At 67.6% G+C, this 220,982-nt stretch carries 235 protein-coding genes, 3 tRNA genes and 2 pseudogenes (2 of these 240 running past the window's edge); 116 read left to right on the top strand and 124 right to left on the bottom strand.

What is annotated here, in order from left to right; genetic code table 11:
• Nucleotides 1-958, top strand: the 3' portion of a protein-coding gene (locus tag PXD02_RS07530; protein WP_275106201.1) for a gamma-glutamyltransferase family protein. It extends 650 nt beyond the left edge of the window; the window shows 958 of its 1,608 coding nt (coding positions 651-1,608); its start codon lies beyond the left edge, outside the window; its stop codon occupies nt 956-958.
• Nucleotides 959-967: 9 nt separating this feature from the next.
• The gene (locus tag PXD02_RS07525) at nt 968-1,927 is read left to right on the top strand and encodes a 2-hydroxyacid dehydrogenase (protein WP_275106200.1); all 960 of its coding nucleotides are present in this window, start codon (nt 968-970) and stop codon (nt 1,925-1,927) included.
• A 57-nt stretch (nt 1,928-1,984) separates the two neighbouring features.
• Here the strand turns inward: PXD02_RS07525 and PXD02_RS07520 are convergent, their stop codons facing one another.
• Entirely contained in the window at nt 1,985-3,355 is a 1,371-nt protein-coding gene (locus tag PXD02_RS07520) for a dicarboxylate/amino acid:cation symporter (RefSeq protein ID WP_275106199.1), read from the bottom strand.
• Nucleotides 3,356-3,590: 235 nt separating this feature from the next.
• Between PXD02_RS07520 and PXD02_RS07515 the strand changes: the two genes are divergently transcribed.
• Nucleotides 3,591-5,243: a sensor histidine kinase gene (locus PXD02_RS07515; protein WP_275106198.1), complete on the top strand. Its 1,653-nt coding sequence runs from the start codon at nt 3,591-3,593 to the stop codon at nt 5,241-5,243.
• Nucleotides 5,240-6,562: a sigma-54-dependent transcriptional regulator gene (locus PXD02_RS07510; protein ID WP_275106197.1), complete on the top strand. Its 1,323-nt coding sequence runs from the start codon at nt 5,240-5,242 to the stop codon at nt 6,560-6,562. The genes PXD02_RS07515 and PXD02_RS07510 overlap by 4 nt, the downstream gene beginning before the upstream one ends.
• Here the strand turns inward: PXD02_RS07510 and cysW are convergent, their stop codons facing one another.
• The 5 genes from cysW to PXD02_RS07485 form a co-directional block, all read right to left on the bottom strand.
• Nucleotides 6,563-7,381: a sulfate ABC transporter permease subunit CysW gene (gene cysW / locus PXD02_RS07505; RefSeq protein WP_275106196.1), complete on the bottom strand. Its 819-nt coding sequence runs from the start codon at nt 7,379-7,381 to the stop codon at nt 6,563-6,565.
• Entirely contained in the window at nt 7,378-8,232 is an 855-nt protein-coding gene (cysT, locus tag PXD02_RS07500; RefSeq protein WP_275106195.1) for a sulfate ABC transporter permease subunit CysT, read from the bottom strand. Before cysT ends, cysW begins: the two co-directional genes overlap by 4 nt.
• Nucleotides 8,229-9,191: a sulfate ABC transporter substrate-binding protein gene (locus tag PXD02_RS07495; protein ID WP_473092075.1), complete on the bottom strand. Its 963-nt coding sequence runs from the start codon at nt 9,189-9,191 to the stop codon at nt 8,229-8,231. Before PXD02_RS07495 ends, cysT begins: the two co-directional genes overlap by 4 nt.
• Before the next feature lie 41 nt (nt 9,192-9,232).
• The gene (locus tag PXD02_RS07490; RefSeq protein WP_275106194.1) at nt 9,233-10,333 is read right to left on the bottom strand and encodes a sulfate/molybdate ABC transporter ATP-binding protein; all 1,101 of its coding nucleotides are present in this window, start codon (nt 10,331-10,333) and stop codon (nt 9,233-9,235) included.
• A gap of 333 nt (nt 10,334-10,666) precedes the next feature.
• Nucleotides 10,667-11,812, bottom strand: a complete 1,146-nt coding sequence (locus PXD02_RS07485) for a polysaccharide biosynthesis/export family protein (RefSeq protein WP_473092062.1) — start codon at nt 11,810-11,812, stop codon at nt 10,667-10,669.
• Nucleotides 11,813-12,092: 280 nt separating this feature from the next.
• Here PXD02_RS07485 and PXD02_RS07480 point away from each other — a divergent pair, with 280 nt between their 5' ends.
• From PXD02_RS07480 to PXD02_RS07460, 5 genes are all read left to right on the top strand, one after another.
• On the top strand, nt 12,093-12,710 hold the full coding sequence (locus tag PXD02_RS07480) for a riboflavin synthase (RefSeq protein WP_275106193.1): 618 nt from the start codon (nt 12,093-12,095) through the stop codon (nt 12,708-12,710).
• 53 nt (nt 12,711-12,763) lie between these two features.
• The gene (gene nusB / locus PXD02_RS07475) at nt 12,764-13,252 is read left to right on the top strand and encodes a transcription antitermination factor NusB (RefSeq protein WP_275106192.1); all 489 of its coding nucleotides are present in this window, start codon (nt 12,764-12,766) and stop codon (nt 13,250-13,252) included.
• A 77-nt stretch (nt 13,253-13,329) separates the two neighbouring features.
• Nucleotides 13,330-13,641: a hypothetical protein gene (locus PXD02_RS07470; protein ID WP_275106191.1), complete on the top strand. Its 312-nt coding sequence runs from the start codon at nt 13,330-13,332 to the stop codon at nt 13,639-13,641.
• Nucleotides 13,642-14,052: 411 nt separating this feature from the next.
• Complete coding sequence (locus PXD02_RS07465) at nt 14,053-15,018, top strand: DUF481 domain-containing protein (protein WP_275106190.1); 966 nt, start codon at nt 14,053-14,055, stop codon at nt 15,016-15,018.
• A gap of 344 nt (nt 15,019-15,362) precedes the next feature.
• Complete coding sequence (locus tag PXD02_RS07460) at nt 15,363-15,827, top strand: MmcB family DNA repair protein (RefSeq protein ID WP_275106189.1); 465 nt, start codon at nt 15,363-15,365, stop codon at nt 15,825-15,827.
• Here the strand turns inward: PXD02_RS07460 and PXD02_RS07455 are convergent.
• Entirely contained in the window at nt 15,808-16,026 is a 219-nt protein-coding gene (locus PXD02_RS07455) for a DUF6324 family protein (protein ID WP_275106188.1), read from the bottom strand. The two genes, PXD02_RS07460 and PXD02_RS07455, sit on opposite strands and share 20 nt — an antisense overlap.
• A gap of 100 nt (nt 16,027-16,126) precedes the next feature.
• On the opposite strand from PXD02_RS07455, the gene PXD02_RS07450 reads away from it, so the two are divergent.
• The 3 genes from PXD02_RS07450 (at nt 16,127) to PXD02_RS07440 (ending at nt 17,414) form a co-directional block, all read left to right on the top strand.
• Nucleotides 16,127-16,203: transfer RNA gene (locus PXD02_RS07450), tRNA-His, on the top strand.
• Between the two features lie 106 nt (nt 16,204-16,309).
• Nucleotides 16,310-16,744, top strand: a complete 435-nt coding sequence (locus tag PXD02_RS07445; protein ID WP_275106187.1) for an ElaB/YgaM/YqjD family protein — start codon at nt 16,310-16,312, stop codon at nt 16,742-16,744.
• A gap of 10 nt (nt 16,745-16,754) precedes the next feature.
• Entirely contained in the window at nt 16,755-17,414 is a 660-nt protein-coding gene (locus PXD02_RS07440) for a phage holin family protein (protein WP_275106186.1), read from the top strand.
• A 54-nt stretch (nt 17,415-17,468) separates the two neighbouring features.
• Here the strand turns inward: PXD02_RS07440 and grxD are convergent, their stop codons facing one another.
• Both grxD and PXD02_RS07430 read right to left on the bottom strand, forming a co-directional pair.
• Complete coding sequence (gene grxD, locus PXD02_RS07435) at nt 17,469-17,831, bottom strand: Grx4 family monothiol glutaredoxin (RefSeq protein WP_275106185.1); 363 nt, start codon at nt 17,829-17,831, stop codon at nt 17,469-17,471.
• A 44-nt stretch (nt 17,832-17,875) separates the two neighbouring features.
• Nucleotides 17,876-18,118: a BolA family transcriptional regulator gene (locus PXD02_RS07430; RefSeq protein WP_275106184.1), complete on the bottom strand. Its 243-nt coding sequence runs from the start codon at nt 18,116-18,118 to the stop codon at nt 17,876-17,878.
• A 482-nt stretch (nt 18,119-18,600) separates the two neighbouring features.
• Between PXD02_RS07430 and PXD02_RS07425 the strand changes: the two genes are divergently transcribed.
• From PXD02_RS07425 to PXD02_RS07415, 3 genes are all read left to right on the top strand, one after another.
• On the top strand, nt 18,601-19,155 hold the full coding sequence (locus PXD02_RS07425; RefSeq protein WP_275106183.1) for a thioredoxin family protein: 555 nt from the start codon (nt 18,601-18,603) through the stop codon (nt 19,153-19,155).
• Nucleotides 19,152-19,829: a phosphoglycolate phosphatase gene (gene gph / locus PXD02_RS07420; RefSeq protein WP_275106182.1), complete on the top strand. Its 678-nt coding sequence runs from the start codon at nt 19,152-19,154 to the stop codon at nt 19,827-19,829. Before PXD02_RS07425 ends, gph begins: the two co-directional genes overlap by 4 nt.
• Nucleotides 19,830-19,912: 83 nt before the next feature.
• Nucleotides 19,913-20,338, top strand: coding sequence for a TIGR01244 family sulfur transferase (locus tag PXD02_RS07415; protein ID WP_275106181.1), 426 nt, complete (start codon nt 19,913-19,915; stop codon nt 20,336-20,338).
• Nucleotides 20,339-20,344: 6 nt separating this feature from the next.
• On the opposite strand, the gene PXD02_RS07410 is transcribed toward PXD02_RS07415, so the two are convergent.
• The 5 genes from PXD02_RS07410 to PXD02_RS07390 all read right to left on the bottom strand — a co-directional run bounded on the left by PXD02_RS07410 (nt 20,345) and on the right by PXD02_RS07390 (nt 26,105).
• Complete coding sequence (locus PXD02_RS07410) at nt 20,345-20,686, bottom strand: arsenate reductase family protein (protein ID WP_275106180.1); 342 nt, start codon at nt 20,684-20,686, stop codon at nt 20,345-20,347.
• 148 nt (nt 20,687-20,834) lie between these two features.
• Nucleotides 20,835-22,142: a DUF3422 family protein gene (locus PXD02_RS07405; protein WP_275106179.1), complete on the bottom strand. Its 1,308-nt coding sequence runs from the start codon at nt 22,140-22,142 to the stop codon at nt 20,835-20,837.
• 55 nt (nt 22,143-22,197) lie between these two features.
• On the bottom strand, nt 22,198-23,640 hold the full coding sequence (locus PXD02_RS07400) for an NAD(P)(+) transhydrogenase (Re/Si-specific) subunit beta (protein ID WP_275106178.1): 1,443 nt from the start codon (nt 23,638-23,640) through the stop codon (nt 22,198-22,200).
• 10 nt (nt 23,641-23,650) lie between these two features.
• Nucleotides 23,651-25,225, bottom strand: coding sequence for a Re/Si-specific NAD(P)(+) transhydrogenase subunit alpha (locus PXD02_RS07395; RefSeq protein ID WP_275106177.1), 1,575 nt, complete (start codon nt 25,223-25,225; stop codon nt 23,651-23,653).
• A gap of 172 nt (nt 25,226-25,397) precedes the next feature.
• Nucleotides 25,398-26,105 carry a hypothetical protein gene (locus PXD02_RS07390; protein WP_275106176.1) on the bottom strand — a complete coding sequence of 236 codons (708 nt, stop codon included), beginning with the start codon at nt 26,103-26,105 and terminating at the stop codon, nt 25,398-25,400.
• Nucleotides 26,106-26,310: 205 nt separating this feature from the next.
• Between PXD02_RS07390 and pepN the strand changes: the two genes are divergently transcribed.
• Both pepN and PXD02_RS07380 read left to right on the top strand, forming a co-directional pair.
• The gene (pepN, locus tag PXD02_RS07385) at nt 26,311-28,896 is read left to right on the top strand and encodes an aminopeptidase N (RefSeq protein WP_473092074.1); all 2,586 of its coding nucleotides are present in this window, start codon (nt 26,311-26,313) and stop codon (nt 28,894-28,896) included.
• A gap of 42 nt (nt 28,897-28,938) precedes the next feature.
• Nucleotides 28,939-29,847, top strand: a complete 909-nt coding sequence (locus PXD02_RS07380; RefSeq protein ID WP_275106174.1) for a 1-acyl-sn-glycerol-3-phosphate acyltransferase — start codon at nt 28,939-28,941, stop codon at nt 29,845-29,847.
• On the opposite strand, the gene PXD02_RS07375 is transcribed toward PXD02_RS07380, so the two are convergent.
• A complete protein-coding gene (locus PXD02_RS07375; protein WP_275106173.1) occupies nt 29,844-30,704 on the bottom strand; it encodes a D-amino-acid transaminase in 861 nt (286 codons plus the stop codon). The genes PXD02_RS07380 and PXD02_RS07375 overlap by 4 nt on opposite strands.
• Nucleotides 30,705-30,854: 150 nt before the next feature.
• Between PXD02_RS07375 and PXD02_RS07370 the strand changes: the two genes are divergently transcribed.
• The gene (locus tag PXD02_RS07370; RefSeq protein ID WP_275106172.1) at nt 30,855-31,811 is read left to right on the top strand and encodes an L-malyl-CoA/beta-methylmalyl-CoA lyase; all 957 of its coding nucleotides are present in this window, start codon (nt 30,855-30,857) and stop codon (nt 31,809-31,811) included.
• An 18-nt stretch (nt 31,812-31,829) separates the two neighbouring features.
• On the opposite strand, the gene PXD02_RS07365 is transcribed toward PXD02_RS07370, so the two are convergent.
• Genes PXD02_RS07365 through PXD02_RS07355 form a run of 3 tightly spaced genes read right to left on the bottom strand, consistent with a single transcriptional unit; the run spans nt 31,830 to nt 34,141 of the window.
• A complete protein-coding gene (locus tag PXD02_RS07365; protein ID WP_275106171.1) occupies nt 31,830-32,393 on the bottom strand; it encodes a DUF2585 domain-containing protein in 564 nt (187 codons plus the stop codon).
• 15 nt (nt 32,394-32,408) lie between these two features.
• On the bottom strand, nt 32,409-33,227 hold the full coding sequence (locus PXD02_RS07360) for a TIGR02186 family protein (protein ID WP_275106170.1): 819 nt from the start codon (nt 33,225-33,227) through the stop codon (nt 32,409-32,411).
• A complete protein-coding gene (locus PXD02_RS07355) occupies nt 33,227-34,141 on the bottom strand; it encodes a sulfite exporter TauE/SafE family protein (protein WP_275106169.1) in 915 nt (304 codons plus the stop codon). The genes PXD02_RS07360 and PXD02_RS07355 overlap by 1 nt, the downstream gene beginning before the upstream one ends.
• Before the next feature lie 174 nt (nt 34,142-34,315).
• Between PXD02_RS07355 and surE the strand changes: the two genes are divergently transcribed.
• From surE to PXD02_RS07335, 4 genes are all read left to right on the top strand, one after another.
• Nucleotides 34,316-35,131, top strand: coding sequence for a 5'/3'-nucleotidase SurE (gene surE / locus PXD02_RS07350; RefSeq protein ID WP_275106168.1), 816 nt, complete (start codon nt 34,316-34,318; stop codon nt 35,129-35,131).
• Nucleotides 35,128-35,790: a protein-L-isoaspartate(D-aspartate) O-methyltransferase gene (locus PXD02_RS07345; RefSeq protein ID WP_275106167.1), complete on the top strand. Its 663-nt coding sequence runs from the start codon at nt 35,128-35,130 to the stop codon at nt 35,788-35,790. The genes surE and PXD02_RS07345 overlap by 4 nt, the downstream gene beginning before the upstream one ends.
• A gap of 37 nt (nt 35,791-35,827) precedes the next feature.
• Nucleotides 35,828-36,976 carry a LysM peptidoglycan-binding domain-containing protein gene (locus tag PXD02_RS07340; protein ID WP_275106166.1) on the top strand — a complete coding sequence of 383 codons (1,149 nt, stop codon included), beginning with the start codon at nt 35,828-35,830 and terminating at the stop codon, nt 36,974-36,976.
• Between the two features lie 66 nt (nt 36,977-37,042).
• Entirely contained in the window at nt 37,043-37,339 is a 297-nt protein-coding gene (locus tag PXD02_RS07335) for a PRC-barrel domain-containing protein (protein ID WP_275106165.1), read from the top strand.
• A gap of 33 nt (nt 37,340-37,372) precedes the next feature.
• On the opposite strand, the gene PXD02_RS07330 is transcribed toward PXD02_RS07335, so the two are convergent.
• From PXD02_RS07330 to purC, 7 genes are all read right to left on the bottom strand, one after another.
• Nucleotides 37,373-38,707: a glutamine synthetase family protein gene (locus tag PXD02_RS07330; RefSeq protein ID WP_275106383.1), complete on the bottom strand. Its 1,335-nt coding sequence runs from the start codon at nt 38,705-38,707 to the stop codon at nt 37,373-37,375.
• A 1-nt stretch (nt 38,708) separates the two neighbouring features.
• Nucleotides 38,709-39,533 carry an ABC transporter permease gene (locus PXD02_RS07325; protein WP_275106164.1) on the bottom strand — a complete coding sequence of 275 codons (825 nt, stop codon included), beginning with the start codon at nt 39,531-39,533 and terminating at the stop codon, nt 38,709-38,711.
• Nucleotides 39,530-40,411, bottom strand: a complete 882-nt coding sequence (locus PXD02_RS07320) for an ABC transporter permease (protein WP_275106382.1) — start codon at nt 40,409-40,411, stop codon at nt 39,530-39,532. Before PXD02_RS07320 ends, PXD02_RS07325 begins: the two co-directional genes overlap by 4 nt.
• 45 nt (nt 40,412-40,456) lie before the next feature.
• On the bottom strand, nt 40,457-41,188 hold the full coding sequence (locus PXD02_RS07315) for a transporter substrate-binding domain-containing protein (RefSeq protein ID WP_275106163.1): 732 nt from the start codon (nt 41,186-41,188) through the stop codon (nt 40,457-40,459).
• A gap of 27 nt (nt 41,189-41,215) precedes the next feature.
• Nucleotides 41,216-42,007, bottom strand: coding sequence for an ABC transporter ATP-binding protein (locus PXD02_RS07310; protein WP_275106162.1), 792 nt, complete (start codon nt 42,005-42,007; stop codon nt 41,216-41,218).
• An 84-nt stretch (nt 42,008-42,091) separates the two neighbouring features.
• Complete coding sequence (gene purS / locus PXD02_RS07305; RefSeq protein WP_126155923.1) at nt 42,092-42,331, bottom strand: phosphoribosylformylglycinamidine synthase subunit PurS; 240 nt, start codon at nt 42,329-42,331, stop codon at nt 42,092-42,094.
• Nucleotides 42,332-42,343: 12 nt separating this feature from the next.
• The gene (gene purC / locus PXD02_RS07300) at nt 42,344-43,105 is read right to left on the bottom strand and encodes a phosphoribosylaminoimidazolesuccinocarboxamide synthase (protein ID WP_207470795.1); all 762 of its coding nucleotides are present in this window, start codon (nt 43,103-43,105) and stop codon (nt 42,344-42,346) included.
• A 130-nt stretch (nt 43,106-43,235) separates the two neighbouring features.
• Between purC and PXD02_RS07295 the strand changes: the two genes are divergently transcribed.
• Nucleotides 43,236-43,553 carry a DUF1476 domain-containing protein gene (locus PXD02_RS07295; protein ID WP_275106161.1) on the top strand — a complete coding sequence of 106 codons (318 nt, stop codon included), beginning with the start codon at nt 43,236-43,238 and terminating at the stop codon, nt 43,551-43,553.
• 57 nt (nt 43,554-43,610) lie between these two features.
• On the opposite strand, the gene PXD02_RS07290 is transcribed toward PXD02_RS07295, so the two are convergent.
• From PXD02_RS07290 to PXD02_RS07280, 3 genes are read right to left on the bottom strand one after another with little or no spacing between them, the layout of a single operon-like run.
• Complete coding sequence (locus tag PXD02_RS07290; protein WP_275106160.1) at nt 43,611-44,909, bottom strand: MATE family efflux transporter; 1,299 nt, start codon at nt 44,907-44,909, stop codon at nt 43,611-43,613.
• A gap of 10 nt (nt 44,910-44,919) precedes the next feature.
• Nucleotides 44,920-45,423: a PaaI family thioesterase gene (locus PXD02_RS07285; protein ID WP_275106159.1), complete on the bottom strand. Its 504-nt coding sequence runs from the start codon at nt 45,421-45,423 to the stop codon at nt 44,920-44,922.
• Nucleotides 45,423-45,845 (bottom strand): PaaI family thioesterase, encoded by a 423-nt coding sequence (locus PXD02_RS07280; protein WP_275106158.1) that lies wholly within the window; start codon nt 45,843-45,845, stop codon nt 45,423-45,425. The genes PXD02_RS07285 and PXD02_RS07280 overlap by 1 nt, the downstream gene beginning before the upstream one ends.
• A 140-nt stretch (nt 45,846-45,985) precedes the next feature.
• Here PXD02_RS07280 and PXD02_RS07275 point away from each other — a divergent pair, with 140 nt between their 5' ends.
• The 8 genes from PXD02_RS07275 to PXD02_RS07240 all read left to right on the top strand — a co-directional run bounded on the left by PXD02_RS07275 (nt 45,986) and on the right by PXD02_RS07240 (nt 53,501).
• Nucleotides 45,986-46,366 (top strand): MerR family transcriptional regulator, encoded by a 381-nt coding sequence (locus PXD02_RS07275; RefSeq protein ID WP_275106157.1) that lies wholly within the window; start codon nt 45,986-45,988, stop codon nt 46,364-46,366.
• Between the two features lie 122 nt (nt 46,367-46,488).
• A complete protein-coding gene (locus tag PXD02_RS07270; protein ID WP_275106156.1) occupies nt 46,489-46,887 on the top strand; it encodes a MerR family transcriptional regulator in 399 nt (132 codons plus the stop codon).
• Between the two features lie 4 nt (nt 46,888-46,891).
• Nucleotides 46,892-48,664 (top strand): acyl-CoA dehydrogenase C-terminal domain-containing protein, encoded by a 1,773-nt coding sequence (locus PXD02_RS07265; protein ID WP_275106155.1) that lies wholly within the window; start codon nt 46,892-46,894, stop codon nt 48,662-48,664.
• 274 nt (nt 48,665-48,938) lie between these two features.
• A complete protein-coding gene (locus PXD02_RS07260; RefSeq protein ID WP_275106154.1) occupies nt 48,939-49,283 on the top strand; it encodes a thioredoxin domain-containing protein in 345 nt (114 codons plus the stop codon).
• Nucleotides 49,280-50,491: an acetyl-CoA C-acetyltransferase gene (locus PXD02_RS07255; RefSeq protein WP_275106153.1), complete on the top strand. Its 1,212-nt coding sequence runs from the start codon at nt 49,280-49,282 to the stop codon at nt 50,489-50,491. Before PXD02_RS07260 ends, PXD02_RS07255 begins: the two co-directional genes overlap by 4 nt.
• Entirely contained in the window at nt 50,491-50,958 is a 468-nt protein-coding gene (locus PXD02_RS07250; RefSeq protein ID WP_275106152.1) for a cupin domain-containing protein, read from the top strand. The genes PXD02_RS07255 and PXD02_RS07250 overlap by 1 nt, the downstream gene beginning before the upstream one ends.
• Entirely contained in the window at nt 50,955-53,138 is a 2,184-nt protein-coding gene (locus PXD02_RS07245; RefSeq protein WP_275106151.1) for a 3-hydroxyacyl-CoA dehydrogenase NAD-binding domain-containing protein, read from the top strand. The genes PXD02_RS07250 and PXD02_RS07245 overlap by 4 nt, the downstream gene beginning before the upstream one ends.
• Nucleotides 53,139-53,501, top strand: coding sequence for a DCC1-like thiol-disulfide oxidoreductase family protein (locus PXD02_RS07240; RefSeq protein WP_275106150.1), 363 nt, complete (start codon nt 53,139-53,141; stop codon nt 53,499-53,501).
• 60 nt (nt 53,502-53,561) lie between these two features.
• On the opposite strand, the gene PXD02_RS07235 is transcribed toward PXD02_RS07240, so the two are convergent.
• The 3 genes from PXD02_RS07235 to obgE form a co-directional block, all read right to left on the bottom strand.
• Nucleotides 53,562-53,819: a hypothetical protein gene (locus PXD02_RS07235; RefSeq protein ID WP_275106149.1), complete on the bottom strand. Its 258-nt coding sequence runs from the start codon at nt 53,817-53,819 to the stop codon at nt 53,562-53,564.
• 96 nt (nt 53,820-53,915) lie between these two features.
• Entirely contained in the window at nt 53,916-55,028 is a 1,113-nt protein-coding gene (proB, locus tag PXD02_RS07230) for a glutamate 5-kinase (protein WP_275106148.1), read from the bottom strand.
• Entirely contained in the window at nt 55,016-56,047 is a 1,032-nt protein-coding gene (gene obgE, locus PXD02_RS07225) for a GTPase ObgE (RefSeq protein ID WP_275106147.1), read from the bottom strand. Before obgE ends, proB begins: the two co-directional genes overlap by 13 nt.
• 151 nt (nt 56,048-56,198) lie before the next feature.
• Between obgE and PXD02_RS07220 the strand changes: the two genes are divergently transcribed.
• From PXD02_RS07220 to PXD02_RS07200, 5 genes are all read left to right on the top strand, one after another.
• A complete protein-coding gene (locus PXD02_RS07220; protein WP_275106381.1) occupies nt 56,199-56,900 on the top strand; it encodes an aquaporin in 702 nt (233 codons plus the stop codon).
• Between the two features lie 60 nt (nt 56,901-56,960).
• Complete coding sequence (locus PXD02_RS07215) at nt 56,961-58,361, top strand: protein adenylyltransferase SelO (RefSeq protein WP_275106146.1); 1,401 nt, start codon at nt 56,961-56,963, stop codon at nt 58,359-58,361.
• Between the two features lie 66 nt (nt 58,362-58,427).
• A complete protein-coding gene (locus tag PXD02_RS07210; RefSeq protein ID WP_275106145.1) occupies nt 58,428-59,105 on the top strand; it encodes an endonuclease/exonuclease/phosphatase family protein in 678 nt (225 codons plus the stop codon).
• A gap of 70 nt (nt 59,106-59,175) precedes the next feature.
• Nucleotides 59,176-60,450, top strand: a complete 1,275-nt coding sequence (gene eno, locus PXD02_RS07205; RefSeq protein ID WP_275106144.1) for a phosphopyruvate hydratase — start codon at nt 59,176-59,178, stop codon at nt 60,448-60,450.
• Nucleotides 60,451-60,645: 195 nt separating this feature from the next.
• Nucleotides 60,646-61,767 (top strand): TRAP transporter substrate-binding protein, encoded by a 1,122-nt coding sequence (locus tag PXD02_RS07200; RefSeq protein WP_275106380.1) that lies wholly within the window; start codon nt 60,646-60,648, stop codon nt 61,765-61,767.
• Nucleotides 61,768-61,870: 103 nt separating this feature from the next.
• Here the strand turns inward: PXD02_RS07200 and PXD02_RS07195 are convergent, their stop codons facing one another.
• Together PXD02_RS07195 and PXD02_RS07190 are read right to left on the bottom strand one after the other, a co-directional pair.
• A complete protein-coding gene (locus PXD02_RS07195) occupies nt 61,871-63,739 on the bottom strand; it encodes a TRAP transporter large permease (RefSeq protein ID WP_275106143.1) in 1,869 nt (622 codons plus the stop codon).
• Entirely contained in the window at nt 63,736-64,377 is a 642-nt protein-coding gene (locus PXD02_RS07190) for a TRAP transporter small permease subunit (protein ID WP_275106142.1), read from the bottom strand. The genes PXD02_RS07195 and PXD02_RS07190 overlap by 4 nt, the downstream gene beginning before the upstream one ends.
• Nucleotides 64,378-64,392: 15 nt before the next feature.
• Here PXD02_RS07190 and PXD02_RS07185 point away from each other — a divergent pair, with 15 nt between their 5' ends.
• From PXD02_RS07185 to PXD02_RS07175, 3 genes are read left to right on the top strand one after another with little or no spacing between them, the layout of a single operon-like run.
• Nucleotides 64,393-64,632, top strand: coding sequence for a hypothetical protein (locus tag PXD02_RS07185; RefSeq protein ID WP_275106141.1), 240 nt, complete (start codon nt 64,393-64,395; stop codon nt 64,630-64,632).
• Between the two features lie 48 nt (nt 64,633-64,680).
• Entirely contained in the window at nt 64,681-66,282 is a 1,602-nt protein-coding gene (locus PXD02_RS07180; protein ID WP_275106140.1) for a peptide ABC transporter substrate-binding protein, read from the top strand.
• A 24-nt stretch (nt 66,283-66,306) separates the two neighbouring features.
• Nucleotides 66,307-66,498, top strand: a complete 192-nt coding sequence (locus PXD02_RS07175) for a hypothetical protein (protein WP_275106478.1) — start codon at nt 66,307-66,309, stop codon at nt 66,496-66,498.
• Nucleotides 66,499-66,514: 16 nt separating this feature from the next.
• Here the strand turns inward: PXD02_RS07175 and selD are convergent, their stop codons facing one another.
• Nucleotides 66,515-67,603, bottom strand: a complete 1,089-nt coding sequence (gene selD / locus PXD02_RS07170; protein WP_275106139.1) for a selenide, water dikinase SelD — start codon at nt 67,601-67,603, stop codon at nt 66,515-66,517.
• Nucleotides 67,604-67,700: 97 nt separating this feature from the next.
• Here selD and hisF point away from each other — a divergent pair, with 97 nt between their 5' ends.
• The 5 genes from hisF (at nt 67,701) to aat (ending at nt 71,377) form a co-directional block, all read left to right on the top strand.
• Nucleotides 67,701-68,462, top strand: coding sequence for an imidazole glycerol phosphate synthase subunit HisF (gene hisF / locus PXD02_RS07165; protein WP_275106138.1), 762 nt, complete (start codon nt 67,701-67,703; stop codon nt 68,460-68,462).
• On the top strand, nt 68,459-68,779 hold the full coding sequence (locus tag PXD02_RS07160; RefSeq protein ID WP_275106137.1) for a phosphoribosyl-ATP diphosphatase: 321 nt from the start codon (nt 68,459-68,461) through the stop codon (nt 68,777-68,779). Before hisF ends, PXD02_RS07160 begins: the two co-directional genes overlap by 4 nt.
• A gap of 98 nt (nt 68,780-68,877) precedes the next feature.
• Entirely contained in the window at nt 68,878-69,384 is a 507-nt protein-coding gene (gene accB, locus PXD02_RS07155) for an acetyl-CoA carboxylase biotin carboxyl carrier protein (protein ID WP_275106136.1), read from the top strand.
• Nucleotides 69,385-69,392: 8 nt separating this feature from the next.
• On the top strand, nt 69,393-70,739 hold the full coding sequence (gene accC / locus PXD02_RS07150; RefSeq protein WP_275106135.1) for an acetyl-CoA carboxylase biotin carboxylase subunit: 1,347 nt from the start codon (nt 69,393-69,395) through the stop codon (nt 70,737-70,739).
• Between the two features lie 8 nt (nt 70,740-70,747).
• A complete protein-coding gene (gene aat / locus PXD02_RS07145; protein WP_275106134.1) occupies nt 70,748-71,377 on the top strand; it encodes a leucyl/phenylalanyl-tRNA--protein transferase in 630 nt (209 codons plus the stop codon).
• Here the strand turns inward: aat and PXD02_RS07140 are convergent.
• From PXD02_RS07140 to PXD02_RS07120, 5 genes are all read right to left on the bottom strand, one after another.
• Nucleotides 71,344-71,706 (bottom strand): DUF2155 domain-containing protein, encoded by a 363-nt coding sequence (locus PXD02_RS07140; protein WP_275106133.1) that lies wholly within the window; start codon nt 71,704-71,706, stop codon nt 71,344-71,346. The two genes, aat and PXD02_RS07140, sit on opposite strands and share 34 nt — an antisense overlap.
• Entirely contained in the window at nt 71,703-72,167 is a 465-nt protein-coding gene (mlaD, locus tag PXD02_RS07135) for an outer membrane lipid asymmetry maintenance protein MlaD (protein ID WP_275106132.1), read from the bottom strand. The genes PXD02_RS07140 and mlaD overlap by 4 nt, the downstream gene beginning before the upstream one ends.
• Complete coding sequence (locus tag PXD02_RS07130; protein WP_275106131.1) at nt 72,168-72,542, bottom strand: NADH:ubiquinone oxidoreductase subunit NDUFA12; 375 nt, start codon at nt 72,540-72,542, stop codon at nt 72,168-72,170.
• Between the two features lie 101 nt (nt 72,543-72,643).
• Nucleotides 72,644-73,909 carry an ATP-dependent Clp protease ATP-binding subunit ClpX gene (clpX, locus tag PXD02_RS07125; protein ID WP_275106130.1) on the bottom strand — a complete coding sequence of 422 codons (1,266 nt, stop codon included), beginning with the start codon at nt 73,907-73,909 and terminating at the stop codon, nt 72,644-72,646.
• 153 nt (nt 73,910-74,062) lie between these two features.
• Nucleotides 74,063-74,695 carry an ATP-dependent Clp protease proteolytic subunit gene (locus PXD02_RS07120; protein ID WP_275106129.1) on the bottom strand — a complete coding sequence of 211 codons (633 nt, stop codon included), beginning with the start codon at nt 74,693-74,695 and terminating at the stop codon, nt 74,063-74,065.
• A 153-nt stretch (nt 74,696-74,848) separates the two neighbouring features.
• Between PXD02_RS07120 and pth the strand changes: the two genes are divergently transcribed.
• Genes pth through PXD02_RS07105 form a run of 3 tightly spaced genes read left to right on the top strand, consistent with a single transcriptional unit; the run spans nt 74,849 to nt 76,535 of the window.
• Nucleotides 74,849-75,553: an aminoacyl-tRNA hydrolase gene (gene pth, locus PXD02_RS07115; protein WP_275106128.1), complete on the top strand. Its 705-nt coding sequence runs from the start codon at nt 74,849-74,851 to the stop codon at nt 75,551-75,553.
• Nucleotides 75,554-75,574: 21 nt separating this feature from the next.
• Nucleotides 75,575-75,949 carry a DUF2237 family protein gene (locus tag PXD02_RS07110; protein ID WP_275106127.1) on the top strand — a complete coding sequence of 125 codons (375 nt, stop codon included), beginning with the start codon at nt 75,575-75,577 and terminating at the stop codon, nt 75,947-75,949.
• Nucleotides 75,936-76,535: a DUF4893 domain-containing protein gene (locus PXD02_RS07105; RefSeq protein ID WP_275106126.1), complete on the top strand. Its 600-nt coding sequence runs from the start codon at nt 75,936-75,938 to the stop codon at nt 76,533-76,535. The genes PXD02_RS07110 and PXD02_RS07105 overlap by 14 nt, the downstream gene beginning before the upstream one ends.
• Before the next feature lie 2 nt (nt 76,536-76,537).
• Here the strand turns inward: PXD02_RS07105 and trpB are convergent, their stop codons facing one another.
• The 5 genes from trpB to rpsA all read right to left on the bottom strand — a co-directional run bounded on the left by trpB (nt 76,538) and on the right by rpsA (nt 81,252).
• On the bottom strand, nt 76,538-77,764 hold the full coding sequence (gene trpB / locus PXD02_RS07100; RefSeq protein ID WP_275106125.1) for a tryptophan synthase subunit beta: 1,227 nt from the start codon (nt 77,762-77,764) through the stop codon (nt 76,538-76,540).
• 196 nt (nt 77,765-77,960) lie between these two features.
• Nucleotides 77,961-78,593, bottom strand: a complete 633-nt coding sequence (locus PXD02_RS07095; RefSeq protein WP_275106124.1) for a phosphoribosylanthranilate isomerase — start codon at nt 78,591-78,593, stop codon at nt 77,961-77,963.
• A 3-nt stretch (nt 78,594-78,596) separates the two neighbouring features.
• Nucleotides 78,597-79,019: a LapA family protein gene (locus PXD02_RS07090; RefSeq protein ID WP_275106123.1), complete on the bottom strand. Its 423-nt coding sequence runs from the start codon at nt 79,017-79,019 to the stop codon at nt 78,597-78,599.
• A 57-nt stretch (nt 79,020-79,076) separates the two neighbouring features.
• Nucleotides 79,077-79,361, bottom strand: a complete 285-nt coding sequence (ihfB, locus tag PXD02_RS07085; RefSeq protein ID WP_275106379.1) for an integration host factor subunit beta — start codon at nt 79,359-79,361, stop codon at nt 79,077-79,079.
• 211 nt (nt 79,362-79,572) lie between these two features.
• Nucleotides 79,573-81,252 (bottom strand): 30S ribosomal protein S1, encoded by a 1,680-nt coding sequence (rpsA, locus tag PXD02_RS07080; RefSeq protein WP_275106122.1) that lies wholly within the window; start codon nt 81,250-81,252, stop codon nt 79,573-79,575.
• Nucleotides 81,253-81,541: 289 nt separating this feature from the next.
• Between rpsA and modA the strand changes: the two genes are divergently transcribed.
• From modA to modC, 3 genes are read left to right on the top strand one after another with little or no spacing between them, the layout of a single operon-like run.
• A complete protein-coding gene (gene modA / locus PXD02_RS07075) occupies nt 81,542-82,285 on the top strand; it encodes a molybdate ABC transporter substrate-binding protein (RefSeq protein WP_275106121.1) in 744 nt (247 codons plus the stop codon).
• A gap of 1 nt (nt 82,286) precedes the next feature.
• Nucleotides 82,287-82,982, top strand: a complete 696-nt coding sequence (gene modB / locus PXD02_RS07070) for a molybdate ABC transporter permease subunit (protein WP_275106120.1) — start codon at nt 82,287-82,289, stop codon at nt 82,980-82,982.
• The gene (gene modC / locus PXD02_RS07065; protein WP_275106378.1) at nt 82,979-84,067 is read left to right on the top strand and encodes a molybdenum ABC transporter ATP-binding protein; all 1,089 of its coding nucleotides are present in this window, start codon (nt 82,979-82,981) and stop codon (nt 84,065-84,067) included. Before modB ends, modC begins: the two co-directional genes overlap by 4 nt.
• On the opposite strand, the gene PXD02_RS07060 is transcribed toward modC, so the two are convergent.
• The 10 genes from PXD02_RS07060 to PXD02_RS07015 all read right to left on the bottom strand — a co-directional run bounded on the left by PXD02_RS07060 (nt 84,007) and on the right by PXD02_RS07015 (nt 97,172).
• A complete protein-coding gene (locus PXD02_RS07060) occupies nt 84,007-84,852 on the bottom strand; it encodes a metallophosphoesterase family protein (protein ID WP_275106119.1) in 846 nt (281 codons plus the stop codon). The two genes, modC and PXD02_RS07060, sit on opposite strands and share 61 nt — an antisense overlap.
• The gene (locus PXD02_RS07055) at nt 84,849-85,799 is read right to left on the bottom strand and encodes a diacylglycerol/lipid kinase family protein (RefSeq protein WP_275106118.1); all 951 of its coding nucleotides are present in this window, start codon (nt 85,797-85,799) and stop codon (nt 84,849-84,851) included. Before PXD02_RS07055 ends, PXD02_RS07060 begins: the two co-directional genes overlap by 4 nt.
• 64 nt (nt 85,800-85,863) lie before the next feature.
• The gene (locus tag PXD02_RS07050; RefSeq protein ID WP_275106117.1) at nt 85,864-86,064 is read right to left on the bottom strand and encodes a formate dehydrogenase subunit delta; all 201 of its coding nucleotides are present in this window, start codon (nt 86,062-86,064) and stop codon (nt 85,864-85,866) included.
• Nucleotides 86,054-86,878, bottom strand: a complete 825-nt coding sequence (fdhD, locus tag PXD02_RS07045) for a formate dehydrogenase accessory sulfurtransferase FdhD (protein WP_275106116.1) — start codon at nt 86,876-86,878, stop codon at nt 86,054-86,056. The genes PXD02_RS07050 and fdhD overlap by 11 nt, the downstream gene beginning before the upstream one ends.
• Nucleotides 86,879-86,881: 3 nt before the next feature.
• Nucleotides 86,882-89,788, bottom strand: a complete 2,907-nt coding sequence (fdhF, locus tag PXD02_RS07040; RefSeq protein ID WP_275106115.1) for a formate dehydrogenase subunit alpha — start codon at nt 89,786-89,788, stop codon at nt 86,882-86,884.
• Nucleotides 89,785-91,302, bottom strand: a complete 1,518-nt coding sequence (locus tag PXD02_RS07035; protein ID WP_275106114.1) for a formate dehydrogenase beta subunit — start codon at nt 91,300-91,302, stop codon at nt 89,785-89,787. Before PXD02_RS07035 ends, fdhF begins: the two co-directional genes overlap by 4 nt.
• A complete protein-coding gene (locus tag PXD02_RS07030; protein WP_275106113.1) occupies nt 91,299-91,775 on the bottom strand; it encodes a formate dehydrogenase subunit gamma in 477 nt (158 codons plus the stop codon). Before PXD02_RS07030 ends, PXD02_RS07035 begins: the two co-directional genes overlap by 4 nt.
• An 89-nt stretch (nt 91,776-91,864) precedes the next feature.
• A complete protein-coding gene (locus PXD02_RS07025; protein ID WP_275106112.1) occupies nt 91,865-92,752 on the bottom strand; it encodes a LysR family transcriptional regulator in 888 nt (295 codons plus the stop codon).
• On the bottom strand, nt 92,749-95,871 hold the full coding sequence (locus tag PXD02_RS07020) for an efflux RND transporter permease subunit (protein WP_275106111.1): 3,123 nt from the start codon (nt 95,869-95,871) through the stop codon (nt 92,749-92,751). Before PXD02_RS07020 ends, PXD02_RS07025 begins: the two co-directional genes overlap by 4 nt.
• Nucleotides 95,872-95,900: 29 nt before the next feature.
• Nucleotides 95,901-97,172 carry an efflux RND transporter periplasmic adaptor subunit gene (locus PXD02_RS07015; RefSeq protein ID WP_473092061.1) on the bottom strand — a complete coding sequence of 424 codons (1,272 nt, stop codon included), beginning with the start codon at nt 97,170-97,172 and terminating at the stop codon, nt 95,901-95,903.
• A gap of 196 nt (nt 97,173-97,368) precedes the next feature.
• On the opposite strand from PXD02_RS07015, the gene PXD02_RS07010 reads away from it, so the two are divergent.
• Together PXD02_RS07010 and PXD02_RS07005 are read left to right on the top strand one after the other, a co-directional pair.
• Nucleotides 97,369-97,695, top strand: coding sequence for a DUF1330 domain-containing protein (locus tag PXD02_RS07010; RefSeq protein ID WP_275106110.1), 327 nt, complete (start codon nt 97,369-97,371; stop codon nt 97,693-97,695).
• Between the two features lie 78 nt (nt 97,696-97,773).
• Nucleotides 97,774-98,523, top strand: coding sequence for a WecB/TagA/CpsF family glycosyltransferase (locus PXD02_RS07005; RefSeq protein WP_275106109.1), 750 nt, complete (start codon nt 97,774-97,776; stop codon nt 98,521-98,523).
• On the opposite strand, the gene PXD02_RS07000 is transcribed toward PXD02_RS07005, so the two are convergent.
• A complete protein-coding gene (locus PXD02_RS07000) occupies nt 98,524-99,201 on the bottom strand; it encodes a sugar transferase (RefSeq protein WP_275106108.1) in 678 nt (225 codons plus the stop codon).
• Between the two features lie 319 nt (nt 99,202-99,520).
• Here PXD02_RS07000 and PXD02_RS06995 point away from each other — a divergent pair, with 319 nt between their 5' ends.
• The 9 genes from PXD02_RS06995 to lexA all read left to right on the top strand — a co-directional run bounded on the left by PXD02_RS06995 (nt 99,521) and on the right by lexA (nt 108,374).
• Complete coding sequence (locus PXD02_RS06995) at nt 99,521-100,693, top strand: toxic anion resistance protein (protein ID WP_275106107.1); 1,173 nt, start codon at nt 99,521-99,523, stop codon at nt 100,691-100,693.
• On the top strand, nt 100,690-101,715 hold the full coding sequence (locus PXD02_RS06990) for a DUF2927 domain-containing protein (protein WP_275106106.1): 1,026 nt from the start codon (nt 100,690-100,692) through the stop codon (nt 101,713-101,715). Before PXD02_RS06995 ends, PXD02_RS06990 begins: the two co-directional genes overlap by 4 nt.
• A 58-nt stretch (nt 101,716-101,773) precedes the next feature.
• Nucleotides 101,774-102,883 carry an SPFH domain-containing protein gene (locus tag PXD02_RS06985; RefSeq protein WP_275106105.1) on the top strand — a complete coding sequence of 370 codons (1,110 nt, stop codon included), beginning with the start codon at nt 101,774-101,776 and terminating at the stop codon, nt 102,881-102,883.
• 7 nt (nt 102,884-102,890) lie between these two features.
• Nucleotides 102,891-104,150 carry a TFIIB-type zinc ribbon-containing protein gene (locus PXD02_RS06980; RefSeq protein ID WP_275106104.1) on the top strand — a complete coding sequence of 420 codons (1,260 nt, stop codon included), beginning with the start codon at nt 102,891-102,893 and terminating at the stop codon, nt 104,148-104,150.
• 12 nt (nt 104,151-104,162) lie between these two features.
• A complete protein-coding gene (locus PXD02_RS06975) occupies nt 104,163-105,074 on the top strand; it encodes a carbohydrate kinase family protein (RefSeq protein WP_275106103.1) in 912 nt (303 codons plus the stop codon).
• 42 nt (nt 105,075-105,116) lie between these two features.
• Nucleotides 105,117-105,908, top strand: a complete 792-nt coding sequence (trpC, locus tag PXD02_RS06970) for an indole-3-glycerol phosphate synthase TrpC (RefSeq protein ID WP_275106102.1) — start codon at nt 105,117-105,119, stop codon at nt 105,906-105,908.
• Nucleotides 105,905-106,378, top strand: a complete 474-nt coding sequence (moaC, locus tag PXD02_RS06965) for a cyclic pyranopterin monophosphate synthase MoaC (RefSeq protein ID WP_275106101.1) — start codon at nt 105,905-105,907, stop codon at nt 106,376-106,378. Before trpC ends, moaC begins: the two co-directional genes overlap by 4 nt.
• Nucleotides 106,375-107,553, top strand: coding sequence for a molybdopterin molybdotransferase MoeA (locus PXD02_RS06960; protein WP_275106100.1), 1,179 nt, complete (start codon nt 106,375-106,377; stop codon nt 107,551-107,553). Before moaC ends, PXD02_RS06960 begins: the two co-directional genes overlap by 4 nt.
• A gap of 101 nt (nt 107,554-107,654) precedes the next feature.
• Nucleotides 107,655-108,374, top strand: a complete 720-nt coding sequence (gene lexA / locus PXD02_RS06955; RefSeq protein ID WP_275106376.1) for a transcriptional repressor LexA — start codon at nt 107,655-107,657, stop codon at nt 108,372-108,374.
• Nucleotides 108,375-108,389: 15 nt separating this feature from the next.
• Here the strand turns inward: lexA and hemC are convergent, their stop codons facing one another.
• Nucleotides 108,390-109,322: a hydroxymethylbilane synthase gene (hemC, locus tag PXD02_RS06950; RefSeq protein WP_275106099.1), complete on the bottom strand. Its 933-nt coding sequence runs from the start codon at nt 109,320-109,322 to the stop codon at nt 108,390-108,392.
• A gap of 82 nt (nt 109,323-109,404) precedes the next feature.
• Here hemC and hemE point away from each other — a divergent pair, with 82 nt between their 5' ends.
• On the top strand, nt 109,405-110,433 hold the full coding sequence (gene hemE, locus PXD02_RS06945) for a uroporphyrinogen decarboxylase (RefSeq protein ID WP_275106098.1): 1,029 nt from the start codon (nt 109,405-109,407) through the stop codon (nt 110,431-110,433).
• Complete coding sequence (locus tag PXD02_RS06940) at nt 110,430-111,305, top strand: DMT family transporter (RefSeq protein ID WP_275106097.1); 876 nt, start codon at nt 110,430-110,432, stop codon at nt 111,303-111,305. Before hemE ends, PXD02_RS06940 begins: the two co-directional genes overlap by 4 nt.
• Here PXD02_RS06940 and hemF read toward each other — a convergent pair.
• Nucleotides 111,302-112,156 carry an oxygen-dependent coproporphyrinogen oxidase gene (gene hemF / locus PXD02_RS06935; protein WP_275106096.1) on the bottom strand — a complete coding sequence of 285 codons (855 nt, stop codon included), beginning with the start codon at nt 112,154-112,156 and terminating at the stop codon, nt 111,302-111,304. The genes PXD02_RS06940 and hemF overlap by 4 nt on opposite strands.
• A 77-nt stretch (nt 112,157-112,233) precedes the next feature.
• Here hemF and PXD02_RS06930 point away from each other — a divergent pair, with 77 nt between their 5' ends.
• A complete protein-coding gene (locus PXD02_RS06930) occupies nt 112,234-112,653 on the top strand; it encodes a hypothetical protein (RefSeq protein WP_275106095.1) in 420 nt (139 codons plus the stop codon).
• Here PXD02_RS06930 and PXD02_RS06925 read toward each other — a convergent pair whose 3' ends face one another.
• Genes PXD02_RS06925 through clpS form a run of 3 tightly spaced genes read right to left on the bottom strand, consistent with a single transcriptional unit; the run spans nt 112,654 to nt 114,796 of the window.
• Nucleotides 112,654-113,460 carry an SDR family NAD(P)-dependent oxidoreductase gene (locus tag PXD02_RS06925; protein ID WP_275106094.1) on the bottom strand — a complete coding sequence of 269 codons (807 nt, stop codon included), beginning with the start codon at nt 113,458-113,460 and terminating at the stop codon, nt 112,654-112,656.
• On the bottom strand, nt 113,460-114,458 hold the full coding sequence (locus PXD02_RS06920) for a class I SAM-dependent methyltransferase (RefSeq protein ID WP_275106093.1): 999 nt from the start codon (nt 114,456-114,458) through the stop codon (nt 113,460-113,462). The genes PXD02_RS06925 and PXD02_RS06920 overlap by 1 nt, the downstream gene beginning before the upstream one ends.
• Nucleotides 114,459-114,466: 8 nt before the next feature.
• A complete protein-coding gene (gene clpS, locus PXD02_RS06915) occupies nt 114,467-114,796 on the bottom strand; it encodes an ATP-dependent Clp protease adapter ClpS (protein WP_473092073.1) in 330 nt (109 codons plus the stop codon).
• A gap of 206 nt (nt 114,797-115,002) precedes the next feature.
• On the opposite strand from clpS, the gene PXD02_RS06910 reads away from it, so the two are divergent.
• Nucleotides 115,003-116,643 (top strand): D-alanyl-D-alanine carboxypeptidase family protein, encoded by a 1,641-nt coding sequence (locus tag PXD02_RS06910; RefSeq protein WP_342759773.1) that lies wholly within the window; start codon nt 115,003-115,005, stop codon nt 116,641-116,643.
• 68 nt (nt 116,644-116,711) lie between these two features.
• Here the strand turns inward: PXD02_RS06910 and ccoS are convergent, their stop codons facing one another.
• From ccoS to PXD02_RS06890, 4 genes are read right to left on the bottom strand one after another with little or no spacing between them, the layout of a single operon-like run.
• On the bottom strand, nt 116,712-116,873 hold the full coding sequence (ccoS, locus tag PXD02_RS06905; protein ID WP_275106091.1) for a cbb3-type cytochrome oxidase assembly protein CcoS: 162 nt from the start codon (nt 116,871-116,873) through the stop codon (nt 116,712-116,714).
• Nucleotides 116,874-116,884: 11 nt separating this feature from the next.
• The gene (locus PXD02_RS06900) at nt 116,885-119,080 is read right to left on the bottom strand and encodes a heavy metal translocating P-type ATPase (protein WP_275106090.1); all 2,196 of its coding nucleotides are present in this window, start codon (nt 119,078-119,080) and stop codon (nt 116,885-116,887) included.
• Nucleotide 119,081: 1 nt separating this feature from the next.
• The gene (locus tag PXD02_RS06895; RefSeq protein WP_342759770.1) at nt 119,082-119,549 is read right to left on the bottom strand and encodes a FixH family protein; all 468 of its coding nucleotides are present in this window, start codon (nt 119,547-119,549) and stop codon (nt 119,082-119,084) included.
• On the bottom strand, nt 119,546-121,096 hold the full coding sequence (locus tag PXD02_RS06890) for an RdxA/RdxB/FixG family protein (protein WP_275106089.1): 1,551 nt from the start codon (nt 121,094-121,096) through the stop codon (nt 119,546-119,548). Before PXD02_RS06890 ends, PXD02_RS06895 begins: the two co-directional genes overlap by 4 nt.
• A gap of 240 nt (nt 121,097-121,336) precedes the next feature.
• Between PXD02_RS06890 and PXD02_RS06885 the strand changes: the two genes are divergently transcribed.
• From PXD02_RS06885 to PXD02_RS06865, 5 genes are all read left to right on the top strand, one after another.
• Nucleotides 121,337-121,996, top strand: coding sequence for a glutathione S-transferase family protein (locus PXD02_RS06885; RefSeq protein ID WP_275106088.1), 660 nt, complete (start codon nt 121,337-121,339; stop codon nt 121,994-121,996).
• A 120-nt stretch (nt 121,997-122,116) separates the two neighbouring features.
• Nucleotides 122,117-124,075 carry a DNA topoisomerase IV subunit B gene (gene parE / locus PXD02_RS06880; protein ID WP_275106087.1) on the top strand — a complete coding sequence of 653 codons (1,959 nt, stop codon included), beginning with the start codon at nt 122,117-122,119 and terminating at the stop codon, nt 124,073-124,075.
• A gap of 1 nt (nt 124,076) precedes the next feature.
• Nucleotides 124,077-124,910: a thymidylate synthase gene (locus PXD02_RS06875; protein WP_275106086.1), complete on the top strand. Its 834-nt coding sequence runs from the start codon at nt 124,077-124,079 to the stop codon at nt 124,908-124,910.
• 1 nt (nt 124,911) lies between these two features.
• A complete protein-coding gene (locus PXD02_RS06870; protein ID WP_275106085.1) occupies nt 124,912-125,391 on the top strand; it encodes a dihydrofolate reductase in 480 nt (159 codons plus the stop codon).
• A 20-nt stretch (nt 125,392-125,411) separates the two neighbouring features.
• The gene (locus PXD02_RS06865; RefSeq protein WP_275106084.1) at nt 125,412-125,840 is read left to right on the top strand and encodes a VOC family protein; all 429 of its coding nucleotides are present in this window, start codon (nt 125,412-125,414) and stop codon (nt 125,838-125,840) included.
• A 12-nt stretch (nt 125,841-125,852) separates the two neighbouring features.
• Here the strand turns inward: PXD02_RS06865 and PXD02_RS06860 are convergent, their stop codons facing one another.
• Together PXD02_RS06860 and PXD02_RS06855 are read right to left on the bottom strand one after the other, a co-directional pair.
• Complete coding sequence (locus tag PXD02_RS06860) at nt 125,853-126,353, bottom strand: MarR family winged helix-turn-helix transcriptional regulator (RefSeq protein ID WP_275106374.1); 501 nt, start codon at nt 126,351-126,353, stop codon at nt 125,853-125,855.
• Between the two features lie 128 nt (nt 126,354-126,481).
• On the bottom strand, nt 126,482-126,778 hold the full coding sequence (locus PXD02_RS06855) for a succinate dehydrogenase assembly factor 2 (protein ID WP_275106083.1): 297 nt from the start codon (nt 126,776-126,778) through the stop codon (nt 126,482-126,484).
• A gap of 86 nt (nt 126,779-126,864) precedes the next feature.
• Between PXD02_RS06855 and PXD02_RS06850 the strand changes: the two genes are divergently transcribed.
• A complete protein-coding gene (locus tag PXD02_RS06850) occupies nt 126,865-128,067 on the top strand; it encodes a pyridoxal phosphate-dependent aminotransferase (protein WP_275106082.1) in 1,203 nt (400 codons plus the stop codon).
• Nucleotides 128,068-128,112: 45 nt separating this feature from the next.
• The gene (locus PXD02_RS06845) at nt 128,113-128,493 is read left to right on the top strand and encodes a baeRF12 domain-containing protein (protein ID WP_275106081.1); all 381 of its coding nucleotides are present in this window, start codon (nt 128,113-128,115) and stop codon (nt 128,491-128,493) included.
• A 36-nt stretch (nt 128,494-128,529) separates the two neighbouring features.
• Here the strand turns inward: PXD02_RS06845 and PXD02_RS06840 are convergent, their stop codons facing one another.
• The gene (locus tag PXD02_RS06840) at nt 128,530-129,312 is read right to left on the bottom strand and encodes a 3-hydroxybutyrate dehydrogenase (protein ID WP_275106080.1); all 783 of its coding nucleotides are present in this window, start codon (nt 129,310-129,312) and stop codon (nt 128,530-128,532) included.
• A gap of 266 nt (nt 129,313-129,578) precedes the next feature.
• Between PXD02_RS06840 and PXD02_RS06835 the strand changes: the two genes are divergently transcribed.
• Genes PXD02_RS06835 through PXD02_RS06825 form a run of 3 tightly spaced genes read left to right on the top strand, consistent with a single transcriptional unit; the run spans nt 129,579 to nt 131,907 of the window.
• Nucleotides 129,579-131,441, top strand: coding sequence for an extracellular solute-binding protein (locus PXD02_RS06835; protein WP_473092060.1), 1,863 nt, complete (start codon nt 129,579-129,581; stop codon nt 131,439-131,441).
• Nucleotides 131,438-131,566: a hypothetical protein gene (locus PXD02_RS06830; RefSeq protein ID WP_275106078.1), complete on the top strand. Its 129-nt coding sequence runs from the start codon at nt 131,438-131,440 to the stop codon at nt 131,564-131,566. Before PXD02_RS06835 ends, PXD02_RS06830 begins: the two co-directional genes overlap by 4 nt.
• A complete protein-coding gene (locus PXD02_RS06825) occupies nt 131,566-131,907 on the top strand; it encodes a hypothetical protein (protein ID WP_275106077.1) in 342 nt (113 codons plus the stop codon). The genes PXD02_RS06830 and PXD02_RS06825 overlap by 1 nt, the downstream gene beginning before the upstream one ends.
• Before the next feature lie 3 nt (nt 131,908-131,910).
• On the opposite strand, the gene PXD02_RS06820 is transcribed toward PXD02_RS06825, so the two are convergent.
• A complete protein-coding gene (locus PXD02_RS06820; RefSeq protein ID WP_275106076.1) occupies nt 131,911-132,237 on the bottom strand; it encodes a YnfA family protein in 327 nt (108 codons plus the stop codon).
• 114 nt (nt 132,238-132,351) lie between these two features.
• Here PXD02_RS06820 and PXD02_RS06815 point away from each other — a divergent pair, with 114 nt between their 5' ends.
• Nucleotides 132,352-133,239 carry a cation diffusion facilitator family transporter gene (locus PXD02_RS06815; RefSeq protein WP_275106075.1) on the top strand — a complete coding sequence of 296 codons (888 nt, stop codon included), beginning with the start codon at nt 132,352-132,354 and terminating at the stop codon, nt 133,237-133,239.
• A 2-nt stretch (nt 133,240-133,241) separates the two neighbouring features.
• On the opposite strand, the gene xth is transcribed toward PXD02_RS06815, so the two are convergent.
• The gene (gene xth / locus PXD02_RS06810) at nt 133,242-134,027 is read right to left on the bottom strand and encodes an exodeoxyribonuclease III (RefSeq protein WP_275106074.1); all 786 of its coding nucleotides are present in this window, start codon (nt 134,025-134,027) and stop codon (nt 133,242-133,244) included.
• A 62-nt stretch (nt 134,028-134,089) separates the two neighbouring features.
• Here xth and PXD02_RS06805 point away from each other — a divergent pair, with 62 nt between their 5' ends.
• Nucleotides 134,090-134,659 (top strand): hypothetical protein, encoded by a 570-nt coding sequence (locus tag PXD02_RS06805; RefSeq protein ID WP_275106073.1) that lies wholly within the window; start codon nt 134,090-134,092, stop codon nt 134,657-134,659.
• Here the strand turns inward: PXD02_RS06805 and PXD02_RS06800 are convergent.
• On the bottom strand, nt 134,656-134,979 hold the full coding sequence (locus PXD02_RS06800; RefSeq protein WP_275106072.1) for a HesB/IscA family protein: 324 nt from the start codon (nt 134,977-134,979) through the stop codon (nt 134,656-134,658). The genes PXD02_RS06805 and PXD02_RS06800 overlap by 4 nt on opposite strands.
• 75 nt (nt 134,980-135,054) lie before the next feature.
• On the opposite strand from PXD02_RS06800, the gene PXD02_RS06795 reads away from it, so the two are divergent.
• Nucleotides 135,055-136,212, top strand: coding sequence for a deoxyguanosinetriphosphate triphosphohydrolase (locus PXD02_RS06795; RefSeq protein WP_275106071.1), 1,158 nt, complete (start codon nt 135,055-135,057; stop codon nt 136,210-136,212).
• A gap of 51 nt (nt 136,213-136,263) precedes the next feature.
• Here PXD02_RS06795 and PXD02_RS06790 read toward each other — a convergent pair whose 3' ends face one another.
• A complete protein-coding gene (locus tag PXD02_RS06790) occupies nt 136,264-137,052 on the bottom strand; it encodes a histidine phosphatase family protein (protein WP_275106070.1) in 789 nt (262 codons plus the stop codon).
• A 149-nt stretch (nt 137,053-137,201) separates the two neighbouring features.
• On the opposite strand from PXD02_RS06790, the gene PXD02_RS06785 reads away from it, so the two are divergent.
• The 6 genes from PXD02_RS06785 to PXD02_RS06760 all read left to right on the top strand — a co-directional run bounded on the left by PXD02_RS06785 (nt 137,202) and on the right by PXD02_RS06760 (nt 141,421).
• On the top strand, nt 137,202-137,624 hold the full coding sequence (locus PXD02_RS06785; protein ID WP_275106069.1) for an OsmC family protein: 423 nt from the start codon (nt 137,202-137,204) through the stop codon (nt 137,622-137,624).
• Nucleotides 137,624-138,466 (top strand): transglutaminase-like domain-containing protein, encoded by an 843-nt coding sequence (locus PXD02_RS06780; protein ID WP_275106068.1) that lies wholly within the window; start codon nt 137,624-137,626, stop codon nt 138,464-138,466. Before PXD02_RS06785 ends, PXD02_RS06780 begins: the two co-directional genes overlap by 1 nt.
• Before the next feature lie 59 nt (nt 138,467-138,525).
• Nucleotides 138,526-139,458: a dihydrodipicolinate synthase family protein gene (locus tag PXD02_RS06775; RefSeq protein WP_275106067.1), complete on the top strand. Its 933-nt coding sequence runs from the start codon at nt 138,526-138,528 to the stop codon at nt 139,456-139,458.
• 31 nt (nt 139,459-139,489) lie between these two features.
• Nucleotides 139,490-140,884 carry a class II fumarate hydratase gene (gene fumC / locus PXD02_RS06770; RefSeq protein ID WP_275106066.1) on the top strand — a complete coding sequence of 465 codons (1,395 nt, stop codon included), beginning with the start codon at nt 139,490-139,492 and terminating at the stop codon, nt 140,882-140,884.
• A gap of 77 nt (nt 140,885-140,961) precedes the next feature.
• Complete coding sequence (locus tag PXD02_RS06765; protein ID WP_275106065.1) at nt 140,962-141,153, top strand: DUF4169 family protein; 192 nt, start codon at nt 140,962-140,964, stop codon at nt 141,151-141,153.
• A complete protein-coding gene (locus PXD02_RS06760; RefSeq protein ID WP_275106064.1) occupies nt 141,143-141,421 on the top strand; it encodes a ribbon-helix-helix domain-containing protein in 279 nt (92 codons plus the stop codon). Before PXD02_RS06765 ends, PXD02_RS06760 begins: the two co-directional genes overlap by 11 nt.
• Before the next feature lie 17 nt (nt 141,422-141,438).
• On the opposite strand, the gene pheT is transcribed toward PXD02_RS06760, so the two are convergent.
• Nucleotides 141,439-143,826, bottom strand: coding sequence for a phenylalanine--tRNA ligase subunit beta (pheT, locus tag PXD02_RS06755; protein ID WP_275106063.1), 2,388 nt, complete (start codon nt 143,824-143,826; stop codon nt 141,439-141,441).
• Between the two features lie 177 nt (nt 143,827-144,003).
• Here pheT and PXD02_RS06750 point away from each other — a divergent pair, with 177 nt between their 5' ends.
• Together PXD02_RS06750 and PXD02_RS06745 are read left to right on the top strand one after the other, a co-directional pair.
• On the top strand, nt 144,004-145,266 hold the full coding sequence (locus PXD02_RS06750; protein WP_275106062.1) for a DVUA0089 family protein: 1,263 nt from the start codon (nt 144,004-144,006) through the stop codon (nt 145,264-145,266).
• A 73-nt stretch (nt 145,267-145,339) separates the two neighbouring features.
• The gene (locus PXD02_RS06745; RefSeq protein WP_275106061.1) at nt 145,340-145,657 is read left to right on the top strand and encodes a TM2 domain-containing protein; all 318 of its coding nucleotides are present in this window, start codon (nt 145,340-145,342) and stop codon (nt 145,655-145,657) included.
• 54 nt (nt 145,658-145,711) lie between these two features.
• Here the strand turns inward: PXD02_RS06745 and infC are convergent, their stop codons facing one another.
• A complete protein-coding gene (infC, locus tag PXD02_RS06740) occupies nt 145,712-146,200 on the bottom strand; it encodes a translation initiation factor IF-3 (protein ID WP_275106060.1) in 489 nt (162 codons plus the stop codon).
• A 241-nt stretch (nt 146,201-146,441) separates the two neighbouring features.
• Between infC and PXD02_RS06735 the strand changes: the two genes are divergently transcribed.
• The gene (locus PXD02_RS06735) at nt 146,442-147,089 is read left to right on the top strand and encodes a hypothetical protein (protein ID WP_275106059.1); all 648 of its coding nucleotides are present in this window, start codon (nt 146,442-146,444) and stop codon (nt 147,087-147,089) included.
• 180 nt (nt 147,090-147,269) lie between these two features.
• Nucleotides 147,270-148,964 (top strand): adenine deaminase, encoded by a 1,695-nt coding sequence (gene ade, locus PXD02_RS06730; protein ID WP_275106058.1) that lies wholly within the window; start codon nt 147,270-147,272, stop codon nt 148,962-148,964.
• 308 nt (nt 148,965-149,272) lie between these two features.
• Here the strand turns inward: ade and PXD02_RS06725 are convergent, their stop codons facing one another.
• The gene (locus tag PXD02_RS06725) at nt 149,273-150,298 is read right to left on the bottom strand and encodes an extracellular catalytic domain type 1 short-chain-length polyhydroxyalkanoate depolymerase (protein WP_275106057.1); all 1,026 of its coding nucleotides are present in this window, start codon (nt 150,296-150,298) and stop codon (nt 149,273-149,275) included.
• Nucleotides 150,299-150,457: 159 nt separating this feature from the next.
• Here PXD02_RS06725 and PXD02_RS06720 point away from each other — a divergent pair, with 159 nt between their 5' ends.
• Nucleotides 150,458-151,555, top strand: coding sequence for a zinc-binding dehydrogenase (locus PXD02_RS06720; RefSeq protein WP_275106056.1), 1,098 nt, complete (start codon nt 150,458-150,460; stop codon nt 151,553-151,555).
• A gap of 26 nt (nt 151,556-151,581) precedes the next feature.
• Here PXD02_RS06720 and PXD02_RS06715 read toward each other — a convergent pair whose 3' ends face one another.
• The 12 genes from PXD02_RS06715 to PXD02_RS06660 form a co-directional block, all read right to left on the bottom strand.
• Nucleotides 151,582-152,523, bottom strand: a complete 942-nt coding sequence (locus tag PXD02_RS06715; protein ID WP_275106055.1) for a serine O-acetyltransferase — start codon at nt 152,521-152,523, stop codon at nt 151,582-151,584.
• Between the two features lie 30 nt (nt 152,524-152,553).
• A complete protein-coding gene (locus PXD02_RS06710; RefSeq protein ID WP_275106054.1) occupies nt 152,554-153,234 on the bottom strand; it encodes a hypothetical protein in 681 nt (226 codons plus the stop codon).
• Nucleotides 153,231-153,677: a hypothetical protein gene (locus PXD02_RS06705; RefSeq protein WP_275106053.1), complete on the bottom strand. Its 447-nt coding sequence runs from the start codon at nt 153,675-153,677 to the stop codon at nt 153,231-153,233. Before PXD02_RS06705 ends, PXD02_RS06710 begins: the two co-directional genes overlap by 4 nt.
• A gap of 9 nt (nt 153,678-153,686) precedes the next feature.
• Nucleotides 153,687-154,244: a hypothetical protein gene (locus PXD02_RS06700; protein WP_275106052.1), complete on the bottom strand. Its 558-nt coding sequence runs from the start codon at nt 154,242-154,244 to the stop codon at nt 153,687-153,689.
• A 131-nt stretch (nt 154,245-154,375) separates the two neighbouring features.
• Nucleotides 154,376-155,215 carry a nitroreductase family protein gene (locus PXD02_RS06695; protein WP_275106051.1) on the bottom strand — a complete coding sequence of 280 codons (840 nt, stop codon included), beginning with the start codon at nt 155,213-155,215 and terminating at the stop codon, nt 154,376-154,378.
• 12 nt (nt 155,216-155,227) lie between these two features.
• The gene (locus PXD02_RS06690) at nt 155,228-156,283 is read right to left on the bottom strand and encodes an aldo/keto reductase (RefSeq protein WP_275106050.1); all 1,056 of its coding nucleotides are present in this window, start codon (nt 156,281-156,283) and stop codon (nt 155,228-155,230) included.
• 13 nt (nt 156,284-156,296) lie between these two features.
• Nucleotides 156,297-157,718, bottom strand: coding sequence for an MFS transporter (locus PXD02_RS06685; RefSeq protein ID WP_275106049.1), 1,422 nt, complete (start codon nt 157,716-157,718; stop codon nt 156,297-156,299).
• Nucleotides 157,715-159,076: an LLM class flavin-dependent oxidoreductase gene (locus tag PXD02_RS06680; protein WP_275106048.1), complete on the bottom strand. Its 1,362-nt coding sequence runs from the start codon at nt 159,074-159,076 to the stop codon at nt 157,715-157,717. Before PXD02_RS06680 ends, PXD02_RS06685 begins: the two co-directional genes overlap by 4 nt.
• A gap of 1 nt (nt 159,077) precedes the next feature.
• Entirely contained in the window at nt 159,078-160,418 is a 1,341-nt protein-coding gene (locus PXD02_RS06675; protein WP_275106047.1) for an LLM class flavin-dependent oxidoreductase, read from the bottom strand.
• An 11-nt stretch (nt 160,419-160,429) separates the two neighbouring features.
• Nucleotides 160,430-161,152 (bottom strand): ABC transporter ATP-binding protein, encoded by a 723-nt coding sequence (locus PXD02_RS06670; protein ID WP_275106046.1) that lies wholly within the window; start codon nt 161,150-161,152, stop codon nt 160,430-160,432.
• Nucleotides 161,128-161,985 carry an ABC transporter permease gene (locus PXD02_RS06665; RefSeq protein ID WP_275106045.1) on the bottom strand — a complete coding sequence of 286 codons (858 nt, stop codon included), beginning with the start codon at nt 161,983-161,985 and terminating at the stop codon, nt 161,128-161,130. The genes PXD02_RS06670 and PXD02_RS06665 overlap by 25 nt, the downstream gene beginning before the upstream one ends.
• Nucleotides 161,982-163,031, bottom strand: a complete 1,050-nt coding sequence (locus PXD02_RS06660) for an ABC transporter substrate-binding protein (protein ID WP_275106044.1) — start codon at nt 163,029-163,031, stop codon at nt 161,982-161,984. Before PXD02_RS06660 ends, PXD02_RS06665 begins: the two co-directional genes overlap by 4 nt.
• A 338-nt stretch (nt 163,032-163,369) precedes the next feature.
• Here PXD02_RS06660 and PXD02_RS06655 point away from each other — a divergent pair, with 338 nt between their 5' ends.
• The 7 genes from PXD02_RS06655 (at nt 163,370) to PXD02_RS06625 (ending at nt 170,207) form a co-directional block, all read left to right on the top strand.
• Nucleotides 163,370-164,347 (top strand): LysR substrate-binding domain-containing protein, encoded by a 978-nt coding sequence (locus PXD02_RS06655; RefSeq protein ID WP_275106043.1) that lies wholly within the window; start codon nt 163,370-163,372, stop codon nt 164,345-164,347.
• A 25-nt stretch (nt 164,348-164,372) separates the two neighbouring features.
• Nucleotides 164,373-165,800: an FAD/NAD(P)-binding protein gene (locus PXD02_RS06650; RefSeq protein WP_275106042.1), complete on the top strand. Its 1,428-nt coding sequence runs from the start codon at nt 164,373-164,375 to the stop codon at nt 165,798-165,800.
• Nucleotides 165,801-165,903: 103 nt separating this feature from the next.
• Entirely contained in the window at nt 165,904-166,197 is a 294-nt protein-coding gene (locus tag PXD02_RS06645) for a hypothetical protein (RefSeq protein WP_275106041.1), read from the top strand.
• Nucleotides 166,198-166,366: 169 nt separating this feature from the next.
• On the top strand, nt 166,367-167,383 hold the full coding sequence (locus PXD02_RS06640) for an ABC transporter substrate-binding protein (RefSeq protein WP_275106040.1): 1,017 nt from the start codon (nt 166,367-166,369) through the stop codon (nt 167,381-167,383).
• Between the two features lie 10 nt (nt 167,384-167,393).
• Nucleotides 167,394-168,212: an ABC transporter ATP-binding protein gene (locus PXD02_RS06635; RefSeq protein ID WP_275106039.1), complete on the top strand. Its 819-nt coding sequence runs from the start codon at nt 167,394-167,396 to the stop codon at nt 168,210-168,212.
• On the top strand, nt 168,209-169,078 hold the full coding sequence (locus tag PXD02_RS06630; protein ID WP_275106038.1) for an ABC transporter permease: 870 nt from the start codon (nt 168,209-168,211) through the stop codon (nt 169,076-169,078). The genes PXD02_RS06635 and PXD02_RS06630 overlap by 4 nt, the downstream gene beginning before the upstream one ends.
• 22 nt (nt 169,079-169,100) lie before the next feature.
• Nucleotides 169,101-170,207: an LLM class flavin-dependent oxidoreductase gene (locus tag PXD02_RS06625; protein ID WP_275106037.1), complete on the top strand. Its 1,107-nt coding sequence runs from the start codon at nt 169,101-169,103 to the stop codon at nt 170,205-170,207.
• A gap of 29 nt (nt 170,208-170,236) precedes the next feature.
• On the opposite strand, the gene PXD02_RS06620 is transcribed toward PXD02_RS06625, so the two are convergent.
• Complete coding sequence (locus tag PXD02_RS06620) at nt 170,237-170,926, bottom strand: TonB-dependent receptor domain-containing protein (RefSeq protein WP_275106036.1); 690 nt, start codon at nt 170,924-170,926, stop codon at nt 170,237-170,239.
• A gap of 194 nt (nt 170,927-171,120) precedes the next feature.
• Here PXD02_RS06620 and PXD02_RS06615 point away from each other — a divergent pair, with 194 nt between their 5' ends.
• The 7 genes from PXD02_RS06615 (at nt 171,121) to PXD02_RS06585 (ending at nt 175,007) form a co-directional block, all read left to right on the top strand.
• Nucleotides 171,121-171,648, top strand: a complete 528-nt coding sequence (locus tag PXD02_RS06615) for a DUF2478 domain-containing protein (RefSeq protein ID WP_275106035.1) — start codon at nt 171,121-171,123, stop codon at nt 171,646-171,648.
• A 26-nt stretch (nt 171,649-171,674) separates the two neighbouring features.
• Nucleotides 171,675-171,884, top strand: coding sequence for a TOBE domain-containing protein (locus tag PXD02_RS06610; protein ID WP_275106034.1), 210 nt, complete (start codon nt 171,675-171,677; stop codon nt 171,882-171,884).
• Between the two features lie 140 nt (nt 171,885-172,024).
• Nucleotides 172,025-172,246: a TrmO family methyltransferase domain-containing protein gene (locus tag PXD02_RS16780; RefSeq protein WP_342759751.1), complete on the top strand. Its 222-nt coding sequence runs from the start codon at nt 172,025-172,027 to the stop codon at nt 172,244-172,246.
• A complete protein-coding gene (locus tag PXD02_RS06600; protein WP_275106033.1) occupies nt 172,243-173,262 on the top strand; it encodes an iron ABC transporter substrate-binding protein in 1,020 nt (339 codons plus the stop codon). The genes PXD02_RS16780 and PXD02_RS06600 overlap by 4 nt, the downstream gene beginning before the upstream one ends.
• Nucleotides 173,255-174,247: a FecCD family ABC transporter permease gene (locus PXD02_RS06595; RefSeq protein WP_275106032.1), complete on the top strand. Its 993-nt coding sequence runs from the start codon at nt 173,255-173,257 to the stop codon at nt 174,245-174,247. Before PXD02_RS06600 ends, PXD02_RS06595 begins: the two co-directional genes overlap by 8 nt.
• Complete coding sequence (locus tag PXD02_RS06590; RefSeq protein WP_275106031.1) at nt 174,235-174,693, top strand: ATP-binding cassette domain-containing protein; 459 nt, start codon at nt 174,235-174,237, stop codon at nt 174,691-174,693. The genes PXD02_RS06595 and PXD02_RS06590 overlap by 13 nt, the downstream gene beginning before the upstream one ends.
• Nucleotides 174,606-175,007 (top strand): ATP-binding cassette domain-containing protein, encoded by a 402-nt coding sequence (locus tag PXD02_RS06585; protein ID WP_275106030.1) that lies wholly within the window; start codon nt 174,606-174,608, stop codon nt 175,005-175,007. The genes PXD02_RS06590 and PXD02_RS06585 overlap by 88 nt, the downstream gene beginning before the upstream one ends.
• A gap of 48 nt (nt 175,008-175,055) precedes the next feature.
• Here the strand turns inward: PXD02_RS06585 and pheS are convergent, their stop codons facing one another.
• From pheS to PXD02_RS06570, 3 genes are all read right to left on the bottom strand, one after another.
• Nucleotides 175,056-176,138: a phenylalanine--tRNA ligase subunit alpha gene (pheS, locus tag PXD02_RS06580; RefSeq protein ID WP_275106373.1), complete on the bottom strand. Its 1,083-nt coding sequence runs from the start codon at nt 176,136-176,138 to the stop codon at nt 175,056-175,058.
• Nucleotides 176,139-176,269: 131 nt separating this feature from the next.
• On the bottom strand, nt 176,270-177,184 hold the full coding sequence (locus PXD02_RS06575; protein ID WP_275106029.1) for a hypothetical protein: 915 nt from the start codon (nt 177,182-177,184) through the stop codon (nt 176,270-176,272).
• Nucleotides 177,185-177,269: 85 nt separating this feature from the next.
• A complete protein-coding gene (locus PXD02_RS06570; protein ID WP_275106372.1) occupies nt 177,270-178,634 on the bottom strand; it encodes a cytochrome P450 in 1,365 nt (454 codons plus the stop codon).
• A gap of 165 nt (nt 178,635-178,799) precedes the next feature.
• Here PXD02_RS06570 and PXD02_RS06565 point away from each other — a divergent pair, with 165 nt between their 5' ends.
• On the top strand, nt 178,800-179,273 hold the full coding sequence (locus PXD02_RS06565; RefSeq protein WP_275106028.1) for a hypothetical protein: 474 nt from the start codon (nt 178,800-178,802) through the stop codon (nt 179,271-179,273).
• A 50-nt stretch (nt 179,274-179,323) separates the two neighbouring features.
• On the opposite strand, the gene rplT is transcribed toward PXD02_RS06565, so the two are convergent.
• From rplT to pyk, 4 genes are all read right to left on the bottom strand, one after another.
• Nucleotides 179,324-179,683 (bottom strand): 50S ribosomal protein L20, encoded by a 360-nt coding sequence (gene rplT, locus PXD02_RS06560; RefSeq protein ID WP_275106027.1) that lies wholly within the window; start codon nt 179,681-179,683, stop codon nt 179,324-179,326.
• 17 nt (nt 179,684-179,700) lie between these two features.
• Nucleotides 179,701-179,901 (bottom strand): 50S ribosomal protein L35, encoded by a 201-nt coding sequence (rpmI, locus tag PXD02_RS06555; RefSeq protein WP_234855700.1) that lies wholly within the window; start codon nt 179,899-179,901, stop codon nt 179,701-179,703.
• A gap of 109 nt (nt 179,902-180,010) precedes the next feature.
• A complete protein-coding gene (locus tag PXD02_RS06550) occupies nt 180,011-180,238 on the bottom strand; it encodes a hypothetical protein (RefSeq protein ID WP_275106026.1) in 228 nt (75 codons plus the stop codon).
• Nucleotides 180,239-180,272: 34 nt separating this feature from the next.
• Entirely contained in the window at nt 180,273-181,718 is a 1,446-nt protein-coding gene (gene pyk, locus PXD02_RS06545) for a pyruvate kinase (RefSeq protein WP_275106025.1), read from the bottom strand.
• 112 nt (nt 181,719-181,830) lie between these two features.
• Here pyk and PXD02_RS06540 point away from each other — a divergent pair, with 112 nt between their 5' ends.
• Nucleotides 181,831-182,571 carry an N-formylglutamate amidohydrolase gene (locus tag PXD02_RS06540; protein WP_275106024.1) on the top strand — a complete coding sequence of 247 codons (741 nt, stop codon included), beginning with the start codon at nt 181,831-181,833 and terminating at the stop codon, nt 182,569-182,571.
• A gap of 1 nt (nt 182,572) precedes the next feature.
• Here PXD02_RS06540 and PXD02_RS06535 read toward each other — a convergent pair whose 3' ends face one another.
• The 4 genes from PXD02_RS06535 to PXD02_RS06520 form a co-directional block, all read right to left on the bottom strand.
• Nucleotides 182,573-184,837: an adenosylcobalamin-dependent ribonucleoside-diphosphate reductase gene (locus PXD02_RS06535; RefSeq protein WP_275106023.1), complete on the bottom strand. Its 2,265-nt coding sequence runs from the start codon at nt 184,835-184,837 to the stop codon at nt 182,573-182,575.
• Nucleotides 184,838-184,898: 61 nt separating this feature from the next.
• Entirely contained in the window at nt 184,899-185,750 is an 852-nt protein-coding gene (gene olsA, locus PXD02_RS06530) for a lyso-ornithine lipid O-acyltransferase (protein ID WP_275106022.1), read from the bottom strand.
• The gene (gene olsB / locus PXD02_RS06525) at nt 185,747-186,553 is read right to left on the bottom strand and encodes an L-ornithine N(alpha)-acyltransferase (protein ID WP_275106021.1); all 807 of its coding nucleotides are present in this window, start codon (nt 186,551-186,553) and stop codon (nt 185,747-185,749) included. Before olsB ends, olsA begins: the two co-directional genes overlap by 4 nt.
• A gap of 129 nt (nt 186,554-186,682) precedes the next feature.
• Nucleotides 186,683-186,862 (bottom strand): DUF3553 domain-containing protein, encoded by a 180-nt coding sequence (locus PXD02_RS06520; protein WP_167622169.1) that lies wholly within the window; start codon nt 186,860-186,862, stop codon nt 186,683-186,685.
• Nucleotides 186,863-186,900: 38 nt separating this feature from the next.
• Between PXD02_RS06520 and PXD02_RS06515 the strand changes: the two genes are divergently transcribed.
• Nucleotides 186,901-187,524, top strand: a complete 624-nt coding sequence (locus tag PXD02_RS06515; RefSeq protein WP_275106020.1) for a histidine phosphotransferase family protein — start codon at nt 186,901-186,903, stop codon at nt 187,522-187,524.
• Nucleotides 187,525-187,537: 13 nt separating this feature from the next.
• Here PXD02_RS06515 and PXD02_RS06510 read toward each other — a convergent pair whose 3' ends face one another.
• From PXD02_RS06510 to PXD02_RS06495, 4 genes are all read right to left on the bottom strand, one after another.
• A complete protein-coding gene (locus PXD02_RS06510) occupies nt 187,538-188,854 on the bottom strand; it encodes a glutamate-5-semialdehyde dehydrogenase (RefSeq protein WP_275106371.1) in 1,317 nt (438 codons plus the stop codon).
• Nucleotides 188,855-188,877: 23 nt separating this feature from the next.
• Nucleotides 188,878-188,954, bottom strand: a tRNA-Asp gene (locus PXD02_RS06505).
• Between the two features lie 23 nt (nt 188,955-188,977).
• Nucleotides 188,978-189,054: transfer RNA gene (locus PXD02_RS06500), tRNA-Asp, on the bottom strand.
• Nucleotides 189,055-189,131: 77 nt separating this feature from the next.
• Nucleotides 189,132-190,262: an anhydro-N-acetylmuramic acid kinase gene (locus PXD02_RS06495; RefSeq protein ID WP_275106019.1), complete on the bottom strand. Its 1,131-nt coding sequence runs from the start codon at nt 190,260-190,262 to the stop codon at nt 189,132-189,134.
• 59 nt (nt 190,263-190,321) lie between these two features.
• Between PXD02_RS06495 and tyrS the strand changes: the two genes are divergently transcribed.
• Together tyrS and PXD02_RS06485 are read left to right on the top strand one after the other, a co-directional pair.
• On the top strand, nt 190,322-191,566 hold the full coding sequence (tyrS, locus tag PXD02_RS06490; protein WP_275106018.1) for a tyrosine--tRNA ligase: 1,245 nt from the start codon (nt 190,322-190,324) through the stop codon (nt 191,564-191,566).
• A gap of 121 nt (nt 191,567-191,687) precedes the next feature.
• Nucleotides 191,688-191,834: a hypothetical protein gene (locus tag PXD02_RS06485; RefSeq protein WP_275106017.1), complete on the top strand. Its 147-nt coding sequence runs from the start codon at nt 191,688-191,690 to the stop codon at nt 191,832-191,834.
• Between the two features lie 60 nt (nt 191,835-191,894).
• Here PXD02_RS06485 and PXD02_RS06480 read toward each other — a convergent pair whose 3' ends face one another.
• The 6 genes from PXD02_RS06480 to PXD02_RS06455 all read right to left on the bottom strand — a co-directional run bounded on the left by PXD02_RS06480 (nt 191,895) and on the right by PXD02_RS06455 (nt 197,375).
• Nucleotides 191,895-192,863 carry an SPOR domain-containing protein gene (locus tag PXD02_RS06480; RefSeq protein ID WP_275106016.1) on the bottom strand — a complete coding sequence of 323 codons (969 nt, stop codon included), beginning with the start codon at nt 192,861-192,863 and terminating at the stop codon, nt 191,895-191,897.
• A 67-nt stretch (nt 192,864-192,930) separates the two neighbouring features.
• Nucleotides 192,931-193,563 (bottom strand): uracil phosphoribosyltransferase, encoded by a 633-nt coding sequence (upp, locus tag PXD02_RS06475; RefSeq protein ID WP_275106015.1) that lies wholly within the window; start codon nt 193,561-193,563, stop codon nt 192,931-192,933.
• The gene (locus tag PXD02_RS06470) at nt 193,560-194,519 is read right to left on the bottom strand and encodes an adenosine deaminase (protein WP_275106014.1); all 960 of its coding nucleotides are present in this window, start codon (nt 194,517-194,519) and stop codon (nt 193,560-193,562) included. Before PXD02_RS06470 ends, upp begins: the two co-directional genes overlap by 4 nt.
• Nucleotides 194,516-195,703 (bottom strand): phosphopentomutase, encoded by a 1,188-nt coding sequence (locus PXD02_RS06465; RefSeq protein WP_275106013.1) that lies wholly within the window; start codon nt 195,701-195,703, stop codon nt 194,516-194,518. Before PXD02_RS06465 ends, PXD02_RS06470 begins: the two co-directional genes overlap by 4 nt.
• Complete coding sequence (locus tag PXD02_RS06460; RefSeq protein ID WP_275106012.1) at nt 195,700-196,983, bottom strand: thymidine phosphorylase; 1,284 nt, start codon at nt 196,981-196,983, stop codon at nt 195,700-195,702. Before PXD02_RS06460 ends, PXD02_RS06465 begins: the two co-directional genes overlap by 4 nt.
• A complete protein-coding gene (locus tag PXD02_RS06455; protein ID WP_275106011.1) occupies nt 196,980-197,375 on the bottom strand; it encodes a cytidine deaminase in 396 nt (131 codons plus the stop codon). Before PXD02_RS06455 ends, PXD02_RS06460 begins: the two co-directional genes overlap by 4 nt.
• Before the next feature lie 125 nt (nt 197,376-197,500).
• Here PXD02_RS06455 and PXD02_RS06450 point away from each other — a divergent pair, with 125 nt between their 5' ends.
• The 3 genes from PXD02_RS06450 (at nt 197,501) to PXD02_RS06440 (ending at nt 202,346) form a co-directional block, all read left to right on the top strand.
• On the top strand, nt 197,501-199,780 hold the full coding sequence (locus tag PXD02_RS06450; protein WP_275106010.1) for an NADP-dependent malic enzyme: 2,280 nt from the start codon (nt 197,501-197,503) through the stop codon (nt 199,778-199,780).
• Nucleotides 199,781-200,013: 233 nt separating this feature from the next.
• Complete coding sequence (locus PXD02_RS06445) at nt 200,014-201,909, top strand: propionyl-CoA synthetase (RefSeq protein ID WP_275106009.1); 1,896 nt, start codon at nt 200,014-200,016, stop codon at nt 201,907-201,909.
• Nucleotides 201,910-201,965: 56 nt separating this feature from the next.
• Nucleotides 201,966-202,346 (top strand): VOC family protein, encoded by a 381-nt coding sequence (locus PXD02_RS06440; RefSeq protein WP_275106008.1) that lies wholly within the window; start codon nt 201,966-201,968, stop codon nt 202,344-202,346.
• On the opposite strand, the gene aroA is transcribed toward PXD02_RS06440, so the two are convergent.
• A complete protein-coding gene (gene aroA, locus PXD02_RS06435) occupies nt 202,343-203,674 on the bottom strand; it encodes a 3-phosphoshikimate 1-carboxyvinyltransferase (RefSeq protein WP_275106007.1) in 1,332 nt (443 codons plus the stop codon). The genes PXD02_RS06440 and aroA overlap by 4 nt on opposite strands.
• Before the next feature lie 84 nt (nt 203,675-203,758).
• Here aroA and PXD02_RS06430 point away from each other — a divergent pair, with 84 nt between their 5' ends.
• Nucleotides 203,759-204,433, top strand: a complete 675-nt coding sequence (locus tag PXD02_RS06430) for a DNA alkylation repair protein (RefSeq protein WP_275106006.1) — start codon at nt 203,759-203,761, stop codon at nt 204,431-204,433.
• Here the strand turns inward: PXD02_RS06430 and PXD02_RS06425 are convergent.
• Nucleotides 204,421-204,927, bottom strand: coding sequence for a hypothetical protein (locus tag PXD02_RS06425; protein WP_275106005.1), 507 nt, complete (start codon nt 204,925-204,927; stop codon nt 204,421-204,423). The two genes, PXD02_RS06430 and PXD02_RS06425, sit on opposite strands and share 13 nt — an antisense overlap.
• 34 nt (nt 204,928-204,961) lie before the next feature.
• A pseudogene (locus PXD02_RS06420) lies at nt 204,962-205,459 on the bottom strand (integrase core domain-containing protein); the annotation flags it as partial.
• 79 nt (nt 205,460-205,538) lie between these two features.
• Between PXD02_RS06420 and PXD02_RS06415 the strand changes: the two are divergent.
• Nucleotides 205,539-206,689 (top strand): IS3 family transposase gene (locus PXD02_RS06415; protein ID WP_473092012.1). Its coding sequence is split into 2 segments (ribosomal slippage): nt 205,539-205,791 and nt 205,791-206,689, totalling 1,152 coding nucleotides; the frame shifts between segments, so codons are not numbered across the junction.
• A gap of 40 nt (nt 206,690-206,729) precedes the next feature.
• Here the strand turns inward: PXD02_RS06415 and PXD02_RS06410 are convergent.
• Nucleotides 206,730-207,194 (bottom strand): annotated as a pseudogene (locus tag PXD02_RS06410) (transposase family protein); the annotation flags it as partial.
• Nucleotides 207,195-207,327: 133 nt separating this feature from the next.
• Between PXD02_RS06410 and moaA the strand changes: the two are divergent.
• A complete protein-coding gene (gene moaA / locus PXD02_RS06405; RefSeq protein WP_275106004.1) occupies nt 207,328-208,335 on the top strand; it encodes a GTP 3',8-cyclase MoaA in 1,008 nt (335 codons plus the stop codon).
• 26 nt (nt 208,336-208,361) lie between these two features.
• Here the strand turns inward: moaA and PXD02_RS06400 are convergent, their stop codons facing one another.
• The 5 genes from PXD02_RS06400 to PXD02_RS06380 all read right to left on the bottom strand — a co-directional run bounded on the left by PXD02_RS06400 (nt 208,362) and on the right by PXD02_RS06380 (nt 212,233).
• The gene (locus PXD02_RS06400) at nt 208,362-208,754 is read right to left on the bottom strand and encodes a hypothetical protein (protein ID WP_275106003.1); all 393 of its coding nucleotides are present in this window, start codon (nt 208,752-208,754) and stop codon (nt 208,362-208,364) included.
• A 33-nt stretch (nt 208,755-208,787) separates the two neighbouring features.
• On the bottom strand, nt 208,788-209,918 hold the full coding sequence (gene ispG, locus PXD02_RS06395) for a flavodoxin-dependent (E)-4-hydroxy-3-methylbut-2-enyl-diphosphate synthase (RefSeq protein ID WP_275106002.1): 1,131 nt from the start codon (nt 209,916-209,918) through the stop codon (nt 208,788-208,790).
• A gap of 78 nt (nt 209,919-209,996) precedes the next feature.
• Nucleotides 209,997-210,659 (bottom strand): thiamine diphosphokinase, encoded by a 663-nt coding sequence (locus tag PXD02_RS06390; RefSeq protein ID WP_275106001.1) that lies wholly within the window; start codon nt 210,657-210,659, stop codon nt 209,997-209,999.
• Complete coding sequence (locus PXD02_RS06385) at nt 210,656-210,868, bottom strand: DUF2842 domain-containing protein (protein WP_275106000.1); 213 nt, start codon at nt 210,866-210,868, stop codon at nt 210,656-210,658. The genes PXD02_RS06390 and PXD02_RS06385 overlap by 4 nt, the downstream gene beginning before the upstream one ends.
• A gap of 72 nt (nt 210,869-210,940) precedes the next feature.
• Complete coding sequence (locus PXD02_RS06380) at nt 210,941-212,233, bottom strand: adenylosuccinate synthase (protein ID WP_275106370.1); 1,293 nt, start codon at nt 212,231-212,233, stop codon at nt 210,941-210,943.
• 138 nt (nt 212,234-212,371) lie between these two features.
• Here PXD02_RS06380 and ftsY point away from each other — a divergent pair, with 138 nt between their 5' ends.
• Nucleotides 212,372-213,409, top strand: coding sequence for a signal recognition particle-docking protein FtsY (gene ftsY, locus PXD02_RS06375; RefSeq protein WP_275105999.1), 1,038 nt, complete (start codon nt 212,372-212,374; stop codon nt 213,407-213,409).
• 38 nt (nt 213,410-213,447) lie between these two features.
• On the opposite strand, the gene PXD02_RS06370 is transcribed toward ftsY, so the two are convergent.
• The 4 genes from PXD02_RS06370 to hisS all read right to left on the bottom strand — a co-directional run bounded on the left by PXD02_RS06370 (nt 213,448) and on the right by hisS (nt 217,052).
• Nucleotides 213,448-213,717 (bottom strand): DUF2171 domain-containing protein, encoded by a 270-nt coding sequence (locus PXD02_RS06370; RefSeq protein ID WP_275105998.1) that lies wholly within the window; start codon nt 213,715-213,717, stop codon nt 213,448-213,450.
• Nucleotides 213,718-213,811: 94 nt separating this feature from the next.
• Nucleotides 213,812-214,489: an ATP phosphoribosyltransferase gene (gene hisG, locus PXD02_RS06365; protein ID WP_275106369.1), complete on the bottom strand. Its 678-nt coding sequence runs from the start codon at nt 214,487-214,489 to the stop codon at nt 213,812-213,814.
• Between the two features lie 8 nt (nt 214,490-214,497).
• On the bottom strand, nt 214,498-215,556 hold the full coding sequence (locus tag PXD02_RS06360; RefSeq protein ID WP_473092072.1) for an ATP phosphoribosyltransferase regulatory subunit: 1,059 nt from the start codon (nt 215,554-215,556) through the stop codon (nt 214,498-214,500).
• The gene (hisS, locus tag PXD02_RS06355; RefSeq protein WP_275105996.1) at nt 215,556-217,052 is read right to left on the bottom strand and encodes a histidine--tRNA ligase; all 1,497 of its coding nucleotides are present in this window, start codon (nt 217,050-217,052) and stop codon (nt 215,556-215,558) included. Before hisS ends, PXD02_RS06360 begins: the two co-directional genes overlap by 1 nt.
• A 50-nt stretch (nt 217,053-217,102) precedes the next feature.
• Here hisS and PXD02_RS06350 point away from each other — a divergent pair, with 50 nt between their 5' ends.
• A complete protein-coding gene (locus tag PXD02_RS06350; protein ID WP_275105995.1) occupies nt 217,103-217,321 on the top strand; it encodes a SlyX family protein in 219 nt (72 codons plus the stop codon).
• Between the two features lie 58 nt (nt 217,322-217,379).
• Here the strand turns inward: PXD02_RS06350 and pgi are convergent, their stop codons facing one another.
• The 3 genes in view from pgi to zwf are tightly spaced (at most 23 nt apart) and all read right to left on the bottom strand, a layout consistent with a single transcriptional unit that may run on beyond the window.
• Nucleotides 217,380-218,990: a glucose-6-phosphate isomerase gene (gene pgi, locus PXD02_RS06345; protein ID WP_275105994.1), complete on the bottom strand. Its 1,611-nt coding sequence runs from the start codon at nt 218,988-218,990 to the stop codon at nt 217,380-217,382.
• Between the two features lie 23 nt (nt 218,991-219,013).
• Entirely contained in the window at nt 219,014-219,685 is a 672-nt protein-coding gene (gene pgl / locus PXD02_RS06340; RefSeq protein ID WP_275106368.1) for a 6-phosphogluconolactonase, read from the bottom strand.
• Nucleotides 219,686-219,687: 2 nt separating this feature from the next.
• Nucleotides 219,688-220,982, bottom strand: the 3' portion of a protein-coding gene (gene zwf / locus PXD02_RS06335) for a glucose-6-phosphate dehydrogenase (protein ID WP_275105993.1). It continues 157 nt past the right edge of the window; only the last 1,295 of its 1,452 coding nucleotides appear in the window; its start codon lies beyond the right edge, outside the window; it ends in the stop codon at nt 219,688-219,690.

Below are 220,982 nucleotides of genomic sequence, written 5' to 3'. Positions count from 1 at the left end.
CGGCGACCTGGGCCGCGCCCTGGCGGACCGGCTGGCCCAGGGCGCGGCGCCGGGCCATGTCACCCTGACCGATCTGGACGGCGCGCGCGCCATCGAGCGCGAGGCGATCTTCGGCACCTATCGCGGCCATGCCATCGCTGGCCCGCCGCCGCCCGCCTCCTCGGGGGTTCACATTGTCCAGATGCTGAACATGCTGGAACCCTTCGACCTGCGCGGCATGGGCTTCGGCCATCCCGACACGATGGACCTGATGGCGCGGGCCATCGCGCTGGCTTTCGAGGATCGGCGCGCGGCCTCGGGCGATCCCGATTTCGTCGATGTGCCGGTGGGGCGGTTCACCGCCAAGGATTACGCCCGGCGGCGGATGGTCCCTGAAAGCCGCGACACGACCCATGTCACCGTGGCCGACCGCGACGGCACCATCGTCAGCGCCACGCATACGATCAACGGGCTGTGGGGCGCCTGCTTCATGGTGCCAGGGACGGGGATCATCCCCAACAACTATATGCTGAACTACGACCCCCGGCCCGGCCGGGCGTTGTCGGTGGCGCCGGGCAAGCGGGTGCCCACATCCATGGCGCCGATGATGGTGCTGCGGGACGGGCAGCCGCTCTATGCCCTTGGCCTGCCGGGGGCGGTGCGGATTTTCCCCTCCGCCATGCAGGCCATCGTCAACCTGATCGACCATGGCATGACCCTGCAACAGGCGGTCGAGGCGCCGCGCCTGTGGACCGAGGGGCATCACCTGGAACTGGAACCCGCCTATGCCGCGCAGGCCGAGGCGATGCGCGCGCGCGGCCATGACGTGCGGCTGGTCAAGACCATCGGCGGCGGCATGAACGCCATCGGCTTTGCGCCGGACGGGATGATGACCGGCGCGGCCTGCTGGCGCGCGGACGGCACCGTGATCGCGCAGGGCGGCGGATTGGCGCGGCCCGGCATCCGCTTCGTGATCTGAAAGGCCCGCATGACGACCGTCGTTCTTCTGGACCCCGCGACCCCCGACCGGCTGGACCGGATCCGGCCCTTCCTGCCCGAGGGCTGGGGGCTGACCACGGCACCCTCTCGCGCGCCCGACGATCAGCTTGCGGCGCTGCAAGGCGCCAACTTCGCCATTACCGGCGACATGCCGGTGACGGCGGCGATGATGGCCGTGCCGGGTCTGCGGGCGGTCCATAAATGGGGCGTGGGCTATGATTCCATCGACCTGGACGCGGCGCGCAGGCATGGGGTGCGGGTGTTTCGCACCACCGGGTCGAACGCCGTCGCGGTGGCGGAAACCACGCTGGGCCTGATCCTGGCCGTCAACCGCAACATCGCGCGCGGGCATCTGGGCATCGTGCAGGGCGGCTGGCCCAAGGGGCAGGTGGCCCCAAGCTCGGCCACGCTGTCGGGGCGCACGGTCGGGATCGTCGGCATGGGCTCTATCGGCAAGGCTCTGGCGCGGCTGCTGCAAGGCTTCGGCTGCCCGATCCTCTACACCAAGCGCACCCCCTTGCCCGCCGATGAGGAGGCCGCGCTTGGCCTGCGCTTCGCGCCGCTGGACGAGCTGCTGGCGGCCTCGGACGTGGTGACGCTGAACTGCGATCTGAACGACAGCACCCGCAACCTGATCGACCGCGACCGCCTGGCGCTGATGAAGCCCGACGCGATCCTGGTCAATGCCGCGCGCGGCGGCGTTCTGGTCGAGGCCGACCTGGCCCAGGCCATCCGCGAAGGCCGCCTGCGCGGCGCGGGCATCGACGTGTTCTCGGTCGAGCCGATCCTGCCCGACAACCCGCTGCTGGGCCTGGACCGCGTGGTTCTGACCCCGCATCTGGCAGCGCTGGATGCGGGCGGCTTTGCGCCCTCGGTCCGGCGGATGATGGGGAACCTGCTGGCCGTGCACGAGGGCAGGCCGCCCCCGCAGATCGACGTGCTGGTCTGAGCCACGCAAAGAAGCGCCGCATCGCCGCGGCGCCTTTCGGGATCCGAGGACGGCGGATCAGTCCGCGCTGCTTTCGCCCAATTGCAGGCCGGCAGGATGGACTGCGAGGCCGGTGACGGGGGCGGCATAGCCGTCGTCGATGGACCCGCCGATGGCGGCGTTGAACTGGTCGCGGTCGAAGGCGCCGTGCCAGCGGCTGACGACCACGGTGGCGACCGCGTTGCCGATGAAGTTGGTGATCGAGCGGCATTCGGACATGAAGCGGTCCACCCCCAGGATCAGCGCCATCCCGGCGACGGGAACGGTCGGCACCACCGACAGCGTGGCGGCCAGGGTGATGAAGCCCGCCCCGGTGACGCCCGCCGCGCCCTTGGACGACAGCATCGCGACGGCCAGCAGCAGGATTTGCTGCGACAGCGTCAGGTCGGTATTCGTCGCCTGGGCGATGAACAGCGCGGCCAGCGTCATGTAGATATTGGTGCCGTCCAGGTTGAAGCTGTAGCCGGTCGGCACGACCAGGCCCACCACCGAGCGCGCGCAGCCCGCCTTTTCCATCTTCTCCATCAGCGAGGGCAGGGCCGATTCCGACGACGAGGTGCCCAGCACCAGCAGGATTTCCGCCTTGAGATAGGAGACCAGCCGGAAGATCGAGAAGCCGTTCATCATGCAGACCGTGCCCAGGACCAGGATCACGAACAGGGCCGAGGTCAGATAGAACGTGCCCACCAGCATCGCCAGGTTCATGATCGACGCGATGCCGTATTTGCCGATGGTGAAGGCGAAGGCCCCGAAGGCGCCGATGGGCGCGGCCTTCATCAGGATATCCACGACGCGGAAGATCGCGAAGCTGGCCGATTCCAGGATGTTCAGCACGGGCTTGCCCTTGTCGCCGACCAGGATCAGGCCGATGCCGAACAGGATCGCCACGAACAGCACTTGCAGGATGTTGCCCTCGACGAAGGCCGAGATCAGCGTCGTCGGGATGATGTCCATGACGAAGCCGGTCAGCGAGGTCTCGTGCGCCTTTTCGGCATAGCCGCTGACGGTCGAGGCATCCAGCGAGGCCGGGTCGATGTTCATGCCCGATCCGGGCTGGATCACGTTCGCGACGATCAGCCCGACGATCAGCGCCAGGGTCGAGAAGGTCAGGAAATAGGCGAACGCCTTGCCCACCACCGACCCCACGCCGCGCAGCGATCCCATGCCCGCCAGCCCGGTCACGATGGTCAGGAAGATCACCGGCGCGATGATCATCTTGACCAGCTTGATGAAGCCGTCGCCCAGGGGTTTTAGCGCCTCTCCGGTCTGGGGATGGAAATGGCCCAGCAGGGCGCCCGCCACGATGGCGATGACGACCTGGAAATACAGGTGGCGATAGAACGGCCGATTTTCATGGGCCACGGGTTGGGCGGATGTGTCCGGCTGCATGGAAAGGCCTCCTCCTGCCTTGGTATGTCAATGCGATGACAGCCATCCTACGCCGGTGGCAGGGCCGCCCAAAAAACTTGCGGCATAGCGGCAATGCGCTGAAAACATGGCTGTTTTCCGCAGGTGGGGTGGAAAATCCGTGTGGTTTTCCGCACAGGTGGAACCTGCTAGTGTGGAAAAGGAAACAGCTTGACCCAAGGCCGGGAGGCGCGCGGATTTGCAGGATGCCTTGCTCATGACCGGCGATTCGCCGCCCTTGTCGCGCGCCGCGGGATGGCTGGCGCTGCTGGCCCTGGCGCTGCTGGTGCTGGTTCCCGCGGCGGTCTTCTGGGGGGTCCGGGCGGGCGCGCTCGACACCCTGCGCGACGAAGGCATGGCGGCCGCGCAGTCGCGGGCGCTGACGCTGGAAAGCATCCTGGACCGGCAGCGCGCCGTGGTGGCGATCCTGGCGGATGACGCGATGATCCGGGACACGCTTCGACAGGGGTCCGACGCGGGCCATGCCGCATCGGCCAAGCTGGAACGGTTGCGGGCCGAGACGCAAAGCACGGTGCTGTATCTGCTGGACAAGGGCGGGCGCACCGTCGCCGCGTCGAACTGGAACCAGCCGGTCAGCTTTCTGGGCCACGACTACAGCTTCCGCGACTACTTCCGACGCGCCGATCCGACCGCGATGGAATTCGCGCTCGGCACCGTCAGCGGGCAGCCGGGGCTGTATCTGTCCCACGACATCCGCGACGGCGCGGCGCTGCTGGGGGTGGTGGTTGTCAAGGTGCAATTCGACGCGCTGGAGGCCGCATGGGCGCGCAGCCCCAACGCCACCCACGTGACCGAGGCCGATGGCCGCATCATCATCACCACCGATCCGGGGCGGCGTTTCACCGCCGGGCCGACGGCCGAGGATGACAGCCTGCCCATCGCCCTGCCGGTGCGCGGGACCGGATGGATGCTGTCCATGAACCTGCCCATGCACGAGGCGCGGCAGACCGCCCTCTATGCCGCCGGTGCGGCCGGGCTGGGGGTGCTGCTGCTGGCGGCGCTTGTCGAACAGGTCCGCCGGTCGCGGCTGCGCGCCGCGCGCAAGGCGGATGCCGACCGCGCCTATCGCGCCGAACTGGAGCGCGCGGTCGCCGAACGCACCCGCGACCTGTCTCAGGAAATTCGCGAACGGCAACTGGCCCAGCAGCGGCTGTCGCAGATGCAGGCCGATCTGGTGCAGGCGAACAAGCTGGCGACCATGGGCCAGATCACCGCCGGCGTCGCGCACGAGATCAACCAGCCGCTGGCGACGATCCGGCTGCTGGCCGAAAACGGCCAGGCGATGCAGCCGGACGGTCCGGCGGGCGACAACCTTGCCCGCATCACCCGCATGGCCGACCGGATCGGCCAGATCACCGACCAGCTTCGCGGCTTTGCCCGCAAGGCCACCGGGCAGGTGGGCGCCGTGCCTGTGCGCGCGGTGATCGAGGCATCGCTGCTGCTGACCGCAAGCCGCCGCAAGGCCAGCGACATGCCGGTGCATCTGCCCGACATCCCCGAGGGGCTGGCGATCCTGGGCGAGCGGGTCCGGGTCGAGCAGATCCTGGTCAACCTGCTGACCAACGCCTTCGAGGCGCAGGAGGACCGGCCCGACCCCTGGGTCCGCCTTGCCGTCCGGGTCGACGGCGACCTGGTGACGCTGACCGTCGCGGATAACGGTCCGGGCCTGTCGCCGCGGGACAGGGACCAGCTTTTCGCGCCCTTCGCGACCAGCAAGGCGCAGGGGCTGGGGCTGGGGCTGGTCATCTCTCGCGACATTGCGCGCGATCTGGGCGGCGACCTGACCGCCGACGATCCGGTGGCCGGGCAGGGCGCCACCTTCCGCCTGACGCTGAGGAGAGCCGCATGACGGGACTGGTCCGGCTGGTCGAGGATGACGAGGATCTGCGCGCGGCCCAGGTCCAGACCTTGCGGATGGCGGGCTTGCAGGTTCAGGATTTCGGCCTTGCCGCCGATGGGCTGCGCGGGGTGACGCGCGATTTTCCCGGCGTGGTGCTGTCGGACGTGCGGATGCCCGGCATGGACGGGCTGCAACTGTTCCAGCACCTGCACGCCATCGACCGGGATCTGCCGGTGATCCTGCTGACCGGGCATGGCGACGTGCCGATGGCGGTGGCGGCGCTGAAGGCCGGGGCCTATGACTTCCTGACCAAGCCGGTGGCGCGCGACGTGCTGCTGGCGGCGCTGAACCGGGCGCTGTCGGCCCGCGCGCTTGTGCTGGAAAACCGGGACTTGCGGCAGGCCAGCCACGACGCCGCCGACAGCTTTCCCGAACTGGCGGGCGGCAGCGAGGTGATGGAGCATCTGCGCGCCGCGCTTGACCGGGTGGCCCAGGCTGGCGGCGATGCCCTGCTGACCGGCCCGGACGGCGCGGGCAGGCTGATCGCGGCCCGCGCCATCCACCGCCAAGGCCCGCGCCGCGCCCGCGCCTTCGTGCATCTGGCCTGCGACGCCCTGGACGATGCCCGCTTCGAGGCCGATCTTCTGGGCGGCGACGCCCTGGGCCCGCGCGGCGCCCGGCAGGCCGGGCAGCTGGAGCGGGCGCAGCGGGGCGTGCTGTTCCTGGACCGCGTCGACGCGCTGTCTCCCGCCATGCAGGCGCGGCTGTCGGCCATCGTCGAGGCGGGCGAGTTCTGGCCCGCCGGCGCCGCCGCGCCGCGTCCGATGGATGTGCAGCTTCTGGCCTCGACCCAGGCCGATCTGTCGCGGCGGGTGGCCGAGGGGCGATTCGATGCTCGGCTGTTCTATCGCCTGTCCGGGACCGTCCTGCCGGTGCCGTCCCTGGCGGAACGGCGAGAGGATGTTCCGGCGCTGTATCGCCATTTCCTGCTGGCGGCCTGCGCGCGGCTGGACCGGACCGCCCCCGCGATGACGGGCGCGGTCAAGGCGCGGCTGTCGGGGCATGGCTGGCCGGGCAACCTGCCGGAACTGCGCGGCTTCGCGGAAAGCCAGGCCATCGGCGTGACACCCTTCGACGCGCCCGAGGGCGGCGATGCGCCGGGCCTTTCGGATCTGGTCGCCGCCTACGAGGCCGAACTGATCCGCGATGCGCTGCGGCTGGCGGGCGGCAACGCGACCGCCGCGATGACGCGGCTGCGACTGCCGCGCAAGACCTTTTACGACAAGCTGGCGCGGCACGGGATCAGGCCCACCGATTTCCGGCGCTGATCAGCGGGTCCGCCCCTCCAGCACGGTTTTCAGCACCAGGACCACAAGCGCGATCAGTGTCAGCGTGGACGCCGCGGTAAAGGCGCCGACGATGTTGAGGTCGTTGAACAACAGCTCGATCTGCAAGGGCAGGGTCATGGTCTGGCCCCGGATCGCGCCCGACACCACCGACACCGCGCCGAATTCCCCCACAGCCCGCGCCGTCGCCAGCACCGCGCCGTAAAGCAGCGCCCAGCGGATATTCGGCAGCGTCACCCGTCGGAAAATCTGCCAGCCCGACGCGCCCAGCGTCAGCGCCGCCTGTTCCTGTTCGGACCCCTGCGCCTGCATCAGGGGCAGCACCTCTCGGGCGACGAAGGGGCCGGTGACGAACAGTGTCACCATGACGATGCCGGGCAGGGCGAACAGGATCTTCACCTCGCCCGCCGCCAGCAGCGGTCCCAGCAGCCCCTGCCGTCCGTAGAGCAGCAGATAGCAGACCCCGGCGATGATCGGCGAGATGGAAAACGGCAGTTCGATGATCGTCAGCAGCGCCTTGCGGCCCGGAAAGGTGAACCGCGCGATCAGCCAGGCCGAGGCGATGCCGATGGCAAGGTTGATGGGCAGCGTGATCGCCGCCACGACCGAGGTCAGCCAGATCGCGTGCAGCGTGTCGGGCGCCAGGATGTTCTGGGCGAAGACCGCAAGGCCGCCGGAAAACGCCCGCCAGAAGATGTAGACCAGCGGCACCACGACGATGAACAGCGTCAGCGCGACCGCCAGCCCGATCAGCAGGCGCGCGCCGCCTTGGTCGGGGCGCGGGGCAAGGGCGGCGGTCATGCGGGCACCCTGCGCCGGGTCAGCCGCGCTTGCAGCCAGTTCGACATGACCAGCAGCAGCATGGCGATGGCGACCAGGGTCAGCGCGATGGCGGCGGCGCCGTTATAGTCGTACTCCTCAAGCCGGATGACGGCCAGAAGCGAGGCGATTTCCGTCTTCATCGGCAGGTTCCCGGCGATGAAGATCACCGCGCCGAATTCGCCAAGCGAGCGGGCGAAGGCGATGGTGGTGCCGACCAGGAAGGCGGGCAGGATCGCCGGAAAGATCACCCGCGCGAAAATCTGCAAGGGCGTGGCGCCCAGGGTCCGGGCGGCCTCTTCCTGGCTGTGGTCCAGATCCTCGAGGATCGGCTGCACGGTGCGGACCACGAAGGGGATCGAGGTGAAGGACATCGCCACCGCCACCCCCCAGATCGTATAGACGACCGGGATCCCGGCGGGCGCCAGCACCTGCCCGTACCAGCCGTTTTCGGAAAACAGCGCGGTCAGCGCCAGGCCCGCGACGGCGGTCGGCAGGGCGAAGGGAATATCCATCATCGCGTCCAGCAGCCGCCGCCCCGGAAAACGGTAACGGACCAGCACCCAGGCCATCAGCAGGCCGTAAAGCGCGTTGAACACCGTCGCCAGGGCGGCGGCGGTCAGGGTCAGCCGCAGCGCGGCCAGGGTGCGGGGGGCGGTCACGATGGCCCAGAAGCGGGCGGGGCCGATCTCGGCCCCTTTCAGGAACAGGGCGATCACGGGCAGCAGCACGATGATGCCGACATAGGTCAGCGTCAGCCCCATCGTCAGGCCGAAGCCCGGCAACACGCGCCGCTGCCGCCCGCTGGCGGGGATGACCGCCGCCATGCTCATTGATTGACGAACACCGTGTCGAGGATGCCGCCTTCCGCGAAATGCTCGGCCTGCACCTTGTCCCAGCCGCCGAACACGTCTTCGACCGTGACCAGCTTCACCTCGGGGAAGTTGGCGGCGAATTCGACTGTGATCGCCTCGTCATGGACGCGGTTGAAGTTCTTGGCCAGGATGCGCTGCGCATCGGGCGAATAGAGGAAATCGAGATAGGCCCTGGAAACCTCGGTGGTGCCTTTGCTTTCCGTGTTCGCGGTCACGACGGCAACGGGGAATTCCGCCAGCAGCGACAGCGGCGGGGTGACGCGCGCCAGCTTGGCATCGGCATATTGCTGGGCGATGCCGCCGGTCTCGGCCTCGAAGGTGATCAGCACGTCGCCGATGCCGCGTTCGGCGAAGGTCGCCGTGGCCGCGCGCCCACCCTGGTCGAAGACCGGGACATTGGCGAACAGCGTCTTCACGAAATCCTGCGCCGCCGCCTGATCGCCGCCGTTCTTGTCCAGCGCATAGGCATAGGCCGCCAGATAGGTATAGCGCCCGTTGCCGCTGGTCTTGGGGTTCGGGAAGATCACCTGCACGCCGTCCTGCGTCAGGTCGTCCCAGTCGTCGATATTCTTGGGATTGCCCTCGCGCACCAGGAAGGCGGGCAGCGAATAATAGGGCGAGGCCTCGTTCGGGAAGGCCTCGCGCCAGTTTTCGTCGACCAAGCCGTCCTTGGCCAGCACGTCGATATCGGTCACCTGGTTGAAGGTCACGACATCGGCGGGCAGCCCTTCCAGGATCGCGCGGGCCTGTTTCGACGAACCGCCATGCGACTGGTCGATGGTCACGGTGCGGCCGGTATCGGCTTTCCACTTTTCGGCAAAGACCGGGTTCAGTTCCGCGAACAGCTCTCGGGCGATGTCATAGGAGACGTTCAGGATCGCATCCTGGGCCGCCACGGGCGAGGCAAGGCCCAGCATGACGGCAAGGGCGGCGGTCAGGCGGGTTTTCACACGGATCGTCACGGGAGGGACTCCTTCAGGGCCTGGGGTGTTTCGACGGGGGCGGCGTCGGCGGGTGCGGCGCCGCCGGGGAAGATCTGGCCGGCGATGACGCGCAGGGCGACGGGCTGGTCCTTGCGCAGGTCGCGGCCCTGGCGGCGCGGCATCTCGGCCTCGATCCGGCAGGCGGCGGGGTTTTCCGCCACGATCCGCAGCAGCGCGCCGGTCGAGGCGATCTCCGTCACCCGGAAGGGCGCGGCGGAATCGGGGACGGGCTGAATGTCGGCGGGGCGCAGGAACAGCGTGGCCGGGCCGTCCGGCAGCGCACGGCGGGGCAGGGCGGTCAGGTCCAGGCCCGCGGCCTGCGCGCGGCCCGCCCGGATCGTCACCGGCACCTCGACCGTCAGGCCCAGGAAGCGGGCGACGAAGGGCGTGGCGGGATGGTCATAGATCTCGTCGGGATGGCCGGTCTGTTCGATCACGCCGCCGTTCATCACCACCACGCGGTCGGCCAGTTCGAAGGCCTCCTCCTGGTCGTGGGTCACGAAGATCGTGGTGGTGCCCGCGCTGTCATGGACGCCGCGCAGCCAGCGGCGCAGGTCGCGGCGGACCTGGGCGTCCAGCGCGCCGAAGGGTTCGTCCAGCAGCAGCACGCGCGGCTCGATCGCCATGGCGCGGCCCAGGGCGACACGCTGGCGCTGACCGCCCGACAGTTCGGCGGGATAGCGGTCGGCCAGCCCGTCGATCTGAAGGAAGGCCAGCAGCCGGTCCACGGTGGCGGCGATCTGCGCCTTGCCGGGCCGGTCGGCGCGCGGCAGGACGGTCAGGCCGAAGGCGATGTTGTCGCGCACGGTCATGTGCGGAAACAGCGCGTAATGCTGGAAGACGAAGCCGATCCGGCGTTCGGCGGCGGATTTCGCCAGCCAGTCGGTTCCCTCGAAGGACAGCGTGCCCGCATCCGGCCAGTCCAGCCCGGCGATGATCCGCAAAAGCGTCGTCTTGCCCGATCCCGAGGGGCCAAGAAGGGCGATCAGCTCTCCCTTCCCGACGGTCAGGTCGATGCCGCGCAGAACCTGGGTCGCGTCGAAGCGCCGGGCAAGATGCGAGATGGCAAGCGACATGGGCGGACTTTCCTGGTTGCGCGTCACAGTTAGCAACAGCGCGCAGGCTTGCCAAGGAACGCGGCCGGGCGTTCCGGGGGCCGGTCAGAGAACGGCATTCTTCGCGGACGCCGCTGCGGAAAATCCCGGTCCAACCCGTGCCGCGACGCGCAGGCATGGTTCGCGAAAGCGGGGATGGCGGCGCGACGTTGTCCCTTTTTGCGGCGGTCGGCGTCGCCCCGATCCCGCGGTGCCCGGCCGGCCGTAGCCCGGCCTCGACCTGGCCGGAAACCACGATGCGCGGGCGGCCGGTCTTTCGCACCGGCGGCCTGCGGTTCGTCGGTCATCCGCCTGTCACTGGGACAGGCTCTGGACGGAATTCGCCGAGTTGATCGGGCCAATCAGGGCTGCCAGCCGCTTCTGCCACTGAACATAGGGCGCCTCGGTCACATAGACCGTATCCTCGTTCCGGATCAGGAAGTCGCGGGCCAGGAACAGCCCGTTCGGTCGCGTCAGGTCCAGGACATAGGCGATGCGCTGCGATCCCTGCACCGACTTGCCCAACACGCGCGCGGCGACCTGTTCCGGTTCGTCGCGCAGGATGAAGACCCCGGTGGGATCGGCCAGCTGAGAGTTCAGGCCGCCGACCATCGCCACGGCCTCGACCGCGTTGATCATTTCGTTGCCCAGGGGGACGCGGGTCTGGCCGCCAAGCGCGCCAAGGGCGGTGAAGCTGCGCTGATCCTCCTCGACCAGGATCACGTCGCCCGGGCGCAGCGCGATGTCGTTGCTGGCGTTGGAATACAGGTCGGTCAGCCAGACCTTGCCGGTGTTGTTGCCGCGCTTGACGGTGATCACCGCGATTTCAGGCTCGATGGAGACGCCGCCCGCGCGCGCCAGCATCGCCGACAGCGACCGGGTCGGCCGCTCGATCGGATAGACGCCCTGCTCGGTGACCTTGCCCATGACCGACACCGTGGCGCCGTTGCCCGCCACCCGCGTCACCGTCACCTGCGGATCGGGGGTCTGGGTCGCAAGCCGTTCGGTGATGATCTGGCGCAACTGGTCGGGCGTGCTGCCCGCCGCCTGGACCCGGCCTGCATAGGGCACGAAGATATAGCCGCCGCTGTCCACCTGGATTTCCTGCAACTCGGTGGAACTGGTCCCCAGCGAGGTCAGCAGCCCGTCATCCACGTTTTCCCAGATCGACAGGCCCAGCACGTCGCCCGCGCGGATTTCGTCGGCGCCGACCTGCCCGGCGCCCCGGAAGCTGTTCGAAAAGCCATAGGACGGGGTGAAGTTCGTGGTGCGGGCGACATGATCGTTCACATAGATCACATGGGTATTGCCGCCCTTTTCGACCGCGCCGGAATAGATCTCGGACTTGCTGGGGCCGGACCGGGGCAGGCTGCACGCCGCCAGCAGCGTCATCGCGGCAATCAGCGTCAGGCGCACGGCCAGACCCGCCGTCCGCCGGGCAGGAGAAAGCTTCACTGTCACCTCTCGAAACTCCTGTTCCTTTGCCCGGACTTGCTGTCCGGTTGTCTGCGCAATCTAGACGGTGCCGCCCGCGGGCGCCACACCTTCTTGCGCGCTCATCCAGAACTCCGCCGATCTGCCGGCAGCGATGACAGCGGCCTGCCGCCAGGGCATGATCCGGATCCTCGGGTGCCAGGATCGGATCGTGCCACCAGTGTTGATTAAGATTTGACGACACACCAGCCTTGCGCCGGCTCAGGCCATGGCCTAGGTCTTTTCGCTGAAACAAGGGGCCAGGCGCGTGTTCACAGGCATCATCACGGATATCGGCACGGTCGCATCGGTGGAAATGCGCGGCGACATGCGCGCGCGGGTCGATTGTGGCTATGACATGGCGACCGTCGACATGGGCGCCTCGATCGCCTGCGACGGGGTTTGCCTGACCGTGGTGGACAAGGGGCCGGGCTGGTTCACGGTCGATATCTCGGCCGAGACCCTGTCCAGGACCAATATCGGCGCGAATGGCTGGCAGATCGGGCGCAAGCTGAACCTGGAGCGCGCGCTTCGCGTGGGCGACGAGTTGGGCGGCCATATCGTCAGCGGCCATGTCGACGGCGTGGCCCGCGTGGCCGAGCTGCACGAAGAGGGCGACAGCCTGCGCCTGACATTCGAGGCCCCGGCCGCGCTGGCGCGCTTCATCGCGCCCAAGGGATCGGTCGCGCTGAACGGCACGTCGCTGACCGTGAACGAGGTCGCGGGCAACCGCTTCGGCGTGAACCTGATCCCGCATACCCGGCAGGTGACGACCTGGGGCGACATCGCCCTGGGCGATGCGGTCAATCTGGAGATCGACACCCTGGCCCGCTATGTCGCCCGGCTGGCCGAGGCGGCGGCCGCGCCGCTGCCCGCCGGGGCTTGACGCGGGTCGGCTTTCGCGACATTGCAGCCGGTCTCTGTGACAAGGCCCGATCCATGACCCCGACCGACGACAAGCAGACCGACAAGCGCGCCGAACGCCGGGCGAAAAGCAGCGGCGCGCGCTTCTATGCCGTTCAGGCCCTCTACCAGATGGAGGCCGCGGGCCAGTCCGCCGACCGCGTGATGCGGGAGTTCGAACTGTATCGCCTGGAGGCCGAGGACGAGGATGGGCAGTATCTGCCCGCCGACGAAGGGCTGTTTTCCCGTCTTGTCGATGCTGCCGTGACCTGGCAGTCGCGCATCGACCAGGCAACCGATCGCGGGTTGGTCGCCAAATGGCCCATCGACCGGATCGACCCGGTGCTGCGCGCCCTGTTTCGCGCCGCCGGGGCCGAGTTGGTGACGCCGCAGACCCCGCCCAAGGTGGTCATCACCGAATATGTTCGCCTGGCCGAAGCCTTCTTTCCCGAGGGCCGCGAGCCGAAATTCGTGAACGCCGTCCTGGATCACGTCGCCCGAGAGCTGCGTCCCGAGACCTTCTGACGCAGGCCGCACTTCCTGCTGCTTTTTCGTCTGGAATGCCCTATATCCTGGACCTGTCGTCCGATAAGGGGTGCGTCATGCCGATCATGGTTCGTGTCTATATCCGCAGCGTCCTGATCGGCGCTGCGCTGGCCTGTTGCTTCGTGGCCGCGCTTTTGGCCCTGGATGTGGCGCATTTGCGGCACCTTGTCCTGAACAGCAATGTGGGGTGGCTGGCCGTCGCCATGCTGGTCGCCTTCAACACCATCGTCTTTTCCGGCGTCCAGTTTGCCATCAGGGTGATGGGCCAGGCCGAATCGCCCCCTTCGTCAGGTCGCAGATCCTGGATCGGGCGCCCGCCGGCGAAAGCGGCGGTCCCGGCGCGCGTCACAACGGCGCCGCGAAAATAAACCTGCTCTGGTTCGGATGACGCGATTGGGCGCGCTATCGTGTCGATTATGCAACAACCGGACGCCAGGCCCCTTGGCGGAAATTTGCACAAATTTTAGGCGATCACGGTTTTATTTCATCTTTCATACCAAGCCCTCAGCGGATCAGACCTGGGCCGACTGCCGATTTGGTTAATTGCTCCAAGATGTTCCAGAATTGCTAAGGCGGTTCCCTTTTATCCCCTCACCACCATGTTTCGGCAGTTTTTTGCCCATTTAAGCTCTGTTCAAATCCTGTCACTTTTTCGGGACATGCGGACGTTTTTCGCGGCCCTATGAACCAGGGCAGGGGGGGATTACTTCATCTTTCGCAGAGATGCTCTGGCGTCCCACAGACGTTCAGAACAACAAAACTCAGCTCGTGAGGAAAAGATGAAAAAAGTTACGCTGCTGACCGGCTCCGCCGCTCTGATCGCCGCCCTGTCGGCTCCGGCATTCGCCCAGACCGAGATTGCGGCGGGTGCGGATGCGACCGGGATCTCGGGCATCAACGACCGGATCATTGATGTCGAGGACGCCGTCCAGGACGATTTCGACCGCGACAACGACGACGCACGCTTCGGCAACCCGGATCGTCGCGAAGGTCTGTTCGGTTCGATCGCGCTGACCTATGCCGGCAGCACCGGCAACACCGAAAGCCAGGACTTCTCGCTGGCGGGCCGTGTTTCGAACAATGCCGGTCCCTGGCAGCAGTCGGTCGGGATGCTGATCGAATTCGGTGAAGACGACCAGGGCAACAAGGACAAGGAAGAAGTGTCGACCATCTATGATGGCGCCTACTACTTCAACGACCGCTTCTATGCCTTTGTCCTCGGCCGGTTCAGCATCGATGGTCTGGCCAACGGCGAGGCCGATTACGACGGCCAGCCCGCCAGCGAGATTTCCGAGAAGCTGGGCGATTTCGCCCGCGACGGCTTCGTCGGCGTGGGTCCGGGCTATCGCGTGATCAACACCGAAGCGACCGCCTGGCGCGTTCAGGCCGGTATCGGTTATCGCTATACCCAGACGGGCGCGCAGAAGGCGGGCTTCGATCTGGACTATAACCCGGTGACCGACAGCTACGACCGTGTTGCGGTGGATGATTCTTCCGACAGCGGCATCGGCTATATCGTGTCGTCGCGTCTGTATCACCGCTTCAACGACATGGTGTTCATCACCAACGACACCGACTATCTGTCGTCGGAAGATTCGGATGACGTGATCACCAACCAGTTCGGCGTCAACTTCCAGATGTCCGACCAGTTGGCGACCCGTGTCAGCTATACCACCGAATACCAGGAAAACCGTCCGATCCGCACGGACAACACCCTGGGCGTGTCGGTCGTCTACGGCTTCTGATCGCAGCCACAGTCACGGAAAGGGCGGCCCGCAAGGCCGCCCTTTTCGCATGGAACGTCGGCATGGAAAAACCGCCGCTGCCGGGGCAGGGCGGTTGGGTCGGGTGGCGGGAACCGCAGCAACCGCGGCGGCGCGAGATTTCCCGAAAGCCTGGATTACCAGGTGGGCGCCAGGTAACGAGACCAGGGTCACGTCAGAGCCAGCCCCCTCGGAAAAGTTATAGGCCAGTGGAAAAATGGCCGCGCGCGAGAGGAGCAGAAACCCGCCATCCCGACAGATAGGCGCGGGGCGGGGCCACTTCAAGCGCCTTGAAGGATGTTGCCCCTTCGTTCTATAAGCGGGCCATGACCCATCTGGATCCCTCCCTTCCCACCATGCCCGGCCAACGTCTTGCGCGCGGCGTGGGCCGGCTGTTGCGCAGCATGGATCATGCCGTGCTGACGGAATTCACGCCCAGCCGCGGATTGCGGGTCGATGTGATCAGCATGGGGCCGAAGGGCGAATTCTGGATCGTCGAATGCAAAAGCTGCCGCGCCGATTTCACGGGCGACCGCAAATGGCAGGGTTATGTCGAATGGTGCGACCGCTATTTCTGGGCAGTCGATTGCGACTTTCCGTCCGAACTGCTGCCTTCTGACACCGGCCTGATCTGCGCCGATGCCTATGGTGCCGAGATTCAGCGCATGGCGCCCGAGACACGGCTGGCAGGCGCGCGACGCGGCAAGGTCATGCGCGATTTCGCCCGCGCATCCGCCCTGCGCCTGCAAGGCTTGACCGATCCCGACGCCTTCAACGCCGGGGGTTTTTAGGCTTCCCGCCGGTCTTGCCCATGGTTCGCGCCGCCTCTGCCGCAGCCAGAAGTTCCTCGGCGATTTCGGCGGCTTCCTCGGGATCGAAGTCCAGCGGCAGGTCGATCCCCTCGGCTTGCAGATAGATGCGCACCATGCCCTGATCGGTGGGGCCGACTTGCAGATTGGCCGCGATGTCGCTTTGGCTGTTGATGCTCATGACCGTCATCCTTCTGTGATGGGTTTCTGTAGCCTGCATGAATTTTCACGGCAAGTCAGGCTTGCAACGCGACCGAACCGGCGTTACAGAACGCATCCGTGCCGCCTTAGCTCAGCTGGTTAGAGCGCTAGATTGTGGATCTAGAGGTCCCCCGTTCGAGCCGGGGAGGCGGTACCATTCCCCCAAGTCGCAGGCCCTGAATTATTCTTCCGCCGCGCGGAACAATGCCCTTGTTACCTGTGTTTAAGCCCTGATGGTGACAATCACACCGGAGGACATTTCCATGGCTGAACACAATCCCACCGCGAACGACCTGAAGAAAGACGCCGCCGCCGCAGGGCAGCAGGCCAAGCGCGACCTGAACGAAGGCGCCCGCAAGGTCGGCGACGATATCCGCGATACCGCCGACAAGCTGTCCAGCAGCGCGGGGGTCGAGAACCTCAAGGAGCGCGGCGCCGAACTGGCGCAGAATGCCCGCGAAACCGCGCAGGATTACGTCCACCGCGCCCGCGAGGCCGGCGGCGAATATGCCGGCCGCGCCAAGGCCGAGGCCGAGCGCCTCTACGAGACCGGGCAGCAGAAGGCCTCGGAGGTCGCCCATTACGCCGAGGAGCGCTATGACGAGGTGTCCGAGATGGTCCGCCGCAATCCGGCACAGGCCTTGGGCATCGCCGCCGGTATCGGCTTCCTGGTCGGCCTGATCCTGGCCCGTCGCTGAGGTTTCCCCCATGTTCGACTATGCGCAGCGTCTTCAACTGGCTCTCAAGGACACGGCGCGTCGGTCGGTCATGAAGGCAGCGGCCGGGGTGGTCCTGGCCGTCGCCGTTGGGTTTCTGATCGCGGCGCTGTGGTCATTCCTGGCCCATAACCTGGGGTTCGGACCGGCCTTGGCGTCGCTTGCCGTGGCCGTGTTGTTCATCGTGATCGGGTTGATCCTGTTCGCGATGTCCAAGGCGATCCATCATGAAATGCCGACGACCGACGACCTTCGCAAGGAAGTCGAGGCTCGGGTCAGCCTGGCAGCCGATGCTGCGGTCGAAAAGGCCAGGGCTGAGGCCGAACGGGTCGTGGACATGGCGGGCCACAAGGTGTCGTCGCTGATGGACGAGGCCAGCCACAAGGTCACGAAGCTTGCCGACGATACCGAACGCCGGGTCTTCGGCGTGGCGCGCAACGCGGCCCAGGCGGTAGGATTTACCCAAGGCAACCTGGACACAGTGCGGTCGAAGGTCGAAGGCGCGACCGAAACGCTGGCCCGCGCGAATAACAGCAACGCGGGCAGCATGGCCAAGCTGCTGGGAGCCTTTGCGATCGGCGTCACCTTGGCGGCAAAGCTTAAGGAACGGCAGGACGACGACGATGACGATTATCAGGATGACATCCTGTAAAAACGAACGGGCCGCCCGAACAGGCGGCCCGTTCGATTTGAAAAGCCCATTGGTTCAGGCGTTTGCTTCGCGGATCTTGTCTGCGGCAGCCTTGTCATAGGACACGCCCTTCTGGTCGAACAGCTGGTCCAGTTCGCCCGACAGGGTCATTTCGGTCACGATGTCGCATCCGCCGACGAACTCTCCCTTGACATAGAGCTGCGGGATCGTCGGCCAGTCCGAGAAATCCTTGATGCCCTGCCGGATATCGTCGTCGGCCAGCACGTTCACATCGCGATACTCGACGCCCATATAGTTCAGCACGCCCGCCACACGGCTGGAAAATCCGCATTGCGGCATTTCCCTAGTGCCTTTCATGAACAAGACGACATCCGCACTGTCCACCAGTCCTTGAATCTTCTCAGTCACTTCCGTCATGTCTTTCATCCTGTTTCTGATGGTCTGGCCAAGGGGCAGGGGCCTCAGTCGGGCGCTTTGGTGGTCAATGCCAAGGCGTGAAGGGCACCCGATTTTCCCGCCATCTTGTCCTGCAAGGCCGCATAGACGGCGCGCTGTTGCTGAACGCGGTTCTGGCCTCGGAAGCTTTCGTCGATCACCTCGGCGGCGTAGTGATTGCCGTCACCCGCCAGGTCGGTGATGGTGATCTGCGCGTTGGGAAAGGCCGCGCGGATGAGGGCCTCGATGTCATGCGCTTCCATCGCCATGGGATAGTCCTTCTGCCTGTGCTTTTCTGATGTAGGGGAAGCGGAAAGCTCTCGCAAGGCCAACGCAAAACGGCCGCGACGGGCGCGGCCGTTCACTGCAAGGATGGCGGTATCAGTTCGTGGTTGCCGCGCCGACGGTTCCGCCCACGACCGCACCCGCAGGTCCGGCGATGACCGCACCGCCAAGGCCGCCGGTCGCGGCCCGTTCCGTCGCCGTATTTCCGCAGGCAGCCAGCATGAAAACGATGCCGCCGCAGAGACTTGCCGTCATTAGTCGCATCAGTTTATCCTTTCCGCGCCCCCAATTGCGCTGCTATCCGAGAAAGCGCCGGGATCTGCAAAAGTTCCGTAGGGGCAAACAAAACCGACACATTCATAACCCGAATAATCCGTATTATGGAATACATGCCTCTGCGACCATTGCCCGTCTTGCCGCCGGCGCTATCTTGCGGAAACCTTGTCCCAGTCCCACCGGAGGATTCATGGCCGTCTCACCCCCTGTATGCGATTTCGGCGCCCCCTGGCATGATTTCGAACTGCCCGGCACGGATGGCCGGACCTATCGCCTGGCCGATGTCGCCGGACCGCGCGGCACGCTGGTGATGTTCATCTGCAATCACTGTCCCTATGTCCAGTCGATCATCGACCGGATCGTGCGCGACGCACGAGAGATGCAGGCGGCGGGCGTTGGCGTCGCGGCGATTTCGGCCAATGACGTGGCAGAGTATCCGCAGGACGGACCGGACCAGATGAAGGCCGAGGCCGCGCGCCACCGTTTCACCTTTCCCTATCTCTATGACGAAACGCAGGCCGTGGCGCGGGCCTATGGGGCCGAATGCACGCCGGATTTCTTCGGCTACAACGCCGACGGAGAATTGCAGTATCGCGGCCGCTTCGATGCCTCGGGCCGGACGCCGGGACCGGTCGAGGCGCGCCGCGAGCTGCTGGAGGCGATGCTGCACATCGCGGAGACCGGGAAGGGCCCGGAAAACCAGGTTCCGTCAATGGGTTGCTCGATCAAGTGGAAAATCACATGAATGTCTGCCTTGCCCCCTGCCCGATCATTTTCGATCTTGACGGAACGCTGATCGACAGCGCCCCCGACATCCATGCCTGCGTCAACCACGTCCTTGGCCAGCATGGCACGCCGCTGCTGACGCTGGATCAGGTGCGCCGTTTCATCGGTGGCGGCGTGGATATGCTGTGGCAGAAGATCATCGCCGCGCAAGAGCTTCAGGACGCACGAAAGCCCGACTATATCGCCGCCTTCATGACCTGCTATCAGGACGCGACCCAGCTGACCCGGCTGTTCCCGAATGTGACACAGACCCTGGAAACGCTTGCAGACCGGGGGCATCCGCTGGGCATCTGCACCAACAAGCCGCTGGCCGTGACCCGGGCCATCCTGGCGCATTTCGGGATCGCGCCGCTGTTCGGCTGCGTCATCGGCGGCGATTCCGTTGCCGAACGCAAGCCGCATCCCGCGCCCCTGCGCGCCGCGCTGCAAGGGCTGGGGGCCGATCCCGCGCGGCCGAAGGCGATCTATGTGGGGGACAGCGAATTCGACGCGTCCTGCGCGGCTGCGGTTCCGGTGCCGTTCCTGATCTATACCCAGGGGTATCGCCAGACGCCTGTCGAGGAGCTGCCGCATCTGGCGTCATTCGATGATTTCGCGGACCTGCCCGCCATGGTCGAGATGCAGGCGGCGTGATCCCCCGCCCGCCGATCCGCCTTGCGCTTGACATTGCGGGCGCAGATGGGCCAATCCGGAGCAGCGTCACCGAAGGGCCTGCCATGGATCTGCGCCAGCTTACCCCGGATCTTGCGGTCTCTCCGCAGATCGACCTGCCTGACGTGGCCGTGCTGGCCCGGTCGGGCTTCAAGACCCTGATCAACAACCGCCCCGACGACGAGGATGGGGCCGTCGATCATCAGGCCATGGCCAGGGCCGCGGCGGATGCGGGGATGGAATACCACTATCTTCCCTTCCGTCCCGGACAGGTCACGCCCGACCTGATCCAGGGCTTTGCCGCCGCGCTTGAGGGATCGAAACCCGCCATCGCCTATTGCCGGTCGGGGAACCGGTCCACCGTGTTGTGGGCGCTTGCCCATGCCGGCAGGCTGTCCGAAGCCGAGGTGCTGAACACCGCGTCCCAGGCGGGCTATGACCTGTCGGGCGTGGTGCCGCTGATGCGGTCGCTGGCGGGCGCCAGCCGGTAACGCCCTTCAGGCCGGAACGTTCAGCGCCCGTTTGACATTCGCGGTCCAGCCCAGCAGGCGCAGGTCGCCTGCGACGATGGCGGGCCGCTTCATCACGCTGGGCTTGGTGCCCATCATCGCCACCGGATCCGCCGCCCGTTCCTCATCGGACATGGCCCGCCAGGTCAGGCTGGCGCGGTTGATGATCTTGTCGCCGAAATCCGCAACCAGGCGGCCGCGTTCGGCATCGGACAAGGGCTGTTTGTGGACATCGCGGAAATCGACGGTCCAGCCGTGCTGTTCCAGATCGGACTGGGCCTTCTGGCAGGTCGAACAATGCGCCAGCCCATACAGGGTCAGGGATGTCATGGCAGGCCTCGGATCAGACAAGGGGGACCAGCGGCACGCCGCAGGCCGACAGGGTCAGGACAGCCGCAAGGGCAAGAAACAGTTTCACGATCGCTCCGAGGACAGGATTCGGGCCGGGTTCTTCCCACTCTGCCGCGCGGAGGGCAAGTCACAAATCGCCCGCCGGACCATGCTTGTGCAGGCTGCGGCGCACCTGCCGCATGGCCCACCAGACCACCAGCACCGCCACCGGCGTCAGCCCCGCGATCAGATAGGCCTTGTCCACATGCAGGGCCGACGCCAGGGGATACAGCGCATAGGACAGCAGCCCGACCGCGTAATAGCTGATGGCGACAACCGACAGCCCCTCGACCGTGTGTTGCAGGCGCAGTTGCAGGTCGGCGCGGCGGTCCATCCGCTCCAGCAGCGCCTGGTTCTGGGCTGACCGTTCGACATCGACCCGCGTGCGCAACAGATCGGCGGCGCGGCGGGTCCGTTCGATCATCGCTTGCAGCCGGTCCTCGGCCGAGGCGACGGTGCGCATGGCCGGGCGATAGCGGCGGCGCATGAATTCGGTCAGCATCTGGCGGCCCAGAAACCGCGTCTCTCGCAGGGCGGAAATGCGATCCATGACGATCGCCTCATAGGCCTTGGTGGCGCCGAAACGGAAGAAATGCTGGACCGCCTGGCGCTCCAGTTCGGCCGACACTCCCAGTAATTCGTTCAGGACCGCCTCGGCCGGGCGGGCGTCATCGTGCATTCCGTCGACGATCGCAGACAGGCGCGGCTCCAGCTCGTTCAGGCGGCGCGACAGGCTGCGCGACCGGCCCAGGCCCAGCATCGACATCGCGCGATAGGTTTCCAGCTCGACCAGGCGATGCACGATCCGCCCGATCCGCCCCGGTCCCACGCCGGGGCGCACGAAGACGGCAAAGCGCATCCAGCCGTCGGGGTCGATGCGGAAATCCCCGGCAATCATCGCCGCTTCCTCTAGCACCCAGACCGCGGTCAGGCTGTCCTTGGCGAACCAGGTCTCGATCCGCGACAGCGCGTCGGTGGGGTTGTCCGGCAGGATGTCCACCTGGACCAGCACGGCGGCGACGCGGCGTCCCGGCGCATCGGCCTGCCATTCGGCGGGAAAGATCGCGCCCGCGCTTGGGTCGAAGGGGCGGATCGGCAGGCCGGGGGTCGTCGCCATATAGGTCACGAATTCCGTATGGCTTTCCCATTTCAGGTCGTGACGGCCCAGCCGTCCCTGATAATGGCTGCTCTCCGGGTCGGGCCGAGGCCCGCCATGGCGCGCGGTCAGCGCGGTCAGATGCGTCAAATCCCGGCGCCGGTCGCGATTGGCCGCGTCCCTCGGTTCCTTGAAGGCCACGAAGGCGCAGGTGGCCGGGGCTGTCAGGCGGGGCGAGGGCCGGGCGTGCAGTTCATTGACAAGATCGTATCGCAGCGGATGTTCGATGTCCGTCTTCACGCCAGTCCCCATTTCCGCTGCGGCGAAAGGGGGCGGTTTCCCGCCCCCTGCCCTGTCATTCGATCATCGGCAGCAGCTTGTTGATGCTGTCCTTGGCGTCGCCATAGAACATGCGGGTGTTTTCCTTGAAGAACAGCGGGTTCTCGATGCCGGAATAGCCGGTGCCCTGGCCGCGCTTGCTGACGAAGACCTGCTTGGCCTTCCAGACCTCGAGGACCGGCATCCCGGCGATCGGACTGTTCGGGTCGTCCTGGGCCGCCGGGTTCACGATGTCGTTCGAGCCGATGACGATCACCACATCCGTATTCGGGAAGTCGTCGTTGATCTCGTCCATCTCCAGCACGATGTCATAAGGCACCTTCGCCTCGGCCAGAAGCACGTTCATGTGGCCCGGCAGACGGCCAGCGACCGGGTGGATGGCGAAGCGCACCGTCTTGCCCGCCGCGCGCAGCTTGCGGGTCAGCTCGCTGACCGCGCCCTGGGCCTGGGCCACCGCCATGCCATAGCCCGGCACGATGACGATGCTGTCGGCGTCGTTCAGCGCGGCCGCCACGCCCTCGGCGTCGATGGCGATCTGTTCGCCGGTGATCTCGGCCGCGGGGCCGGTCTCGCCGCCGAAGCCGCCCAGGATCACGCTGACGAAGTTGCGGTTCATCGCCTTGCACATGATATAGGACAGGATCGCGCCGCTTGAGCCCACAAGCGCGCCCGTCACGATCAGCAGGTCGTTGGACAGGGTGAAGCCGATCATCGCCGCCGCCCAGCCGGAATAGCTGTTCAGCATCGACACCACCACCGGCATGTCGGCCCCGCCGATGCCCATGATCAGGTGATAGCCGATGAAGAAGGCCAGAGCCGTGATCAGGATCAGCCACAGGATCGCCGGGCCGGTGCCCGCGCAGTAAAGCACCCCCAGCAGCACCGACAGCGCCAGGGCGCCCGCGTTCAGCATGTGCCCGCCCGGCAGCTTCCTGGGCTTGCCGTCGATGCGGCCCGCCAGCTTGCCGAAGGCCACGACCGATCCGGTGAAGGTCACGGCGCCGATGAAGATGCCCAGGAAGACCTCGATCTTCAGCATGGCGATCTCGGCCGGGGTCTTGTGGGCCAGCACGGCGGCGAAGCCGTGGAAAACCTGCACGCCCCCTTCGGCCTTGGCGCGCAGCACGCGGGCCAGTTCGATCTGGGCGTTGAAGCCCACGAAGACCGCGGCGAGGCCGACCAGCGAATGCATGGCGGCGACAAGCTGCGGCATCTCGGTCATCTGGACGCGCTTGGCGATAACCCAGCCTGCGGCGCCGCCGATGGCGATCATGACCAGCGACAGCAGCCAGTTGCCCGCCCCCGGCCCGAACAGCGTGGCCAGCACGGCAAGCGCCATGCCGACGATGCCGTACCAGATCGCCCGCTTGGCGCTTTCCTGGCCCGACAGCCCGCCCAGCGACAGGATGAACAGCACGGCTGCGACCACATAGGCCGCGGTGGTGAATCCGTATTCCATGGCTGTCCCCTTACGACTTCTGGAACATGGCAAGCATCCGGCGCGTGACCAGGAAGCCGCCGAAGATGTTGACGCCCGCCATCAGCACGGCAAGCGCGCCCAGCAGCACGACCCACCACGACCCGGATCCGATCTGCATCAGCGCGCCCAGGATGATGATCGAACTGATCGCGTTGGTGATCGCCATCAACGGCGTGTGCAGCGAATGGGCGACGTTCCAGATCACCCGGAAGCCGATGAAGCAGGCCAGCACGAAGACGATGAAATGCGCCATGAAGCTGGCGGGCGCGACCGCGCCGATCAGCAGCAGGACGACGGCGCCCACGCCCAGCAGCGTGACCTGGGATTTCGTCTCGGCCTTGAAGGCGGCGACCTCGGCGGCGCGGCGTTCTTCCACCGTCAGAGCCTTCGGCTTTTCCTTGGGTTTCTGCGCGGCGATGGCGGCGATCTTCGGCGGCGGCGGCGGCCAGGTGACGTCATGGTCGCGCGTCACCGTCGCGCCCCGGATCACGTCGTCCTCCATGTCGTGCCGGATCACCCCGTCCTTTTTCGGCGTCAGGTCGGACAGGAAATGCCGGACGTTGTTGCCGTACAGCTCGGAGGCCTGGGCGCCCATGCGCGACGGAAAGTCGGTATAGCCGATGATCGTCACGCCGTTCTCGGTCACATGGCGTTCGTCGGGGATGGTCAACTCGCAGTTGCCGCCGCGCTCGGCGGCCAGGTCCACGATCACGCTGCCGGGCTTCATCGCCTCGACCATGTCGCGGGTCCACAGCTTCGGCGCGTCGCGGCCGGGGATCAGCGCGGTGGTGATCACCACGTCCATCTGCGGCGCAAGCTCTCGGAACCTGGCAAGCTGCTTCTCGCGGAACTCGGGGGACGAGGGCGCGGCATAGCCGCCGGTGGCGGCGCCGTCCTGCGCGGCTTCCTCGAAATCCAGGAACACGAACTCGGCGCCCATGGATTCGATCTGCTCGGCCACCTCGGGGCGCACGTCGAAGGCATAGACCTGCGCGCCCAGGGATACCGCCGTGCCGATGGCGGCCAGACCCGCGACCCCGGCCCCGACCACCAGCACCTTGGCCGGCGGCACTTTGCCCGCCGCCGTCACCTGCCCGGTGAAGAAGCGGCCGAAATTGTTCGCGGCCTCGATCACCGCGCGATAGCCGGCGATGTTGGCCATCGACGACAGCGCGTCCATCTTCTGCGCGCGGCTGATGCGCGGCACCATGTCCATGGCGATGGCGGTGACGCCCTGCTCCTTGGCCAGGGCCAGCAGCTCGCCGTTCTGCGCCGGATAGAAGAACGAGATCAGCGTCTGCCCCTCGCGCATCTGCCGGATCTCGGCATCCGAGGGCTGGCGCACCTTGGCCACCACGTCCACCGACCCGATCAGCTCGGCCGCGGTCGGCACCACGGTGATCCCCGCCGCGCGATAGCTGTCGTCCGAAAACCCGGCCCGCGCGCCGGCACCGCTTTCGACAAACACCTCGTGGCCCAGCTTCATCAGATGCCCGGCAGAGGAGGGCGTAATGGCGACCCGCGCCTCGCCCTCAAAACCTTCCTTCAACGCGCCAATCTTCATGGCTGTGTTGTCCCCCGCTCGTTTCATTTTCGGTCGCCCGACAGATAGCACCGTGAAAGATTCTTTCACAAGTCCGTGCAACACCTGTCCGGGACGAATGTCGTGGGGGTGGCGGCAAAAGAAAACGCCCAAGGCCGGGGCCTTGGGCGGTGATGTCAGACCGGCGTCGCGATCAGTTCGCGGGCGCGGGCGCAGGGGCGGCAGGTGCCGGCGTGGCGGGGGTGGTGGCCGCAGGGGGCGTGGCCGCCGGAGGCGTGGTGGTGGGCGCTTCCTCGACCGAAATCGCGTCGTCCACCGCTTCGCCCGCATCGCTGGCCGACTGGGCTGCGGCTTCGGCGGCGCTGTCAGCCGCGTCGCTCGCCGCGTTGGCGGCATCCTGGGCGGCGGTGCCAGCGGCATCGGCGGCGTTGCCGGCGGCCGAAGCAGCGTTGTCGGCCGCGTTCTCGGCGGCGGCGGCTGCATCTTCCGCGGCATCCTCGGTCGCGGCGGCGGCATCGTCCACCGCATTCTCGGTCGCGTCGGCGGCGCTGTCGGCAGCGGCTTCGGCATCCGCCGCGGCGGCCTCGGCATCGGCGGCGGCGTCGCTGGCCGCACCGGTCGCGGGCGCGTCGGTGGTGGTCACGGTGGTGGTGTCGCCATCGACCGCAACGGTGTCATCGCCCGTGAAGCGTTGCAGCACGAAATACGCCAAAGCCAGCGCCAGCAGGACGCCGATGATCAGCGGCAGGGGCGAGGAGCGACGTTCAACCGGTTCGACATAGGTTTCATTGCGAACCAGCGGATCGGCGGGACGGGCGGGATCGGCGGGACGCGTGGGGTCGACAGGACGCGTGGGGTCGACGGGCCGGGTGCGGTTCGGGTCGTTTGGATCATGGGTCATTGCTGGCCTCCAAATTTCTGTGTTGAGACACCGGTTTCAGTGCCGCGTCCGGTCTGTCCTGCCTGCCGTCCGCTGTCAATTCGACCTCTCGGGCGGTAAGCGAAGCCAGCCGACTTGCGACCCGGCCTTCATGCGACTAACACCTTGGTCCAGATACGGTTCCGCCGGGCGGAGCAGCTTTCTTCACGCCAAGGACGCGATGACCATGACCCAAGGGCAGAATGTGCAATATCTTGCCGATTACCGGCCCTATCCCTTTGTTTTGTCGGCGACCCGGATGCGGTTCGCCCTGGCTGCGGCCGACACGCGGGTGCGCACGGAACTGTCGCTGGCGCCGCGCGATCCTGAACGGCCCGAGGATCTGGTGCTGGACGGCGGCAAGGCGGTCCGCCTGCTGTCCCTGACCCTCGACGGCGAGGCCCCCGATCCCGCCCATGTGACGCGCGACGGCGAAACCCTGACGATCGCCGCAGCCGCCCTGCCCCGCCATCCGTTCCTGCTGGAGACCGAGGTCGGCATCGACCCCTCGGCCAATACGGCCTTCGAGGGGCTGTATATCTCGAACGGGATGTTCTGCACCCAGTGCGAGGCCGAGGGGTTCCGCCACATCACCTTCTATCCCGACCGCCCGGACGTGATGGCGACCTTCCATGTGACCATCGACAGCGACCTGCCGGTGCTGTTGTCGAACGGCAATCCGGTCGGCCAGTCGCAGGGCCGCGCGGAATGGCACGACCCCTGGCCCAAGCCCAGCTATCTGTTCGCGCTTGTCGCGGGGGATCTGGTGGCGGTCAGCGACAGCTTCACCACCCGGTCGGGGCGCCAGGTCGCGCTGAATGTCTGGGTCCGCCCCGACGACCGGGACCAGGCGGGCTTCGCGATGGAATCGCTGATCAAGTCGATGAAATGGGACGAGGATGTCTATGGCCGCGAATACGACCTGGACGTGTTCAACATCGTCGCGGTCGACGATTTCAACATGGGGGCCATGGAAAACAAGGGGTTGAACATCTTCAACTCGAAACTGGTGCTGGCCTCGCCCGAAACCGCGACCGATGCCGATTACGAACGGATCGAGGCGGTGATCGCGCATGAGTATTTCCACAACTGGACCGGCAACCGCATCACCTGCCGCGACTGGTTCCAGCTTTGCCTCAAGGAAGGGCTGACGGTCTTTCGCGACCAGCAGTTCACCAGCGACATGCGCTCTGCCGCCGTCAAGCGGATCGAGGACGTGCAGGCCCTGCGCGCCCGCCAGTTCCGCGAGGATCAGGGCCCGCTGGCCCATCCCCCGCGCCCCGACCGCTACGAGGAGATCAACAACTTCTACACCGCGACCGTCTATGAAAAGGGCGCCGAGGTGATCGGGATGCTCAGGCGCCTGGTGGGCGACGACGGCTATCGCCGCGCCCTGGATCTGTATTTCGACCGCCACGACGGCGACGCCGCCACCATCGAGGACTGGCTGAAGGTGTTCGAGGACGCGACCGGCCGCGACCTGGCGCAGTTCAAGCGGTGGTATACCGATGCCGGCACCCCGCGCCTGACCCTGGCCGAGGATTGGCGACCGGGCGAAGCGGGCGGCACGCTGACGTTGACCTTCGGCCAGCAGACGCCGCCGACGCCCGGACAGCCCGAAAAGCCGCCGCGCGTGATCCCGATCGCCGTGGGCCTGATCGGCCCCAACGGCGACGAGGTCGCGGCCACGCAGGTTCTGGAACTGACCGAGGCCAGCCAGAGCTTCGCCTTCGAGGGCCTGGGCGCGCGGCCGGTGGTCTCGGCCCTGCGCGGCTTTTCCGCTCCGGTGATGCTGTCGCGCGACCTGGACGATCCCGCCCGCGCCTTCCTGCTGGCCCATGACACCGACCCCTTCGCCCGATGGGAGGCCGGGCGCGACCTGGCGCTGTCGGCGCTGACCGCCGCCGCGCAGGGGCAGGCCACGGGCGGCGATTACGTCCAGGCCATCGGCCGCCTGATCGCCGACGACACGGCCGATCCCGCCTTCCGCGCCCTGTGCCTGAACCTGCCCGGAGAGGAGGAGATCGCGACCCGCCTGTCGACCGGCGGACTCACGCCGGACCCGGATGCGATCCACGCCGCGCGCGAGGGCCTGGCCCGCCAGATCGCCGAAACCCATCTGGACCTGCTGGCGCGCCTCTATCAGGACATGACGGTGGCCGGACCCTATCGCCCCGATGCCGCGGGTGCCGCCCGGCGATCCCTGCGCAATGCGGTGCTGGCGCTGCTGACCCGTATCGACGGCGGCGAACGGGCCGAGGTGCTGTTCGGTGTCGCGGGCAACATGACCGAACGGATGGCCGCCCTGACCGCCCTGCTGCGGCGCGGGCGGGGGCAGGCGGAACTGGCCGCGCTGCATGATCAGTTCGCCGACAACCGGCTGGTCATGGACAAATGGTTCGCGGTCCAGCCGATGGCCGCCCCACCCGATCAGGCGGCGCGGATCGCCCGCGACCTGGCCGCGCGCCGGGATTTCGACTGGAAGAACCCCAACCGCTTCCGCGCGCTGCTGGGCGGGCTGTCGGCCAACCATGCCGGTTTCCATGCCGCCGACGGGTCGGGCTATGACTTCACCGCCGACTGGCTGCTGCGGATGGATCCGGTCAATCCCCAGATCGCCGCCCGCATGTCCACGGCCTTCGAAACCTGGACCCGATACGACACGGGCCGGCGCGCCAAGGCTTTGGCGGCATTGGAACGAATCGCCTCGGCCGAGGGTTTGAGCAGGAATATCCGCGAAATGGTGTCGCGGATGATCGCGGCGGGCGCATGATGTGTCTTGCGGCCGGCCCCGCGCCGGGGCAGAAAGGCCGGAATGACTGACCGCCATGCCGATGCCAAGGCCGAGATGCAGGCCCGTCTGGACCCGCTGATCGCCGAGCGGGCGCCCTGGCTCTATTCCGGCAAGCCGCATCACCGTCTGGCGAAATGGATGATGATGGGCCTGTTGCGCTATCCCGCCACCCTGCGCCTGGGCGCCGAGTTCCGCGACCTTCCCACGGCCGAGATCATGCGCCGCATGTCCGACCTGATCGTCCGCGACGTGCGGGTCGAGGGGATGGAGCATATTCCCGCCAGCGGCCCCGCGCTGATCGTCGCGAATCATCCGACCGGGATTGCCGACGGGATCATCGTCCATGCGCTGATGTCGCATCTGCGCGACGACCTGTTCATCTATGCCAACCACGACATGATCCGGGTGCTGCCACAGACCGCCGATCTGATCGCCGGGGTCGAATGGCGCATCGAAAAGCGCAGCCATGCCAAGACCAAGGCGACGATGGACTATACCCGAGAGGCGCTTGCGGCGGGGCGGATCGGGCTGATCTTTCCGTCCGGGCGGCTGGCCAAGCGGCAGGGGATGACGCTGCACGAACGCCCTTGGATGGCAAGCGCGGCGATGATCGCCCGCAAGTTCGGGGTGCCGGTCATTCCGATGAACATCCGGGCCCGCAACTCGGCGCTGTTCTATCTGCTGGACGCGATCCATCCGACGCTGCGCGACGTGACTTTGTTCAACGAGGTGCTGAACAAGCGCAGCCAGCCCTATCGCATCACCATCGGCGCGCCCATCGACCCCGCGACCCTGCCCAGGGGAGAGGACGCGATCACCGTCCTGCGCGACCGGGTGCTGGCCATGCCCGCGCCCGGCCCGGACGCCGCGCGCCTGATGCAGGATCGCGGCAGGGCGCGGCTGGTGCGCGGGACCAAGGGGCTGGCCTAGATCGCGGCCTTGCGGCTTTCGTCCAGATAGATCTCGCGCAGCCGCCTGGCGACCGGACCCACCTGCCCCGTGCCCACCGCCGTGCCGTCGATTTCCACCACCGGCATCACGAAGGCCGAGGCCGAGGTGATGAACGCCTCATCCGCCGCCTGAGCCTCGTCGATGGTGAAGCTGCGTTCTTCCACCTGTATCTGCGCCTCGGCGGCGAAGCGCAGCACGGCGGCGCGGGTGATGCCGTGCAGGATGTCGTTCGACAGCGCGCGGGTCACGATGGTGCCGTTCTTCACGATATAGGCGTTGTTGCTGGTGCCTTCCGTGACCAGCCCATCCTCGACCAGCCAGGCGTCGTCCACGCCGCGCGCCTTGGCCTCCATCTTGGCCATCGAGGGATACAGAAGCTGCACCGTCTTGATGTCGCGCCGCGCCCAACGCTGATCGGGGATGCTGATGACCTTCCAGCCGGTTTTCGCGGCGGGGGCATCGGCCAGGCCGGGCCTGGACTGCGTGAACATCACCACGGTCGGGCGCGTGCCCGCAGGCGGATAGGCGAAATCGCGGTCGCCCGGATTGCCGCGCGTGACCTGAAGATAGATCATCCCGTCGCGGATCGCGTTGCTGTCCACCAGGGCGCGGAACGCCGCCAGATACGCGTCGTCCGACAAGGGGTTGTCCATCGACAGCGCGTCCAGGGACCGCTTCAGGCGGATCAGATGGCCTTGGAAATCCAGCAGCTTGCCGTCCAGGATGCTGACGACCTCGTAGACGCCATCGGCCATCAGGAAGCCCCGGTCGAAGACCGAGACCGTCGCCTGATCCTCGGGAAGGTAATCGCCATTTACATAGACCGTGCGCGTCATGATGTCCCCCGTGGTCGCGTTTGTCGCGGTGGTCCTGCGCCCAAAGCCCGGCCGCGTCAAGTCGGCCGAGATGCCGCAACGCAGCCCTTGATGCTGCGCGCGCGAAACATTATTGCTGGGCGGGACGCAAATCTTTCCGGAACGGATCCCATGAGCTTTCGCACCCAACCCCTGCCCCCTGCCCGCCTGAACCGCTGCCAGCTGTTCGGCCCCGGCTCTCGGGAAAGCCTGTTCGAGAAGATGGCGAAATCCGCCGCCGACGTGGTGAACCTGGATCTCGAGGACTCGGTCGCCCCCGACGACAAGGACCGGGCGCGCGCGAACATCATCCAGGCCATCGGCGACATCGACTGGGGCGACAAGACGCTGTCGGTGCGCATCAACGGGCTGGACACGCCCTTCTGGTATCGCGACGTGGTGGACCTGCTGGAACAGGCCGGTGAACGGCTGGACCAGATCATGATCCCCAAGGCCGGGAACGCCAGCGACATCTATGCCGTGGATGCCCTGGTGACGGCGGTGGAGCGCGCGAAGGGCCGCGGCAAGCGCATCGGTTTCGAGGCCATCATCGAAAGCGCGGCGGGCATCTGCCATGTCGAGGAGATCGCGGCCGCGTCCCCCCGGATGCAGGCGATCAGCCTGGGGGCGGCGGATTTCGCGGCCTCCATGGGCATGGCCACGACCGGGATCGGCGGGACGCAGGAAAATTACTACATGATCCGCGAGGGGCAGAAATACTGGCCCGATCCCTGGCACTGGGCGCAGGCCGCCATCGTCGCGGCCTGCCGGACGCATGGGCTGCTGCCGGTCGATGGGCCGTTCGGCGATTTCAGCGATTCCGACGGGTTCGTGGCCCAGGCGCGGCGGTCCGCGACCTTGGGCATGGTCGGCAAATGGGCGATCCATCCCAGCCAGGTGGCGCTGGCGAACGAGGTGTTTTCCCCCAGCGAATCCGCCGTGACCGAGGCGCGAGAGATCCTTGCCGCGATGGAAAAGGCCAAGGTCGAGGGCGCGGGGGCGACGGTCTACAAGGGCCGTCTGGTCGACATCGCCTCGATCAAGCAGGCCGAGGTGATCGTGCGCCAGGCGGAACTGATCGCGGGATAAACGCGTCCTGCGGGGGCGTCACGCCCCCGCCTGCCACGCTTTCACCGCATCCATGGGCCACAGCAGCATCAGCACGTTCAGCGCCAGCCCGTCGCGGATCAGCCAGATCGTCAGGATCTCGAACCCGATGACGATGGCGACGGACAGCCAGACCGGCAGCCAGCGGGCCAGATAGAACCCGGCAACCATCGCCAGGATGTCGGCCACCGAATTGATCACGCTGTCGCCGTAATAATCCAGCGAGATCGTCACGCTGCGATAGCGTTCGATCACCGCGTCCGAATTCTCGACGATTTCCCAGGCGGCCTCGACCACGGTGGCGATCAGCAGCCGCCAGCCAAAGGGCAGCCGCCGCGCCGCCAGCCACAGCGCGGCATAGAAGATGATCCCGTGCAGCAGGTGCGAGGGCGTGTACCAGTCGCTCAGATGCTGCGAGTTTTCGGAACTGACCGTCTGGCCGTGCCACAGCTTCACATAACCGCAGTCGCAGATCGGCACCCGGCCCGCCGCCAGCAGGATCAGCGCCGCAGCGGCAATCACGGCGGCCACGCACCAAGAGGGAAAAGCCTTTTTCGTGAACACGTCGCCTTGAATCCTCTAGGGCCGCCGCAGCTTCCTGAACGCCGCCGATGCGCCCCATCCGGCGAACACCGCGACCCCCAGCGACATCAGCCCGTAAAGGAACGGCTGGTCGAAGGCCAGCCGATGCAGCCAGCGTTCCAGCCCCACCTTGCGCACGTTGATCGGCGCCACGAACACGTCGATCACCTGCCCGTCGCGCAGCAGGAAGATGCGGGTCTTGTAGGCGCCCTCGATCAGATTGGCGGGCAGGTTGACATCGGCGCGGAACAGCGTCTGGTCGATCAGCGACACGCTGCCCTCGTCCAGGCGATACAGGCCCTGGTCCTCTCGGATGCGGACCAGGGCCTCGGTGAAGGGGACAGCGCTGTCCACCGCGATCTGGCCCGCGAAGGCGCGCATCGCGTGCGACAGCGAAATGCGGTAGCGGCTGTCCCATTCGGGCAGCAGGATGTCGCCCAGGGCGGCCGAGGTGGCGACGGCATAGAAGCCCGGCGCCGCCCCGATCCGCACGGATTCGGCATTGACCCAGATCCCGGCCCTGCGTTCCTTGCGCCAGACCGTGACGCCTCGGGACGGGGCCTCGACGGTGACGATCACCTGCAAGGGCGGGCCGGACGGAATCGGAGTTTCGCGCTTGATCGCGCCATAGATCAGGATGTCGGATCCATCGAAGCTGGCGGTGATCGCCACGCTGTCGCTGGACAGGCCCGCGACCACCGTCTCGGCCGGGGGCGGATCGGCGGTGGGCGTGGCCTCGATCGGCGGGCCGGGCGATTGCGCGCTTGCGGTGCAGGCCAGGGCCAGCAGCACCAGCCCGGCGATCCGGCCCCGCATCAGCCGATCCCCGGCTGGATGACGTAGAAATCGTCCGGCGTCAGGAACAGATCCAGCGCCAGCTTGCCGCAGACCGCCAGCACCAGCAGCGCCAGCAGGATCCGCAACTGCTCGGCCCGCAGCCTTGCCCCCAGCGTGGTGCCGAACTGCGCGCCGACGACGCCGCCGACGATCAGCAGCACCGCCAGCATGATGTCCACGGTGTTATAGCTGACGGCGTGCATCAGCGTGGTGAAGGCGGTCACGAAGGTGATCTGGAACAGCGAGGTGCCGACCACGACCTTGGTCGGCATTCCCAGCAGATAGATCATCGCGGGCACCATGATGAAGCCGCCGCCCACCCCCATAATCGCGGCCAGCACCCCCACGGCCACCCCCACCAGCAGCGGCGGAAAGGCGCTGATATACAGGCCCGAGGCGCGGAACTTGATCTTCAGGGGCCAGCGGTGGACCCAGTTGTGCTGGTGCAGCCGCCGGCGATGGCCGGGCGCGTTCGACCGCCGCAGGGCGCGGATGCTTTCCTGCAACATCATCGCGCCGATCAGGCCCAGAAAGACGACATAGCACAGTTGCACCACCAGATCGACCTGGCCCACCCGTTGCAGCAGGGTAAAGACCCAGACACCCAGCCAGGATCCGGCCAGGCCGCCCACCAGCAGCACCCCGCCCATCCTGAAATCGACGCTTTTGCGTTTCACATGCGCCAGCACGCCCGATACCGACGATGCGACCACCTGGTTCGCGCCCGTCGCCACGGCGATGGCGGGCGGGATGCCGATGAAGAACAGCAGGGGCGTGATCAGGAAGCCGCCGCCCACGCCGAACAGGCCGCTCATCAAACCGACGAGGCCGCCCAGCCCGATCAGCGTGAAGGCGTTGACCGATACCTCTGCGATGGGAAGATAAATCTGCATGACCCGCGCGCCGTTTGCGTCGGGGAAAAGGATGCAACGCCCCGGCAGCCCCGTCAAACCGCTTTCGGGTCTTGCCTGCCCTTGAGCGCTTGAAGCGGGCGGGTCGCCCGGCTAAGCAGGAACCACAAAGTGAACGGGCGCTGTCGCGGCGCCGCAGGACCGTGCGGGCGGACGATGCGCATCTTGATCACCAATGACGACGGCATCAACGCACCGGGGCTGGCGGTGCTGGAGGAGATCGCCGCGACCCTGGCCGGTCCCTCGGGGCAGGTCTGGACGGTGGCCCCGGCCTTCGAACAGTCCGGCGTGGCCCATTGCATCAGCTATGCCCATCCCGCCATGGTCGCGCGCTTGGACAAACGCCGCTATGCGACCGAGGGAAGCCCGGCGGATTGCGTGCTGGCCGCGCTGTGCGACATCATGGCGGACGGCCCCCCCGACCTGGTGCTGTCGGGCGTGAACCGGGGCAACAACTCGGGCGAAAACGCGATGTATTCCGGCACCGTCGGCGGCGCGATGGAGGCCGCGTTGCAGGGCCTGCCCGCCATTGCCCTGTCGCAATACCTGGGTCCGCAGACGGCCAGCCTGGCCGATCCGTTCGAAGGCGCGCGCCAGCATGGCGCGGCTGTGATCCGGCGGCTGCTGGATTACGGGGACTGGACCTCGGACGCGGAATTCCGGCTGTTCTACAACATCAATTTCCCGCCCATCCCGGCTTCGGCGGTGCGCGGCACCCGCGTCGTGCGGCAGGGGCGCAGGCGGGGGACGAATTTCGGCGTCGTGCCCTATACCGCGCCCAACGGCCGGCGCTTCATGTGGGCGGCGGGCGGCGCGCAGGACGCCCCGGCCGCGCCCGAGACCGACGTGGCGGTGAACATGGACGGCTTCATCTCGGTCACGCCGATGCGGGCCGACCTGACCTGCCATGCCTCGCTGCTGGAAATGACCACCCTGTTCGATGACGACGCCATCGGGGCGGGCACCGCATGACCGAGGGGCATGACGACAAGGACGGTCCCGCCGAACGCAAGATGCGTTTCCTGTTCCAGCTGCGCTCGCGCGGGGTGACCGATCCGCGCGTCCTGGCGTCGATGGAAAGGATCGACCGGGGCCTGTTCGTGCGCGGCCAGTTCGCCGACCGCGCTTACGAGGACACGCCCCTGCCCATTCCCTGCGGCCAGACGATCAGCCAGCCCTCGGTCGTGGGGCTGATGACGCAGTCGCTGCAACCCGGCCCGCGCGACACCGTGCTGGAGATCGGGACGGGCTCGGGCTATCAGGCGGCGGTCCTGTCGGGGCTGTGCCGCCGCGTCTATACCGTGGACCGCCACCGCCGCCTTGTGACCGAGGCCGAGGCGATCTTCCGCCATCTGGGCCTGCACAACATCACCGCGCAGGTGGCCGACGGGTCGCGCGGACTGCCCGATCAGGCGCCGTTCGATCGCATCCTTGTCACCGCCGCCGCCGAGGATCCTCCGGGGCCGCTGTTGGCACAGTTGAAGATCGGCGGTATCATGGTCGTGCCGGTGGGCCAGTCCGATGCGGTCCAGACGCTGATCCGCGTGACGCGGACCGAAACCGGCTATGACTATGACGAATTGCGTCAGGTGCGATTTGTGCCGCTGGTCGAAGGGTTGGGGCCGACATGACCCGGATCTGCGGCATGGCAGGTTAAGGACGACGGACATGAGCAGCAGTTTCAGACAGGCCGCCAGCATCGGGGCTGCGGCCTTTCTTCTGGCTTCTTGCGGGGCGACGGGATTCGACCCGGATCTGCGCGGCTGGATGCCGGGGGCACTGAACACCGCCGATGCCGCCGCCCGCGCGGCCCCGCGTCCGCAGCCCGACGACCGGGGCGTGATCACCTTTCCGACCTATCAGGTCGTCGTCGCGCGCAGCGGCGATACCGTGGGCAGCGTCGCGGCGCGGCTGGGCGTCGATGCCGCGCGGCTGGCCCAGCACAACGCCCTGCCCGCCAACGCCCCCCTGGGCGCCGGGCAGACCCTGGTCCTGTCGCAGCGCGTGGCCGCAGGCGGGGCGGCGGCGGGGCGCAGCGGCGGCGGCGTCACCGATCCCTTCGCGGGACAGCCGGCGCGATCCGGCACGACGCCCGCCGCCACGACGCCCGCCGCCGCCGCTGCGACACCGGCGCCCCGCCCGGCCAATCCCGCGCAGCATGTCGTCGCCTCGGGCGAGACGGCCTGGTCCATCGCCCGCAAATACGATGTCAGCGTGCAGGATCTGGCGGCCTGGAACGGACTGCCGTCCTCCATGTCGCTGCGCGTCGGTCAGCGGCTGATCGTGCCGGTGGCCGGGCGGAAGGCCCCCGACCCGACTGCCGTCACCACCGCGCCGGGTACCGGCAGCCCTACCCCGCGCCCGCCCTCGGCCGCCCAGCCCCTGCCGTCCGAGACGACGGCCCCCGCCGCCGATCCCGGCCCCAAGGCGCCCGCGACCGACCTGGGGGCCACGCGGACAGCGGCATCCGCCGCCGGGCGGTTCCAGATGCCGGTGTCGGGGTCGATCATCCGGGTCTATGAAAAGGGCAGGAACGACGGGATCGACATTTCGGCGACCGCCGGGACTGCCGTGAAGGCGGCGGGTCGCGGCACGGTCGCGGCGGTCACGAAGGACACCTCGGGCGCGCCCATCGTGGTGGTGCGCCACGACGGAAATCTGATGACCGTCTATACCGGGCTGGACGGCCTGGACGTGGCCAAGGGCGACAGCGTTTCCGCAGGCCAGTCCATCGGCAAGGCCGGTCGGGGCGGCTTCGTCCATTTCGAGGTACGCCAGGGATTCGACAGCGTGGACCCGGAAAAATACCTCAACTGACCAGATGGAACGGCCCCCTGTCCCGGACGTTTGCCTGCCACACGCAGTCCAAACGGAGGATAGGACATGGACCATTCCGAACATCCCCGGCTGTTGCCGGATGAAATGACCGATGCCGTGCTGACGGGCGCCACCGTCTATGGTCCCGGAGACGAAACGGTCGGCACCGTATCCCATGTGCACGGCTCGGGCAGCAGCGCCCAGGTGGTGATCGACGTGGGCGGGTTCCTGGGCATCGGGTCGAAGCCGGTGCTGGTTCCCGTGTCGGATCTGGACGTGATGCGGGACGGCGACGGGGTGGTCCACGCCGTGTCGCGGTGGGACAAGGAACACCTGAAGGCCCTGCCCGAACACCGGGATTGAACGGCGAAGGGCGGCGGTTTTTCCGTCGCCTTTTCAGACGGTGTCCAGATACAGTTCGACCGTTTCCTCGTCCGACAATTCGGCCATGTAGTGCAGTTCCTGCCGCTTGGTCATGACGAAGTTTTCGATCAGATGGGCCGGAAAGATGCGCCGCATTTCCGGGCAGGCATGGAAGGCGTCGATCGCCTCGCCCCAGCTGGCGGGCAGTTGCGCAAGGTTCTGATCATAGGCGTTGCCCCGGAACGGTTCGGGGGCCTCCAGCTTTTCCTGGATGCCGTTCAGCGCTGCGCCCAGGATCGCCGCCACCGTCAGATAGGGATTCACATCGCCGCCCGCCACGCGATGTTCGATCCGCCGCGCCTTCGGCCCCGATGAGGGAATGCGGATCGCCGCCGTGCGGTTTTCATAGGCCCAGCCGATCCCGGTCGGCGCATGGGCGTTCGGCACCAGCCGATCATAGCTGTTCTCGTGCGGGGCGAACAGCAGCGTGGAACCCGGCATGGCGCGCAGGCATCCGGCGACCGCGTGACGCAGTTCCGCCGTGCCCTCGTCGCCGCCATTGTCGAAGATGTTGCGTCCGCTCCGGTCCAAGATCGAGAAATGCATGTGCATCCCGTTCCCCGAAAACGCCTCGTAAGGCTTGGCCATGAAGCTGCCCGCGAAGCCGTATTGGCGCGCGATGCCCTTGACCAGCATCTTGAAGAACCAGGCGTCGTCCGCCGCCTTCAGCGGATCGGGCTGGTGCATCAGGTTGATCTCGAACTGGCCCGGCCCGGCTTCGGAAATGGCGGTGTCGGCGGGAATGTCCATCGCCTCGCAGGCGTCGTAGAGCGCGGTGAAGAACTGGTCGAAGGCGTCCAGCGCCCGCAGGCTCAGCACCTCGCCGCCGGTGCGGCGCTTGCCGGATCGGGGGCTGGGCGGGACGCGAAGCTGTCGGCCGGAATCGTCGATCAGGAAGAATTCAAGCTCGGTCGCGACGACCGGGGTCAGCCCCGCCTCACGATAGCGTTCGACCACGCGGGCCAGCGCCTGCCGGGGATCGCCCTCATAAGGGCGGCCGTCCGGGTGGAACATCCACAGGGGCAGCAGCGCGGTCGGCGCGTCCAGCCAGGGCATCGGCAGGAAGCCCCGTTCGGTGGGCAGCAGCAGCCCGTCTGGATCGCCGATCTCGAACACCAGGGGGCTGTCCTCGACATCCTCGCCCCAGATATCCAGGTTCAGCACGGAATAGGGGAACTTGGTCCCCTCCTCGAAGACCTTCCCGGCATAGCGCGCCGGGATGCGCTTGCCGCGCGCGACGCCGTTCAGGTCGGCGGCGGCGACGCGAATGGTCTTGACCTCGGGATGTTCTTTCAGCCAGTCCATAATTCTACCGGATCACTTGCGGACGATAACGGATGCGCCGGGCGGCACCCGGAAGATGGCGGTTCAGGCGCCGGTTCACGATACCGAACAACCCGATCAGCGCCAGCGTGCAGGCGATGAAATATCCTGCCACGATGGGATAGGCGACGAAGGGATTGAAGGTCTGGCCCGCGAAATAGCTGGCGTAATACAGGCTGTCGCCGCGCTGCTGGAAGGCCGGGAAGCCCGAAAAGAACACCAGCGTGGTGGCGTGGAACAGGAAGATCGCCTCGTTGGTATAGGACGGCCAGGCCAGCCGCAGCATGGTGGGCCACAGCACCCGGCGGAACCTGGTCCAGCCGGTCATGCCGAAAGCCTCGGCGGCCTCGATATCGCCCTTGGGCACCGACATCAGCGCACCATGGAAGATCTGCGCGGAATAGGCGGCGGTGTTCAGCGTCAGCACGATCAGCGCCCCCGCCCAGGCCTTGGCCAGCCAGCTTGTCGCGACGGCCAGGCCGAAGATCTCGATCCCCGCGCGGGGCAGCATCACAAGCGCCTCATAGGCCAGGAAGAACTGGATGAACAGCGGACTGCCCCGGAACAGGAAGATGAAGCCCTCGGCGGGCTTGCGCAGCAGCGGGTTCGTGCTGGTCTTGGCAAGCGCCAGGGCCGTCGCCAGAAAGAACCCGAACAGCAGCGCGAAGAAGGCGAAATACAGGTTCCAGATCAGCCCCGACCCGATCAGCGTGACCTGCTGGCACAGCGTGAAGTCGCTGCGCGGCAACAGCCGTTCGCCGATGCCCAGCGACCGCAGCCCATAGTTCAGGATCGTCTGCGCGCAGCTCATGGGGCGACCGCCTTGCGCTGCGCCTCGCCCGCCAGGGTCGCCTGGCCCGAGGAGAGCCGCGCCGTCACCCGGCCCAGCACCCGTTCCGAAACCCAGGTCATCAGCAGGTAAAAGACCAACACCGCCAGGAAATAATACAGCCGCCAGTCGGGATGCGGATAGGCGAAGGACCGGGTCTTGGCCCCGCCCAGTTCCCGCGCCCAATAGACGATATCCTCGATCCCCAGCAGGAACAGAAGCGGCGTCGCCTTGATGAGGATCATCCACAGGTTCGACAGGCCGGGCAGCGCATAGGTCCACATCTGCGGCACCAGCACCCGGCGCGAGATCTGGCGTGGCGTCATGCCGTAAGCCTCGGCCGTTTCCAGTTGCGCGCGCGGCACGGCCTGCATCGCGCCATAGAGGACATTGGCCGCGAAGGCGCCGAAGACCACCGAAAAGGCGATGACGGCCAGAACCATGGCATAGATGTCATGGACCCATTCGGGGCTGGTGGACAGCGGCAGCTTGGCCGCCGCGCAGACGACGAAATCGTTGCCCTGCCGGACGGGCGCGTCGCTGTCGCACAGCGCCTTGTGGCGCAGCCATTCCAGCCCCTGATCCAGGGCGACGGGCACGAACAGGAAGAACACGATGTCCGGCACGCCGCGCACCATCGCGGTATAGATCTTGCCGAACCACCGCAGCGGCGCGATCCGCGACCGCGACGCCATCGCCCCGCCATAGCCGAACAGCAGCGCCAGCGGCGCGGTGATCGCCAGCAGCAGCAGGACCACCCCGAAGCTGGCATAGAACAGCATATGCGTGCCAGTCGTCAGATAGCACGACAACCACGCAAAACCGTCCAGCACCGAGGGATCGCTGCAATAGGAAAACATCATCCGTCCCGATCAGGGCCGCGGGTCGCCCCGCAGCCCGCGGCATCATTCATAGATCTGCGCGTCGTCGCCGAAATGCTTCCTGATCAGCGTGTTGAGGCTGCCGTCTTCTTTCATCGCGGTGATGGCCGCATCCAGCTTCTCGCGCAGTTCGGTGTCGGACTGGCGCAGGCCCACGCCGATGCCCTCGTCCAGCTTGACCTGTTCGCCCACGAAGACCAGGTCGTTGCTGTCCTCGACAAAGGGGCGCATCACCTCGTGGTCGCCGAAACCGGCATCGGCCTCGCCATTGCGGATGGCGGCCAGAACCTGGTCGATGTTCGGAAATTCCAGCATCGTCGCGCCGGTCTCGGCGATATGGGACGCCTGCACGGTGCCGGTCTGAACGGCGATCACCCCGCCCTCCAGATCGACCCCATCCTGCAACGCGACATAGGAGGAGGGCGCGGGCGGCAGGTAATCCTGGGTGAAGGCGATGACGGCCTTGCGTTCCTCGTTGATGCTCATCGCCGCCATGATCGTGTCATAGTTCGAGGATACAAGGTTCGGGATGATCGAATCCCAGTCGTTCTTGACCCAGGTGCATTGCAGCTCGGCGCGCTTGCACAGCTCGTCGCCCAACTCGCGCTCGAACCCGGCGACCTCGCCCGCCTCGTTGATGAAGTTATACGGAGGATAGGCGCCCTCGGTCCCCATGCGGACGGTCGTCTGGGCCAGGCCCATGCCTGCGGTCAGGGTCAGGGTCAGGGCGGTCGCGGCAAGCAGCAGTTTCTTCATTGGTCGTCTCTCCTGTTGGTCGTTTTGTCAGTGCGTCGAGGCGCTGAGGAACTGGCGCAGCCGGTCGGTCCGGGGCGCGCCGAAAAGCTGGTCGGGGGGGCCTTCCTCGGCAATCAGGCCCTGGTGCAGGAACACCACATGGTCGCTGACATCGGCGGCCAGGCGCATGTCGTGGGTCACGATGATCATGGTGCGGTGTTCGCCCGCCAGATCCTTGATCACCCGCACCACCTCTTGCTGCAATTCGGGATCCAGGGCGCTTGTCGGTTCGTCGAACAGCAGCGCCTTGGGCTGCATGCACAGGGCGCGGGCGATGGCGGCGCGCTGCTGCTGGCCGCCCGACAGTTGCGCGGGCCAGGCGCCCGCCTTGTCGCCGATCCCCACCTTGTCCAGAAGCGCGCGGGCGCGGGCCTCGACCTGGGCGCGATCCTGGCCCAGAACCGTCACCGGGGCCTCCATGACGTTTTGCAGGATCGTCATGTGGGACCACAGGTTGAACTGCTGGAACACCATCGACAGGTTGGTGCGGAACCGCATCACCTGGGCGCGGTCGGCGGGCACGCGGGCCATGCCCTGCCCCTTCCACCGCACCGCCTCGCCCTCGAAACTGATCTCTCCGGCCTGGCTGTTTTCCAGCAGGTTGCAGCAGCGCAGCAGCGTGGACTTGCCCGACCCCGAGGATCCGATCAGGCTGACGACATGCCCGCGCGGCGCGGTGAGGGACACGCCCTTCAGCACCTCGATCTGGCCATAGGCCTTGCGCAGCCCCTGGATCCGGATCACGGGCGCGACATCGTTCAGGGCGGTATCGTCGGTCATCATCGGCGCATTGGGCGATAATCCCCGCGCTTTTGCAACGGGGTCTGCAAGGCAACCTGCCGATAATCGCAGGTTGCCGCAGCGTCAGACGATCTCGACCGCGTATTTCTCGATCACGGTATTGGCCAGCAGGCCCTCGCACATCCGCTCGACCTCGGCCTTGGCGGCGGCGGCGTCGGTCGCGTCCAGATCCAGTTCGATCAGCTTGCCCTGGCGGACGCCCGAGACGCCGCGATGACCAAGACCCCCAAGCGCGTGGCGGATCGCCTCGCCCTGCGGATCCAGGACGCCATCCTTCAGCATGATGGTAACGCGGGCTTTCATGGGCGGCATCCTTCAGTTGATCGCGGTCGGTTTCAGGCTGGTGGTGTTGGCGGGCATCAGGCCCAGACGGCGCGCGACCTCGGTATAGGCGTCGGTCAGGTTGCCCAGGTCGCGGCGGAACACGTCCTTGTCCAGCTTCTGGCCGGTCTTCATGTCCCACAGCCGGCAGCTGTCCGGACTGATCTCGTCCGCGACGATCAGGCGCATGAAGTCGTTGTCCCAGACCCGGCCGATCTCGATCTTGAAGTCGATCAGCTTGATGCCGACGCCATAGAAGACGCCCGACAGGAAGTCGTTCACGCGCAGCGCCAGGGACACGATGTCGTCCAGATCCTGCTGGGTGGCCCAGCCGAAGGCGATGATGTATTCCTCGGACACCATCGGGTCGCCCAGCTCGTCGTTCTTGAAGCTGTATTCGACGATGGGACGGGGCAGCAGCGTGCCTTCCTCGATCCCCAGGCGCTTGGACAGCGAACCGGCGGCGAAGTTGCGCACGATCACCTCAAGCGGCACGATTTCCACCTGACGGATCAACTGTTCGCGCATGTTGATGCGGCGGATGAAGTGGTTCGGGACGCCGATATTCGTCAGCCCGTTCATGAAGAATTCGGACAGGCGGTTGTTCAGCACGCCCTTGCCTTCGATCACGGCCTTCTTCTGCGCGTTGAAGGCGGTGGCGTCGTCCTTGAAATACTGGACCAGGGTGCCGGGTTCGGTGCCTTCGTACAGGATCTTCGCCTTGCCTTCGTAAACTTTCTTCCGGCGCGGTGCCATGGCGGGCGTCCTTTCGCATGTCCTTGTCCCACGGGCCTTACCTTACAAGCGGGTCTGGGGGCAATACGAGAGGCTTGCGCCCGGCGGCAGGCAAGCTAAGATCCGGGGCCAAGACAACCAGGAGGCCACGATGACCACCTTCGACGACCGCGAGCGCGGTTACGAATCCAAGTTCGCCCACGACGCCAACCTGCGCTTCAAGGCGGACGCGCGCCGCAACCGCCTGCTGGGCGAATGGGCGGCGGGCCTTCTGGGCAAACAGGGCGACGATGCCCGCGCCTATGCGCTGACCATCGTCACCTCGGATTTCGAGGAGCCGGGATACGAGGATGTGTTCCGCAAGCTGGCGGCGGACCTGGAAGGCAAGGCGGGCGAATCGGAAATCCGCACCAAGATGGCCGAACTGATGGAAGTCGCCCGCCAGCAGATCATCCACGAAGCCCAGTAACCGGGTTTCAACCGGGTTTCGGCGGCGCAGGATCGGGGGGCCGGACGGCCCCCTTTTTCATGCCGCCGCAGCCTCGGCGCGGGGATAGCGCAGGGCCATGGTGACGCCGCGCGACAGGTTCAGGGCCGTCAGCGCGGCCCACAGCCCATGGTTCCCCCACAGAGGCGGCAGCAGCAGGACGGCCGCCAGGAACACCAGGGCCGACCAGATCATCGCCATGCGCATGTCGCGGGTCAGCGTGGCGCCGATGAAGATGCCGTCCAGCATCCAGGCGCCCACCCCGATCAGCGGCGCCGCGCCCAGCCAGGGCAGATAGATCCGCGCCTCGGCCCGGACCTGGGGCGATGTGGTCAGCAGGTCGATGATCGCGCCGCCGCCGAACCAGAAGGCCAGGGCCAGGGCGAAAGCCCCGCCGATGCCCCAGGCGGATGTCAGGACCGACGCCCGGCGCACCCGCGCGGGCCTGCGCGCGCCCACCGCCTGCCCGACCAGGCTTTCCGCCGCGAAGGCGAAGCCGTCCAGGGCATAGGCGGTGATCGACAGGAATTGCAGCAGCACCTGGTTGGCGGCCAGCGTCACGTCCCCCTGCGCCGCGCCCAGGAACACGAAGCTGGTGAAGCTGGCTTGCAGCAGCACCGACCGGATCATGATGTCGCTGTTCACCCGCGCCAGGCGCGACAGCTTGTCGCGCGCGAACAGCCCCGCCGCCGTCATGCCTCGCGCGATGGCTTTGCGCGTCATCCACAGCCCCAGCAGAAGCCCGCACCATTCCGACAGCAGCGTCGCCGCCGCGACCCCCGGCACGCCCCCATGCAGGCCCAGCACGAACCACACCGACAGGGCCACGTTCAGCCCGTTCTGGACCAGGTTCAGCAGCAGCACCGACCGGGCGCGCTCGACCGCGATCAGCCAGCCGGTGACGGCGTAAAGGCCGATGGTGGCGGGCGCCCCCCAGATGCGGATCGCCAGATAGTCGCGCGCCAGCCCCTCGACCGCGGCCGAGGTCGGCGCGATCCGAAAGGCCGCGCCGAAGACCGGGCCTTGCAGCAGGACGAAACCCAGCCCCGCCCCCGCCGCGATGGCAAGCGCGCGCAGCAGATGCGCGCCGCTTTCCGCCTCCTGGCCCGCGCCATGGCTTTGCGCCACCAGGCCCGAGGTGCCCATGCGCAGGAACCCGAACATCCAATAGATCGAGGTCAGGATCACCGCCCCGATGGCCACGCCGCCGATCGCCTCGGGGCGTCCCAGTTGGCCGATCACGCCGGTATCGACCAGCCCCAGCAGCGGCACGGTAACGTTCGACAGGACGATGGGCAGCGCGATCGACAGCACCCGCCGGTTGGTCAGCCGGTCCATTCCGCCCGGCTCAGCCCTGCGGCATCAGGAAATGCCCGGTCGCCTGCGCCAGCAGCCGCGTGCGGTTGTCCTGCCAGGCCTCGACCCGCACCGACGCATAGCGCCGCCCGGACCGGACCACCCGCGCGCGGGCATAGGCGTCGCGCGGCAAGCCGCTGCGCAGGTAATCCACGGTGAAGTCGATGGTCTTGGGCAGGCGCGGCTGGCCGATGGCGACCGCCGCGTCGGCAACGGCACGGCCCGATTCCATATCTTCCCACATGGCGGTCCAAGCCAGTTCGATGATTGCGGTCGTCTCCAGGAAGGCCGCCGTCACGCCGCCATGCAGCGCCGGCAGCAGCGGGTTGCCGATCAGCTTTTCGTCATAGGGCAGGATCGCGGTCAACTCGTCCCCGCGCCGGTCGAAGCGGATGCCCAGCCAGGCGAGGTAGGGCACGCCGGACACAAGCGCCGACAGCGCCGAATCGCGGCGCGACTTGATCTGGTCCAGCGGTTCGCGGCGGTCCACGGCCATCACCGTTCCACCGTGAAGGCGCCGGTGGCGGCGGCGACGGGTTTGTCCGTATCCTCGTCCAGGGCGACGGCGCGGACAAAGGCCACGCTGCGGGTGATGTGATAGCATTCGGCCCGCGCCGTGATCCGCTGCCCCTTCGTGGCGGACCGCATATAGTCGATGCGCAGGTCGATGGTCGCGGTCGAGGACGGTCCTTCGGGATGGGCCATCACCGCCGCCCCGCAGCAGGTGTCCATCAGCGCCGACACGACCCCGCCATGCACCACCCCGCTGCGCGGATCGCCGACCAGATGTTCGGCCCAGGGCATGCTGACGGTGGCCATCCCCGCACCAAGCGCATCGACCCGCATCCCCAGGGCGCGGGCATGGGGAATCGCCTCGATGAATTGCTGGGCGATCCGCGTCTGGTCCGAATCCGACATGCCTGCATCCCTGTCCATCGCGTTTTCCCCGCTTGCCGCCGCTACGCTATCCGCGACAGGGGCGCGCACTCAACCCCCGTCCCTTGCGCACAGGCGCGCCGACCGGATAGCCTTTGGCCTGACGATGACGGGAGAGGTCGATGCCGGGCGAGCAGACAGTCAGCTTCAAGGAGATGTGCACGCGCTTCGCCGTGACGCCCCGGACGCTGCGCTATTACGAATATATCGAACTGCTGAACCCCCGCAAGGAAGGCCGGACGCGCTTTTACGGGCCGCGCGAAATCGCCCGCATGACCCTGATCCTGCGGGGAAGGCGGTTCGGATTCTCGCTGGAGGATATCCGGCAATGGCTTCTGATCTATGAACAAAAGGGATCGCGCGAACAATATCAGGTCTGGCTGGATATGGCGGACCGGCAGCTCAAGGTTCTGGACGAACAGATCGCCGACCTGACGACCGCGCGCGCCGACCTGAAGGCCCTTCGCGAAACCGCGGCGCGGGAATTGTCCGATATGGATTGACCATACGTCAGGTATCGCCTTGACTTCGCCTGTGACGCGGCGTCCCGCTTACGTTCGCGTCAACTTGCCCCTATATCTGTGGTCAAGGACGGCAGACGGTGAACGAGGAGGAACCGCGATCCATGTCCGACGAGCTGATGACGATTCGCCAGATGTGCGATGCGTTCGATGTCACCCCCCGCACGCTGCGTTTCTATGAGGCGCGCGAGCTGATCTTTCCCGAACGTCGCGGGCAGCATCGCCTGTACGACCGCCGGGACCGGGCGCGGCTGACATTGATCCTGCGCGGCAAGCGGTTCGGCTTCAGCCTCGAGGAAATCCGCCAGTTGCTTGAACTGTACGAGCCGGGCGGGACGAACAAGGCGCAGATCGCCGCGGCCATCATGGTCGGGCGCCAGCGCCTTGCCGACATGGAACGCCAATACGCTGAACTGAGCGAGGCGATCGTTGAACTCAAGTCCCAGCTTTCCGACGCAGAAGACCGACTTGCCGCCGCGTCCAACGACACGACCACAGGGTAATGCCATGACGATCTATATCCCGCCTGTCCGCGACATGCAGTTCGCGCTGCATGACGTGCTGAAGCTGTCGCGATCCGGCCTGCCGGGGCATGACGACCTGGACCGCGACTTCACCGAAGCCGTGCTGGACGCGGCGGGCAAGCTGGCGGCCGAGGTTCTGGCGCCGCTGAACGCGGTGGGCGACCGCCAGGGATGCCGCCTGGAAAACGGCGTGGTCCGCACGCCCGAGGGCTTTGACCAGGCCTTCCGGGCGATGAAGGAGGGCGGCTGGACCGCGCTCGACTGCGACCCGGACTATGGCGGTCAGGGAATGCCCTATGTGCTGGGCGTGGCCACGGGCGAGATGTTCGTGTCGGCCAACATGGCCTTCAACATGTATCAGGGCCTGACCCACGGCGCCTATTCGGCCATCCATGCCCATGGCACCGACGATCAGAAGGCGATGTATCTGCCGAAGATGGTCGGCTGCGACTGGACCGGCACCATGAACCTGACGGAACCGCATTGCGGCACCGACCTGGGGATGCTGCGCACCAGGGCCGAGCCGCAGGAAGACGGAAGTTATCTGATCACCGGGACCAAGATCTTCATCTCGGCCGGCGATCACGACCTGGCGGAAAACGTCATCCACCTGGTCTTGGCCAAGGCGCCGGGCGGCGGCGAGGGCACCAGGGGCATCAGCCTGTTCATCGTGCCGAAATTCCTGGTGAACGCGGACGGCAGCCTGGGTGAACGCAACGGCGTGACGGTCGGCGCGCTGGAGGAAAAGATGGGCATCCACGGCAATGCCACCTGCGTCATGAACTATGACGGGGCCAGGGGCTGGCTGCTGGGCGACCTGCACAAGGGGATGCGGGCCATGTTCACGATGATGAACGAGGCGCGGCTGGGCGTCGGCCTGCAAGGCTATGCCAGCGCGGTGCCTGCCTATCAGAACGCGGTCGCCTATGCGAAGGACCGCTTGCAGGGCCGCGCGGTGACGGGCGCCGCGAACCCCTCCGGCCCCGCCGATCCGCTGATCGTCCATCCCGACATCCGCCGCAGCCTGATGGACCAGAAATCCTTCCTGGAAGGCGCCCGGATGCTGGCGCTGTGGGGCGCGCATCTGATCGACAAGGGCCATGGTGGCGACGGCGATGCCGAAGGGCTGGTGTCGTTGCTGACGCCGGTCATCAAGGGCTTCCTGACCGACAAGGGGTTCGAAACCGCGGTGCTGGCCCAGCAGGTCTATGGCGGCCATGGCTACATCGAGGAACAGGGCATGTCCCAGTTCGTCCGCGACGCCCGGATCACCATGATCTATGAAGGCGCCAACGGCGTGCAGGCGCTGGATCTGGTCGGCCGCAAGCTGGCCCAGGACGGCGGCAGGCATGTCATGGCCTTCTTCGAACTGGTCAAGGGCTTCTGCAAGGACCACGCCGACAGCCCCATCGCCGCCGATTTCGTGGCGCCTCTGAAGGCCGCCTCGAAGGATCTGCAAACCGCCGCCATGTTCTTCATGGAACGCGGCATGAAGAACCCGAACGACGCCCTGGCCGGAAGCTATGACTTCATGCACCTCTTCGGCCATGTCGCACTGGGCTTCATGTGGGCGCAAATGGCCGCCGCCGCGCAGGCCGCGCTGGACGGGGGCACGGGTGACGCTGCGTTCCTGAAGACCAAGCTGGCCACCGGGCGCTATTACATGAAACGGCAGCTGCCGATGACCGCGACGCATCTGGCGCGCATCCAGTCGGGGGCCGCGCCGGTGATGGAGCTTGAGGCAGAGGCGTTCTGAACCTGCGGACCGCAGGGTCCGCGTCACGGGCAGGAGCCTCCGGCGGGGATATTTGAATGAAGAAGAAGCGGCATTTCCGGCCTGCGCTCGGCCATCGGCATCAAACTCGCAGGCCGGAAACTTCTCCTTCAGCGGTCATCGGCTTCCCAGCCTGTACCGCATCGGTGACGCTAGCGAGGAAGGATTGAAAAACGGTTAACCCGCGCCTTCTTCTTCACGAAAATATCCCGCGGGGGTCCGGGGGCGCGAAGCCCCCGGCGGTGAAAGGAACAGGATGACCGCGCAACTCTGGTGTTTTGGCGAATCCGGCAATGCCTGCAAACCGGCGCTGACGATGGAGTTGGCCGGTTACGACCGGTCGCCGGTCTGTGTCGATTTCTTCAACGAAGAGGCCCGCAGCCCAGCCTTTCGCGCCCTCGCCGGCGGCAACGAGGTGCCGCGCTGGCTGATGTTCTGCTGCGGCTATCTGTTCTGTCCCGAGCCCTTCGGCTTCGACCGCAAGGACCGGCCCCATATCGACCGCTGGCTGGACGGGCTCGAAGCCCTGCCCGGCTGGAAACATCCCCATGACCTGATGCCCGGCAACCCATCCGACCGGGCGCCGAAGGAGGACGCATGACCGACGCCTATATCTATGACGCCGCCCGCACCCCGCGCGGCAAGGGCCGCCCCGATGGCAGCCTGCACGAAGTGACCTCGCTGGCGCTGTCAGCCCGCCTGCTGAACGCCGTCAAGGAGCGCAACAACCTGGAAGGCGCTGCGGTCGAGGACGTGATCTGGGGCAATGTCACCCAGGTCAAGGAGCAGGGCGGCTGCCTGGCGCGGTCCGCCGTGCTGGCATCAGACCTTGACGAACGCATCCCCGGCCTGTCGATCAACCGCTTCTGCGCCAGCGGAATGGAGGCCGTGAACCTGGCGGCCAACCAGGTCAAGGCCGGGGCGGGCAGCGGCTATATCGCGGGCGGGGTCGAGATGATGGGCCGCGTCGCCATGGGCAGCGACGGCGCCGCCATCGCGGTCGATCCCGGCCTGGCGATGAAGACCTATTTCGTGCCCCAGGGCATCAGCGCCGACATCATCGCCACCGAATACGGCTTTACCCGCGACGAGGCCGACAGGCTGGCCGTCGAAAGCCAGAACCGCGCCGCGCGCGCGTGGGAGGAAGGGCGCTTTGCCAAATCCATCGTGCCGGTCAGGGACCAGAACGGGCTGACCATCCTCGACCGCGACGAATACATGCGCCCCGGCACGACGATCGAGGATCTCGCCAAGCTGAAACCCGCCTTCAAGGACATGGGCGAGGTCATGCCCGGCTTCGACAAGGTGGCGATGCTGAAATACCCGCATCTGGATCATATCGAGCATATCCACCATGCCGGAAACAGCTCGGGCATCGTGGACGGCGCCGCCGCCGTGCTGGTCGGCAATGCGGAGTTCGGCAAGGCCCATGGCCTGAAGCCCCGCGCCCGGATCCGCGCCACCGCCAAGATCGGCACCGACCCCACGATCATGCTGACCGGCCCGGTCCCCGTCACGGAAAAGATCCTTGCCGACAGCGGCATGTCGATCGGCGACATCGACCTGTTCGAGGTGAACGAGGCTTTCGCCGCCGTGGTCCTGCGCTTCATGCAGGCGTTCCAGGTGGATCCGGCCAGGGTCAACGTCAATGGCGGCGCGATGGCGCTCGGCCATCCGCTGGGCGCGACCGGCGCGATCATCATCGGCACGCTGCTGGACGAGTTGGAGCGGCAGGACAAGCAGGTCGGTCTGGCGACGCTGTGCATCGCCTCCGGCATGGGCGCGGCCACGATCATCGAGCGCGTGTGATGATTCTGCGCAAGGACAGCGTCCCGGTGACCGAGGGCGTCTCGGGTTATCCCGACCCCTACAATCTCGGGCGCGGCTTCCTGTCCTATCGCCACCTGACCGAGGCGGGCGGGCTGACGCAGTTCGGCATCGCCCTGGAAACCCTGCATCCCGGCAAGCAATCCAGTCAGCCGCATTGGGAACAGGACGAGGACGAGTTCCTCTATATGCTGGAAGGCGAGTTGACGGTGGTCGAGGATGGCGTGGAAACGGTCATCCATCCGGGCGATGCCTGCTGCTGGAAGGCGGGCACCCCGATTGCCCATACGCTGAGAAACCGCGCCGACAAGCCCGCCGTCTATCTGATCGCGGGCAGTCGACGGCCCGAGAACATCACCCATTATCCGGGTGCGGACCTGCTGGCGACGCCTGCGGGATATACGCATCTGGACGGAACCCCCTACCCGGCCAAGGGAGAGAACGAATGACCGATTTCACCATGCAGAAGGACGCCGATGGCGTCGCCGTCATCACCTGGGACGTGCCCGGAAAGTCGATGAACGTGCTGTCTCTGGACGGCGCGTCCGAGCTGAACGCGCTGATCGACGACGCCCTGGGGGACGACGCCGTCAAGGGCATCGTCATCACCAGCGGCAAGAAGGATTTCGCCGCCGGAATGGATCTCAACGTCATCGCCGGGATGAAGCAGGGCGGCGCGCAGCAGGTCTTTGACGGGATCATGTCGCTGCACCATGTCCTGCGCAAGATCGAGCGGGCGGGGATGGATCCCAAGACGCTGAAGGGCGGCAAGCCCATCGCCGCCGCCCTGCCCGGCACCGCGCTTGGAATCGGGCTGGAACTGCCGCTGGCGACGCACCGCATCTTTGCCGCCGACAATGCCCGCGCCAAGATCGGCCTGCCGGAAATCATGGTCGGCATCTTTCCCGGCGGCGGCGGCACCATCCGCCTGACCCGCAAACTGGGCGCGATGGCGGCAGCGCCCTTCCTGCTGGAAGGCAAGCTGTCCGATCCGAAGAAGGCCAAGGCGGCGGGCCTGATCGACGAGGTCGCGGACGATCCGGTCGCCGCCGCCCGCGACTGGGTGCTGAACGCCAAGGACGCCGATCTGGTCAAGCCCTGGGACCAGAAGGGCTACAAGATGCCGGGGGGCGAGCCTTACCATCCGGCGGGCTTCATGACCTTCGTGGGCGCGTCCGCGATGGTCAACGGCAAGACGATGGGCGTCTATCCGGCGGCCAAGGCGCTGCTGTCGGCGGTCTATGAGGGCGCGCAGGTGCCCTTCGACACGGCGCTGAAAATCGAGGCGCGGTGGTTCACCAATGTGCTGATGAACCCGTCCTCGACTGCGATGATCCGCAGCCTGTTCATCAACAAGGAAGCGCTGGAAAAGGGCGCGAACCGCCCCGAGGCGCCCGACCAGACCGTGCGCAAGGTCGGCATTCTGGGCGCCGGGATGATGGGCGCGGGCATCGCCTATGTCAGCGCCATGGCGGGCATCCAGGTGGTGCTGATCGACGCGAAACAGGACAGCGCGGACACGGGCAAGGCCCATTCCGCCGACCTGTTGGACAAGGCCATCAGCCGCAAGAAGGCGACCGAGGACAAGAAGGCCGAGGTGCTGGCCCGCATCACCGCGACCACCGATTACGCCGCGCTGGAAGGCTGCGACCTGATCGTCGAAGCGGTCTTCGAAGACCCCGCCATCAAGGCCGAGGTCACCCAGCGGGCCGAGGCCGTGATCCCGCAGGACGCGATCTTCGCCACCAACACCTCGACCCTGCCGATCAGCGACCTGGCGAAGGCCAGCGCCCGGCCCGATCAGTTCATCGGCATCCATTTCTTCAGCCCGGTGGACAAGATGGCTCTGGTCGAGATCATCAAGGGCCGCGAGACCGGCCCCCGCGCGGTCGCCAAGGCGCTGGATTTCGTGCGCCAGATCCGCAAGACTCCCATCGTGGTGAACGACGCGCGGTTCTTCTATGCCAACCGCTGCATCATCCCCTATATCAACGAAGGCATCCGCATGGTGGCCGAGGGCGTGAACCCGGTGCTGGTGGAAAACGCCGCCAAGCTGATGGGGATGCCGCTAGGGCCGCTGCAACTGGTCGACGAAACCAGCATCGACCTGGGCGTCAAGATCGCCAAGGCCACCCGCGCGGCCTTGGGCGACGCCTATCCCGACGGCGCGGTGGACGAGGTGCTGTTCTGGATGGCCGATCAGGGCCGGCTGGGCCGCAAGTCGAAGGCGGGCTTCTATGCCTATGACGACGCGGGCAAGCGGCAGGGCTTGTGGGACGGGCTGGCGGCACGCTATCCGCAGGCCGACGATCAGCCCGATCTGCACGACGTCCAGCACCGCCTGATGTTCGCCCAGTCGTTGGAGGCCGTGCGCGCCTTCGAGGAAGGCGTGTTGGAGGACATTCGCGAGGGCGATGTCGGCGCGATCCTGGGCTGGGGCTTCGCGCCCTGGTCGGGCGGCCCGTTCAGCTGGCTGGACATGCTGGGCGCAGCCCGCGCCGTCCAGATCTGCGACCGGCTGGCGGCGGATCACGGCGAACGGTTCGCGGCGCCCAAACTGCTGCGCGACATGGCCGACAGCGGCCAGGGCTTCTATGACCGCTATGGCAGCGGCGCGAAGGCCGCCTGAATGGCGCATGGCGGGCTCGAGGTCTTTTACGACGGCGACTGCCCGCTGTGCCGCAACTATGTCCAGATGCTGCGGCTGCGCGACGCCCTGGGTCCGGTGGACCTGATCGACGCGCGGGGCGACGACCCCCGCCTGGCCGCGCTGCGGCGGGCGGGGTGCGACCTGAATGCCGGGATGGTGGTGAGACAGGGCGACCTGATCTGGCAGGGCGGCGACGCGGTGTGGATGCTGTCGCGGCTGGCAGGGCGCGGGCCGATGGCCTGGCTGCTGCGCGACCGGCGGCGGGCGGCGCGGCTGTATCCCTGGTTGCGGGCCGGGCGCGGCCTGCTGCTGCGGCTGCTGGGGCGCCGGCCCATCGGATAGGCAAAGCGCCCCGGCATTTCAGCCGGGGCGCGCCTGATCCTGCCCCATCTTTCGTGTTATTCAATCGTCGTCATCGTCATCGTCGTCATCATCGTCCCACCGGCCCCGGCGATCATCGTCATCATGGTCGTGGCGCGCCGGCCGGCCATAGAACCAGCGGCGGCCATCGTCCCAGCCCCAGATCGACCAGTGGATCTGCGGGGCGGCGATGCCGCGCAGCGGGCGGCGGACATCGTCATCGTCATCGGCAAGGGCGATGCCCGGCATGGCAAGGCTGGCGGCGGTCGCAAGGGCGATCAGAAGGCGGTGTCGTGTCATGGCTGCGGTCCTTTCATCCGTCGCAGGCCGTCCTGCCTGCGGGATGATGACGGACCCGCGGCGCGTTTATTCCCGCGCCGCCGGAAAAAAGCGACCCTACAGCGCCATGTCGTCGCGATGGACCAAGGCGGCGCGCCCGGTATAGCCCAGGATCGACTCGATCCGGTCCGAGCGGTGGCCCGCGATGCGCCGCGCCTCGTCGGCGGTATAGCGGACCAGCCCGGTCGCCAGCGTCTCGCCCGAGGGGCCGGTGATCGCCACCGGATCGCCGCGCCCGAATTCGCCCACCACCGTGCGCACGCCCGCGGGCAGCAGCGACTTGCCCTGGCCCAAGGCCAGGGCGGCGCCCTGGTCGACGACAAGCGCGCCCTTGGGCTTCATCGCCGCGATCCAGCGTTTGCGGGCAAGCTGGGGATCGCTTTCGGCCAGGAACCAGCTGCACCGCGCGCCCTTCGCCACCGCCGACAGGGGGCGCATCACCGACCCTTCGGCGATCGCCATGGCGCAGCCCCCGGCGATCGCGGTGCGCGCCGCCATCAGCTTGGTCTTCATGCCGCCCTTGGACAGGCCCGAGACCGGATCGCCGCCCATCGCCTCGATTTCCGGCGTCAGGTGTTCGATCACCGGCAGGTGCAGGGCGGTCGGGTCGGTCTTGGGATTGGCGGTGTAAAGCCCGTCCACGTCCGACAGCAGCAGCAACTGGTCCGCCCCGCAGGTCACGGCGATCTGCGCGGCCAGCCGGTCGTTGTCGCCATAGCGGATCTCGTCGGTGGCCACGGTGTCGTTTTCGTTGACGATGGGCACCACGCCCAGCGACAGCAGCGTCTGCATCGTCGCCCGGCTGTTGAGGTAACGGCGGCGGTCGGCGCTGTCCTCCAGCGTCAGCAGCACCTGCGCGGTGGTCACGCCATGGGGGGCCAGCGCCTCCTCATAGGCCCGCGCCAGCCGGATCTGGCCCACGGCGGCGGCGGCCTGCGCCTGTTCCAGCGGCAGCGCGCCCAGCGGCAGGCCCAGGACGCGGCGGCCAAGCGCGATGGACCCCGACGACACCAGCACCACGTCGCAGCCGCGCCGGCGCCAGTCGGCCACGTCGTCGCACAAGGCCCGCAGCCAGTCGCCGCGCAGCCCCTGGTCATCCACCAGCAACGCGGATCCGACCTTGACGACAAGGCGGCGCGCGGCGGCCAGGGTGGGGCTTACGGCTGCCATGGCGCCTCGGGTTCGTTCCTGGTGGCGTGCCGGGATGGCTCGATCTGCGTCCACAGCGCGCGCAGCACCTCGGTCACGCCCAACTTGGCGACGCCGGACATCAGGAAGACCGGCCCGCCGATCTCGGCTTCCAGGGCGGCCTTGCGTTCGGCGATGGTTTCGTCATCCAGGGCGTCGATCTTGTTCAGCGCCGTGACGCGCGGCTTGTCCATCAGGATCGGCGAATAGGCCGCAAGCTCGGTCAGGATGGTGCGGGCGTCGGTCGCCACGTCCTCGGAGGTGCCGTCGACCAGATGCAGCAGCACGCGCGAGCGTTCGACATGGCCCAGGAACTGATCGCCCAGGCCCCTGCCCTCGCTGGCGCCCTCGATCAGGCCGGGAATGTCGGCCATCACGAATTCATGGGCGTCGACGCCGACCACGCCCAGGTTCGGATGCAGCGTGGTGAAGGGATAGTCCGCGATCTTGGGCCGGGCGTTCGACACGGCGGCGAGAAAGGTGGACTTGCCCGCATTGGGCAGCCCCACCAGCCCGGCATCCGCGATCAGCTTCAGCCGCAGCCAGATCGTGCGTTCCACACCCGGCTGGCCGGGATTGGCATTGCGCGGGGATCGGTTGGTCGAGGTCTTGAAATGCAGGTTCCCCCAGCCGCCATTGCCGCCCCTGGCCAGCAGCACCCGCTGGCCGGGTTCGGTCAGGTCGGCGATGACGGTCTCCTCGTCCTCGTCCAGGATCTCGGTGCCGACGGGCACGTTCAGCGTGATATCCTCGCCCGACTTGCCGGTCATCTGGCTGCCCATGCCGTGCTGGCCGGATTTCGCGAAGAAATGCTGCTGATAGCGGAAGTCGATCAGCGTGTTCAGCCCCTCGACCGCCTCGGCCCAGACATCGCCGCCATTGCCGCCGTCGCCGCCATCGGGGCCGCCATATTCGATGAACTTCTCGCGCCGGAAGGACACGCAGCCCGCGCCGCCCCCGCCCGAGCGAATATGGACTTTGGCGAGGTCGAGAAATTTCATGGGCAGGCTCCTTTGCGGTCATGCGATACGCGCGTGGCCGCCGCCGTGCAAGTGTCCCGGCTCATGCCGGGATTTCGCTTGATTAACCTATCGCAATCCACACACTCGCGCACACGGGGATGTGACCCGATTCTGTTGTAAGGAGTTGATGATGTCCAGCAAGGCCCTGGCCGAATTCATCGGTACATTCATCCTGGTTTTCTTCGGCGTCGGCTCGGCGGTGCTGATGGGCGCGCATATCGGCTTTCACGGCATCGCCATGGCCTTCGGCCTGTCCATCGTCGCCGCCGCCTATGGCCTGGGCGCGATCTCGGGCGCACAGCTGAACCCGGCGGTGTCGCTGGGCTTCCTGGCGTCCGGCCGGATGGGTTTCGGCGATTTCGTCGCCTATTGCATCGCGCAGATCCTGGGCGCGGTCGCGGCGGCGGCGGTGATCTATGTCATCGCCACCGGCAAGGCGGACTATGACATCGCCCAGAACGGGCTGGGCCAGAACGGCTGGGGCGCGGGCTATAACGGCGGCTACAGCCTGACGGCCGCCCTGGTGTTCGAATTCGTGGCGACCTTCCTGTTCGTGACCGTGATCCTGGGCGCGACCCAGACCGACGCGCCCGCCGGTTTCGCGGGGCTGGCCATCGGCCTGACGCTGGCGGGGATCCATCTGGTCGGCATCGACGTGACCGGCGTGTCGGTGAACCCGGCGCGGTCCATCGGGCCTGCGGTCTTCGCGGGCGGGCAGGCGCTGTCGCAATTGTGGCTGTTCATCGCCGCGCCGCTTGCGGCCGGGCTGGTCGCGGGCGCGCTGCACGGGGCGGGCATCACCCGGTCGCCGCACGTCAAGCCGCGCGGCTGACGCGCGCAGCCCTTTTCCCAAGCCCCTCCTGCCCCTAGATGAAAGGGACAGGAGGCCCGGATGATCCCTTTCGACAACAGCTATGCCCGCCTGCCGCAGGGCTTCTTTGCCCGCGTGGCGCCGACGCCCGTGGCCGCCCCCCGGCTGCTGGCGCTGAACGAACCCCTGGCTGAACGGCTGGGCCTGGACGGCGACTGGCTCGCCGGAGCCGAGGGGCTGGCGATGCTGGCCGGAAATGCCGTCCCCGAGGGTGCCGAGCCGATCGCCCAGGCCTATGCGGGCCATCAGTTCGGGGGCTTCGTGCCGCAGCTTGGCGACGGCCGCGCCGTCCTGCTGGGCGAGGTCGTGGCCCCTGACGGGGCGCGCTTCGACATCCAGTTGAAGGGCAGCGGGCCGACGCCCTTCTCTCGTCGAGGCGACGGGCGGGCCTGGATGGGGCCGGTGCTGCGCGAATACATCGTCAGCGAATTCATGCACGCGATGGGCGTGCCCACCACCCGCGCCCTGGCGGCGGTGGCGACCGGGGAAACGGTCTGGCGCGACAGCGCCCTGCCCGGCGCGGTGCTGACCCGCGTGGCCGCCAGCCATATCCGCGTCGGCACCTTCCAGTTCTTCGCCGTCCGCGACAAGACCGAGGCGCTTGCCGCCCTGACCGATCATGTCATCGCCCGCCATTATCCGACCGCCAGCGGCCCGCTGTCTCTGCTGGATCATGTCGTGGCCCGGCAGGCCGAGACCATCGCGCATTGGATGGCCTTGGGCTTCATCCACGGGGTGATGAACACCGACAACATGGCCGTTTCGGGGGAAACCATCGACTATGGCCCCTGCGCCTTCATGGACGCCTATCACCCCGACACGGTGTTTTCGTCCATCGACCGGGCCGGGCGCTATGCCTGGTCGCAGCAGCCGCAGATCGCGGTCTGGAACCTGGCGCAGCTTGCCACCTGCCTGATCCCGCTGATGGGCGAACGCGACGCCGCCATCGAGGCCGCGACGAAATCCGTCCACAGCTTCGCACCGCTTTATCAGGCCGCATGGCGCCGCCGCTTCGGCGAGAAGCTGGGCCTGACCGAAGCTGCCGATGCGCAGCCCCTGGCCGAACGCCTGCTGACCCTGATGGCGCAGCAGCGCGCCGATTTCACCCGCGTCTTCGCGGGCCTCTCGGACGGCACCGCGCGGGACGACTTCACCGACCGGGAGGCTTTCGATGCCTGGGCCGCCGACTGGCAGGCGCGGAACCCCGACCCCGCCCTGATGCGCCATGCGAACCCCCTGCGCATCCCGCGCAACCACCGGGTCGAGGAGGCCATCGCCGCCGCCGTGGCGGGCGACCTGGACCCGTTCCGGCGGCTGTTCGACGCGGTGACGCATCCGCGCGAAGGGCGGGCCGGTTGGGACGACCTGGCGGCCGCGCCCCGCAGCGACCAGATCGTGCATCAGACCTTCTGCGGCACCTGACCTGCCCCTTGCAACGGCCCGGACCGTGACTATCCTGCGGCCAGCACGAAAGGCGGCCTGTCCTTGTTGAGATTGGCAAGTTACAACCTGCACAAATGCCGCGGCCTGACCGGCCCGCACGCGCCGGAACGCAACCTTGCCGTCATCTCGGCCCTGCAACCCGACATCATCGCCCTGCAAGAGGTCGATTTCCGCCTGGGCGCCCGACCCGAGGCGCTGCCGCGCCGCCTGATCCAGAAAACCACCGGGCTGGTTCCGGCCAACATGACGACGACCGGGGAAAACTCGCTGGGTTGGCACGGCCAGACGATCCTGATGCGGCCGGATCTGGCCGAACAGGCCGTGCTGCGCCGCCTGCCCCTTCCGGGGCTGGAGCCGCGCGGCGCGGTCGTGCTGCGCCTGCCGAAGCTGACGGTGATCGGCGTCCACCTGGGGCTTGCCCGGTCCTCGCGCCGGGCGCAACTGGCGCGGATCACGGCCCAAGCGGCGCGGATCGCGGATGACAACATCGTGCTGATGGGCGATTTCAACGAATGGCACGACAGCCGGGGCCTGGAATCACTGGCGGGGTTCCGCGTGATCGCCCCCGGCCCGTCCTATCCCGCGCCCCTGCCCCGGCTGCGCTTCGACCGCATCGCCATGTCGCATCACCTGACGCTGCTGGATCAGGGGGTCTTCACCGGCGCGCGGGCGCGCGACGCCTCGGACCACCTGCCGATCTGGGCCGAGATCGAGCAGCCGTGAATTTGCGGCTTCCTGCCTGCCCCTCGCGCCGCTATGAAGGCGCCGACACCAAACACCCCGAGGGACGATCATGACCGCCATCATCGACATCTATGCGCGTGAAATCCTGGACAGCCGCGGCAACCCGACCGTCGAGGTCGACGTGACGCTGGAAGACGGCACCCTGGGCCGGGCGGCGGTTCCCTCGGGCGCGTCCACCGGCGCGCATGAGGCGGTGGAAAAGCGCGACGGCGACAATTCCCGCTATCTGGGCAAGGGCGTGCTGGAGGCCGTGGCCGCCGTCAACGGCGAGATCGCCGAGACCCTGATCGGCGAGGACGCGACCGAACAGCGCGCCATCGACGCCATGATGTGCGAGCTGGACGGCACCCCCAACAAGGGCCGGCTGGGCGCCAACGCGATCCTGGGCGTGTCGCTGGCGGTCGCCAAGGCGGCGGCGGATGCCTGCCAGCAGCCGCTCTATCGCTATGTCGGCGGCACGGCGGCGCGGATCCTGCCGGTGCCGATGATGAACATCATCAATGGCGGCGAACATGCCGACAACCCCATCGACATCCAGGAATTCATGATCATGCCGGTCAGCGCGGAAAACATCCGCGACGCCGTGCGCATGGGCTCCGAGGTGTTCCACACCCTGAAGAAGGAACTGTCGGCGGCGGGACTGGCGACCGGCGTCGGCGACGAGGGCGGCTTTGCGCCGAACCTCTCCAGCACCCGCGACGCGCTGGATTTCATCCTGAAGGCGGTCGAGAAGGCGGGCTACAGGCCCGGCGACGATATCATGCTGGCGCTGGACTGCGCGTCCACCGAATACTTCAAGAACGGCCGCTATGAGATGGCGGGCGAGGGCAAGTCGCTGACCTCGGCCGAGAACGTGGACTATCTGGCCGCGCTCTGCGCCGACTATCCGATCCTGTCGATCGAGGACGGCTGTGCCGAGGATGACTGGGACGGCTGGAAACTGCTGACCGACCGGCTGGGTCAATCCGTGCAGCTGGTGGGCGACGACCTGTTCGTGACCAATCCGGCGCGGCTGGCCGAAGGGATCGAAAAGGGCTGCGCCAACAGCCTGCTGGTCAAGGTCAACCAGATCGGCACGCTGTCGGAAACGCTGGACGCGGTGCGGCTGGCCGACCGCAACGGCTATACCAGCGTCATGTCCCACCGCTCGGGCGAGACCGAGGACGCCACCATCGCCGATCTGGCGGTGGCCACCAATTGCGGCCAGATCAAGACCGGCTCGCTGGCGCGGTCCGACCGGCTGGCGAAATACAACCAGTTGATCCGCATCGAGGAAATGCTGGGCGCCACCGCCGAATACGCGGGCCGTTCCATCCTGCGCTGAAACCCGCGCCGGCCCCGACACCCACCGCCCCCGTGCATCCGCCGGGGGCGGTTTCGTTTTTTCCGCCCGAGATACGCAGTCCCCTCGACAGGCCGAAATCGCTGGCTAAACTGGACCTCACTTGGGGCAAGACCCCACTGGGCAACGATCCCGCTTGCCAACATCGGAGGAGAGTTCATGAAAGATTCCAAGACCCTGCACCGCAGGTCGTTCCTGACCAAGGCATCGGTCGGCGGCGTTGCGGCGGCAGCCGGCGCGACGCTTGCGGCCCCTGCCATCGCGCAGGAATCGCCGACGATCAACTGGCGGCTGGCATCGTCCTTTCCCAAGTCGCTGGACACGATCTATGGCGGCGGCGAGGAGATCGCGACCCGGCTGAAGGAAGCCTCGGACGGCAAGTTCAACATCCAGGTCTTCGCCGCCGGCGAGATCGTGCCGGGCTTGGACGCCATCAACGCCGCGACCGACGGCACTGTCGAAACCGCGCATTCGGTGGGTTACTACAACTGGGGCAAGAACCCGGCCTTCGCCTGCGGCGCCGATCTGCCCTTCACCTTCAGCGCGCGCGCCAAGGCCGCCTATAACTATCACGGCGGCGGGATCGACCAGTACAACCAGTTCCTGGAAACGGTGAACCTGGTGGCGTTCCCGGCCGGGAACACCGGCGTGCAGATGGGCGGCTGGTACCGCAAGGAAGTGAACACCGTCGCCGACATGCAGGGCCTGAAGATGCGGATTTCCGGCCTGGCCGGGCGCGTCGTCGAAAAGCTGGGCGTGGTGCCGCAGCAGATCGCGGGCGGCGACATCTATCCGTCGCTGGAAAAGGGCACCATCGACGCCGCCGAATGGGTCGGCCCCTATGACGACAACAAGCTGGGCTTCCAGAAGGTCGCGCCCTATTACTATTACCCCGGCTTCTGGGAAGGCGGGCCGACGGTCAGCTTCTTCGTCAACAAGGCCAAGTATGACGAACTGCCCGAGCATTACAAATCGCTGCTGCGGACCTGCTGCCAGGCGACCGACCAGAACATGCTGGCGAAATACGACTTCAAGAACCCCACGGCCTTGAAGGAACTGGCCGCGTCGGGCGCGCAGTTACGGTCGTTCAGCGAGGAAATCATGAACGCCGCCTTCGCCGCCGCCAACGAGGTCTATGCCGAACTGTCCGCTGAAAACGAACATTTCAAGCGGCAGTACGAGGCGCAACTGCAATTCCGCGACGACTGGTATCTGTATAACCAGACGGCGGAATACACCTTCGACACCTTCATGATGATCCAGCAGCGCAACGGCAAGCTGACCCCCACCCAGGGCTGAGCCCGCGCCCCGAACCGAAAGCCGCCGCAGGAACCCTGCGGCGGTTTTTTCATGGCATCCGTCACCGAAAAAGGGCCGGTTTCCCGGCCCTTGTGCATTCCTGTCAGTTTCCGCCCAGGCCCGGCGGCGGGCCGCCCAGTCCCAGGCCGCCGCCTTGCGGCTGGTCCGGCTGCGGCGCGGCAGGGGCCGGGGTTTCCGGGGTCGCAGGCATGGCGGGGGCACCGAAATTCGGCGCGCCGCCCAGGCCCCCGCCCAGGCCGCCCGGCGCTGCGGGTGCGCCGCCCGGCGCCGCGCCCTGGCCGAAGGGCGATCCCAGCCCGCCGCCAAGTCCGCCGCCCAGCCCGCCGAAGCCGCTCGAACCGCCCGCCGGAATCTCCAGCCGCACGCCCGAGGTGTCGATCGGCGCGCCCTTGTAATGCATGACAAGCTGCGGGAAGGCGATCACCACCGCGATCATCACGATCTGGATGCAGACATAGGGCACCGCGCCCCAATAGATCTGGCCGGTGCGCACCGGCTCCATCATCTTGCCCGTCGCCCGGTCCTTGTAGGGATGCTTCGGCGCCACCGAGCGCAGATAGAACAGCGCGAAGCCGAAGGGCGGGTGCATGAAGCTGGTCTGCATGTTCACCCCCAGGATCACCCCGAACCAGATCAGGTCGATGCCCAGGCTGTCGGCCGCAGGCGCCAGCAGCGGCACGATGATGAAGGCCAGTTCGAAGAAGTCCAGGAAGAAGGCCAGCAGGAAGACCAGCACCGACACCGCGATCAGGAAGCCCAGTTCTCCGCCCGGCAGCGAGGTCAGCAGGTGTTCCACCCACAGGTGTCCGTTCACGCCATAGAAGGTCAGCGAGAAGATCCGCGCCCCGATCAGGATGAACATCACGAAGGCCGACAGGCGGGTGGTGGCCGCCAGCGCCTGGTTGATCACCCCCAGGTTCAGCCGCCCCTTGACGCCCGCCAGGATCAAGGCGCCGACCGCGCCCATCGCGCCGCCCTCGGTCGGGGTGGCGATGCCCAGGAAGATCGTGCCCAGCACCAGGAAGATCAGCGCCAGCGGCGGGATCAGCACGATGATGACCTGCTGCGCCAGCCGCGACATCAGGCCGATCCTCATGCCCTTGTCGATCAGCGCCGCGACATAGATCACCAGCACCGCCACGACCGCCGCCAGAATGTCGGCATCCGCCCCCTGCGTGGCGTGCAGCCAGTGCCACATGCCATAAAACACCAGCCCGCCCAGCAGAAAGGAAACCAGCAGCGAGGCCACGCCCGACCCCAGCGTCCGCGCCTCTTTCGGCAGGGCCGGCAGGGCCTCGGGCCGCAGGATCGACATCACGAAGATATAGGCCATGTAAAGCCCGGTCAGCACCAGGCCGGGGATCAGCGCGCCCTTGTACATGTCGCCCACCGACCGGCCCAGCTGGTCGGCCAGCACGATCAGCACCAGCGACGGCGGGATGATCTGCGCCAGCGTGCCCGACGCGGCAATGGTCCCCGAGGCGATCCGCCGGTCATAGCCATAGCGCAGCATGATCGGCAGCGAGATCAGGCCCATCGCGATCACCGAGGCGGCGACGACGCCGGTCGTGGCGGCCAGCAGCGCGCCGACGATGATGACGGCATAGGCGAGACCGCCCCGGATCGGGCCGAACAGTTGGCCGATCGTGTCCAGCAGATCCTCGGCCATGCCCGATTTCTCCAGCACGATGCCCATGAAGGTGAAGAACGGCACCGCCAGCAAGGTCTCGTTCGCGACGACGCCGCCGAAGAAGCGGTCGGGGATCGCGCCCAGCAGCGGCCAGCTGAGGTTGATCGACCCGCCCGACAGCGGCGCCAGCTCCACCCCGATGATGAAGAACAAAAGCCCGTTGGCGCCAAGCGCGAAGGCCACCGGATAGCCGATCAGCAGGAACACGATCAGCGAGACGAACATGATCGGCGCCATGTTCTGCGCAATAAGCTCCATCATTCGCGGGGTTCCTTGCGCGCGTCGTCGGCCAGATCGGTCAGCGGATGGTCGGGATCGGCAAAGCCCGCCTGGGCGGCCAGGTCCGGGTCGATCTCCAGCGGCGCGTGATGGGCGGTCGCCGGGAAGGGATCCGGGATCAGGCCGCGCATCACGGCGATCTTCTTGATGATTTCCGAAATGCCCTGAAAGAACAGCAGCACGAAGCCCGCGAACAGCAGCGCCTTGGCGGGCCACAGGATCAGCCCGCCCGCGTTCATCGACATCTCTCCGCCGCGATAGCTGCGCACCAGCCAGGGCCAGACGAAATACAGCGTCAGCAGCACCACCGGCATCAGGAAGAAGATCGTGCCCAGCAGGTCGATCCAGTGCTGCACCCGGCGCGAGAAGGCGCCATAGACGATGTCGATGCGGATATGTTCGTTTTCCAGCAGCGTATAGGCCGCCGCCAGCAGGAACGCGCCGCCATACAGATACCACTGCAATTCCAGATAGGCGTTCGACGATACGCTGAACACCTTGCGGACCACGGCGTTGATCGCGCTGACGAAGATCGCCAGCAGGATCAGCCAGGCCGCGCTGCGTCCGATCACGGTGTTGACGCGGTCGATGCCGCGCGACAGGGCCAAAAGGCCGTTCATCAGGATTCCTCCCCCATGGAAATCAGCCTTGTGCGCCGCCTGGCCGACTGTTCATCCTTTCGGGGTATGCGCGAAGTGGCAAAACCGGTCAAGAAGTTCGGTGACTGGCGCGTCAAGGCGGTCCTCGCCTGGTTCGGGGCGAGCATTGACGCGACGTCGCCCCGGGCCGGATCCGGTCCGCTTGGCTGGCCGCAGGAAGGCGGCACCTTCCGGCGGCCATGCGGCTTTACTGGCGGGGCTTGCAGGATCAGTTAAGCTGCTTGCGTGCATCACGACGCCAGTCAACACCAAGGGAAGCCGCCGATGTCCAGGCTGTTCACGACCATCGCCCTTCTTGCCGCCCTGACCCTTCCGGCCCAGGCCGTCCAGCCGGCGGCGGGCGAGACGCTGGCCGACGGCCAGACCTATACCTATTGGCTGCTGGACGCGATCAGGACGCTGGATCCGGCGAAGAACGCGGATGTCGAGGGTTCCGATGTCCTGCGCCAATTGTTCGAAGGGCTGATGAACGAAGGCCCGACCGGCGCGATGGTCCCCGGCATGGCGGAAAGCCATGCCGAAAGCGAAGACGGGCTGACCTATACCTTCACCCTGCGCGACGCGAAGTGGTCGAACGGCGATCCGGTGACGGCGCAGGACTTCGTCTATGCCTGGCAGCGGGTGGCGAACCCGGAAACCGCCTCGGAATCCGCGTGGTTCCTGGAGCTGATGAACGTCCGGAACGCCAGGCAGATCATCGCGGGCGACCTGCCGCCGGACCAACTGGGCGTGCGCGCCGTCGACGACAAGACGCTGGAGGTCAAGCTGACCACCCGGACCCCCTATTTCCTGAAAACCCTGTCCCATGCGACCACCTTCCCGGTGCCGCCGAAGGTCGTGGAACAGCATGGCGACGCCTGGACCCGACCCGGCAACCTGGTCGGCAACGGCGCCTTCACGCTGCAAAGTCACGATCCTGGGGTGGACATTACCATCGTGAAGAACCCGGAATACTGGGACGCCGCCAATGTCGTGATGGAGACCGTGCGCGGCGTGACCGTGAACGACAACAACATCGCCCTGACGCGTTACCTGGCGGGCGAACTGGACCGCGTGCAGATCCCGGCGGGCCAGTATCCGCGCCTGTCGCGGCAATATCCCGACCAGGCGGTGTCGATCCCCTATGCCTGTTCCTATGCCTATGTCCTCAACCTCTCGGACAAGGGCCCCGCGGCGCTGAAGGACGTGCGCGTCCGCCAGGCGCTGTCGCTGGGGCTGAATCGCGACATCATGGTGGACCAGGTGCTGCAAGGCGGCCAGAAGCCCGCCTATAGCTGGACCCACTGGGCCATCGAGGGGTTCCAGCCCCCAGACGCCGGGATCTCTGCCATGACCCAGGAACAGCGCATGGAAAAGGCCCGCGCCCTGCTGACCGAGGCGGGCTATGGTCCCGACAACCCGCTGGCCCTGACCCTGCAATACAACACCGACGAGAACCACAAGAAGCTGGCCATCGCCGCCCAGCAGTTCTGGAAGCCGCTGGGCGTGACCATCACGCTGAACAATGTCGAGTGGAAGGCCCATACCGACCGGATGCAGAACCAGGATTTCGACATGGCCCGCTATGCCTGGTGCGCCGACTATAACGAGGCGACGACCTTCCTGGACTGGTTCCGCACCGAAGGCTACAACGCGGGCAAATGGTCGAACGCGGACTACGACAAGCTGATGGACGAGTCCAAGACCGCGCCGGACCCCGCCCCCCTCTACAAACGGGCCGAGGAAATCCTGGCCGACGAGGTTCCGGCGGTCTTCGTCTATCACTATGCCAAGGCCGACATGCTGAACCCGGCCATCAAGGGCATTCCCACCTCAAACGTGACGAACGCCTGGTATGCCAAGGACTTCTACCGGATCGCCGACTAAGGCCCGGCCGATGGTCGCTATGCGGTGGTCGGCGCGCCGACCATCCTGTTCAACCTGGTCGTGGATATCCTCTATGCCTGGATCGACCCGAAAATCCGGTATTGGGGCCATGGTGATCGAAGAACAGAAGATGCGGTCGCTCGCCGCCCGCACGGCCCAGCCGGACCCCTGACGGCCGAGGAAATCGCCCGCGCCCGCAGGGTCGAGGCAGCCTGACCCGGCCGCTTCTTCTTCACTCAAATATCCCCGCCGGAGGCACGCGACCTCGGCCGACGACGATCCGCCCCGGCCCCTGGACCGCCCGCCCGATCACCGCCGCCTCGGCAAAGCCCTGATCGGCAAAGATCGCCAGCGCGGCGTCGGCCTGATCCTCGGCGCAGGCCACCAGCAGCCCGCCGCTGGTCTGCGGATCGCTCAGCAGCGCGCGATCCGTGTCGGCGAACCCGTCGGGCAGAACGACCTCGGCCCCATAGCTGGCCCAGTTCCGCCCTGATGCGCCCGTCACATGGCCGCCCGCCGCCAGGTCGGCCACGCCGGCCAGCAGCGGCACGGCGGACCAGTCCAGCCGCAATTCGCAGCCCGACCCGCGCGCCATCTCCAACGCATGGCCCGCCAGGCCGAAGCCCGTGACATCGGTCATCGCATGGACGCCGGGCAGCCGCGCCAGATCCCGGCCGGGAGTGTTCAGCCGGGTCGTCGCCGCGATCATCGCGCGATAGCCGTCCTCGGGCAGCGCGCCCTTTTTCAGCGCCGCAGACATCACGCCGACGCCCAGCGGCTTGCCCAGGATCAGCACGTCGCCCGGCCGCGCGCCGGAATTGCGCTTCACATGCGCCGGATCGACCAGGCCCAGGGCCACAAGACCATAGATCGCCTCGACCGAATCGATGGTGTGGCCGCCGCCGATGGGGATCCCGGCCTCGCGGCAGGCCATCGCGCCGCCTTCCAGGATCCGGGCGACGGTCTCGCCCGACAGGGTGTTGATCGGCATCCCCACCAGCGACAGGGCCATGATCGGCGTGCCGCCCATCGCATAGACATCGCTGATCGCATTGGTCGCGGCGATGCGGCCGAAATCCAGCGGATCGTCGACGATCGGCATGAAGAAATCCGTCGTCGCCACCAAGGCCTGCCGGTCGTTCAGCCGATAGACCGCGGCATCGTCGGATGTCTCGATCCCGACCAGCAGCGCCTCGGGCACCGGCAGCATGGCGGTGCCGCGCAGCAGTCCGGTCAGCACACCCGGCGCGATCTTGCAGCCGCAGCCGCCGCCATGTGACAGAGAGGTCAGGCGGGGTTCGGTCTTCAACTGGTTGTCCATCGGCGCCTCCGTTCGGTTGGCGCCACGCTATCACCCGCAAATCGCATCTTCAACGAAGCCCCGTTTGCGCATAGGACGGTCCCGCAAGGAGAAGCCCATGCTGAAAACCCGCATCATCCCCTGCCTCGACGTGGCCGACGGGCGCGTCGTCAAGGGCGTCAACTTCGTGGACCTGATCGACGCGGGCGATCCCGTGCAGGCGGCGAAAGCCTATGACGCGGCGGGGGCGGACGAGATCTGTTTCCTCGACATCCACGCCACGCATGAAAATCGCGGCACCATGTTCGACCTGGTGACGCGCACCGCCGAACAGTGCTTCGTGCCGCTGACCGTGGGCGGCGGCGTGCGGACGCATGACGACGTCCGCGCCCTGCTGCTGGCCGGGGCCGACAAGGTCAGCTTCAATTCCGCCGCCGTGGCCGATCCCGACGTGGTGGCCCAGGCCGCCGACCGCTTCGGCAGCCAGTGCATCGTCGTGGCCATCGACGCCAAGACCGTGGCGGAGGGCCGCTGGGAAATCTTCACCCATGGCGGCCGCAAGCCCACCGGCATCGACGCCGTGGACTTCGCCCGCACCGTCGAATCCAGGGGCGCCGGAGAGATCCTGCTGACCAGCATGGACCGCGACGGCACGCGGGCGGGCTTCAACATCCCCCTGACCCGCGCCATCGCCGATGCGGTGAACATCCCCGTGATCGCCTCGGGCGGGGTGGGCACGCTGGACCACCTGGTCGAGGGCGTCACCCAGGGCCATGCCAGCGCGGTGCTGGCCGCGTCCATCTTCCATTTCGGCACCTTCACCATCGCCGAGGCCAAGGCCCACATGGCCGCCGCCGGCATCCCGATGAGGCTGGCATGAGCGCGATCCACGACCTGGCCGCCACCATTGCCGCCCGCAAATCCGCCGACCCGGACGAAAGCTGGACCGCGAAGCTGCTGGCGAAAGGCCCCGAGAAATGCGCCGAGAAATTCGGCGAGGAGGCCGTCGAGGCGATCATCGAGGCCGTCAAGGGCGACCGCGACCGCTTGACCGCCGAGGCCGCGGACGTGATCTTCCACCTGCTGGTGATGCTGGCCGCGCGCGATGTGACGCTGGCCCAGGTCGAGGCGGAACTGGACCGCCGGGCGGGAACCTCGGGCCTGGCGGAAAAGGCGTCGCGGCCCACCTTGGGTTGAGAAACCCTTCCCCTTGACGCGGTTCCAAGGCTATAAGGCTGAAAAATCGTCGCGGCCGGTCAAGGTCGCGGCACCATAGGACATTGGCAGAGGACCGCATGAGCAACGATTCCCAAAACGGCAAGCATCACGAAGGCGACGTGGCTTTCATCCAATCGCTTGCCGAACTGCTGAATGCCAGCGACCTGTCCGAACTGTCGGTGAAACGGGAATACGGCGAATACGACCGGCTGACGGTCAGCCTTTCCAAGCAGGGCAGGCAGGTCACCTATGCCGCGCCCGCCCCTGCCGCCGCCCCGGCGCCCGCGCCCGCCTCGGCCCCTGCCCCCGCCGCGCAACTGCCCGCGATCAGCGACGATCCGGCCAACCTGCCGGGCGCCGTCACCTCGCCGATGGTCGGCACCGCCTATCTGTCCGCCGAACCGGGCGCCGCGCCCTTCGTCCAGATCGGCCAGGCGGTGGCCGAGGGCGACACGCTGCTGATCGTCGAGGCGATGAAGACCATGAACCACATCCCCTCGCCCCGCGCGGGCACCGTCCGGCGCATCCTTGTCGACGACGGCGCCCCGGTTGAATTCGGCGCCCCCCTGATGGTCGTCGAGTGAGGGAAGGCATGTTCGACAAGATCCTGATCGCCAACCGGGGCGAGATCGCCCTGCGCGTGATCCGCGCCTGCCGCGAGATGGGCATCGCCTCGGTCGCCGTCCATTCCACCGCCGATGCCGACGCGATGCATGTCCGCATGGCCGACGAATCGGTCTGCATCGGGCCCGCGCCGTCTTCCGCCAGCTATCTGTCGATGCCCGCGATCATCTCGGCCTGCGAGATCACCGGCGCGCAGGCGATCCATCCCGGCTATGGCTTCCTGTCCGAAAACGCCGCCTTCGTGCAGATGGTGGAAGACCACGGCATCACCTTCATCGGCCCGCGCGCGGACCATATCCGCATCATGGGCGACAAGATCACCGCCAAGGACACGATGAGGAACCTGGGCGTGCCCTGCGTTCCCGGCAGCGATGGCGGCGTCGACGATGTCGAGGCCGCGCATCGCGTCGCGGCGCAGATCGGCTATCCGGTCATCATCAAGGCGACGGCGGGCGGCGGCGGGCGCGGCATGAAGGTCGCCCATGACGACAAGGGCCTGGAGGTCGCGTTCCGCACCGCGCGGGCCGAGGCCAAGGCCGCCTTCGGCAATCCCGATGTCTATATCGAGAAATACCTGCAAAAGCCGCGCCATATCGAGATCCAGGTGTTCGGCGACGGCAAGGGCCGCGCGGTGCATCTGGGCGAACGCGACTGTTCGCTGCAACGCCGCCACCAGAAGGTTCTGGAAGAAGCCCCCGGCCCCTCGATCACGCCCGAGGAACGCGCCCGGATCGGCAAGATCTGCGCCGATGCCGTGGCCCGGATCGGCTATGCCGGGGCGGGAACCATCGAGTTCCTCTATGAGGACGGCGAGTTCTACTTCATCGAGATGAACACCCGCCTTCAGGTCGAACATCCCGTGACCGAGGCGATCTTCGGCGTCGATCTGGTCCGCCAGCAGATCCTCGTCGCCTCGGGCGCCGAGATGGAGTTCCGGCAGGAAGACCTGACCATCCGCGGCCATTCCATCGAGGTGCGCATCAACGCCGAGAAGGTGCCGGGCTTTTCGCCCTGCCCCGGCAGGATCACGCAATATCACGCGCCGGGCGGCCTGGGCGTGCGCATGGACAGCGCGCTTTACGACGGCTATTCGATCCCGCCCTATTACGACAGCCTGATCGGCAAGCTGATCGTCCATGGCCGCGACCGGCCCGAGGCTCTGGCCCGGCTGGACCGCGCCCTGGGCGAGCTGATCGTGGACGGCATCGACACGACCGTGCCGCTGTTCACGGCGCTGTTGCAGGAACCCGACATCCTGGCGGGCAACTATTCGATCCACTGGCTGGAACGCTGGCTGGACCAGAAGTTCGGCTGACCCTTCCCATGCTGACCGCCGCGCAACTGCTGCAAGGCTATGCGCGCGGCGTCTTTCCCATGGCCGAAAGCGCGGCCGACCCGCGCCTCTATTGGTTCGATCCACCTTTGCGGGGGATCCTGCCGGTGGGCGGCGTCCATGCCGCGCGGTCCCTGCTGCGCGATCTGCGCCGGGGCGGCTGGTCGGCGCATCTGGACGGCGATTTCGACGCGGTGGTGGCGGCCTGCGCGGACCGGGAAACGACTTGGATCAACGCGCCGCTGACCCGGCTTTACCGGCAGCTTTATCAGGCGGGACATGCCCATGCGCTTGAAGTGCGCCATGACGGGGCCTTCGCCGGAGGAGTTTTCGGGGTGACGCTGGGCGCGGCCTTCTTCGGGGAATCGATGGTCTCGGCGCGGACCAACGGGTCCAGGATGGCGCTGCTGTGGCTGTCCAGCCATCTGGCCCGCTGCGGCTTCACGCTGTTCGACACGCAATTCCTGACGCCGCATCTGGAACGCATGGGCGGGCGGGAAATCCCGCGCGCCGACTATCGCGCGATGCTGGCCGATGCCCTGTCGCGGCGCGCCGACCTGCGGTCGCAGCCGCTGCTGACCGCGGGTCAGCTTTGGCAGGAAATCACCCAGACGTCATAGCGCGTATCGTCAAGCGCCGACAGGGCGGGGGACGAGGCGATCATCCAGCCGCTGAACAGCGTGACGTTTTCCGACATGTCGGTAATCGTCATCTGCGCATAGGCGTCCGAACTGGGATCGCCGGCCGGATAGCGGCACTCGCCCAGCCGGACCTGCAAGCGGCCATAGCGCACCGCTTCGCCCACAGGGACCGGCAGGTCGGTGGTCCGGCCCGAGATCTTGTCCAGCCCGCGCAGCAAGGCGCCGTCCGCGCGGGCAACCTCTTGCGCGCCGGCCGGGACGGTCAGGGCCGCGACCAGGGCCGCGATCAAGGACGGGGCGCGGATCACGACTTGTCCTCGGCCTGGGCCTGGCTGTCCACGAACTTCATCATCAACTGCAACAGGCTGACGGCGCCCTGCACGTCCTCGATCTCGTCGCCCGGCGCCAGGGTGTCGGGGCTGCCCCCCGGCTGGATCTGGATATAGGCCCCGCCCAGCAGCCCGTCGGACTGGATCAGGGCGGCGCTGTCGCTGGGCAGGGCGATATCGGCGGGAAGGCTCAGCCGGGCGTCGGCCATGTAGGTATCGGGGTTCAGCGTCACGCTGGACACGCGGCCCACGGGAACGCCCGCCAGCCGCACCTCGGTCCCCACGGCGACGCCGTCCACGTCGGGAAACGAGGCCCTGACCTCATAGCCCGTCTCGCGCGCGAACCCCTTGCCGAACCCCCAGACCAGGAACCCGGCCGCGACCGCCAGCACGACCGCGCCCGCCAGCAGTTCCGCGCGATGATCGGCCCCGGCGGTCATCTATTCAGGCTGCCACGCGTCATAATCCCGCCGCGCCGGTTGTTCCGCCCGATACAGCGATCCTTCGGGATAATAGGCGCCGGGCGTGCCCGTGCGGTTTTCCTGATGCGGCTTTTCCCAGGGCTTGTGGGGCAGCGGCGCTTTGGTCGGCGGCTCGCTCCAGGTGTGGTGCAGCCAGCCGTGCCATTCGGGGCTGACCCGGCTGGCCTGCGATTCGCCGCTATAGATCACCCAGCGACGCGACCCGTCCTTGTTCTGGTAGAAGACATTGCCCTCGGCATCCTCGCCCACCTTGATGCCGTTCCGCCAGGTCCAGAACTGGGTGTTGAGGGTCTGGCTGTTCCACCAGGTCAGGGCGCGAAGCAGGAAGGACATGGGCGGAAACCTCTTGGTCTTTGGCTGGCACCGATATGGCGCAAAGCGCGGCGAAGATCCAGCCTGCACGACGGATGCGGGGGCCTTGCGGCCCCCGATGCTCAGCCCGCCGAGGCGGTTTCCTTTTTCGGATCCGAATGGATCAGCAGCGGCTTGGTGGCGGCGTTGTCCACGGCCTCCTCGTTCACCACGACCTCTTCGACGCTGTCCATGCCGGGCAGTTCGAACATGGTGTCCAGCAGGATGTCCTCCATGATCGAGCGCAGGCCCCGCGCGCCGGTCTTGCGCTTGATGGCGCGCTTGGCGATGGCTTGCAGCGCGTCGTCGGTGAATGTCAGCTGCACGCCTTCCAGGTCGAACAGGCGCTGATACTGCTTCACAAGCGCGTTCTTGGGCTTGGTCAGGATGATGATCAGCGCTTCCTCGTCCAGGTCGGTCAGGGTCGCGATCACCGGCAGACGGCCGACGAATTCCGGGATCAGGCCGAATTTCAGCAGATCCTCGGGCTCAAGCTCCTTGAACAGCTCGCCCACGCCCCGGTCGTCGTTTTCCTTGACCGAGGCGCCGAAGCCCATCGCCGTGCCCTTGTTGCGCTGCGAGATGATCCGGTCCAGACCCGCGAAGGCGCCGCCGCAGATGAACAGGATGTTGGTCGTGTCCACCTGCAGGAATTCCTGCTGCGGGTGCTTGCGCCCGCCCTGCGGCGGCACCGACGCGACCGTGCCCTCCATGATCTTCAGCAGCGCCTGCTGCACCCCCTCGCCCGAGACGTCGCGGGTGATCGAGGGATTGTCGGACTTGCGGGTGATCTTGTCGACCTCGTCGATATAGACGATGCCGCGCTGCGCCCGTTCGACGTTGTATTCCGACGCCTGGAGCAGCTTGAGGATGATGTTCTCGACATCCTCGCCGACGTAACCCGCCTCGGTCAGCGTCGTCGCATCGGCCATGGTGAAGGGCACATCCAGGATCCGGGCCAGGGTCTGGGCCAGCAGCGTCTTGCCGCAGCCGGTCGGGCCGATCAGCAGGATGTTCGACTTGGCCAACTCGATATCGCCCTTGGCGCCGTGGTTCAGCCGCTTGTAGTGGTTGTGGACCGCCACCGACAGCACCCGCTTGGCATGTTCCTGGCCGATGACGTAATCGTCCAGCACCGCGCATATTTCCTTGGGCGTCGGCACCCCGTCGCCGGATTTCAGCCCCGAGGATTTCGTTTCCTCGCGGATGATGTCCATGCACAACTCGACGCATTCGTCGCAGATGAAGACGGTCGGTCCCGCAATCAGCTTGCGAACCTCGTGCTGGCTCTTGCCGCAAAAGCTGCAATAGAGCGTGTTCTTGCTGTCACTGCCGGACTGGTTCGCCATCGTCCACGTTCCTTGATTGCCGCAGGTCTGCCAACCCGCAGGCGGCGCCGGTCGCCCTGTGCCGCATCTGAATTGATCCGGGGCGAACAGGCCGCCACGGTGTCTGTCCTTTATGTTAGGGTTGACGCGCGCCCGTCACAATCCCCAACAAACCTATTTCTTTTCCGGTTCCGCCTTGCCGCGCGGGGCGACGACCTCGTCGATCAGGCCCCAGTCCTTGGCTTCCTCTGGGGACATGAAGCGGTCGCGCTCCAACGCCTCCTCGACCTCCTCAAGGCTGCGGCCGGTATGCTGGACATAGATCTCGTTCAGGCGGCGCTTCAGCTTCTCGGTCTCTCGGGCGTGGATCAGGATGTCGGTGGCCTGGCCTTGGAAGCCGCCGGACGGCTGGTGGACCATCACCCGGCTGTTGGGCAGCGAATAGCGCAGCCCCTTTTCCCCCGCCGCCAGCAGCAGCGACCCCATCGAGGCCGCCTGCCCCACGACCAGCGTCGACACCCGCGGGCGGATATACTGCATCGTGTCATAGATCGACAGGCCCGAGGTCACGACTCCGCCGGGGCTGTTGATATACATGCTGATATCCTTGTTCGGATTTTCAGCTTCCAGAAACAGCAGCTGCGCGCAGATCAGCGTGGACATCCCGTCATGGACCGGCCCCGACACGAAGATGATGCGTTCCTTGAGCAGCCGCGAGAAGATGTCATAGGCCCGTTCCCCCCGAGAGGTCTGTTCGACCACCATGGGCACAAGCGTGTTCATGTAGAATTCTGCCGGATCGCTCATCGTCTGTCCTTGCCTGATGTCCCTGCCTGCGCGATTCGTCAGGGCGCTGATCCCGTCTGTTAGCCGCGAAAGGTTGACAGAGTCTTAGTAACGGGCAAGGTCCGCCGCAAGGCATGGAACGAACTTCGCCCGGCCGGGCGGCAGGAGGGTGGCGTGAAGCTGATCGTGGGGCTGGGCAATCCCGGCGCGAAATATGCGGCCAACCGGCACAATATCGGCTTCATGGGCGTGGACCGGATCGCCGCCGATCACGGCTTTTCGCCCTGGAAGGCGCGGTTTCAGGGGCTGGTCTCGGAAGGCCGGCTGGGTGACGCGCGCGTCACGCTGCTCAAGCCGCAGACCTTCATGAACCTGTCGGGGCAATCGGTGGGCGAGGCGATGCGATACCTGAAGCTGACCCCCGCCGAGGTGATCGTGCTGCATGACGAACTGGACCTGGCGCCGGGCAAATGCCGGGTGAAACAGGGCGGCGGCCATGCGGGCCATAACGGGCTGCGGTCGATCCACCAGCATATCGGCGCGGAATACGGCCGGGTGCGGCTGGGCATCGGCCATCCCGGCCACAAGGACCGGGTGGCGCCCTATGTGCTGTCGGATTTCGCCAAGGCCGATGCCGAATGGCTGGACGACCTGCTGCGCGGCGTCTCGGACGGGGCGGCGGCCCTGGCGGCGGGGGACGGGGCGCGGTTCCAGAACGCCGTGGCCGCGCGGACCCAGCCCGCCCGGAACAGCGGCACCCGGCCCGCGCCCGAGGCGCCGGCGCCCCCTGCCTCCGCCCCTGCCCCTATGGTTCCCGAACAGCCCGCCAGCCTGACCGACAAGCTGCGGCAGTTGACGGACCGCTTCCGCCAGCCGTAACCTTGCGGCAGGAGGAACGCCATGGAACCATCCGTCAATGTCCTGGGCACCCGGCTCGAACCATGCTCGACGGCACCGCTGACCGGGTTTTACCGCAACGGCTGCTGCGATACCGGACAGGGCGACGCGGGCAGCCATACGGTCTGCGTGATCGCCGACGCCGAATTCCTGGCGCTGTCGAAATACCTGGGCAACGACCTGTCCACGCCGCGTCCCGAATTCCGCTTCGACGGCCTGAAGCCGGGCGACCGCTGGTGCCTCTGCGCGGCGCGGTTCCTGCAAGCGGCGCAGGAATTCGGCGCGCCCAAGGTGGTGCTGAAGGCGACCCATGCCCGCGCCCTGGACATCATCCCGCTGGAACTGCTGCGCGCCCATGCCGCCGATGCGCAGAACTGACCTGCTGGCCGCCGCGCTGTGCCTGCTGCCCATGGCGGGGCTGGCGCAGCAACTGGGCGACGGCACGGCGATCCATCCGGACGACGGCCGCCGGCTGGGCGAATTTCACGCGGCGGCGGGCGACGCGCTGTTGCAGGCTTTCGCGGGCGGCGATCCAGCCGATGTGGCGATGCTGGCCGATGTCTTGCAGGGCGCGCCGCTGCCGCCCGATCAGGCGCTGCCGCTGCTGGCGGGGGAATGGATCTGCCGGACGATCAAGATCGGCGGGCTGCTGCCGCTGACCGTCTATAAGCCGTTCCGTTGCCGGATCGGCGGCGACGGCAGTTTCGAAAAGCTCACCGGATCGCAGCGGACCAAGGGCCGCATCCATCGCGACGGCGACCGGCTGGTCTATCTGGGCGTGGGCTTCATCGCGGGCGACACGCCGCCGCCCTATGCGGACCTGCCGGTATTCGATCCCGCCGCCAGCCCGCAACGGACCCCCGAGGTCGCCATGATCGAGATGATCGACAGGACCAGGGGACGGGTGATGTTTCCCGCCCCCCATCTTGAAAGCCGATTCGACATTCTGACGCTAAGCCGCTGACATCACGTCTTGATATCGAAGCCCAGGTGCTTGGCGACGGTGAAGATGTCCTTGTCGCCGCGCCCGCACATATTCATGACGATCAGATGATCGCGCGGCAGGTCGGGCGCGATCTTCATCACATGCGCCAAGGCGTGGCTGGGTTCCAGGGCCGGGATGATGCCTTCCAGGGCGCAGCACAGCTGGAACGCCTCCAGCGCCTCGGCATCGGTGATGCTGACATATTCGGCGCGGCCCGTGTCGTTCAGCCAGGCATGTTCGGGACCGATGCCCGGATAATCCAGCCCCGCGCTGATCGAATGGCCTTCGAGGATCTGGCCCTCGTCGTCCTGCAACAGATAGGTGCGATTGCCGTGCAGCACGCCCGCGCGGCCGCCCGACAGGCTGGCGCAATGCTGCATCCGGTCGTCGACGCCCTTGCCCCCGGCCTCGACCCCGATGATGCGCACGTCCTTGTCGTCCAGGAAGGGATAGAACAGGCCCATGGCGTTCGACCCGCCGCCGATCGCCGCAACGATCGTGTCGGGCAGGCGGCCTTCGCGGGGCAGGATCTGCTCGCGCACTTCCTTGCCGATGATCGACTGGAAATCGCGCACCATGGCCGGATAGGGATGCGGCCCGGCCACCGTGCCGATGCAATAGAAGGTGTCGCGCACATTCGTGACCCAATCGCGCAGCGCATCGTTCATCGCGTCCTTCAGCGTGCCCCGGCCGCTGGTGACGGGCATGACCTCGGCCCCCAGCAGGCGCATCCGAAAGACGTTGGGCGCCTGCCGTTCGACATCGGTCGCGCCCATATAGACCACGCATTTCAGCCCGAAGCGCGCGCAGACGGTGGCCGTCGCCACGCCATGCTGACCCGCGCCGGTCTCGGCGATGATCCGGGTCTTGCCCATGCGCCGCGCCAGCAGGATCTGGCCCAGCACGTTGTTGATCTTGTGCGCGCCGGTATGGTTCAATTCGTCGCGCTTCATATAGATCTTGGCGCCGCCCAGATGCTCGGTCAGCCGTTCCGCGAAATACAGCGGCGAGGGGCGGCCGACATAGTGGGTCCACAGGTCGTCCATCTGCGCCCAGAAGGTCGCGTCGGTCTTGGCGCGTTCGTATTCGGCTTCCAGATCCAGGATCAGCGGCATCAGCGTCTCGCTGACGAAGCGGCCGCCATAGATGCCGAAACGCCCCTGTTCGTCGGGACCGGTCTTGTAGCTGTTCACCAGATCGTCTGCCATGGGGCGCGCCTTCCCTGAAATCCTAGAGCGGCTTCTTATCGCCGATATGGCCGGGCGTGAAGCCCGGCCGGTCATGGACGCGATGCGGATCCGCCCGCGTCCGGTTTGTAGTCACCTGCATCTTGAGGCGCCCCGCCGGCCGACAGCGCCGCGACCGGCGGAACCTTGTCGCGGCGCGCGAGATGGAAGGCCGGGGTCACGACGCCGCCGCGACAAAGGCGCGGATCAGCCCCTCGTCCTTGACGCCCGGCTCGGTCTCGACGCCCGAGGACACATCGACGGCGGGCGCGCCGGTCAGGCGGATCGCCTCGGCCACGTTCTGCGGGGTCAGCCCGCCCGCCAGCATCCAGGGGCGCAGCCATTTGCGCCCGACCAGCAGCCGCCAGTCGAAGGGCAGCCCGTTGCCGCCGGGCAGGTCAGCGCCTTTCGGCGGTTTGGCATCGACCAGCAGCATGTCGGCGACCAGCCCGTAATCGGTCAGCGCGGGCAGGTCTTCGGGGCCGGACAGCCCCACCGCCTTCATCACCGGCAGGCCGGTCAGCGTCTTGACCTGCGCCACCCGGTCCGGGCTTTCGCCGCCGTGAAGCTGGATGATGTCCAGCGGCACCTGTCCCAGAACCTGATCCAGCAACGCATCGTCCGGATTCACGAACAGCCCGACCGTCGCCACACCCATCGGAACGTGATGCGCCAGCAACGCCGCCTCCTCGACCGAGACGGCGCGCGGCGATTTCGGAAAGAACACCAGCCCGACATAGCGCGCGCCCGCCTGGGCCGCGGCCTCGATATGGTCGGGGCGGCGCAGGCCGCAAATCTTGACCTGGGCCATCCCTCAGCGACCGGGGGCGGGCAGCGTGGTCCCCGGCGCGGGCTCGGCCGAGGCGATGGGAAGGGCCGAGGGCTTGGGTTTCGGCCGATCGAGAATCGCCAGAACCTCGTCCTTGGGGGCGGCGTGGCGGTGGCGCAGGTGGCCGACCTCGTTTTCCAGCCGGGCGGCGCGGTCGGCATGGGTGCGCGCCTCGCGGCGGATATGGGATTCGCGCAGCCATTCCCAGACCAGCCCGGCCAGCATCCCCAGGGCGAAGGCCAGGAAGATCACCAGAAACAACGGCAGATCGACCGACCAGCGGCCGCCAAGATACTGCCCGAAATTCGCGGGAAATGCCGACAGCGTCACGATTTCGCGGTTGGCAAGGGCCATGGCCACCAGGATCAGGGCCAGCAACACCACGAAGATCAGTCGAAGAAAGCGCATGGAACATCCTTGGTTGCGGCCGCGAGGGCGCGGCGTGGTCGCCCGGTTCTACGCCGGTCAGGCGTCCCCGTTCAACCGATCGCGCAACAGTTTGCCGGTCTTGAAGAACGGGACGTATTTCTGGTCGACATCGACCGCCTCGCCGGTGCGGGGGTTGCGGCCGGTCCGGGCATCACGCTTCTTGACGGAAAAGGCGCCGAAGCCGCGCAACTCGACCCGGTCCCCGCGCGCCATGGCGTTGATGATTTCCTCGAACACGGTGTTCACGATCCGCTCGACATCGCGGCGGAACAGATGCGGATTCTCATCAGCGATAAGCTGGATCAGTTCGGACCGGATCATCATCCCCTCAGGTGGCGTAACGGACTGCAAGGCGTCGTCCGCAGGACTTGCGACAAAAAGGCAACGCAGGAAAAGGTTCCCAGTTTCCATAGCGATGCCAGTTTTGCCCCCGCCACGCAAGAGAAGTGAGCGGACCCCCGCCGCCCGACAGGCACGAAAAAGCCCGCCCCGCGCAGGCGGGACGGGCGATGTCGGGCGGTCAGGACCGCGATCAGGTGCTGCGGTTCAGCGCGGCACCCAGGATGTCGCCTAGCGAAGCGCCCGAATCCGAGCTGCCATACTGGTCGATGGCCTCTTTTTCCTCGGCGATCTCGCGCGCCTTGATCGACAGGCCCAGGCGACGGGTCTTGGTGTCGATATTGGTGACGCGGGCATCGACCTTGTCGCCGACCTGGAAGCGCTCGGGGCGCTGATCCTGACGGTCGCGGGCCAGATCCGAACGGCGGATGAAGGACTTGACGCCGTTGTATTCCACCTCGATCCCGCCGTCCTCGATGGCGGTCACTTCGACGGTCACGACCGAACCACGCTTCACGCCGTCGACGGCTTCGGCCATGTGCTCGTTCTCAAGCGACTTGATCGACAGGCTGATGCGCTCTTTCTCGACATCCACATCCTGGACGACGGCTTTCACCACGTCGCCCTTGCGGAAGTCCTGGATCGCGTCCTCGCCACGGGCATCCCACGAGATGTCGGACAGGTGGACCATGCCGTCGATATCGCCGTCCAGGCCGATGAACAGACCGAATTCGGTGATGTTCTTGACCTCGCCCTCGATGACGGTGCCCGAAGGATGGGTTTCGGCGAACACTTCCCACGGGTTGCGCTGCGTCTGTTTCAGGCCCAGCGACACGCGGCGCTTGGCCTCGTCGATCTCCAGCACCATCACTTCGACCTCTTGGCTGGTCGAGACGATCTTGCCCGGATGGACGTTCTTCTTGGTCCAGCTCATTTCGCTGACATGGACCAGACCCTCGACACCGGCCTCCAGCTCGACGAAGGCGCCGTAATCGGTGATGTTGGTCACGCGGCCCTGATGGACCGAGCCGATCGGGAACTTGTCGCCCACGGTATCCCACGGATCGGCCTGCAACTGCTTCATGCCCAGGCTGATGCGGTGGCTGTCCTTGTTGATCTTGATGACCTGAACCTTGAGGGTCTCGCCGATGGCCAGGATCTCGGAGGGGTGGTTGACGCGGCGCCATGCCATGTCGGTGACATGCAGCAGCCCGTCGACGCCGCCCAGATCCACGAACGCCCCGTATTCGGTGATGTTCTTGACGACACCATCGACCACCTGGCCCTCGGTCAGGTTGGCGATGACCTCGGCGCGCTGTTCGGCGCGGCTTTCTTCCAGGATGGCGCGGCGCGAGACGACGATGTTGCCCCGGCGGCGGTCCATTTTCAGGATCTGGAACGGCTGCTTCAGACCCATCAGCGGACCGGCATCGCGCACCGGGCGCACATCGACCTGCGAGCCGGGCAGGAAGGCCACGGCGCCGCCCAGATCGACGGTGAAGCCGCCCTTGACGCGGCCGAAGATGGCGCCTTCGACGCGCTCTTCATCGGCATAGGCTTTTTCCAGGCGGTCCCAGGCTTCCTCGCGGCGGGCCTTCTCGCGGCTGATCGAGGCTTCGCCGCGGGCGTTCTCCACGCGGTCCAGATAGACCTCGACCTCATCGCCGACCTTGATGCTGGGTTCTTCGCCGGGATTTGCGAATTCTTTCAGATCGACGCGGCCTTCCATCTTGTAGCCGACGTCGATGATGGCCTGGCCCGCCTCGATGGCGATGACCTTGCCCTTGACGACCGAACCTTCGTCCGGGGTGTCGATGTCGAAGCTTTCGTTCAGGAGGGCTTCGAATTCCTCCATGGTCGCTTTAGCGCACATATATGATCGTTTTCCTTTGGGTCATGTCACTGGCCATGCGGTTGGCTCCGCCGGTCTTTATGGCTGCCTTCCGGGAACGACAAAGGGTCGCGGCGTTGACGCCCGACCCATTCCGATGCGGTCTGTTGTGACCATGTCGCCCGTAAGACTGGCGGTCATATAGTCGTGTTCGGTCCTCGATTCAATGCAAAAAGGGCCGGGATTAGGTTATGTCCGCCGGGAAATATCGCTTGCAGGCCCGCGCGGCGGGGCGATAGGTTCGGGAAACCATATCCCATCGAGGTTCCAGATGCGCCCTGCCCTGCTTGCCGCCGCCCTGTCCCTGTCCGCCCTGCCCGCCTGGGCCGAGGATGTCAGCGTCTTCGCCGCCGCCTCGCTGAAAAACGCGCTGGATGAGGTCGCGGGGCAGTTCATCGTCGACACCGGCCACACCGTGACGATCTCCTATGCGGGGTCCAACGCGCTTGCCAAGCAGATCATCGAAGGCGCGCCCGCCGATATCTTCATCTCGGCCAATGTCGAATGGGTGGACGAGGTCGAGAAGGCCGATCTGGTCACCGAGCGCCAGGACATCCTGGGCAACCGGCTGGTGCTGATCGGCCATGGCGACGCCGCGCCGGTCGAGATTTCGGCGGAGACCGATCTGGCCGCGCTGCTGGGTGGCGGCAAGCTGGCGATGGCCCTGGCCGATTCGGTTCCGGCCGGGCAATACGGCAAGGCGGCGCTGGAAAACCTGGGCCTGTGGGACGGCGTGCAGGCCGATGTGGCGCAATCGGACAACGTGCGTGCCGCCCTGGCGCTGGTCGCGACCGGAGAGGCGCCGCTGGGCATCGTCTATGCCACCGACGCGGCGGCCGAGGATGACGTGACCATCGTCGGCGATTTCCCGCCCGACAGCTATCCGGCGATCATCTATCCGGCCGCCCTGCTGACCGGGGCTGCGGACGATGCCGACCGCGCCTTCTACGACGCCTTGTCGGGCGATGCTGCGGATGCAATCTTCGAAAAGCATGGCTTCAGCGTGAAGGACTGACTTGACCGACTGGCTGACCCCCGAGGCGTGGCAGGCCCTTCGCCTGTCGCTGCGGGTATCGCTGTGGGCGGTCGCGGCCAGCCTGCCGCTGGGCGTCTTCGTGGCCTATGCGCTGGCGCGCTGGCGCTTTCCGGGGCATGGGCTGCTGAACGGGCTGGTGCATCTGCCGCTGGTGCTGCCGCCGGTCGTCACCGGCTATCTGCTGCTGCTGAGCTTCGGGCGGCGCGGATGGGTCGGGCAATGGCTGGACCAGATCGGCATCGTCCTGGCCTTCCGCTGGACCGGCGCGGCGCTGGCCGCCGCGATCATGGCATTCCCGCTGATGGTCCGCGCCATCCGCCTGGCCATCGAGGCCGTGGATCCCCGGCTGGAACAGGCCGCCGCGACCCTGGGCGCGCCGCGTCCCTGGGTATTCCTGACCGTGACCCTGCCGCTGATCCTGCCCGGCATCCTGGCGGGCGCGGTGCTGGCCTTCGCCAAGGCGATGGGCGAGTTCGGCGCCACCATCACCTTCGTGTCGAACATCCCCGGCCAGACGCAGACCCTGCCCTCGGCCATCTATGCCTTCCTGCAAGTGCCGGGGGGCGAGGCCGCCGCCGCGCGGCTGGTCGCCATCGCCATCGCCGTCGCCATGGCCGCGTTGTTCCTGTCGGAATGGCTGTCGCGGATCATCGCCCGCCGGATCCGGGGCGCCTGATGCTGTCGATCGCGCTGCGCCATACGTTCCCCGGCTTCACCCTGAATGCGGCGTTCGACGCCCCCGCCGGGCTGACCGCGCTGTTCGGGCGGTCGGGATCGGGCAAGACCACCATCGTCAATGCCGTCGCGGGGCTGCTGCGCCCGCAATCGGGGCGCGTCGCGGTGGGCGATGCGGTGCTGAGCGACAGCGACCGGGGCGTCTTCCTGCCGCCGCACCGGCGCGGCCTCGGCTATGTCTTTCAGGATGCGCGGCTGTTCCCGCATCTGACCGTGCGGCAGAACCTGCTGTATGGGCATTGGTTCACCGCGCGCGGCCGCGCGCCCGACCTGCCCCGCGTGGTCGAGATGCTGGGCATCGGCCCGCTTCTGCCCCGCCGCCCCGCCGCCTTGTCGGGGGGCGAACGCCAGCGCGTCGCCATCGGCCGGGCGCTGCTGTCCCATCCCCGCCTGCTGCTGATGGACGAGCCGCTGGCCGCGCTTGACCAGGACCGCAAGGACGAGATCCTGCCCTATCTTGAACGGCTGCGCGACCGGGCGGGGCTGCCGATCCTCTATGTCACCCATTCCGCCGCCGAGGTCGCGCGGCTGGCCACCACCATCGTCCTTGTCGATCAGGGCCGCGTGACGGCGGCGGGACCGGCGGCGGCGATGCTGTCGGATCCCGATGTCGCGCCGATGCTGGGCCGGGCCGAGACCGGCGCCATCCTGACCGCGCGGGTCGAGGGGCAGGACGCCGACGGCCTGACCCGGCTTGCGACCGATGCCGGGCCGCTGTTCCTGCCGCGGGTGGCGGCACCCGCGGGCGCCACTCTGCGCCTGCGGATCCGGGCGCAGGACGTGATGATCGCGACCGTCCCGCCGCAGGGGATTTCGGCGCTGAACGTCATTCCGGCGACGGTGCGCGACCTGACCGGCACGCCCGGCGGCGTCCTGGTGCGGCTGGACGCGGGGGGTCAGGCGATCCTGTCGCGGATCACCGCCCGGTCCGCCCGAATGCTGAACCTGGCCCCCGGCAAGCCGGTTCACGCGGTGCTGAAGGCGGTTTCCGTGGCGCCCGGAACGATCGGCTTTTCCGCCGGTTGATGCGCCACCCAGACGCCGCTTTCGCGCGAAAACCATTCGTATTCCGGCGGGCCGAACGGTTCGCCCATCGGCGCGATGTGGCGTTCGATGGTCAGCAGCGCCCCGTCGGCCTGCAACACCGCGAATTCGTTCTGCCGGTCCGACAGCCGCGCGCACAGCGCCGTGCCCCCCTGCACCTGCAGGACGCCCGGATGCGCGGTCTGGTCCAGCATCGCGCCCGTCGCCCAGACATGCAGGTGCCCCGACAGCACCACCTGCGCGCCCGCCTGTTCCAGCCGGGCCAGCGCCTGAGGCGCGCGGCGGGTCAGTTCCTTGTCGACCTGCGCCAGATGTTCCAGCGGGTGATGCAGCGCCACGATGTTCATCGCCAGCGGGTCGAGGCCGGCGGTCACGCGGCCGATCTCTCCGTCCCGGATGATGCCGCGCTGCACCGAGAAGGGATCGACGCTGTTCAGGCCCAGCACCCGGACGGTCCCGGCCTGCCGCGTCGGCGCAAGCTCGCGCCCGATGGCGCGGCGAAAGCCCAGATAGGGCGTCAGGAACCGCACGGCGACGTTATACAGCGGCACATCGTGATTGCCCGGAACGACCATCACCGGCGGCGCGATCCGCGACAGGAAGGCCGCCGCCTGCGCATATTGCGCCGACCGGCCGCGATGCGTCACATCGCCGGTCACGACCACCAGATCCGCGCGGGCGCGGTTGACGCGGTCCAGCAGGCCGTCGACCAGATCCGCGCGATGGAACCCGAAATGCAGATCCGACAGGTGGACGATGCGCGTCATGCGCCGGCATCCCCTGTCTTGCCGACGCCGTCCGCCGGGACCAGCACCGTCAGCGCGCCATGCCGGACGGTCAGGTGGAAGGGGCTGGTCATACGGGTCTTTTCGCCGTCATGGGCGATCAGTTGCTGGCGCTTGCCGGTCTCGATGGTCAGCGTGTCGGTGAGGATCAGGTCGAAATCGCTGTCCTTCGCGCTCAGCCCCAGGGCAAGCCGGAATGCCGACCGCAGCAGCGGCAGCGGCCGACGCGCGCGGGCGATCAGCACGGCGAACTGCCCGGCGCGGATCGCATCGGCGCCGTCCAGCCCGAAGGCCTCAAGCTGGTAGGCGCTGCGGGCCACGAACACCAGGGCGGTGGTGAAATGCCGCTCGGCCCCGTCGACGGTCGCCACCAGATGCATCGGATGACGCAGCCGCCGCATCGCCACCAGCACCGACCAATAGGCCGCGACCCGCGACCGCCCCCACCGCTTATAGATCCCCTCGCGCGTCTTCAGGATATGCGGATAGGCGCCCAGGCTGACATTGTTCAGAAACACCAGATCCTGAATCTGACCCACATCGACGGGCCGGGGCCGGGCATCCTGGAGCGTTTTCAGCCCCTCCTCGATCGTCTCGCCCACGCCCAGGTCGCGGGCGAAGTAATTGAACGTCCCGCCCGGCAGGACGCCCATCATCGCATTGGTGCCGGCCAGCGCGCCCGCGACGGCGGATTGCGTGCCGTCCCCGCCCGCCGCCACGACGATGTCGAAGCCTTCGTCCATCGCCTGCCGGGCAAGGCCGGTCAGCCGGTCGCCGCGATCCGTCTCGCGCAACGCAAATTCGGCCACCTTGTCCTGCAAGGCCGCGCGGATCGCCTCCGCCCGGTCGTCCTGCTTGCCCGATCCCCGGTTGTGGATCACGCACAGCCTGCACGCGGAAAGATCGACCTTCTCGGCGGTATCGCGCATCTGCCACTCCGGTGATTGCCCCGATCAACACGCGGGGGCGCGGCGCGGTTTCACGCGGGCCGGGTCAAAGCCGCCGCGCCGCCTGTTCGACCGAGGCGCGCAGCCCCGCGCCCCCCGTCGCGACATAGGATTTCAGCTGCTCGCGCATCCGCGGTTCCCAGAAGTCCTTCAGGTGATCGGCGATCCTGTCGGGGGCGCTGCCCGGCTGGGTGTCGAAGAAGGTGGCGATCTGGTTGGCCATCATGACCATCTTTTCAGGCGACATCGGAGACCTTTGCCCGCAGGCGTTCGGGGTGGCAGAACAGATCGAAGCCCTCGCCGCGCGCGAAGGCGGCCAGGGTCAGCCCCGCGCCCTGGGCCAGGCGCAGGGCGTGCAGCGTGGGCGCGGACACGGCGATCAGGATGGCGCAGCCCGCCATGACGCATTTCTGCACCATCTCGGTAGAGACGCGGCTGGTCAGGACGATGGCGCCCTGGCTGGCATCCACCCCCTGCCGGGCCATCGCCCCGATCAGCTTGTCGAGCGCGTTGTGCCGCCCCACATCCTCTCGCGCCAGCACCACGCCCTGGCCGGGCCGCAGGAACCCCGCCGCATGGACCGCGCGGGTCCGGTCGTGCAGGGGTTGCCAGCCGCGCAGCGATTCGGTCGCGGCGGCGACATCCTCGACCGTCAGGGCAGGCCCGGTGCCGGACAGATCCGGCAGGGACCGCACCGCCGCCTCGATGCTGTCGATGCCGCACAGCCCGCAGCCGACCGGCCCGGCCAGCGACCGGCGGCGCGCGGCCAGTGCCTCGCCGCGGTCCTCGGCCAGCCACATCTGCGCCTCGATCCCCTTGGGATGCGAGATCACCTCGCAACTGGCGATCTGGTCCAGGCCGGTGACGATGCCCTCGGTCAGCGAAAAGCCCGCCGCGAAGTCCTGCACATCGGCGGGCGTCGCCATCATCACCGCATGGGTCGAGCCGTGATAGACCATCGCGATCGCCACCTCCTCGGGCAGCGCGCGAGTGACCGCGACGCTGCTGCCGGGGCGATGGTGGGTGGCGTCCGAGGCCCCGAAGGGCGGCGGCAAGGTCATGGCTTACTCCGCAGCAGTCAGGATCCGCCGCGACCGTTCGGCCTGTTCGTTGTAACGCTCCTGCCAGTCCGTGGGACCGTTCGAGGGGCTGACCTGCACGGCGGTGACCTTGAATTCCGGGCAATTCGTCGCCCAGTCGGAAAAATCTGTGGTCACCACGTTAGCCTGGGTCGAGGGGTGATGGAAGGTCGTATAGACCACACCCGCCGCCACCCGGTCAGTCAGCGTCGCCCGCAGCGTGGTTTCCCCCGCGCGCGACGCCAACCGCACCCAGTCGCCTTCGCCCACGCCGCGCTGTTCGGCGTCATGGGGATTGATCTCCAGCACGTCCTCGGGGTGCCAGGCGACGTTCTCGGTCCGCCGGGTCTGGGCGCCGACGTTGTAATGCGCCAGGATCCGCCCGGTGGTCAGCAGCAGCGGGAAGCGCGGCCCTGTGCGTTCGTCGGTGGCGACATACTCCGTCACCATGAAATGCCCCTTGCCCGACACGAAGCCGTCGATATGCATCAGCGGCGTGCCCTCGGGCGCAGTTGCATTGCAGGGCCACTGGACGGAACCCTTCTCCTCCAGCAGTTCATAGGTGACGCCGGCGAAGCTGGGCGTAGTGGCCGCGATCTCCTCCATGATCTGGCGGGGATGGGTATAATGCCAGTCCGCGCCCATGGCATTGGCCAGAAGCTGCGTGACCTCCCAGTCCTCGTAACCGTTGCGGGGCGCCATCACCTTGCGGACGCGGTTGATGCGGCGTTCGGCATTGGTGAAGGTGCCGTCCTTTTCCAGGAAGGTCGATCCCGGCAGAAAGACATGGGCATAGTTCGCCGTTTCGTTCAGGAACAGGTCGTGGACGATGACGCATTCCATCGCCGCAAGCCCGGCGGCGACGTGATGGGTGTCGGGGTCGGATTGCAGAATGTCCTCGCCCTGGCAGTACAGGCCCTTGAAGGTGCCCTCGACCGCCGCGTCCAGCATGTTCGGGATCCGCAGGCCGGGTTCGGGGTCGATCTCGCAGCCCCAGGCCTGTTCATAGATCGCCCGCACATCGGGCAGCTTGACATGGCGATAGCCGGGCAGTTCGTGCGGGAAGCTGCCCATGTCGCAACTGCCCTGCACGTTGTTCTGACCGCGCAGCGGGTTCACGCCGACGCCGGGGCGACCGATATTGCCGGTCAGCATGGCCAGGTTGGCGATGCCGATCACCGTGGTGGACCCCTGCGAATGCTCGGTCACGCCAAGACCGTAATAGATCGCCGCGTTCCCTCCCGTCGCATAAAGCCGCGCCGCCGCGCGCAGGTCGGCGGCGGGCACCCCGGTCAGCATCTCGACCGCTTCGGGGCTGTGGCGCGGATCGCTGACGAAATCGACATAGAACTGGAACTCGTCCCAATCGCAGCGGGTGCGGATGAAATCCTCGTCGAACAGCCCCTCGGTCACGATCACATGCGCCATCGCGGTCACGGTGGCGACGTTGGTGCCGGGCTTCAGCGGCAGGTGATATTGCGCCTGGATATGCGGAGACCGCACGATGTCGGTGCGGCGCGGATCGACCACGATCAGCTTCGCCCCCTGGCGCAGGCGCTTTTTCAGGCGGCTGGCGAAGACCGGATGGCCGTCGGTCGGGTTGGCGCCGATGATCATCACCACATCGGCCTGTTCCACGCTGTCGAAGTCCTGCGTCCCGGCCGAGGTGCCATAGGTCTTGCCCAGCCCGTATCCGGTCGGTGAATGGCAGACGCGCGCGCAGGTGTCGGTATTGTTGTTGCCAAAGACCGCGCGGGTCAGTTTCTGCACCAGATAGGTTTCCTCGTTGGTGCAGCGGCTGGAGGTGATGACGCCCACCGACTTGCGGCCGTATTTCTGCTGGATGCCCTTCAGGCGGTTGGCGGCAAAGCTCAGCGCCTCGTCCCAGGACACTTCGCGCCAGGGTTCCTCGATGGTGTCGCGGATCATGGGGTGCAGGATCCGGTCCTTGTGCTGGGCATAGCCATAGGCGAAGCGGCCCTTGACGCAGGAATGGCCCCGGTTCGCCTTGCCGTGCTTGTAGGGGACCATGCGCACAAGCTGGTCGCCGTTCAGTTCCGCCTTGAAGGAACAGCCGACGCCGCAATAGGCGCAGGTGGTGATGACCGACCGTTCGGGCGTGCCCAGTTCGATCACCGATTTTTCCTGCAAGGTCGCGGTCGGGCAGGCCTGCACGCAGGCGCCGCAGGACACGCAGTCCGAGGTCAGGAAATCGTCGCCGATCGTCCCCGCCTTGACGCGGCTGTCGAATCCCCGCCCCTCGATGGTCAGGGCGAAGGTGCCCTGCACTTCTTCGCAGGCGCGGACGCAGCGGGAACAGACGATGCATTTCGCCGGATCATAGGTGAAATAGGGGTTGCTTTCGTCCTTGGGGACATACAGCGCATTGATCCCCGCCCCGTCGCGCGTGGCGAAGTGGTTCAGCAGGCTGCGTTCCTCGGGCGCCTTGTAGCGCACGTCGCGCAGGCCCACGGCGCCCGCCATGTCCTGCAATTCGCAATCGCCATTGGCCGCGCAGGTCAGGCAGTCCAGCGGGTGGTCGCTGATATACAGCTCCATCACGCCCTTGCGCATCCGGCGCAGCTTGTCCGACTGGGTATGGACCACCATGCCCTCGGCCACGGGCGTGGTGCAGGATGCGGGCGTTCCGCGCCGCCCCTCGATCTCGACCACGCACAGGCGGCAGGATCCGAAGGCCTCCAGATTGTCGCTGGCGCACAGTTTGGGGACCATGATTCCGGCCAAGGCTGCGGCGCGCATGACCGATGTGCCTTCCGGCACCGTGACGGGAAAGCCGTCCACGGTCAGCGTGACCGGCGCGCCGCTGCGGGCGGGGGTGCCCATGTCGCGGTCGTCGCCCGGCGGGTATTGGGGGATGATGAAATCTCTCATTCGGCTGCCTCCCGATAGGTGGCGAAATCGTCGGGGAAGTTTCTCAGGGCGGACATGACCGGGAAGGGCGTGAAGCCGCCAAGCGCGCAGAGCGAGCCGTCCTTCATCGTCTCGCACAGGTCGGTCAGCAGCGGGATCGCCGCCGGGTCGCCCTGGGCGATCCGGTCGATGGTTTCCACCCCGCGCACCGCGCCGATCCGGCAGGGCGTGCATTTGCCGCAGGATTCGACGGCGCAGAACTCCATCGCGAAGCGCGCCATCCGCAGCATGTCAACGGTGTCGTCGAAGACCACCAGCCCGGCATGGCCGATCAAGCCGCCGTTCTGGTCGAATTCCTCGTATCCCATCGGCGTGTGGAACTGGTCGAGATGCATATAGGCGCCCAGCGGACCGCCGACCTGCACCGCCTTGACGGGGCGGCCGCTGGCGGTGCCGCCGCCGATGTCGTTCACGACCTCGCCCAGGGTCATGCCGAAGGCGGTCTCGAACAGCCCGCCGCGCTTGACATTGCCCGCGATCTGCAAGGTCACGGTGCCGCGCGACCGGCCCAGGCCGAAATCGGCGTAATGGGCGGCGCCGCGTTCGAAGATCACCGGGATCGTGGTCAGCGAGATGACGTTGTTCACGACCGTGGGCTGGCCCAGGAAGCCTTGCAGCGCGGGCAGCGGCGGCTTGGCGCGCACGGTGCCGCGCTTGCCTTCCAGGCTGTTGAGCAGGCTGGTTTCCTCGCCGCAGACATAGGCGCCCGCGCCCATGCGGACCTCCATGTCGAAGGCCCGGCCGGATCCCAGCACGTCCGATCCCAGCAGGCCCCGCTGGCGGGCGATCTGCACCGCCTGCGAGAGGATCGCGATGGAGTCGGGATATTCCGAGCGCAGATAGACATAGCCGCGCGTCGCGCCGACGCCGAGGCCCGCGATAGCCATCCCCTCGATCAACTGGAACGGATCGCCCTCGATGATCATGCGGTCGGCGAAGGTGCCGCTGTCGCCCTCGTCGGCGTTGCAGACGATATATTTCTGATCCGCCTCGGCCTCGGATACGGTCTTCCACTTGATGCCGGTCGGGAACCCCGCGCCGCCGCGCCCGCGAAGGCCGCTGTCGATGACCTCCTGCACGATCTGCGCCCTGGTCATGGTCAGCGCCCGGCGCAGGCCCAGCAGCCCGCCATTCGACTGATAGTCATCCAGATCCAGCGGGTCGATGATACCGCAGCGGGCGAAGGTCAGCCGGGTCTGGCGGGCGAACCAGTCGATATCCTCGACCCGGCCAAGCCCTTGCAGATGCCCATCCAGCAGCGCGGGAACCTGATCGGCGGTCACATTTCCGTAACCGATTCGGCCTTCGGGCGCCTCGACCTCGACCAGAGGCTCCAGCCAGACCATGCCGCGCGTGCCGTTGCGGACAAGCTGCACGTCCAGCCCGCGGGCCCTGGCCTCGCGCGCGATCGCCTCCGCCACGTCGTCGGCGCCAAGCGCCTTGGCGGCGCTGTCCAGGGGGACGAAGATCTTCATGCGCCCACCTCGGCCAGGATGCGGTCCATGCGGGCGTCGTCCACGCGGCCGAGGACGCGGCCATCGACCATCGCGGCGGGCGCGCAGGCGCACATGCCCAGGCAATAGACCGGTTCCACCGTCACCGCTCCATTGGCGGTCGTGTCATGCCAGCCGATCCCCAGCTTCCGCAGGGTGGTTTCGGCCAAGGCGTTGGCGCCCATGGACTGGCAGGCCTCGGCCCGGCAGATCTTCAGGACGTGGCGGCCGGCGGGATGGGCGCGGAAATCGTGATAGAAGCTGATGACGCCGTGGATTTCGGCCCGGCCCAGATTCAGCACATCCGCCAGCACCGGCACGCATTCCTGCGGGACATATCCGTAAACGTCCTGCAAGGCGTGCAGCATCGGCAGAAGTGGCCCTTCCAGAGAGGCGAGCGGCGCGACAACGCTGCGGATCTCCTCCTCGGTCGGGGCTGGCGCATTGACATGCATAAGCTAGCCTTTCGACGATCCGTATTCCGACCATCAGACCAGACCAGCCATTGCGAAATCAATATCGTTGTTTCGTCAGTCGATAGAGATCATCTATCGTCGACCATCCGCCGCGCCTCGGCCAGCAGCGCCTCCAGAACCGGCGTATGCGGCTCGCGCCAGGGGGCGACCAGGCCCACGGCGTGGCTGGCGCCGTCGCCCTCCAGCGGAAGGGTCCGCAGCGGCTTGCCTTCGGTCAGGAAGGCGGCGATGTCTTCGGGCAGGATGGTGATCCAGCCGCCCTCCAGCACATGCGCGACCAGCACCACGGTCGAACTGGACTCGACCGTCGCCTGCGGGGTCACGCCCGCCTCGATCAGGTTGCGGTTGATGATGCGGCGGTTCTGCATGTCGCTGGTCAGCAGGCACAGCCGATGCCCCGCCAGATCGCCCCAGCCGATGCGGTCCTTTCCGGCCAAGGGCGAAGCGGCCGCGCAGACCAGCATGTAGCGTTCGTCATACAGGCGAACCGTGCTGACCCGGCCCAGGGGTTCGTTGTCCAGATAGGAAATCCCCGCATCCACCGTCAGGTCGTCGATCATTTGCAGGATCTCGACCGAGGTGCGCGACAGGATGGTCATGCCGACATTCGGATGGGCGGCGCCGAAACGGGCGCTGATCCGGGCGGCCCAGGTCAGCGCCGTGGGGATCACGGCGATGCGCAACTGGCCCGACAGGCCGTGGCGGGTCGCCCGCATTTCTTCGCGCAACTGCCGGGTGTCGCCGACGATGCGGCGGGCCCAGACCAGGGCGGACTGGCCCTCGGGCGTCAGCCCGCCGAAGCGCGAGCCGCGAAAGATCAGCAGCACCCCAAGCTGTTCCTCAAGCTGCTTGATGCCCGCCGAGAGCGTGGGCTGCGTCAGCCCCAGGCTCTCGGCGGCGCGGCCGAAATGGCGTTCCTTGGCGACCGCCAGGAACATTTCCAGCTTGTCGATCATGCCGCAGGCACGGCCGCGTCCTCATCCAGCTTGTCCTTGCGGCCCAGCATGCGGCGCATCAGCACATAGAACAGCGGCGCGAACAGGATCCCCATCACGGTCGAGGCGATGGTCCCGCCGATCACCGTCGCGCCGATGGCGTTGCGGCCGTTGGCCCCCGCGCCGGTCGACAGATACAGCGGCAGCACGCCCAGCGTGAAGGCGATCGAGGTCATGATGATCGGACGGAACCGCTGGCGCGCGGCCTCGACCACAGCCCGGAACAGGGGCACGCCCTGTTCGGACTGTTCGCGGGCGAATTCCACGATCAGGATGGCGTTCTTGCCGGTCAGGCCGATCACCGTCAGCAGCCCCACCTGGAAGAACACCCCGTTGTCGAAGCCGCCCAGGAAGGCCCCCAGCAGCGCGCCCAGCACGCCGATGGGCATGACCAGGATCACCGCCAGCGGGATCGACCAGCTTTCGTACAGCGCCGCCAGACACAGGAACACCGCCGCCAGCGACAGCGCATAAAGCAGCGTGGTCTGGTCGCCGGATTCCTGTTCCTCCAGCGACAGGCCGGTCCAGGCGACGGCGAAGCCGGGCAGTTCGGACACCAGGCGCTCGACCTCGGCCATGGCGTCGCCGGAACTGACGCCGGGTGCGGGACCGCCCTGGATCTGCATCGCCGGGATGCCGTTATAGCGGCTGAGACCCTGCGGGCCGAAGGACCAGTTCCCGGCCGAGAAGTTCGAGAACGGCACCAGCCCGCCCATCGAATTGCGCACCCGCCATTTGTCGAAGTCGCCGGGGGTGGACCGGGAATTCGCCTCGCCCTGGACATAGACGCGCTTGATGCGGCCCCGGTCCACGAAATCGTTGACGTAGCGGCCGGTCCAGGCGATCTGCAACAGGTTCGCCACGTCGGTGGCCGAGACGCCCATCGCCCCCGCCTTGCGCCAGTCGATGTCCAGGCTGAACTGGGCCGCATCCTCCAGCCCGGACGGGCGGGCCTGGGCGATCATCGGGCTTTGCGCCGCCATGCCCAGGAACTGGTTGCGGGCGTTCAGCAGATCCTCGTGCGACTGCCCGCCGCGCGCCTGCAAATAGAAATCGAAGCCCGAGACGTTGCCAAGCTCGATCACCGAGGGGGGGACGATGGGAAAGACCATCGCGTCCTGGATGCCGCTGAGCGCGCCGAAGGCCCGGCCCGCCACGGCCTGCACCGATTGCGAGGGATCCAGCCGTTCGTCCCAGTCCTTCATCCGCACGAAGGCCATGCCGACGTTCTGACCCTGGCCCGCGAAGCTGAAGCCCACAACGCCGAACATCGAATCCACCGAATCCTTTTCCTGGGTCAGGAAGTAGTCCTGCACCTGGTCGATCACGGCGGCGGTCCGTTCGGCGGTGGCGCCGGTCGGCCCTTGGATCAGCACGAACATGATCCCCTGATCCTCGTCCGGCAGGAAGCCTTCGGGGGTGCGCAGGAACAGCAGCACCATCGCCGCGCCGATGGCGGCATAGACCAGCAGCGACCGCAGCGGGCGGCGCACGATCCAGCCCACGGCGCCGGTATAGCCGTTCGTCGTGCGGTCGAAGGTGCGGTTGAACCAGCCGAACAGGCCCTTTTTCGTGTGATGGTCCTTGGACCGCAGCAGCGTCGCGCACAAGGCGGGCGTCAGGGTCAGCGCGACCAGCACCGACAGCCCCATGGCCGAGACGATGGTGATGGCGAATTGCTGATAGATCACCCCGGTCGAGCCGCCGAAGAAGGCCATCGGCACGAACACCGCCGACAGGACCAGGGCGATGCCGATCAGCGCGCCCGTGATCTGGCCCATGGACTTGCGCGTCGCCTCGCGCGGTTCAAGCCCGTCCTCCTCCATGATCCGTTCGACGTTTTCGACGACAACGATGGCGTCGTCGACCAGCAGGCCGATGGCCAGCACCATCGCCAGCATGGTCAGCGTGTTGATGGTGAAGCCGAAGGCCGCCATGATCCCGAAGGTGCCCAGCAGAACGATGGGCACGGCCAATGTCGGAATCAGCGTGGCGCGCCAGTTCTGCAGGAACACATACATGACGATGAAGACCAGCACGATGGCCTCGATCAACGTCTTGACGACCTCCTCGATCGAGATCGACACGAAGGGCGAGGTGTCGAAGGGAATGACGTAATCGACGCCCTCGGGGAAGAATTCTGCGAATTCGACCATCCGCGCCTTGACCCGGTCGGCGGTGTCAAGGGCATTGGCCCCCGGCGCCAGCGACAGCGCCATCCCTGCGGCAGGACGCCCGTTGAAGGTCGCGTCGGTCGCGTAGTCCTGGGCGCCGATCTCGACCCGCGCCACGTCGCGCATCAGGACCAACCCGCCGTTCTCCTCGGCCCGCAGCACGATCTGGCGGAAATCCTCGGGCGTGGTCAGCAGCGACTGGGCCGTCACGGTGGCGTTCAGCTGCTGGCCCTGCACGGCGGGCAGGTCGCCGAACGCCCCGGCGGAAATCTGGGTGTTCTGCGCCGACACCGACGCCACCACGTCCGAGGGCGTGATCTCGTATGCGGCCAGCTTGTCGGGATCCAGCCAGATGCGCATCGCATAGGGCGCGCCGAAGACCTGGACGCTGCCCACGCCCTCGACCCGCGACAGATCGTCCACCAGGTTCGAGAACATATAGTCCGACAGGTCGGTCTGGTCATAGTTGTCGTCGCCGATCAGGCCGATGACCATCAGGAAGCCCGCGGTCGATTTCTCGACCACCACGCCCTGGCGCTGCACGGGTTCGGGCAGCAGCGGCGTGGCCTGGGACAGCTTGTTCTGGACCTGGACCTGGGCGATGTCCACGTCGGTCCCCGTCTCGAATGTCAGGGTGGTGGACGACGATCCGGCCGAGGTCGAGTTGGACGAGATATAGCGCAGCCCGTCCAGCCCGGTCATCTGCTGTTCGATCACCTGCGTCACGGTGTTCGAGATGGTTTCCGCCGAGGCGCCCGGATAGGTTGCCCGGATCGTGACGGAGGGCGGCGCGATCTGCGGATACTGCGCCACCGGCAGGGTCAGGATCGACAGGATGCCGATGCCCATGATGATGATCGAGATCACCCAGGCGAATACCGGACGGTCGATGAAGAAACGGGCCATGGTCTGTCACGCCTTCGCTGGCTGGAACGTCAGTTGGCGGACGCGGCTTCGGCCTGGGTCGCCTGGTCGGGATTCTCCGGTTCAGGCTCCGGAGCGGCCTGTTCGGGATTCGCCGGTTCGGGGGCCGTCTCTCCGGGGGCCGTCTCTCCGGGGGCAGTCGCAGCGGCGGCATCCTCGCTGCCGCGTTCCTGCGGCGTGACCGGCGCGCCCGGCGCGATGCGCTGCACGCCCGCCACGATGATGCGGTCGCCCGCCGCAAGGCCCTTGGTCACGACCCATTGATTGCCGTGGTCCTGTGCGATTTCCAGGGCGCGTTCCTCGACCAGGTTCTGATCGTTCACGACCATCGCGACGGGACGGCCACGCCGGTCGCGGCTAACGCCTTCCTGCGGGGCCAGAACGGCGTCCTTCAGCTGCGCCTGCGGGATGTCGGCCAGCACGAACATGCCGGGCAGCAGGAAACCGTCGGGATTGGCGAATTCCATCCGCAGCATGATCACGCCGGTGGTTTCGTCCACATGCGGCTCGGCCGCGGTCATGGATCCGGTATGTTCATAGGTGCTGCCGTCGGCCAGGCGCAGCGTCACGGTGCGGTCGGCGCCTTCGGGCAGCGCGGCGTCCGGTCCCATGCGCTGCCAGCGGATGATTTCCGCCGCCGATTGCGTCACGTCCACGCGCACCGGGTCGATGCGGCGGATCACGGCCAGCGGGTTGGCTTGCCCCGCCGTGACCAGGGCGCCGGGGCTGGCCTGGGCCAGGCCGATCACCCCGTCCAGGGGCGCGGTGATGGTGGTGCGGTCCAGGTCGATCTGGGCCGCCAGCAACTGCGCCTCGGCCGCCTTGACGGCGGCTTCGGCCGCGTCGCGGGCGGCGACGGCGCTGTCCTGGGTCTGTTCGCTGGCGACACGCCGGTCGCGCAGGGCCACGATCCGCTCGGCCTCGCGCCGGGCGGCATCGGCCTGCGCCTGCGCCTGGGCCAGGGCCGCCTGCGCCTGGGCCTGCGCCGCCTGATAGCTGCGCGGGTCGATGCGATACAGGGGATCGCCCTGGGCGACGGGGCTGCCTTCCTCGAACAGGCGTTCGACGATCAGGCCGCCGACCTGGGGGCGCAGTTCCGCCTCGGCCGAGGCGACGACGCGGCCCGGCAGGCTGGCGGTCAGCGTCACGTCCTGGGCCTGCAAGGTCACCACGGTGACGGCGGGGGGCGGCATGTCGCCGCCGGGCGCCTGGGCCAGAAGGCCCTGCGGAGCAGCCGCCGCGACCAGGCAGGAAAGAACAAGGATTTGTCTCAGCGTCGCCATGCTGTCCGTCCGTCCGAAAGGTTTACCGATGCTGGCGTGTGCCCGTTCGCGTAAGGCCCGTGTGTCGCCGTCGGTCACGCTATCGTCAACCGAGGTGAAGGACAATGCGATTTCGCGCGCATCCGACACCCGCGCTTGCCTGATGGCCAGCCCGCAGGCACTGTGTCCCCAGCAGATGAACCAGGGGGAGAATCCGATGACTGCCTATCTGATCGCGGACGTGACCGTGACCGACGATTCCTGGGTGCCCGATTACGCCGCCCGCGTCCACGAGATCGCGGCAAAGCACGGCGGGCGCTATCTGTCGCGGTCGGGCAATATCGACACGCTGGAAGGCAGGCCGCTGGGCAGCACCCTGATCGCGCTGATCGAGTTTCCGTCCAAGGACGCCGCCCGCGCCTTTGCCAAGGATCCCGACTATGCCCCCTTCGCCCAGGCGCGCAAGGCGGGCAGCGCCAGCAATTTCCACCTGATCGACGATACCGACCTGGCGGGCGCGATCCCCTATTTGCCGAAAGGTTGAACGGCCCGATTGCAGCCCCGGCGCAAAGCTGCAAGGAAGCGGCAAAGGCCGGAACGCGGCCCGATGCGGAACATGGCAATGCAGTTTTCCTATGGATCCTCGATCGTTCGGGTGAACATGCCCGACCACCGCTCGCTTCTGGCTGAAATCACGCGGCGGTTGCGCGCCGGTCAGGGCTTCGCGCTGGCGACCATCAACCTGGATCACCTGGTCAAGCTGCGGGGGGACGACACCTTCCGCAGGGCCTATGCGGCGCAGGATCTGGTGGTGGCGGACGGCAACCCCATCGTCTGGCTGTCGCGCCTGGCGCGCCGTCCGGTCGGGCTGGTGACGGGATCGGATCTGGTGATCCCCTTGGCGCAGCTTGCGGCGGCCGAAGGCGTGGGCCTGGCCCTGGTGGGCACCACGGACGCCGCCCTGGCGGCGGCGGCGGATGAAATCCAGCGCCGCGCGCCGGGCTGCCGGATCGTCGCCCGGATCGCCCCGCCGATGGGGTTCGACCCCGATGGCGATGCCGCGCGCGACCTGCTGACGCAGGTGCGCGACAGCGGCGCGCGGCTGTGCTTTCTGGCGCTTGGCGCGCCGAAACAGGAACGGCTGGCGGCGCGGGGGCGCGAGGTCGCGCCGGGCGTCGGCTTCGCCTCGATCGGCGCGGGCCTGGATTTCCTGGCTGGCAACCAGACCCGCGCCCCGCTTTGGGTCAGGCGGATCGCGATGGAATGGGCCTGGCGGATGCTGTCCGCACCGAAACGGTTGGTGCCCCGATATGCCCGCTGCGCCGCCATCCTGCCGTCCGAGGCGGTGGCGGCGCTGCGGCAGCGTGCCTGATCAGCAGCCGGTCCGGCCCAGCACCACGGACACGGTGCGCAGCAGGATCGCGGCGTCGCTGGCGAAGGACAGGCTGCGTTCGTAGCGGTCGTCATACCAGGCGCGGGCCGCGAAGGTGGTCTTGTTGCGACCGGCGGTCTGCCAGAAGCCGGTGATGCCGGGGCGCAGGCGGTAATATCCCTGGCCCGAATACAGCACCTGCTGGTCGGGCATCATGGGACGGGGACCGACCAGGCTCATGTCCCCCGACGCGACGTTCCACAGTTGCGGAAGCTCGTCCAGGGAACTGGCGCGCAGGATCCGGCCGAAGGCGGTCACGCGCGGATCGTTGCGCAGCTTCTGCGTCGTGTTCCATTCCTGCCGGGCCTGGGGATCGCGGTCCAGATGTTCCTCCAGCCGCTGATCGGCGTCGGGGACCATGCTGCGCAGCTTCCACATGCGGAACATCCGGCCGTCGCGTCCGACGCGCTGCTGCGAATAGAACGGGTTCCTGCCGTCCAGCATCACGATCAGCGCCAGCAGCAGCACCAGCGGAACCACGACCGGAGAGGTCAGCAGCACCAGCATCAGATCCAGCGGACGCTTGATCAGGCTGCGATACAGCCAAGGGCGCGAGGTTTCGACAGAAGGGACGGCCGCGACATGGGCCAAAGCAACCGACGGGGATTTCACCGACATCTTTACCTGCACTAACACTTGGAAAAAATTATGCCCCCCTGAAAACCGGGGACACCACCTGGTAACGGGACCACCTTAGCACTCCGGCGCAGGGAAGAATATGCATAAAGTTTGATTTAACTGGGTTAATGACCTGACATTTTGGACAGGGTTCGGCAGCCGGCTGCGGTCGGCGGCCCGAAGGCCCCGCGAATCGCCTCCTGTTGCGGGCCTGCATGGGCCGCAGATTTTCGCGCGCCGCTTTGTTGAACTGCGCCGCATTCCGCCTATGCTGCGCCGCGACATGCCTGGCTTGCACAGGCCCAGGGAAGGAAGCGCCATGACCGACGAGACCCGCCGCCGCGCCGAAGACATCCGCACCGAGATCGAGACGGTGACATCGGCGCCCCTGCCCCAGCCCAAGGCCGATCCGCTGTCGGTCCGCGACGCCGACCCCCAGCTTCAAGCCGAAATCCGCCGCCGCATGGACGAGATCGACCTGGGCGACACCGGATCCATCGTCCGCTTCGGCACCCGCGCGCAGGCGGGCTTGCAAGAGATCAGCCAGAAGATGCTGGCCGATGTCAAAAGCAAGGATGTCGGTCCCGCGGGCGAAAGCCTGCGCAGCATCGTCACCACGATTCGCGGCTTCTCGACCAGCGAACTGGATGTGCGGCGGACCCGAAGCTGGTGGGAAAAGCTGCTGGGCCGGTCGGCGCCTTTCGCGAAATTCGTGGCGAATTACGAACAGGTCCAGACCCAGATCGACCGCATCACGGTCGAACTGGAACGCCACGAACAGACGCTGCTGAAGGACATCAAGTCGCTCGACCTGCTCTATGACCATACGCTGAACTTCTATGACGAACTGGCGCTGTATATCGCCGCCGGGGAAGAGAAATTGCAGGAACTGGACAGCGCCACCATTCCGGAACTGGAGGCCCGCGTGAAGACCGCGCCCGAGGATCAGCAGGTCATGCAGGCCCAGGCGCTGCGCGACCTGCGGGCGGTCCGCGACGACCTGGAACGCCGCGTCCACGACCTGAAGCTGACGCGGCAGGTGACGATGCAGTCCCTGCCCTCGATCCGGCTGGTGCAGGAGAACGACAAGTCGCTGGTCACGAAGATCAACTCAACCCTGGTGAACACCGTGCCGCTGTGGGAAACCCAGCTGGCCCAGGCGGTGACGATCCAGCGCAGCACCGAGGCCGCGCGCGCCGTCAAGGAGGCCAGCGACCTGACCAACGACCTGCTGACGCGCAATGCCGACAACCTGCGCCAGGCCAATGCGCAGATCCGCACCCAGACCGAACGGGGCGTCTTCGACATCAGCGCGGTCAAGGCGGCCAATGCGCAGCTGATCGCCACCATCGAGGACAGCCTGCGCATCGCCGACGAGGGCCGCGCCCGCCGCGCCGCCGCCGAAAGCGACCTGACCAGGATGGAGGCCGATCTGCGCGACACGCTGGCCCGCGCCACGGCGCAACGTCAGGGGACTCCGGCCCGGACATGAGCCACAGGACAAACGGCCTCCGCAGCCTGCCGCTGCTGGCGCTTCTGGCCCTGGCGGCGTGCCAGGCGCCGCAATCCGCGCCCCAGCCGGTTGCCGCGCCGCGCCCCGTCGCGCGGCCCCAGGACGACGGCCCCTCGCAGGCGGAATTGCGCAAGGCCCGCGCCGAACGCAATCGCGCCGCCAACGCCGCCGCGTCCCAGGCCCTGACCCAGGCCAGCCTTGCCAGCACGGCCCAGCGGGATTTCTATGCCCGCGCCGAACGCGCCCTGCGCGACCAGGGCCGGTTGCGCCGGGACCGGGTGCCGCTGGATGCGCCCATCGACGAAGACGCGCTGACCCGCGATTTCATGGCCATCGCGCTGCGCGACGAATACGGCGCGGGCGGCATCCAGGCCAGGGGCAGCGGCGCGCCCGCCCCTCTGCGCCGCTGGCAGGATCCGGTGCGGTTCCAGATCGAGTTCGGGGCGGTCGTCGATGTGGCCACCCGCCGCGCCTATCGGGTCGAGGTCGGCCAGTTCGCCGCGCGGCTGGCGCAGGCGACCGGGCACAGCGTGTCGCTGGCCGAAACCGGCGGCAATTTCGTGGTCATGGTCCTGTCCGACGACGAACGCCGCGCCATCGGTCCGCGCCTGTCGCAACTGGTGCCGGGCATCCCCGTGCAGGACATCGCGGTCATGCAGGCCCTGGACGCGGACAATTTCTGCACCGTCTTCGCCTACTCGCACGGCGCGACGCCGGTCTATTCCAATGCCGTGGCGCTGATCCGGGCCGAACTGCCGCCGCTGTTGCAGACATCCTGCATCCACGAGGAACTGGCCCAGGGAATGGGCCTTGCCAATGACAGCCCCGACGCCCGCCCGTCGATCTTCAACGATGACGAGGAATTCGCCCTGCTGACCCGGCACGACGAATTGCTGCTGCGGATCCTCTATGACCCGCGCCTGCGCCCCGGCATGTCGGCGACCGAGGTCGAGCCCATCGTCCGCCGCATCGCGGCCGAGCTGCTGGCGCAAAGCATCTGACTTGCGCGCGGGCCGCGGTTGGCCGCATACAGGCACAAGGCATCCTGCGGAGGGACAGATGGCGATCTTCGACATTCTCGGCGGCGAATTCATCGACGTCATCGAATGGACCGACGACACCCGCGACACGATGGTCTGGCGCTATCCGACCGTCGGTAATGCGATCAAATACGGCGCCAAGCTGACCGTGCGCGAGGGTCAGGCCGCCGTCTTCATTCACGAAGGGCAGCTGGCCGACACCTTCGGCCCCGGCCTCTACATGCTGGAGACCAACAACCTGCCGATCCTGACCCGGTTGCAGCATTGGGACCACGGCTTCCGCAGCCCCTTCAAATCCGAGATCTATTTCGTCAGCACCACGCGCTTCAACGACCTGAAATGGGGCACCAAGAACCCGGTCATGGCGCGCGACCCGGAATTCGGCCCGGTGCGGCTGCGCGCCTTCGGCACCTATTCCCTGCGCGTGACCGACCCGGCGCGGTTCATGACGGAAATCGTCGGCACCGACGGCGAATTCACCCGCGACGAGATCACCTTCCAGATCCGCAATGTCATCGTGCAGGAATTTTCCCGCGTGATCGCCGGATCGGAGATCCCGGTGCTGGACATGGCGGCGAACACCGCCGACCTGGGCAAGCTGGTCGCCACCGCGATCGAACCGACGATCAGCGCCTATGGCCTGACGATCCCGGAATTCTACATCGAGAACATCAGCCTGCCCCAGGATGTCGAGAAGATGCTGGACAAGCGCACCTCGATGGGAATCTTGGGCGATCTGGACCGCTTCGGCCAATATGCGGCGGGCGAGGCGATGGCGAATGCCAGCCAGAACCCCGGTGCCGCAGGCGCGGGCATGGGGGCCGCCCTGGGCGCGGCGATTGGCGCGGGGATGGCGGCGCGCCCGGCTTCGGGTCCGTGGGGCAGCGTCCCGCAGGCCGGGGCAACGCCGCCCCCGGTGCCGGAACAGGCCCCCGTCTGGCATGTCGCGCTGAACGGCAAGCCCGAGGGGCCGTTCGACCGCGCGGGCCTCGAACGCTTGGCAGCCGAAGGCCGATTCAAGCACGAAACGCTGGTCTGGACGCCGGGACAGGACGGCTGGCGCAAGGCGGGCGACATTCCCGAACTGGCGCAACTGTTCCCGACCATGCCGCCGCCCCTGCCCGGCTGACCGCTTCATGCCGACCCCGCCGGCCGAACACCGCTACCCTTGCGAACAATGCGGGGCCAGCCTGCGCTTTCAGCCGGGCCAGCAGGTGCTGGTCTGCGACTGGTGCGGGCACCGGCAGGCCATCGGCGACGGCCCGGCCCGCGCGCCCGCGCGCCAGACCCAGGGCGGCGCGGAGGGCGAGGAGGCGATCCTGGCCGATCCCGAAACCGGCCGCGCGCTGCAATGGGACGCCGGGCACAAGACGCCGGAACTGGAGGAAATCCCGCTGGAGCAGGGCCTTCGCCTGGATGCCGGATCCGACCTTGCCGCGACGGTCCGCCTGCTGTCCTGCCCCAATTGCGGCGCCCAGATCGAGGTGGGCGACAGCAGCCATGCCGGGGCCTGTCCGTTCTGCGCGACGCCGGTCGTCACCGACACCGGCACCAGCCGCAAGATCAAGCCCCAGGGCGTCCTGCCCTTTCGCCTGGCCGAGGATCAGGCCCATCGCGCCATGCAGGACTGGCTGGGCGGGCTGTGGTTCGCGCCGTCCGGGCTGACCGCCTATGCCCGGCGGGGGCGGCGGATGCGCGGCGTCTATTCGCCGTTCTGGACCTTCGACGCCCGCACCCGGTCCAGCTATGCCGGTCAGCGGGGCGATTACTATTACGAGACCGTCTATGTCACGCAGCAGGTGAACGGCCGCAGCCAGCAGGTCGCCCGGCAGGTCCGCCGCACCCGCTGGCGCCCGGCGCAGGGCCGCGTGGCGCGGGATTTCAACGATGTGGTGGTGCTGGCCTCGGCCTCGCTGCCGCGCAAGCTCTCGGACGGGCTGGCACCCTGGGATCTGTCGCATCTGCGCCCCTATCGCCCCGACTATCTGGCCGGGCTTGAGGCCGAGGCCTATACGATCCCGCTTTACGACGGCCACAAGACCGCGCGGGCGGAAATGGCCGGGGTGATCCTGAACGACGCGCGTCGCGCCATCGGCGGCGACGAACAGCGCGTGGATCACATCAGCACCGATTATGCCGACGAGACGTTCAAGCACATCCTGCTGCCGGTCTGGACGGCGGCCTATCGCTATAACGGCAAAAGCTATCGCTTCGTGGTCAACGGCCAGTCGGGCCGCGTCGTGGGCGAACGTCCCTGGTCGGTCTGGAAAATCACCGCAGCGGCGATCGCCGCTGCGGTTGCCCTGGCGGCTTTCCTGTATCTGGCCGAGGCGGGGGGCTATATCGACCTGGGGGGCGTCTTGGAACGGGCGGACGATGTGGTCAGGATTTACTGAACGGAGGGGACGATGATCCTGTGCGCGGGCGAATCGCTGATCGACATGGTGCCCGACGATGGCGGTTTCCGGCCGCTGGCGGGGGGATCGGTCTATAACACCGCCATCGCATTGGGCCGTCTTGGGGAAGCCGTGGCCTATCTGTGGCCGATCAGCCGCGACGCCTTCGGCGACATGCTGCTGCGCCCGCTGGCCGAGGCAGGGGTCGACACCGGCCTGTGTCCCCGCACCGACCGCCTGACCACGCTGGCTCTGGTGACGCTGACCGGAGGCGAGGCGCGCTATTCGTTCTATGACGAGGGATCGGCCGGGCGGATGCTGGCGCCCGGGGATATTCCCGCCCTGCCCGACGACATCGACGCCCTGTTCGCGGGCGGCATCAGCCTTGTGCCCGATCCCTGCGGCGCGGCCGTCGAATCGCTGATCGCCCGCGATGGCGGCCGCCTGCCGGTGATGCTGGATCCGAACATCCGGCCGTTCTTCATCCCCGATGCCGATGCCTATCGCGCCCGGCTGGCCCGGCTGATCGCCCGGTCCGACATCGTGAAGCTGTCGGGCGACGACCTGAAATGGCTGTATCCCGACCTGCCGCCCGAAGAGGCCGCGCGGCGGGTGCTGGCGCAGGGGCCTCGGCTGGTCCTGCGAACCGGGGGCGCGGCAGGGGCGCGGGCGCATTGGGCGGGCGATCCGGTCACGGCGCCCGCGATCCGCGCCAGCGTGGCCGACACCATCGGCGCGGGCGATACCTTCAACGCCGGTGTCCTCGCCAGCCTGCGCCGCCAGGGCGTGCTGACCAGGGCCGGTCTGGCGGCGATCACGCCGGACCAGATCGCCGCCGCGCTGACCCTGGGCGCACGGGCCGCGGCCATCACCGTCTCCCGTCCCGGCGCCAATCCGCCCTGGGCGCATGAAATGCCCGCCTGAACGCCCTTGTCCCGACCCTGCGGGCGGCGTTAGAACCGTCCCATGGATATTCTGGACAAGATCAAGGCCTATAAGCTGGAGGAGATCGCCGCCGCCAAGGCCGCGCGTCCGCTGGCCGATGTTGACGCCGCCGCCCGCGCCACCACGCCCCCCCGCGGCTTCGCGCGCGCCTTGACGGCCAAGGCCGCGACCGGCCCCGCGCTGATCGCGGAAATCAAGAAGGCCAGCCCGTCCAAGGGATTGATCCGCCAGGATTTCGACCCGCCCGCCCTGGCACGGGCCTATGAACAGGGCGGCGCGGCCTGCCTGTCGGTCCTGACCGACGCCCCCAGCTTTCAGGGCGCGCCGGACTTCCTGACTGCGGCCCGCGCGGCCTGCGGCTTGCCGGTGCTGCGCAAGGATTTCCTCTATGACCCCTATCAGGTGGCCGAGGCGCGGGCCTGGGGCGGCGACTGCATCCTGATCATCATGGCCTCGGTGGACGACGCCCTGGCCGCCGAGCTTGAGGATGCCGCCTTCCACTGGGGCATGGATGCGCTGATCGAGGTCCATGACAGCGCCGAACTGGACCGCGCGCTGCGGTTGAAGTCGCCGCTCATCGGAATAAACAACCGCAATCTCAAGAGCTTCGGGCTGTCATTGGAGGTGACGCGCGAACTGGCTCCGCGCATTCCGGCGGACCGGGACGTGGTCTGCGAAAGCGGCCTGTTCAGCGCCGCCGATCTTGCCGCGATGATGCGGGTGGGCGCGCGCCGTTTCCTGATCGGCGAAAGCCTGATGCGGCAGGCCGATGTGACGGCGGCGACCCGTCAGATTCTGGACGTCGCCGCATGAGCCTGACGCATTTCGATGCCGCCGGGCAGGCCCATATGGTCGACGTCTCGGGCAAGGCGGTCACGACGCGCGAAGCGGTGGCCGAAGGCTGCGTCGCCATGTCGCCGCAGACGCTGGCCCTTGCCCAGGGCGGCGGGGCCAAGGGCGATGTGATGGGCGTCGCCCGGTTGGCAGGCATCATGGCGGCCAAGCGCACCGCCGACCTGATCCCGCTGTGCCACCCCCTGCCGATCAGCAAGGTTTCCCTGGATCTGACCGCCGATCCCTCCCTTCCCGGTATCCGTGTGTCGGCAACGGTCCGCACCACCGGCCAGACCGGGGTCGAGATGGAGGCGCTGACCGCCGTATCGATCGCCTGTCTGACGATCTATGACATGCTGAAGGCCGCCGAAAAGTCGATGATCATCCAGGATATCCGCCTGACCCGAAAAAGCGGCGGAAAGTCCGGCGATTACGAGGCGCAGCGGTGATTTCGGTCGAACAGGCCCTGGCGCAGGTTCTGGCCCTTGCGCCCGCGCCGAGGGGCGAACGGGTGCCCTTGGACCAGGCCTGGGGCCGCATTCTTCTGGAACCGGCCGTGTCGCGGATGACCCAGCCGCCCTTCGATGCCTCGGCCATGGACGGCTATGCGATCCGCGCCGCCGATATCGGCCAAACCCTGCGCGTCGTGGGCGAGGCCGCGGCGGGCCATCCCTATGCCGGGAAGGCCGCACCGGGCGTGGCAGTGCGCATCTTCACCGGCGCGCCGGTCCCCGCAGGTTTCGACCGCGTGATCATGCAGGAAAACGTCGCGCGCGACGCGGACAGCATCACCATCACGGATCCCTCTGGCACCGCCAACATCCGTCCTGCGGGGGATGATTTCCGGGAAGGCCACCGGCTGGAGGCGGGCCGCAAGCTGTCGGCGGCCGATATCGCCCTGCTGGCCGCCATGAACGTGCCCGTCGTGACCGTCGCCCGGCGCCCCCGCGTGGCGATCCTGGCGGGCGGGGACGAGCTGGTGCCGCCCGGCATGTCGCCCGGTCCGGGCCAGATCATCAGTTCCAACGATCTGGCCATCGCCGCCCTGGTCAGGCAGGCCGGGGCCGATCCGCATATCCTGCCCATCGCGCGCGATACCGAAGCCAGCCTGCGCGCCGGGTTCGCCGCGGCGGGGGGTTCCGACCTGCTGGTGACGATCGGCGGCGCCTCGGTCGGGGATCACGATCTGATCGGCAAGGTCGCGGCGGATCTGGGCCTTCAACGCGCCTTCTACAAGGTCGCCATGCGGCCGGGAAAGCCGCTGATGGCCGGGATGCTGGGCGAGATCCCGATGCTGGGGCTGCCGGGTAATCCTGTTTCGGCAATGGTTTGCGCGATCTTGTTCATGCAACCTCTCATTGCGGCGATGCAGGCCAATCCGTTCAGGCGGCGGGTACGGAAAGCCCGCCTTGCGGCCGATCTTCCGGCCGAGGGAAACCGCCAGCATTACCTGCGCGCCCGGCTTGCCGATGGTCCCGACCTGCCCGTGATCCAGCCCTTTCCCAGTCAGGATTCGGCCCGGCTGTCGCTGATGGCCCAGGCGGATGCGCTGCTGGTCCGTCCCGCGGGCGACCCGCCGCGGCTTGCGGGCGATATCGTCGAATACCTGTCCTTGACCGGCTAAGGATTAACTAAATTTTCAGTTCCTTATGCTCTGTTCGTTGACGCAATGCCATGCGTAGGCTAGAACATAAAAGGAACAATGCCATGCCGGGGATGGACGCAATGCTGACCAAGAAACAGATCCAGCTTCTGGATTTCATTCAGAAGCGGATGTCGCGCGATGGTGTGCCGCCGTCTTTCGATGAGATGAAGGAAGCTCTGGATCTGCGGTCGAAATCGGGGATCCACCGTCTGGTGACCGCGTTGGAAGAGCGGGGCTTCATCCGCCGTCTGCCGCACCGGGCGCGGGCCCTGGAAATCGTGCGCCTTCCCGACGCGCTGCTTGCCGGTTCCGCCGCCCCTGCGACCGATGACAGGCAGGCGGGCTTCTCCCCCCGCGTGATCGCCAATGCCCGGCCCGCGCGCCCGCGCGGCGCGATGACGATCATGGACAGCCCGGCGGTCGAACTGCCGCTGATGGGCCGGATCGCCGCCGGTGTCCCGATCGAGGCGATATCCGAGGTGTCGCACCATGTCGCGGTGCCGGGGACGATGCTGTCGGGGCGCGAACATCACTATGCGCTCGAAGTGCAGGGCGATTCGATGATCGAGGCCGGGATCAACGATGGCGATGTGGTCGTGATCCGCGAACAGGACACGGCGGATAACGGCGACATCATCGTGGCCCTGGTCGACGGCAGCGAAGCGACCTTGAAACGGTATCGCCGCCGCGGCGGCATGATCGCGCTCGAGGCCGCGAACCCCGCCTATGAACCCCGCATCCTGCCCGAGGATCGGGTCCGCATCCAGGGTCGTCTGGTGGGACTGATCCGCAGCTATTGATCCGAGCTGCGGGGGTCAGAGATGGTCGAAAAACCCCGCGCCTGCCCGGCCCAGCAGTTCGTCGGCCAGATCTCCGCCCATGGCCGGACCGTCGTGCAGGCTGCCTTCGCGATGGCCGCTGATGGCCGCCGATCCATCTGGGCGCAGGATTTCACCGCGCAGCAGCAAGGTCTCGTCGCGAATCTCGGCCAGTCCGGCGATGGGGGTCTGGCAGGAACCGTCCAGCCGGGCCAGGAATGCCCGTTCCGCTGCAATCCTGTAGCCGGTGGGAGCGTGATGGATCGCCGCCAGCAGCGCCGCCGCCAGATCGTCGACAGCGCGCCGTTCCACCCCGATGGCGCCCTGCGCCACGGCAGGCAGCATTTCGGCCGGGTCGATGGGACCGCGCGCGACATGCAGCATGTCCAGGCGCGACAACCCCGCCATCGCCAGAAAGGTCGCCGTCGCCACCCCTTCGTCCAGCTTCTTCAGGCGCGTCTGAACGTTGCCGCGAAATTCGACCAGGCGCAGGTCGGGGCGGCGATGCGCCAGTTGCGCCCGGCGCCGCAGGCTGGAGGTTCCGACGACCGCCCCGGCGGGAAGATCCGCGATGGCCTGGGCGGTCGGACTGACAAAGGCGTCGCGGACGTCCTCTCGGGGCAGCAGGCAGTCGATCACCAGGCCATCGGGCTGGATCGTCGGCATGTCCTTCATCGAATGCACGGCGATGTCAATCCGGCCCGCGATCAGGGCATCCTCGATCTCTCGCGTGAACAGGCCCTTGCCGCCGATGTCCTTCAGCGGCCGGTCGGTGATCCGGTCACCGGTCGTCTTGATCACGACGATCTCGAACGCCTCGGCGGGCAGGCCATGCGCGGCGGCCAGCCGGTCGCGCGTCTCATGCGCCTGGGCCAGCGCCAGCATGGAGCCGCGCGTTCCGATCTTCAGGGGACGGGTGGGGTCGGGCATCTGCATCATCATCCCCGCATAGCCGCAGGCAGGCTGCTTGACAACGCCCCCCGCCTCGCCTTGAACGGCCGCAGGAGGCCCCATGACCAAACTTCTGATGCGCGCCCTTGCCGGGGAAAGCCTGCCCACCCCGCCGATCTGGATGATGCGCCAGGCCGGCCGCTATCTGCCGGAATATCGCGCGACCCGCGCGCAGGCGGGGGATTTCCTGTCGCTGTGCTACAATCCCGGCCTTGCGGCCGAGGTGACGTTGCAGCCGATCCGCCGCTTCGGCTTCGACGCGGCGATCCTGTTCGCCGACATCCTGCTGGTTCCGCAGGCCCTGGGCGCCGATCTGTGGTTCGCCACCGGTGAGGGGCCGCGCCTGTCGACCATCACCTCGGCCGAGGATCTGGCGCGCCTGGGACCGGCCGACCAGATCCATGACCGCCTGGCCCCGGTCTATGAAACGCTGCGCATCCTGGCGCGCGAACTGCCGCGGGACACCGCGCTGATCGGCTTTGCGGGCGCGCCCTGGACGGTCGCCACCTATATGATCGCCGGTCGCGGCACGCCCGACCAGGGTCCGGCCCATGCGCTGAAGGATCGGGACCGCGCCACCTTCACCGCGCTGATCGACCGCATTACCGAGGCCACGATCCATTACCTGTCCGCCCAGATCGACGCCGGGGCCGAGGTCGTCAAGCTGTTCGACAGTTGGGCGGGCAGCCTGAAAGGCGCCGATTTCGACGATTTCGCCGTGGCCCCCGCCCGCCGGATCATCGCCGCGCTGAAGGACCGCCATCCCGGCGTCCCGATCATCGCCTTCCCGAGGGAGGCGGGCGAACGCTATGTCGGTTTCGCGCGCGCGACCGGGGCGGATTGCGTGGCCTTGGACAATTCGGTCGATGCGGACTGGGCGGCGCGGCATGTCCAGCCCGACGGCTGCGTCCAGGGCAACATGGATCCGCGGCACATGGTCACGGGCGGGTCCGCCCTGGTGGCCGAGGCGCAGCGCATCACCCGCGCGTTGCGGGGCGGGCCGCATATCTTCAACCTGGGCCACGGCATCACGCCCGACGCCAACCCCGACCACGTCGCCGCCATGATCGAGGCTGTCCGCAGCGCATGATCTGGGTGGCCGCAACCCTGATCGCGGCCACCGCGCAGACCGCCCGGAATGCCGCGCAGGCGGGGCTGACGCGCCAGGTCGGCACCATCGGCGCGACCGCCGTGCGCTTCGTCTTCGGCTTTCCCTTCGCCGCGGCCGCCCTGGCCCTGACCGCGATCTGGATGCCGATTCCCCGGCCGGATATGACGGTCCTGGCCTGGGCCGCGCTTGGCGCCATGGCGCAGATCGCGGCGACGGCGTTCATGCTGGTCACCATGCGGGGCCAGGGATTCGGCGTCGCCACCGCGCTGATGAAGACGGAACCCATCACCCTGGCCCTGATCGGCGCGGTGATCCTGGCCGAGCCGCTTGGCCCCGCCCGGCTGGGCGCGATCGCGGTCGCGACGCTGGGCGTGGTCCTGGCATCGGGCGTCGCCTGGAAACGGGCGGCCTGGGGGCCGGTGGCGACCGGGGTGCTGTCGGGGGCGCTGTTCGGGCTGTCGGCGATCGGCTTTCGCGGCGCGCTGCTGGCCCTGCCCGATGCGGGCTATGCGATCCGCGCCCTGACCATCCTGGCGATCACCCTGGGGATCCAGGCGGCGGTGATGTCGGCCTGGCTGGCCCTGCGCGACCGCCGCGCCCTGGCGGGGATCATGGCCGAATGGCGGGTATCGCTGGGCGCCGGGCTGCTGGGCGCCTTTGCGTCGCTGTTCTGGTTCATCGGCTTTGCCCTGACCCCCGCCGCCAATGTCCGCACCCTGGCCCTGGTCGAGGTGGTGATGGCGCAGGCCCTGTCGGGGCGGCTGTTCCGCCAGACCGTCCGCCCGCTGCAACTGGTGGGGATGGGCCTGATCCTGGCGGGGGTCGGCTGGCTGCTGAGCGTGGCGGCCTAGGGCCATTTCGCCAGCGGCGGCAGGCTCATCAGCACGGCATCGGCGTTGTGGCCGGTTTCCAGCCCGAATTTCGTGCCCCGGTCATAGACCAGGTTGTATTCCGCATAAAGCCCGCGATGGATCAGTTGCGTGTCGCGGTCCGCATCGCTGAAGGGCTGGCCCATCCGCGCTTGGGCCAGAGGCAGGAAGGCGGGCAGGAAGGCCTCTCCGACGGCGCGGGTGAAGGCGAAATCGGCCTGCCAGTCGCCGGTGTTCAGGTCGTCGAAGAAGATCCCGCCCACGCCCCGCGCCCGCCCGCGATGAGGGATGAAGAAGTAATCGTCCGCCCAGGCCTTGAAACGGTCGTAATAGCCGCCGTCATGGGCATCGCAGGCCGCGCGCAGGGTGGCGTGGAAATGGGCGGTGTCGGCGGGATGTTCGATGCAGGGATTCAGGTCGGCGCCGCCGCCGAACCACCAGGCGCCGGGGGTCCAGAACATCCGCGTGTTCATGTGGACGGCGGGCGCCTGGGGGTTGCGCATATGCGCGACCAGGCTGATGCCGCTGGCCCAGAAACGCGGGTCGCCGTCGATCCCCGGCACCCCACGCGAGGCCATCGCCGCCTGCGCGCGCGGGGCCAGGCTGCCGTGGACCTCGGACCAGTTGACGCCGACCTTTTCGAAGACGCGGCCGCCCCGCATCACCGACATCAGGCCGCCGCCGCCGTCATCCGCGCGCGTGGTCGGGGCCACGTCGAACCGGCCCGCCGGCGCGTCGCCCGGGCCGCGATCCTCCAGCCCCTCGAAAGCCGCGACGATGCGGTCGCGCAGGCTGCGGAACCAAGCGGCGGCGGTGCTGCGTTCCTGTTCCATCGACGCTCTCCAAACTTGATTTGCCAGCCTGACCCGGCGGCGTTAGCATCCCACAGCCCGCTGTAAAGAGACCCGCCATGACCCGCAACACCGCCCTTGCCGCGACCCTCGCCCTGCCATTGCTGCTGGCCGCCTGCGGCACCCCCCAGGAACGCTGCATCAGCGGCAATACCAGCGAATACCGCACCGTCAGCCGCCTGCTGGCCGAGGTCGAGGGGAATCTGGCGCGCGGCTATGCGTGGGAGGAACGGCAGGTCGTGCGCGACCGCCTGACCCAATGCCGGTCGGTGTGGCGCGACAAGGACGGGCGCGCGGTCGTGGGCTATGAACCCTGCTGGCGCGATTACGTCGAGACGGAACGCTATCGCGTGCCCATCGACCCCGCCGCCGAACAGCGCAAGCGCGACAACCTGGCCGCGCGCAAGGCGCAGCTGAGCGACCGGGCCGCAGCCGTCGTGCAGGCCTGCCGCCAGGCCTTCCCGGAAGAACAGGGCTGATCAGACGGTCTGGACCGCCAGGCGGTCGGACAGGCTGCGCCCGCCGTCGACGGTCACGATCTGCCCGGTCACGAAGCGCGAGGCATCGCTGGCCAGATACAGCACCGTGTCGACCAGCTCGTCGGCGGCGGCGATGCGTCCCATCGGGGTCGCCGCGACGATCTTGCTGCGCAGATCCGGTTTGTCGCGCAGGGAATCCTTCAACTCGTGGGACATGACGCTGCCGAAGCGGACGCCGTTCACCCGGATCTTGTGGGGGGCAAGCGCCAGGGCCATTCCCCGCGTCGCCTGTTCCTGCGCCGCATAGGCGATCGAATAGCCCAGCATGGTCGGCACCGGATGCAGCGCCGCCAAGGTCGAGATGTTGACGATCGCCCCTGCCGCCCCGGCGGCGGGATCGGCCTCGGCCTGCTTGATCATCCGCTTGGCGACGATCTGGGTCATCCGCAGCCCCGCCACCATGTTCTGGCGCAGCAGCTGTTCCAGCACCTCCAGATCCGTGTCCAGCGGATCCGACGCCTTGACCAGCCGGTGCGCGTTGACAAGGATGTCCACCCGGTCGAAAGCGTCCAGCGTCGCCGACAGCAGGTTCGCCGTCGCCAGCTTTTCCGACATCCGGCCCGAAAAGCCGCGCACATGCGGGTCGCGTTCGTCGTAATCCGACATCGCCTCGGCCAGGGCGGCCTCGTCGGTATCGGCGAACATCACATGGGCGCCGCGTTCGACGAAATGGCGCGCGATGGCCAAGCCGATGCCGCGCCCGGCCCCGGTGACGATGGCGGTCTTGCCCTGGATCGACAGGCTCATCAGCGGCGGCCCTTGTGCGCGGCGGCGCGTCCCGCACCCGTGGCCTCGATCACCTTGAAGCGGCTGTCCCCCCGCATCTCTGTCACTTGGGCGAAATGCTGCGCCAGGACGGTTTCATAGGGCAGATGCCGGTTGGCGACCATCCACAGCCGCCCCGCCCCCGTCAGCAGGCGCGCGGCGGCCGCGATGAAATCGGCGCCGATCCGGGGATCGGCCGCGCGCCCGTCATGGAAGGGCGGGTTCATGATGACGCCGTTCACGGGTTCCGACAGGGTGAAGTCGCGCGCATCGGCCCAGTGAAACCGGGCGCGCGGGTCGGCGAGGTTGTCGCGCGCCGATTCCAGGGCGGCGTGATCGGCCTCGACCAGATGGACGACCTCGATCCCCGGACGGGCCAGGGCCTGCGCGGACAGCCAGCCCCATCCCGCGCCCAGGTCGACCAGGCGGGTCGGCATCCGGTCGGGCAGCGCCTGCGCCAGCATCGCCGATCCGGGATCGACCCCATCGGCGGAAAACACGCCGGGACGGGTCACGAAACCCGGCGCGACCTGTTGCGGGCGCGCGGTCCAGTCGGGTGGCAGCCAGTTCCCCGCGGGCACGGTCACGCGGAATATCTTGCCATGGGCCTTGCTGTGAACCTCGTCAACGGGGGCAAGCCGCCGCAAGTCCCGCAGCATGGAATCGATGCCATCGGTCTTTTGCCCGTCGATCCACAGCACCGCGCCGGGCGACAGGCGGGACGCGGCATCGGCGATGCGGGCCCGCCCCTCGGCCTTGGCGCGGGGCAGGACGGCCAGGGCCGCGTCGAAGCGGCCGTCGACGACAGGCGCAACCCGGAAGCCGCGCGCGGCCAAGGCGCGGTGGTCGGAGAAATGGCCCTGCTGGATGCGGGTGCGGGCCGGGTCCAGCGGTGACAGGTCATCTGCCCCGCGCGCCCCGATGACAAGAAGATCGCCTCCGGGATGACCATCCGGGAGGGCGAGGGAAAGACGCGTCACGGTCACTGCTATTCTTTTTCCATGGTGCATTGCAGCGGATGCTGCTGCCGCCGCGCCAGTTCCATCACCTGCGCGACCTTGGTTTCGGCGACCTCGTGCGAGAAGACGCCGACGACCGCCACCCCCTTGCGATGGACGGTCAGCATGATCTCGATCGCCTGGGCGTGGGTCATGTTGAACAGCCGTTCCAGCACATGCACCACGAATTCCATCGGCGTGAAATCGTCGTTCAGCATCAAGACCTTGTACATCGGCGGGCGCTGCGTGCGCGTGCGCGGCTTGACCACCAGTTCGATCTGGTCGTCAGGTCCGTCGCCGTCTGTCATCCACTGCGCCATGTCGTCCGATCTGGTCATGCTGATCCTGCTCCGCGGAACAATATAGTCGATTTCCCGCCCGAGAAAAGCCCGCCCAGAGGCGAGCGAAGGCTGGAAAATACACCAAATGAGCGGTTACATGGCGAAAGATGTCGTGCTATTATCCGAAAGTTAAGAAAGGGCATGCGACAAACGACATGCCGCCCCGAGGCAGAGAGACCGCGACAGTGATCCGTATTTCCCAGACAGCCCGGCTGTGGGCCTTTCTCGTGCTGGCCCTGCTTGTTCCGGCGACGCTTTCGGCGGCTCCTTTCGCCGCCTATGTGATGGACGCGCGCACCGGCCAGCCGATCTACAAGCAAAACGAGGATACGCGGCTGCATCCCGCGTCCCTGACCAAGATGATGACGCTGTACATGGCCTTTACCGCGATCGAACGCGGGCAGGTCCGGCTGGATTCGCAATTCCCCGTTTCCACCAATGCGGCATCGGAACCGCCCTCCAAGCTGGGCCTGAAGGCGGGCCAACGAATCGAGCTGCGCTATCTGATCCGCGCCGCCGCGATCAAGTCGGCCAACGACGCCGCCACCACCATCGGCGAAGGGCTGGCGGGATCCGAGGCCGCCTTTGCCCAGCAGATGACGCAGATGGCCCGCGCGATCGGCATGACGAACACCAATTTCCGCAACGCCCACGGCCTGACGCAGGAAGGGCACTATTCGACCGCCCGTGACATGACCATCCTGGGCCGCCGACTGTTCTACGACTTCCCGCAATATTACAACATCTTCTCGCGCCGGTCGGCGGATGCGGGGATCGCGCAGGTCGCCTCGACCAACAAGCGGTTCCTGGACGCCTACGAAGGCGCGGACGGGATCAAGACCGGCTATACCCGCGCGGCGGGATTCAACCTGACCGCATCGGCGCAGCGTGGAAACAAGCGGCTGGTCGCCACGGTCCTGGGCGGCACCTCGACCGCGCATCGCAATCAGGTCATGGCGCAACTGCTGGACGCGGGCTTCACGCGCGTGCCCAATCGCGTCCGCGAAGTCCGCCCCGAGGCGCCGCGCCTGCTGGCGCAGCGCGTCGTTCGCCGCGCGCAGGTCGAACCGTCGGCCGCGGCGACCGCGCCCCAGCCGCAACGGCTGGTGCTGTCGGCCTCGGCCCCGCCGGTGCGGGTCAGCCGCCCTGCCCTGGCGTCGACCGCCGCCGTGGCCCAGGCCCCGCAGGCCGCGCCTCAGGCGGCCCCGACGGGCGGCCTGACCCTGTCGGCCAGTGCCCGTCCCGCCAGCCGCCGCGCGCCTGAGCCGGTCGCCGTGGCCGCTGCCCCCGAAGCCGCGCCGCAGGCGCAATCGGCCAGCCTTGCGGCCCCTGTCCTGGCGGCATCCGTCCGCCCTGCCCCGGCGCCCCGGTCCCGCACCGCCACGGCCCAGGTTGCCAATCCCGGCGCCGATCCCCAGGCCATCGCCCGCGCCGTGGCCGAGGCCGTCCCGCAGAATGGCGGCACGTCGCTGTCGCTGCTGGCCTCTCCCGCGCCCAAGCCCCGGTCGGAAACGGTGATTCTGGCCGCGATGGGCGAAGGCGATCTGGCCGATCCCGAGGCTTTGGAGATCGTCTCTCGCCCCGCCAACAGCGGTCGCGGCTGGGGCGTGACGCTGGGCCTGTTCACCTCCAGGACCGAGGCTGAAAAGCTGCTTCTTCGCAGCGCCTTGCAGGACGGCGCGATCCTGGGCGGGGCCGCGCGCCATGTCGCCGACACCAAGCGGGGCTTCCAGCCCAGCTTCGCGAACCTGACCAAGGCCAATGCCGAACTGGTCTGCGAACGCTTCGCCAGCCGGTCGCAGGAATGCCAGGTGGTCGGGCGCTGAAAGCCCGGCTTTCTGAACGGAAACGGGGGCGGAGATGGCTCCGCCCCCGTTTCCGTGCCAGGGTCCGATCAGTCGGGCTTGGGGCGGTCGTCCCATTTGTCGCTGAGAATCCGTTCCGCATCGCCTTTCGGATCCTCGAACTGGCGCGACCGCAAGGCCCAGATGAAGGCGACAAGGCCCGCCGCGCCCAGGGCCAGCGAAACCGGGATCAGGATGGACAGGATCTCCATGGCGTTCCCCTTCAGTCCCGCAGGCGCAGCGCGTTCAGCGTCACTGTGATCGAGCTGATCGACATCGCCAGCGCCGCGATCAGCGGCGTCACCAGTCCAGCCACGGCCAGAGGCACCGCCACGATATTATAGGCGATCGAGATCGCAAAGTTCTGCCGGATGCGCCGGGTGGCAAGGCGGGCGGTCGCCACCGCCTGGGCCACGGGCGCCAGGTCGCTGCCGGTCAGCACCATGTCGCTGGCGACCCGCGCTGCATCCAGGGCGCTTGCGGGCGAGATCGAGGCATGGGCGCGGGCAAGCGCGGCCGTGTCGTTCAACCCGTCGCCCACCATCAGGACGCGCGCGCCCTGGGCGGCAAGATCGGCGACCATCGCCTCTTTCCCCTGGGGATCGACGGCGGCGCGGAAGTCCTGGATAGCCAGGCGACCGGCCAGATCCGCCACCGCCGCCTGCCGGTCGCCCGAGATCAGCACGACCCGCAGCCCGGCCTTGCGCAGCGCCGCCACGCAGTCCGCCGCTCCGGGGCGCAGTTCGTCGGTGAAGTCCAGCCGAACGGCGGGCTGGCCCTCGACCGCCAGCCAGGTCGCACTGGTGGGCCTGTTTTCATCGTCCTCGGCCACGCCCAGCCAGTCGGCGCGGCCCAGCCGGACCACCCGCCCTTGCCAGCGGCCCGAGACGCCGAAGCCCGGATGCTCGGTCACCTCGGTCAGGTTGGCCGGCCGATCCTGCAAGGCCGTGGCCAAGGCGACCGACAGCGGATGTGAAGAAGCCTGCGCCAGGGCGCGGGCGACCGGGCGCAGATCGGCGGGCAGCGGATCGGCGCTGACCAGAACCGGACGGCTCAGCGTCAGCGTGCCGGTCTTGTCGAAGACGACCGTATCGACCTCGGCCAGCCGTTCCAGGGCGGTGCCGTCCTTGATCAGCAGCCCGCGCCGGAACAACCGGCCCGAAGCCGCCGTGGCGACCGCCGGAACCGCCAGGCCAAGCGCGCAGGGGCAGGTCACGATCAGCACCGCCGCCGCGATGTTCACGGCCAGGCGCAGGTCGCCCGTGGCCCAGAACCAGCCCGCAAAGCTGCACAGCGCGATCAGGTGGACGCTGGGCGAATAGGCGCGCGAGGCCCGATCGGCTAGCGAGGTATAGCGTCCGCGCGCGGATTCCGCCGCCTCGACCAGGGCGGTCAGGCGGGCCAGCGACGAATCGCGCCCCGCCGCCGTCACGCGCAGCACCAGCGGGCCAGTCAGGTTCACCTCGCCCGCCGACAGCATCTGGCCGGGCGCGGCCAGCACCGGCAGGGTTTCTCCGGTCAGCAGGGCGCGGTCGATTTCCGACCGGCCCTCGACGATCTCGCCATCGGCGGGGATCCGGGCGCCGGGGCGGATGCGGATCAGGTCGCCGGGACGCAGCATGGCGACGGGGACCACTTGTTCGGTCCCGTCTGCCAGCAGCGTGGCGCGCGGAACCTCCAGCGCGGTCAGTTCGGCGGCGGCCGACCGGGCGATGGCGCGGGTGCGGTGGTCCAGATAGCGGCCGATCAGCAGGAAGAAGCACAGCATCGTCACGCCGTCGAAATAGGCGTGATGGCCGGAATTCATCGTCTCATAGACCGAGATCGCGCTGGCCAGGATCAGCGCCAGCGAGATCGGCACGTCCATGCCCAACCGCCCCACCCGCAGCGCGGACCAGGCGCTGCGGAAGAAGGGCTGGCCCGCGAAGAACACCGTGGGCAGCGCGATGGCGCCGCTGATCCAGTGGAACAGATCGCGGGTCGCGGCCTCGGCCCCCGACCAGACGGCGACGGACAGGATCATGATGTTCATCATCGCGAAGCCCGACACGCCGATGCGCATCAGCAGGTCGCGGCCCTGCCGGTCGGCGGTGGTGGCCGACAGCGCATCGGGGTCCAGCTCATGCGCCTCATATCCCACGCCCGCCAGCACCGGGATCAGGTCGTCGGCCGTCAGGCCCGGCGCATCGACCGTGACCCGGCGCAGGGTCAGGTTGACGCGCGCCGCCTTGACGCCCGGATGGGCGGTCAGCGCGGTTTCCACATCGGTGATGCAGGCCGCGCAATGGGCGGTCGGCAGGGACAGGATGACCGTGCCCGTGCCCTGCGCGTTCTGGGTCCGGTCGGCCAGGCGTTGGGCCAGGGGCGCGGCATCGCAGGCAGGGCAGGCGCTGAAGCCCGAGGCTGTCAGGTCGGCCATGTCAGTTCACCCGTGCCCCGGCGTAATGGTCCAGCCGCTGCCGGAACGGAGTGCCGTCCGGCGACATCGCCTGGACATGGATGTTCCAGATCCCCGGCTCCAGCACCAGCGGCGCGCGATAGACGCCCCCCGCCACCTGGAACTGCGGCGTCACGTCGGCGCGCTTGTGCGTGGGCCGTCCGATCGTCGCGGTGAAATCGCGCAGGATCGGATGGGCGCCGCTGCGGTCGACGATCTCGATGGCGACGTCCTTGCCGTCATAGCTGGCCCTGGCGGTCCAGCCCAGGCTTTCCTGCGCCTGCCGGTCGCGGTCGAATTCCTGGGACGCGACATAGCTGTTCTTGACCTCAAGCCCCGGAAAGCTGCCGACGGCCAGGAAGGCCATGACCAGGTTGACGGCGATGATGACGCCGAAGGCCGCCAGCGTGATGATCAGAACATGCCGCCCGGTCAGTTCCCTGGTCATCATTCGCCCCTTCCGTGGAAGACGGTGCCGACCGAGGCGGTCGTTCCGTCGATGTCGTCGCGCACCACCAGATCCAACGCTGTCGTTTCCGCCGACGCAAGCGGCGATCCGACCGGTGCGGTCACATAGAGCCTGCCGCTGAGGGTTTCGTCGGCCGGCACCTGGACCGTGCCGGAGGCCGCGCCCTCGACCGCGAGGTTCAGGTCGTCTGCGCCCTCGACCGCGAAGCTGAAGCTGCGGGCCTCGTGCTGCTTGTTGCGCAGGCGCACCTCGTAGGTGTTGCGGATGGCGCCGTCCGACAGGGTGACGAACAGCGGATTGCGCACCGGCGAGACGTTCAGATCCAAGGGCGAGCGCACGAACAGCGCGACGATCAGCGCGATGCCGATTCCGGACCACAGCGTGAAATACAGGATCGTGCGGGGGCGGAAGATATGCCTCCAGACCGATTTCGGCGCGGCGCCGGCGCGTTCGGCGGTCTCGTCCTTCAGGGCCATATAGTCGATCAGCCCGCGCGGCTTGCCGATCTTGTCCATGATCTCGTCGCAGGCGTCGATGCACAGCGCGCAGGTGATGCATTCCATCTGCTGGCCGTCGCGGATGTCGATGCCCATCGGGCAGACGTTCACACAGGCCATGCAGTCGATGCAGTCGCCCGGCGAATCCGGGGGAATCGGCCCGCCGACGCCGGTGCGCACGCCGGGATAGGGCACCGGCGGATATTTGCCGCCCGCCTCGGGACCGGCCGCGTGGCTCTCGGCCTCGGCTTGGAAGGCCAGGGCGGCGGGGCGGTGGCGGACATTGGTCTTGCCGCGCGGCTCTCCGCGCCATTCGCGATAGGCGACGGTCAGCGTATCCTCGTCCATCATCGCCGCCTGGATGCGCGGCCACGGGCAGGCATAGATGCAGATCTGCTCTCGCGCGAAGCCGCCGAAGAAGAAGGTCGTCGCGGTCAGGATCGCCATGGTGATATAGGCGACCGGATGCGCGTCGCCGGTCAGCAGGTTGCGCAGCAGCGTCGGCGCGTCGGTGAAGTAGAAGATCCAGGCCCCGCCGGTCATCAGCGCGATCACCAGCCAGACCGTCCATTTCGCCAGGCTGAGGCGGATTTTCTGCGCGTCCCATTTCTGGCGGTGCAGGCGGATCCGGGCGTTGCGGTCGCCCTCGATCCAGCGTTCGACCAGGATGAACAGGTCGGTCCAGACGGTCTGCGGGCAGGCATAGCCGCACCAGACCCGCCCCAGGGCCGAGGTGAACAGGAACAGGCCCAGCCCCGCCATGACCAGCAGGCCCGCGACGAAATAGAATTCGTGGGGCCAGATCTCGATCCAGAAGAAGAAGAACCGGCGGTTGGCAAGATCGACCAGCACCGCCTGGTCGGGCATGGTCGGGCCTCGGTCCCACCGCAGCCAGGGCATGACGTAATAGACCGTCAGGGCCAGGGCCATGACGATCCACTTGAGGTTCCTGAACCGCCCTTGCACACGCTTGGGGAAGATCGGTTCCCGCTTGGCGTAAAGGCTGGGGGGGTCCATCTCGGGGGTGGACATTGAAGAATCGCTCCTGTTTCGCCCGTCGGGTCTAGACCGGGCGGGCGGGGGATTCCTTGACCTGCATCAAACGCAGGTCGGCGCGCCCCGTCCGCCGCGTCGGGCGTAACGACCGGCGGTCCTGCGGATGTGGGGATGCAACGCGCGACCCTGGATGGGGGCGCCGCCGCGCGCCAAATCATCGTGCTTTCCGGCGATCTTCTGCTGACATAACCTGCACCTTCCACGAAGGAGCGTTTCATGCTGACTATCCACGGCGTCACCCGTTCGCGCGCCTCGCGCATCATCTGGCTGTGCCATGAAATCGGGCTGGAGTTCCGCCAAAACCCCGTCATCCAGGCCTATCGCCTGGCCGATCCCGATGCGCCGGACGCGCCCCTGAACACCCATTCGCCGTGCTTCCTGGCGCTGTCGCCCGCCGGAACCGTTCCGGTGATCGAGGATGACGGCCTGACCCTGAGCGAATCCCTGGCCGCGACGCTGTATCTGGCGCGCAGATACGGCGGCGGTCTTGGCCCCGCGGACCTCTCCGAAGACGCCCTGATGATGCAGTGGAGCTTCTATGCCGCGACTGCCGTCGAACCCGATGCGCTGACCATCCTGTTCCTGCACGGCCGGTCGCGCCTGCAAGCGGGCGAGGATCAGGCCCATGTCGCGAATGCCGCCGAACGGCTGATCCGGCCGCTGAGGGTGATCGAGGGTCATCTTGCGACACATCAGAATCTGGTTGGCGGGCGCTTCACCGTGGCCGACCTGAACCTGGCCGAGATTCTGCGATACGCTCAAGGTTATGGCGAACTGATGGGCCAGTTTCCCGCCGTCATGGCCTGGCTGGAGTCCTGCCAGTCGCGCCCGGCGTTCCGAAAGATGTGGGACGCACGGCTCGCCGAACCCGAATGATCCTGAAATACGCATGGCGACCTGGCCTGCTGGCTGCGCGACAGGGCCTGATCCGGCGGGACTGGTCTTGGTCCTTTCCCCATGAGATAGTCCCCCCACCAAGAACAAGAGCAGAACCCGATGGCCGACGACCTTCTTTCCGCCGTTGACGCGACCGACAGCTATTCCGCCGCCTCGATCGAGGTGCTGGAGGGGCTGGAGCCCGTCCGCAAGCGCCCCGGCATGTATATCGGCGGCACCGACGAACGCGCGCTGCATCATCTGGTGGCGGAAATCCTCGACAACTCGATGGACGAGGCGGTGGCAGGCCATGCCAGCCGGATCGAGGTCGAGTTGCTGGCCGACTACAGCGTGGTCGTGCGCGACAACGGGCGCGGCATCCCCATCGACCCGCATCCCAAGTTTCCGGGCAAGTCCGCGCTTGAGGTGATCCTCTGCACGCTGCACGCAGGGGGCAAGTTTTCGGGCGACGCCTATCAGACCTCGGGCGGGCTGCACGGGGTCGGCGCGTCGGTGGTGAACGCGCTGTCCGACAGCATGGTCGTCCAGGTCGCCCGCAACAAGGAACTGTTCGAACAGCGGTTCTCGCGCGGGATTCCCCAGGGACCGGTGGCGAAGATCGGCGCCGCCCCCAACCGGCGCGGGACCACCGTCACCTTCCATGCGGACGAGGAGATCTTCGGCCATCACCGCTTCAAGCCCGCGCGGCTGCTGAAGATGGTGAAGTCCAAGGCCTATCTGTTCAGCGGCGTCGAAATCCGCTGGAAATCGGAGATCGACGATGGCGAAACCCCGCGCGAGGCCACGTTCCATTTTCCCGGCGGCCTGGCGGACTATCTGTCCGAAACCCTGACCGGCGCCAGCACCTATGCCGACCGCCCCTTCGCGGGCAGCGTCGATTTCCGCCGCCAGGGCGCGCCGGGCAAGGTCGACTGGGCGATCAACTGGACACCGCTGCGCGACGGCTTCATCCAGTCCTATTGCAACACCGTCCCCACCCCCGAAGGCGGCACGCACGAGGCGGGTTTCTGGGCCGCGATCCTGAAAGGCGTGCGCGCCTATGGCGAGCGGATCAGCAACAAGAAGGCCGCCAACATCACCCGAGAGGATCTGCTGACCGGCGGCTGCGCCCTGGTGTCCTGCTTCATCCGGGAACCGGAATTCGTGGGCCAGACCAAGGACCGGCTGGCCACGACCGAGGCCGCCCGGCTGGTCGAGAACGCCGTGCGCGACCATTTCGATACCTGGCTGGCGGCGGATACGAAATCGGCGGGCGCGATCCTGGATTTCCTGATCCTGCGGGCCGACGAGCGCCTGCGCCGCAAGCAGGAAAAGGAAACCGCGCGCAAGACCGCCACGAAGAAGCTGCGCCTGCCCGGCAAGCTGGTGGATTGCAGCGCGACCAGCCGCGACGGGACGGAACTGTTCATCGTCGAAGGCGACAGCGCCGGCGGGTCGGCCAAGATGGCCCGCGACCGGACCACCCAGGCGCTGCTGCCCCTGCGCGGCAAGATCCTGAACGTGCTGGGCGCGGCGTCCACGAAGATGGGGGCCAACCAGGAAATCGGCAATCTGTGTCAGGCGCTTGGCGTCGATATGGGATCCCGATTCAAGATCGACGACCTGCGTTACGACAAGGTCATCATCATGACCGACGCCGATGTGGACGGCGCGCATATCGCCAGCCTGCTGATGACGTTCTTCTTTACCCAGATGCGGCCGATGATCGACAAGGGGCACCTGTATCTCGCCTGCCCGCCGCTCTATCGGCTGACGCAGGGGGCGCACCGGGTCTATGTCGCCGACGATGCGGAAAAGGAACGGATGCTGGCCAAGGGCCTGGGCGGTCGCGGCAAGATCGACGTGCAGCGCTTCAAGGGTCTGGGCGAAATGGACGCCAAGGATCTGAAGGACACGACGATGAACCCGAAGACGCGCAAGCTGATCCGGGTCAGCATCGACGATGACGAAGGTGGCGAAACCGGCGATCTGGTGGAACGGCTGATGGGCAAGAAGCCGGAACTGCGCTTTGAATACATCCAGGAAAACGCGCGTTTCGCCGAAGAGCTGGACGTCTAGGATGCGGCAGTATCATGACGCCCTGCGCAGGGTGCTGGAACAGGGGCAGGAAAGCACCGACCGCACCGGAACCGGCACGATCAGCCATTTCGGGCTGCAATGCCGTTACCGCCTGTCGGACGGCTTTCCGCTGGTGACGACCAAGAAGCTGCACCTGAAGTCGATCATCCACGAGCTGCTATGGTTCCTGTCGGGCGACACGAATGTCCGGTATTTGCAGCAGAACGGCGTCTCGATCTGGGACGAATGGGCGGACGAAAACGGCGATCTGGGACCGGTCTATGGCCGACAATGGCGGCATTTCCCGAAGCTGGTGCCCAGCGGCCTGGATGCCGACGGACGGCCGCTGTTCTTCGCGGGCCAGATCGATCAGATCGCCGATCTGGTCGAGGCGATCCGCAAGACCCCGGATTCGCGGCGGCTGATCGTGTCGGCCTGGAACCCCGGCGATGTGCCCGACATGGCGCTGCCGCCCTGTCATACGCTGTGGCAGGTGCGGATCCTGGCGGGCAGGCTGCATCTGCAACTGTATCAACGCTCGGCCGACATGTTCCTGGGGGTGCCGTTCAACATCGCCTCCTATGCGCTGTTGCAGGTGATGCTGGCCCATGTGACGGGCTATGAACCGGGCGATTTCATCCACGCCATCGGCGACGCGCATATCTACTCCAACCATCTGGAACAGGTGCGCACCCAGCTTGCGCGGACCCCGAAGCCCCTGCCCCGGATTCGCCTGCGCCGCGAGGTGCCGTCGATCTTCGATTTCCGCTATGAGGATTTCGAGGTTCTGGATTATGACCCCGATCCGGCCATCAAGGCGCCGGTGGCGGTCTGAGATGCTGACCCTGATCGCAGCCCGCGACCGCAACGGCGCCATCGGCAAGGACAATGACATCCCCTGGCGCGCGCCCGAGGATCTGGCCTTCTTCCAGCGCGAGACGACCGGCGGGGCGGTCGTCATGGGCCGGAAGACCTGGGAAAGCCTGCCGGTCAGGCCGTTGAAGAACCGTCTGAACCTGGTCGTATCCTCGGATCCCGCGACGGCCGAACAGGTTTTCGCCACGCCGGATGCCGCGGTCAATCACGCCCATCGCGCGGGCCATCGCCGGGTCTATGGCATCGGCGGGGCGGGCATCTATCGGGCGCTGCTGCCCCTGGCGGACCGGCTGTTGCTGACCGAGGTGGATCTGGCCGTGCAGGATGCCGACGCGTTTTTCCCTGGCTTCGACAAGGACCGATGGGATTGCCTTGGGTCCGTCGACCTGCGCGCCGACGCGCCGCGCTGCACCCTGTTCGAATACCTGCGCCGCCGCTGACCCCAAAAGGAGGATACCCGATGAACATCCGCTATCTGCACACCATGGTCCGGGTCCGGGATCTGGACAGGACCATGGAATTCTTCAAGCTGCTGGGGCTTGAGGAAACCCGCCGCGTCGACAACGACAAGGGCCGCTTCACCCTGGTCTTCATGGCGCCGCCGGGCCAGCCGGAATGCCCGGTCGAACTGACCTATAACTGGGACGGCGACGAGGGCCTGCCCTCGGACAGCCGCCATTTCGGCCACCTGGCCTATCGCGTGGGCAATATCTATGACCTGTGCCAGACGCTGATGGACGCGGGCGTCATCATCAACCGGCCGCCGCGCGACGGGCATATGGCTTTCGTGCGCAGCCCGGACAATATCTCGATCGAGCTGTTGCAGGAAGGCGATGCCCTGCCCCCAGCCGAGCCCTGGGCCAGCATGGAAAACACCGGCCACTGGTAGGGCCGCCGCCGATCAATAGATATAGCGGATCTGTTCCAGCCAGAACCGTTCGATCCGGCGGCTTTGCAGGTTGACCCGCTCCAGCGGCGGATCTTCCAGCACGCCGGACATCGCCAGGCCCTCCGCGTGGCGCAGGAACAGGCGGTGGACCATGTCGCGCACCGCCTGGCCCTGCCCGGTCAGCTTGACCCGCACCGAGCGGCGATCCATGTCGCAGCGTTCGTGATGGACATAGCCCATCGCCACCAGCTTTTTCAGGTTATAGCTGACATTCGATCCCTGATACATGCCGCGGGTCCGCAATTCGCCCGCCGACACCTCGGCCCCGCCCAGGTTATAGAGGATCATCGCCTGGACCGGGGTCAGGTCGTTCTGGCCCAGCCGTTCGAATTCGTCCTTGACCAGATCCAGCATCAGCCGGTGCAGCCGTTCCAGAAGTTGCAGGGATTCCAGATAGGCTTCGGTCGTGTCTGCCAGATCCGGCAGGGCCTGAACATCGGCCTGGGGGCGCATATCGTGCGGCGCGGGGGAAATCATGGCGGCTCGCGGTCCTGATGTGTTCGTCATGTCCGCATGATTGCCGCAAAAATGAAAATCTTCAGTTAATGCCGCAAAACTTCCGCAGAAGATTGAGGAAAATTTTAGCGAACGGGTTTCAGGCGGTCCGCCGCGTGACCGGCGATGCGGTCCAGGATGGCCGCGATCCCGGCAGGACCGCGCCCGGCCCCGGCCCCACCATGGATCCGCGCGGTGATCCACAGATACAGATCCTGGTCGTTTTCCGACAGCACGACCTCGTAGGCATCCAGTTCCGCCGCGCCCAGCGTCGCCAAGGGACCGTCGGCGAAACGGCCCAGGATCAGGTCCATTTCCTTCATCCCCCTGCGCCAGCTGCGCATCTTCAGGCGGCGCAGACGGGTCTCAGCCGATTCGATCATTGTTCCATCCTTCCGCCGCGCTTGCCGTCGCTGGCCGGGCAGCATAAGCCATGCGGGCAAGACGTTCAAACCACCAAGGGCCGCCCATGGGTTTCCTGTCCGACCGCCTGAACCGAATCAAGCCCTCTCCGACCATCGCGATGACGGCCCGCGCGGCCGAATTGCGGGCGCAGGGCCGCGACATCATCGGCCTGTCCGCCGGAGAGCCGGATTTCGACACGCCCGCCCATATCCGCGATGCCGCCAAGGCCGCCATCGACGCGGGCCACACCCGCTATACCGCCGTGGACGGCACGCCGTCGCTGAAACGGGCGATCCGCGACAAGTTCGCGCGGGAAAACGGCCTGGACTATGCGCCCACGCAGATCACAGTCGGCACCGGCGGCAAGCAGATCCTGTTCAACGCGCTGATGGCCACGCTGGACGAGGGCGACGAGGTCATCATTCCTGCGCCCTATTGGGTCAGCTATCCCGACATGGTGCTGCTGGCGGGGGGCGTGCCGGTGACCGTCGAATGCGGGTTGGACTACGGATTCCGCCTGACGCCCGAGGCGCTGGAGGCCGCGATCACCCCGCGCACCAAATGGCTGATCCTGAATTCGCCGTCGAACCCGTCCGGCGCGGGCTATGACCACGCGGCGATGCAGGCGCTGACCGATGTGCTGCTGCGCCATCCGCAGGTCTGGGTGCTGGCGGACGACATCTATGAACATCTGGTCTTCGACGGCTTCGAATTCGTCACCCCCGCCCAGGTCGAACCGCGCCTGAAAGACCGCGTGCTGACGATGAACGGCGTCAGCAAGGCCTATGCCATGACCGGCTGGCGCATCGGCTATGGCGCGGCGCCCGAATCGCTGATCAAGGCGATGGCAAAGCTGCAATCGCAATCGACCTCGAACCCCTGCTCGATCAGCCAATACGCGGCCGAGGCGGCGTTGACCGGGCCGCAGGATTATATCGCGGAAAGCCGCGCCGTCTTCCAGCGCCGCCGCGACCTGGTGGTGGCCGGGCTGAACGCCTGCCCCGGCATCGACTGCCCGACGCCGCAGGGGGCGTTTTACGTCTATCCCTCGATCGCGGGCCTGATCGGCAAGACCTCGGCCCAGGGGGCGGTCATCGCGGACGACCAGGCTTTCGCCAATGCGCTGCTGGACGAGACGGGGGTCGCGGTGGTGTTCGGCGCGGCCTTCGGCCTCAGCCCGCATTTCCGCATCTCTTATGCGACCGGCGACGAACAGTTGACCGAGGCCGTCGCCCGCATCCGGCGGTTCTGCGAAGGCTGCAACTGACCCGCGCGGCGGCGCGTTAACCGGCAGCACAAGACGGAGACTGACATGCTGCCCCATAACGCCTTGGTTGTCGTGGCTGACGGCCATTCCGCGAGGTTGTTCCGCAATACGGCCAAGCATGGCCTGGAACTGACAGAGACCGAACAGGTCACGCTGGCAAGCCTGAACAGGCCCAAGGCAGGCGATGCCATCCCCGATGTGGTTCCGGGCGACGATCCCGACCTGTTCGCAGCCCAGCTGGCCGATCACCTGAATGCCATGGTGCTGAAACACAAGGTTGACGACATCGCGGTGATCGCCGATCCCTCGACCCTGGGCGTGCTGCGCAAGCGGTATCACAAGGAGTTGCAGTTCCGCCTGCGCAAGGAAGTGACCAAGAACCTGACCAATTCCGACCTGCGCGCCATCGAGGACGCGCTGGCCTGACCGCGAACGCCGCCCCCGACCGGAGCGGCGTTTCCGTCACATCGCCGTCCAGCCCCCATCGACGCTGATGGCCGTGCCGGTGATCTGCGCCGCCGCGTCGCTGCACAGGAAAACCGCGGTGTCGCCCAACTGTTCGACCGTCACGAATTCCTTAGAGGGCTGGCGTTCCAGCATCACCTTCTGGATCACCTCCTCCCGGTCCATGCCGTATTCCTTCATGGTGTCGGGGATCTGCGCCTCGACCAGCGGCGTCAGGACATAGCCGGGGCAGACCGCGTTGCAGGTGATCGGTTCCCTGGCAGTTTCCAAGGCCGTCACCTTGGACAGACCGACGATCCCGTGCTTGGCCGCGACATAGGCCGATTTGAAGGCGCTTGCCGTCAGTCCGTGGGCCGATGCGATATTGACGATCCGGCCCCATCCCGCGGCGCGCATCAGCGGCAGGGCGGCCGCCGTGGTGTGAAAGGCCGAGGACAGGTTGATCGCGATGATCGCGTCCCATTTCTCAGTCGGAAAATCCGGGATCGGCGCGACATGCTGAATGCCCGCGTTGTTGACCAGGATGTCGCAGCGGCCCGCCTGTTCGATCAGCGCGCGGCATTCGTCGCCCTTGGACATGTCCGCCTTGGCATAGCGGACGGTCACGCCATGGTCCCGCGCCAGGGACTCGGCCAGGGCATGATCCTCGTCCCGGTCGGTGAAGCTGTTCAGGACGATGTCGGCCCCGGCCATCGCCAGACGATGCGCGATCCCCAGCCCGATTCCCGAGTTGGACCCCGTCACGATTGCGGTTTTACCGCCTAGAAACTTCTGGAACATCGCGCCCCTCCTGACTGATCGCTTTAAGGGCCTGACAAGGGGTGCCAAGCCGTTTGCACATGCAGCATGGGGAAAAAAAAGCGCCCGCACAAGGCGGGCGCAAGTCATGAGGCAGGTTTCATACAGGCAAGAAACCTATCGAGCAGTAAGCCATTTATACGCCAACGCCGTTCAGAGTCCAACCGAGAAGTTTGACCTGCCATTGACGATCCCCATCCGAGTTTGTTGAATTTGTATCGAAAACAAGAAAAGCGGGCAGACGGACGATGAGAATCTTAAGAAACCTTAACAAATCCGCGATTATCCGCGCCTTGTGCCTGATTTCCGGCGCTTTTCTGGGTGTTGCATCAATGTCGCTGGCAAGCCGCGCCGAACCTCTCCACGGGCTTGCGATGTATGGCGAACCCGCTCTGCCGCAGGGATTTTCTTCGCTTCCCTATGTCAATCCCGAGGCCCCCCAGGGCGGAATGATTCGTCTGGCCGAACCGGGCGGCTTCGACTCGCTCAAACCCTGGGTGCTCAAGGGCAATGCTGCATGGGCAATCGGCGTGCATGTCACCGAAACCCTGATGTATCGCACCCTGGACGAGCCGTTCACCCTCTATGGCCTTCTGGCGCAGTCGGTCGAGGTCGCGCCGGACCGGTCCTGGGTCGAATTCACCCTGCGCCCCGAGGCGCGTTTCTCGGACGGCTCGCCCGTCACGGTCGCGGATGTGATGTGGTCTTACGAGACCCTGGGGACGCAGGGCCACCCGCGCTATCATGGCGCCTGGTCCAAGGTCGTGAAGATGGAACAGACCGGCGACCGCGGCATCCGCTTCACCTTCGCCGAAAACGACCGGGAACTGGCCATGCTGATGGGCCTGCGCCCGGTCCTGAAGAAGGCCCAGTGGGAGGGCAAGGATTTCGCCGCATCCGGGCTGGAGGCGCCCATCGGGTCCGGCCCCTATGTCGTGGATCAGGTCGATCCGGGGCGCATGATCACGTTCCGGCGCAACCCCGATTACTGGGGCAAGAATCTGGCGGTCAATCGCGGGCGCAACAACCTGGACGTGATCCGCTATGACTATTTCGGCGACGCGAACGCCATGTTCGAGGCGTTCAAGGCAGGCGAGATCACCGTCTGGAGAGAGCTTTCGGCGTTGAAATGGGACCGGGACTATCACGTTCCGCTGATCGCGCGCGGCGATGCGATCAAGGCGGAAATCCCGAACGGGCGTCCCTCGGGGATCATGGGGCTGGTGATGAACACCCGCAATCCGCTGTTCGCCGACTGGCGCGTCCGGCAGGCGATGATCGAGGCGTTCAATTTCCGCTTCATCAACGAGACGCTGAACGGCGGCAAGGACCGGCGCATCACCTCTTATTTCGCGAATTCCAGCCTGGCGATGCAGCCCGGTCCCGCCACCGGACGCGTGGCCGACCTGCTGGCGCCCTTCGCCGCCGACCTGCCGCCCGGCACCATCGAAGGCTATGCCCTGCCCGAAGGATCGGACCGCGCGCTTGACAGGGCGGGCCTGCGCCGGGCCATCGCGCTGCTGTCCGATGCCGGCTGGACCGTCCGGGACGGCGTCCTGCGCGACGCCCAGGGCCGCCCCTTCGCGTTCGAGATCCTGCTGAACCAGTCGGGCACCGCGATGCGCACGGCGTCCGAAACCCAGCAGATCGCCGACATCTATGTCCAGGCGCTGCGGAACCTGGGGATGCAGGCGCGCATCACCCTGCTGGATTCGGCGCAGTTCGTGCAGCGCACCAACCAGTTCCAGTTCGACATGACCTGGTACGAACGGGCGCTGTCGCTGTCGCCCGGCAACGAACAAATGCTGTATTGGGGATCGGCCGCCGCCGACCAGCCCGGCAGCCGCAACTGGATGGGCATGAAAAGCCCCGCCGCCGAATCCGTGATCGCCGCCATGGTCGGGTCGCGGACGGATGCCGACTTCACCGCCGCCGTCGAGGCGCTGGATCGAATCCTGACGGCGGGGCGTTACGTGATACCGGCCGGGTTCTCGCCGGTCTCGCGGCTGGCCCATGCCGCGGACCTGCGCTATCCTGCCGGAACAACGCCGCTTTACGGAGATTGGCCGGGCTTCATGCCCGAGCTATGGTGGCAGGAGGCAGAGGAATGAGAGCAGTGATAGGCGTGGCACTGGCCTGCGCGATGCTGGCCGGGTGCAATACGGTTGCGGGCGTGGGCGAGGACATAACCGGCGTCGCCAACTGGGCGCAGTCGTCGATGGGAGGCGGATACTGATGAAATGGCAGCATGTGCAGCAGAACTGGGCCGCTTTCTACGAGGCGATCGTGGAAAAATGGCCCGAGGTCGACGAATCCGAGCTGGACGAGATCGACGGCGATCAGCGCGCCTTCGTGACCTATCTGGCCGAGGCGACCGGGCAGGAGCCGTCCGAAATCCGCGAGGAATTGCGCGAATGGCTGGCCGGGGAAATCCCGTCCGACGTCGTCATGGACCCTGCGCATGACAATCACTCCATCGCGCTCAGCGCCAAATATGTGGGCGAGGGCGAGGATGAGTATGCCGACGACGCCCGCTTCGGCGATGACGACGAATATCCCGACGACGGCGACGATTGACCGTCAGGGCGCGCGCGGTCCCCACAGGATCAGCGCCGCGCCCGCCAGGCAGATCGCGGTGCCGATCACGTCCAATTGATCCGGCCTGCGCCCCTCGGCCAGCCACATCCACAGCACCGAGGCGGTGATGTAGATCCCGCCATAAACCGCATAGGCCCGGCCCGCATGATCCGCCGGGCTGAGCGTCAGAAGCCAGGCGAACAGCGCCAGCGACGCCATACCGGGGGCCAGCCACCAGGGCGACCGGTCCAGCCGCAGCCAGGCCCAGAAGGCGAAGCAACCGACGATCTCGGCCAGGGCGGCGGCCAGGTAAAGCGCGAATGTCTGCATCCCGCCCTGGCTAGTCAAAGCGCCCGGCGCCGTCCAGCACCCCTTTCCAGTTGCAACTGGCGCCCGATTCTGTCAGATGCCGCCCGACGGGGGATGACACGAAGGACCGTCGCGATGAACCGCACCCTCAGGATCGCCATGGGCAGCATCGCAGTCGGGATCGCGGTCCTGGGCCTGAAGACCCTCGCCTGGCGGCTGACGGGGTCGGTGGCGCTGCTGTCGGACGCCCTGGAAAGCACCGTCAACGTCGCCACCGCCTTGGCCGCGCTGATCGCGATCCGCATCGCCCAGCGGCCCGCCGACCCCGGCCACCCCTATGGCCATCACAAGGCGGAATTCCTCTCGGCCGTGCTGGAAGGCGTCATGATCATCGTCGCCGCGATGCTGATCCTGCAAGAGGCCTATCACGGCATCCGCGACCCCCGCCCGCTGGACGCCCCCGTCCTGGGACTGGCGGTCAACGCCCTGGCGGGGGTCATGAACGCGGTCTGGTGCGGCGTCCTGATCCGCCAGGGGCGGCGCCTGAAGTCGCCCGCGCTTTTGGCGGACGGGCGGCATCTGCTGTCGGATGTCGTGACCTCGGCCGGGGTGATCCTGGGGGTCGCGCTGGCGGCCGCCACGGGCCATGCGATCCTGGATCCGATCCTGGCGGCGGTGGTCGCGGTCCATATCCTGTGGTCGGGATGGAAGGTCATGACCGCATCCCTGGGCGGGCTGATGGACGAGGCGGTGTCCGACGACCTGCTGCGCGACATCCGGGCCACGATCGCGGACCATGCCGAGGGCGCGATCGAGGCGCATGACCTGCGCACCCGCCACGCGGGCAGCATGACCTTCATCGACTTTCATCTGGTGGTGGACGGCGACACGCCGGTCGCCCAGGCCCATGCCATCTGCGACCGGATCGAGGCCGCGCTGAAGCGGAAACTGGACGACGCCCAGATCACCATCCATGTCGAACCCGAACACAAGGCCAAGCATTCGGGCGTGCTGGTGATCTAGGCTCAGGCGGCCAGCCTGACCCAGACGGGAACGTGATCGCTGGGCTTTTCGCCCGCGCGGGCTTCCTTGTCGATTCCGGTCTCGATCAGCAGGTCGGCGGCCTGCGGGGACAGCAGCAGGTGGTCGATGCGGATGCCGTCGTCGCGCGACCAGGCGCCCGCCTGATAATCCCAGAAGGTGAACGGCCCGCGCGTGGCCCAAGGGTCGCGGATCCGCACCGCGTCCGTCCAGCCCTGATGGAGGATCCGCCGGAAGGCCGCACGGCTTTCCGGCAGGAACAGCGCGTCATCAACCCAGGTCTGCGGCCGGGCCGCGTCGCGGGGTTCGGGGATGATGTTGAAATCGCCCAGCATCACCACCGGCATCTCGCTGGCCAGCAACTCGGCGCCACGCAGGCGCAGCCGCTCCATCCAGGCCAGCTTGTAGTCGTATTTCGGCCCCGGCGCGGGATTGCCGTTCGGCAGATACAGCCCGGCGATGCGGACCGGGATCGAATCGATCACCGTCGCCTCGATATAGCGGGCCTGTTCGTCGGCATCGTCGCCGGGCAGGCCGCGCGTCACGTCCTGGATCGGCAGCCTGGACAGGACCGCCACGCCGTTGAAGCCCTTTTGCCCATGGGTTTCGACGGTCCAGCCCAGATCCTCGAAATGCTCGCGCGGGAAAGCTTCGTCCACCGACTTGATTTCCTGCAAGACCACCACGTCGGCGCCCGCACCGGCCAGCCAGTCGGTCAGCGCCTGGATACGCGCCTTGACGCCGTTGATGTTGAATGTCGCGATCTTCATGGCGGCACCATGACTGGCCCCGCGCCGATTGGCAACCGCGCGGCGGGCGGTTACGATGCGCCATGCGCCGCCTGTTCGCCCTGCTGATGATGATCGCCCTGGCCCTGCCCGCCTGGGCCGAGGATCGGCCGCGTGCCGGGCTGATGTGGAACCGCAGCGGCCTGCCCGCGACCCTGCCGCTGGTGGTCAAGACCATGCCGGGCCGCGATTACGTCGTGTTCCTGACCCCGCGGGAGGGCGGCGATCCGGTCATGGCGGGCTATATCCACGGCGGCGAATTTTTCCGGCTGCTGGTGCCGCCGGGGACTTGGACGGTGCTGTTCGCCCATGGCCGCGAATGGCAGGGCGACGACGCGCTGTTCGGCCCACTGACCGAGTGGACCCGGATGGACCGGCCGATGACCTTCGGCGCGGGCGTCGCGCGCAAGCAGGGCCACATCATCCGCCTGATCGAAAATGGCGGCCGGATGCAGATCGTGTCCGCCGGGCCGCTGGATCTGTGCCAGGGGCTGATCCTGACCACCGAACGAATCGACCTGGACGACGAACGCGACGATCCCAACCGCCTGCCCACGCCCGGCCTTCGCAGGCTGGACATCGACCTGGACACCCGCAGCCGCGTCTGCGGCTAGATGGAAAAGGACGTGCCGCAGCCGCAGCTGGACGAGGCGTTGGGATTGTCGATCACGAAACGCGCGCCGATCAGCTCGTCCGCAAAGTCGATGGTCGCGCCCGCCAGATAGGGCAGCGACACCGGGTCCACCACCACCCGCTGGCCTGCGCCCTCCAGCACCAGATCGTCGGCCTCGGCCTGGTCCAGGCGGATGTCGTATTGGAAGCCCGAACAGCCGCCCCCCGCCACCGCCACGCGCAGCGGCCGGGCATCGCCCGATTCGTTGATCTCGGCCAAGCGGGCGAAGGCGCGTTCGGTGACTTTCGGCGGCAGGTTCATGGGACGTTTCCGTTTTCGAAGGCCTGCCCTAGATATAGGCTCGACAGCACCTGTTGCAAGGAAGGCCCTGCCCCTGTGAATGCCCCCTATGCCTGCCATCCCGATGCCAGCCGCGGGCGGCTGCATCCCGAACGGATGTCGACCTTCCGCAGCCCCTGGCAGCGCGATCGCGACCGGATCATCCATTCGTCCGCCTTCCGCCGCCTGAAGCACAAGACCCAGGTTTTCGTGGAACATGACGGAGAGGCCTATCGCGGCGATTATTTCCGCACCCGCCTGACCCACACGATCGAGGTGGCCCAGGTCGCCCGCACCATCGCGGGCGCGCTTGGGTTGAACACCGACCTGGCCGAGACCGTGGCCCTGGCCCACGACCTGGGCCACCCGCCCTTCGGCCATACCGGCGAAGACGCCCTGGCCGCGTTGATGCAGCCCTATGGCGGCTTCGACCACAACGCCCAGGCGCTGCGCATCGTCACGCGGCTGGAACGCCATTACGCCGATTTCGACGGGTTGAACCTGACCTGGGAAGCCCTTGAGGGCATCGCCAAACACAACGGTCCCGTCACCCGCCCCCTGCCCTATGCCCTGGCCGAGGTGAATGCCGAATGGGATCTGGAACTGCATACCAATGCCAGCGCCGAGGCGCAGGTGGCGGCGGTGGCGGACGACGTGGCCTATAACCATCACGACCTGCATGACGGGCTGCGCGCCGAACTGTTCACCGAGGACGATCTGGCAGAACTGCCCGTGGTCGGCCCCGCCTTCGCCGAGGTGGACCGCCTTTACCCCGGCCTGGACCCCACGCGCCGCCGCTACGAGGCGCTGCGCCGCGTCTTCGGCGTCATGGTCGAGGATGTGATCGCCGTGGCCCAGAACCGGCTGGCGGGGTTGCAGCCGCAATCCGCGCAAGACATCCGCGACATGGACGGCCCGATCATCCGCTTTTCCAAGCCGCTGTATCAGAACATCAAGGCGATCAAGTCGTTCCTGTTCGCGCGCATGTATCGCGCGCCCTCGGTCGTGGTCGAACGCGGCACGGTGACCGCGATGCTGAACGACCTGTTCCCGCTGTTCCTGCGCGATCCGGGCCAGATGCCCGACCAGTGGTCCCGTATCGCCCGCGAGGCGGGGGACGAAACGCAATGCGCGCGGATCGTCCTGGATTACGTCGCGGGCATGACCGACCGCTTCGCCATCGCCGAACACCAGCGGCTGTTCGGGCATGGCTGACGGGTTGGCCGGGGCCTTGCGCGGCCCCGGCCCTGCTGCTCAAGGGTGGGCTCAGGCCGCCTTGCGGAACCGGCGCGCGGCCCCCAGGCCACCGATGGCCGCGACCAGCAGCACACCCGAGGCGGGCAGCGGAACCGGCGCGGGGATCGGGCCAGCCGCGTCGAAGGGCGTGCCGTCCCAGTCGCTGACCAGCGGATTGCCCTGGGAATCCAGCACGACCTGCACGATGGCGGTGTTGCGCAGCCCATGCGCCAGGCCATAGCCCGACGGGACGTTGCTGGCGAAGAAGGGCATCGTCCAGCCGATGGAGCCGCCATGGCCGACGATGGCGACGACGCCGTCCTCGTCCTTGTGACGCTCGATGATCTCGCGATAGCCGGGCAGGACGCGGGCGTTCAGCTCGTCCAGCGACTCGGCGCCTTCGATCTTGGCGGCGGTGTCGCCCGCCGCCCATTTGCCCATCACCTCGGCCAGCTGCGCATAGAGATCGCCGCTCAGGGAACCGCCGAACAGCCATTCGCCGATCTCGGGCTTGACCACCGGGGTCAGCCCGTGGTCGGCGACGGTCGGGGCGATGGTCAGCGCGGTGCGCTGATAGCCGCTGACATAGACATGGGTCAGCGGCGTGTCGGCCAGCGTCCGCACCAGGTCCAGAGCCTGTTGCTTGCCCAGATCGGTCAGGGGCGGGTCCAGCATTTCTTCGGGGGTCGAGGCGGTTCCGGCGTTGGCGGTGCTTTCCGCGTGACGGATGAAATAGAACGTCGCCGCATCGGCGGTATCGGCCAGGGCGGCAAACCCAAGGGAGGCGGCGGCGAAAACAAGAACAGGACGCAGGGTCATGGAAACACTCCGGTGATGGGGTGCCTCACCATGATCCGCAATCGAAACGGCTTCGTGACAGGCTGCGGCGATAAATCGCGTCCGCCGCGCCGAACCCTGATCCCCCGGCCGCGTTAGACCCCGAAGACCACCAGGCGAAGGAGACGATCATGGTCACACGCAGCGGATCGGCCGAATGGCAAGGCGGGCTGAAGGACGGCAAGGGCACGGTCTCGACCCAGTCGGGGGCGCTGAAGGATCTGTCCTATGGCTTCAACACCCGTTTCGGCGACACCCCCGGCACCAACCCCGAGGAGCTGATCGGCGCGGCCCATGCCGCCTGTTTCAGCATGGCCCTGTCCAAGATGCTGGGCGAGGCGGGGATCGGCGATATCGACATCAAGACCACCTCGAAGATCACGCTGGAACAGGAGGGCGAGGGCTTCACCGTCACCAAGGCGCATCTGCTCACGCAGATATCGGGCGATGGCGACAAGGCCCGGATCGAGGATCTGGCCCGGCAGGCCAAGGCCGGCTGCCCCATTTCCAAGCTTCTGAACGCCGAAGTCACCATGGACGCGACGGTCGCCTGATGCGTATCCGGGTCGGGCACGAGATGACGATAGAGACGCCTCAGGACACGCCCCTGATCAGTCTCACCACCCCGGAAGCGGCGCGTCACCGCGATTACGTCTTTCCCGAGGATTTCAGGACCACGCCCTCGGTGCCCGTCCAGAGCTATGTCGACCGTTTCGGCAATATCTGCCGGCGCCTGGTGGCGCCGGCGGGAAGTTTCACCCTGTTCAGCGACATCACCCTCAGCGATCCCGGCACACGGGACGAGACCGATTTCAACGCCGCGGAATGGCCGATTGAGGCGCTTCCGCCCGAGGTTCTGGGCTTCCTGACCGCGTCCCGCTATGTCGAAACCGATCTGGTCAGCGACGAGGCCTGGCAGTTGTTCGGCCATATCGCCCCCGGCTGGAACCGGGTCCAGCATATCGTCGATCATGTGAACGGCAGCCTGGTCTTCGACTACAAGCTGGCCTCGCAATTCCGCACCGCCGCAAGCGCGCGCAGCGACCGGGTGGCCGTCTGCCGGGATTTCGCACATCTGACGCTGGCCTATCTGCGGGCCCTGAACATCCCGGCGCGATACGTCAACGGCTATGTCGGCGACATCGGCGTGCCGCCGGTCCCCGCCCCGATGGATTTCGCCGCCTGGATCGAGGTGTTCCTGGGCGGCAAGTGGTGGACCTTCGATCCCCGCAACAACGACCGCCGCATCGGCCGGGTGGTCGTGGCGCGCGGGCTGGACGCGGCGGACGTGCCCCTGATCAACACCTTCGGTCCCCATGCCCTGACCGTCTTCAAGGTCTGGTGCCATCCCGTCGACGAACAGGGCAACGAACTGGACGGGATGCTGTTCGCCTGATCCTTGTCAACCGGCCTGCCGCCGGGCCATCTGGGCGCGCGGCAACCCCCGAGGATCCCATGTCCAACTTTCACGGCCTGTCGGCCTTTCCGATCACCCCCGCCGACCCACAGGGCCGGGTTCTGACCCCCGATCTGCGCGTCCTCCTGCGCCGCTGCGCCGATGCCGGGGTCGATTCGGTCTGCGTCCTGGGCAGCACCGGCGGCTATGCCTATCTGGACCCCGACCAGCGGCGCGCCACGGTCGAGGCCACGATGGCCGAGATCGGCGGACAGGTGCCCGTCATTGTCGGGGTGGGCGCGCTACGGACCGAGATGGCCCAATCGCTCGCGCGCCATGCCCAGGACAGCGGCGCCGATGCGCTTCTGGTCGCGCCGATCTCCTATACGCCGCTGACCGAGGATGAGGTTTTTGCCCATTACGCCGCGATTGCCGAGGCCAGCGCCCTGCCGATCTGCATCTATAACAATCCGACGACGACGCATTTCAGCTTTTCCCTCGACCTGCTGCGGCGTCTGGCCGCCATTCCGACGATTCGCGCGGTCAAGATGCCGCTTCCCGCGGGCGACGCCTTCGCGACCCAGATCGCCGACCTGCGCGCAACGCTGCCAAATGGGTTTTCGCTGGGCTACAGCGGCGACTGGGGCTGCGGCGCGGCGATGCTGGCCGGGGCGGATGCCTTCCACAGCGTGGCGGCGGGCATCTGGCCTGCCCAGATACTGCGCCTTGTCCGAGCCGCGCAGGACGGCGCGGCGGCGGAAACCGCGCGGATCGACGCGGCCTTCGATCCGCTGTGGACGCTGTTCCGGCAGGCGGGCAGCATCCGTGTCGTCCACCGGGCCGCCAATCTGCTGGGCCTGTCCGACGCCCAGCCACCGCGCCCGATCCTGCCTTTCGCCGACGATCCGGCGCTGCGTCGGGCCATGGAAGCCTTGGAGTCGATCCAGGCATACCATCGCATACGAATTGCCTATCCGCGCGGCGGCGGCTAGAACCCTGGCAAAATTGCGAGGGAACGATCCGATGACCAAGACCCGCCTTGAGACCGACAGCTTCGGCCCGCTGGAGGTTGACGCGAACAAATACTGGGGCGCGCAGACCCAGCGTTCGATCCAGAACTTTCCCATCGGCTGGGAACGCCAGCCGGTCGCCATCATCCGCGCGCTTGGCGCGATCAAGCTGGCGGCGGCGCGGGTGAACCAGGCAAACGGCGATCTGCACCCGGCGATCGGCAAGGCGGTGGAGCAGGCCGCGACCGAGGTCTTCGAGGGCAGGTTCGACGACAACTTCCCGCTGGTCGTCTGGCAGACGGGCTCGGGCACGCAGTCGAACATGAACGCGAACGAGGTGATCTCGAACCGCGCCATCGAGATCCTGGGCGGCGAACTGGGGTCGAAAAAGCCGGTCCATCCGAACGACCATGTGAACATGGGCCAGTCCTCGAACGACACCTTCCCGACCGCGATGCATGTGGCCATCGCCATGATGGCGCGCGACAGGCTGATCCCCGGCCTGGAAAAGCTGCACAAGGCCCTGGTCGCGAAGTCCGAAGAGTTCAAGGACATCATCAAGATCGGCCGCACTCATACCCAGGACGCGACGCCGCTGACGCTGGGCCAGGAATTCGGCGGCTATGCCCATCAGGTCGCCAAGGGGATCGAGCGGGTGAAGCTGGCCCTGACCGACATCTATGAACTGGCCCAGGGCGGCACCGCGGTCGGCACCGGGCTGAACACCAAGAAGGGCTGGGACACCGCCATCGCGGCGGAAATCGCCAGGATCACCGACCTGCCCTTCGTCACCGCGCCCAACAAGTTCGAGGCGCTGGCCGCGCATGACGCGATGGTGTTCTTCTCGGGCGCGCTGAAGACCGTGGCGGCCTCGCTGTTCAAGATCGCCAACGACATGCGCCTGCTGGGATCCGGCCCGCGTTCCGGCCTGGGCGAGCTGATCCTGCCCGAGAACGAGCCGGGATCCTCGATCATGCCGGGCAAGGTCAACCCCACCCAGGCCGAGGCGCTGACCATGGTCTGCGCGCATGTGATGGGCAATGACGCCGCCGTCACCTTCGCCGGGTCGCAGGGGCATTTCGAACTGAACGTCTATAACCCGATGATGTCCTATAACGTGCTGCAGTCCATGCAGCTTCTGGGCGACGCGGCGGGGTCGTTCACCGACAACATGGTCGTGGGCACCCAAGCCAATGTCGCGCGGATCCAGAAGCTGATGCAGGAATCGCTGATGCTGGTGACGGCCCTGGCGCCGACCATCGGCTATGACAACGCCACCAAGGTCGCCAAGACCGCCCACAGGAACGGCACCACCCTGCGCGAGGAAGCCATCGCCCTGGGCTTCGTGGACGGCGAGACCTTCGACCGCGTGGTACGTCCCGAGGACATGATCAGCCCCAAGGGCTGAGAACGGGCAGAGCCGGGGCTTGACCGGAACCGGCTTGGGCGCGGTATGATGGCCGCGCCGTTTCCCGTTGGACCGCCATGACCCAGATCATCAACCTGCGCCAGGCCCGCAAACAGCGCGACCGCGATGCGCGCCGCGTGGCGGGCGACGCCAATGCCGTGAAATTCGGCGAGGCCAAGCCCCTGCGCGAGCTTCGGCAGGCCGAGGCAGAGCGGGCCGGGCGCAGGCTTGACGCGCATCGGCGCGACGACGGGCCGGATGCCGATTGACCTGCCGCCGATGACCCCGCCCGTGAAGCGGTCGGTGACGATCGACGGGCACCGCACCTCGGTTTCGCTGGAGGATGCGTTCTGGCGGGGCGTCGCGGATGCCGCCCGCGCGCGGGGCATGACGCGGGCGCAGCTGATCGGGCAGATCGACCACGCCCGCCCGCCCGAGGTCGGGCTGGCGACGGCGCTGCGGTTGTTCGTGGTCGCGGAATTGCGTCCCGCGAAGGCCGGGGGCGCTTCGCCCCCCGGACCCCCAGAGGATACTTAAGCCAAGGCAAAGAGCCTTTAGCCGCGCAGGGTGCCGCCCGTCGCCTTTTGCACCTTGTCGATGATCTTCTGGCTGACGGCCTCGATTTCGGCATCCGTCAGGGTCTTGTCGCGCGGTTGCAGGCGGGCGGTGATCGCGATGGATTTCCGGCCGCCCTCCAGCCCGGTGAACTGGTCGAAGACCGTCACGCTGTCGATCAGCGCCTTGTCGGCCCCGGCGGCGGCATTGACCAGGGTCAGCGCCTCGACCTGCGGGTCCACGACGAAGGCGAAGTCGCGTTCGACCGCCTGCAATTCCGAGATGTTCAGCGCCGGGCGGGTCGCCGTGCGGACTTTCGGGGAAGGCAGGCTGGCGATGCGGACGGTGAAGGCGACCGCCGCGCCCTTCACGTCGAAGGCGCGCAGGATGCGGGGGTGGATTTCGCCGAAGGTTGCCAGCACGTTGGGGCCAAGCGCGATATTGCCCGCGCGGCCGGGATGCCACCACGCGTCCAGCTTGCGGTTCACCTGGACCTTGGCGGGGGCGCCGATGGCGGCCAGCACGGCCTCGGCATCGGCCTTGGCGTCATAGAGATCCACCTTGCGGCGGCTGCCGAAGGGATCGCGCCGCGCGGTATGGCCGACCATCAGGCCGGAGATCCGGGTGGCCTGCTCGCCCGGTTCGCCGCCCGCGAAGACGGGGCCAAGCTCGAACAGCGCCAGATCGGCGAAGCCGCGCGCCTGGTTGCGGGCGGCGGCGGCCAGAAGGCCCGGCAGCAGGTCGGGGCGCAGATGCGTCATCTCGCTGCTGATCGGGTTTTCGACCCGCACCGCGTCCGCACCGCCGCCGAACAGGGCCGCCGCATTGCTGTCGATGAAGCTGTAGGTCACGCATTCGTTATAGCCGAGCGCCGCCGCCTGCCGCCGCGCGGATTTCTCGCGGACCTGCAAGGGCGTCAGGACAGGCTGGGGCACGCCGGGACGCGGACGCGGCAGGGGCTGGCCCTGCAACCGGGTCAGGCTGGCGATGCGGGCGATTTCCTCGACCAGATCGGCCTCGCCCAGCACATCGGGGCGCCAAGAGGGGACATGGGCCAGATCGCCCTCCATCCGGAAGCCGAGCGCGGTCAGGGTCGCGCGCTGCACATCCGCCGGAATGTCGAGGCCGACCAGGCTGGCCGTTCGGGCGGTGTCCAGGCGATAGGCGCGGGCGGTGTCGGGAACGGCGCCAGCCTCGACCACCTCGGACAGCTCGCCGCCGCAGAGATCAAGGATCAACTGAGTAGCCAGTTCCAGCCCAGGCCGGGTGAAGGCCGGGTCCACGCCGCGTTCGAAGCGGTAACGGGCATCGCTGTTGATCTTCATCGCCCGGCCGGTGGCGGCAATGGCGATGGGATCCCAATAGGCGCTTTCCAGAAACACGTCCGTCGTGTCGTCGGAACAGCCCGAGGCCTCGCCGCCCATGATGCCCGCGATGCTTTCGGGACCGTTGTCGTCGGCGATCACCATCGCGCCTTGGGGCAGCGCATAGGTCTTGCCGTCAAGGGCCAGGATCTCCTCGTCCGCCGCCGCGGGGCGGACATGCAGATCGCCGGACACCTTTGCCACATCAAAGACATGCAGCGGCCTGTTCAGGTCATAGGTGAACAGGTTCGTGACATCCACCAGCATGTTGATGGGGCGCAGGCCGATGGCCTTCAGGCGCTGTTGCAGCCAGTCGGGCGACGGGCCGTTCCTGACGCCCCGGATCACCCGGCCCGCGAAATAGGGCGCCTTTTCGGCAATCGCCGGGTCGATGGTCACGGCGATCGGGCAGGCGAAGCGGCCCGGCACCGCCGCATCGGCCACCGGCTTCAGCCTGCCCAGGCCGCGCGCCGCCAGATCGCGGGCGATGCCGTGGACGCCAAGCGCGTCGGGGCGGTTGGGCGTGATCTTGATGTGGATCATCGGATCCACCTTCTCGGGCGCGTTTTCGGCCAGCCAGTCCACGAAGCGCTGCCCGACCTGACCCGAGGGCAGTTCGATGATGCCGTCATGTTCGTCCGACAGTTCCAGTTCCCGTTCCGAGGCCATCATGCCGTGGCTTTCGACGCCGCGGATCTTGCCCACGCCCAGGGTCACGTCGATGCCGGGAACGTAATCGCCGGGCTTGGCCAGCACCACCGTGATGCCTTCGCGGGCGTTGGGCGCGCCGCAGACGATCTGCTTCTCGCCCTCGTCGGTCAGCACGCGGCAGACGCGCAGCCGGTCGGCGTCGGGATGCTGCTGGGCGTGCAGCACGCGGGCCAGGGTGAAGGTCCGCAGCTTCGCCGCCGGATCGCGGACCTCTTCGACCTCCAGACCCAGGTCGGTCAGCGCCTCGGTGATCTCATCGAGGGTCGCGGTGGTGTCGAGATGCTCTTTGAGCCAGGAGAGGGTGAACTTCATGACGCAGCTTTCCGGTTTCGCCCGCACGGGCGTTTGCCAGCGTTGAACCGTTCCGGGGCAGGATGGTCAAGCGTCAAGCCGCCCGGATCCGCCGAATTTATCGCGGCCCCGATTGTCGCGGCCCCCGGCGAATGCCACAGTCCGCCCCAATCGGTTCCCTTGTCGACAGAGTCCATCATGCCGCATCGCCCCTGCCCCGTCCTTGCCGGTCTGGCCGCCGCCGTCCTTTGCCTGGGCCTGCCCGCCGCCGCGCAGCAGTCCCCCGACAGCCCCCGGATATGCGGCGGCGATCCGCAATGGCTGGGCGGCGGAGAGGGCCAGGACATCGCCGCCAGCCCCGATCCCTTGTCGGCCCAGGCCCAGGTCGCCGGCGGTCAGGCCCTGTTCGCCTTTCGCGTCGGCGCCGACAGCCAGGCCCTGCGGGTCGAGGCAAGCGCCGACGATGGCGATCCGGCGATTTCGCTGCTGACCGAGGACGGCGACCTGATCGCCGAGAACGACGACACGCCGGTGTCGCTGAATTCGGCCCTGGAAACCACGGTCGGGCCGGGCGTCTATTGCGTCGCGCTGCGGTCGGTGGACAATGATGCGATGACGGCGACCGTCCAGGTTGCCCGGCCGGAACAGGCGCCGCTGCTGGCCGAGGGCGGAGGGGACGCGGGGATCGACCGGATCGCCGCCTGCACCGCCGACACCCCGGCCACGGCACTGGTGCCCGGCGGCGCGTTGGACGAACGACTGGATCAGGGCGCCGCCATCGCGACGCTGGACGGGACGCAGACGGGCTATTACCGCTTTACGCTGGCGCAGCCCGCGCCGGTGACCTTGCGCGCGGCAAGCCCCGATCTGGATCCCGTGCTGCGCCTCTATGACGGTCAGGGCGGGCTGCTGGCGGAAAACGACGATGCCGACGGGCTGAATTCGCGGCTGGATTTCGCGGCGCCGCTGGCGGCGGGGGATTATTGCCTGGCCGTCGCGGCGCTGAGCGCGCAGCCCGGCGAACTGACGGTCAGCGCCGAACGGCTGGACGTGAATGCCTTCCTGCGCAACGCCTATCGCAAGGGAGAGTTGAGCCCGCCTGCCGACGGCAGCTATCCGATCCAGGCGGTCGATCTGTCGCAGGCCAAGCAGACGGTGGTGCTGCATGACGGCGCGACGCAATGGCTGGGGTTCGATCTGGACCAGCCGACCGTGGTGATCGTCAACGCCTATGGCGGGCTGGTCGGGGCCGATCCCAAGCTGGTCCTGTTCGCCGCCTCGGGCGGGGTCATGGCCGAGAACGACGACGCGGATGGCGGCACCGACGCCCGGCTGGGGCCGGTCCTGCTGGAACCGGGCCGCTATCACCTGGGGGTCGTCGATGTGGGCCGCAACGATGGCAGCACCGGGCCGATCCGCCCCATCGGCCTGACCTTCGACCGCTTCCTGCGGGCCGAGTGATCCTTGCAGCCGACGCAGAGGTTCCTATCTATGGGCAAAGGGGCGGCTGTCGCCCCCATCCATGGAGAGGCCCTTGCCGGATACTGTTCAGCAACAGCTTTTGATCGAACAGCGCGTTGCCAACGAATCGAAATCGCAACTGGTCGCCTATCTGCTGGCGATCCTGCTGTGGGGACTTGGCGTTCACCGGATGTATCTGGGCCGCTGGGCCAGCGGAATCATCATGCTGGCCCTGTCGGGCATCGGCTGGCTGACCGCGCCGATCCTGATCGGCTGGATTCCCTTGGCCTTCGTCTGGGTCTGGGCGGTGATCGACCTGTTCCTGATCCCCGGCATGATCCGCGACGACCAGGCGGTGATCCGCCAGCGGCTGATGGCGGGTCGTTTCTGACAAAAAGGCCGCGCCGGCAATCGCCGCGCGGCCCTTTTTCGATGCCGGATCGCCCTATTTGGGGGCGATCATCATCACCATCTGCCGGCCTTCCAGCTTGGGCATGGCTTCGATCTTGCCCGCCTCGCCCACGTCGTCGCGGACGCGGTTCAGCAGTTCCAGCCCCAGATCCTGGTGGGCCATCTCGCGGCCCCGAAAGCGCAGCGTCACCTTGACCTTGTCGCCTTCGCCCAGGAATTTCATGACCGACCGCATCTTCACATCGTAATCGTGGGTATCGGTTCCCGGACGGAACTTGATCTCCTTGATCTCGATGATCTTCTGCTTCTTGCGGGCCTCGGCCTCGCGCTTTTGCTGTTCATATTTGAACTTGCCCAGATCCATGACCTTGCAGACGGGCGGCGTCGCGTTGGGCGAGATTTCGACCAGATCCAGCCCGGCGTCCTGCGCCATCTGCAACCCGACCGAGGGCGGAACCACGCCGACATTCTCTCCGTCGGCGCCGATCAGGCGAATTTCGGATACGCGGATGCGTTCGTTCACGCGGGGTCCGGTATCACGGGTGGGCGGTGCGTTATGCGGTCGGCGGGCTATGGCGATGCTCCTTGGATAGCCAATGCGGAATGGACGGAAAATAAGCGTCACAGCGGGATGATTCAACCGGATTTGATGCCGGAAGCCGTCCGCGTCGCGGATTTGGCCCCGCCTTGGGCGCCCGGCGGCTTTTCCGCGCCGCGCCCCTGTGGCATAGGTTTGGCGAACCCCTGCAAGGAACAGCCCTGCCATGCGCATTCTTCTGGCCCTGATCGTGATCCTGGCTCTTGGCCTGGGGGGATGGTGGATCTGGCGGGACGGGCGCAGGGAAACCGCCGCGCCCGAAGCGCCTGCCGTAACGGAAGCGCCTGCCGTGACGGAAGCGCCTGCGGCCGACGCAGCCCCTGCGGCCAGTCAGGCGACCGAGGCTGCCGCCGACGCCGCGGCCGATGCCGCCGCCATCGCCGCCGATGTCGCGGCCGAGGCGGTGCAGGCGTCCGAGGATGCCGGGGTGGCCCCCGTCAGCGACGCCGCCGCCGAGGCCGAGGCCGCCGCCGAAGCGGCCCTGGACGCGGCCGATCGCGCGGCGGACGCCGCAGCCACCGCCGCCAGCGGCGCGGCCGCCCCCGTCGCCCAGGCCGCCGACGCCGCGGCCCAAGCCGCCAACGATGCCGCCACGGCCACGGACCAGGCCGCGACCGCCGCCGTCACCGCCGCGCGCATCCAGACGCTGCTGACGCCCGAGGGGTTCGACGCGACCGAAGTGGCCCGGCTGATCGACGAGGCCGCCATCAGCGAGACGCAGAAGGCCACGCTGAGGCGCCTGGTCGAAACCGCCGGAAGCAATCCCGACCTGCTGCGCCAGGCCCTCGACCAGGTCAAGGCCGTGATGCGGTGACGGCCCCTCGACCGCTGGCGGCATTCCTGAAGGCCCGCCCCCGCACCTGCTGGATCTGGGGCTGCCGGGACCGGGCAGTGGTTCGAGGCGATTGCAAATCCGCTCCTCCATACCATTCCTGATCCCCTCTGGACGCCACGCCTTGTGTCAGGTCTTCTGACGCGAACGGAGGGGGTGCCTATGGACGATCTGGAACGCCGCATAGCCCAGGCGCGGGGGGACGAGCCTGCCGATCTGCTGCTGCGGGGCGGGCGGGTGTTCGACCTGATCACCGGCACGCTGATGACAGGAGATGTGGCGATCTGCGGCGACCGGATCGCGGGGATCGGCGATTACGAGGCCCGGCAGGTGATCGACGTGACCGGCCTGATCCTGGTGCCGGGTTTCATCGACACGCACCTGCATGTCGAAAGCAGCCTGGTCACACCGCATGAATTCGACCGCTGCGTGACGCCGCGCGGCATCACCACCGCCATCTGCGACCCGCACGAGATCGCCAATGTCATCGGCCTGGACGGCATCCGCTGGTTCCAAAAGGCCAGCGAATGCCTGCTGATGGACCTGCGCGTGCAGCTGTCGTCCTGCGTGCCCTCGACCGAGATGGAAACCTCGGGCGCGCGAATCGAGGCGGCGGATCTGCGCGCGGTGATGGGCCACCCCTCGGCCATCGGGCTGGCGGAATTCATGAACTATCCGGGCGTCATCCATCGCGATTCCGCCGCCATGGCCAAGCTGCGGCTGTTCGCGGGGGGCCATGTCGACGGCCATTGCCCGCAACTGACGGGGCGCGACCTGTCGGCCTATGTCGCGGCGGGCATCCGCACGGAACACGAGGCCACCACTGCCGCCGAGGCGCTGGAGAAGCTGCGCCAAGGGATGCGCGTCCTGATCCGCGAAGGCTCGGTCAGCAAGGATCTGGCGGCGCTGCAGCCGGTGCTGACCGATGTGACCGCGCCCTATCTGTGCCTTTGCACCGACGACCGGAACCCGCTGGACATCGCCGAACACGGCCATCTGGACCATATGATCCGCGAGCTGATCCGGCGCGGCAGCCCGGTGCTGGCGGTCTATCGCGCGGCCTCTCTGTCGGCGGCCGAGGCTTTCGGGCTGAAGGATCGCGGGCTGATCGCGCCGGGGCTGCGCGCCGACATCGTGGCGGTGGACAGCCTGGAAAGCTGCCGGGCGCGGGTGGTGCTGTGCGGCGGGCGGGTCGTCGACGATGCGGCCTTTGCCGCGCGGCGGCCGCTGGAGCCGGTGGCCCGCGCCTCGGTCAAGGCGCCGCATGTCGGGCCGCAGGACTTTCGCTGCGCCGGAAACCGCCGCGAAACCCCGGTGATCGGCATCATCGAAGGCAAGATCATCACCGCCCACCTGACCCATGACATCGCGCCCCAGGACGGCGACAAGCGCCCCGATCCGGCCCGCGACCTGGCCCGCATCGCGGTGATCGAACGGCACGGCAGGAATGGCAATATCGCCACGGGCTTTGTCCAGGGCTTCGGCATCCGGCGCGGGGCCATCGCCTCGACCGTGTGCCACGACCATCACAACATCGCCGTCGTCGGCGCCGATTACGACGACATGGCCTTGGCCGCCAACCGCCTGACCGGGATCGAGGGCGGCTTCGTCGTGGCGGGCGGCGGCCGCATCCTGGCGGAACTGCCCTTGCCGGTCGCGGGGCTGATGAGCCTCGATCCGTTCGAATCGGTGCGCGACCGGCTGATCCTGCTGCGCGACGCGGCCAGGTCGCTGGGGGTCGCGCTGGAGGAGCCCTTCCTGCAACTGGCTTTCCTGGCCCTGCCCGTCATCCCGGCCCTGAAGATCACCGACCGGGGAATGATCGACGTGACGCGGTTCGAGATCCTGCCCGGATGAGGGCAACGGTGCCGCGAACCGCGACATGAGATCCCGTCCGCACGCCCCCGCGTGGCGAAAACTGCCGGACGCGCGCGCACCCATACGGACCGCGCCGACCTGCTGATGCCGCCTGCCCCCAAAAACAATGCGCAGGCCCCATCACCACCCCTGATCCGATGGGCTGTCCAGGAAATCTGCTGCATCGCCAACCGCATGGCACAGCGTCACATCCAGCCCGCACAGATCATCGCATGGTCGCTGTGGCGAAGGGCGCATCAGGCCGCGGCAAGACAGGCTCATATCAAACCGAAAACGCAACTGTAATGCTAGCCGCCGCGCCGCCGGGCCAGGAAGAACCGCAGCATCTCGCGCGAGGCGTCGGGACCGGCCGGGTCGGTATGCGATCCCGCCGCCCGGCCGCCCGACCAGCCGTGGCCGCTGCCATGCACCGTCCAGTCCTCAAGCAGCGTCCGGCCGGCCCGGTTCTGATAGCTGCGCTGCGTGAACTCTCGGCCCCGCTCCGTCCGGCCCGAGGCGATGCGGCAGGTCAGCGGACCGGGGCGCGAGCGTTCCAGGTTGGCCAGAAAGCCGCCGGCATTGCTGGGATGCACGATGGGGTCGCTGTCGCCGTGAAAGACGATGGTCGGCAGTTGCGGCGGCAGCCTCGCGGTGCTTCCCGGCCCGCGCTTGCCGCGCATCGCCGACACCGCCGAGCGCAGCGACCGGATATTGCCCATCGGCACGCCGGAATGCACGCCGACCGCCGCGTAAAGATCGGGATAGGCGGCGCCGATGATGGCAGCGGCGGTCCCGCCCGCCGAAATCCCGGCGATATAGACCCGCGCCGGATTGGCCCGCCCCAGCCGGACGGCATGGCGGGTCAGGGCCGCGATCACCGCCGGTTCGCCCCGACCGCGCGCCTGGTTCCGCGGGTCGTGCCAGTTCCAGCAGCGCCCGATATTCGCCCTGGGCGATTGCTGGGGATACAGGACCAGAAAGCCCAGCTCGTCCGCCAGCCGGTTCATGCCGGTGCCAACCGCGAAATCCGCCGCCGTCTGCGAACAGCCGTGCAGCATCACGACCAGCGGCATCCGCCGCCCTGCCGAACCTGTCGGCGTATAGAAGCGATAGCTGACCTGGCCTTCCGGGCAGGCGAAGATGTCGGCGACGAAGCTGCCCGGCGCGGGGCGCGGCGGGCGGGATTCCTGGGTCTTTCGCCGGGCCAGACCGGCCGCCATCCGCTTGATCGCCGGGGGCTTGGGCATTTTCGGCAAAGCCGGGACCGCGGGAAGGCGCAGCCGCTTCCGGGCGGGCCGCGTCGCCTTGACAAGCATCTTGAACAGGCCAGCCATCCGAACCTCTTCCTCGCGCCGGTATGCGGCCGGGACAGGGGATCAGTGTCGCATGTCGCGGTCGCGGTCAATTCACGCTGGTATGAAGACAGGGTGACGGCACCCGGTTGAACCCGGCCCGCGACTGCGGAAAGATGGCCGAAACGGATCGGAGGCCATATGGAAAGCCTGGAACTGAGATCGACCGTCCAGCCCGACGGCACGCTGCGGCTGAACCTGGAACCTGTCGAACTGCCCGAGCCCGGCCCCGGCCAGGTGCTGGTCCGGGTCGAGGCCGCGCCGATCAACCCCTCGGATCTGGGGCTGATGTTCGGCCCGGCCGACATGACCAGCCTGTCGCGCGACGGCCAGGCGCTGACCGCGCGCATCCCCGACGCCGCCATGCCCGCCATGCGCGCCCGGATCGGCCAGTCGCTGGCCCCCGGCAACGAAGGCGCGGGCACCGTGATCGGGGCGGGGCCCGACCAGCAGCACCTGCTGGGCAAGCGGGTGGCGATGCTGGGCGGCGCGATGTATGCCCGCCTGCGCCTGATCGGCGCCGGGGATTGCCTGGTCCTTCCCGACGGCGCAAGCCCCGAGGATGGCGCCGCGCTGTTCGTCAACCCGCTGACCGCGCTCGGCTTCGTCGAGACGATGCGGGCCGAGGGGCATGGCGCCATCGTCCATGCGCCCGCCGCGTCGAACCTGGGGCAGATGCTGCTGCGGATCTGCCGGGCGGACGGGATCGGCCTGGTGAACATCGTCCGCAGCCCCGAACAGGTCGCCCTGCTGCGCGGCATGGGGGCCGCGCATGTGGTGGACAGCAGCGCCGACAGCTTCCGCGACGACCTGACCCAGGCCATCGCCGAGACCGGCGCCACCCTGTCCTTCGACGCCATCGGCGGGGGCGAGACGACCAGCATCGTCCTGAACGCCATGGAGGCCGCGACGGCGCGCAACGCCACGGGCTATAACCTGTATGGCTCGGCGGTGCCGAAGCAGGGCTATATCTATGGCTCTCTGGATACCGGCCCGACGGTCCTGCGCCGGGGCTTCGGCTTTCGCTGGTCCATCGGCGGCTGGCTGCTGTTCCAAGCCCTGCAACGGCTGGATCCGGCGGTGGTCGGGCGGATGCGGCAACGGGTCGTCGACGAAATGACGACGACCTTCGCCAGCCACTATACCGCGCGGATCACGCTGGAACAGATGCTGGATCCGGAAACGGTCGCCGCCTATGTCCGCAAATCGACCGGGGCGAAGTATCTGCTGACGCCCTGAGGGCGGAGCGCATACGGCCGGCCGGGCTAGGGCTGGTCCAAGCGGAGGCGGGCCTGGCTGACGACGCTGCCCGGCGCGACGGGATCGGTCACCCAGACGCCGCCGCCGATGATGGCGCCCTTGCCGATCTCGATCCGGCCCAGGATGGTCGCCCCGGCATAGATCACCACGTCGTCGCCGATCACCGGATGGCGCGGCTGGCCCTTGACCAGGCCGCCATTGCCGTCGTCCTCGAACCGCTTGGCACCCAGCGTCACCTGCTGGTACAGCCGGACATTGCGGCCGACCACAGCGGTTTCGCCGATCACCACGCCGGTGCCGTGATCGATGAAGCAGGCCGGTCCGATCTGCGCGCCGGGATGGATGTCGATGCCCGACAGCGCGTGCGAATATTCCGCCATGATCCGGGCGATCATCCGCGCCCCCAGCCCGCCCAGCCGATGCGCGATGCGGTGGCGCAGCATCGCCGCGACGCCGGGATAGCAGAACACCACCTCGTCCAGGCTTCTGGCCGAGGGATCGCCGCGATAGGCGGCGGCGATGTCGGTGTCATGCAGGTCGCGGATCTGCGGCAGGGCGTGCAGGAAGGCGTCGGCGGCGTCCTGCGCGCTTGCGGCGGTATCAGCCGGTTCGGCCTCGGGGGCCAGCAGCCATTCCAGCTCGATCTGTTCGGCCAGCCGCAGCCGGATGCGGGCCAGCGCGCGGCGGACATGCGTCTCGATCGCATCGCTGTCCAGCCCCTCGGGGCCGAAATGCCGGGGATAGAGCAGCCCGATCACGTCGCCCAGGATCTGGATGATCGCGGGCTTGGAGGGCAGCTTCGGCACCGCGCGGCCCGGATAGCGGCGCTGCTGCGAGGTCAGCCGGATCAGCTTCAACCGATCGGCGATGGCGTCGAGGGCGGGATCGGGCTGCGGCTGGTCGATGATAGTCGCCCTGGGATCCGGGATCGCGGTCAATCTGTTCATGACATTCCTGTCATCACCCTGCGCGCCCGGTCAAGCCCGCCCCGCCGGGCCAAGCGCGCGGGACCAGTCGCAACGCGCCTCGGGCCGGGCGATGAAGGCGCCCTCTGCGCGCAGCGAATCGACCAGTTGCCGCGCCGCCGTCTCGCCCAGGATGCGGCCGCCGTCATGGCGCGCCAGCAGCAGCGCGGCGCGCCGGGCCAGCGGGTCCAGGCCGATGCCCAGATAGCTGCCAAAGGCCCGGTCCAGCACGGCCATCCGCCACAGCACCGGGGCCAGCGCGGCGTCGCGCAGGTCGGGGCCGACATTCAGGCCGGACCGCCGAAGGATCCGCAGCAGCGCGGTGCGAAGCTGATGGATGGCAAGGTCGAGATCGCGGGGGTTCCTGGCCGCCATGACCTGATCCAGGTGCCGCGCCGCCGCCACGGCCAGGGCCAGCCAGGCGGTTTCGGCCCGGATCGTTCGGGGATCGTCGATGCCCGCCGTCGCCGTTTCGACCAGCAGGGCCAGCGGGTCGGTCGAAGGCTCCGGCAGCGGTTCCGGCAGCGCGCAGGGGGTCGCCCCGCCCTGCCCGCCCCAGGCCCGGCCCTTCATCGCCAGCATCAGCCGCAGCGCCTCGGCGGTCATGCCTCGCGCGCCGACGGCGGCCTGCCGGGCGGGGACCGCCGGGACAGGCGGCCGGCTGCCGGTCTGCCAAAGGCCCCGACCGCTCATGCGTCGGGGACCGCTGCGGCGCGGTGCAGGTTGGCCTGGACCAAGGCCACCGTCACGAACAGGTCGGCCAGTTCGTCGGCATCCAGGCGCTGCGCCTTCAGGCGACGGGTCTGGGCCGGGCCAAGACGCGGCGGGTTCTGCGCCAGGGCCCCGGCGGCATCGGCCAGGGCGCCGATCCGCCCGGTCAGAGGCGCGGCCAGACCTTCCTCCAGCACAAGCGCGACGGCGAAATCGTCGCCCAGCACCGCCATCGCCCGCCGGGCATAGGCCTGGGCGATGGCGTGATGATGCGCCTCGCGCGCGGCGACCATCGCCACCAGGGCGCGTTCGCCCTCGTCCAAGCCGCGACGGCGCCGCAGGATGCCGCGCCGGGGGCCAAGCAGCCGGACAAGGCGCGATCCCGCGGCGGAGGCGGCAGCGGTATGGTCGGGAAGGATCTGCATGGCTGTCCCCTATTCGGCGGCGTAAAGCGGGCGGTCCGTGGCGGCGAATTGCTCCAGCCCCGCCAGCAGCCGCGCCCGGAAGGTGACCAGGGTCAGCAGCCGGGACAGGATATCGGCGGATTCGGCGTCCCAGTCGCGCGGGATCCGCGCCCCGCGCGGATCGCCCGCCAGCGACGCCTGGACATAGCGAAAGGCCCCCGCCAGCCGGTCGCCGATGATCGCCCGGCTGGCCGGACCCAGGGCCGCCGCTTCGGGAAAGGTCGCGGCGGCGCGGCGCGTCTCGATGTCGATCTCGTGCCACTGGGCGCTGCCTTCGCCGATGCTTTGCACCAGCAGGGCGCGATAGCGCGCCGTCAGCGCCCTGTCGCCCAGCAGCACGGCGGCATGATAGGCCACCGCCCGCCGTTCGGTCAGCGACACCGGGCCGGGCGCGACGGGCGACAGCAACTCGGCATCGGTGAAGCCGTCCTGGTCCAGATCGCCCAGCCGGGCCAGCAGCGCGGCATGAAGATCCGCATCAAGGCCCAAGGCGGAAATCAGGCTGGCGATGTCGTCGGGGGGTGGCATGGGCTATCCTTCATCGGGATGCCCCCAGAATGACACAGGCACGGGCGAATGACGATAATATGCGTCGTGTTTTGTTCGACCCGAAAGGAGAATATGCTTCTCTGCGCCACCCGCCCCAGCCGCCAGATCCTTCAGCCCAGCCTGATCCCCAGCCGCTCGAACACCTCGCGCAGGCGGTGGCGGCCTTTCAAGGCGGCCACGTCGCGCAGCCGGGCGACCAGCAGGTCGGTCCAGCCCCGGGCGGGAAGGCCCTGTTCCGCCCGGAACGCCACGGTGGCGGCATCGTGGCGGGCGATGGCATCGGGCTGGGCGGCGGCGGAATAGACCTCTCGGTGCAGCACCGCCTGCTGCGGCAGGCGCGGCTTGACCGCCGTAGGCACCGCCGGGTCGGGATGGCCGACAACCAGGCCGAAGATCGCGACCGCGCGCGGCGGCAGGTCCAGAAGACGCGCCACCGCCTCGGGGTCGTTGCGCAGCGCGCCGATATAGACGGTGCCGAGACCCAGCGATTCGGCCGCGACCAGGGCGTTCTGCGCGGCAAGCGCCGCGTCGATGGCGGCCAGCAGGAAGGTTTCGGTATAGCCGAGGCCGCCCAGGGTCACCCCCGCGCGGCCTGCGACCGCCTCGGCCCGCGACAGGTCGGCGATCCAGACCAGGATCAGCGGCGCCTGGCGGATATGCGCCTGTCCGCCCGCGATCCGGGCCAGTTCGTCGCGCTTGCCCGGATCGGTGACGGCCACCACGCTCCACGCCTGGATGTTCGACGAGGTGGGGGCCGAGGACGCGGCGGCGACCAGCGTCGCCACCGTGCCGGGCGCCGGCGGATCGGGCAGATAGGCGCGGACGGATCGGTGGTTCAGCAGGCTGGCGATCACCGGATTCCAGCCGACCGCAGGCGCGTCCTCGCGATAGCGGGCGCGGATTGCCGTGGCGGCGTCCGCCGGACGCGGGGTATCGACGCAAATGTTCATGGGATTCTCCTCTCAGGGGGCGGGGCTGCCGTGCAGCTGGAAGACCGCCTCGATACGCTCTGCGATCTCGGGGGTGATCGTGACATCGACGGATCGCAGGTCGGCTTCCAACTGGTCGGGCCGGGTCGCGCCGATGATGGTGGCGGTGACGAAATCGCGGCTTGTCACCCAGGCGATGGCAAGCTGGGCCGGGTCCAGCCCGAAATCGCGGGCGATCTGAAGGTAGGCGTCCACCGCCTCGGCCACGCCGGGCTTCTGATAGCGGTCGCCCCGGTCGAAAAGCGTCAGCCGCGCGCCCTCGGGGCGGGCGCCGTTCCGGTATTTGCCGGTCAGGAAGCCCTGGGCCAGCGGCGAATAGGCCAGCAGACCCACGTCCTCGCGCGCATGGAACTCGGCCAGACCCTGCTCATAGGTGCGGTTCAGCAGGTTATAGGCGTTCTGGACGGATGCGACGCGCGCCAGCCCCCGCCTGTCCGACAGGTGCAGGAACCGCGACAGGCCCCAGGCGGTCTCGTTCGACAGGCCGATATGGCGGACCTTGCCGGATTTCACCACGGCGTCGAGCGCCTCCAGCGTCTCCTCGATGGGCACCTCGGATCCGTCATGGCCGCGCGAGGGCGCGTGCCTGCCGCTGCCGAACAGCGGAACCGGGCGGTTCGGCCAGTGGATCTGGTAAAGATCCAGGTAATCGGTCTGCAAGCGGCGCAGGGATCCGTCGATCGCCTCGGCGATGTTCTTCGCATCCAGGCGCGGCGGCTGGCCGTCGGCGCGCAGATAGGTGCGGTCGCTGGGGCCCGAGACCTTGGAGGCCAGCACGATCCGGTCGCGCCCGCCGCGCGCCTTCAGCCAGGTGCCGATGATCCGTTCGGTCGATCCCTGCGTCTCGGCCCTGGGCGGGATCGAATAGTTCTCGGCCGTGTCGATCAGGGTGATGCCGAAATCCAGCGCGCGGTCCAGCTGGGCATGGCCCTCGGCTTCGGTGTTCTGTTCGCCCCAGGTCATCGTGCCAAGCGCAAGGGACGAGACCGTGATGCCGGTGCGGCCAAGGGGGCGGTGGTCGAGGGTCATTCATTCTCTCCGTTCAAGGGGTGGCCCGGCCGGGCAGGACATGGCCGGACATTTCGCCGCCGGACCCGGCGGGCAGCCGCAGCAGCGGCAGGATGGCAGCCGCAGAAAAGCAGGCCAGCACGAAGAACGCCATGTGAAAGGCGTCCAGCGTCAGCGCTCCGCCCTGGCTGACCTGTTCCAGAACGCCCCCCGCCAGGGCCACGCCAAGCGCGGTGGCGATGGGGCGCAACACGGTGGTCAGCGCCAGGGCGGCGCCCGCGCTTTCGGCGGGGATCTCGGATATGGTCAGCACATGCTGGCCGGTGAAGAACAGCGACCGCAGAACGCCGCCGGTCACCAGCAGCCCGGCGATCAGCAGATGCGGCGTCTCGGGCGTGAGCCACCCCTTGATCGCCAGCCCCATCGCCGACAGCACCACCGCCAGGATCAGCGGGTTGCGAAAGCCGTGGCTGGCGAAGACCTGGGTCGAGATCAGCTTGGCGCTGATCGCGCCGATTCCGCCCGCGAAGGTGATCGCGCCCGCCTGATAGGCGGTCAGGCCGAAGCCCAGTTGCAGCATCAGCGGCAGCAGGAACGGCACCGCCCCCGCGCCGATGAGAAACATCATCGTGGCCGTGGTGGCGCCGCGAAACACCGGGTCGCGAAACAGCGCCGGATCCAGAAGCGGCGCGGGATGGCGCGCGGCATGGCGCAGATAGGCCCCGCCCGAGGCCAGCCCGAACGCGGTCAGCGCCAGCGCCGCCCAGACCGGCAAGATCGGCAGGCTGACCAGCGACAGCCCCGACATCAGCCCGGAAAACGCCGCCGCCAGCAGCACGAAGCCGCGCCGGTCCAGCGCCCGCACCGGCACAGGGGGCACGTCGCGGACCAGAAGCCCGACGGCGACGATCCCCGCCAGTCCGACCGGCAGGTTGACCAGGAAGATCCACTGCCAGCCCGCGAAGGTGGTCAGCGCCCCGCCGACCAGCGGCCCGACCAGCGGCGCGACGACCGCCGGAATGGTCATCGTCGCCGTCGCCCGCATCAGCCCGGCGCGGGGCGTGATGCGATACAGCATCAGCCGGGCCAGCGGCGTCATCATTGCCCCGCCCATCCCGCCCAGAAACCGCGCGGCGACGAAGCCCTCCAGCGAGGTGGCGAAGGCGCAGCCCAGCGATCCCAGCATGAACACCAGGATCGCCGCGCGGAACACCCGCGTCGGACCGAAGCGGTCGCCCGCCCAGGCGCTGATCGGGATGAAGATCGCCAGCGCCAGGAAATAGGCGGTGAAGGCCAGCTTCAGCGCGATGGGCGTCGTGCCGATATCGGCCGCGATCGCCGGCAGGGATGTCGCGATCACGGTCGAATCCATGTTCTCCATGAACAGCGCCACCGACAGGACCAGCGGCACCAGCCATTGCGGACGCGCGGCCGCGCCCTTCTTCGCATCCGTCATTCCGCCGCCGTCACCCTGCGCCGTGCCGCGAAGCGGTTCTGGGGCCGCGCGAGGCCCAGGTTCTCGCGCAGGGTCGGGCCTTCGTAATCCTCGCGGAACAGCCCGCGCCGGCGCAGGATCGGCACGACCTCGGCCACGAAGTCGTCAAGGCCCTTGGGCAGGACCGGCGGCATGATGTTGAAGGCATCCGCCGCGCCGTGGTCGAACCAGTCCTGCATCGCCTCGGCGATCTGTTCGGGCGTGCCCACCACCTCGCGGTGCCCGCGCGCGCCCGCGACGGCAAGGTAAAGCTGACGCAGCGTCAGGTTGCCGCGTTCGACCAGATCGGTGACAAGGGCCAGGCGGCTCTTGTTCAGCTCGGTGCTGTCGGGAAGCGGCGGTGCCCTGTCGTCCAGAGAATAGCCCGACAGGTCGCGGCCCTGGTAATGGCGCGACAGTATCTCCCATGCGATGGCCGGATGGATCAGGTTCTGGATTTCCTCGTGGTTGCGGCGCGCCTCGGCCTCGGTTCCCCCCAGCACGGGAAAGATCCCCGGCGCGATCAGCAACTGGTCCGGGTGCCGGCCAAAGGCGGCCAGCCGGCCCTTGATATCGGCATAGAAAGCCTGTGCGTCGGCCAGCGTCTGGTTGGCGGTAAAGATCACCTCCGCCGTGCGGGCGGCCAGCCGGCGGCCGGGCTCGGATGCGCCGGCCTGTACCACCACCGGATGGCCCTGCGGCGGTCGCGGAATGTTCAGCGGCCCGCGGACCGAGAAATGCGTGCCCTTGTGGTTCACCTGATGCACGCGGTCCAGATCGACATAGATGCCGCTGTCCTTGTCGCGCAGAAACGCCCCGTCCTCGTGCGAATCCCACAGGTCCAGGACCAGATCCACGAACTCTTCGGCCCGGGCATAGCGGTCGGCATGGGCCGGATGGCCCGAGATGGAAAAGTTGTGTGACACATCCGCGCCGGTCGTCACCACATTCCAGGCCGCCCGCCCGCCCGACAGGTGATCCAGCGAGGCGAAGCGGCGAGCCAGCAGGTAGGGATCCTCGTAGGTGGTCGAGGCGGTGGCGACGAAGCCGATGTTCTCCGTCACCTGCGACAGTGCCGACCACAGCGTCAGCGGTTCGAAATGGGCGCCCTGGCTGGACCGCTGCCGGGCCTCGGGCTCTTTGGCGCGGGGCCAGCCCGCCGGGCTGTCGGCCACGAAGACCAAGTCGAACCTGGCCTTTTCGGCGGTCTGGACGATCTGACGGTAATGGGCGACGTTCACCCCGGCATCGGCCTGGGCATCCGGGTGGCGCCAGGCGGCGACATGGTGGCCGGTCGCCATCAGGAAGGCGCCCAGCTTGATCTGGCGTGGTTGGGTCATGTCAGGCGCTTTTCTTGATGGGGTTGGCGTAAAGGCTGTCGGGGCGCGGCAGGCCGTAATGGCCGCGCAGGGTGTCCGCGTCGTAATCGTCGCGGAACAGGCCGCGCCGGCGCAGGATCGGCAGGACATGATCGACGAAGGCGTCGAAGCCGCCATGGATCCAGGGCGGCATCACGTTGAAGCCGTCGGCCGCGCCGCCCTCGAACCAGGTCTGGATGGCGTCGGCGATCTGTTCCGGGGTGCCCACTACGACCCAATGGCCGCGCGCGCCGGCCAGCCGGTGCATCAACTGCCGGATCGTGGGGCTTTCGCGGTCGACGATGTCCAGGACCAGCTTGAAGCGGCTGGCCTCGGCCCGGTCGTTGTCGGGGGCGATCAGGTGGCGCGGGAAGGGACCGTCGAGGTCGTGGCCCAAGAGATCCAGCCCGGTCATCTGCCGCAACACATGCAGCGAATAGGCGGGCTGCGTCAGGCTGTTGAATTCGTCATGCAGCGCCTGCGCCTCGGCCTCGGTGGACCCGATGTAGGGGCTGATCCCCGGCAGCACCTTGATATGGTCGGGGTTGCGCCCGACGCTGCGCGCCCGCGCCTTGATGTCGGCATAGAAGGCCTGCGCGCTTGCCAGCGTCTGGTGCGCGGTGAAGATCGCCTCGGCGTGAAGCGCGGCGAAATGGCGGCCGTCCTCGGAGGATCCGGCCTGGACATAGACCGGGCGTCCCTGCGGGCCGCGCGGGATGTTCAGCGGACCGCGCACCCGGAAATGTTCGCCCCGGTGGTCGATGGCATGGATGCGCGTGTCGTCGGCAAAGACGCCGCTGTCGGGGTCGTTGACGACAGCGTCGTCCTGCCAGCTGTCCCACAGCTTCGTCACCACGTCCAGGAATTCATGCGCGCGGCCATAGCGGTCGCCATGGGCGGGATGGGCGTCGAGGCCGAAATTCTCGGCCGCCTGCCGGGCGCTTGTGGTGACGATGTTCCAGCCCACGCGCCCGCCCGAGATATGATCGACCGAGGCGAAGAACCGCGCCAGGTTGTAGGGCTCGTTATAGGTGGTCGAGGCCGTGGCGATCAGGCCGATCCGGCTGGTCGCGGTGGCCAGCGCGGTGATGGTGGTCAGCGGCTCCAGCCGGAAGCGCGCGGCATGGCGGATGTTGTCGGCCAGCGCCGGGCCGTCGGCGAAGAACAGCGCGTCGAATTTCGCGGCCTCGGCCTTTTGCGCCAGTTCCTGATAGAAGCGGATGTCCAGCACCCGGCCGGGATCGGACCCGTGGTAACGCCAGCCCGCCTCGTGATGGCCGCCGGGATAGATGAACAGGTTCAGGTTCAGTTGTCGCTTGGTCACGGCGGTGTTCCTCAATGCGTGGCGACGCCCAGCTTGCCCAGCAGGTGGCGGCGAAGCTGGCCGAAGCGCGGGTTGTCGGGTTCGCGGGGGCTGGGCAGGTCGATGGCCAGATCCTCGACGAAGGCGCCGTCCTCCAGCACCAGGATCCGGTCGGCGAGCGCGATCGCCTCGTCCACATCATGCGTCACCAACAGGACCGAGGGCTGATGGCGGGCGCAGAGTTCCTTGAGCAGGACATGCATCCTGATCCGGGTCAGCGCGTCCAGCGCGCCGAAGGGTTCGTCCGCCAGCAGCAGTTCGGGTTCGCGCACCAGCGACCGCGCCAGCGCCACCCGCTGCTGTTCGCCGCCCGACAGTTCCACCGGCCAGGACGCCTCGCGCCCGGCCAGCCCGACCTCTCGCAGCATCCGCCGCCCGGCATCGTCGGCATGGCGCAGGCCCAGGGTGACGTTCTGCAACACCGTGCGCCAGGGCAGCAAGCGGGCGTCCTGGAACACCACCGAGCGGTTCTGCGGCACGTCCAGGCGGCCCGATCCGGTCACGTCATGGTCCAGTTCGGCCAGCGCCTTCAGGAAGGTGCTTTTGCCCGACCCGGACCGGCCCAGCAGGGCCACGAACTCGCCCCGCCGGATGGTCAGGTCCAGACCGGCCAGGATGGTGCGGCCGTTGAAGCCGCGATAGAGGTTGTGCGTCTCGACCGTGAAGCGGGTCACTGGGACAGGGTGCGGCGCCATGACAGGGCCCTCCTTTCGACAAGGCGGACGGCGGCGTCGGATGCAAGGCCCAGGACCGCATAGACGACGATGCCGGCGATGATGATCTCGGTCTGGCCATAGGTGCGCGCCAGGTTGATCATGTAGCCGAGGCCGCTGGTGGCGTTCACCTGTTCCACCACGACCAGCGACACCCAGCACAGCGTGACGGCAAAGCGCAGCCCCAGCAGAAATCCGGGAAGCGCGCCGGGCAGCACCACCTGCCGGATGAAGGCCCATCGCGACAGGTTCAGCGTCTCGGCCAGCTCGACATAGCGGTTGTCGATGCCGCGCAGGGCGTTGTGGGTGTGGATATAGATCGGCACGATCACCGCCAGCACGATGGTGATGATCTTCATCTCCTCGCCGATGCCGAACCACAGCATCAGAAGCGGGATCAGCGCCAGCGTCGGCACCGCACGCTTGATCTGGACGGGGCCGTCGATGATCGCCTCGCCCCACCGCGACAGCCCGGCGATCACCGCCAGCACCGTGCCGATGGCGACGCCGATCACCAGCCCGGTGACCGCCCGCCAGGTCGAGATGGTGAAATGCTCCTGCAACCGTCCCTCGGCGATCAGCTTGCCGAACGCCTCGATCACCGTCCAGGGCGCCGACAGGATACGCGGGTCGATCAGCCCCAGGGCCGATCCCAGCGTCCACAGCACCACCAGCCCGATGCTGCCGATCTGCATTCCGAAGGGGATGGCCGGGCCGGGGCCAAGCCGGACCCGCGCGCTGCTGCGCCGCCGGGGATCGAGGGTCGAGGCCGGCTCGGCGCGCGGCTTGAAATCGTCGGTCGCGATCAGGGTCATTGGATCAGTTCCTGTTTCTTCGTCGCGCTGGATCCCTCGGACAGGGCCTCGGCGGCCAGCTTTTCAAAGCGGCGGTCGAAGAGGTCCTCGGCGTCGAAGGGTTCGTTGCCGGTGGCTTCGGCCAGCAGGGCGATGGTGTGGGTATGGCGTTCGATCACCTCGTCCCAGTTGGACGGGATCACCTGCCGGCCGGTCTGCTCGACGGCGGCCTTGCCATCCTCGTAGGACAGGTTCTGGTCCTTGACGTAATAGCCCTGGATGTATTCCTCGGGGTGGTCGTTGATCCATTCGGTCGCCCGCGCCCACAGCCTGACATATTCGGCCAAGGCCGCCGCCTTGGCGGGATCGTCCAGAACCTCTTGCGGCGCCCAGAGATGGCTGGGATCGTCGCGCAACCCGTGGTCGATGGTCCGCGCGCCGTCATCGCCGTATTGCGACAGATAGCGGGCGATATTGACGCCGCCCAGCGGCGCGATGTCCACCTGTCCCGCCGCCAAGGCGACGGGATAGACATCGCCGGTGCTGGGCAGTTCGACCAGCGTCACGTCGTCGCGGGTCAGGCCCGCCGCCTCCAGCGCGCGCAACACAAGCGCACCCTGCGCCTGGCCGGGACTATAGGCGACGCGGCGGCCCTTGAAATCTTCAAGGCCGTCGATCTGATCGCCGAGCGCCGGGGTGACGCCAAAGCGATAGACGGGATGGGCGATCGGATCCTCGCGTTCGCGATAGGCGATGTTGCGCACCGGCAGGTCGGTCCAGGTGGCGTGGATCGAGGGGATCTCGGCCACGGTGGACACGTCGAGCGCCTTGGCCCGGAACGCCTCGCTGCCCTGCGGGCCGCCGCTGATATTGGCCCATTCCACCTCGAAGCTCAACTCGTCGATCAGACCCGAGATCTCCAGCGCCTTCTGGGTGACCGGATCGCCGATGCGCAGGACGGTGCCGGGCGGAACCTCGTCCAGCAGCGGCTCGGCGGCGTGGGCCATCGGCGATGCGACCGCAAGGCCAAGGGCCAGGGAAAGCAGGGGATATGTGATGCGGGGCATGGGCAACCTTCCGTTTTGTCTGCCCCCAAAGGTCAGGGAGCGGCCGGGTAATGTCGATAGTTTCACTGTAGTTTAATTGCGCCCCGCTGGGGGAGGAATCTGTCCCGCAATCGCGCTCACGGAGAAGAACCTGCCTGCGGACAGTTCAGCATTGCGCGGAAGAAAGAAAATCTTTCCGCCAGGGTGGTGGCCGGGCGCCCCGCCCCTTGGGTTTAATCTTCCCCGATCCCCCGCCTCGGCAGGTCGCGGCTTTCCCTTTTCCGCCGGTCTTTGGAATCGGCATCGGCCCTGCCGTTGCTTAGGTTTCGGACGGAACACGCGAAAGGAAATGGCCGGGGATGCCGACAGGGGACGCCGATCTTGCCAGGCGGATGACCATGGCGCGGATGCCGTCGCTGAACGCGCTGCGCGCCTTCGTTGTGTCGGCGCGGCACCGCAGTTTCGGCGCGGCGGCGGCGGAACTGCACGTCTCGACCGCCGCCATCGGCCAGCAGGTCCGCCTGCTGGAGGATCATCTGGGCGGGCCGCTGTTCCTGCGCAACCGGGGGGTGCTGGAACCGACGCCGCTGGCCCAGGCGATCCTGCCCGGCCTGGACGAGGCGTTCCAGTTGATGCTGGGCACGCTGTCGGGCGTGGCCCGGCATACGGCGCCGCTGCGGATCTCGGTCCCGCCGTCCTTCGCGATGAAATGGCTGATGCCGCGCCTCGACGCGCTGCATGACGCGGTGCCGGGGCTGGAACTGGCGATCGAGGCATCGGTCGGCCTGACCGGCTTTGGCGAGGACGGGGCCGATTGCGCCATCCGCTATGGCAGCGGGCATTATCCCGGCCTTCAGGTCCATCACCTGATGTCCGAGGCCGTGCTGCCGGTATGCAGCCCCGATCTGGCCGCCGCGCATGACCTGGCCGCGCGCGGTCCCGCCGCGCTGGCCCATGACGTGGTGCTGCTGCACGAGACCGGCCCCGAAAACGACACCTCCTGCCCCGACTGGGAACGCTGGCTGACCGGCCATGACGTGCCGCCCGCCGAGACGGCGCGCAGCGGCATCCGGTTGCAGCAATCCTCGCTGGCGCTCGAGGCGGCGGCGGCCGGCAAGGGCTTGGCGTTGGGCAAGCTGCGCCTGGCCGAGGCCGATCTGGCCAGCGGGCGGCTGGTCAGCCCGTTCGGCGAACCCTGGCCGATCTCGGCCGCCTACTACTTCGTGGCGCCCGACCACGCGCTGCACGACCCCGCCATCGCCGACCTTCTGACATGGCTGCGGCAGGAAGCGGGCGCCGTCCCCGCCTGGTCGCCCGCCTGGTCGGACGCAGCCTGATTTTTCCAAGACCGAAAGGACTCTGATGAACATCGCCCCGCCGCCCGCCGTTCCCGTTCCGCCGACCATCCTGATCGTCGGCGGCGGCTTTGCGGGGGCCGTGCTGGCCCTGCGCCTGCTGGAACAGGACCGTCCGCTGCGCATCGTCATCGCCGAGCCAAGGCCCGAGATCGGGCGCGGCCTCGCCTACAGCACGGCCGAGACGGTGCATCTGGTGAACGGCCCGACCTTACATTTCTCGGTTCATCCCGACGCGCCGGACCATCTGGCGGACTGGGTGCGCAGCCACGGCCCCGATGGCGACTGGACCCCGCCGAATGGCGATCTGACCGACAGCTTCATTCCCCGCCGCGTCTTCGGCACCTATGTCGTCCGGGAACTGGACCGCGCCATCCACACCGCCCAGGGACGCGCCACGGTCGAGCATCTGCGCGACAGCCTGACCGCCCTGACGCGCGAAGGCGGCGGATGGATCGCCCGCACGGCAGGCGACAAACGCATCGCTGCCGATCAGGTCGTGCTTGCCACCGGCGTGTTCCCCTTTGCGGATGGCGCTGCCGCCCTGGACGATCCGCGTCATGTCCGCGACCCCTGGGATCCCCAGGCGCTTGACCGGATCGCGGGCACTGGCGACGTGCTGCTGATCGGCGCCTCGCTGTCGATGGTGGACATGGTCGCCAGCCTCGAATCGCGGGGCCATCGCGGCCGCTATCACGCCATCTCGCGCCGGGGCCACCTGATCGAGCCGCGCCGCCTGCCGCCCGAGGATGCGCCGGAATTTCTGGACGCCGCGGCGCTGCCCCGGACCGCGCGCGGGTTGCTGCGGGCGGTGAACGCCCAACGCAAGGCCATCGTTGCGGCAGGGGGCGACTGGCAATCGCTGCTGGGCGGGCTGCGGGGGCATATCCTGCCCCTGTCGCAGGGGGCGGCGACGGCCGAGCGGTTGCGCTTCAACCGCCATCTGCGCGCGCTGTGGGACGTGTCGCTGCACCGCGCCGCCCCGCCCTCCTTCGCCGCCGTCGAACGCGCGCGGGCCGAGGGCCGCTTCACCGCCAGCGCGGCGCGCCTGATCGGCCTCGCCGCCGGGCCTGAGGGGCTGACCGCCACCATCCGCCCGCGCGGGTCGCGCGCCAGCAAGGCGCTGAGTTTCGACGCGGTGATCGACTGCCGGGGGCACCAGGAACATGACTGGCGGCGCGTCACCGCACCCCTGCCCCGGCAGTTGCTGACATCCGGCGCGGTCCGGCCCCATGCGACGGGCTTCGGCGTCGACGCGACCGAACGGGGCGAGGTGATCGGCCGCGACGGCGGCGTCACGGGCGATCTGTTCGCCCTAGGCCATCCGATGCGCGGGGTGGCGTGGGAATCCAGCTCGATCCCCGAACAGCTGACCCAATCCGCCGGGCTGGCGGACCTGCTGCGCGACCGGGCGACGGCGGCGATCGCCGCGTGATCACAGCACGTTCAGAAAGGCCACCAGCGCCGCGATGTCGTCCTCGGTCAGGTCCAGCGGACGGATCAGCGGCGACAGGCTGGCGGCCTCGGCGGCGGGGGCGGTGGACACGCCGCCCTCGGACGATCTGCCCGACCTGTCGGCGATCCGGGCGCGGATATATTCCGGTGAATACGACGCCGGCAGATGGTATCGAGAGGCCCTGTTCTACGATCCGGCGCACCGGCCGGCGCTGGAATATCAGGGCGAGCTGTTTCTAACCCTTGGCGACCTCGAATCGGCGCGCGCCAATCTGGAGATGCTGACGCTGTTCTGCCCCCAGGGCTGCCAGGAACGCGACACGCTGGCCGCAGCCATTGCCGCCTATCGGGCCGGGCCGCCGCCTGGCGGAAGCTGACGGCAGGGGTGAAGCTTCTCTTTCCAGGATGTCCCGCGAAAGCACCCTTCTGCGCAGGGGCGGTTTGACGACGGCGTTGTTCCAAACTGCCCGCCCCGTCCCGCCGGTCCCTTGCCCCGTCCCGAGTTTTTAGACGACTATCGCGCTAGAGATTAAAGGAGCCCGCCCGATGACACGGTATTTTCGTCCCCTCGCCGCCCTTGTGATGGGTGCCAGCATCGCCGCTCTGTCGGCGGTCGCCGCCCAGGCCGAGGAAGGCAAGCTGCGCATCGCCGAGCAGTTCGGCGTCGTCTATCTGCTGCTCAACGTCGCCAAGGACCAGCAGCTGATCGAAAAGCACGGCAAGGAACAGGGCGTCGATATCGAGGTCGAGTTCCTGCAACTGTCCGGGGGCGCCGCCGTCAACGACGCGCTGCTGTCGGGCAGCATCGACGTGGCCGCCGCCGGCGTCGGGCCGCTGTTCACCATCTGGGACCGCACCAGGGGCGGGCAGACCGTCAAGGCGGTGGCCTCGCTGGGGAACTTCCCGAACTACCTGATCTCGAACCGGCCCGAGGTGAAGACCATCGCCGACCTGACCGACCGCGATCGCATCGCCTTGCCCGCCGTCGGCGTCTCGGTCCAGGCGCGGATCCTGCAATTCGCGGCGGCCAAGGAATGGGGCGACGACCAGTTCGACCGCCTGGACGAGATCACCGTGGCGCTGCCCCATCCCGAGGCGGCCGCCGCGATCATTTCCGGCGGGACCGAGATCACCGGCCATTTCGCCAATCCGCCCTTCCAGGAACAGGAACTGGCGCAGAACCCCGACGCGCATGTGATCCTCAGCTCCTATGACGTGCTGGGCGGGCCGGCCTCCTCGACGCTGCTTTACGCGACCGAGGATTTCTATCAGGACAGCCCGAAAACCTATCAGGCGCTGCTGGGCGCGCTGGAGGAGGCCGCGGCCTTCGTGGATGCCCATCCCCAGGAGGCGGCGGATATCTATCTGAAGGTCACCGGCGCCAAGACCGACCGCAAGCTGTTGCTGGACGTTATCACCAGCGACGAGGTGACCTTCAAGATCCAGCCGGAAAACACCCTGGGCCTGGGCCAGTTCCTGCACCGCGTGGGCGCGATCCGCACCGAACCGACGCAAATCTCGGATTATTTCTTCGCCGATCCGCGCGTCGATGCGGGAAGCTAAGGGCGCCGCGATGCTGATGACCGGCCTTGACGCCCGCACGGCCACCGCCGCGCCGCCCCTGCCCGATCCGCTGCTGCGGGTCGACGGGGTGACGCTGGAATATGCCACCCGCGACCGGGTGATCCGGGCAACCCATCGCGTCGACCTGGATGTCTATCAGGCCGACCGCTTCGTGCTGTTGGGGCCGTCAGGCTGCGGCAAGTCCACGCTGCTGAAAGCCATCGCGGGTTTCATCCCCCCGACCGAGGGCCGCATCATCCTGGACGGCCGCCCTGTCACCGGCCCCGGCGCCGACCGGATCGTGGTGTTTCAGGAATTCGACCAGCTGCCGCCCTGGAAAACCGTGCTGGGCAACGTGATGTTCCCGCTGCTGGCGACCCGCGTGCCGCGCGCCGAGGCGCGGGAACGCGCCCTGGACGCCATCGCCAAGGTCGGCCTGGCCGCTTTTCGCGACAGCCATCCGCACCAGCTTTCCGGCGGCATGAAGCAGCGCGTCGCCATTGCCCGCGCGCTTGCCTCGCGCCCGCGCGTGCTGCTGATGGACGAACCCTTCGCCGCGCTGGACGCGCTGACGCGGCGCAAGATGCAGGAAGAGCTGCTGCATCTGTGGGACGAGGTGCGCTTCACGCTGATCTTCGTCACCCATTCGATCGAGGAAGCCCTGGTCGTCGGCAACCGCGTCGCCCTGCTGTCGCCGCGTCCGGGCCGGGTTCGGGCCGAGATCAACTGCCACGGCTGGGACCTGCACAGCCTGGGCGGGCGCGATTTCCAAGCCGCCGCCAACCGAATCCACGACATGCTGTTTTCCGACCCGGTAGAGGCCGCATGACCGCCCTGCACCCGCCGATCCGGCCCGAATACGAACGCGATCTGCCGCCCTTCGAGGATGCTCCGGTCGAACGCGTCATTCCGCTGACCGCCCGGCTGTGGTCGCAGGACTGGCTGCGCCGCCTGGTCATCATCGCCGCCATCGCCCTGATCTGGGAAGCCGCCGCCCGGCTGCAAGGCAACCCGCTGCTGCTGCCGACCTTCACCGCCACCGCCCGCGTCTTTGTCGACGGCATCCGCGACGGCGTGCTGCTGGAACGGGCCGCGATTTCGATCGGGGTGCTGCTCAAGGGCTATCTGGCCGGGATCGTGCTGGCGTTCCTGCTGACGACGCTGGCGATCTCGACCCGGTTCGGGCGCGACCTGCTGTCGACGCTGACGGCGATGTTCAACCCGTTGCCCGCCATCGCGCTGCTGCCGCTGGCGCTGCTGTGGTTCGGGCTGGGACAGGCCAGCCTGGTCTTCGTGCTGGTCCATTCGGTGCTGTGGCCGCTGGCGCTGAACATCTTTTCCGGCTTTCAGGCGGTGCCCGAAACGCTGCGCATGGCGGGCCGCAACTATGGGCTGACCGGCTGGCGCTTCGTCGCGCAGATCCTGGTGCCCGCCGCCCTGCCCTCGATCGTGTCGGGGCTGCGGATCGGCTGGGCCTTCGCCTGGCGCACGCTGATCGCGGCCGAACTGGTCTTCGGCGCATCCTCGGGTCGTGGCGGCCTGGGCTGGTATATCTTCCAAAGCCGCAACGAGCTTTACACCGACCAGGTCTTCGCGGGCCTCGCCATGGTCATCCTGATCGGCCTGCTGGTTGAAAACGTCGTCTTCGCCACGCTGGAACGCGCCACCATCCACCGCTGGGGCCAGCAGCGCTGACCCGGCCGCAAAGTTGAAGACCATGACCCAGAACCTTGAATTTCTTTGGTATATCCCCAACCAGGCGGTCGCGGGCCATCGCGGCGACGAGGCGGTGCCCGACCATAACAGCCTGGACACCCTGACGGCGCAGGCCCGCGCGGTCGAGGATAACGGCTGGGCGGGCGCGCTGATCGGCACCGGCTGGGGCAGGCCCGACACCTTCACCGTCGGCACGGCGCTGGCTGCGCGCACCACCCGCTTCAACCCGCTGATCGCGATCCGCCCCGGTTATTGGCAGCCCGCGCAGTTCGCCTCGGCCGCGGCGACCCTGGACCAGCTGTCCGGCGGGCGGGTGCGCATCAACATCGTCTCGGGCAAGGACGATTTCGAGGCCTATGGCGACAGCGAGGGCGACCAGGCGCATCGCTATGGCCGGACCCGCGAATTCATGCGGCTGGTGCGCCACTTGTGGACGGAACGCGACGTGACCCATCGGGGCCAGCATTACAGCGTCACGAACTCCACCGCAGAACCTCGGATCACGCCGCGCGGCGACCGCCTGCACCCGCCGCTTTACTTCGGCGGGGCCTCGGCCGCCGCCGAACGGGTCGCCGCGGCCGAGGCCGATGTGCAGCTGTTCTGGGGCGAGCCGCGCGACGGCATCGCCGAACGCATCGCCCGGCTGAAGTCGCTGTCGCGCGAATTGGACCGCGACCGCCCGCCGCTGGAATTCGGGCTGCGCATCACCACCTTCATCCGCGATACCAGCGAGCAAGCCTGGCGCGAGGCCGAGGCCAAGGTGGCGAAGATGGCCCAGATCGAGGGCGCGGGCTGGCACGATCACCGCCGCGTCGTGGCCGAGGGGCAGCAGCGGCTTCTGGATCTGCAACAGCAGGGCGAGGTGCTGGACGAGAACCTTTACACCACCCCCGGCAAGTTCGGTGCCGGCGGGGCTGCGACCACATGGCTGGTCGGCACGGCCGAAGAGGTCGCATCCTCGCTGCGCAAATATGCGCAACTGGGGATCAGCAAGTTCATCCTGTCCGACACCCCCTATCTGCAAGAGATCGCCAGGCAGGGCCGGTCCCTGCTGCCTCTGCTCGGCGAAACGCCGACGGACCGCCGACAGCCGGCAAACGCCATCTGAGGGGGCGGACACCCCCGACCAAGAGTCCTCTATCCGGGAAAGCGCACGACCAGTTGGTGGTCGCGGTCGAAGATGTTCCTGACGCCGAAGACGACGCTGGCCCGGTCGGTCGCCTGCCAGTCCACATCGACATTCGCCAGCCCGGAGCCGTCCATGCGGGTATAGGCGATGAGGGTCGGATCCTCGGGCTGGACCGCGCTTTCCGACAGCCGCGACCCCGAGACCTCCGGCGAGGGCGAGACCGTCAGGCGGTCGGTGGCCCGCCAGTCGAGGCGCAGGAAGGCGGTCTGGCGCGGCGTGTCCGTGGGCCGCAGGTCGGCCAGCACCGGGTCCGAGATGTCGCGATCCAGCCAGGTATAGTTCGCCACGAGACCGATCCGGTCGGTGATGTCCCAACTGGCCGCGATCTCGAAGCCCTTGTAGGTGCCGTCGCCCACGTTGCGGCTTTGGGTGATCGGCCCGCCCTCGTCGTCCAGGGCGCCGGTCGGCACCGACTGGATCATGTCGGCGACCTTGCTGTAGAACAGCATGTCCCCGTCGCTGATCGTCGAGGACGTGCCGCCGCGATCCTGAGGGGCGTCGGCGGTCAGCACGATGGTCCCCAGCACGAAGGGCCACGCGCCCGTCACGGCATCCTGTGCCAGGACCACCGCCGGGATCACCGCCGGGATCACCCAGACGGCCGCCCCCAGCAGCCCCGCCCGCATCGTCATGCGCATCTGTCCCCTCCTGACCGCGCTGTCCTTGGCTCAAGGACGAATCGTTATATCCCGACAGACATATCGAAGCCTGGCGGAATGCAAGGGCCCAATTCGGGCGAAAGACTCTCTTCCGAAGCCGCAGGACAGGCGGGACGGCAACCCCTTGCCAAGGCCCTGCGATATGTTCCATCATTCCTATCGAACGGCGCGGCATGATCGGGGGCTTCATGGACATCCGTTACCTTTGCTCGGACGAAGAGAAGCGCACCGATGCGGTGCTGTGCGCCGTGGCGGATGCGTTGGCGGCCGAAGGGATCCGGCTCGCGGGCACCCTGCAACCGCCCGAGGCGCGGCACCCCGGCGAACAGTGCCACATCGTCCTGGCCCTGCTGCCGGATCGAGAGTTGCGCGATGTCAGCGTCCCGCTGTCGCCCGAGGTGACGGGCTGCCGCCTGGATCCCGGCGCGTTGGAGCAGGCCGTCATGGTCGTCCAAGGCCGGGTGGCGGGCGCGCAGGCGCTGATCGTCAACAAGTTCGGCAAGCAAGAGGCTGCGGGGCGCGGCCTGGTCCCGGCCATCGGCGAAGCCTGCGAACGGGGCATTCCGGTGCTGGTCGGCGTCTCTCCGCAATGGCGCGACGCCTTTCTGGCCTTTGCCGACGGGCGCGCGCAGGAACTGCCGGCGGACGAGGCGCGGATCCTTTCGTGGCTGCGCCAGTCCTGCCGGCAGGCCGCCTTGTGAACCACCACCCTGTTCGGAGAAAGCCCATGAAGCTCAGCGCCCGCAAGGTCCTGCCCGGCACCGTGACCGAGATCGTCACCGGGGCCGTCACCAGCCATGTCCGCATCGACCTGGGCGGCAGCACCGTCACCGCCTCGATCACCAACGACGCGGTGAAAGAGCTTGGCCTGAAGGTCGGCGGCCGCGCCTCGGCGGTGATCAAGGCGTCCGATGTCATGGTGGGGGTCGATGACTGACGCCTGCGCGGACGCCCTGCGCCCGCACGAGCCGGCGGTGACCGTTCCCGACCGCTTCGACGCGCAGCTTTGGTTCATCGGCCGCATCCGAAGGGCTGCGCGGGGTCGAGGGGCGCGAGCGGCTGCAACTGCTCTATTGGATGGACCGGGCGCGGCGCGACCTGGTGTTGCAGAACCCGAATTTCGGCGACCGCGCGACGGGCACCTTTGCCCCGCGCTCGCCCGTGCGGCCGAATCGGGTCGCCTTCTCGGTGGTGCGGCTGCTGGCCGTCGAGGGACCGGTGCTGGCGGTGCGCGGGCCGGACTGCCTGGACGGCACGCCGCTGATCGACATCAAGGCCGACTTCGGAGCCACGCCATGATCCATCCCCGCCTGCTGATCGCCGCCCTGCTGCTTGCGGCCCCGGCCCTGGCCCTTGCCCAGGACCGGACCGTCACCGATGCCACGGGGCGCGCGGTCTCGGTTCCCGCCGCCCCCGCCCGCGTCTTCGCCGCCGGACCGCCCGCCGCGACGCTGCTCTATACGCTGAAGCCCGACGCCATGGTCGGCTGGGTCCGCGCGCCGACGCCCGAAGACCTGCGCTTCCTGCGCCCCGAGGCCGCGGCCCTGCCCCAGCTTGGCATGTTGACCGGCCGGGGCGACACGCTGAATCTGGAAGTGCTGCTGTCGGCCAGGCCCGACCTGATCGTCGATTACGGCACCGTCGACGCCACCTATGTGGACCTGGCAAGCCGCATCCAGGACCAGACCGGCCTGCCCTATGTGCTGGTCGACGGCAGCCTTGCCGACCTGCCGGGCGGCATCCGCCGGATGGCCGACCTGCTGGCGGTGCCGGACCGGGGCGAGACGCTGGCCGCCTATGCCGAACGGACGCTGGCCGATCTGGACGCGCTGCTGGCCGGGATCCCGCAGGATGCGCGCCCGACCGTCTATCTGGCGCGCGGCCCCGAGGGGCTGGAAACGGCGGCGAAAGGTTCGATCAATGCCGAGATCATCGAACGCGCCGGCGCGATCAACGTGGCCGAGGCCGGGACGCGCGGATTGGCGACCGTATCCCCCGAACAGGTGCAGGCCTGGGCGCCCGAGGTCATCATCACCATCGACCGCGACTTCGCGGCCAAGGTCGGGCGGATGCCGGAATGGCAGGGGATCCCGGCGGTGGCGAACGGCCGGGTCTATCTGGCCCCCGCCGCGCCCTTCGGCTTCATCGACCGGCCGCCCTCGGTCAACCGGCTGATCGGGCTGAGATGGCTGGCCCACAAGCTCTATCCCGATGCCGCCACGGGCGATCTGCGGGCCGAGGTCGCGGCGTTCTATGACCTGTTCTATGGCCTGCGCCCCGACGATGCCGCGCTGACGGCCCTGCTGGGTGAGTGATCGCGGCCTGGTCGTCCTGCTGGCGGCGGGGCTGGCCGCGACGCTGATCCTGGGCGCGGCGATCGGGCCTTTCGGGCTGTCTCCGGCGACGATCCTCGCGGTGCTGGCCGGGGATCGCAGCGACCCGCAGGCGGTGACGGTCCTGCTGAACATCCGCCTGCCCCGCGTGCTGGCAGCGGCGGTCGAGGGCGCGGCGCTGGCGGCGGCGGGCGCGGCCTATCAGACGGTGTTCCGCAATCCGCTGGTCTCGCCCGACATCCTGGGCGTCTCGGCCGGGGCGGGTTTCGGCGCGGTGCTGGGCATCCTGCTGGGCCTGCCGGTCATGGCGATCCAGATACTGGGCTTCGGGATGGGGCTTGCCACGGTCGGGCTGGTGATCGGCCTGACGCTGGCGCTGCGGGGCACGGGCCAGGTGCTGATGATCGTGCTGTGCGGCATCGCCATCGGCGCGCTGGCGGGGGCGGGGATTTCGCTGGTCAAGCTGCTGGCCGATCCCGAACAGCAACTGCCCGCCATCACCTTCTGGCTGATGGGCAGCCTTGCGGGCGCCAAGCGCGCGGATGTGGCGGCGGCGCTGCCCGCCCTGCTGGTCGGCATCGCCCCGCTGCTGGCGTTGCGCTGGCGGATCGGGCTGCTGGCGATGGGCGATGACGAGGCCCGCGCCATGGGCATCGACGCCACCCGCCTGCGCGGGCTGGTCATCGCCTGCGCCACGCTGATGACGGCGGCGGCGGTCGCCATGGCGGGGGTGATCGGCTGGGTGGGTCTGATGGTCCCGCATATGGCGCGGCTGCTGACCGGGCCGCGCTTCGACCGGCTGCTGCCCGCCGCGATCCTGATCGGCGCGGGCTTCATGGTCCTGGTCGACACCGCCGCCCGCACCATCGCCACGCTCGAGGTTCCGCTGGGCATCCTGACCGCCGTGCTGGGCGCGCCGGTCTTCGTCTGGCTGCTGGCAAGGAACGCGCGGGCATGGACCGGGTGACGCCCCTGATCGAGGCCCGCGACCTTGCCATCGGTCATGCGGGCCGTGCGCTGATCACCGGCATCGACCTGAGCCTGCCGCCGGGCCGGGTGCTGTGCCTGCTGGGTCCGAACGGCGCGGGCAAGACCACGCTGTTCCGCACGCTGCTGGGCCTGATCCCCCCGATCCGCGGCACGGTCGCGCTGTCGGGCCAGCCTCTGTCCGGGCTGTCGCGCGCCCGGATCGCCCGCCATATCGCCCATGTGCCGCAATCGCTGACCACGCCCTTCGCCTTCACTGCGCGGGATATCGTGCTGATGGGCGCGGCGGCCCGGCTTGGCCCCTTCGCCCGCCCCGCCCGGCCGAGGCGCGGGCGGCGATGGCGGCGCTGTCCCGGCTGGGTATCGCCGATCTGGCCCAGGCCCCCGTCACCCGCCTGTCGGGCGGCCAGCGGCAGATGGTCCTGATCGCCCGCGCCCTGGCCCAGGACGCCGCGACGATCATCATGGACGAACCGACCGCCAGCCTCGACTTTGCCAACCGCATCGCGGTCAACGACGCCATCCGCCGCCTGGCCCTGGCGGGCACGGCGGTGATCCTGTCCACCCACGATCCCGACCAAGCGGCCGGCCTGGGGGACGACGCGATCCTGCTGAACCGGGGCGGCGTTGTCGCATCAGGCCCCGTCCGGGCGGTTCTGACGGCCGAGGCTCTGAGCACCCTCTATGGCATTCCGGTCCGTGGGGATAAGCGCCGGGACGGGGGGCTGCACTTCTATTGAACGGTTTGAGCTGTGATCAGCACCGCAGGCTCGCCGGGGTCGGGCCGATCACCGCGACAATCCGCCGCTGATGCTGGGGACATCGCCCGCAGCGAAGCCGTAATGGCGCAGCCAGCGCAGGTCGCTTTCGAAGAACGCCCGCAGATCGGGTATCCCGTATTTCAGCATCGCGATCCGGTCGATGCCCATGCCGAAGGCGAAGCCCTGCCATTGGTCGGGGTCGATGCCGCCCGCGCGCAGCACGTTCGGATGGACCATGCCCGATCCGAGGATCTCCAGCCAGCTATCCCCCTCGCCGATCTTCAACTGGCCGCCGGACCAGTCGCAGCGGATGTCCACCTCGGCCGAGGGTTCGGTGAAGGGGAAATGGCTGGCGCGGAAGCGCAGCTCGACCTGGCCCACCTCGAAGAAGGCGCGGCAGAATTCCTCCAGCGTCCATTTCAGCTGCGCCATGCTGATGTCGCGGTCGATGGCCAGACCCTCGACCTGGTGGAACATCGGCGTGTGGGTCTGGTCCATGTCCATGCGATAGACGCGGCCGGGGCAGATCACGCGGATCGGCGCGCCGTGGTCCTGCATCGCGCGGATCTGGACGGGGCTGGTATGGGTGCGCAGCACATGCGGCGGCCGGTCGTCGCCAGGCGCGCGGTGCATGAAGAAGGTGTCGTGTTCCTGGCGCGCGGGATGTTCGGGTGCGATGTTCAGCGCGTCGAAATTATACCAGTCGGATTCGACCTGCGGCCCCTCGGCGACCGAGAAGCCCATGTCGGCGAAGATCGCGGTGACTTCCTCGGTCACCTGGCTGATCGGATGGATGGTCCCCTGCGGGCGCGGACGGCCCGGCAGCGTCACATCCAGCCATTCGCCCGCCAGACGCGCCTCCAACGCCGCATCCTCCAGCGACAGCTTGCGGGAGCGCAGGGCGGCGTCCAACTCGTCGCGCAAGTCGTTCAGCAGACGGCCGGTGGTCTGGCGTTCCTCGGGCGTCATGCGGCCCAGCTCGCGCATCTTCAGGCTGATCTCGCCCTTCTTGCCCAGGGCGGCAAGGCGCACCTCCTCGATGGCGGCCGGGTCGGCGGCGCCGTTGATGCGGTCAAGCCATTGCTGGCGCAGGGGGGTCAGATTGTCCATCATCATGCCTTCGGGGTCCGTCTCGGGCATCCGTTAGCATTTGCGGAGGGGATGGGAAAGGCCGGCGCAACAGCCGGAAGACGAAGGGGGCCGGCCGGCCGGCCCCCTTCCGGAATCGGGTCACGCGCGGATCAGGCCCGGCGGCGGCGGCGCAGACCGGCGATCAGGGCCAGCGACCCGCCCAGCAGCCAGACGCCGGCGGGCAGCGGCACCGGAGCGGGCTGAGGCTGGTCGTTTTCCAGCAGGAAGGACTGAAGTCCCGCCAGATCGTCGGTGTTGATCAGGTCGACATTATGCTGAACCAGCTTGGCCCACAGCGCATCGCGCGCGTCGCCCGGCGTGTCATTGGTCGCCCAGAACCGCACGATCTGGCCATTCTCATGCACGCGCGAGACGTAATCGGCCAGAAACGCCTCGTCTTCAGCCGAAAATTCGCCGCTGCCGTTCCAGTCGAACAAGCTGGTCCAGTTGTTGCTGACCATGGTGATGAGGTTCGGATCCAGCGGCTCGCCCGATTCCAGATCGCTGGCGCGGCCATCATAGCCCGCATAACGCAGATCGTCGTTCTTCATCGCCTCGTAATCGCGGTTGCCCGAGATATGCGCGGTCACCGCGCCTTCGCTGCGGCCGTCGGTCTTGCTGAAGGCGGTGAAGACATCGGAATATTCCGCCAGCAGCCCGTCCAGCGCGGACCAGGCGGCGACCGCCTCGGACTTGACGTCGATCAGCAGGTTCAGGGGTGTGCCTTCGCCATAGACCGAACCGCCATTCGCCGCGATCAGATCGCGCAGCGGGTCGAGATAGAGCGATTTCAGGGTGCGCGACGGATCCAGTGCCCAGTCGTCATGAGCGACCAGAAATTCGCCATCGACCAGCCAGATGTCGGCCTCGACCGAGGTAAAGCCGTGATCCAGCGCGTCGAACAGCGGGCGTTCATGTTCGTAATCGTTATGGGCATGGGCACGCGGCAGCGGCTGAACCGGGGCGGCGAAGGCAGCGGCGGACAGCGACAGGGCCGCGGCGGCGGCAAGTGCAAGGGTCTTCATCCGAAGGACTCCATGATGGGTTGAAAGACCGCACCGTTATGGCAGCTCTCGATGACAGCCGCGTTAACCATTTCCGCGGCAGGGCTCAGCGCGGGGCGACGCGCAGCCAGACGCCGCCATGCGGGCGCAGGGTCAGGATCATGCGCGGATGCGGATCGCGGCCCGGAATGGCCGTGAAGCGGAACCGCGCCAGCAGCGTCGCCAGGATCACCACCGCCTCTTGCAGGGCGAAGCCCGCGCCGATGCAGATGCGCGGACCGGCGCCGAAGGGCAGGAAGGCATAGCGGTCGGGCGTGGTCAGGAAGCGATCCGGGTCGAAGGCGTCGGGCCGATCCCACAGCAGATGGTGGCGATGCAGCGCATAGATCGGCAGCATCACCGTATCGCCGGGCAGAACCTGCCGCCCGCACAGCCGATCCTCGGCCCGCGCGGTGCGCGACAGGAAGGCGGCGGGGGGATAGAGGCGCAGCGCCTCGTTCACGATCCGCTGGATCAGGGGCAGACGGGGCATATCGGCCGCCGTCGCGGCCCGGTCGCCCAGGGCCGCGCAGGCCTCGGCCGCCGCGCGGTCCTGCACCGCCGGGTCGAAGGCGCAGAGATACAGCGCCCAGGCCAGGGTCAGGGCGGTCGTCTCGTGTCCCGCGACGATGAAGGTCAGCAGGTTGTCGCGCAGCTCGTCGCGGGTCATCGCCCGGCCGGTTTCCGGGTCGGCGGCGTCCAGCAGCAGATCCAGCAGATCCGGCGCCCCTTGGGTCCGGGGCTTGGCCGCGCGGGCGCCGATGGCCCGGTCGGCGATCTGCTTCATCCGCTGCAACCCGCCGCGCGAGACCATCCGCCCCGGACGCGGAATCCAGCCCGGCAGGCCCATCACGTCCAGCAGCGAGACCTTGGCCGTCTGCGCGATATAGCCGTCGATGGCGTGATGCACCGCGTCGCGGTCGAAGGCGCGGTCGCCCGACAGCGTCACGTCGGCGATCACCTCGAAGGTCGCGGCCACGGTTTCCGCGAACAGATCGACGGGGCCGGTGGCGGCGGCCAGGCGGCGGCAGGATGCCTCGGCCGCGGCGGTCATGACGGGACCAAGCGCCTCGACATGGCGCAGGGCGAAGGCGGGGGCCACCGCGCGGCGCTGCCACCGCCAAGCCGCGCCCTCGGCCACGAACAGGCTGTCGCCGATGGCCGGTTCCAGGATCAGCTTGGTGACATTGGACTTGGGATAATCCTCGACCCGGTCCTTGAGGATATGGCGCAGCGTGGCCGGGTCCATCACCATGTGAAAGCGAATCCCGGTCTTGCCGGAGACGATCGGCTGGCGGGTGGCGATGGCGGGGATCAGTTCCAGCAGGTTGCGCCGGGCGGTCAAGGCGGTGCCGAGGATGCCCAGCGGCTGGCGGGCAAGCGCGACCTTCACGGGGTCGCGCGGCCCCGGATCGGCACCGTCCTCTCGCATCCGCCGTTCCAAGATATCGTGTTCCACGCGATCAGGCTTGCACGAACGGCGGCGCTGCGAAACGGTCGGTGCATCACAATCGGGACAACGCCCCGCCCAAGCCGAACGAACAGGGCGGGCTGCGCGTTTGAAGCCCATGATTTCAGGCCCATGAAGGAGATTGCGATGCTGCGTCCGCTTGTTGTCCTGCTGGCCCTTGCCGCCCCTGCGGCCGCCCAGACCCCGCCCGATTACATCGACGACCGATCCTCGCCCGAACGGGTGGTGACCTCGCTTTACAACGCGATCAACCGCAGCGAATACCTGCGGGGGTGGAGCTATTTCCGCCCCGAAACCGCGCCCCCTTATCAGGAATTCCGCAACGGCTATGCAGACACGGCCGCGGTCGAGCTGCGCTTGGGCGAGGTTTCATCGGAAGGCGCTGCCGGGTCGATCCATTCCGCCGTGCCGGTGGTCCTGCAAGCGGTCGCGGCGGACGGGCAGACGACCGTCTTCACCGGATGCTACCGGCTGACGCAGGTGCAGCCCGCCGCACAGGACACGCCGCCGTTCCGCCCGATCCAGATCGATGGCGGCACGCTGGAAAAAAGCGATGCCTCGTTCGACAGCGCCACCGCCGCCTGCGGCGAGGCCGAATGAAAAAAGGCCCGCACCGGGGGCGGGCCTTTTCCTCAGATTTCGCAGGGCGATCAGGCTGCGGCTTTCGCTTGCTCCACGATCGCGCCGAACGCCTCAGGTTCGTTCACGGCCAAGTCGGCCAGAACCTTGCGGTCCACCTCGATCCCGGCTTTCGCCAGCAGGTTGATGAAGCGCGAATAGGTCATTTCCGCGTCCACCAGACGGACGGCGGCGTTGATCCGCTGGATCCACAGCGCGCGGAAGTTGCGCTTGCGGGTCTTGCGGTCGCGGGTGGCGTATTGGTTCGCCTTGTCGACGGCCTGGGTGGCGGTGCGGAAGTTGCGCGACCGGGCGCCGTAATAGCCCTTGGCCGCGTCCAGAACCTTCTTGTGGCGGGCGTGCGTGACCTTGCCGGATTTAACTCGTGCCATTGTTCAGTCCTCAGCGATCAGCGGTTATAGGGCATGTATTTCTTGACGATCTTGGCATCCGCGTCCGACAGGACGCTGGTGCCGCGCGCGTCGCGAATGAACTTGATCGTGCGCTTGATCATGCCGTGGCGCTTGCCGGCCTGGGCGGATTTCACCTTCCCCGAGGCCGTGAACGAGAACCGCTTCTTGGCGGCCGACTTGGTCTTCATCTTCGGCATTTTCGTCTCCTTGATCGAAGTGAACGTGCGACTCGGCAATGCCATGGTGGCCGGACGCACGGGCAGGAAGCGCGCCGTATAGGCGCGCCGTTCGGATTTGGCAAGGGCCTCAGGGCGTTGTCGTCGCACCGCCCGCCAGACGCGCCCAGGCCTGCGGGATCTGGTCCAGGCTGAACGGTTCGGGCGCCAGATAGGCCCCGGCAAGGATCGCGGCGATGCCCAGGACCAGCAGGACCGCGCCCGCGCGCGGAGCCTGGGTCCGCAGCAGTTGCACGACGGCAACGACGACCGAAAGCAGGCACAGCGCGAGGCCGCCCAGCAGCAGAAGATCAGACATGGAAACCCCTTGTGATGGTCCGTCCGACCTGGGCTTATTCTGGATCCGACGCGAAGATCAAGCGTTCGTCGCAGGGCGCGATCCGCACGATGTTGGTGCTGCCCGGCACGTTGAAGGGCACGCCCGCGATCACCACCACCTGCCGGGTTTCGTCGGCGAAGTTGAATTCGCGCGCCGCGCGCGTCGCGTTGACGACCGCCTCCTTGAAGCGGGTCAGCTGCGGGGTGATGACGCAATGCGTCCCCCAGGTCAGGCACATGCGGCGCAGGACCGATTCCAGATGGGTCAGCGCGATGATCGGCACGCGGGGGCGTTCGCGCGCCACCAGGCTGACGGTCTGGCCCGACTGGCTGAAGGCGCAGATCGCGGCGATGTCGGTGGTTTCGGCGATCTCTCGCGCGGCGGTGACGATGGCGTCGGCCACCGTATGCAGCTTGTTCTGGCGCGAGGCCTCGATGATGGCGCGATAGTTGCTGTCGGCCTCGACGGACCGGGCGACGCTGTCCATCGTGCGGACGGCCTCGATGGGATAGGAACCGGCGGCGCTTTCGGCGGACAGCATCACCGCGTCGGCGCCTTCGTAGATGGCGTTCGCCACGTCGCTGACCTCGGCCCGCGTCGGCATGGGGCTTTCGATCATCGATTCCAGCATTTGCGTGGCGACGATCACCGGCTTGGCGGCCGAGCGGCACTTGCGGACCAGGCGCTTCTGGATCGGGGGCACGGAATGGATCGGCAGTTCGACCCCCAGATCGCCCCGCGCGACCATGATGCCGTCGGAGGTGGCCAGGATGTCGTCGAAGGCGTCGACCGCCGCCGGTTTCTCGATCTTGGACAGGATCGCGGCGCGACCCCTGGCAAGCGCCCGCGCCTCCTCGACATCGGCGGCGCGCTGCACGAAGGACAGGGCCAGCCAGTCCACGCCCAGTTCGCAGGCGAATTCCAGGTCGGCGCGATCCTTGTCCGACAGCGCCGCCAGCGGCAGAACCACGTCGGGCACGTTCACCCCCTTGCGGTCGCTGATCGTGCCGCCGACCGTCACCGTGCAATCGGCGAAATCGGGGCCGCATTCATCGACCCGCAGACGGATCTTGCCGTCATTGACCAGCAGGTTGCTGCCCGGCACCAGGGCCGCGAAGATCTCGGGATGGGGCAGTTGCACGCGGCTGGAATCCCCCGGCGCCGTGTCCAGGTCGAAGCGGAAGCGGTTGCCCTCTTCCAGGTCGCAGGCGCCCGCGGTGAACTGGCCCACGCGCAGCTTCGGCCCCTGAAGGTCGGCCAGCACGGCGATGGGACGGCCGGTTTCCGCCTCGACGGCGCGGATCGCGTCATAGCGGGCGCGGTGATCGTCATGGCTGCCGTGGCTCATGTTCAGGCGGAACACGTCCGCGCCGGTATCGAACAGCGCGCGGATCATGTCCCTGGTGCTGGACGCGGGCCCCAGGGTTGCCACGATCTTGACGTTGCGATGTCTTCTCATCCTGCGGCCCTCTTCCGTTTGCGCTAACTATGGTCCAGATCGCCTGCGGCTGCAACTGGCGTCCGCCGGCACCATCGCATAGACATCCTGCGACATGAAGGATGACCGACCGATGACAGACCGCGCCTTCTGGACCGAGGGAGAGGACCGCCCGTCCCGCTGGCTGATCACCTGCGACCATGCGACGAACCGCGTGCCGGACTGGGTGGGCGGCGGCGACCTGGGGATCGACGCCGCCGACATGGCGCGCCACATCGCCTATGACGTGGGCGCGGCGGGGCTGGCGTCGCGGCTGGCGGTGCTGATGGACGCCCCGGCGATCTTTTCCGACTTCTCGCGGCTGGTGATCGACCCCAACCGGGGCGAGGACGATCCGACGCTGCTGATGCGCCTTTACGACGGCACGGTGATCCCGGCGAGCAAGAACGCCGACGCGGCAGAACGCGAACGGCGGCTGGACCGGCTGCACCGCCCCTATCACCGTGCGCTGGCGCGGCTGGCCGACAGCCATCCCGGCCGCTGCATCTGCGCGATCCACAGCTTTACGCCGCAATTGCGCGGCCGTCCGATGCGGCCCTGGCAGGTGGGGATCCTCTATTCCTACCAGGATGTCCGGCTTGGTCCGCCGATGGTGCAGGCCTGCCGCGAGGCCGGATGGATCACCGGCGAGAACCAGCCCTATGACGGCCATCTCGAAGGCGATTCGATCGACCGCCACGCATTGCGCCACGGTCGTCCGAATATCCTGATCGAGCTGCGCAACGACCTGATCGCGGATCGGGCGGGCCAGACGGAATGGGCGGCCAAGCTGGCCCCGGTGATCGCGGGCACACTGGCAAGCGCCGGGCTGTGACCTAGCCGCATTTGGAATGGCCGCAGTTCGGGCAGGTCATGCAGCCTTCGTTCATGCGCATCCCGTATTGGCCGCAGTTCGGGCAGGCCGGGCCCAGCGGGCGTTCGCCCACGGCCATCGCCTCGACCTGCGGATCGGATTTCAGGCCCAGGCCCTCGCCCGCCAGGAAGCCGATGGCGACCATGTGGCGTTCGATCACCCCGCCGATGGCCGCCAGGATCGACGGCACATAGCGCCCGCCCATCCAGGCGCCGCCGCGCGGGTCGAAGACGGCCTTCAGTTCCTCGACCACGAAGGACACATCGCCGCCACGCCGGAAGACCGCGCTGATCATCCGGGTCAGGGCGACGGTCCAGGCGAAATGCTCCATGTTCTTCGAGTTGATGAAGATCTCGAACGGGCGGCGATGGCCCGCCTGCACGATGTCGTTGATGGTGATATAGATCGCGTGTTCGCTGGCGGGCCATTTCAGCTTGTAGGTCGCGCCTTCCAGCGCGGCGGGACGGTCCAGAGGCTCGGTCAGATAGACGACCTCGGCACCGGCATCGGCCTGCGGCACGGCCTCGGCCGCCTCGCTGACCGACAGGACCGATCCGGTGACCGCGTTCGGGCGATAGGTGGTGCAGCCCTTGCAGCCCAGATCCCAAGCCGACAGGTAGACATCCTTGAAGTCCTGGAAGGGCATATCCGCCGGGCAGTTGATGGTCTTGGAGATGCTGCTGTCCACCCAGTCCTGCGCCGCCGCCTGCATGGCGACATGATCCTGGGGCGCCAGCGTCTGCGCGTTCACGAAGTAATCGGGCAAGGGCGCGTCGCCATGCAGGTCGCGCCACATCTGGACGGCGTAATCGACGACCTCCTCCTCGGTCCGGCTGCCGTCCTTTTGCAGCACCTTGCGGGTATAGGCATGGCCGAAGACCGGCTCGATCCCGCTGGACACGTTCCCGGCATAGAGGCTGATCGTCCCGGTCGGCGCGATGCTGGTCAGCAGGGCGTTGCGGATGCCATGAGCCGCCACCGCGTCGCGCACCGCATCGTCCATCCGCCGCATGAAGCCCGAGGCCAGGAAGGCGTCGCGGTCGAACAGCGGGAATGCCCCCTTCTCGCGCGCCAGATCGGCGGAGGCCAGATAGGCCGACCGCGCGATGGCCCGCATCCAGACCCGCGTCCGCTCCACGGCATCCGGGGCGCCATAGCGCAGCCCCAGCATCAGCAGCGCATCGGCAAGCCCCGTCACGCCCAGGCCGATGCGGCGCTTGGCCCGCGCCTCGGCCGCCTGCTGCGGCAGGGGGAATTTCGACGCATCGACCACATTGTCCATCATCCGCACCGCCACCCGGACCAGATCGTCCAGCGCCGCCATGTCCACCCTCGCCTGCGGCGTGAACGGGTCCGACACCAGCCGGGCCAGGTTCACCGACCCCAGCAGGCAGGCCCCATAGGGCGGCAGCGGCTGTTCACCGCAGGGATTGGTGGCCGCGATCGTCTCGGCGTAATGCAGGTTGTTCTGCTGGTTGATGCGGTCGATGAAGATCACGCCGGGTTCGGCATAGTCATAGGTCGCGCGCATGATCCGGTTCCACAGATCCTGCGCGGGGACCGTGCGATAGACCTTGCCGCCAAAGACCAGATCCCACCGCCCGTCCGCCTTGACCGCCTGCATGAAGGCATCCGTCACCAGCACCGACAGGTTGAACATGCGCAGCCGGGCGCTGTCCTGCTTGGCGGCGATGAAATCCTCGATATCGGGGTGGTCGCAGCGCATGGTGGCCATCATCGCGCCCCGGCGGCTGCCCGCCGACATGATCGTGCGGCACATCGCGTCCCACACGTCCATGAAGGACAGCGGGCCGGATGCGTCCGCCGCCACGCCCCGCACCTCGGCCCCCCTGGGGCGGATGGTGCTGAAATCATAGCCGATGCCGCCGCCCTGCTGCATGGTCAGCGCGGCTTCCTTCAGCGCCTGGAAAATCCCCTCCATGCTGTCGGGGATGGTGCCCATGACGAAGCAGTTGAACAGGGTGACGCTGCGCCCGGTGCCCGCGCCCGCCAGGATGCGCCCGGCAGGCAGGAAGCGGAAATCCTGAAGCGCGGCATAGAAGCGGTCCTCCCACGCGGCGGGGTCTGCCTCAACCTGGGCCAGGTCGCGGGCGACGCGGCGCCAGCTGTCCTCGACCGTGGCGTCGAGGGGGCGGCCCTCGGCGTCCTTCAGGCGGTATTTCATGTCCCAGATCTGTTCGGCGATGGGCGCGGCAAAACGGGTCATGGCAGATCCCTTGGGGCTGCGGATGGTCATCCCACCAAATATGGGCCAGATACCCGCCCGATCAAGCGACAAGGCCGCGACGCACGGCGTCTTCGCAGGCCAGGGCCAGGGTTTTGCGCGTCTGCCCGGCCACCGGGACGGGATCGTGCAGCACGACCGTCACCCGCCCCTGCCGCCGCGCCGCCAGCACCGCCAGCAGATGCGGCCCCAGATCCATATCCCCCCACCAGCCGTAAAAGCGCGGATCCGCGTTGGGGGGCGCATGATAGACCGCGCTGACCGGCTGGATCGCCAGCCCGGCGGGCAGCGCCGGATCCAGGAACCCCTGGAACAGCGTCGGCTTGAAGGGCAGCAGCCGCCGCCCGTCGGTCGAGGTGCCTTCGGGAAAGAACAGCAGCCGGTGGCCCGCATTCACGCGGTCCGAGAACTCCCGCGCCTGCGCCTGCGCCAGCCGGGGATCGCGGATGACGAAATGCGTGTCGGTGACGCGGGTCAGGATGTTGATGCCGGGCCAGCCCGCGACCTCGGCCTTGCTGACGAAGAACACCGGCATGGCGGCGTTCAGGACCAGGATGTCCAGCCAGCTTGAATGGTTCGCCACCACCGCGCCGGGGCCGCGCATCGGCACGCCCTGCCGCCGCCAGCGGATGCCGATGCAGGCCAGCACCAGACGGCAGACCGCCTGCACATGCGGTCCCGTCCAGGGACGGCGGCGGCCATGAACCAGACGCTCGACCCCGCGCAGGGGCAGGATCAGCAGCACCCCCGCCAGCAGCACCAGAATCGCGCCCAGGCCCCGGCGCGTGACGCGCAGCCAGTCGCCCAAGGTCCGCGGACCGGCCAGCGGCGGCGGTTGGCCGTCGCGCCAGGTCGCCTCGGTCCGTCCCGGATCAACGCGCGGAGCCGGGCTCATTGCGGCTGCCAGCGGCTTTCGTAGAACTGCCGGTGCTTGTCCGACATCGCGGCGGTGTCCATCAGCAGGAACACATCGGTGGTGTTGAAGGCGCGGTCGATGAACGCCCCATCGCCCACCATGCCGCCCAAGCGCAGATAGGCCTTGATCAGCGCGGGCATCCCGACCAGGGCCTCGCGCCGGTCCAGGCGGTCGGCGGGGATCAGGTCCATGCGGTGAAACCCCTCGGGCCGCGCGCGGGGGCGCAGGTCGGCGGGGGCCAGGTGGTGATGGTGCAGCCAGCTGAGCGAGGGCGCCAGCATTGTCGTGTCGGTGCCGTGAAAGCTGGCGACACCGAACAGGATCTGGATCCCGTGGTCCAGGACGTAATCGGCAAGCGCGTTCCACAGCAGGAACATGCCCGACCCGCCCCGGCAGGCCGGATCGACGCAGGACCGGCCCAGTTCCAGCACCGGGCGGCCGCAGGCGCGCAGCGGCGTCAGGTCGTATTCGGAATCGCAGTAGAACCGCCCGAACCCCGCCGCCACATCGCCGCGCAGCAGGCGATAGACGCCCACGACATGATCAAGATCCTGTGGCGACCGGCGGGTGTCGATCAGGCACAGGTGATCCACGACCGGATCGAAGTCGTCGCGTTCCAGCCGCCGGTCATGATCGACCAGCGGGCCGTCGCCGCCCAGTTCCTCGATGAAGACGCGATAGCGCAGGCGTTGCGCGGCCAGCAGATCCTGGTCCGACACCGCCAGGCGTGTGTCGAAGAAGGACGGGTCGGATCGGGTGCGGGCGGGGGCGGATATGGGCATCGCGGTCCTGTCTAGGCGCGCGCGCGGGGTATTGCAACGATGCAGCAGACTGACCTGGACGTCCCATGCGGGGCGCAAGTTTGCTTGCACAAAACAATCAAAGGTTGCAATCGTTGCGGCATGAACCACTCAGCTGCCGTGCGACCAGACGATATCCAGCGAAACCCGCCTGCCGTCGATGACCTGCTTTCCGGCCTCGGCGAAGTTGACCGTGATCCGGTCGCCGATGCGCGACTGCACTTGGCCCTCGCCCCATTCGGGCGCGCCGGGATGGCGGACGATCATGCCGGGTTCCAGGATCTCGTTCACGGCAGCCCCCTTTGTGACGTGCTGAAAGGTAATGCCGCATGACCCTGGAGACAACGCGCATCACGCAGGCAGAGCTTGCGCATCTGCTGGGATCGCGGCTGTGCCATGACCTGGTCTCGCCGCTGGGCGCCATCGGCAACGGCGTCGAACTGCTGGAAATGTCGCCCGAGTTTCCGGGCATCGGCGCCAGCCCCGAACTGAAGCTGATCGCCGAATCGGTGGCGGCGGCGCGGGCGCGGATCCAGCTGTTCCGCGTGGCCTTCGGCCAGGCCCAGGGCGAACAGCGCATGTCGCGCGCGGGCCTAGCGCAGCTTCTGGACGGCTTTGCAAGCCAGGGCCGGCTGCGCATCGACCTGGAGGCCGAGGGCGATTTCGCCCGCGTGGAACTGCGCATGATCATGCTGGCGATCATGTGCCTGGAAAGCGCGCTGCCCTGGGGCGGCACGATCACCGTGCTGCATGACGAGGGCCGCTGGCGGCTGGTGGGACAGGCCGACCGGGTCAAGCAGGATGCGGCCCTGTGGGCCTGGCTGGGCGGCGACGCCCCCCGCGCCCCTGCCCCGTCCGAGGTTCATTTCGCCCTTCTGGCCCAGGCCCTTGCCGCCGCCAACCGCCAGCCACGCTGGGATCTGGACGACAAGGGGGCTGGGATCGCGTTCTGATCCCCGCCGGGGGTCAGGCGCGGACCGTCCCGTCGCCCCGAACCAGGTATTTGAAGCTGGTCAACTGCTCGGCCCCGACCGGGCCGCGCGCGTGCAGCTTGCCGGTGGCGATGCCGATTTCCGCGCCCATCCCGAACTCTCCGCCATCGGCGAACTGGGTCGAGGCGTTGCGCATCAGGATCGCGCTGTCGAGCGCGGCAAAGAACCGCTCTGCCGTGGCGTCGTTATCGGTGATGATCGATTCGGTGTGCTGGCTGCCATGGCGGCGGATATGGGTGATCGCCTCCTCGACCCCGTCGACCAGCTTCGCGGCGATGATCATGTCCAGGAATTCGCGGCCGAAATCATCCGCCCCGGCGCGGACGGTGGCGGGGATTTTCGCCAGCTCGCCCTCGGCCCGGACCTCGACGCCCGCGCGCAGCAGATCCTCGATGATCGCGGGCCCGTAGCGGGTATAGAACCGCCAGTCGATCAGCAGGCTTTCGGCGGCGCCGCAGATGCCGGGGCGGCGGGTCTTGGCGTTCAGCACGACCTTGCGGGCCATCTCGGGGTCGGCGTCGCGATCGACATAGACGTGGCAGATGCCTTCAAGATGCGCGAAGACCGGCACCCGCGCCTGCTGCTGGACCAGCCCGACCAGCCCCTTGCCACCGCGCGGAATGATCACGTCGATCAGGCCCTGCGCCTGCAACATCGCGGTGACGGCGGCGCGGTCGCGGGTCGGGACAAGCTGGATCGCCGCTTCGGGCAGACGGGCCTGGCGCAACCCTTCGACCATGCAGGCATGGATCGCCTGACTGGAATGCAGGCTTTCCGACCCGCCGCGCAGGATCACCGCATTGCCCGATTTCAACGCCAGCGCGCCGGCATCGGCGGTCACGTTCGGGCGGCTTTCATAGATCACGCCGATGACGCCGATCGGGGTGCGGATCCGCTGGATGTGCAGCCCGTTCGGGCGGTCCCATTCGGCCAAGACCTCTCCCACCGGGTCGCGCTGTTCGGCCACCGCGCGCAGGCCGTCCTCGATCCCGCGCAGGCGGGCTGCGTCCAGGCGCAGCCGGTCCAGCATCGCCGGGGCCAGTCCCTTGTCGCGCCCGAACTGCATGTCCTCGTCATTGGCGGCCAGGATCGCGGCCTGCCGCGCGCGGATTTCATAGGCGGCCCCGATCAGCGCGACATGCTTGCGTTCGGCCGTGGCCTGCGCAAGTTCGACCGCCGCCGCCCGCGCGGCCCGGCCCATCGTCGCAATCAGCGCCGTCGCATCATCATGATCGGTCATTCGCAATCCTCCCTTGGCGGGGTTCCGTCTTAGCGAAACGCGGCGAGGGATGTTAGATCAAAAATCAGGGGAAATGGCGCGGTTGACGGGGCTCGAACCCGCGACCCCCGGCGTGACAGGCCGGTACTCTAACCAACTGAGCTACAACCGCGCTTTTCCGGGCGAAGATGTGTGTGGCGCGGTTGACGGGGCTCGAACCCGCGACCCCCGGCGTGACAGGCCGGTACTCTAACCAACTGAGCTACAACCGCACACTCACCACCCCGACAGATCGCCCTTCGGGGTGAGGGGCGGTTTACGCAGACCGCAGCCGCCCGTCAAGGGCGCGTCATGAAAAATCACCACGCCCCCCGAATTCACGCCCGCGCGGATAACTGATCCGCCCCCCGCAGCAGGGCGCGCCCACCCCCGTCGTCGCCGGACCCGAGGTCGGCAGCCCGCGCAGCACCCGCGCCGCCAGCCAGCCGAAGGCCTGCGCCTCCAGCATGTCGCCGTCCAGGCCCGCCGCCTCGACCGGCTGCACGTCGCAGGGCAGCACCTGCGCCAGCCGCGCCATGATCGCGGGGTTGCGCCGCCCGCCGCCGCAGACCAGCACCGCGGCGGGAACGGTCGGCATCCACCGCATCCCCGCCGCAACCGCCCCGGCCAGAGCCGCAACCAGGGTCGCGGCGGCATCGGCATCCGCCAGCGGTTCGACGGCGGCGGCAAGGCCCGCGAACTGGTCGCGGTCCAGCGATTTTGGCGGCGGCCGGTCGAACCAGGGATGGCGCAGGAATTCGGCCAGGAGGCGGTGATCCGCCCGTCCCGTCGCGGCCAAGGCGCCGTCGCGGTCGTGGCTTTGCCGCAGGCGCCGCCGCATCAGGTCGTTGAGCGGCGCATTGGCGGGGCCGGTGTCGAAGGCCAGGCAGGCGCCCGGCGCCTCGGGCGCGGGGGCGGTCGGATCGACCCAGGTGAGGTTGCCCACGCCGCCCAGGTTCAGGAAGGCGACGGGCTGCGGCGACAGACGCCCCTGCCCCACGGCCCAGCCGGCGCAGGCCCAGTGGAAGAACGGCGCCAGCGGCGCGCCTTCGCCACCCTGCCGCACATCCTCGCGGCGGAAATCCCAGACCACCGGCCGCCCCACCGCCCGCGCCAAGGCCGCGCCGTCGCCCGCCTGATGCGTGCCCCTGCCCTGCGGATCATGGGCCAGGGTCTGGCCGTGATAGCCGATCAGGTCGGCATCCGCGAAATCGGCGGCCAAGGCGGCATGGCTTGCGACCGACAGCGCCGCGGCCTCGGCCACCCCTGCCCCGCCCGGCCATCGGCCGAGCGCCGCGTGCAGCACGGCCGATTCGGTGTCGGAATAGGCGCGAAAGCCGCTGCGCCCGAAGCCCGCGATCCGCACCCCCTCGGTCTCGATCACCGCCGCGTCCACCCCGTCCATCGAGGTGCCCGACATCATTCCCAGAACCCGGATCATCGCGCTTTTCCTTCCCTGTCCCAGCCGGTATATCCGCGCCGACCAGAAGGAAAAAGCCGATGACCTACAGCCCCAAGTCCGATTTCCTGCGCGTGATGTTCGAGCGCGGCTATGTCGCCGACTGCACCGACTATGCGGCGCTGGACCAGGCGCTGCTGGAAGGGCCGGTCACGGCCTATATCGGCTATGACGCGACGGCGGCGTCGCTGCATGTGGGGCACCTGCTGAACATCATGATGCTGCGCTGGTTCCAGAAGACCGGCAACCGGCCGATCACGCTGATGGGCGGCGGCACCACCAAGGTGGGCGATCCCAGCTTCCGCTCGGAAGAACGCCCGCTGCTGGACGAGGCCGCGATCCAGGCCAATATCGACGGGATGGGACAGGTCTTCGCGCGCTATCTGTCCTATGGCGGCGACGGCGCGCTGATGCTGAACAATGCCGAATGGCTGGACGGGCTGAACTATCTGGAGTTCCTGCGCGACATCGGGCGGCATTTCAGCGTCAACCGGATGCTGTCCTTCGAATCGGTGAAGTCCCGGCTGGACCGCGAACAGTCGCTGTCCTTCCTGGAATTCAACTACATGATCCTGCAAGCCTATGATTTCCTGGAACTGCATCGCCGCCATGGCTGCCGGTTGCAGATGGGCGGGTCGGACCAGTGGGGCAATATCGTCAATGGCATCGACCTGACGCGGCGGGTCGATGACGCTTGTGTCTGGGGGCTGACCTCGCGGCTGCTGACCACCAGCGACGGGCGCAAGATGGGCAAGTCGGCGGGCGGCGCCGTCTGGCTGAACGGGGCGATGCTGTCGCCCTATGAGTTCTGGCAGTTCTGGCGCAACACCACCGATGCCGATGTGGGGCGGTTCCTGAAGCTCTATACCGAATTGCCGGTCGAGGAATGCGACCGCCTGGGCGCGCTTCAGGGGTCCGAGATCAACGCCGGCAAGGTTCTGTTGGCCAACGAGGTGACGGCCCTGCTGCACGGCGCCGAAGCCGCCGCAAGCGCCGAGGCCACCGCGCGCGAGGTGTTCGAACAGGGCGGCGCGGGCGGCGATCTGGAGGTCGCGGTCCTGCCCGCCGGCGTCCTGGGCGAGGGGTTGTCGGTGGTCCAGCTTCTGGTGCAGACCGGAATCACGCCCTCGGGCAAGGAAGCGAAGCGGCTGATCGCCGAGGGCGGCCTGCGCCTGAACAACGAACCGGTCGGCGATCCGCAATTGACTGTTGATCAATTGCTGATCGGGGACGGGCTGAAGGTGTCGGTGGGCAGGAAGAAGCATCGCATGGTGACGCTGGGATGAGGCGTTTGCTGCATGGCAGCATTGCAGGCCCGGTTGACGCTGCGTCGCAGCAATGGACAGAGCGGGGACCGGTCCCTATGTGTCCTTGCGGGAGGATCACTCCGACCCGGAAGACAGGACAATGGCACAGAACACCGCACAATCCCTTCGCATCAGCGCCCGCGAGTTGCAGGCCGACGCCGATGCCGTGCTGGACCAGATGTTCGGGTATTTCACCCGCGAGGAAGCGCCCCGCATGGCCGTGGACAACGCCCGCCGCGCGGCCTGACCCGCCAGACCAGCACAAGATAGTCCGGGGGCGTTCGCGCCCCCTTCGCATGTCTGCCGATCAGCGCGCCACCGCGCGGGGATAGCCGTTCGCCCGCAGCCGCGACAGCGCCGTGACCAGGGCCTGCCGATCCGCGAACGGCCCCGCAAGAATCGCCTTGCCCGGCTTGTCCCCCAGTTTCTGATCGCGCTGCGCCGTGCGATAGCCCAGGCCCGACAGGCGGCGCAGCGCCGCCAGGGCATTCGCGGCGTCGGCATAGGTGCCGATCTCGACATAGCGGGCGTTGGCGGGGATCATCTCGACTCGATCCGGCTTGTCGGCCGGGGATGCTGTGGCTGGCCTGCGGGCGATGACCGAGGCGGGCTTGGCAACCCGTTCGGCCCGATGCACCGGCCTGGGGCTCGGGGCGGGATCTGCGGAAGGGGCCTGCGCGTCCGCCACCGCCGCCGGTTCGGCCGGTATGGGCGTGGCAAGCGCGGTGATCTGCGGCAAGGGCTCGGGCGCGGTCATGCCGGGGCACAGGCCTTGGGTCACGTCGCCGCCGATGATCGGCGTCGCGTTCCCGGCGGGACGATAGCCGAGCCGGGCGCACAGCCCGTCTGGCGCTTTTCCCGCCATGGCGCTGCGAAGCCTGGCCTCCATGTCGATCTGGTCCTGCAAGGTCGCGTCCAACACCGCCTGGCCCGGATCGGGGGCGGTATCGCCCAGCGGTGCCGCCGGCGCATCGGTGACAAGATCGCCGGATTTCAAGCCCTGGGCCAAAACCTCCGCCAAGGCATCCTCGGGTGACGGCCGAGGGTCAAGCAGCGCCGTGTCCGACAGCGCGGGCTGGCTGGGCGGGAAGCCGCAGATCGGCGCGCCCTGCTTGTCCAGCCGGGGCGTCCAGTCCTGGCCGTCGCGAACAAAGACGCAGCCCGTCCTGTCGATATATTGCGCGCCCGGATAATCTCCGGGCGGGGACGGATCGGGCGCGGCCAAGACCCGCCCCGGCAGCAGAAGCACCATTACCACCCAGATCAAGACCCGCATCCGCCACCCGCGATTCGATTTCGTGACTCAGGGATAGGCACAATGCGTGAACCTGGGGTTAACGCGGCTATTTCGTGCCGAACATCCGGTCGCCGGCATCGCCCAGGCCCGGCACGATATAGCCGTGATCGTCCAGCCGTTCGTCCAGCGCGGCGGTGAAGATCGGCACGTCGGGATGGGCCTGGCGCATCCGTTCCACCCCCTCGGGCGCGGCCAGCAGGCACAGGAAGCGCAGGTTCGTGGCGCCCCGCGCCTTGAGCATGTCGATGGCCGCGACGGACGAATTGCCGGTCGCCAGCATCGGGTCGACGACGATCGTCAGCCGCACGTTCAACTCTTTGGGAACCTTGCAGTAATATTCGACCGGCAGCAGGGTTTCGGGGTCGCGGTAAAGGCCCACGAAGCCCACCCGCGCGCCGGGAATCATCTCCAAGATGCCATCCAGAAGCCCGTTTCCCGCCCGCAGGATCGAGATCAGCGCCAGCTTCTTGCCCTCCAGCGTGGGCGCGTCCATCTCGCACAGGGGGGTCTCGATCCGCGTGGTGGTCAGTTCCAGTTCGCGCGTCACCTCATAGGCCAGCAGCAGGCTGATTTCCCGCAGCAGGCGGCGGAAGCCGGCGGTCGATACGTCCTTCTGGCGCATGATCGTCAGCTTGTGCTGGACCAGCGGGTGGTCGATGAGGGTCAGGTGCTGGGTCACGGAAACTCCTTCAAAAGCCGGTCGCGGGTCGCGGGGTCGCAAAAGGCGGCCTCGGCGGCCCATCGGTTGATCTGCGCGAAGTCCGTATCGCCCCAACCGAAGGCGTCGGCAAGCCGGTCGTATTCGTGACGCATCGTCGTGTGAAAGAACGGCGGATCGTCGGTCGAGACGGTGACGCGCACCCCCGCGTCGGCCAGCCGGGCGATGGGATGGGCGGGCCAGTCGGGGAACAGCCCAAGCGCGACATTCGATCCGGGGCAGACCTCCAGCGTCACCGCCTTGTCGGCCAGATCACGGACAAGCGCCGCGTCCTCGATGGCGCGGATGCCGTGGCCGATTCGGGTGCAGCCGAGCGCCAGGGCCTCGCGGATGCTGTCCGGCCCGCCCCATTCACCCGCGTGGCAGGTCAGACCCAGCCCGGCCTCGCGCGCGCAGTCGAAGGACCAGGCGTAATCGGTGGCGCGGCCCGCACCCTCGGCCCCGCCCATGCCGAAGCCGGTGACCCAGCCGCCCGCCGTTTCCGCCGCGCAGAGCGCGGTTTTCCGGGCACGGTCCGGGCCGAAATGGCGAATCGCGGTCAGGATGGCGCGGCTGTCGATGCCGTCCAAGCGGGCCTTGTCGGCGGTTTCGGTCATCGCCGCCAGATAGTCGCGCCAGGCGGACAGGTCGGCCCCGCCGCAGAATTCGGGCGAGACGAACAGTTCGGTATAGATGACGCCCTGTTCGGCGGACCGCTCCAGCACCTCGGCCAGCAGGCGGGCGTAATCCCGCGGGGTTTGCAGAACGCTGGTCGCGGCCTGGTAGCAGCGCAGGAAGCCGTCGAAGCCCTCATAGGCATAATGGCCTTGCGCGTCGAACAGGCCGGTCAGATCGGCAAATTTCTCGGCGGCCAGACCCCGGATGAATCCGGGCGGCGCGGCCCCTTCCAGGTGTAGGTGCAATTCGATCTTCTTCACAGAAACGACCTTCCATGATCGGGCGGCGGCAGGCCCAGATGCGCCAGGACCGAGGCGCCGATGTCGCTGAAGCCCACCACCCCTACGGGGCGCGTCCCGACCCCGTGACCCAGGACCGCCACCCGTTCGCGGGTATGGTCGGTGCCGGGCCAGGACGGATCGTTGCCGTGATCGGCGGTGAAGATCGCCAGATCGCCGGGGCGCAGCGTCGCCAGGAACCGGCCCGCCACCCCGTCGAACCATTCCAGTTGCGCGGCATAGCCGGGAATGTCGCGGCGGTGGCCGAAATTCGTGTCGAATTCGACGAAATTGGCGAAGGTCAGGCTGCCCGGTTCGGCCTCGCGTCCCAGGCGGATCAGGTGTTGGGCCAGATCGGCGTCCGATTTGCCCTTGTGCAGATGGATGATGCCGCGATGGCTGAAGATGTCGCCGATCTTGCCGATGGCATGGGTGACGCGGCCCTTGTCCTGGGCGATGTCTAGGATCGTGCGGCCCGGCGGGGCGATGGCGAAGTCGCGGCGGTTGCCGGTGCGGCGGAAGCGGCCCGGCGCCTCGCCCAGGAAGGGCCGGGCGATCACCCGGCCGACGCGCATCGCGTGCAGCATCGGCGCCAGCGACCGGCACACCCCGATCAGCCGGTCCAGGCCGAAATGCTCCTCATGCGCGGCGATCTGCAACACGCTGTCCACCGAGGTATAGCAGATCGGCCAGCCGGTGCGGATATGCTCGGCCCCGAAATCCTCGATCACCTGGGTGCCCGAGGCGTGGCGATTGGCAAGGATGCCGTCTGTTCCCGCCAGTTCGCAGATTCGCGCGGTGACGTCGGGCGGAAAGGCCGGAGCGGTATCGGGGAAATAGTGCCAGTCCCAGGGCACCGGCACGCCGGCGATTTCCCAATGGCCCGAGGGCGTATCCTTGCCGCGAGAGATCTCGGTCGCGGCCCCCCACAGCCCCTGCGGCGGAACCATCAGGCCGGGCGCGTCCTGCCCAGAGGCCAGCCGCACCGCCGCGCCAAGGCCCAGCCGCGCAAGGGTCGGCATGTGCAGCGCCTGCGCCTGGGCGATATGGCCCAGGGTGTTCGCGCCGGTATCGGGCAGGTGGCCGTTGAAGAACTGGTCCGCATCCGGCGCGCCGCCGATGCCGACGCTGTCCATGACGATCAGGAAGGCCCGCCTGTCGGTCACGACGCGATCCGTTGGCGCACCAGGGGGCCGGGTTCGCCGCCCTCGCCCAGGCGATAGGCGGCGGTGACGGCGGCGACGGCGACCTCGGCCGCGGTGTCGTCGGCGGCGTGGATCAGGGCCAGCGGGCGTCCGGGGCCGACTTCCTCGCCCAGTTTCGCCAGCATCGACAGGCCGACGCGGGGGTCCACCGCCTCGCCCGCGCGGACCCGGCCGCCGCCAAGCGCCACGACCGCATGGCCAAGGGCGGTCACGTCGATCCGCGCGATCCGCCCCTCGGGCGCGGGCACGGAGCGGATGACGGGGGCGGCGACCAGATGCGCGTCGGGGCGGTCCAGCAGATCGGCGGGGCCGCCCTGCGCGGCGACCATGCGGCCGAAGATTTCCGCCGCAGCGCCGCCGTCCAGCAGGTCCGACAGCCCGGCATCCCCCTGCCCCGCCAGCCGCAGAACCTCGGACGCAAGCGCCAGCGTCAGGTCGCGCAGCGCGCCGGGTTCGCCGCGCAGCACACGGATCGCCTCGGCCACCTCAAGCGCGTTGCCCGCGCTGCGGGCCAGCGGCTGGTCCATGTCGGTGATCAGCGCCGATGTCGCGCAGCCCGCGCCATTCGCGGTTTCCACCAGGGCCTGCGCCAGCCGCCGCGAGGATTCGGAGTTGCGCAAGAACGCCCCTGACCCCGCCTTCACATCCAGCACAAGCGCCTGCAACCCGGCCGCCAGCTTCTTGGACAGGATCGAGGCCGTGATCAGGTCGACCGATTCCACCGTCGCCGATTCGTCGCGGATCGCATACAGCCTGCGGTCGGCGGGGGCGAAATCACCGCTGGCCGCGACGATGGCGCAGCCCACGCTGCGGGTGATGCGACGGAAGTCATCCTCGGACTGGTCGCAGCGATAGCCGGGGATCGCCTCCAGCTTGTCCAGCGTGCCGCCGGTATGGCCGAGCCCCCGGCCCGAGATCATCGGCACGAACATTCCCCGCGCCGCCAGCAGGGGGGCCAGCACCAGGCTGACCGTGTCGCCGATGCCGCCGGTCGAATGCTTGTCCACCACCGGCCCCGGCAGATCCCAGTGCAGCACATGGCCCGAATCGCGCATCGCCCGCGTCAGCGCGACACGCCCCTTGACGCCCGTGCCCTTCAGCAGAACCGCCATCGCGAAGGCGCCCGCCTGCGCGTCGCCGATCGACCCGTTCGCGAGGCCCTGCGCGATCAGCGCCGCGCCTGGGCCGTCCAGACCACGGCCATCGCGGATCGCGGCGATGACGGGGCGCGGGTCGGTCATTCCGCCTTGGCCATATGCCCGACGTCGAACCGGCCCGGCAGCAATTCGCCCACCGTGGTGGCCAGCGTCGCGCCCTCGGTCGTGGCCAGCAGGACCGGCGTGTCGGCGCGGGCGAATTCGGCCAGCTTCTGGCGGCAGCCGCCGCAGGGGGGCACCGGCGCGGGGCTGTCGGCGATCACCGCGACCTCGATCAGTTCCGTCTCTCCGGCGGCGACCATCGCGGCGATGGCCCCGGCCTCGGCGCAGGTGCCTTCGGGATAGGCGACGTTCTCGACATTGCAGCCGCGATAGATCGCGCCCGACCTGCCGCGAATGGCCGCGCCGACCTTGAAGCGCGAATAGGGCGCATAGGCCATTTCCCGGACTGCGCGCGCGGCATCCAACAGCGACATGGGGGCATCCTCACCATTCGTTGCGCAGTTTCGCGCAGGGTTTCCGCTAACGCAAGACGAAGCCGCCTGTTCCCCGTTCCGGAAATGGTTTAACGCTCAACCAATTTGCGACCAAGGGGGCCGAGATGGACGAACGCAGGCAGGACAACGCCCGGCAAGAGGCACTGGATTATCACGAATTCCCGCGTCCGGGTAAGCTGGAGATCCGCGCCACCAAGCCCCTGGCGAACGGCCGCGACCTGTCCCGCGCCTATTCCCCCGGCGTGGCCGAGGCCTGTCTGGAGATCAAGGCCGATCCCGCCACGGCCAGCCGCTATACCTCGCGCGCGAACCTGGTCGCGGTGGTGTCGAACGGCACGGCCGTGCTGGGCCTGGGCAATATCGGCGCGGCGGCATCGAAGCCGGTGATGGAGGGCAAGGCCGTCCTGTTCAAGAAATTCGCCAATATCGACTGCTTCGATATCGAGGTGAACGAATCCGATCCCGAAAAGCTGGCCGATATCGTCTGCGCGCTGGAACCCACCTTCGGCGCGATCAACCTGGAAGACATCAAGGCGCCCGACTGCTTCATCGTCGAAAAGCTGTGCCGCGAACGCATGAACATCCCGGTCTTTCACGACGACCAGCACGGCACCGCGATCGTCGTGGGCGCGGCGGCGACCAACGCGCTGCATGTCGCGGGCAAGCGGTTTTCCGACATCAAGATCGTCTCGACCGGCGGCGGGGCGGCGGGGATCGCCTGTCTCAACATGCTGCTGAAGCTGGGCGTCAAGCGGGAAAACGTCTGGCTGTGCGACATCCACGGCCTGGTCTACAAGGGCCGGGTCGAGGACATGACCGCCCAGAAGGCCGCCTTCGCCCAGGACACCGACGCCCGCACCCTGGCCGAGGTGATCGAGGGCGCCGACCTGTTCCTGGGCCTGTCGGGCCCCGGCGTCCTGAAGCCCGAGATGGTGGGCAGGATGTCCCGCCGCCCGGTCATCTTCGCGCTGGCGAACCCGACCCCGGAAATCCTGCCCGACGACGCCCGCGCCGTCGCCCCCGACGCGATCATCGCCACCGGGCGCAGCGATTTCCCGAACCAGGTCAACAACGTCCTGTGCTTCCCCTTCATCTTCCGCGGCGCGCTTGACGTGGGCGCGACCACCATCAACGCGGACATGGAGCTGGCCTGCATCGACGGCATCGCCAAGCTGGCCCGGACCACCACCGCCGCCGAGGCCGCCGCCGCCTATCGGGGCGAGACGCTGACCTTCGGCGCGGATTACCTGATCCCCAAGCCCTTCGACCCGCGCCTGGTCGGCATCGTCAGTTCCGCCGTGGCCCGCGCCGCGATGGAAAGCGGCGTCGCCACCCGCCCGCTGGAGGATCTGGACGCCTACAAGCGCAAGCTGGACAGCTCGGTCTTCCGGTCGGCCCTGATCATGCGCCCGGTCTTCGAGGCCTCGCGCGCCGCCGACCGCCGCATCGTCTTTGCCGAGGGCGAGGATGAACGCGTCCTGCGCGCCGCCAACGCCATGCTGGAGGAAACGACCGACCTGCCGATCCTGATCGGCCGCCCCGAGGTCGTGGCCACGCGCTGCGAACGCGCGGGCCTGCCGATCCGCCCCGAACGCGATTTCGAGATCGTGAACCCCGAAAACGACCCCCGCTATCGCGATTACTGGGAAACCTATCACCATCTGATGGCCCGGCGCGGCGTCAGCCCCGACATCGCCCGCGCGATCATGCGCACCAACACCACCGCCATCGGCGCCGTCATGGTCCACCGCGGCGAGTCCGACAGCCTGATCTGCGGCACCTTCGGCCAATATACCTGGCACCTGCGCTATATCCGGGAAATCCTGGCCCGCGACGGGTTGTCGCCGGTCGGCGCACTGTCGATGATCATCCTGGAGGACGGCCCGCTGTTCATCGCCGACACGCAATGCCACAACGATCCGACGCCCTCGCAGGTGATGGAGACGGTGATCGGCGCCGCGCGCCACGTCCGCCGCTTCGGCCTGACGCCCAAGATCGCGCTGTGCTGCCATTCGCAATTCGGCAATCTGGACAGCTATACCGGCCGCAAGATGCGAGAGGCGCTGGCGCTGCTGGACGCGCGCAAGCCGGACTTCATGTATGACGGCGAAATGCATGTCGACGCGGCCCTGGATCCCGAGTTGAGAGAGCGGATCTTTCCCGAGTCCCGGCTGGAAGGGGTGGCGAACGTGCTGGTCTTCCCCGGCACCGACGCGGCGTCCGGCGTGCGCAACGCGCTGAAGATGCGCGCCAACGGGCTGGAGGTCGGGCCGATCCTGATGGGCATGGGCAACCGCGCGCATATCGTCACCCCCTCGATCACCGTCCGCGGCCTGCTGAACATGAGCGCCTTGGCCGGAACCCCGGTCGCCCATTACAGTTAAGCCAAAGGCCGGGCGATTCGGCTGATGATCGCCCGGGCGGCGCTGCTTCCGCATGGCTGCATTTGCAAAGTCAGCGCCCCCGCATGGCCCATTTTGCAGGCGTTTTCGGTTTGCAAAGGAATCCGCCGGATATTTGCTACAATTTGCCGCGCGGCCCCGACCTGTTCCGCTAACATCGTTGCGCGCCCCCCAGTCCGCTGCGTAACAAACGGCAGGAGTGAGGAGACACCATCATGTCGTATCGCGACACCTATGCCGCCTGGCAGGCGGATCCCGAAGCATTCTGGATGGAGGCCGCCGGAAAGATCGACTGGGACCGCCCGCCCAGCCGCGCCTTCTTCGACCAGGGACCGGCGGGGGAATGGTTCGCGGACGGCAGCCTTAACGCCTGCTGGAACGCCGTGGACCGCCATGTCGAGGCCGGGCGCGGCGACCAGATCGCGATCATCCACGACAGCCCGATCACCCGGTCCTATCGCGGCATCACCTATCGCGAATTGCGCGACCGGGTCGCCAGCCTCGCGGGCGCGCTGCGCGCCAAGGGCATCGAAAAGGGCGACCGGGTCATCATCTACATGCCGATGGTCCCCGAGGCGCTGGAGGCGATGCTGGCCTGCGCGCGGCTGGGCGCGATCCATTCGGTCGTCTTCGGCGGATTTGCCGCGCATGAACTGGCGGTGCGCATCAACGACGCCACCCCCAAGGCGATCATCGCGGCCTCTTGCGGGGTCGAGCCGGGCCGGGTCGTCCATTACAAGCCGCTTTTGGACCGCGCCATCGAGGAAGCCATTTACAAGCCCGATTTCTGCGTGATCTTCCAGCGAGAACAAGAGGTTGCCGAACTGACCCCCGGCCGCGACGTGGCCTGGCACAGCTTCCAGTATGGGGTCGAACTCGCCGAATGCGTCCCGGTCGAGGGCAACCATCCGGCCTATGTCCTCTATACTTCGGGGACCACGGGCCAGCCCAAGGGCGTGGTGCGCCATACGGGCGGTCATCTGGTCGCGCTGGCCTGGACGATGAAGAACATCTACGACATTCAGGCGGGCGATGTGTTCTGGGCCGCGTCCGATGTGGGCTGGGTCGTCGGCCACAGCTATATCTGCTATGGCCCGCTGACGGTCGGCGCCACCACCATCGTGTTCGAAGGCAAGCCGGTCGGCACCCCCGACGCCGCCGCCTATTGGCGGGTGATCCAGAACCATCGGGTCAAAAGCGTCTTCAGCGCCCCCACCGCGATCCGCGCCATCCGGCGGGAAGATCCCGAGGGCAAGCTGATCGGCGACTACAACCTGCGCCATTTCAAGACGCTGTATCTGGCCGGTGAACGCGCCGATCCCGACACGATCCAATGGGCCGAGGAAAAGCTGGGCGTCCCGGTGATCGACCACTGGTGGCAGACCGAAACCGGCTGGCCCATCGTCGCCAACCCGGTGGGGATCGAGCTTCTGCCGGTCAAGCACGGCAGCCCCTCGGTCGCGCTGCCCGGTTATGACGTGCAGGTTCTGGACGAGGCGGGCCACCCGGTTCCGGCCGGGACGCTGGGCGCGGTGGCGATCACGCTGCCGCTGCCGCCGGGCACCCTGCCGACCCTGTGGAAGGCCGAGGATCGGTTCAGGAAATCCTATCTGTCGCATTTCCCCGGCTATTATGAAACCGGCGATGCGGGCTATATCGACGAGGACGGATACCTGTATGTCATGGCGCGCACCGACGACGTGATCAACGTCGCGGGCCACCGCCTGTCCACCGGCGCGATGGAGGAGGTTCTGTCCGCCCATCCCGCCGTCGCCGAATGCGCGGTGATCGGCGTGGCAGACAGCCTCAAGGGGCAGATGCCGCTGGGCCTGCTGTGCCTGAAGAAAGGGACGAACACGCCCGACGCCCAGGTCGTCAAGGAGGTCGTGGGCATGGTCCGCGACCAGATCGGCCCGGTCGCGGCCTTCAAGACCGCCTGCGTGGTGGACCGCCTGCCCAAGACCCGGTCGGGCAAGATCCTGCGCGCGACGATGGTCAAGATCGCCGATGGCGAGCCGTTCAAGACCCCGGCGACCATCGACGACCCCGCGATCCTGGATGAGATCGCCGTGGCCCTGCGCGCGGTCGGCTATCCGCAGACGGTGACCTAACAAAAGTTCCGTGAACCGGCAGGGCGCCTCTGCGTTGCCGTCGCGGAGGTGCCCCGATGACGCGAAAACCGACCCAGCTGATCGACCACATTCATCTGCGGGCCGTCGATTTCGACCGGGCCAGCAGCTTTTATCTGGCGATCTTCGAAGCCCTGGGCCGGGCCGCTGACGCCCATGCGGGGCGCGACTGGGTGGAGTTGGACGAGTTCTATCTGGACCAGGCCGACGCCAATACCCCGCCCAGCCGCATCCACCTGGCGTTCCGCGCGGGGTCGCGGGCCGAGGTCCAAGCCTTTCACGCCGCCGGCCTGAAGGCAGGAGGCACCGACAACGGCGCACCGGGGCTGCGCGACTACCACCCCGGCTATTATGCCGCCTTCTTGCTGGACCCCGACGGCAACAATATCGAAGCCAAGTTCGACGAACGCGACGCCTAGCCCAGATCGGCGCCCAGCCCCTGCATCAGCGGCAGGAAATCCGGGAAGGACGTGGCGATGGGCGAGCCGTCATCCACGGAAACCGGCGCCTGGGTTGCCAGCCCCAGGACCAGGAAGGACATGGCGATGCGGTGATCCAGATGGCTGACCGCCGTGCCGCCGCCGGGCACCCGCGCCATGCCGTGAACGGTCATGCTGTCCTTGGTCTCCTCGACCCGGACGCCGTTGGCCTCCAGCCCGCGCGCCATCGCGTCGATCCGGTCGCTTTCCTTGACGCGCAGTTCCGCCACGCCGTTCATGACCGTCGCGCCTTCGGCAAAGGCCGCGATGACCGACAGGATCGGAAATTCGTCGATCATGCTGGCCGCGCGTTCGGCAGGCACCGTGACGCCTTTCAGCGGGCCATGACGGACCACCAGATCGGCCACCGGCTCGCCTCCTTCCTCGTGCAGATTTTCAAAGGCGATGTCAGCACCCATTTCCAGCAGGGTGACATACAGCCCGTCCCGCGTGGGATTGCGGCTGACGCCCGGAACGCGGATCTCCGACCCCGGCACGATCAGCGCCGCAGCCACCGGGAAAGCCGCGCTTGAGGGATCGCGCGGCACCGCGACCGGCTGCGCGCGCAGGTCCGGGCGGCCTTGCAGCGTGATCACATGGCCTTCGGCGGTCATCTCGGTGCGGATCTCCGCGCCGAACCCGGCCAGCATCCGTTCAGAGTGGTCGCGCGTGGGTTCCGCCTCGATCACCACGGTTTCCCCCGGCACGTTCAGCCCCGCCAGCAGGACCGCCGACTTGATCTGCGCGCTGGCGACCGGCGTGCGATACCGCACCGGCAGCGGGTCGGCCGCGCCCTGGATGGTGATGGGCAGCCGCCCGCCCTCGCGCGCGGTGATCTCTGCGCCGAACAGCGCCAGGGGGTCGGTCACGCGCGCCATCGGGCGGCGCGACAGGCTGGCATCGCCGGTGAAGGTCGCGGTGATCGGCGTGGTCGCCATCGCGCCCATGATCAGCCGCACCCCGGTCCCGGAATTGCCGCAGTCGATCACGCCTTCGGGTTCCGAAAACCCGCCGACGCCGACGCCGTGGACCGACCATTCGCCGGTCCCCAGCCGCTCGACCTGCGCGCCGAAGGCCGCCATCGCCCTGGCGGTGTCCAGCACGTCCTGGCCCTCCAGCAGGCCGGTGATCCGCGTCTCGCCCACCGACAGCGCGCCCAGGATCAGGGCGCGATGGCTGATCGACTTGTCGCCGGGCACCTGTGCCACGCCCCGCAGGGGGCCGCTGCGGCGGGCGGTCATCGGGCGGGGATCGGCGGAATGGGACATGGGCACACCTGTTGATTGCGCAAACCTTTTATCGCTGGCGCGCGGCCTCTGCCACCCCTAGAACCGCCGGAACAGGAGGGTCCGATGATCGAACTGGACGCGTTGCTAGCCCTGGCGGATGCCGAAAAGGCCGGACAGATGGCCGCCTATCACAAGGCGGCGCGGACCTGTCTGGGCGTGCCGAATCCGCAGATCGACGCCCTGGTGGCCGACTGGCGCGCGTCCCGCGACCTGGACGGCCGCATCGCCCTGGCCGCTGCCTTGTGGGCCAGCGACATCCACGAGGCCCGCATCGCCGCCGCCAAGCTGCTGACCCAGGCCCGGATCCGGCCCGACGATGCGGTCTGGGCGCTGATCGCGGGCTGGGCGCCGGATTTCGACGGCTGGGCCATCGCCGATACCGCCATGATCGCCGGGCAGAAGCGGCTGGTCGCCGATCCCGCACGGCTGGACCAGGTCGAAACCTGGCTGGATCACCCCAACACATGGACCCGCCGCGCCGCCCTGGTGGGCACCCTGCCCTGGGCCAAGATGAACAACCCCAAGCCCGACGATCTGGCCACCCGCGAACGCGTCCTCGACTGGGCCGCGCGGCTGGCCGACGACCGCGACGGGTTCATCCAGAAGGCCATCGCCTGGTGGCTGCGCGACCTGTCCAAACGCGACGCGCCCCGCGTCCGCGCCTTCCTGGCCGATCACGGGGCGCGGATGAAGCCCTTCGCGCGCAAGGAAGCCCTGCGGCTGGTTCAGGAGCGATAGACCTCGATCACCGGCAGGTCGGTCAGCGACACGCCCAGCAGTTGCAGCGCGGGCAGCGACACCTGGGATCCGCCGCTGGCCGGGCCGTCCAGCGGGATCAGGTCGACCTTGGCCGACTTGCCGGTGGCCGGGTTCACGATCCGGCCCAGCTCGCGTTCCTTGACCAGCGGCGTCTTGATCCAGAACCCGCCCTCGGACGGGTTCCCCAGCGAGGCGATGGTGCTGCCCAGCTTCGTCTCGGCCGCGTCTGCCGGCTTGGCGGCGGCGGCGCGCTGCTCGGCCGAGGTCGTGTCCAGCTGCGCCGCCGTCGCGCGGGCCGCCGGGCGCGGCGCGGGCGCGCGGGTGATGGCCGCCGCCGCGACCTGCTGGGTGGTCATCGGCGTCTCCGGGGTGGCGGCGGCTGCCGGGCGGTTCGCGGTCATCGCCCCCTGGGTGCAACCCGCCAGCAAGGTCGCGGTCAGGATCAGCGGCGGCGCGACGGTGGTGATGCGCATGGATTGTCCCTTCTGTCGTATCATCAGCCTCAACCTAGGTGTTCAGTCCCGGCATCTGGTGGATCGGGTTTAGGATGAATCTGTCTGGCTCTGATGTCCAGATCTTGCAGATGTATTCGTAGGGCGTGAGGCCGCCGAGGGTCTTGAGCCTACGCGCGAAGTTGTAGGCTGCCATGAAGTCGGCGAGATGCGTGCGGAGCTCGTCGTGGCTGGTGTAGTGAAAGCGTTTGACGGTGGCGTCCTTGATCGTGCGGTTCATCCGCTCGACCTGACCGTTGGTCCACGGGTGGTTGGGCTTCGTCAGGCGGTGCTCAATGCCGTTGGCCTCGCAGATCATGTCAAAGCGCATAGGTCTGGAATAGATGGTGTTCCGGTTCCGAGGCTGCTCGGCGAACTGAATACCGTTGTCGGTGAGGATGGTATGGACCTGATAGGGCACGGCTTCGAGCATGTGCTGCAGGAACTCCCAAGCTGTCTTCCTGTCCGCCTTGTCGACGAGCTGGGTCACGGCAAACTTGCTCGTGCGGTCAATGAGCTACCCCCCGAAAATCGGACAGTGACGGAAGCTACGATCTGAAGTCTGCTGGTCTCCAAGAACGAGGAGAACAGAGATGTCGAGACGCAGGAACCACGATGCGGCGTTCAAGGCGCGTGTGGCGCTGGAAGCCGTGAAGGGGGAGCGCACAGTGTCAGAGCTGGCCGCCGAATATGGCGTGCATCCGACGATGATCCATCAATGGAAACGGTCGCTTCTGGAGGGTGCCGCAGGGATCTTCGAGCGGGGCGGCAAGGCTGCGGCAGCGGCCGAGGTTGCCGAAGAAACTGTCCGTGACCTGCACGCCAAGATCGGAGAGCTGGCCGTCGCCAACGATTTTTTGTCACGAAAGCTCAAGCCCTGGATCGGCAAGTGAGGCGCGGAATGGTTGAGAAGAACCACCCAAGCCTGTCGGTCGGGGCGCAGTGCCGCCTGCTATCGATCTCGCGGTCGTCGTTCTATTACGCGCCGCAGGGCGAGACGGCGATGAACCTCGACCTCATGCTGTTGATCGACAAGCAGTTCCTGGATACACCCTTCTACGGCGTGCGGCAGATGACGTGGCACCTGCAGAACGAGGGGCATGGTGTGAACCAGAAACGCATCCGGCGGCTGATGCGGCTCATGCGCCTGATGCCGATCTACCAGAGGCCCAACACCAGCAAGCCGAGAAAAGGCCACAAGACCTATCCCTATCTGTTGGGCGGGCTGCGGGTGGATCGGCCCGGTCAGGTCTGGTGCGCAGATATCACCTATTTGCCGATGCGGCGGGGCTTTCTGTATCTGGTGGCGATCATGGACTGGTTCACCCGCAAGGTGCTGGCCTGGCGGATATCGAACACGCTGGAGGCCGACTTCTGCGTCGAGGCGCTGAACGAGGCCATCCATCGCTTCGGCGCGCCCGGGATCATGAACACGGATCAGGGCTCACAGTTCACGTCCTTCGCCTGGACTGATCGGCTGAAGCGCATTGGCACTCGGATCTCGATGGACGGCAAGGGGCGCTGCATCGACAACGTCTTCATCGAGCGTCTGTGGCGATCCCTGAAGTATGAATGCGTCTACCTGCACGCCTGGGAAACGGGATCGCAGGCCAAGGTTGGTATTGGGCACTGGATCAACTTCTACAACCATCGACGACCCCACACTGCCCATGGCGGGCAGCCGCCCGCCGTGGTCTACTTCAACAGCAGCGAAACCGATCAGCAGGCACAGGCAGTAGCTTAAATCAGCCGGAAAGCTGTCCAAGGATCGGGGAGTAGCTCACAATGCCGACGAACAGGTAAAGCTTGCCTTCAGCAGTCTGCACCTCGGCGATGTCGATATGAAAGAAGCCGATAGGGTAGCGCTTGAACTTCGACCGTTTCGGCTTGTCGCCTTCCACGTCGGGCAGTCGAGAGATGCCGTGGCGCTGAAGGCACCGATGCAGCGCTGAGCGTGTCAGGTGTGGAATTGATGGCTGCAGGGCATAGAGGCAGTCGTCCAGCGGCAAAAGCGTGTGCAGCCTGAACGCGACGATGGCCGCCTCCTCGGCTTCTGTCAAAACCGTGGAGCGTGGCTCCTTCGGCCCTGTCTTGAGATCATCGACCGTCGCTCGCTTGCGCCACTTCGCCACTGTCTTGGGGTTAATGCCGAGCTCCCGGCTCAGCGTCGCGAGCGAAGCTTGCGATCGTTGTATTGCAGCTCTGACGGCGTGCGTGGTCGTGGCGCTCCCGTGACGAACCTGGCCCATAATGCTTCCCTCCATCCCTGAGAAAGGATCGCACCATCAAACCGTGGGATCAAACACCTAGCCTGCATGGCGCGATCCCGTCCACAGCCCGTCGCGGCTTGTCTGCGGCCCCGCGCGCCCCTAGATTGGGGGGATGCAACAGGCGGCCCCCCTTATCGACCCCTTCGCGCGGCCGATCACCTATCTGCGGGTATCGGTGACGGACCGCTGCGATTTCCGCTGCGTCTATTGCATGGCCGAACACATGCAGTTCCTGCCCAAGGCCGATCTTCTGACGCTTGAGGAGCTGGAGCGCCTGTGCGGCGCCTTCGTCGATCTGGGTGTCCGCAAGCTGCGCATCACCGGCGGCGAGCCTCTGGTCCGCCGCAATATCATGAGCTTTTTCCGCGCCATGTCCCGGCACCTTGGCCAAGGCCTGGACGAATTGACGCTGACCACGAACGGCAGCCAGCTTGGCCGCTATGCCGGTGAGCTGGCCGATTGCGGCATCCGTCGCGTGAATGTCTCGCTGGACACGCTGGACCCCGACAAGTTCGCGGCGATCACCCGCTGGGGCCGCCTGCCGCAGGTGCTGCACGGCATCCGCGCCGCGCAGGCCGCCGGGCTGCGGGTCAAGATCAACGCCGTCGCGCTGAAAGGCGTGAATGACGGCGAATTGTTCGATCTGGTCCGGTGGTGCGGCGATCAGGGCTTTGATCTGACCTTCATCGAGGTCATGCCGATGGGCGATCTGGGCAACGAGGATCGGCTGGACCAATACTGGCCGCTCTCGGACCTGCGCGCCCGTCTGGCCGAACGTTTCACGCTGATCGACCTGGCCGAACGCACCGGCGGCCCGGCCCGCTATGTCCGCTTGCAGGAAACCGGGCAGAAGATCGGCTTCATCACGCCGCTGACGCATAACTTCTGCGAAAGCTGCAACCGCGTCCGCCTGACCTGCACCGGCGAATTGTTCATGTGCCTGGGGCAAGAGGACATGGCCGACCTGCGCGGCCCCCTGCGGGCTTCCCCGGACGACAGGCTGCTGAAGGACGCCATCCGCGCGGCCATTGCGCACAAGCCCAAGGGCCACGACTTCGACTATTCCCGCCAGACAGTGGCCGGCCAGATGACGCGGCACATGAGCCATACCGGCGGATAGCTGTGTGCTTGCACGCACCCTACATGCTATCGAGGTATTTCGAATCCGACATTTGTCCAGTCATAATCAAGTACATCTTTTCTATATTGCATTACATTCTTTGCATTAATCCCTCGCCAATCATGTTTGCCGGTACCATATGCGATCTCACCATTTTTCGGTCGGACAAACATGGTTAATCCACGCATGTTTGTAGGAACATTGGTTTCGTGCACCGCTGTCATGACCTCATCCAGTGGATTGCCTATGCCAACCATTGCTAGCTTGGCACCAGTCTGATCAACCAGTTGGGTGTACGTGAGATAAGGGTGTGAAGGCAGCTTTCCATGCTTAATAAGATGCTGTTGGAGCTTGCGAACATGGGCAATTAGTCCGTTGCCCAAAAGTTTTGCATTCAATGTATTTACAATTATTATCATCGTTATCGTCCCGCAAAGGAAAACTCTCAAATATCATTCCGCCGCCGTCTGCGCCCCGGCTTCCGCCTCGATCTTCTCGGCCCGTTCCTCGACCAGTTGCACGATATGATCGACCATCTGGTCATTGGTCATCTTGTGGCTCTGCCGCCCGGCCATATAGACCATGCCGCTGCCGGCCCCGCCGCCGGTGAAGCCGATATCGGTCATCAGCGCCTCGCCCGGACCGTTCACCACGCAGCCGATGATCGACAGCGACATCGGCGTCTTGATATGTTCCAGCCGCTTTTCCAGGTGCTCGACGGTCCTGATCACGTCGAAGCCCTGCCGCGCGCAGGACGGGCAGGAGATGATCTGCACCCCCCGCGTCCGCAGGCCCAGGGACTTGAGGATCTCGAACCCGACCTTCACCTCCTCGACCGGATCGGCGGACAGGCTGACGCGGATCGTGTCGCCGATGCCAGACCACAGCAGGTTGCCCAGGCCCACGGCGGATTTCACCGTGCCGCCGACGAACCCGCCCGCCTCGGTGATGCCCAGATGGATCGGCGCGTCGGTGGCGTCGGCAAGCTGCTGATAGGCGGCGGCGGCCAGGAACACGTCGCTGGCCTTCACGCTGATCTTGAATTCGTGGAAATCGTTGTCTTGCAGGATCTTGATATGGTCGAGGCCCGATTCCACCATCGCATCCGGGCAAGGTTCGCCGTATTTCTCCAGCAGATGCCGCTCCAGCGACCCGGCATTGACGCCGATCCGCATGGAACAGCCATGATCGCGCGCGGCCTTGATGACCTCGCGCACGCGGGCGGCATCGCCGATATTGCCGGGGTTGATGCGCAGGCAGGCCACGCCCGCCTCGGCCGCCTCGATGGCGCGTTTATAGTGGAAATGGATGTCGGCGACGATCGGCACCGGGCTTTCGCGGCAGATCTCGCGCAGTGCCCGCGTGGTTTCCTGGTCGGGCGCGGAAATCCTCACGATGTCGGCCCCAGCGTCGGCGGCGCGGATCACCTGGTCCAGCGTCGCGCGCACGTCATGGCCGTCGGTATTGGTCATGGTCTGCACGCTGATCGGCGCGTCGCCGCCCACCGGAACGCTGCCCACCATGATCTGGCGCGACCTCCGACGCTGAATGTTGCGCCAGGGACGGATCGGGTTCAGCGACATGGATGCCTCCGCAGGTTCGCCCCTTGCAGATAAGCCATCGGGGCCAGGGCGGCAACCGCCGCACGCGGCTTTGATCGCTCAGGCGGGCAGGCGCAGCGCGGTCATGACGCTGGCCAGCGTGCTGCGGGGCAGCATCAACAGCATCTTGCCCTCGATCCGCAGGGTCACGACCCCGTTGGCCCGGTTCGAAGTGCCGACCCGCCCGCCCGGCGCGAACTCGATTCCCTCGATCGGCCATTCCAACCCGGTGCTTATCCCGCGCGACGGCCCCATCGGATACAGCGACACCCGCGTCCCCGGCATCAGCGGCAGGGTCAGCCGGGGCGGCGCCACGAAGACCACATCGTCGGAGGCCAGCATGATCACCAAGGGCCGGGGCGTGCTGGCCATCGCAGTCAGCGCCGACAGCGTGTGATCCAGCCGCAGCCCGGAAAAGCCCACCGCCATCACGAAGGGCGCGGCGATCCGGGTCAGGCATTTGGTGAAATCGGTGCTGTCCTGTTCGGCCACATGATGGATGCGCCCGGCCGGGATCAGCTTGCGCGCGCCCGCCGTGATGCTGTCCAGATCGCCGATCACCCAGTCGGGCGGCCGTCCCAGGGCAAGCGCCCGGTCCGCGCCCCCATCCGCCGCGACCAGCGTCGGCGCCACCGCAAGCGCGGTTTGCAGGTCATGGGGGGTGGCGACACCCCCGCCGATCACGGTCACGCCCCGGTCGGAAATGACCAGGGGCGGGATCATTCCTCGCGCCCGATGCCGGAAAAGACCCGCTTGAAGGGCAGGATCCACAACACCCCAAGGACGACATAGATCGCGATCTCGACCAGGATCGGCTGGCGGCCGAAGCGCGCATCCGTCCAGTTGACCAGAGTCACCGCCGCCACGATGTACAGCGGCAGCCCGACGACCAGGATCAGCAGCGACAACCGTTTCCGCGTCTTCAGCTCCATGGCTTCCCCCTGTTCATCTTGGTATAAGTATCCCACGGGGGTCCGGGGGTGTGAAACCCCCGGCCTGCGCCCTCAATCCGCGAAGGGATCCGTCACCAGGATCGTATCGTCCCGCTCGGGACTGGTCGAGAGCAGCGCGACGGGGCACTGGATCAGTTCCTCGACCCGGCGGACATATTTGATCGCCGCGGCGGGCAGATCCGCCCAGGATCGCGCGCCTTGGGTGGATTCCTGCCAGCCCTCCATTTCCTCATAGATCGGTGTGACCTTCGCCTGCAAGGCGGCGGCGGTGGGCAGGTAATCGTATTTCACGCCGTCGATCTCGTACCCCACGCAGATCCGCAGCGTCTCGAAGCCGTCCAGCACGTCCAGCTTGGTCAGCGCGATGCCGTTCACGCCGGAAATCGCGCAGGTCTGGCGCACCAGCACCGCGTCGAACCAGCCGCAGCGCCGCTTGCGGCCCGTCACGGTGCCGAATTCATGGCCCCGCTCGCCCAGCCGCTGCCCGTCCGCGTCGTGCAATTCGGTCGGGAACGGGCCTTCGCCCACGCGGGTCGTATAGGCCTTGACGATCCCCAGCACAAACCCGATCGCCGACGGTCCCATGCCGGTCCCCGAGGCCGCCATCCCCGACATGGTGGTCGAACTGGTGACATAGGGATAGGTGCCGAAGTCGATGTCCAGCAGCGACCCCTGCGCACCCTCGAACAGGATGCGCTTGCCGGCCTTGCGGGCGTCGGCCATGATCTTCCAGACTGGCTGGGCATAGGGCAGCAGCTTCGGCGCGATCTCCAGCAGCTTCGCCTTCAACTCGGCCCGGTCGATGGGCGTGGCGCCCAGGCCCTGGCGCAGCGCGTCGTGATGGGCCAGCAGCCGGTCCAGCCGCGCATCCAGCGTCTCCTCGTCGCCCAGATCGGCCACGCGGATGGCGCGGCGGCCCACCTTGTCCTCGTATGCCGGGCCGATGCCGCGTCCGGTGGTGCCGATCCTGGCCTTGCCCGCCGCGTCCTCGCGCAGCTTGTCCAGATCCTGATGCAGCGGCAGGATCAGCGGGGTGTTTTCCGCGATCATCAGATTCTCGGTGGAAATCGCCACGCCCTGCGCGGTCAGCTTGTCGATCTCGGCGAACAGCGACCAAGGGTCCAGCACCACGCCGTTGCCGATCACCGCCAGCTTGCCCGCCCGCACGATGCCCGAGGGCAGCAGCGACAGCTTGAAGACCGTATTGCCGATGACCAGCGTGTGCCCGGCGTTATGGCCGCCCTGGAAACGGGCGATGACATCGGCCCGTTCGGACAGCCAGTCGACGATCTTGCCCTTGCCCTCGTCGCCCCATTGCGCGCCGACAACCACCACATTGGCCATGAACGGTCCTTCCATTCCGCGAAAAAGTCCGGAGCCGGGTCTAGCGCAAGGCCCGGCCGGGGGAAAGCCGCGATTTGCCGCCCTTTCCCTTTCGCCCCGCAGCGATTAGGGTCGCGGCCGGATTGGAAAGGTGCAGGCATGTCGTTTTTCACCAAGCTGCGGGATCGGCTGACGCGATCCTCTGCGAAGATCGGCGAAGGACTGGACGGCATCGTCGAGGCCGCGCCCCCGGCCGCCGAACCCGCCCCCGCGCCCGGTCCCGCCCCTGGTCCCGCACCCGCGCCCGGCCTGGTCGGCCGCCTGTTCGGCGCGGCCCCCGCCGCCCCCGCCACGCGCCCCGAGGAGCCGCGCCGCGCGCTCGACGACGAGATGCTGGAGGAGTTGGAGGACATGCTGGTCCAGGCCGATCTGGGCGTCGATACCGCGCTGCGGGTGACGGCCAATATCGCCGAGGGACGGATCGGCCGCCGCCTGTCCTCGACCGAGCTCAAGGAGCTGCTGGCGGCCGAGATCGCCCGGATCATGACCCCGGTCGCCCGGCCCCTGCCCCTTTATCCGAAGAAGCCCCAGGTCGTTCTGGTCGTGGGCGTGAACGGCGCGGGCAAGACCACCACCATCGGCAAGCTGGCCAGCCAGTTCCGCGCGGCGGGCAAGTCGGTGATGATCGCGGCGGGCGACACCTTCCGCGCGGCGGCGGTGGAACAGTTGCAGATCTGGGGCCAGCGGGCGGGCGTGCCGGTGATGGTCGCGGCTCAGGGCAGCGATCCCGCCAGCCTCGCCTTCGACGCCATGACGCGGGCCGAGGCCGAGGGCGCCGACCTGCTGATGATCGACACGGCGGGCCGCTTGCAGAACCGCCAGGATCTGATGGAGGAACTCGCCAAGATCGTCCGGGTGATCCGCAAGAAGGATCCGACCGCGCCGCACAACACCCTTCTGGTGCTGGACGCGACGACCGGGCAGAACGCGCTCAATCAGGTGGAAACCTTCCGTCAGCTTGCCGATGTCTCGGGGCTGGTGATGACCAAACTGGACGGAACCGCGCGGGGCGGCGTTCTGGTGGCGCTTGCCGACCGCTTCGGGCTGCCGATCCATGCCATCGGCGTGGGCGAACAGATCGACGACCTGGACGCCTTCGACGCGGAGGATTTCGCCCGCGCTCTGGTCGGCCTGTAGGGAACAGGCCGGATGTCGCCATCCGGCCCGGCGCGGGATCAGAGGTCGTCCCGGATGGGCGAGCCGTCCTTTTCCTCGAACAGCTGTGCGGCGTTGGCCGCATCGGCGGACAGCCACAGCTTGCCGCCGTCCACCGACGAGACATTCGCCAGCGGCAGGTAATGGTGATGGTCCCTGGACTGACCATGCGCTTCGTCCTTGCGGGTCAGCTTGATGCGGTCGCCGTCCAGGTGGTCCACCTTGCCCACATGCACGCCGTCGGCGCCGACCACTTCCATATGTTCCTTGATCTGGCTTGCCTCGACCATGTCGTTTCTCCTGTGTTCAGCCGTTATCGGCAGATGACGGACAACAACGCCACAGCGGGCCAACGCGATCCATCGACCGCGCAGGGACCGGCGTCTATCCGGCCAGCCGCGCCAGAAAGTCCCGAACATCGGGGCGTTCCGCCGCGCGGCGGGCCGCGAACAGCGTGGCCTGCGACCGCAGGATCGGATCTTCCGACAGGATCTTCAGGTTGTTGGCCCGCAGCGTTTCCCCCGACGAGGTGATGTCGGCGATCGCCTCGGCGGTCTGGTTGGCCACGGTGCCCTCGGTCGCGCCCTGCGAATCGACAAGCTGGTAATCGGCGACCTCATGCGCGGCCAGCCAGGCGCGGACCAGCCGGTGATACTTGGTGGCGATCCGCAGCCGGAAACCATGCGCGGCGCGGAAATCGCGGCAGACGGAATCGAAATCGTCCAGCGTGTCGCAATCGGCCCAGCATTCCGGCACCGCCAGGATCAGGTCGGCATGGCCGAAGCCCATCGGCGCGACCTCGGCCACGTCCGAGGCCCAGCCCGCCAGCTTCTCGCGCACCAGATCGGTGCCGGTGACGCCCAGTTCGATCCGGCCCGCCGCCAGGTCGCGCGGGATCTCTCCTGCCGACAGCAGCACCAGCGAAACGCCCTCGACCCCCTCGACCCGGCCCGCGTATTCGCGGTCCGACCCGCTGCGCGACAGCCGGACGCCGCGATCCGCGAACCAGTCAAAGCTCTGCTCCATCAGCCGCCCCTTGGACGGCACGCCCAGCCGGATCATGGGGCGGATCATGCCGTGGCCTCCAGTTCCGCCAGCACGCCGGGGCGGATGATGCCGCCGACCGCCGGGATTTCGCGACCCCTGCCCAGCATCCGCGTCAGCGCGTCATAGCGCCCGCCCGAGGCGACCGGCGGCAGGCCGGGCCGCGCCGCCAGGAAGCTGAAGGTGAAGCCGTCGTAATATTCCATCGTCGTGCGGCCGTGGCTGGCGTCGAAGATCACGCCCGACAGGTCGATCCCCTGCCCGCCGATGGCGGCAAGGCGCGTCTCGATCCGCCGGACGGCGGGCGCGATGGCGGGCATGTCCCCGGCCAGGTCGCGCAGGGCGGTGACGGCCCGGGGCGCGGGCGCGCGCAGGGCGAACAGCCGTTTCAGCCGGTCCGACCAGCGGGGCGGCAAGGGCGGTTCGGCCGCGTCGGCGCGCAGCCGGGCGATGCGGGCCTGCATCTCATCCTCGCCGCGCAGCCCGGCCCAAGGCGCGGTGCCGGCGGGAAAATCGCGCGGGGCGGCATCGGCAGAGAAACGATCCAGCAACCGCTGGAACCGCCCCGGCCGCCAGATATGGTGCAGCAGCGCCGCCCGCCGCGCGTCCGAGACCGGCAGCCCGCGCACCGCGTCCATCAGCAGCCCCATGTCCCCGGTTTCCGGCGACAGCCCATAGGGCGCCAGCAGCCGGTGGAACAGCGCGAAGACCTCGGCATCGGCGCCGGGATGACGCGAAAACAGCTCCAGCCCGCATTGCAGGTATTCGTTGTCGCGCAGGTTTTCGGGACGCAGATCGCCCATGTCCTGCTTGCGGAACACCTCGCCCAGATAGCAATATCGGGCCGGTTCGGCGCCGTCCTGCATATGCGCCTGCACCACCGGCACGGTGAAATCGGGGCGCAACATCATCTCGCCCCGGATGGGATCGGCGGTGACATAGGCGCGGGCGCGGATATCCTCGCCATACAGATCCAGCAGCGCGCCGGCGGGCAGCAGGATGTCGGGCGCGACCTCGACCGCGCCCGCCGCGCGGAACGCAGCCAGCAGCCGCTGGCCCAGGGCCTGCTTGTCGCGCTTGGGGATCATGACAGGATCCGCCGCACTTCCGCGACCAGATCGGCGCGCGCCACCTCGGTCTGGGCGGGCTGGGCCTTCCATTCGTCCAAGCTGGCCTCGGCGGCGATCTTCGCGCCCAGGACCAGATCCTTGACCTGCACCACGCCGCGCGCGGCCTCGTCCGCGCCCTGGATGATCGCCGCCGGGGCGCGGCGCTTGTCGGCATATTTCAACTGGTTGCCGAAGGTCTTCGGGTTGCCCAAATAGACCTCGGCCCGGATGCCTGCTGCGCGCAGATCGGCGGCCATCGCCTGATAATCGGCCATCCGGTCGCGGTCCATCACGGTCACGACCACCGGCCCCTGGGCGTCCGCTCCCGCCAGCCCCTTGGCGCGCAAGGCCGCCAGCAGCCGGTCCACGCCGATGGACACGCCCGTCGCAGGCACCTTCTGGCCGGTGAAGCGCTCGACCAGACCATCATAGCGCCCGCCGCCGGCGACGGATCCGAACTGCCGCTTGCGGCCCTTCTCATCGAGGATCTCGAAGGTCAGTTCGGCCTCGAAAACCGGGCCGGTGTAATAGCCAAGCCCCCGCACGATCGAGGGGTCGACGACTGCGCGATCCTCGGCCACGCTCATGGCGGCCAGCATCCCGGCGATCTCGGCCAGTTCGTCCACGCCGTCGACGCCGATGGCCGATGCCCCCACCGCCGCGCGCAGGTTCGCCAGCGTCGCGGCGTTGTCCGCCCCCTTCGAGGTCAGGAAGGCCAGCACCGGCGCCGCCTGCGCCTCGGACAGCCCGACCCCCTCGATCGCCGCGCCGCTGTCGTCCTTGCGGCCCACGGTCAGCAGCGCCAGCACGCCATCGCGGCCCACCTTGTCGAACTTGTCGATCTGGCGCAGCACGTCGTCGGATTGATCCGCCCGAACCTCGGCCGCCTCCAGCACGCCGTTCAGAACCTTGCGATTGTTGATCCGCACCAGATAGTCGCCGCGCGCAATGCCGACCGCCTCCAGCGCATCGGCCAGCATCGCGCAGATCTCGGCATCCGCCGCGACCGAGGCCGACCCAACCGTATCCGCATCGCATTGATAGAACTGCCGGAACCGGCCCGGCCCCGGCTTCTCGTTGCGCCAGACCGGCCCCATCGCATAGCGGCGATAGGGGGACGGCAGGTCGCCCCGAAACTGCGCCGCCACCCGCGCCAGCGGCGCTGTCAGGTCGTATCGCAGCGCCAGCCAGTCGCCCGACCCGCCGTCGCCCTTACCAATTCCGGGGACGGCTTCCTCCTGCCAGGCGAAGACCCCGGCATTCGGGCGGTCCACATCGGGCAGGAACTTCCCCAAAGCCTCGACCGTCTCGACGGCGCTTGTTTCCAGGGGATCGAAGCCATGGCGGTGATAGATTTCGGCGATCCGATCCAGCATCGCCTTGCGTTCCGTCACCTCCGCGCCGAAATAGTCGCGAAAGCCCTTGGGCGTTTCCGCCTTGGGACGGGGCTGTTTTTTCTGATCTTTCGCCATGGTCCTGCCTTTCCGGCCAATCCGTGGCTGCCTTAACCGAAGGGGCCGATATGGACAAGGATACCGAGACGCAAATCCGGGCGGTCGAGGAAACGCTGGCGCACCTGACCCGCGTGACCGAAGACCTGCACGAGGTCATCGCCCGCCAGGATGCCGAGATCGCCACCCTGACCCGCCGGGTCGAGATGCTGATGCGCTTCGCCGCCGAACAGCAGGCCGATGCCCAAGGCCAGATCCCGCTGGCCGACCAACGCCCGCCGCATTGGTAGGCTTCTTCTTCACGAAAATATCCTGCGGGGGTCCGGGGGCGCGAAGCCCCCGGCTTCCTCACCCGCGCATCTGCCGGAACAACGCCGCCAGATGCTCGGTCGAGGCGTCGTGCCCCGGCGCCCCCTCGCCCTTCAGCAGCGGCTCGACCTTCAGCGCCAGCTCCTTGCCCAGTTCCACACCCCACTGGTCGAAGCTGTTGATCCCCAGGATCGCGCCCTCGACAAAGACGCGGTGCTCATACAGCGCGACGATCTGGCCCAGGGTGAAGGGGGTCAGCTTCTCGATCAGCAGCGTGGTTGACGGCCGGTTGCCCGGAAACACCCGGTGGCGGGCCTGTCGGTCCAGTTCGGCGCCCTCCAGCCCCTTCGCGGCCATCAGGGCGCGCGCCTCCTCCAGGCTGCGGCCGCGCATCAGCGCCTCGGACTGCGCAAGGCAGTTCGCGGCCAGCAGGATGTGGTGATGGGCCAACTCGTCCTCGTGGCCCTTCGCGGCCAGGATGAATTCGCAGGGAACGGGCGTCGTGCCCTGATGGATCAGTTGGTAGAAGGCGTGCTGGCCGTTGGTGCCGGGTTCGCCCCAGACGACCGGGCCGGACGGGACCGTCAGGTCGGACCCGTCCATCGCCACGCGCTTGCCGTTCGATTCCATCTCAAGCTGTTGCAGATAGGCGGGCAGCCGCAGCAGGCGGTTGTCATAGGGCAGCACCGCGCGGGTCGGATAGCCGCAGACCTGGTGATGCCAGATGCCCACCAGGGCCAGCAGCACCGGCAGGTTCTCGGCCAGCGGCGCAGCGCGAAAATGCGCGTCCATGGCGGCGGCGCCCGCCAGGAAGTCGTCGAAATGCGCGTCGCCGATGGCCAGCATCAGCGACAGCCCGATCGGACCCCAGACGGAATAGCGCCCGCCGACCCAATCCTCGAATCCGAAGACGCGGCTGGCGTCGATGCCGAATTCCGCCGTCTTGCCGGTGGCCGAGGACAACGCCACGAATTGTGCCGCCGGATCGGTCACGGCCTTGCCCATCCAGTCGCGGGCGGTTCGGGCGTTGGTCATCGTCTCGATGGTGGTGAAGGTCTTTGACGCGACGATGACCAGCGTCGTGGCTGGATCCAGCCCCTTCAGCGTGTCGGCGATGTCGGCGCCGTCGACGTTGCTGACGAAATGCGTGCGCGGCCCGTCGTGATAGGGCGCCATCGCCAGCACCGCCATAGCGGGGCCAAGATCGGACCCGCCGATGCCGATATTGACCACATCGGTGATCTTGCCGCCCTGCCCCGTGAAGGCGCCGGAGCGCAGGTCGCGGGCGAAATCGGCCATGCGGTCGTGGGTTTCGCGCACCGCGGGCATCACGTCCTGGCCGTCCACCGTCACATGGCCGCGCAGGTTGCGCAGGGCGGTGTGCAAGACGGCGCGGCCCTCGGTCTCGTTGATCTTCTCGCCCGAAAACATCGCCTCGCGCCGGGCGGCCACCCCCGCGCCTTCGGCCAGTTCGATCAGCAGGTCGTGCGCGCCCTTGTCGATCATGGTCTTCGACCAGTCGAAAACCAGGCCGTCGGCTTGGGTCGCGAAGGCGCGGGCGCGGGCGGGATCGGCGGCGAACAGGTCGGTGATCCGCGTATCATGCTGCGCCGCGCGATAGGCGCCCAGGCGGGTCCAGATGTCGGTCATTCGGGAAGGCTCCTTCGGGCGGATCATTCGGCCCAGTGAACGGTCGCGTTGTCCAGGAAGGCGCGGATCGGCGCCTGGATCGGGTCCAGCTTCTGCGCGCGCTCCAGCGCCTCGCGTTTTTCAGGGCCCATGATCAGGACATGGACATTCATCGCATCGGCAAGCGCGGGGCGGGTCAGGGTGACGCGCGGCTCCTCGGCGCCCTCGGCGCGGATCGGCAGGACCAGGGGGGCATCGGCGGCCAGCCCTTCGGCCAGGCGGTCGGCGCCGGGAAACAGGCTGGCGGTGTGCATGTCGTTGCCCATGCCCAGCAGCACGACGCTGATCGGCAGATGCGGGCGGATCGCCTCGGCCAGACCCGGCGCCGCCTCGTCGGGGGTCGCGGCCCCGGTATAAAGGTCGATGTAATTCGCGACGGCCGCCCGGTCGCGCAGCAGGTGGCGGCGCAGCAGGCGGCCGTTCGACCGCTTGTGGTCGCCATCCACCCAGCGTTCGTCGCCCAGAAACACCGTGACGCGGGACCAGTCGATATCGGCCCCGCTCAGCGTTTCGAAGACCAGCGTGGGAGAGGTGCCGCCCGGCACGCAGAGGCTGGCGGCGTCGCCCGTGCGCAACTGCTGCGCCAGTTGCGAGGCGATCTGGTCGGCCAGCGACAGGGCCAGCATTTCCCGGTCGGGATATTCCTTGAATTCCATGGTCATGCGCGAATTTCCCTCCAACGGCGGTTGTCCCGATGCATCAGGCGCAACGCCTCCTCGGGGCCAGAGGATCCCGCGTCATAGGGTTCCGGCCGCCGCTTGCTGTCTTCCCAGGCGGCGATGATCGGGTCGGTCCAGGCCCAGGCGGCCTCGACCTCGTCGCCGCGCATGAACAGCGTCTGGTTGCCGCGAATCACGTCCATGATCAGCCGTTCATAGGCATCGGGCATGTCGCTGCCATCCGCGCCAAGCGCCTCGGCGAAGGACATGTCGAGGGGCACCTGCACCAGCCGCATTCCCCCCGGCCCCGGCTCCTTGATCATCACCTTGAGGTTCATACCCTCGTTGGGTTGCAGGCGGATGACAAGCTCATTCGCCTTGGGCGCGCCGCTGTCGTCAAAGATCGAATGCGGCGGTTCGCGAAACACCACGGCGATCTCGCTGGTCCGCGCCCGCAGCTTCTTGCCGGTACGCAGATAGAAGGGCGTGCCCTGCCACCGCCAGTTGGAAATGCAGACCTTCATCGCGACATAGCTTTCGGTCCGCGAATCGGGGTTTTCGGAATCCTCGGCATAGCTGCTGGACTTGCCGTCGCCCTGATACTGGCCGCGCACGATGTCGCCCGCCTCGACCGGCTGGAGGGCGCGGATCACCTTCAGCTTCTCGTCGCGCACCGCGTTCGGGTCGAAGTGATAGGGCGGCTCCATCGCGATCAGGCACAGAAGCTGCATCATGTGGTTCTGCACCATGTCGCGGATCGCGCCCGACTTGTCATAATAGCTGCCGCGCCCGGCCACGCCCACGGTTTCGGCCACCGTGATCTGGACGTGATCGACATATTGGGAATTCCACAGCGGCTCGAACAGGATGTTCGCGAACCGCACCGCCATCAGGTTCTGGACGGTTTCCTTGCCCAGGTAATGGTCGATCCGATAGATCTGTTCCTCGTCGAAATGCCGGGCCAGGGTCGCGTTCAGCGCGCGGGCGGTTTCCAGGTCGCGGCCGAAGGGCTTTTCCACCACGATGCGGCTGTTGCGGTCGGCGATGCCGTGGCTGGCCAGCCGGCTGGCGATGTCGCCGAACAGCGCCGGCGCGACCGAGAAATAGAAGGCATGGACCGCACGGGGCCGGATCCGCGATTTCAGTTCGGTCCAGCCGTCCTCGCCCCTGGCGTCAATGGGGGTATAGCTCAGCAGTTCCAGAAATTGCGCCAGGCGCGGGTCGTCGGCGGCGATGCCGCCGAATTCCACGATAGCCTTCGCGGCCTCGGACCGGAAGGCGGCATCGTCCTGGT

Source organism: Paracoccus sp. S3-43 (assembly GCF_029027965.1).
GTDB lineage: Bacteria > Pseudomonadota > Alphaproteobacteria > Rhodobacterales > Rhodobacteraceae > Paracoccus.
The sequence above is the reverse complement of the archived record's forward strand: the minus strand, read 5'-3'. Positions and strand labels throughout refer to the sequence as shown.

Coding starts and splice junctions, on each gene's coding strand:
- xth (WP_275106074.1), bottom strand. CDS start 134,027: ATGAAGATCGCGACATTCAACATCAACGGCGTCAAGGCGCGTATCCAG.
- PXD02_RS07265 (WP_275106155.1), top strand. CDS start 46,892: ATGACGATCTATATCCCGCCTGTCCGCGACATGCAGTTCGCGCTGCAT.
- PXD02_RS07425 (WP_275106183.1), top strand. CDS start 18,601: ATGGCCGTCTCACCCCCTGTATGCGATTTCGGCGCCCCCTGGCATGAT.
- PXD02_RS06620 (WP_275106036.1), bottom strand. CDS start 170,926: ATGCGCATGACGATGCGGGCGGGGCTGCTGGGGGCGGCCGTCTGGGTG.
- lexA (WP_275106376.1), top strand. CDS start 107,655: ATGCTGACCAAGAAACAGATCCAGCTTCTGGATTTCATTCAGAAGCGG.
- PXD02_RS06625 (WP_275106037.1), top strand. CDS start 169,101: ATGACCCAGAACCTTGAATTTCTTTGGTATATCCCCAACCAGGCGGTC.
- hemE (WP_275106098.1), top strand. CDS start 109,405: ATGACCAAACTTCTGATGCGCGCCCTTGCCGGGGAAAGCCTGCCCACC.
- PXD02_RS07315 (WP_275106163.1), bottom strand. CDS start 41,188: ATGAAGAAACTGCTGCTTGCCGCGACCGCCCTGACCCTGACCCTGACC.
- PXD02_RS06705 (WP_275106053.1), bottom strand. CDS start 153,677: ATGCAGATCCTTCCCGACCATACCGCTGCCGCCTCCGCCGCGGGATCG.
- PXD02_RS07250 (WP_275106152.1), top strand. CDS start 50,491: ATGATTCTGCGCAAGGACAGCGTCCCGGTGACCGAGGGCGTCTCGGGT.
- PXD02_RS07440 (WP_275106186.1), top strand. CDS start 16,755: ATGTTCGACTATGCGCAGCGTCTTCAACTGGCTCTCAAGGACACGGCG.
- PXD02_RS06985 (WP_275106105.1), top strand. CDS start 101,774: ATGGCGATCTTCGACATTCTCGGCGGCGAATTCATCGACGTCATCGAA.
- fdhD (WP_275106116.1), bottom strand. CDS start 86,878: ATGACCTTGCCGCCGCCCTTCGGGGCCTCGGACGCCACCCACCATCGC.
- PXD02_RS07430 (WP_275106184.1), bottom strand. CDS start 18,118: ATGGCGATGGAAGCGCATGACATCGAGGCCCTCATCCGCGCGGCCTTT.
- PXD02_RS07380 (WP_275106174.1), top strand. CDS start 28,939: ATGACTGACCGCCATGCCGATGCCAAGGCCGAGATGCAGGCCCGTCTG.
- PXD02_RS06440 (WP_275106008.1), top strand. CDS start 201,966: ATGACGCGAAAACCGACCCAGCTGATCGACCACATTCATCTGCGGGCC.
- PXD02_RS07290 (WP_275106160.1), bottom strand. CDS start 44,909: ATGGACCGGCTGACCAACCGGCGGGTGCTGTCGATCGCGCTGCCCATC.
- PXD02_RS06715 (WP_275106055.1), bottom strand. CDS start 152,523: ATGAACAGATTGACCGCGATCCCGGATCCCAGGGCGACTATCATCGAC.
- PXD02_RS06765 (WP_275106065.1), top strand. CDS start 140,962: ATGACCCAGATCATCAACCTGCGCCAGGCCCGCAAACAGCGCGACCGC.
- PXD02_RS07025 (WP_275106112.1), bottom strand. CDS start 92,752: ATGATCGACAAGCTGGAAATGTTCCTGGCGGTCGCCAAGGAACGCCAT.
- PXD02_RS07395 (WP_275106177.1), bottom strand. CDS start 25,225: ATGAAGATTGGCGCGTTGAAGGAAGGTTTTGAGGGCGAGGCGCGGGTC.
- PXD02_RS06495 (WP_275106019.1), bottom strand. CDS start 190,262: ATGATCCGGGTTCTGGGAATGATGTCGGGCACCTCGATGGACGGGGTG.
- grxD (WP_275106185.1), bottom strand. CDS start 17,831: ATGACGGAAGTGACTGAGAAGATTCAAGGACTGGTGGACAGTGCGGAT.
- PXD02_RS07050 (WP_275106117.1), bottom strand. CDS start 86,064: ATGTCGCCTGAAAAGATGGTCATGATGGCCAACCAGATCGCCACCTTC.
- PXD02_RS06975 (WP_275106103.1), top strand. CDS start 104,163: ATGATCCTGTGCGCGGGCGAATCGCTGATCGACATGGTGCCCGACGAT.
- PXD02_RS07240 (WP_275106150.1), top strand. CDS start 53,139: ATGGCGCATGGCGGGCTCGAGGTCTTTTACGACGGCGACTGCCCGCTG.
- PXD02_RS07090 (WP_275106123.1), bottom strand. CDS start 79,019: ATGCGCTTTCTTCGACTGATCTTCGTGGTGTTGCTGGCCCTGATCCTG.
- PXD02_RS06760 (WP_275106064.1), top strand. CDS start 141,143: ATGCCGATTGACCTGCCGCCGATGACCCCGCCCGTGAAGCGGTCGGTG.
- PXD02_RS07255 (WP_275106153.1), top strand. CDS start 49,280: ATGACCGACGCCTATATCTATGACGCCGCCCGCACCCCGCGCGGCAAG.
- cysW (WP_275106196.1), bottom strand. CDS start 7,381: ATGACCGCCGCCCTTGCCCCGCGCCCCGACCAAGGCGGCGCGCGCCTG.
- surE (WP_275106168.1), top strand. CDS start 34,316: ATGCGCATCTTGATCACCAATGACGACGGCATCAACGCACCGGGGCTG.
- PXD02_RS07055 (WP_275106118.1), bottom strand. CDS start 85,799: ATGCGCGATACCGCCGAGAAGGTCGATCTTTCCGCGTGCAGGCTGTGC.
- hisG (WP_275106369.1), bottom strand. CDS start 214,489: ATGATCCGGCTGGGCGTGCCGTCCAAGGGGCGGCTGATGGAGCAGAGC.
- PXD02_RS07460 (WP_275106189.1), top strand. CDS start 15,363: ATGACCCATCTGGATCCCTCCCTTCCCACCATGCCCGGCCAACGTCTT.
- PXD02_RS06385 (WP_275106000.1), bottom strand. CDS start 210,868: ATGGAGCTGAAGACGCGGAAACGGTTGTCGCTGCTGATCCTGGTCGTC.
- PXD02_RS06565 (WP_275106028.1), top strand. CDS start 178,800: ATGCTGCGTCCGCTTGTTGTCCTGCTGGCCCTTGCCGCCCCTGCGGCC.
- PXD02_RS06610 (WP_275106034.1), top strand. CDS start 171,675: ATGAAGCTCAGCGCCCGCAAGGTCCTGCCCGGCACCGTGACCGAGATC.
- PXD02_RS07275 (WP_275106157.1), top strand. CDS start 45,986: ATGCCGGGCGAGCAGACAGTCAGCTTCAAGGAGATGTGCACGCGCTTC.
- mlaD (WP_275106132.1), bottom strand. CDS start 72,167: ATGACCGCCGGGGCCGATCATCGCGCGGAACTGCTGGCGGGCGCGGTC.
- PXD02_RS06615 (WP_275106035.1), top strand. CDS start 171,121: ATGATCGGGGGCTTCATGGACATCCGTTACCTTTGCTCGGACGAAGAG.
- ccoS (WP_275106091.1), bottom strand. CDS start 116,873: ATGGAGATCCTGTCCATCCTGATCCCGGTTTCGCTGGCCCTGGGCGCG.
- PXD02_RS07280 (WP_275106158.1), bottom strand. CDS start 45,845: ATGTCGGATTCGGACCAGACGCGGATCGCCCAGCAATTCATCGAGGCG.
- PXD02_RS06660 (WP_275106044.1), bottom strand. CDS start 163,031: ATGCCCCGCATCACATATCCCCTGCTTTCCCTGGCCCTTGGCCTTGCG.
- clpX (WP_275106130.1), bottom strand. CDS start 73,909: ATGGCGAACCAGTCCGGCAGTGACAGCAAGAACACGCTCTATTGCAGC.
- PXD02_RS07490 (WP_275106194.1), bottom strand. CDS start 10,333: ATGTCGCTTGCCATCTCGCATCTTGCCCGGCGCTTCGACGCGACCCAG.
- PXD02_RS06455 (WP_275106011.1), bottom strand. CDS start 197,375: ATGTCGCTGTTGGATGCCGCGCGCGCAGTCCGGGAAATGGCCTATGCG.
- rpsA (WP_275106122.1), bottom strand. CDS start 81,252: ATGTGCGCTAAAGCGACCATGGAGGAATTCGAAGCCCTCCTGAACGAA.
- hemC (WP_275106099.1), bottom strand. CDS start 109,322: ATGCCCGACCCCACCCGTCCCCTGAAGATCGGAACGCGCGGCTCCATG.
- PXD02_RS07030 (WP_275106113.1), bottom strand. CDS start 91,775: ATGCATGTCAATGCGCCAGCCCCGACCGAGGAGGAGATCCGCAGCGTT.
- rplT (WP_275106027.1), bottom strand. CDS start 179,683: ATGGCACGAGTTAAATCCGGCAAGGTCACGCACGCCCGCCACAAGAAG.
- PXD02_RS07355 (WP_275106169.1), bottom strand. CDS start 34,141: ATGCAGATTTATCTTCCCATCGCAGAGGTATCGGTCAACGCCTTCACG.
- PXD02_RS07015 (WP_473092061.1), bottom strand. CDS start 97,172: ATGGCGACGCTGAGACAAATCCTTGTTCTTTCCTGCCTGGTCGCGGCG.
- PXD02_RS06685 (WP_275106049.1), bottom strand. CDS start 157,718: ATGACGGATGCGAAGAAGGGCGCGGCCGCGCGTCCGCAATGGCTGGTG.
- PXD02_RS06680 (WP_275106048.1), bottom strand. CDS start 159,076: ATGACCCAACCACGCCAGATCAAGCTGGGCGCCTTCCTGATGGCGACC.
- PXD02_RS06990 (WP_275106106.1), top strand. CDS start 100,690: ATGAGCCACAGGACAAACGGCCTCCGCAGCCTGCCGCTGCTGGCGCTT.
- tyrS (WP_275106018.1), top strand. CDS start 190,322: ATGACCTACAGCCCCAAGTCCGATTTCCTGCGCGTGATGTTCGAGCGC.
- cysT (WP_275106195.1), bottom strand. CDS start 8,232: ATGAGCATGGCGGCGGTCATCCCCGCCAGCGGGCGGCAGCGGCGCGTG.
- olsB (WP_275106021.1), bottom strand. CDS start 186,553: ATGCCCATATCCGCCCCCGCCCGCACCCGATCCGACCCGTCCTTCTTC.
- PXD02_RS06780 (WP_275106068.1), top strand. CDS start 137,624: ATGCGTATCCGGGTCGGGCACGAGATGACGATAGAGACGCCTCAGGAC.
- PXD02_RS06570 (WP_275106372.1), bottom strand. CDS start 178,634: ATGCGAGAGGACGGTGCCGATCCGGGGCCGCGCGACCCCGTGAAGGTC.
- eno (WP_275106144.1), top strand. CDS start 59,176: ATGACCGCCATCATCGACATCTATGCGCGTGAAATCCTGGACAGCCGC.
- PXD02_RS06535 (WP_275106023.1), bottom strand. CDS start 184,837: ATGACCCGTTTTGCCGCGCCCATCGCCGAACAGATCTGGGACATGAAA.
- PXD02_RS07335 (WP_275106165.1), top strand. CDS start 37,043: ATGGACCATTCCGAACATCCCCGGCTGTTGCCGGATGAAATGACCGAT.
- hisF (WP_275106138.1), top strand. CDS start 67,701: ATGCTGAAAACCCGCATCATCCCCTGCCTCGACGTGGCCGACGGGCGC.
- PXD02_RS06735 (WP_275106059.1), top strand. CDS start 146,442: ATGCGCATTCTTCTGGCCCTGATCGTGATCCTGGCTCTTGGCCTGGGG.
- PXD02_RS06575 (WP_275106029.1), bottom strand. CDS start 177,184: ATGAAGACCCTTGCACTTGCCGCCGCCGCGGCCCTGTCGCTGTCCGCC.
- PXD02_RS07390 (WP_275106176.1), bottom strand. CDS start 26,105: ATGACCCATGATCCAAACGACCCGAACCGCACCCGGCCCGTCGACCCC.
- PXD02_RS07445 (WP_275106187.1), top strand. CDS start 16,310: ATGGCTGAACACAATCCCACCGCGAACGACCTGAAGAAAGACGCCGCC.
- PXD02_RS06390 (WP_275106001.1), bottom strand. CDS start 210,659: ATGATCCCGCCCCTGGTCATTTCCGACCGGGGCGTGACCGTGATCGGC.
- moaC (WP_275106101.1), top strand. CDS start 105,905: ATGAGCCTGACGCATTTCGATGCCGCCGGGCAGGCCCATATGGTCGAC.
- PXD02_RS06860 (WP_275106374.1), bottom strand. CDS start 126,353: ATGCGCCCCCAGGCCGATGTTCAGGCCCTGCCGGATCTGGCAGACACG.
- PXD02_RS07410 (WP_275106180.1), bottom strand. CDS start 20,686: ATGACATCCCTGACCCTGTATGGGCTGGCGCATTGTTCGACCTGCCAG.
- PXD02_RS07455 (WP_275106188.1), bottom strand. CDS start 16,026: ATGAGCATCAACAGCCAAAGCGACATCGCGGCCAATCTGCAAGTCGGC.
- fumC (WP_275106066.1), top strand. CDS start 139,490: ATGACCAAGACCCGCCTTGAGACCGACAGCTTCGGCCCGCTGGAGGTT.
- PXD02_RS06805 (WP_275106073.1), top strand. CDS start 134,090: ATGCGCCGCCTGTTCGCCCTGCTGATGATGATCGCCCTGGCCCTGCCC.
- PXD02_RS06425 (WP_275106005.1), bottom strand. CDS start 204,927: ATGCGCATCACCACCGTCGCGCCGCCGCTGATCCTGACCGCGACCTTG.
- PXD02_RS07375 (WP_275106173.1), bottom strand. CDS start 30,704: ATGACGCGCACGGTCTATGTAAATGGCGATTACCTTCCCGAGGATCAG.
- PXD02_RS06590 (WP_275106031.1), top strand. CDS start 174,235: ATGGACCGGGTGACGCCCCTGATCGAGGCCCGCGACCTTGCCATCGGT.
- PXD02_RS07310 (WP_275106162.1), bottom strand. CDS start 42,007: ATGACCGACGATACCGCCCTGAACGATGTCGCGCCCGTGATCCGGATC.
- aroA (WP_275106007.1), bottom strand. CDS start 203,674: ATGTCCCATTCCGCCGATCCCCGCCCGATGACCGCCCGCCGCAGCGGC.
- PXD02_RS06635 (WP_275106039.1), top strand. CDS start 167,394: ATGCTGATGACCGGCCTTGACGCCCGCACGGCCACCGCCGCGCCGCCC.
- PXD02_RS06380 (WP_275106370.1), bottom strand. CDS start 212,233: ATGGCCAATGTGGTGGTTGTCGGCGCGCAATGGGGCGACGAGGGCAAG.
- PXD02_RS07400 (WP_275106178.1), bottom strand. CDS start 23,640: ATGGAATACGGATTCACCACCGCGGCCTATGTGGTCGCAGCCGTGCTG.
- nusB (WP_275106192.1), top strand. CDS start 12,764: ATGACCCCGACCGACGACAAGCAGACCGACAAGCGCGCCGAACGCCGG.
- PXD02_RS06900 (WP_275106090.1), bottom strand. CDS start 119,080: ATGGCCGACCTGACAGCCTCGGGCTTCAGCGCCTGCCCTGCCTGCGAT.
- PXD02_RS07325 (WP_275106164.1), bottom strand. CDS start 39,533: ATGAGCTGCGCGCAGACGATCCTGAACTATGGGCTGCGGTCGCTGGGC.
- PXD02_RS06695 (WP_275106051.1), bottom strand. CDS start 155,215: ATGAACATTTGCGTCGATACCCCGCGTCCGGCGGACGCCGCCACGGCA.
- parE (WP_275106087.1), top strand. CDS start 122,117: ATGGCCGACGACCTTCTTTCCGCCGTTGACGCGACCGACAGCTATTCC.
- PXD02_RS06845 (WP_275106081.1), top strand. CDS start 128,113: ATGCTGCCCCATAACGCCTTGGTTGTCGTGGCTGACGGCCATTCCGCG.
- PXD02_RS06875 (WP_275106086.1), top strand. CDS start 124,077: ATGCGGCAGTATCATGACGCCCTGCGCAGGGTGCTGGAACAGGGGCAG.
- PXD02_RS06670 (WP_275106046.1), bottom strand. CDS start 161,152: ATGGCGCCGCACCCTGTCCCAGTGACCCGCTTCACGGTCGAGACGCAC.
- PXD02_RS06400 (WP_275106003.1), bottom strand. CDS start 208,754: ATGATAATAATTGTAAATACATTGAATGCAAAACTTTTGGGCAACGGA.
- PXD02_RS07295 (WP_275106161.1), top strand. CDS start 43,236: ATGACCACCTTCGACGACCGCGAGCGCGGTTACGAATCCAAGTTCGCC.
- ihfB (WP_275106379.1), bottom strand. CDS start 79,361: ATGATCCGGTCCGAACTGATCCAGCTTATCGCTGATGAGAATCCGCAT.
- PXD02_RS07180 (WP_275106140.1), top strand. CDS start 64,681: ATGTCCAGGCTGTTCACGACCATCGCCCTTCTTGCCGCCCTGACCCTT.
- olsA (WP_275106022.1), bottom strand. CDS start 185,750: ATGAGCCCGGCTCCGCGCGTTGATCCGGGACGGACCGAGGCGACCTGG.
- PXD02_RS07470 (WP_275106191.1), top strand. CDS start 13,330: ATGCCGATCATGGTTCGTGTCTATATCCGCAGCGTCCTGATCGGCGCT.
- PXD02_RS06925 (WP_275106094.1), bottom strand. CDS start 113,460: ATGAGCCTGTCGATCCAGGGCAAGACCGCCATCGTCACCGGGGCCGGG.
- PXD02_RS07020 (WP_275106111.1), bottom strand. CDS start 95,871: ATGGCCCGTTTCTTCATCGACCGTCCGGTATTCGCCTGGGTGATCTCG.
- PXD02_RS07270 (WP_275106156.1), top strand. CDS start 46,489: ATGTCCGACGAGCTGATGACGATTCGCCAGATGTGCGATGCGTTCGAT.
- PXD02_RS06450 (WP_275106010.1), top strand. CDS start 197,501: ATGGACGAACGCAGGCAGGACAACGCCCGGCAAGAGGCACTGGATTAT.
- ftsY (WP_275105999.1), top strand. CDS start 212,372: ATGTCGTTTTTCACCAAGCTGCGGGATCGGCTGACGCGATCCTCTGCG.
- PXD02_RS06980 (WP_275106104.1), top strand. CDS start 102,891: ATGCCGACCCCGCCGGCCGAACACCGCTACCCTTGCGAACAATGCGGG.
- ispG (WP_275106002.1), bottom strand. CDS start 209,918: ATGTCGCTGAACCCGATCCGTCCCTGGCGCAACATTCAGCGTCGGAGG.
- accC (WP_275106135.1), top strand. CDS start 69,393: ATGTTCGACAAGATCCTGATCGCCAACCGGGGCGAGATCGCCCTGCGC.
- purS (WP_126155923.1), bottom strand. CDS start 42,331: ATGAAAGCCCGCGTTACCATCATGCTGAAGGATGGCGTCCTGGATCCG.
- PXD02_RS06540 (WP_275106024.1), top strand. CDS start 181,831: ATGACAGACCGCGCCTTCTGGACCGAGGGAGAGGACCGCCCGTCCCGC.
- PXD02_RS06815 (WP_275106075.1), top strand. CDS start 132,352: ATGAACCGCACCCTCAGGATCGCCATGGGCAGCATCGCAGTCGGGATC.
- PXD02_RS06720 (WP_275106056.1), top strand. CDS start 150,458: ATGGAAAGCCTGGAACTGAGATCGACCGTCCAGCCCGACGGCACGCTG.
- PXD02_RS06940 (WP_275106097.1), top strand. CDS start 110,430: ATGATCTGGGTGGCCGCAACCCTGATCGCGGCCACCGCGCAGACCGCC.
- hisS (WP_275105996.1), bottom strand. CDS start 217,052: ATGGCGAAAGATCAGAAAAAACAGCCCCGTCCCAAGGCGGAAACGCCC.
- pyk (WP_275106025.1), bottom strand. CDS start 181,718: ATGAGAAGACATCGCAACGTCAAGATCGTGGCAACCCTGGGGCCCGCG.
- PXD02_RS06430 (WP_275106006.1), top strand. CDS start 203,759: ATGATCGAACTGGACGCGTTGCTAGCCCTGGCGGATGCCGAAAAGGCC.
- PXD02_RS07105 (WP_275106126.1), top strand. CDS start 75,936: ATGCGCAGAACTGACCTGCTGGCCGCCGCGCTGTGCCTGCTGCCCATG.
- PXD02_RS06775 (WP_275106067.1), top strand. CDS start 138,526: ATGTCCAACTTTCACGGCCTGTCGGCCTTTCCGATCACCCCCGCCGAC.
- rpmI (WP_234855700.1), bottom strand. CDS start 179,901: ATGCCGAAGATGAAGACCAAGTCGGCCGCCAAGAAGCGGTTCTCGTTC.
- PXD02_RS06515 (WP_275106020.1), top strand. CDS start 186,901: ATGACCCTGGAGACAACGCGCATCACGCAGGCAGAGCTTGCGCATCTG.
- PXD02_RS07130 (WP_275106131.1), bottom strand. CDS start 72,542: ATGTCCTTCCTGCTTCGCGCCCTGACCTGGTGGAACAGCCAGACCCTC.
- PXD02_RS06665 (WP_275106045.1), bottom strand. CDS start 161,985: ATGACCCTGATCGCGACCGACGATTTCAAGCCGCGCGCCGAGCCGGCC.
- fdhF (WP_275106115.1), bottom strand. CDS start 89,788: ATGAGAGATTTCATCATCCCCCAATACCCGCCGGGCGACGACCGCGAC.
- PXD02_RS07010 (WP_275106110.1), top strand. CDS start 97,369: ATGACTGCCTATCTGATCGCGGACGTGACCGTGACCGACGATTCCTGG.
- PXD02_RS06350 (WP_275105995.1), top strand. CDS start 217,103: ATGGACAAGGATACCGAGACGCAAATCCGGGCGGTCGAGGAAACGCTG.
- accB (WP_275106136.1), top strand. CDS start 68,878: ATGAGCAACGATTCCCAAAACGGCAAGCATCACGAAGGCGACGTGGCT.
- pepN (WP_473092074.1), top strand. CDS start 26,311: ATGACCCAAGGGCAGAATGTGCAATATCTTGCCGATTACCGGCCCTAT.
- PXD02_RS07515 (WP_275106198.1), top strand. CDS start 3,591: ATGACCGGCGATTCGCCGCCCTTGTCGCGCGCCGCGGGATGGCTGGCG.
- PXD02_RS06790 (WP_275106070.1), bottom strand. CDS start 137,052: ATGACCCTGCGTCCTGTTCTTGTTTTCGCCGCCGCCTCCCTTGGGTTT.
- PXD02_RS06480 (WP_275106016.1), bottom strand. CDS start 192,863: ATGCGGGTCTTGATCTGGGTGGTAATGGTGCTTCTGCTGCCGGGGCGG.
- PXD02_RS06870 (WP_275106085.1), top strand. CDS start 124,912: ATGCTGACCCTGATCGCAGCCCGCGACCGCAACGGCGCCATCGGCAAG.
- PXD02_RS07285 (WP_275106159.1), bottom strand. CDS start 45,423: ATGGCCGTGGACCGCCGCGAACCGCTGGACCAGATCAAGTCGCGCCGC.
- PXD02_RS06850 (WP_275106082.1), top strand. CDS start 126,865: ATGGGTTTCCTGTCCGACCGCCTGAACCGAATCAAGCCCTCTCCGACC.
- PXD02_RS07245 (WP_275106151.1), top strand. CDS start 50,955: ATGACCGATTTCACCATGCAGAAGGACGCCGATGGCGTCGCCGTCATC.
- PXD02_RS06820 (WP_275106076.1), bottom strand. CDS start 132,237: ATGCAGACATTCGCGCTTTACCTGGCCGCCGCCCTGGCCGAGATCGTC.
- PXD02_RS07360 (WP_275106170.1), bottom strand. CDS start 33,227: ATGCGGGGCCGGATCGCCGGGCTGGTGCTGCTGGCCCTGGCCTGCACC.
- PXD02_RS07320 (WP_275106382.1), bottom strand. CDS start 40,411: ATGTTTTCCTATTGCAGCGATCCCTCGGTGCTGGACGGTTTTGCGTGG.
- proB (WP_275106148.1), bottom strand. CDS start 55,028: ATGGCAGCCGTAAGCCCCACCCTGGCCGCCGCGCGCCGCCTTGTCGTC.
- PXD02_RS06825 (WP_275106077.1), top strand. CDS start 131,566: ATGAAATGGCAGCATGTGCAGCAGAACTGGGCCGCTTTCTACGAGGCG.
- PXD02_RS06725 (WP_275106057.1), bottom strand. CDS start 150,298: ATGGCTGGCCTGTTCAAGATGCTTGTCAAGGCGACGCGGCCCGCCCGG.
- pheT (WP_275106063.1), bottom strand. CDS start 143,826: ATGAAGTTCACCCTCTCCTGGCTCAAAGAGCATCTCGACACCACCGCG.
- selD (WP_275106139.1), bottom strand. CDS start 67,603: ATGGACAACCAGTTGAAGACCGAACCCCGCCTGACCTCTCTGTCACAT.
- PXD02_RS07000 (WP_275106108.1), bottom strand. CDS start 99,201: ATGTCGGTGAAATCCCCGTCGGTTGCTTTGGCCCATGTCGCGGCCGTC.
- purC (WP_207470795.1), bottom strand. CDS start 43,105: ATGGCACCGCGCCGGAAGAAAGTTTACGAAGGCAAGGCGAAGATCCTG.
- PXD02_RS07160 (WP_275106137.1), top strand. CDS start 68,459: ATGAGCGCGATCCACGACCTGGCCGCCACCATTGCCGCCCGCAAATCC.
- ade (WP_275106058.1), top strand. CDS start 147,270: ATGGACGATCTGGAACGCCGCATAGCCCAGGCGCGGGGGGACGAGCCT.
- trpB (WP_275106125.1), bottom strand. CDS start 77,764: ATGGCAGACGATCTGGTGAACAGCTACAAGACCGGTCCCGACGAACAG.
- PXD02_RS06600 (WP_275106033.1), top strand. CDS start 172,243: ATGATCCATCCCCGCCTGCTGATCGCCGCCCTGCTGCTTGCGGCCCCG.
- PXD02_RS07195 (WP_275106143.1), bottom strand. CDS start 63,739: ATGATGGAGCTTATTGCGCAGAACATGGCGCCGATCATGTTCGTCTCG.
- PXD02_RS06890 (WP_275106089.1), bottom strand. CDS start 121,096: ATGTCCACCCCCGAGATGGACCCCCCCAGCCTTTACGCCAAGCGGGAA.
- PXD02_RS06445 (WP_275106009.1), top strand. CDS start 200,014: ATGTCGTATCGCGACACCTATGCCGCCTGGCAGGCGGATCCCGAAGCA.
- PXD02_RS07220 (WP_275106381.1), top strand. CDS start 56,199: ATGTCCAGCAAGGCCCTGGCCGAATTCATCGGTACATTCATCCTGGTT.
- PXD02_RS07185 (WP_275106141.1), top strand. CDS start 64,393: ATGGAAATCAGCCTTGTGCGCCGCCTGGCCGACTGTTCATCCTTTCGG.
- PXD02_RS07260 (WP_275106154.1), top strand. CDS start 48,939: ATGACCGCGCAACTCTGGTGTTTTGGCGAATCCGGCAATGCCTGCAAA.
- PXD02_RS16780 (WP_342759751.1), top strand. CDS start 172,025: ATGGACCGGGCGCGGCGCGACCTGGTGTTGCAGAACCCGAATTTCGGC.
- PXD02_RS06485 (WP_275106017.1), top strand. CDS start 191,688: ATGGCACAGAACACCGCACAATCCCTTCGCATCAGCGCCCGCGAGTTG.
- PXD02_RS06865 (WP_275106084.1), top strand. CDS start 125,412: ATGAACATCCGCTATCTGCACACCATGGTCCGGGTCCGGGATCTGGAC.
- PXD02_RS06655 (WP_275106043.1), top strand. CDS start 163,370: ATGCCGACAGGGGACGCCGATCTTGCCAGGCGGATGACCATGGCGCGG.
- PXD02_RS07110 (WP_275106127.1), top strand. CDS start 75,575: ATGGAACCATCCGTCAATGTCCTGGGCACCCGGCTCGAACCATGCTCG.
- gph (WP_275106182.1), top strand. CDS start 19,152: ATGAATGTCTGCCTTGCCCCCTGCCCGATCATTTTCGATCTTGACGGA.
- PXD02_RS06830 (WP_275106078.1), top strand. CDS start 131,438: ATGAGAGCAGTGATAGGCGTGGCACTGGCCTGCGCGATGCTGGCCGGG.
- PXD02_RS07190 (WP_275106142.1), bottom strand. CDS start 64,377: ATGAACGGCCTTTTGGCCCTGTCGCGCGGCATCGACCGCGTCAACACC.
- PXD02_RS07340 (WP_275106166.1), top strand. CDS start 35,828: ATGAGCAGCAGTTTCAGACAGGCCGCCAGCATCGGGGCTGCGGCCTTT.
- PXD02_RS06650 (WP_275106042.1), top strand. CDS start 164,373: ATGAACATCGCCCCGCCGCCCGCCGTTCCCGTTCCGCCGACCATCCTG.
- aat (WP_275106134.1), top strand. CDS start 70,748: ATGCTGACCGCCGCGCAACTGCTGCAAGGCTATGCGCGCGGCGTCTTT.
- PXD02_RS07520 (WP_275106199.1), bottom strand. CDS start 3,355: ATGCAGCCGGACACATCCGCCCAACCCGTGGCCCATGAAAATCGGCCG.
- PXD02_RS07060 (WP_275106119.1), bottom strand. CDS start 84,852: ATGACGCGCATCGTCCACCTGTCGGATCTGCATTTCGGGTTCCATCGC.
- PXD02_RS06700 (WP_275106052.1), bottom strand. CDS start 154,244: ATGCCACCCCCCGACGACATCGCCAGCCTGATTTCCGCCTTGGGCCTT.
- PXD02_RS06835 (WP_473092060.1), top strand. CDS start 129,579: ATGAGAATCTTAAGAAACCTTAACAAATCCGCGATTATCCGCGCCTTG.
- PXD02_RS07035 (WP_275106114.1), bottom strand. CDS start 91,302: ATGAAGATCTTCGTCCCCCTGGACAGCGCCGCCAAGGCGCTTGGCGCC.
- PXD02_RS06995 (WP_275106107.1), top strand. CDS start 99,521: ATGACCGACGAGACCCGCCGCCGCGCCGAAGACATCCGCACCGAGATC.
- clpS (WP_473092073.1), bottom strand. CDS start 114,796: ATGGCGCAGTGGATGACAGACGGCGACGGACCTGACGACCAGATCGAA.
- PXD02_RS07005 (WP_275106109.1), top strand. CDS start 97,774: ATGCAGTTTTCCTATGGATCCTCGATCGTTCGGGTGAACATGCCCGAC.
- PXD02_RS07495 (WP_473092075.1), bottom strand. CDS start 9,191: ATGCTGGGCCTTGCCTCGCCCGTGGCGGCCCAGGATGCGATCCTGAAC.
- PXD02_RS06840 (WP_275106080.1), bottom strand. CDS start 129,312: ATGTTCCAGAAGTTTCTAGGCGGTAAAACCGCAATCGTGACGGGGTCC.
- PXD02_RS06690 (WP_275106050.1), bottom strand. CDS start 156,283: ATGACCCTCGACCACCGCCCCCTTGGCCGCACCGGCATCACGGTCTCG.
- pgl (WP_275106368.1), bottom strand. CDS start 219,685: ATGGAATTCAAGGAATATCCCGACCGGGAAATGCTGGCCCTGTCGCTG.
- PXD02_RS06800 (WP_275106072.1), bottom strand. CDS start 134,979: ATGAACCTGCCGCCGAAAGTCACCGAACGCGCCTTCGCCCGCTTGGCC.
- PXD02_RS06895 (WP_342759770.1), bottom strand. CDS start 119,549: ATGATGACCAGGGAACTGACCGGGCGGCATGTTCTGATCATCACGCTG.
- PXD02_RS06370 (WP_275105998.1), bottom strand. CDS start 213,717: ATGGTCGAGGCAAGCCAGATCAAGGAACATATGGAAGTGGTCGGCGCC.
- PXD02_RS07415 (WP_275106181.1), top strand. CDS start 19,913: ATGGATCTGCGCCAGCTTACCCCGGATCTTGCGGTCTCTCCGCAGATC.
- PXD02_RS06460 (WP_275106012.1), bottom strand. CDS start 196,983: ATGACCGACCCGCGCCCCGTCATCGCCGCGATCCGCGATGGCCGTGGT.
- PXD02_RS07345 (WP_275106167.1), top strand. CDS start 35,128: ATGACCGAGGGGCATGACGACAAGGACGGTCCCGCCGAACGCAAGATG.
- PXD02_RS07215 (WP_275106146.1), top strand. CDS start 56,961: ATGATCCCTTTCGACAACAGCTATGCCCGCCTGCCGCAGGGCTTCTTT.
- PXD02_RS06785 (WP_275106069.1), top strand. CDS start 137,202: ATGGTCACACGCAGCGGATCGGCCGAATGGCAAGGCGGGCTGAAGGAC.
- PXD02_RS06640 (WP_275106040.1), top strand. CDS start 166,367: ATGACACGGTATTTTCGTCCCCTCGCCGCCCTTGTGATGGGTGCCAGC.
- PXD02_RS06930 (WP_275106095.1), top strand. CDS start 112,234: ATGACCCGCAACACCGCCCTTGCCGCGACCCTCGCCCTGCCATTGCTG.
- moaA (WP_275106004.1), top strand. CDS start 207,328: ATGCAACAGGCGGCCCCCCTTATCGACCCCTTCGCGCGGCCGATCACC.
- PXD02_RS06750 (WP_275106062.1), top strand. CDS start 144,004: ATGCCGCATCGCCCCTGCCCCGTCCTTGCCGGTCTGGCCGCCGCCGTC.
- PXD02_RS06885 (WP_275106088.1), top strand. CDS start 121,337: ATGCTGACTATCCACGGCGTCACCCGTTCGCGCGCCTCGCGCATCATC.
- PXD02_RS07465 (WP_275106190.1), top strand. CDS start 14,053: ATGAAAAAAGTTACGCTGCTGACCGGCTCCGCCGCTCTGATCGCCGCC.
- hemF (WP_275106096.1), bottom strand. CDS start 112,156: ATGGAACAGGAACGCAGCACCGCCGCCGCTTGGTTCCGCAGCCTGCGC.
- obgE (WP_275106147.1), bottom strand. CDS start 56,047: ATGAAATTTCTCGACCTCGCCAAAGTCCATATTCGCTCGGGCGGGGGC.
- pheS (WP_275106373.1), bottom strand. CDS start 176,138: ATGGACAATCTGACCCCCCTGCGCCAGCAATGGCTTGACCGCATCAAC.
- PXD02_RS07370 (WP_275106172.1), top strand. CDS start 30,855: ATGAGCTTTCGCACCCAACCCCTGCCCCCTGCCCGCCTGAACCGCTGC.
- PXD02_RS06550 (WP_275106026.1), bottom strand. CDS start 180,238: ATGTCTGATCTTCTGCTGCTGGGCGGCCTCGCGCTGTGCCTGCTTTCG.
- PXD02_RS06585 (WP_275106030.1), top strand. CDS start 174,606: ATGGCGGCGCTGTCCCGGCTGGGTATCGCCGATCTGGCCCAGGCCCCC.
- PXD02_RS06710 (WP_275106054.1), bottom strand. CDS start 153,234: ATGAGCGGTCGGGGCCTTTGGCAGACCGGCAGCCGGCCGCCTGTCCCG.
- PXD02_RS07525 (WP_275106200.1), top strand. CDS start 968: ATGACGACCGTCGTTCTTCTGGACCCCGCGACCCCCGACCGGCTGGAC.
- PXD02_RS06855 (WP_275106083.1), bottom strand. CDS start 126,778: ATGATCGAATCGGCTGAGACCCGTCTGCGCCGCCTGAAGATGCGCAGC.
- PXD02_RS07095 (WP_275106124.1), bottom strand. CDS start 78,593: ATGGCCCAGGTCAAGATTTGCGGCCTGCGCCGCCCCGACCATATCGAG.
- modA (WP_275106121.1), top strand. CDS start 81,542: ATGCGCCCTGCCCTGCTTGCCGCCGCCCTGTCCCTGTCCGCCCTGCCC.
- PXD02_RS07120 (WP_275106129.1), bottom strand. CDS start 74,695: ATGAGCGATCCGGCAGAATTCTACATGAACACGCTTGTGCCCATGGTG.
- pgi (WP_275105994.1), bottom strand. CDS start 218,990: ATGACCGACATCTGGACCCGCCTGGGCGCCTATCGCGCGGCGCAGCAT.
- PXD02_RS07510 (WP_275106197.1), top strand. CDS start 5,240: ATGACGGGACTGGTCCGGCTGGTCGAGGATGACGAGGATCTGCGCGCG.
- trpC (WP_275106102.1), top strand. CDS start 105,117: ATGGATATTCTGGACAAGATCAAGGCCTATAAGCTGGAGGAGATCGCC.
- PXD02_RS06630 (WP_275106038.1), top strand. CDS start 168,209: ATGACCGCCCTGCACCCGCCGATCCGGCCCGAATACGAACGCGATCTG.
- PXD02_RS07235 (WP_275106149.1), bottom strand. CDS start 53,819: ATGACACGACACCGCCTTCTGATCGCCCTTGCGACCGCCGCCAGCCTT.